Source organism: Hyphomicrobium sp., assembly GCF_047600905.1.
In the GTDB taxonomy this organism is placed as follows: Bacteria; Pseudomonadota; Alphaproteobacteria; order Rhizobiales; family Hyphomicrobiaceae; genus Hyphomicrobium_B.
The window spans coordinates 2,566,629-2,794,710 of sequence record NZ_JASGKD010000001.1; the positions used below are offsets into that span (position 1 = coordinate 2,566,629).

General features: G+C 60.7%; 213 protein-coding genes, 2 tRNA genes and 7 pseudogenes (2 of these 222 only partly in view). 121 read left to right on the forward strand and 101 right to left on the reverse strand.

What is annotated here, in order from left to right:
• From QM780_RS12295 to QM780_RS12315, 5 genes and pseudogenes are all read left to right on the forward strand, one after another.
• A pseudogene (locus QM780_RS12295) lies at positions 1 to 1,246 on the forward strand (amino acid permease); it begins 339 nt to the left of the window's first position.
• Between the two features lie 145 nt (positions 1,247 to 1,391).
• Positions 1,392 to 2,720: an NAD(P)/FAD-dependent oxidoreductase gene (locus QM780_RS12300; RefSeq protein ID WP_415072032.1), complete on the forward strand. Its 1,329-nt coding sequence runs from the start codon at positions 1,392 to 1,394 to the stop codon at positions 2,718 to 2,720.
• Positions 2,720 to 3,994 (forward strand): NAD(P)/FAD-dependent oxidoreductase, encoded by a 1,275-nt coding sequence (locus QM780_RS12305; RefSeq protein ID WP_415070751.1) that lies wholly within the window; start codon positions 2,720 to 2,722, stop codon positions 3,992 to 3,994. The genes QM780_RS12300 and QM780_RS12305 overlap by 1 nt, the downstream gene beginning before the upstream one ends.
• The gene (locus QM780_RS12310) at positions 3,985 to 5,409 is read left to right on the forward strand and encodes an FGGY family carbohydrate kinase (RefSeq protein ID WP_415070752.1); all 1,425 of its coding nucleotides are present in this window, start codon (positions 3,985 to 3,987) and stop codon (positions 5,407 to 5,409) included. The genes QM780_RS12305 and QM780_RS12310 overlap by 10 nt, the downstream gene beginning before the upstream one ends.
• A 213-nt stretch (positions 5,410 to 5,622) precedes the next feature.
• Positions 5,623 to 7,590: a hypothetical protein gene (locus QM780_RS12315; protein WP_415070753.1), complete on the forward strand. Its 1,968-nt coding sequence runs from the start codon at positions 5,623 to 5,625 to the stop codon at positions 7,588 to 7,590.
• 88 nt (positions 7,591 to 7,678) lie between these two features.
• On the opposite strand, the gene QM780_RS12320 is transcribed toward QM780_RS12315, so the two are convergent.
• The 5 genes from QM780_RS12320 to QM780_RS12340 all read right to left on the reverse strand — a co-directional run bounded on the left by QM780_RS12320 (position 7,679) and on the right by QM780_RS12340 (position 11,196).
• A complete protein-coding gene (locus QM780_RS12320) occupies positions 7,679 to 7,801 on the reverse strand; it encodes a hypothetical protein (protein WP_415070754.1) in 123 nt (40 codons plus the stop codon).
• A gap of 729 nt (positions 7,802 to 8,530) precedes the next feature.
• A complete protein-coding gene (locus QM780_RS12325) occupies positions 8,531 to 9,439 on the reverse strand; it encodes a PfkB family carbohydrate kinase (RefSeq protein ID WP_415070755.1) in 909 nt (302 codons plus the stop codon).
• Between the two features lie 33 nt (positions 9,440 to 9,472).
• A complete protein-coding gene (locus tag QM780_RS12330; RefSeq protein ID WP_415070756.1) occupies positions 9,473 to 9,835 on the reverse strand; it encodes a chaperone modulator CbpM in 363 nt (120 codons plus the stop codon).
• A gap of 3 nt (positions 9,836 to 9,838) precedes the next feature.
• Positions 9,839 to 10,801: a DnaJ C-terminal domain-containing protein gene (locus tag QM780_RS12335; protein WP_415070757.1), complete on the reverse strand. Its 963-nt coding sequence runs from the start codon at positions 10,799 to 10,801 to the stop codon at positions 9,839 to 9,841.
• Between the two features lie 11 nt (positions 10,802 to 10,812).
• Positions 10,813 to 11,196: an NUDIX domain-containing protein gene (locus QM780_RS12340; RefSeq protein WP_415070758.1), complete on the reverse strand. Its 384-nt coding sequence runs from the start codon at positions 11,194 to 11,196 to the stop codon at positions 10,813 to 10,815.
• 54 nt (positions 11,197 to 11,250) lie between these two features.
• On the opposite strand from QM780_RS12340, the gene QM780_RS12345 reads away from it, so the two are divergent.
• Both QM780_RS12345 and QM780_RS12350 read left to right on the forward strand, forming a co-directional pair.
• The gene (locus QM780_RS12345; protein WP_415070759.1) at positions 11,251 to 11,718 is read left to right on the forward strand and encodes an NUDIX domain-containing protein; all 468 of its coding nucleotides are present in this window, start codon (positions 11,251 to 11,253) and stop codon (positions 11,716 to 11,718) included.
• Positions 11,719 to 11,937: 219 nt separating this feature from the next.
• Entirely contained in the window at positions 11,938 to 12,150 is a 213-nt protein-coding gene (locus QM780_RS12350) for a hypothetical protein (RefSeq protein ID WP_415070760.1), read from the forward strand.
• 81 nt (positions 12,151 to 12,231) lie between these two features.
• On the opposite strand, the gene QM780_RS12355 is transcribed toward QM780_RS12350, so the two are convergent.
• Positions 12,232 to 12,999 carry an outer membrane protein gene (locus QM780_RS12355; RefSeq protein ID WP_415070761.1) on the reverse strand — a complete coding sequence of 256 codons (768 nt, stop codon included), beginning with the start codon at positions 12,997 to 12,999 and terminating at the stop codon, positions 12,232 to 12,234.
• A gap of 296 nt (positions 13,000 to 13,295) precedes the next feature.
• On the opposite strand from QM780_RS12355, the gene mgtA reads away from it, so the two are divergent.
• Both mgtA and QM780_RS12365 read left to right on the forward strand, forming a co-directional pair.
• Positions 13,296 to 15,929 (forward strand): magnesium-translocating P-type ATPase, encoded by a 2,634-nt coding sequence (gene mgtA / locus QM780_RS12360; protein WP_415070762.1) that lies wholly within the window; start codon positions 13,296 to 13,298, stop codon positions 15,927 to 15,929.
• A gap of 207 nt (positions 15,930 to 16,136) precedes the next feature.
• The gene (locus QM780_RS12365; protein WP_415072033.1) at positions 16,137 to 16,856 is read left to right on the forward strand and encodes a response regulator; all 720 of its coding nucleotides are present in this window, start codon (positions 16,137 to 16,139) and stop codon (positions 16,854 to 16,856) included.
• Between the two features lie 23 nt (positions 16,857 to 16,879).
• Here QM780_RS12365 and QM780_RS12370 read toward each other — a convergent pair whose 3' ends face one another.
• Entirely contained in the window at positions 16,880 to 18,760 is a 1,881-nt protein-coding gene (locus QM780_RS12370; protein ID WP_415070763.1) for a PAS domain S-box protein, read from the reverse strand.
• Between the two features lie 186 nt (positions 18,761 to 18,946).
• Here QM780_RS12370 and QM780_RS12375 point away from each other — a divergent pair, with 186 nt between their 5' ends.
• The gene (locus QM780_RS12375) at positions 18,947 to 19,504 is read left to right on the forward strand and encodes a hypothetical protein (RefSeq protein WP_415070764.1); all 558 of its coding nucleotides are present in this window, start codon (positions 18,947 to 18,949) and stop codon (positions 19,502 to 19,504) included.
• A gap of 63 nt (positions 19,505 to 19,567) precedes the next feature.
• The gene (locus tag QM780_RS12380; protein ID WP_415070765.1) at positions 19,568 to 19,981 is read left to right on the forward strand and encodes a host attachment protein; all 414 of its coding nucleotides are present in this window, start codon (positions 19,568 to 19,570) and stop codon (positions 19,979 to 19,981) included.
• Here QM780_RS12380 and QM780_RS12385 read toward each other — a convergent pair.
• Complete coding sequence (locus QM780_RS12385; RefSeq protein ID WP_415070766.1) at positions 19,978 to 22,707, reverse strand: bifunctional acetate--CoA ligase family protein/GNAT family N-acetyltransferase; 2,730 nt, start codon at positions 22,705 to 22,707, stop codon at positions 19,978 to 19,980. The genes QM780_RS12380 and QM780_RS12385 overlap by 4 nt on opposite strands.
• A gap of 178 nt (positions 22,708 to 22,885) precedes the next feature.
• Here QM780_RS12385 and QM780_RS12390 point away from each other — a divergent pair, with 178 nt between their 5' ends.
• The 4 genes and pseudogenes from QM780_RS12390 (at position 22,886) to QM780_RS12405 (ending at position 26,981) form a co-directional block, all read left to right on the forward strand.
• Positions 22,886 to 24,739, forward strand: coding sequence for a PHA/PHB synthase family protein (locus tag QM780_RS12390; RefSeq protein ID WP_415072034.1), 1,854 nt, complete (start codon positions 22,886 to 22,888; stop codon positions 24,737 to 24,739).
• A 92-nt stretch (positions 24,740 to 24,831) separates the two neighbouring features.
• Positions 24,832 to 25,233, forward strand: coding sequence for a hypothetical protein (locus QM780_RS12395; RefSeq protein WP_415070767.1), 402 nt, complete (start codon positions 24,832 to 24,834; stop codon positions 25,231 to 25,233).
• Between the two features lie 23 nt (positions 25,234 to 25,256).
• A complete protein-coding gene (locus QM780_RS12400) occupies positions 25,257 to 25,985 on the forward strand; it encodes a CBS domain-containing protein (protein WP_415070768.1) in 729 nt (242 codons plus the stop codon).
• 83 nt (positions 25,986 to 26,068) lie between these two features.
• Positions 26,069 to 26,981: pseudogene (locus QM780_RS12405) on the forward strand (zinc-dependent alcohol dehydrogenase family protein).
• Positions 26,982 to 27,027: 46 nt separating this feature from the next.
• Here the strand turns inward: QM780_RS12405 and QM780_RS12410 are convergent.
• From QM780_RS12410 to QM780_RS12420, 3 genes are all read right to left on the reverse strand, one after another.
• Positions 27,028 to 27,267 (reverse strand): lipoyl domain-containing protein, encoded by a 240-nt coding sequence (locus tag QM780_RS12410; RefSeq protein ID WP_415070769.1) that lies wholly within the window; start codon positions 27,265 to 27,267, stop codon positions 27,028 to 27,030.
• A 155-nt stretch (positions 27,268 to 27,422) separates the two neighbouring features.
• Positions 27,423 to 28,010 (reverse strand): HdeD family acid-resistance protein, encoded by a 588-nt coding sequence (locus QM780_RS12415; RefSeq protein ID WP_415070770.1) that lies wholly within the window; start codon positions 28,008 to 28,010, stop codon positions 27,423 to 27,425.
• 650 nt (positions 28,011 to 28,660) lie between these two features.
• Positions 28,661 to 28,978 (reverse strand): hypothetical protein, encoded by a 318-nt coding sequence (locus tag QM780_RS12420; protein ID WP_415070771.1) that lies wholly within the window; start codon positions 28,976 to 28,978, stop codon positions 28,661 to 28,663.
• Between QM780_RS12420 and QM780_RS12425 the strand changes: the two genes are divergently transcribed.
• Positions 28,946 to 30,373, forward strand: a complete 1,428-nt coding sequence (locus tag QM780_RS12425; protein WP_415070772.1) for an OmpA family protein — start codon at positions 28,946 to 28,948, stop codon at positions 30,371 to 30,373. The genes QM780_RS12420 and QM780_RS12425 overlap by 33 nt on opposite strands.
• Before the next feature lie 35 nt (positions 30,374 to 30,408).
• Positions 30,409 to 32,076 (forward strand): DUF4166 domain-containing protein, encoded by a 1,668-nt coding sequence (locus QM780_RS12430; protein WP_415070773.1) that lies wholly within the window; start codon positions 30,409 to 30,411, stop codon positions 32,074 to 32,076.
• Here the strand turns inward: QM780_RS12430 and QM780_RS12435 are convergent.
• On the reverse strand, positions 32,073 to 32,798 hold the full coding sequence (locus QM780_RS12435) for a thermonuclease family protein (protein ID WP_415070774.1): 726 nt from the start codon (positions 32,796 to 32,798) through the stop codon (positions 32,073 to 32,075). The genes QM780_RS12430 and QM780_RS12435 overlap by 4 nt on opposite strands.
• A gap of 286 nt (positions 32,799 to 33,084) precedes the next feature.
• Between QM780_RS12435 and QM780_RS12440 the strand changes: the two genes are divergently transcribed.
• Both QM780_RS12440 and QM780_RS12445 read left to right on the forward strand, forming a co-directional pair.
• Entirely contained in the window at positions 33,085 to 35,415 is a 2,331-nt protein-coding gene (locus tag QM780_RS12440; RefSeq protein ID WP_415070775.1) for an AsmA family protein, read from the forward strand.
• 260 nt (positions 35,416 to 35,675) lie between these two features.
• Positions 35,676 to 36,230: an S-adenosylmethionine decarboxylase family protein gene (locus QM780_RS12445; protein ID WP_415070776.1), complete on the forward strand. Its 555-nt coding sequence runs from the start codon at positions 35,676 to 35,678 to the stop codon at positions 36,228 to 36,230.
• An 85-nt stretch (positions 36,231 to 36,315) separates the two neighbouring features.
• On the opposite strand, the gene QM780_RS12450 is transcribed toward QM780_RS12445, so the two are convergent.
• Positions 36,316 to 37,767, reverse strand: coding sequence for a DHA2 family efflux MFS transporter permease subunit (locus tag QM780_RS12450; protein WP_415070777.1), 1,452 nt, complete (start codon positions 37,765 to 37,767; stop codon positions 36,316 to 36,318).
• Between the two features lie 286 nt (positions 37,768 to 38,053).
• Between QM780_RS12450 and QM780_RS12455 the strand changes: the two genes are divergently transcribed.
• From QM780_RS12455 to QM780_RS12465, 3 genes are all read left to right on the forward strand, one after another.
• On the forward strand, positions 38,054 to 39,997 hold the full coding sequence (locus QM780_RS12455) for an acyl CoA:acetate/3-ketoacid CoA transferase (RefSeq protein WP_415070778.1): 1,944 nt from the start codon (positions 38,054 to 38,056) through the stop codon (positions 39,995 to 39,997).
• Between the two features lie 95 nt (positions 39,998 to 40,092).
• On the forward strand, positions 40,093 to 41,109 hold the full coding sequence (locus QM780_RS12460) for a S1C family serine protease (RefSeq protein WP_415070779.1): 1,017 nt from the start codon (positions 40,093 to 40,095) through the stop codon (positions 41,107 to 41,109).
• Positions 41,110 to 41,285: 176 nt separating this feature from the next.
• On the forward strand, positions 41,286 to 42,302 hold the full coding sequence (locus QM780_RS12465) for a c-type cytochrome (protein WP_415070780.1): 1,017 nt from the start codon (positions 41,286 to 41,288) through the stop codon (positions 42,300 to 42,302).
• A 58-nt stretch (positions 42,303 to 42,360) separates the two neighbouring features.
• On the opposite strand, the gene QM780_RS12470 is transcribed toward QM780_RS12465, so the two are convergent.
• From QM780_RS12470 to QM780_RS12485, 4 genes and pseudogenes are all read right to left on the reverse strand, one after another.
• Positions 42,361 to 44,559: a TonB-dependent receptor gene (locus QM780_RS12470; protein ID WP_415070781.1), complete on the reverse strand. Its 2,199-nt coding sequence runs from the start codon at positions 44,557 to 44,559 to the stop codon at positions 42,361 to 42,363.
• Between the two features lie 233 nt (positions 44,560 to 44,792).
• Positions 44,793 to 45,128: a DUF2946 domain-containing protein gene (locus tag QM780_RS12475; RefSeq protein ID WP_415070782.1), complete on the reverse strand. Its 336-nt coding sequence runs from the start codon at positions 45,126 to 45,128 to the stop codon at positions 44,793 to 44,795.
• A 173-nt stretch (positions 45,129 to 45,301) separates the two neighbouring features.
• Complete coding sequence (locus QM780_RS12480) at positions 45,302 to 45,628, reverse strand: gamma-butyrobetaine hydroxylase-like domain-containing protein (protein ID WP_415072035.1); 327 nt, start codon at positions 45,626 to 45,628, stop codon at positions 45,302 to 45,304.
• Between the two features lie 30 nt (positions 45,629 to 45,658).
• Positions 45,659 to 46,841: pseudogene (locus QM780_RS12485) on the reverse strand (P-loop NTPase); the annotation flags it as partial.
• A 153-nt stretch (positions 46,842 to 46,994) separates the two neighbouring features.
• On the opposite strand from QM780_RS12485, the gene mobA reads away from it, so the two are divergent.
• From mobA to QM780_RS12510, 5 genes are all read left to right on the forward strand, one after another.
• Positions 46,995 to 47,627 carry a molybdenum cofactor guanylyltransferase MobA gene (gene mobA / locus QM780_RS12490; protein ID WP_415070783.1) on the forward strand — a complete coding sequence of 211 codons (633 nt, stop codon included), beginning with the start codon at positions 46,995 to 46,997 and terminating at the stop codon, positions 47,625 to 47,627.
• The gene (gene mobB, locus QM780_RS12495; RefSeq protein WP_415072036.1) at positions 47,624 to 48,184 is read left to right on the forward strand and encodes a molybdopterin-guanine dinucleotide biosynthesis protein B; all 561 of its coding nucleotides are present in this window, start codon (positions 47,624 to 47,626) and stop codon (positions 48,182 to 48,184) included. The genes mobA and mobB overlap by 4 nt, the downstream gene beginning before the upstream one ends.
• Before the next feature lie 242 nt (positions 48,185 to 48,426).
• Positions 48,427 to 49,449, forward strand: a complete 1,023-nt coding sequence (gene moaA / locus QM780_RS12500; RefSeq protein WP_415070784.1) for a GTP 3',8-cyclase MoaA — start codon at positions 48,427 to 48,429, stop codon at positions 49,447 to 49,449.
• 105 nt (positions 49,450 to 49,554) lie between these two features.
• Complete coding sequence (locus tag QM780_RS12505) at positions 49,555 to 50,304, forward strand: ABC transporter ATP-binding protein (protein WP_415070785.1); 750 nt, start codon at positions 49,555 to 49,557, stop codon at positions 50,302 to 50,304.
• Positions 50,301 to 51,863: a permease gene (locus tag QM780_RS12510; protein WP_415070786.1), complete on the forward strand. Its 1,563-nt coding sequence runs from the start codon at positions 50,301 to 50,303 to the stop codon at positions 51,861 to 51,863. The genes QM780_RS12505 and QM780_RS12510 overlap by 4 nt, the downstream gene beginning before the upstream one ends.
• Here QM780_RS12510 and QM780_RS12515 read toward each other — a convergent pair.
• Positions 51,832 to 52,194 carry a response regulator gene (locus tag QM780_RS12515; protein ID WP_415070787.1) on the reverse strand — a complete coding sequence of 121 codons (363 nt, stop codon included), beginning with the start codon at positions 52,192 to 52,194 and terminating at the stop codon, positions 51,832 to 51,834. The two genes, QM780_RS12510 and QM780_RS12515, sit on opposite strands and share 32 nt — an antisense overlap.
• 31 nt (positions 52,195 to 52,225) lie before the next feature.
• A complete protein-coding gene (hpt, locus tag QM780_RS12520; protein WP_415072037.1) occupies positions 52,226 to 52,768 on the reverse strand; it encodes a hypoxanthine phosphoribosyltransferase in 543 nt (180 codons plus the stop codon).
• 159 nt (positions 52,769 to 52,927) lie between these two features.
• Here hpt and ftsE point away from each other — a divergent pair, with 159 nt between their 5' ends.
• The 8 genes from ftsE to QM780_RS12560 all read left to right on the forward strand — a co-directional run bounded on the left by ftsE (position 52,928) and on the right by QM780_RS12560 (position 60,339).
• Positions 52,928 to 53,584: a cell division ATP-binding protein FtsE gene (ftsE, locus tag QM780_RS12525; RefSeq protein ID WP_415070788.1), complete on the forward strand. Its 657-nt coding sequence runs from the start codon at positions 52,928 to 52,930 to the stop codon at positions 53,582 to 53,584.
• The gene (locus tag QM780_RS12530) at positions 53,568 to 54,680 is read left to right on the forward strand and encodes a cell division protein FtsX (protein ID WP_415070789.1); all 1,113 of its coding nucleotides are present in this window, start codon (positions 53,568 to 53,570) and stop codon (positions 54,678 to 54,680) included. The genes ftsE and QM780_RS12530 overlap by 17 nt, the downstream gene beginning before the upstream one ends.
• Positions 54,681 to 54,848: 168 nt before the next feature.
• Positions 54,849 to 55,487, forward strand: a complete 639-nt coding sequence (locus QM780_RS12535; protein WP_415070790.1) for a YdcF family protein — start codon at positions 54,849 to 54,851, stop codon at positions 55,485 to 55,487.
• Positions 55,480 to 56,280: a lysophospholipid acyltransferase family protein gene (locus QM780_RS12540; RefSeq protein WP_415070791.1), complete on the forward strand. Its 801-nt coding sequence runs from the start codon at positions 55,480 to 55,482 to the stop codon at positions 56,278 to 56,280. Before QM780_RS12535 ends, QM780_RS12540 begins: the two co-directional genes overlap by 8 nt.
• A 148-nt stretch (positions 56,281 to 56,428) precedes the next feature.
• A complete protein-coding gene (locus QM780_RS12545) occupies positions 56,429 to 56,731 on the forward strand; it encodes a hypothetical protein (protein WP_415070792.1) in 303 nt (100 codons plus the stop codon).
• A gap of 145 nt (positions 56,732 to 56,876) precedes the next feature.
• Positions 56,877 to 57,092 (forward strand): hypothetical protein, encoded by a 216-nt coding sequence (locus tag QM780_RS12550; RefSeq protein WP_415070793.1) that lies wholly within the window; start codon positions 56,877 to 56,879, stop codon positions 57,090 to 57,092.
• Positions 57,093 to 57,247: 155 nt separating this feature from the next.
• Positions 57,248 to 59,638, forward strand: coding sequence for an adenosylcobalamin-dependent ribonucleoside-diphosphate reductase (locus tag QM780_RS12555; RefSeq protein WP_415070794.1), 2,391 nt, complete (start codon positions 57,248 to 57,250; stop codon positions 59,636 to 59,638).
• A gap of 281 nt (positions 59,639 to 59,919) precedes the next feature.
• Positions 59,920 to 60,339, forward strand: a complete 420-nt coding sequence (locus tag QM780_RS12560; protein ID WP_415070795.1) for a hypothetical protein — start codon at positions 59,920 to 59,922, stop codon at positions 60,337 to 60,339.
• A gap of 19 nt (positions 60,340 to 60,358) precedes the next feature.
• Here QM780_RS12560 and QM780_RS12565 read toward each other — a convergent pair whose 3' ends face one another.
• Positions 60,359 to 61,315, reverse strand: a complete 957-nt coding sequence (locus QM780_RS12565; protein ID WP_415070796.1) for a prephenate/arogenate dehydrogenase family protein — start codon at positions 61,313 to 61,315, stop codon at positions 60,359 to 60,361.
• Positions 61,315 to 62,418 (reverse strand): histidinol-phosphate transaminase, encoded by a 1,104-nt coding sequence (hisC, locus tag QM780_RS12570; protein ID WP_415072038.1) that lies wholly within the window; start codon positions 62,416 to 62,418, stop codon positions 61,315 to 61,317. Before hisC ends, QM780_RS12565 begins: the two co-directional genes overlap by 1 nt.
• 149 nt (positions 62,419 to 62,567) lie before the next feature.
• Between hisC and metX the strand changes: the two genes are divergently transcribed.
• Entirely contained in the window at positions 62,568 to 63,773 is a 1,206-nt protein-coding gene (gene metX / locus QM780_RS12575; protein ID WP_415070797.1) for a homoserine O-acetyltransferase MetX, read from the forward strand.
• Entirely contained in the window at positions 63,770 to 64,435 is a 666-nt protein-coding gene (gene metW, locus QM780_RS12580; RefSeq protein WP_415070798.1) for a methionine biosynthesis protein MetW, read from the forward strand. Before metX ends, metW begins: the two co-directional genes overlap by 4 nt.
• Here metW and QM780_RS12585 read toward each other — a convergent pair.
• On the reverse strand, positions 64,428 to 65,063 hold the full coding sequence (locus QM780_RS12585) for a methyltransferase domain-containing protein (protein WP_415070799.1): 636 nt from the start codon (positions 65,061 to 65,063) through the stop codon (positions 64,428 to 64,430). The two genes, metW and QM780_RS12585, sit on opposite strands and share 8 nt — an antisense overlap.
• 265 nt (positions 65,064 to 65,328) lie before the next feature.
• Here QM780_RS12585 and gloB point away from each other — a divergent pair, with 265 nt between their 5' ends.
• From gloB to QM780_RS12600, 3 genes are all read left to right on the forward strand, one after another.
• Positions 65,329 to 66,099 carry a hydroxyacylglutathione hydrolase gene (gene gloB, locus QM780_RS12590; RefSeq protein WP_415070800.1) on the forward strand — a complete coding sequence of 257 codons (771 nt, stop codon included), beginning with the start codon at positions 65,329 to 65,331 and terminating at the stop codon, positions 66,097 to 66,099.
• A 26-nt stretch (positions 66,100 to 66,125) separates the two neighbouring features.
• Entirely contained in the window at positions 66,126 to 66,575 is a 450-nt protein-coding gene (locus QM780_RS12595) for a cupin domain-containing protein (protein ID WP_415070801.1), read from the forward strand.
• Positions 66,576 to 66,792: 217 nt separating this feature from the next.
• Positions 66,793 to 68,805, forward strand: a complete 2,013-nt coding sequence (locus QM780_RS12600; RefSeq protein WP_415070802.1) for an NYN domain-containing protein — start codon at positions 66,793 to 66,795, stop codon at positions 68,803 to 68,805.
• A gap of 76 nt (positions 68,806 to 68,881) precedes the next feature.
• Here QM780_RS12600 and phbB read toward each other — a convergent pair whose 3' ends face one another.
• Complete coding sequence (gene phbB / locus QM780_RS12605) at positions 68,882 to 69,610, reverse strand: acetoacetyl-CoA reductase (RefSeq protein ID WP_415070804.1); 729 nt, start codon at positions 69,608 to 69,610, stop codon at positions 68,882 to 68,884.
• A 94-nt stretch (positions 69,611 to 69,704) separates the two neighbouring features.
• On the reverse strand, positions 69,705 to 70,895 hold the full coding sequence (locus tag QM780_RS12610) for an acetyl-CoA C-acetyltransferase (RefSeq protein WP_415070805.1): 1,191 nt from the start codon (positions 70,893 to 70,895) through the stop codon (positions 69,705 to 69,707).
• Between the two features lie 281 nt (positions 70,896 to 71,176).
• On the opposite strand from QM780_RS12610, the gene phaR reads away from it, so the two are divergent.
• Complete coding sequence (gene phaR, locus QM780_RS12615) at positions 71,177 to 71,809, forward strand: polyhydroxyalkanoate synthesis repressor PhaR (RefSeq protein ID WP_415070806.1); 633 nt, start codon at positions 71,177 to 71,179, stop codon at positions 71,807 to 71,809.
• A 32-nt stretch (positions 71,810 to 71,841) separates the two neighbouring features.
• Here the strand turns inward: phaR and QM780_RS12620 are convergent, their stop codons facing one another.
• From QM780_RS12620 to mtgA, 4 genes are all read right to left on the reverse strand, one after another.
• On the reverse strand, positions 71,842 to 73,611 hold the full coding sequence (locus tag QM780_RS12620; RefSeq protein ID WP_415070807.1) for an EAL domain-containing protein: 1,770 nt from the start codon (positions 73,609 to 73,611) through the stop codon (positions 71,842 to 71,844).
• A gap of 188 nt (positions 73,612 to 73,799) precedes the next feature.
• Positions 73,800 to 74,216: a hypothetical protein gene (locus QM780_RS12625; protein WP_415070808.1), complete on the reverse strand. Its 417-nt coding sequence runs from the start codon at positions 74,214 to 74,216 to the stop codon at positions 73,800 to 73,802.
• A 189-nt stretch (positions 74,217 to 74,405) separates the two neighbouring features.
• Positions 74,406 to 74,591 (reverse strand): 50S ribosomal protein L32, encoded by a 186-nt coding sequence (gene rpmF / locus QM780_RS12630; RefSeq protein WP_415070809.1) that lies wholly within the window; start codon positions 74,589 to 74,591, stop codon positions 74,406 to 74,408.
• A gap of 180 nt (positions 74,592 to 74,771) precedes the next feature.
• Positions 74,772 to 75,992, reverse strand: coding sequence for a monofunctional biosynthetic peptidoglycan transglycosylase (gene mtgA / locus QM780_RS12635; RefSeq protein WP_415070810.1), 1,221 nt, complete (start codon positions 75,990 to 75,992; stop codon positions 74,772 to 74,774).
• Between the two features lie 103 nt (positions 75,993 to 76,095).
• Between mtgA and QM780_RS12640 the strand changes: the two genes are divergently transcribed.
• Positions 76,096 to 77,001, forward strand: coding sequence for a polyprenyl synthetase family protein (locus QM780_RS12640; protein WP_415070811.1), 906 nt, complete (start codon positions 76,096 to 76,098; stop codon positions 76,999 to 77,001).
• A 25-nt stretch (positions 77,002 to 77,026) separates the two neighbouring features.
• Here QM780_RS12640 and QM780_RS12645 read toward each other — a convergent pair whose 3' ends face one another.
• From QM780_RS12645 to QM780_RS12670, 6 genes are all read right to left on the reverse strand, one after another.
• Positions 77,027 to 77,698, reverse strand: coding sequence for an outer membrane protein (locus QM780_RS12645; RefSeq protein ID WP_415070812.1), 672 nt, complete (start codon positions 77,696 to 77,698; stop codon positions 77,027 to 77,029).
• A 232-nt stretch (positions 77,699 to 77,930) separates the two neighbouring features.
• Positions 77,931 to 79,268, reverse strand: coding sequence for a flavin-containing monooxygenase (locus QM780_RS12650; protein WP_415070813.1), 1,338 nt, complete (start codon positions 79,266 to 79,268; stop codon positions 77,931 to 77,933).
• 215 nt (positions 79,269 to 79,483) lie between these two features.
• A complete protein-coding gene (ispG, locus tag QM780_RS12655) occupies positions 79,484 to 80,749 on the reverse strand; it encodes a flavodoxin-dependent (E)-4-hydroxy-3-methylbut-2-enyl-diphosphate synthase (protein ID WP_415070814.1) in 1,266 nt (421 codons plus the stop codon).
• A 35-nt stretch (positions 80,750 to 80,784) separates the two neighbouring features.
• Entirely contained in the window at positions 80,785 to 81,588 is an 804-nt protein-coding gene (locus QM780_RS12660) for a metal ABC transporter permease (RefSeq protein WP_415070815.1), read from the reverse strand.
• Positions 81,589 to 82,464 carry an ATP-binding cassette domain-containing protein gene (locus QM780_RS12665; RefSeq protein ID WP_415070816.1) on the reverse strand — a complete coding sequence of 292 codons (876 nt, stop codon included), beginning with the start codon at positions 82,462 to 82,464 and terminating at the stop codon, positions 81,589 to 81,591.
• Between the two features lie 16 nt (positions 82,465 to 82,480).
• On the reverse strand, positions 82,481 to 82,975 hold the full coding sequence (locus QM780_RS12670) for a Fur family transcriptional regulator (protein ID WP_415070817.1): 495 nt from the start codon (positions 82,973 to 82,975) through the stop codon (positions 82,481 to 82,483).
• 311 nt (positions 82,976 to 83,286) lie between these two features.
• On the opposite strand from QM780_RS12670, the gene QM780_RS12675 reads away from it, so the two are divergent.
• Positions 83,287 to 86,655 carry a hypothetical protein gene (locus QM780_RS12675; protein ID WP_415070818.1) on the forward strand — a complete coding sequence of 1,123 codons (3,369 nt, stop codon included), beginning with the start codon at positions 83,287 to 83,289 and terminating at the stop codon, positions 86,653 to 86,655.
• 63 nt (positions 86,656 to 86,718) lie between these two features.
• On the opposite strand, the gene QM780_RS12680 is transcribed toward QM780_RS12675, so the two are convergent.
• Positions 86,719 to 87,567, reverse strand: a complete 849-nt coding sequence (locus QM780_RS12680) for a fumarylacetoacetate hydrolase family protein (protein ID WP_415070819.1) — start codon at positions 87,565 to 87,567, stop codon at positions 86,719 to 86,721.
• Between the two features lie 339 nt (positions 87,568 to 87,906).
• On the opposite strand from QM780_RS12680, the gene QM780_RS12685 reads away from it, so the two are divergent.
• On the forward strand, positions 87,907 to 88,785 hold the full coding sequence (locus tag QM780_RS12685; RefSeq protein WP_415070820.1) for a MipA/OmpV family protein: 879 nt from the start codon (positions 87,907 to 87,909) through the stop codon (positions 88,783 to 88,785).
• A gap of 59 nt (positions 88,786 to 88,844) precedes the next feature.
• Here the strand turns inward: QM780_RS12685 and QM780_RS12690 are convergent, their stop codons facing one another.
• From QM780_RS12690 to panE, 7 genes are all read right to left on the reverse strand, one after another.
• The gene (locus tag QM780_RS12690) at positions 88,845 to 89,294 is read right to left on the reverse strand and encodes a GFA family protein (protein WP_415070821.1); all 450 of its coding nucleotides are present in this window, start codon (positions 89,292 to 89,294) and stop codon (positions 88,845 to 88,847) included.
• A 34-nt stretch (positions 89,295 to 89,328) separates the two neighbouring features.
• Entirely contained in the window at positions 89,329 to 89,748 is a 420-nt protein-coding gene (locus QM780_RS12695) for a YybH family protein (RefSeq protein ID WP_415070822.1), read from the reverse strand.
• A 100-nt stretch (positions 89,749 to 89,848) separates the two neighbouring features.
• The gene (locus QM780_RS12700; RefSeq protein WP_415070823.1) at positions 89,849 to 90,310 is read right to left on the reverse strand and encodes a Crp/Fnr family transcriptional regulator; all 462 of its coding nucleotides are present in this window, start codon (positions 90,308 to 90,310) and stop codon (positions 89,849 to 89,851) included.
• A gap of 215 nt (positions 90,311 to 90,525) precedes the next feature.
• Positions 90,526 to 91,119: an HXXEE domain-containing protein gene (locus QM780_RS12705; protein WP_415070824.1), complete on the reverse strand. Its 594-nt coding sequence runs from the start codon at positions 91,117 to 91,119 to the stop codon at positions 90,526 to 90,528.
• 196 nt (positions 91,120 to 91,315) lie between these two features.
• Positions 91,316 to 91,402, reverse strand: a tRNA-Leu gene (locus QM780_RS12710).
• Positions 91,403 to 91,468: 66 nt separating this feature from the next.
• Positions 91,469 to 91,990: a thioredoxin family protein gene (locus QM780_RS12715; RefSeq protein WP_415070825.1), complete on the reverse strand. Its 522-nt coding sequence runs from the start codon at positions 91,988 to 91,990 to the stop codon at positions 91,469 to 91,471.
• Between the two features lie 99 nt (positions 91,991 to 92,089).
• On the reverse strand, positions 92,090 to 93,019 hold the full coding sequence (panE, locus tag QM780_RS12720) for a 2-dehydropantoate 2-reductase (protein ID WP_415070826.1): 930 nt from the start codon (positions 93,017 to 93,019) through the stop codon (positions 92,090 to 92,092).
• Positions 93,020 to 93,195: 176 nt separating this feature from the next.
• Between panE and QM780_RS12725 the strand changes: the two genes are divergently transcribed.
• Both QM780_RS12725 and QM780_RS12730 read left to right on the forward strand, forming a co-directional pair.
• On the forward strand, positions 93,196 to 93,477 hold the full coding sequence (locus tag QM780_RS12725; RefSeq protein WP_415070827.1) for a hypothetical protein: 282 nt from the start codon (positions 93,196 to 93,198) through the stop codon (positions 93,475 to 93,477).
• 159 nt (positions 93,478 to 93,636) lie between these two features.
• Positions 93,637 to 93,801: a hypothetical protein gene (locus QM780_RS12730; RefSeq protein ID WP_415070828.1), complete on the forward strand. Its 165-nt coding sequence runs from the start codon at positions 93,637 to 93,639 to the stop codon at positions 93,799 to 93,801.
• A gap of 32 nt (positions 93,802 to 93,833) precedes the next feature.
• On the opposite strand, the gene aspS is transcribed toward QM780_RS12730, so the two are convergent.
• Positions 93,834 to 95,636, reverse strand: coding sequence for an aspartate--tRNA ligase (aspS, locus tag QM780_RS12735; RefSeq protein ID WP_415072039.1), 1,803 nt, complete (start codon positions 95,634 to 95,636; stop codon positions 93,834 to 93,836).
• 264 nt (positions 95,637 to 95,900) lie between these two features.
• Here aspS and rnd point away from each other — a divergent pair, with 264 nt between their 5' ends.
• Positions 95,901 to 97,055 carry a ribonuclease D gene (rnd, locus tag QM780_RS12740; RefSeq protein WP_415070829.1) on the forward strand — a complete coding sequence of 385 codons (1,155 nt, stop codon included), beginning with the start codon at positions 95,901 to 95,903 and terminating at the stop codon, positions 97,053 to 97,055.
• 422 nt (positions 97,056 to 97,477) lie between these two features.
• Here the strand turns inward: rnd and QM780_RS12745 are convergent, their stop codons facing one another.
• The 7 genes and pseudogenes from QM780_RS12745 to QM780_RS12775 form a co-directional block, all read right to left on the reverse strand.
• Positions 97,478 to 98,410 (reverse strand): DnaJ C-terminal domain-containing protein, encoded by a 933-nt coding sequence (locus QM780_RS12745; RefSeq protein ID WP_415070830.1) that lies wholly within the window; start codon positions 98,408 to 98,410, stop codon positions 97,478 to 97,480.
• A gap of 40 nt (positions 98,411 to 98,450) precedes the next feature.
• Positions 98,451 to 99,872 (reverse strand): exopolyphosphatase, encoded by a 1,422-nt coding sequence (locus tag QM780_RS12750; protein WP_415070831.1) that lies wholly within the window; start codon positions 99,870 to 99,872, stop codon positions 98,451 to 98,453.
• A gap of 168 nt (positions 99,873 to 100,040) precedes the next feature.
• A complete protein-coding gene (locus QM780_RS12755) occupies positions 100,041 to 102,209 on the reverse strand; it encodes an RNA degradosome polyphosphate kinase (protein ID WP_415070832.1) in 2,169 nt (722 codons plus the stop codon).
• 767 nt (positions 102,210 to 102,976) lie between these two features.
• Positions 102,977 to 103,282 carry an AI-2E family transporter gene (locus QM780_RS12760; RefSeq protein ID WP_415072040.1) on the reverse strand — a complete coding sequence of 102 codons (306 nt, stop codon included), beginning with the start codon at positions 103,280 to 103,282 and terminating at the stop codon, positions 102,977 to 102,979.
• Positions 103,283 to 103,310: 28 nt separating this feature from the next.
• A pseudogene (locus tag QM780_RS12765) lies at positions 103,311 to 104,120 on the reverse strand (AI-2E family transporter); the annotation flags it as partial.
• Between the two features lie 12 nt (positions 104,121 to 104,132).
• Positions 104,133 to 104,687: a CDP-alcohol phosphatidyltransferase family protein gene (locus QM780_RS12770; protein ID WP_415070833.1), complete on the reverse strand. Its 555-nt coding sequence runs from the start codon at positions 104,685 to 104,687 to the stop codon at positions 104,133 to 104,135.
• 204 nt (positions 104,688 to 104,891) lie between these two features.
• Positions 104,892 to 106,034, reverse strand: a complete 1,143-nt coding sequence (locus tag QM780_RS12775) for a DUF2066 domain-containing protein (protein ID WP_415070834.1) — start codon at positions 106,032 to 106,034, stop codon at positions 104,892 to 104,894.
• A gap of 231 nt (positions 106,035 to 106,265) precedes the next feature.
• On the opposite strand from QM780_RS12775, the gene purM reads away from it, so the two are divergent.
• Positions 106,266 to 107,402, forward strand: a complete 1,137-nt coding sequence (gene purM / locus QM780_RS12780; protein WP_415070835.1) for a phosphoribosylformylglycinamidine cyclo-ligase — start codon at positions 106,266 to 106,268, stop codon at positions 107,400 to 107,402.
• 3 nt (positions 107,403 to 107,405) lie between these two features.
• Here purM and QM780_RS12785 read toward each other — a convergent pair whose 3' ends face one another.
• Entirely contained in the window at positions 107,406 to 108,008 is a 603-nt protein-coding gene (locus QM780_RS12785) for a TetR/AcrR family transcriptional regulator (RefSeq protein WP_415070836.1), read from the reverse strand.
• Between the two features lie 98 nt (positions 108,009 to 108,106).
• On the opposite strand from QM780_RS12785, the gene QM780_RS12790 reads away from it, so the two are divergent.
• Positions 108,107 to 108,958, forward strand: a complete 852-nt coding sequence (locus QM780_RS12790; RefSeq protein WP_415070837.1) for an N-acyl homoserine lactonase family protein — start codon at positions 108,107 to 108,109, stop codon at positions 108,956 to 108,958.
• Here the strand turns inward: QM780_RS12790 and QM780_RS12795 are convergent, their stop codons facing one another.
• Entirely contained in the window at positions 108,959 to 110,779 is a 1,821-nt protein-coding gene (locus QM780_RS12795) for a methanol/ethanol family PQQ-dependent dehydrogenase (protein WP_415070838.1), read from the reverse strand. It abuts the gene before it with no gap.
• A 244-nt stretch (positions 110,780 to 111,023) separates the two neighbouring features.
• Between QM780_RS12795 and QM780_RS12800 the strand changes: the two genes are divergently transcribed.
• The 3 genes and pseudogenes from QM780_RS12800 (at position 111,024) to QM780_RS12810 (ending at position 112,562) form a co-directional block, all read left to right on the forward strand.
• Positions 111,024 to 111,269, forward strand: a complete 246-nt coding sequence (locus tag QM780_RS12800) for a hypothetical protein (RefSeq protein ID WP_415070839.1) — start codon at positions 111,024 to 111,026, stop codon at positions 111,267 to 111,269.
• 188 nt (positions 111,270 to 111,457) lie between these two features.
• Positions 111,458 to 111,733: pseudogene (locus tag QM780_RS12805) on the forward strand (glycosyltransferase); the annotation flags it as partial.
• 130 nt (positions 111,734 to 111,863) lie between these two features.
• Entirely contained in the window at positions 111,864 to 112,562 is a 699-nt protein-coding gene (locus QM780_RS12810; protein ID WP_415070840.1) for a glycosyltransferase, read from the forward strand.
• Positions 112,563 to 112,618: 56 nt separating this feature from the next.
• Here QM780_RS12810 and QM780_RS12815 read toward each other — a convergent pair whose 3' ends face one another.
• Together QM780_RS12815 and QM780_RS12820 are read right to left on the reverse strand one after the other, a co-directional pair.
• On the reverse strand, positions 112,619 to 112,987 hold the full coding sequence (locus tag QM780_RS12815; RefSeq protein WP_415070841.1) for a hypothetical protein: 369 nt from the start codon (positions 112,985 to 112,987) through the stop codon (positions 112,619 to 112,621).
• 121 nt (positions 112,988 to 113,108) lie between these two features.
• A complete protein-coding gene (locus QM780_RS12820) occupies positions 113,109 to 114,416 on the reverse strand; it encodes a glycosyltransferase (protein WP_415070842.1) in 1,308 nt (435 codons plus the stop codon).
• A 228-nt stretch (positions 114,417 to 114,644) separates the two neighbouring features.
• Here QM780_RS12820 and purN point away from each other — a divergent pair, with 228 nt between their 5' ends.
• The 4 genes from purN to QM780_RS12840 all read left to right on the forward strand — a co-directional run bounded on the left by purN (position 114,645) and on the right by QM780_RS12840 (position 119,019).
• The gene (purN, locus tag QM780_RS12825) at positions 114,645 to 115,298 is read left to right on the forward strand and encodes a phosphoribosylglycinamide formyltransferase (protein ID WP_415070843.1); all 654 of its coding nucleotides are present in this window, start codon (positions 114,645 to 114,647) and stop codon (positions 115,296 to 115,298) included.
• Between the two features lie 195 nt (positions 115,299 to 115,493).
• Entirely contained in the window at positions 115,494 to 116,855 is a 1,362-nt protein-coding gene (locus QM780_RS12830) for a cytochrome P450 (protein ID WP_415070844.1), read from the forward strand.
• Positions 116,856 to 117,257: 402 nt separating this feature from the next.
• Complete coding sequence (locus tag QM780_RS12835; RefSeq protein ID WP_415070845.1) at positions 117,258 to 117,452, forward strand: hypothetical protein; 195 nt, start codon at positions 117,258 to 117,260, stop codon at positions 117,450 to 117,452.
• A gap of 217 nt (positions 117,453 to 117,669) precedes the next feature.
• Positions 117,670 to 119,019: a dicarboxylate/amino acid:cation symporter gene (locus tag QM780_RS12840; RefSeq protein WP_415070846.1), complete on the forward strand. Its 1,350-nt coding sequence runs from the start codon at positions 117,670 to 117,672 to the stop codon at positions 119,017 to 119,019.
• On the opposite strand, the gene QM780_RS12845 is transcribed toward QM780_RS12840, so the two are convergent.
• On the reverse strand, positions 118,967 to 119,494 hold the full coding sequence (locus QM780_RS12845) for a DinB family protein (protein ID WP_415070847.1): 528 nt from the start codon (positions 119,492 to 119,494) through the stop codon (positions 118,967 to 118,969). The genes QM780_RS12840 and QM780_RS12845 overlap by 53 nt on opposite strands.
• Before the next feature lie 62 nt (positions 119,495 to 119,556).
• Positions 119,557 to 119,979, reverse strand: coding sequence for a nucleoside-diphosphate kinase (gene ndk / locus QM780_RS12850; RefSeq protein ID WP_415070848.1), 423 nt, complete (start codon positions 119,977 to 119,979; stop codon positions 119,557 to 119,559).
• Between the two features lie 238 nt (positions 119,980 to 120,217).
• On the opposite strand from ndk, the gene QM780_RS12855 reads away from it, so the two are divergent.
• From QM780_RS12855 to QM780_RS12870, 4 genes are all read left to right on the forward strand, one after another.
• Positions 120,218 to 121,633 (forward strand): GYF domain-containing protein, encoded by a 1,416-nt coding sequence (locus QM780_RS12855; protein ID WP_415070849.1) that lies wholly within the window; start codon positions 120,218 to 120,220, stop codon positions 121,631 to 121,633.
• A 1-nt stretch (position 121,634) separates the two neighbouring features.
• Positions 121,635 to 121,985: a DUF3147 family protein gene (locus QM780_RS12860; RefSeq protein ID WP_415070850.1), complete on the forward strand. Its 351-nt coding sequence runs from the start codon at positions 121,635 to 121,637 to the stop codon at positions 121,983 to 121,985.
• A 41-nt stretch (positions 121,986 to 122,026) separates the two neighbouring features.
• The gene (locus QM780_RS12865; RefSeq protein WP_415070851.1) at positions 122,027 to 123,928 is read left to right on the forward strand and encodes an ABC-F family ATP-binding cassette domain-containing protein; all 1,902 of its coding nucleotides are present in this window, start codon (positions 122,027 to 122,029) and stop codon (positions 123,926 to 123,928) included.
• A gap of 189 nt (positions 123,929 to 124,117) precedes the next feature.
• Positions 124,118 to 124,402, forward strand: coding sequence for a hypothetical protein (locus tag QM780_RS12870; protein ID WP_415070852.1), 285 nt, complete (start codon positions 124,118 to 124,120; stop codon positions 124,400 to 124,402).
• Between the two features lie 106 nt (positions 124,403 to 124,508).
• Here QM780_RS12870 and glyS read toward each other — a convergent pair whose 3' ends face one another.
• The 7 genes from glyS to QM780_RS12905 form a co-directional block, all read right to left on the reverse strand.
• Positions 124,509 to 126,704, reverse strand: a complete 2,196-nt coding sequence (gene glyS, locus QM780_RS12875) for a glycine--tRNA ligase subunit beta (RefSeq protein ID WP_415070853.1) — start codon at positions 126,702 to 126,704, stop codon at positions 124,509 to 124,511.
• Between the two features lie 146 nt (positions 126,705 to 126,850).
• The gene (locus QM780_RS12880; RefSeq protein ID WP_415070854.1) at positions 126,851 to 127,351 is read right to left on the reverse strand and encodes a hypothetical protein; all 501 of its coding nucleotides are present in this window, start codon (positions 127,349 to 127,351) and stop codon (positions 126,851 to 126,853) included.
• Positions 127,348 to 128,295: a glycine--tRNA ligase subunit alpha gene (locus QM780_RS12885; RefSeq protein WP_415070855.1), complete on the reverse strand. Its 948-nt coding sequence runs from the start codon at positions 128,293 to 128,295 to the stop codon at positions 127,348 to 127,350. Before QM780_RS12885 ends, QM780_RS12880 begins: the two co-directional genes overlap by 4 nt.
• A gap of 183 nt (positions 128,296 to 128,478) precedes the next feature.
• The gene (locus QM780_RS12890) at positions 128,479 to 128,685 is read right to left on the reverse strand and encodes a hypothetical protein (RefSeq protein WP_415070856.1); all 207 of its coding nucleotides are present in this window, start codon (positions 128,683 to 128,685) and stop codon (positions 128,479 to 128,481) included.
• Between the two features lie 17 nt (positions 128,686 to 128,702).
• Entirely contained in the window at positions 128,703 to 129,536 is an 834-nt protein-coding gene (locus QM780_RS12895) for a S49 family peptidase (RefSeq protein WP_415070857.1), read from the reverse strand.
• Between the two features lie 97 nt (positions 129,537 to 129,633).
• The gene (locus QM780_RS12900; protein ID WP_415070858.1) at positions 129,634 to 130,434 is read right to left on the reverse strand and encodes a tRNA1(Val) (adenine(37)-N6)-methyltransferase; all 801 of its coding nucleotides are present in this window, start codon (positions 130,432 to 130,434) and stop codon (positions 129,634 to 129,636) included.
• Entirely contained in the window at positions 130,421 to 130,654 is a 234-nt protein-coding gene (locus QM780_RS12905; protein WP_415070859.1) for a DUF2007 domain-containing protein, read from the reverse strand. The genes QM780_RS12900 and QM780_RS12905 overlap by 14 nt, the downstream gene beginning before the upstream one ends.
• 105 nt (positions 130,655 to 130,759) lie before the next feature.
• Between QM780_RS12905 and QM780_RS12910 the strand changes: the two genes are divergently transcribed.
• Positions 130,760 to 131,776 carry a polyprenyl synthetase family protein gene (locus tag QM780_RS12910; RefSeq protein WP_415070860.1) on the forward strand — a complete coding sequence of 339 codons (1,017 nt, stop codon included), beginning with the start codon at positions 130,760 to 130,762 and terminating at the stop codon, positions 131,774 to 131,776.
• A 24-nt stretch (positions 131,777 to 131,800) separates the two neighbouring features.
• Here QM780_RS12910 and QM780_RS12915 read toward each other — a convergent pair whose 3' ends face one another.
• The 3 genes from QM780_RS12915 to QM780_RS12925 form a co-directional block, all read right to left on the reverse strand.
• Complete coding sequence (locus tag QM780_RS12915) at positions 131,801 to 132,658, reverse strand: 4-(cytidine 5'-diphospho)-2-C-methyl-D-erythritol kinase (protein WP_415070861.1); 858 nt, start codon at positions 132,656 to 132,658, stop codon at positions 131,801 to 131,803.
• Positions 132,659 to 132,736: 78 nt separating this feature from the next.
• Positions 132,737 to 134,560 carry a tetratricopeptide repeat protein gene (locus tag QM780_RS12920; protein WP_415070862.1) on the reverse strand — a complete coding sequence of 608 codons (1,824 nt, stop codon included), beginning with the start codon at positions 134,558 to 134,560 and terminating at the stop codon, positions 132,737 to 132,739.
• Positions 134,561 to 134,803: 243 nt separating this feature from the next.
• A complete protein-coding gene (locus QM780_RS12925) occupies positions 134,804 to 136,486 on the reverse strand; it encodes an electron transfer flavoprotein-ubiquinone oxidoreductase (protein WP_415072041.1) in 1,683 nt (560 codons plus the stop codon).
• A 137-nt stretch (positions 136,487 to 136,623) separates the two neighbouring features.
• On the opposite strand from QM780_RS12925, the gene QM780_RS12930 reads away from it, so the two are divergent.
• Positions 136,624 to 137,514 carry a uracil-DNA glycosylase gene (locus tag QM780_RS12930; RefSeq protein ID WP_415070863.1) on the forward strand — a complete coding sequence of 297 codons (891 nt, stop codon included), beginning with the start codon at positions 136,624 to 136,626 and terminating at the stop codon, positions 137,512 to 137,514.
• 11 nt (positions 137,515 to 137,525) lie between these two features.
• A complete protein-coding gene (gene moaB, locus QM780_RS12935; RefSeq protein ID WP_415070864.1) occupies positions 137,526 to 138,068 on the forward strand; it encodes a molybdenum cofactor biosynthesis protein B in 543 nt (180 codons plus the stop codon).
• 4 nt (positions 138,069 to 138,072) lie between these two features.
• Here the strand turns inward: moaB and QM780_RS12940 are convergent, their stop codons facing one another.
• On the reverse strand, positions 138,073 to 138,774 hold the full coding sequence (locus tag QM780_RS12940) for a glycosyltransferase (RefSeq protein ID WP_415070865.1): 702 nt from the start codon (positions 138,772 to 138,774) through the stop codon (positions 138,073 to 138,075).
• Between the two features lie 151 nt (positions 138,775 to 138,925).
• On the opposite strand from QM780_RS12940, the gene QM780_RS12945 reads away from it, so the two are divergent.
• The 4 genes from QM780_RS12945 (at position 138,926) to QM780_RS12960 (ending at position 144,523) form a co-directional block, all read left to right on the forward strand.
• The gene (locus QM780_RS12945; protein ID WP_415070866.1) at positions 138,926 to 140,038 is read left to right on the forward strand and encodes a PA0069 family radical SAM protein; all 1,113 of its coding nucleotides are present in this window, start codon (positions 138,926 to 138,928) and stop codon (positions 140,036 to 140,038) included.
• Between the two features lie 33 nt (positions 140,039 to 140,071).
• Positions 140,072 to 140,713 (forward strand): ribonuclease HII, encoded by a 642-nt coding sequence (locus QM780_RS12950; protein WP_415070867.1) that lies wholly within the window; start codon positions 140,072 to 140,074, stop codon positions 140,711 to 140,713.
• Positions 140,714 to 140,910: 197 nt separating this feature from the next.
• Positions 140,911 to 142,026: a site-specific DNA-methyltransferase gene (locus QM780_RS12955; RefSeq protein ID WP_415070868.1), complete on the forward strand. Its 1,116-nt coding sequence runs from the start codon at positions 140,911 to 140,913 to the stop codon at positions 142,024 to 142,026.
• Positions 142,027 to 142,333: 307 nt separating this feature from the next.
• Positions 142,334 to 144,523, forward strand: coding sequence for a putative bifunctional diguanylate cyclase/phosphodiesterase (locus QM780_RS12960; RefSeq protein ID WP_415070869.1), 2,190 nt, complete (start codon positions 142,334 to 142,336; stop codon positions 144,521 to 144,523).
• 49 nt (positions 144,524 to 144,572) lie between these two features.
• On the opposite strand, the gene mutY is transcribed toward QM780_RS12960, so the two are convergent.
• On the reverse strand, positions 144,573 to 145,703 hold the full coding sequence (mutY, locus tag QM780_RS12965) for an A/G-specific adenine glycosylase (RefSeq protein WP_415070870.1): 1,131 nt from the start codon (positions 145,701 to 145,703) through the stop codon (positions 144,573 to 144,575).
• A gap of 145 nt (positions 145,704 to 145,848) precedes the next feature.
• Between mutY and QM780_RS12970 the strand changes: the two genes are divergently transcribed.
• The 9 genes from QM780_RS12970 to QM780_RS13010 all read left to right on the forward strand — a co-directional run bounded on the left by QM780_RS12970 (position 145,849) and on the right by QM780_RS13010 (position 154,758).
• On the forward strand, positions 145,849 to 146,346 hold the full coding sequence (locus QM780_RS12970; protein WP_415070871.1) for a DUF721 domain-containing protein: 498 nt from the start codon (positions 145,849 to 145,851) through the stop codon (positions 146,344 to 146,346).
• Between the two features lie 141 nt (positions 146,347 to 146,487).
• Complete coding sequence (locus QM780_RS12975; protein WP_415070872.1) at positions 146,488 to 147,159, forward strand: DsbA family protein; 672 nt, start codon at positions 146,488 to 146,490, stop codon at positions 147,157 to 147,159.
• Between the two features lie 12 nt (positions 147,160 to 147,171).
• Positions 147,172 to 147,981 (forward strand): DsbA family protein, encoded by an 810-nt coding sequence (locus QM780_RS12980; protein WP_415070873.1) that lies wholly within the window; start codon positions 147,172 to 147,174, stop codon positions 147,979 to 147,981.
• A gap of 61 nt (positions 147,982 to 148,042) precedes the next feature.
• Positions 148,043 to 151,504 carry a chromosome segregation protein SMC gene (smc, locus tag QM780_RS12985; protein WP_415070874.1) on the forward strand — a complete coding sequence of 1,154 codons (3,462 nt, stop codon included), beginning with the start codon at positions 148,043 to 148,045 and terminating at the stop codon, positions 151,502 to 151,504.
• A 661-nt stretch (positions 151,505 to 152,165) separates the two neighbouring features.
• The gene (locus QM780_RS12990; RefSeq protein WP_415070875.1) at positions 152,166 to 152,573 is read left to right on the forward strand and encodes an AtpZ/AtpI family protein; all 408 of its coding nucleotides are present in this window, start codon (positions 152,166 to 152,168) and stop codon (positions 152,571 to 152,573) included.
• Positions 152,574 to 152,591: 18 nt separating this feature from the next.
• Positions 152,592 to 153,341 (forward strand): F0F1 ATP synthase subunit A, encoded by a 750-nt coding sequence (locus QM780_RS12995; RefSeq protein WP_415070876.1) that lies wholly within the window; start codon positions 152,592 to 152,594, stop codon positions 153,339 to 153,341.
• Positions 153,342 to 153,419: 78 nt separating this feature from the next.
• The gene (locus QM780_RS13000) at positions 153,420 to 153,644 is read left to right on the forward strand and encodes a F0F1 ATP synthase subunit C (RefSeq protein WP_045835060.1); all 225 of its coding nucleotides are present in this window, start codon (positions 153,420 to 153,422) and stop codon (positions 153,642 to 153,644) included.
• Positions 153,645 to 153,691: 47 nt separating this feature from the next.
• Positions 153,692 to 154,249 (forward strand): F0F1 ATP synthase subunit B', encoded by a 558-nt coding sequence (locus tag QM780_RS13005; protein WP_415070877.1) that lies wholly within the window; start codon positions 153,692 to 153,694, stop codon positions 154,247 to 154,249.
• 11 nt (positions 154,250 to 154,260) lie between these two features.
• Positions 154,261 to 154,758: a F0F1 ATP synthase subunit B gene (locus QM780_RS13010; protein ID WP_415070878.1), complete on the forward strand. Its 498-nt coding sequence runs from the start codon at positions 154,261 to 154,263 to the stop codon at positions 154,756 to 154,758.
• 102 nt (positions 154,759 to 154,860) lie between these two features.
• Here QM780_RS13010 and QM780_RS13015 read toward each other — a convergent pair whose 3' ends face one another.
• On the reverse strand, positions 154,861 to 155,472 hold the full coding sequence (locus QM780_RS13015) for a hypothetical protein (protein WP_415070879.1): 612 nt from the start codon (positions 155,470 to 155,472) through the stop codon (positions 154,861 to 154,863).
• Between the two features lie 223 nt (positions 155,473 to 155,695).
• Here QM780_RS13015 and ispH point away from each other — a divergent pair, with 223 nt between their 5' ends.
• Genes ispH through rnhA form a run of 3 tightly spaced genes read left to right on the forward strand, consistent with a single transcriptional unit; the run spans position 155,696 to position 158,172 of the window.
• Positions 155,696 to 156,694, forward strand: coding sequence for a 4-hydroxy-3-methylbut-2-enyl diphosphate reductase (ispH, locus tag QM780_RS13020; protein ID WP_415070880.1), 999 nt, complete (start codon positions 155,696 to 155,698; stop codon positions 156,692 to 156,694).
• 24 nt (positions 156,695 to 156,718) lie between these two features.
• Complete coding sequence (locus QM780_RS13025) at positions 156,719 to 157,690, forward strand: homoserine kinase (protein ID WP_415070881.1); 972 nt, start codon at positions 156,719 to 156,721, stop codon at positions 157,688 to 157,690.
• Entirely contained in the window at positions 157,687 to 158,172 is a 486-nt protein-coding gene (gene rnhA, locus QM780_RS13030) for a ribonuclease HI (protein WP_415070882.1), read from the forward strand. Before QM780_RS13025 ends, rnhA begins: the two co-directional genes overlap by 4 nt.
• Here rnhA and QM780_RS13035 read toward each other — a convergent pair.
• Together QM780_RS13035 and QM780_RS13040 are read right to left on the reverse strand one after the other, a co-directional pair.
• Complete coding sequence (locus QM780_RS13035; RefSeq protein ID WP_415070883.1) at positions 158,164 to 158,661, reverse strand: peroxiredoxin; 498 nt, start codon at positions 158,659 to 158,661, stop codon at positions 158,164 to 158,166. The two genes, rnhA and QM780_RS13035, sit on opposite strands and share 9 nt — an antisense overlap.
• Positions 158,662 to 158,724: 63 nt before the next feature.
• A complete protein-coding gene (locus QM780_RS13040) occupies positions 158,725 to 159,564 on the reverse strand; it encodes a protein-disulfide reductase DsbD domain-containing protein (RefSeq protein ID WP_415070884.1) in 840 nt (279 codons plus the stop codon).
• Between the two features lie 203 nt (positions 159,565 to 159,767).
• On the opposite strand from QM780_RS13040, the pseudogene QM780_RS13045 reads away from it, so the two are divergent.
• A pseudogene (locus QM780_RS13045) lies at positions 159,768 to 160,337 on the forward strand (YqgE/AlgH family protein); the annotation flags it as partial.
• A gap of 35 nt (positions 160,338 to 160,372) precedes the next feature.
• Here QM780_RS13045 and QM780_RS13050 read toward each other — a convergent pair.
• The 12 genes and pseudogenes from QM780_RS13050 to coxB all read right to left on the reverse strand — a co-directional run bounded on the left by QM780_RS13050 (position 160,373) and on the right by coxB (position 174,519).
• Positions 160,373 to 164,212, reverse strand: coding sequence for an EAL domain-containing protein (locus QM780_RS13050; protein WP_415070885.1), 3,840 nt, complete (start codon positions 164,210 to 164,212; stop codon positions 160,373 to 160,375).
• A complete protein-coding gene (locus tag QM780_RS13055) occupies positions 164,212 to 164,820 on the reverse strand; it encodes a GNAT family N-acetyltransferase (RefSeq protein ID WP_415070886.1) in 609 nt (202 codons plus the stop codon). Before QM780_RS13055 ends, QM780_RS13050 begins: the two co-directional genes overlap by 1 nt.
• Before the next feature lie 6 nt (positions 164,821 to 164,826).
• Positions 164,827 to 166,128 (reverse strand): M16 family metallopeptidase, encoded by a 1,302-nt coding sequence (locus tag QM780_RS13060; protein ID WP_415070887.1) that lies wholly within the window; start codon positions 166,126 to 166,128, stop codon positions 164,827 to 164,829.
• Positions 166,125 to 167,528, reverse strand: coding sequence for a threonine synthase (gene thrC, locus QM780_RS13065; protein ID WP_415070888.1), 1,404 nt, complete (start codon positions 167,526 to 167,528; stop codon positions 166,125 to 166,127). Before thrC ends, QM780_RS13060 begins: the two co-directional genes overlap by 4 nt.
• Before the next feature lie 99 nt (positions 167,529 to 167,627).
• On the reverse strand, positions 167,628 to 168,422 hold the full coding sequence (locus tag QM780_RS13070; protein WP_415070889.1) for an SURF1 family protein: 795 nt from the start codon (positions 168,420 to 168,422) through the stop codon (positions 167,628 to 167,630).
• Between the two features lie 2 nt (positions 168,423 to 168,424).
• On the reverse strand, positions 168,425 to 168,805 hold the full coding sequence (locus QM780_RS13075) for a DUF983 domain-containing protein (protein ID WP_415070890.1): 381 nt from the start codon (positions 168,803 to 168,805) through the stop codon (positions 168,425 to 168,427).
• A gap of 145 nt (positions 168,806 to 168,950) precedes the next feature.
• Positions 168,951 to 169,890, reverse strand: a pseudogene (locus QM780_RS13080) (cytochrome c oxidase subunit 3).
• A 125-nt stretch (positions 169,891 to 170,015) separates the two neighbouring features.
• Positions 170,016 to 170,615: a cytochrome c oxidase assembly protein gene (locus QM780_RS13085; protein WP_415070891.1), complete on the reverse strand. Its 600-nt coding sequence runs from the start codon at positions 170,613 to 170,615 to the stop codon at positions 170,016 to 170,018.
• Between the two features lie 15 nt (positions 170,616 to 170,630).
• Positions 170,631 to 170,795, reverse strand: coding sequence for a protein CoxF (locus tag QM780_RS13090; protein WP_415070892.1), 165 nt, complete (start codon positions 170,793 to 170,795; stop codon positions 170,631 to 170,633).
• Between the two features lie 6 nt (positions 170,796 to 170,801).
• A complete protein-coding gene (locus tag QM780_RS13095) occupies positions 170,802 to 171,725 on the reverse strand; it encodes a heme o synthase (RefSeq protein WP_415070893.1) in 924 nt (307 codons plus the stop codon).
• A 94-nt stretch (positions 171,726 to 171,819) separates the two neighbouring features.
• The gene (ctaD, locus tag QM780_RS13100) at positions 171,820 to 173,445 is read right to left on the reverse strand and encodes a cytochrome c oxidase subunit I (RefSeq protein WP_415070894.1); all 1,626 of its coding nucleotides are present in this window, start codon (positions 173,443 to 173,445) and stop codon (positions 171,820 to 171,822) included.
• Positions 173,446 to 173,535: 90 nt separating this feature from the next.
• Positions 173,536 to 174,519, reverse strand: a complete 984-nt coding sequence (gene coxB / locus QM780_RS13105) for a cytochrome c oxidase subunit II (protein ID WP_415070895.1) — start codon at positions 174,517 to 174,519, stop codon at positions 173,536 to 173,538.
• 388 nt (positions 174,520 to 174,907) lie between these two features.
• On the opposite strand from coxB, the gene QM780_RS13110 reads away from it, so the two are divergent.
• From QM780_RS13110 to QM780_RS13145, 8 genes are all read left to right on the forward strand, one after another.
• The gene (locus QM780_RS13110) at positions 174,908 to 175,519 is read left to right on the forward strand and encodes an invasion associated locus B family protein (protein ID WP_415070896.1); all 612 of its coding nucleotides are present in this window, start codon (positions 174,908 to 174,910) and stop codon (positions 175,517 to 175,519) included.
• Positions 175,520 to 176,375: 856 nt separating this feature from the next.
• Positions 176,376 to 177,224, forward strand: a complete 849-nt coding sequence (gene bcsS, locus QM780_RS13115) for a cellulose biosynthesis protein BcsS (protein WP_415070897.1) — start codon at positions 176,376 to 176,378, stop codon at positions 177,222 to 177,224.
• Between the two features lie 90 nt (positions 177,225 to 177,314).
• On the forward strand, positions 177,315 to 177,620 hold the full coding sequence (locus tag QM780_RS13120) for a hypothetical protein (protein ID WP_415070898.1): 306 nt from the start codon (positions 177,315 to 177,317) through the stop codon (positions 177,618 to 177,620).
• Between the two features lie 106 nt (positions 177,621 to 177,726).
• A complete protein-coding gene (locus QM780_RS13125) occupies positions 177,727 to 178,263 on the forward strand; it encodes an RNA polymerase sigma factor (RefSeq protein WP_415070899.1) in 537 nt (178 codons plus the stop codon).
• Between the two features lie 4 nt (positions 178,264 to 178,267).
• Positions 178,268 to 180,394, forward strand: coding sequence for a vWA domain-containing protein (locus QM780_RS13130; RefSeq protein ID WP_415070900.1), 2,127 nt, complete (start codon positions 178,268 to 178,270; stop codon positions 180,392 to 180,394).
• 230 nt (positions 180,395 to 180,624) lie between these two features.
• The gene (locus QM780_RS13135) at positions 180,625 to 182,484 is read left to right on the forward strand and encodes an efflux RND transporter periplasmic adaptor subunit (RefSeq protein WP_415070901.1); all 1,860 of its coding nucleotides are present in this window, start codon (positions 180,625 to 180,627) and stop codon (positions 182,482 to 182,484) included.
• Positions 182,484 to 185,612, forward strand: coding sequence for an efflux RND transporter permease subunit (locus QM780_RS13140; protein ID WP_415070902.1), 3,129 nt, complete (start codon positions 182,484 to 182,486; stop codon positions 185,610 to 185,612). Before QM780_RS13135 ends, QM780_RS13140 begins: the two co-directional genes overlap by 1 nt.
• Before the next feature lie 89 nt (positions 185,613 to 185,701).
• On the forward strand, positions 185,702 to 186,787 hold the full coding sequence (locus QM780_RS13145) for a tellurite resistance TerB family protein (RefSeq protein ID WP_415070903.1): 1,086 nt from the start codon (positions 185,702 to 185,704) through the stop codon (positions 186,785 to 186,787).
• An 88-nt stretch (positions 186,788 to 186,875) separates the two neighbouring features.
• Here QM780_RS13145 and QM780_RS13150 read toward each other — a convergent pair whose 3' ends face one another.
• The 3 genes from QM780_RS13150 to QM780_RS13160 are packed head-to-tail and all read right to left on the reverse strand — an operon-like array spanning position 186,876 to position 189,854.
• Positions 186,876 to 187,982, reverse strand: coding sequence for an HlyD family secretion protein (locus QM780_RS13150; RefSeq protein ID WP_415070904.1), 1,107 nt, complete (start codon positions 187,980 to 187,982; stop codon positions 186,876 to 186,878).
• Complete coding sequence (locus QM780_RS13155; protein ID WP_415070905.1) at positions 187,975 to 188,727, reverse strand: ABC transporter ATP-binding protein; 753 nt, start codon at positions 188,725 to 188,727, stop codon at positions 187,975 to 187,977. Before QM780_RS13155 ends, QM780_RS13150 begins: the two co-directional genes overlap by 8 nt.
• The gene (locus QM780_RS13160) at positions 188,724 to 189,854 is read right to left on the reverse strand and encodes an ABC transporter permease (RefSeq protein WP_415070906.1); all 1,131 of its coding nucleotides are present in this window, start codon (positions 189,852 to 189,854) and stop codon (positions 188,724 to 188,726) included. The genes QM780_RS13155 and QM780_RS13160 overlap by 4 nt, the downstream gene beginning before the upstream one ends.
• A 287-nt stretch (positions 189,855 to 190,141) precedes the next feature.
• On the opposite strand from QM780_RS13160, the gene QM780_RS13165 reads away from it, so the two are divergent.
• Complete coding sequence (locus QM780_RS13165) at positions 190,142 to 190,852, forward strand: DUF2147 domain-containing protein (protein ID WP_415070907.1); 711 nt, start codon at positions 190,142 to 190,144, stop codon at positions 190,850 to 190,852.
• Here QM780_RS13165 and QM780_RS13170 read toward each other — a convergent pair.
• On the reverse strand, positions 190,821 to 191,711 hold the full coding sequence (locus QM780_RS13170; protein ID WP_415070908.1) for an alpha/beta hydrolase: 891 nt from the start codon (positions 191,709 to 191,711) through the stop codon (positions 190,821 to 190,823). The genes QM780_RS13165 and QM780_RS13170 overlap by 32 nt on opposite strands.
• A 491-nt stretch (positions 191,712 to 192,202) precedes the next feature.
• On the opposite strand from QM780_RS13170, the gene QM780_RS13175 reads away from it, so the two are divergent.
• The 3 genes from QM780_RS13175 (at position 192,203) to QM780_RS13185 (ending at position 194,691) form a co-directional block, all read left to right on the forward strand.
• The gene (locus QM780_RS13175) at positions 192,203 to 194,020 is read left to right on the forward strand and encodes a hypothetical protein (protein ID WP_415070909.1); all 1,818 of its coding nucleotides are present in this window, start codon (positions 192,203 to 192,205) and stop codon (positions 194,018 to 194,020) included.
• Positions 194,021 to 194,125: 105 nt separating this feature from the next.
• A complete protein-coding gene (locus tag QM780_RS13180; protein WP_415070910.1) occupies positions 194,126 to 194,341 on the forward strand; it encodes a hypothetical protein in 216 nt (71 codons plus the stop codon).
• A 122-nt stretch (positions 194,342 to 194,463) separates the two neighbouring features.
• Positions 194,464 to 194,691, forward strand: a complete 228-nt coding sequence (locus tag QM780_RS13185) for a hypothetical protein (protein ID WP_415070911.1) — start codon at positions 194,464 to 194,466, stop codon at positions 194,689 to 194,691.
• Here the strand turns inward: QM780_RS13185 and pabB are convergent.
• Positions 194,662 to 196,569 carry an aminodeoxychorismate synthase component I gene (gene pabB / locus QM780_RS13190; protein WP_415070912.1) on the reverse strand — a complete coding sequence of 636 codons (1,908 nt, stop codon included), beginning with the start codon at positions 196,567 to 196,569 and terminating at the stop codon, positions 194,662 to 194,664. The genes QM780_RS13185 and pabB overlap by 30 nt on opposite strands.
• A gap of 112 nt (positions 196,570 to 196,681) precedes the next feature.
• Positions 196,682 to 196,912: a 2TM domain-containing protein gene (locus QM780_RS13195; protein ID WP_415070913.1), complete on the reverse strand. Its 231-nt coding sequence runs from the start codon at positions 196,910 to 196,912 to the stop codon at positions 196,682 to 196,684.
• A 205-nt stretch (positions 196,913 to 197,117) separates the two neighbouring features.
• Here QM780_RS13195 and QM780_RS13200 point away from each other — a divergent pair, with 205 nt between their 5' ends.
• Positions 197,118 to 197,318, forward strand: coding sequence for a hypothetical protein (locus tag QM780_RS13200; RefSeq protein WP_415070914.1), 201 nt, complete (start codon positions 197,118 to 197,120; stop codon positions 197,316 to 197,318).
• A 27-nt stretch (positions 197,319 to 197,345) separates the two neighbouring features.
• Here the strand turns inward: QM780_RS13200 and QM780_RS13205 are convergent, their stop codons facing one another.
• On the reverse strand, positions 197,346 to 197,567 hold the full coding sequence (locus QM780_RS13205; RefSeq protein ID WP_415070915.1) for a hypothetical protein: 222 nt from the start codon (positions 197,565 to 197,567) through the stop codon (positions 197,346 to 197,348).
• 149 nt (positions 197,568 to 197,716) lie between these two features.
• Between QM780_RS13205 and QM780_RS13210 the strand changes: the two genes are divergently transcribed.
• Positions 197,717 to 198,124, forward strand: a complete 408-nt coding sequence (locus QM780_RS13210) for an NUDIX hydrolase (RefSeq protein WP_415070916.1) — start codon at positions 197,717 to 197,719, stop codon at positions 198,122 to 198,124.
• Here the strand turns inward: QM780_RS13210 and QM780_RS13215 are convergent.
• The gene (locus QM780_RS13215; protein WP_415070917.1) at positions 198,102 to 199,385 is read right to left on the reverse strand and encodes a DUF763 domain-containing protein; all 1,284 of its coding nucleotides are present in this window, start codon (positions 199,383 to 199,385) and stop codon (positions 198,102 to 198,104) included. The genes QM780_RS13210 and QM780_RS13215 overlap by 23 nt on opposite strands.
• Positions 199,386 to 199,906: 521 nt before the next feature.
• On the opposite strand from QM780_RS13215, the gene QM780_RS13220 reads away from it, so the two are divergent.
• The 5 genes from QM780_RS13220 (at position 199,907) to QM780_RS13240 (ending at position 202,657) form a co-directional block, all read left to right on the forward strand.
• A complete protein-coding gene (locus tag QM780_RS13220; protein ID WP_415070918.1) occupies positions 199,907 to 200,053 on the forward strand; it encodes a hypothetical protein in 147 nt (48 codons plus the stop codon).
• An 84-nt stretch (positions 200,054 to 200,137) separates the two neighbouring features.
• The gene (locus tag QM780_RS13225; protein ID WP_415070919.1) at positions 200,138 to 200,278 is read left to right on the forward strand and encodes a hypothetical protein; all 141 of its coding nucleotides are present in this window, start codon (positions 200,138 to 200,140) and stop codon (positions 200,276 to 200,278) included.
• A 585-nt stretch (positions 200,279 to 200,863) separates the two neighbouring features.
• A complete protein-coding gene (locus QM780_RS13230) occupies positions 200,864 to 201,475 on the forward strand; it encodes an SH3 domain-containing protein (RefSeq protein ID WP_415070920.1) in 612 nt (203 codons plus the stop codon).
• Positions 201,476 to 201,634: 159 nt separating this feature from the next.
• Positions 201,635 to 202,243, forward strand: coding sequence for a hypothetical protein (locus QM780_RS13235; protein WP_415070921.1), 609 nt, complete (start codon positions 201,635 to 201,637; stop codon positions 202,241 to 202,243).
• A gap of 156 nt (positions 202,244 to 202,399) precedes the next feature.
• Entirely contained in the window at positions 202,400 to 202,657 is a 258-nt protein-coding gene (locus QM780_RS13240) for a hypothetical protein (RefSeq protein WP_415070922.1), read from the forward strand.
• Positions 202,658 to 202,798: 141 nt separating this feature from the next.
• Here the strand turns inward: QM780_RS13240 and QM780_RS13245 are convergent, their stop codons facing one another.
• Positions 202,799 to 203,053: a hypothetical protein gene (locus QM780_RS13245; protein ID WP_415070923.1), complete on the reverse strand. Its 255-nt coding sequence runs from the start codon at positions 203,051 to 203,053 to the stop codon at positions 202,799 to 202,801.
• 362 nt (positions 203,054 to 203,415) lie between these two features.
• Here QM780_RS13245 and QM780_RS13250 point away from each other — a divergent pair, with 362 nt between their 5' ends.
• The 4 genes from QM780_RS13250 to QM780_RS13265 all read left to right on the forward strand — a co-directional run bounded on the left by QM780_RS13250 (position 203,416) and on the right by QM780_RS13265 (position 204,476).
• A complete protein-coding gene (locus tag QM780_RS13250) occupies positions 203,416 to 203,562 on the forward strand; it encodes a hypothetical protein (protein ID WP_415070924.1) in 147 nt (48 codons plus the stop codon).
• Positions 203,552 to 203,776, forward strand: coding sequence for a hypothetical protein (locus QM780_RS13255; RefSeq protein ID WP_415070925.1), 225 nt, complete (start codon positions 203,552 to 203,554; stop codon positions 203,774 to 203,776). The genes QM780_RS13250 and QM780_RS13255 overlap by 11 nt, the downstream gene beginning before the upstream one ends.
• Before the next feature lie 18 nt (positions 203,777 to 203,794).
• Complete coding sequence (locus tag QM780_RS13260) at positions 203,795 to 203,983, forward strand: hypothetical protein (protein WP_415070926.1); 189 nt, start codon at positions 203,795 to 203,797, stop codon at positions 203,981 to 203,983.
• Between the two features lie 175 nt (positions 203,984 to 204,158).
• Positions 204,159 to 204,476 (forward strand): hypothetical protein, encoded by a 318-nt coding sequence (locus QM780_RS13265; RefSeq protein ID WP_415070927.1) that lies wholly within the window; start codon positions 204,159 to 204,161, stop codon positions 204,474 to 204,476.
• A gap of 876 nt (positions 204,477 to 205,352) precedes the next feature.
• On the opposite strand, the gene QM780_RS13270 is transcribed toward QM780_RS13265, so the two are convergent.
• Together QM780_RS13270 and QM780_RS13275 are read right to left on the reverse strand one after the other, a co-directional pair.
• Positions 205,353 to 206,981 carry an inorganic phosphate transporter gene (locus QM780_RS13270; RefSeq protein ID WP_415070928.1) on the reverse strand — a complete coding sequence of 543 codons (1,629 nt, stop codon included), beginning with the start codon at positions 206,979 to 206,981 and terminating at the stop codon, positions 205,353 to 205,355.
• An 84-nt stretch (positions 206,982 to 207,065) separates the two neighbouring features.
• Positions 207,066 to 207,311: a hypothetical protein gene (locus QM780_RS13275; RefSeq protein WP_415070929.1), complete on the reverse strand. Its 246-nt coding sequence runs from the start codon at positions 207,309 to 207,311 to the stop codon at positions 207,066 to 207,068.
• 519 nt (positions 207,312 to 207,830) lie between these two features.
• On the opposite strand from QM780_RS13275, the gene QM780_RS13280 reads away from it, so the two are divergent.
• The 7 genes from QM780_RS13280 (at position 207,831) to QM780_RS13310 (ending at position 212,604) form a co-directional block, all read left to right on the forward strand.
• Entirely contained in the window at positions 207,831 to 208,115 is a 285-nt protein-coding gene (locus QM780_RS13280) for a hypothetical protein (RefSeq protein WP_415070930.1), read from the forward strand.
• A gap of 22 nt (positions 208,116 to 208,137) precedes the next feature.
• Positions 208,138 to 208,524: a hypothetical protein gene (locus tag QM780_RS13285; RefSeq protein ID WP_415070931.1), complete on the forward strand. Its 387-nt coding sequence runs from the start codon at positions 208,138 to 208,140 to the stop codon at positions 208,522 to 208,524.
• A gap of 10 nt (positions 208,525 to 208,534) precedes the next feature.
• Entirely contained in the window at positions 208,535 to 208,720 is a 186-nt protein-coding gene (locus QM780_RS13290; protein WP_415070932.1) for a hypothetical protein, read from the forward strand.
• A complete protein-coding gene (locus QM780_RS13295; RefSeq protein ID WP_415070933.1) occupies positions 208,717 to 210,102 on the forward strand; it encodes an APC family permease in 1,386 nt (461 codons plus the stop codon). Before QM780_RS13290 ends, QM780_RS13295 begins: the two co-directional genes overlap by 4 nt.
• Positions 210,103 to 210,167: 65 nt before the next feature.
• The gene (locus QM780_RS13300) at positions 210,168 to 210,635 is read left to right on the forward strand and encodes a hypothetical protein (RefSeq protein WP_415070934.1); all 468 of its coding nucleotides are present in this window, start codon (positions 210,168 to 210,170) and stop codon (positions 210,633 to 210,635) included.
• Between the two features lie 201 nt (positions 210,636 to 210,836).
• Positions 210,837 to 211,130 (forward strand): hypothetical protein, encoded by a 294-nt coding sequence (locus QM780_RS13305; RefSeq protein ID WP_415070935.1) that lies wholly within the window; start codon positions 210,837 to 210,839, stop codon positions 211,128 to 211,130.
• Between the two features lie 301 nt (positions 211,131 to 211,431).
• On the forward strand, positions 211,432 to 212,604 hold the full coding sequence (locus QM780_RS13310) for an energy transducer TonB family protein (RefSeq protein ID WP_415070936.1): 1,173 nt from the start codon (positions 211,432 to 211,434) through the stop codon (positions 212,602 to 212,604).
• A gap of 177 nt (positions 212,605 to 212,781) precedes the next feature.
• On the opposite strand, the gene QM780_RS13315 is transcribed toward QM780_RS13310, so the two are convergent.
• Positions 212,782 to 213,321, reverse strand: coding sequence for a hypothetical protein (locus tag QM780_RS13315; protein WP_415070937.1), 540 nt, complete (start codon positions 213,319 to 213,321; stop codon positions 212,782 to 212,784).
• 240 nt (positions 213,322 to 213,561) lie between these two features.
• Here QM780_RS13315 and QM780_RS13320 point away from each other — a divergent pair, with 240 nt between their 5' ends.
• From QM780_RS13320 to QM780_RS13330, 3 genes are all read left to right on the forward strand, one after another.
• A complete protein-coding gene (locus QM780_RS13320; RefSeq protein WP_415070938.1) occupies positions 213,562 to 213,966 on the forward strand; it encodes a hypothetical protein in 405 nt (134 codons plus the stop codon).
• A 30-nt stretch (positions 213,967 to 213,996) separates the two neighbouring features.
• The gene (locus QM780_RS13325; RefSeq protein ID WP_415070939.1) at positions 213,997 to 214,524 is read left to right on the forward strand and encodes a hypothetical protein; all 528 of its coding nucleotides are present in this window, start codon (positions 213,997 to 213,999) and stop codon (positions 214,522 to 214,524) included.
• Between the two features lie 501 nt (positions 214,525 to 215,025).
• Positions 215,026 to 215,307, forward strand: a complete 282-nt coding sequence (locus QM780_RS13330) for a helix-turn-helix domain-containing protein (protein ID WP_415070940.1) — start codon at positions 215,026 to 215,028, stop codon at positions 215,305 to 215,307.
• Positions 215,308 to 215,957: 650 nt separating this feature from the next.
• On the opposite strand, the gene QM780_RS13335 is transcribed toward QM780_RS13330, so the two are convergent.
• The 3 genes from QM780_RS13335 to QM780_RS13345 all read right to left on the reverse strand — a co-directional run bounded on the left by QM780_RS13335 (position 215,958) and on the right by QM780_RS13345 (position 217,698).
• Positions 215,958 to 216,611, reverse strand: coding sequence for a hypothetical protein (locus QM780_RS13335; RefSeq protein WP_415070941.1), 654 nt, complete (start codon positions 216,609 to 216,611; stop codon positions 215,958 to 215,960).
• A 384-nt stretch (positions 216,612 to 216,995) separates the two neighbouring features.
• Positions 216,996 to 217,072 (reverse strand) — tRNA-Met (locus QM780_RS13340).
• A gap of 227 nt (positions 217,073 to 217,299) precedes the next feature.
• Positions 217,300 to 217,698 (reverse strand): hypothetical protein, encoded by a 399-nt coding sequence (locus QM780_RS13345; RefSeq protein ID WP_415070942.1) that lies wholly within the window; start codon positions 217,696 to 217,698, stop codon positions 217,300 to 217,302.
• 462 nt (positions 217,699 to 218,160) lie between these two features.
• Here QM780_RS13345 and QM780_RS13350 point away from each other — a divergent pair, with 462 nt between their 5' ends.
• Both QM780_RS13350 and QM780_RS13355 read left to right on the forward strand, forming a co-directional pair.
• Positions 218,161 to 218,991: an oxidoreductase gene (locus QM780_RS13350; RefSeq protein ID WP_415070943.1), complete on the forward strand. Its 831-nt coding sequence runs from the start codon at positions 218,161 to 218,163 to the stop codon at positions 218,989 to 218,991.
• Between the two features lie 49 nt (positions 218,992 to 219,040).
• Entirely contained in the window at positions 219,041 to 220,096 is a 1,056-nt protein-coding gene (locus tag QM780_RS13355; protein WP_415070944.1) for an NAD(P)-dependent alcohol dehydrogenase, read from the forward strand.
• 22 nt (positions 220,097 to 220,118) lie between these two features.
• On the opposite strand, the gene QM780_RS13360 is transcribed toward QM780_RS13355, so the two are convergent.
• The gene (locus QM780_RS13360; RefSeq protein ID WP_415070945.1) at positions 220,119 to 221,051 is read right to left on the reverse strand and encodes a LysR substrate-binding domain-containing protein; all 933 of its coding nucleotides are present in this window, start codon (positions 221,049 to 221,051) and stop codon (positions 220,119 to 220,121) included.
• Between the two features lie 140 nt (positions 221,052 to 221,191).
• Here QM780_RS13360 and QM780_RS13365 point away from each other — a divergent pair, with 140 nt between their 5' ends.
• Positions 221,192 to 222,181 carry an aldo/keto reductase gene (locus QM780_RS13365; protein ID WP_415070946.1) on the forward strand — a complete coding sequence of 330 codons (990 nt, stop codon included), beginning with the start codon at positions 221,192 to 221,194 and terminating at the stop codon, positions 222,179 to 222,181.
• 12 nt (positions 222,182 to 222,193) lie between these two features.
• On the opposite strand, the gene QM780_RS13370 is transcribed toward QM780_RS13365, so the two are convergent.
• Positions 222,194 to 223,603 carry a DUF6513 domain-containing protein gene (locus QM780_RS13370; protein ID WP_415070947.1) on the reverse strand — a complete coding sequence of 470 codons (1,410 nt, stop codon included), beginning with the start codon at positions 223,601 to 223,603 and terminating at the stop codon, positions 222,194 to 222,196.
• 140 nt (positions 223,604 to 223,743) lie between these two features.
• On the opposite strand from QM780_RS13370, the gene cobF reads away from it, so the two are divergent.
• Entirely contained in the window at positions 223,744 to 224,502 is a 759-nt protein-coding gene (cobF, locus tag QM780_RS13375) for a precorrin-6A synthase (deacetylating) (RefSeq protein WP_415070948.1), read from the forward strand.
• Positions 224,503 to 224,608: 106 nt separating this feature from the next.
• On the opposite strand, the gene QM780_RS13380 is transcribed toward cobF, so the two are convergent.
• Positions 224,609 to 225,526 carry a LysR family transcriptional regulator gene (locus QM780_RS13380; RefSeq protein WP_415070949.1) on the reverse strand — a complete coding sequence of 306 codons (918 nt, stop codon included), beginning with the start codon at positions 225,524 to 225,526 and terminating at the stop codon, positions 224,609 to 224,611.
• 135 nt (positions 225,527 to 225,661) lie between these two features.
• Between QM780_RS13380 and wrbA the strand changes: the two genes are divergently transcribed.
• From wrbA to QM780_RS13400, 4 genes are all read left to right on the forward strand, one after another.
• A complete protein-coding gene (gene wrbA / locus QM780_RS13385; protein ID WP_415070950.1) occupies positions 225,662 to 226,261 on the forward strand; it encodes an NAD(P)H:quinone oxidoreductase in 600 nt (199 codons plus the stop codon).
• Between the two features lie 132 nt (positions 226,262 to 226,393).
• Positions 226,394 to 227,329, forward strand: coding sequence for a ring-cleaving dioxygenase (locus QM780_RS13390; RefSeq protein WP_415070951.1), 936 nt, complete (start codon positions 226,394 to 226,396; stop codon positions 227,327 to 227,329).
• Entirely contained in the window at positions 227,326 to 227,952 is a 627-nt protein-coding gene (locus QM780_RS13395; RefSeq protein ID WP_415070952.1) for an alpha/beta hydrolase, read from the forward strand. Before QM780_RS13390 ends, QM780_RS13395 begins: the two co-directional genes overlap by 4 nt.
• A gap of 21 nt (positions 227,953 to 227,973) precedes the next feature.
• A protein-coding gene (locus QM780_RS13400) for a flavin reductase family protein (protein WP_415070953.1) crosses the window boundary here: on the forward strand, positions 227,974 to 228,082 show its 5' portion. Its footprint extends 536 nt past the window's final position; only the first 109 of its 645 coding nucleotides appear in the window; the start codon lies at positions 227,974 to 227,976; the stop codon falls past the right edge of the window.

A 228,082-nucleotide genomic window follows, 5' to 3' on the forward strand; every position in this document is an offset into this window, starting at 1 on the left:
ATCTTCGTGGTGGCGTCGGTTGACGTCGGCGTGTGGCAGCTGTTTCGCGATCTCGTCGTCTCCGGTGTCTTTCACATCGACGTGACGCCGTGGACTGCACTGTCGACTGATCCGCTACCCGCAGGCATGACGATCGATCAGGTCAACGCCAACAACGATCACGCCTACTACGTGCAGGTCGCGGCTGTGAGTGCCATCGTAATCGCGCAGGCGCTCGTCAATCATTTCGGCATCAAGCTAACGACGCTGCTGACCGACTTCTCGGGCTACCTGATCCTTGTCGTCGCCGTTATCCTGACGCTGATGTTCTTCGTCTGGGGTGCCGGCAACTGGTCGCACGCATTCACATTCGCGAACAATACGGGCGATGCTGGCGGCGGATATGTGCCCGCGGCGCGCACGGCGATTGTGGCATTCCTGGTCGGCCTGCTCTACCCGCTCTATACGATCACAGGCTTTGATGCTTCCGCGCACACTTCCGAGGAAACCAATGATGCCCGCCGTAGCGTGCCACGCGGCATGATCCACTCGGTGTTCTGGTCGCTGGTGTTCGGCTTCGTTATGGCGCTGTCGTTCATCGTCGCTAGTCCGGATCTGGCCGCGACCGCAAAGGACGGTGCGGCGGCTTGGTTCAATCTGTTCAACAACCTGCCGGCTCCGACGCCGCTGAAGGACCTGATCGCGATCTGCATTGTGCTTGCGAACTTCATCTGCGCCCTTGCGGGCCTGACGTCGACCTCGCGCATGGTCTACGCCTTCGCGCGTGACGGCGGCCTTCCCGGCTCCAGCCTGTGGAAGCAGGTCAGCCCGCAGTGGCGAACGCCGGTGCCTGCGATCTGGCTGGCAGCGGTCCTGTCGGTGCTGGCGACGCTTTACTCGCCTGCCTTCGCCGCTCTCGCGGCCGGGTGCGCGCTCTTCCTTTATGTTTCTTACGCGATGCCGATTGCGGCGGGTCTCTTCGCCGAGGGCAAGACGTGGACGGACTTCGGACCGTTCCGGCTTGGCGCATTTTCGAAGCCGATGGCGGTTCTTGTCATCATCGGCACCTTCATCCTGGCATATGCCGGCATCCAGCCTCCGTTCGATATCCTGATCAACTATGCACTGGGTCTGTTGGTGCTGCTGATCGTGCTGTGGTTCGGAATTGAGTTCGCGCCGCTTCAAGGGCCCACCAATCGGCGCCGAGATTGCGAAGCGCCAAGCCGAGATCGCTGCCGCCGAGCGGGCGGTGGGCGAGACTGCGTAACTGACACGCGTTTGATGCCGTGGGCACTCGTGTCCACGGCATTTCTATTTCCGTTTCGGCGTTGGCTCCGCCGAATGGCAAAGGACGAAAGCAAATGTCGATCGCGGACGTCGCCATTATTGGTGCGGGAGCCGTTGGCTGCGCCATGGCGAGACGCTTTGCACTCGAAGGTGCAAGCGTAGTGCTTCTGGAAAAGGGTTCGGACCTTCTTTCGGGGGCGAGCAAAGGAAATAGCGCTATCCTGCACACGGGGTTCGACGCACCACCTGGCAGCGTCGAACTCAGTTGCATGCAGGCAGGATACGACGAGTATCTGGAAATCCGCGAAAGCTTCAACCTGCCTCTGCTCGAAACCGGCGCGATGGTCGTCGCCTGGTCGGAAGCGGAACGCGCCGCGCTCGACGGCATCGAGGCGCAGGCCAGGACGAATGGCGTCCATGATGTCGTGAGGCTGACCGCCACGGAAATCCGCGAGCGGGAGCCCAATCTGTCGCCGCGTGCGCGCGAAGCGCTGCTTGTGCCGGGCGAGCACGTGATCGACCCTTGGTCGCCGTTCCTCGCCTATCTTCTACAGGCGAAGGCGCACGACGCCGAGATCTCGTTCTCGACCGAGGTTCTGTCCGGTGCGTTCGACGGTTCGTGCTGGACGCTGCAGACGACAAAAGGCGTCCGCAAAGCGCGCACCGTCATCAACTGTGCAGGGCTTTACGGTGACCGGCTCGAAATCCGGCTTCTCGGCTCGGCATCGTTTCAGATCAAGCCGCGCAAAGGACAGTTCGTCGTCTTCGACAAGGAAGCGGCGAAACTGCTGAAGACGATCGTTCTTCCCGTGCCGTCGGAGCGCACGAAGGGCGTCGTCCTGACACGCACAGCATTCGGCAATGTCCTGGTCGGACCGACGGCGGAAGAGCAGGACGATCGCGACCGCGCGACTGTGCAGGAGGATGTGTTGCGAGACCTCCTGGCAAAAGCGGAAGACATGGTGCCGGCGCTGGCAACCGTCGACGTCACCGCCGTTTATGCCGGACTGAGGCCAGCGACCGAACAGAAATCCTATCGGATCTCGACCTATGGAGATCGCAACTGGATCACGGTCGGCGGGATACGGTCGACCGGCCTGACGGCATCGCTCGGCATCGCGCGCCATGTGTTCAAGCTCTACGAGGGCATGGGCAACCGACACACACCGATCGCATTTCCTCACACACCGCGCGTTCCAAATCTCGCTGAGCACCGTCCGAGGGATTGGCAGAGCAGCGGCTATGGAGAAATCGTCTGCCACTGCGAGATGGTGACGCTGCGCGAGATCGAACGGGCGTTGGCGGATCCGTTGCCGGCTGGCGATTTCGGCGGTCTGCGGCGGCGGACACGATGCGGCATGGGCCGGTGCCAGGGATTCTACTGCAATGCGCAGCTCGCTCTTTTGACGGAAGGCTATTTTACGGCGCCTCTCGCAGTGGGAGACGCAGGGTGATGTCCGCTCCCTTCGAAGTGCGAAGCGTCGATGTTCTGATCATCGGCGCGGGGCCTGCGGGACTGTCGGCGGCGACACGGCTGCGCCGGCTGGGCGTTGCCGATGTGATGGTCGTAGAACGAGAAACGATCGGCGGCGGCATACCCCGCCATTGCGGACATCCGCCGTTCGGAATGCGCGAATTCGGTTTAATCTTGAGCGGTCCTGCGTATGCGCGGCGTCTGGTCGAGCGCGCGGTCGAGGCCGGCGTCGAGTTGCAGCTCGGCTGCACGGTCGTCTCGATCGACTATACGGGCGACCTGATCGTCAGGTGCGTTACTCCGCGCGGGCCGCTATCGGTGATGGCGAAACGGGTCATCGTTGCGACGGGTGTGCGCGAGAAACCGCGCGCGGCGCGGCTGATTACAGGAGAGCGGCCGCTCGGCATTCTCAATACCGGCGCGCTGCAGGAATACGTCTATCTTCAGCATCTCGTGCCGTTTCGCCGACCGCTGATCGTCGGAACAGAGCTTGTATCGCTCTCCAGTCTACTGACGTGCCGAAAGATCGGCGCGACGCCCGTGGCCATGATCGAGGCCCGCAATCGCCCGACCGTGCGGAGGCCGTCGATGATTCTGCCGCGCCTGCTCGGCGTGCCCGTTCACTACGAAACGACGATCGCCGATATCAAGGGCCGGCCGCGCGTCGAAGCTGTGACGCTCCGGCATTCTGATGGTGTGTTGGAAGAAGTGACGTGCGATGGCGTGCTCTTCACCGGCTCGTTCAAGCCGGAAGCCTCGCTGGCCCGCTCGATAGGGCTCGCGATCGACGCGGGCACCGGGGGACCCGTCATCGACCAGTTCGCGCGGACAAGTGAACCGCGCATCTTTGCTGCCGGCAATATTCTGCATCCGGTGGACACGGCGGGCTGGTCGTGGCGTGAAGGGCGCCAGGTCGGCGGCTTCGTCGCGGAAGATCTGGACGGCAAGCTGCCCAAAGCCGATCGTTCGATCCGGCTCGTGCCGGGTCCCGGTATCCGATACGTGGTGCCGCAGCGGCTCGTTGCGGGCGGACCTGGCCTCAAACAATTGCAAATGCGCGCCATCGACGAGGTTTCGGGCACGCTGGTATCATCTTCGCGCGGCATCACCATTCGCAAGCAGCCGTTGACCTCGAGTCCGGAACGGCGAATCCTGGCACCCCTCAACGGTTTGTGCGAGGCCGACGCGGACGTCACCATCGGTCTGGAGGATGTTGTGTCCAGCGACGCCGGGAATGACCAAGCATGCGTGTAGCGGCGATCGATCAAGGCACGACATCGACGCGGGTTCTGGTCGCCGATACCGACGGAATGCTCCAGATCGCTTGCGCCATCACGCATCAGCAATTCCATCCGCACCCGGGCTGGGTGGAGCATGATCCGGAAGAGCTGCTCGCAAATATCCGCAAGTGCTTGGACGCTGCCGGCGTGGTCGATGCCATCGGCATCGACAATCAGGGAGAAAGCTGCCTCGCGTGGGACGCGGAAACGGGCGAAGCGCTGTCGCCCGTCATCGTCTGGCAGGACAATCGAACGGAGGAAGCGGTCGCGCGCCTCAAAGATCGGGGGGCGGCGTCGCTGACGCTGAGCCGCGCCGGGCTGCCGCTCGATCCCTATTTCTCGGCGTCCAAGCTCGCCTGGATCATCAACAACGTGCCGGCAGCCAAACAGGCCTTGGCTGCGGGGCGTCTGCGTTTGGGGACGACGGACGCGTTTTTTCTGGACCGCCTCACTGGGCAGTTCGCCACCGACATAACGACGGCATCGCGGACATCGCTGATGACCCTCGAAAGCGGCAAATGGGACGCGGATCTGTGTGATCTTTTCGGCGTGCCGATCACCTGCTTACCCGAGATCCGACCGACGGTCGCCGACTATGGTCGTATCGGCGGGATTCCGGTGACGGCATCGGTCGTTGATCAACAGGCGGCGCTGTTTGGGCATGGTTGCCGGAAACCTGGGGACGCAAAAATCACGTTCGGCACCGGCGCCTTCGCGCTTGCTGTCACCGGACAAGAGATCGCCCGCGCGCCGGAGAAAGGTCTGCTGCCGACCGTCGCTTGGAAGATCGAGGGCAAGACGACCTATGCCGTCGATGGCGGTGTGTATGACGCCGGCGCGGCGGTCGAGTGGGCCCGGCGGATCGGTATTGTTTCCGACCTCGAAAAAGATCTCGATTGGTTCGAGGGCGAAGCCGCAATTGAACGGGGTGTCGTTTTCGTGCCCGCGCTCTCGGGCTTGGCCTGCCCGCACTGGGATCGAACGGCGGCATCGCTGTTTCTCGGGATGTCCGCCGGCACGACACAGGCAGATCTGCGGCAGGCTCTGCTGGAAGGCATCGCGCTCTGTGCCGCGGATGTCGTCACCGCGATGCACGCGCATGTGCCGATCGGGTCGGCGGTGGCAATCGACGGCGGGCTGGCGCGTAGCCGATATTTTGCGCAGTTCCTGGCCGACATGATCGGGCGCGATGTGATCGTCGCGGACTTCGACGAGCGAACGGCCTTTGGGACCGCAAAGCTCGCGGCGCTCGGTGCGAGTGTCACGCTGCCCGAACCAAAGACCGAACTTCATATTTTCCATCCGCGCGTCGCGAACAGCTCTGCCGTCCGCAAGCGTTTCCACGATGCGGTGGCGCGCTGCAAGGGTTGGCGCGAATTGAGCGAATAGACGACAGCAGCGTTCGGAAAAAAGTGAACGGCCGTCAAACCGTTCTGCGAAGCAGAAAAAATGCAGGGTAACGCGGGCTCTTATATTGGTTAAGCCCTAGAATATTGGATATTTGCATCCCTCTCCGATGACAAAATCGGCGTCTGCCATCGTTTGGGCAAAGCTGGCGCAGTATGGTCGGGCTCTCAGGGAGCACTCAATAAGGGGGGTCGCTTGTTTCCCCATCGACATTCTCGCCGCGTCGCGTCGCCTATCCTGCTGGCGGCAGCGGCCATCATCATCGCCGCCATCGCTGCGCCGATCGGCGCACAAGCCAAGGACAGCTTCTCCGCGTGCGAAGCCGAAGCGGGACTTGCGGTGCTTGCATCACCGCTGACGCCATGGAAAGGCGCGCCTCTGCGCGTCGTGTTCACCGCCGAGACCGCGCAGAAGGGCGTGCTGACGCTGACCGGTCCCGATGGGAAAGTCGCCGTCACGTCAGAGGAGCGTCATGGCGGGCCGCCGTATTTCTGGTTCGCGGAAGTTGCATCGCCTTCGACAGGAACGTGGATCGCGACGCTGGCGCGCGATGGCGTAGATTCCTCCTGCGCGACGGTGAAGCGAGAATTCACAGTGGCGAAGACAGCGGGTGCCGCTCCTCGCGCAACGTCCAAAAGCGTTTGGCCAATCCGCGGCGCGTGGGACCGCGACACGGAAAATCTCTATTCCGCGTGGATCGAAAAACTGTTCGACGACCCGATCGAGGCCGCACCGTCGTGGCCCGCATTGCATGAAGTGCTGCGAGATAAATCGCGCAACATGCTGTTCAATCATCTCGGCCTCGCGGAAGACGAGAAGAAGCTGATCATGCAGCCCGACTGCGCCGATCTTCCGTATTTCCTCAGAGCGTATTTCGCGTTCAAGGTCGGCTTGCCGTTCGGATATTCCAAATGCACGCGCGGCGGTGGCGGCAAGGCTCCGCGGTGCCCGCAATGGTTCAACATCCAAAAGGAAGATGCATCCAACGGCGGCAACGACCAGAAGCCGGCGCAAACCGCGAGCAATTCGCTGTTCGGGGTATTCGAGACGGCCGCTGCCTCGACGTCGACACCGCGCCAGACCCGTCCGGCCGGGCTTGTTCCGGGCTTTGGCTATTATATCCGGACCGTGGTGGCCAATGCGGTGCATTCCGGCTCGGGGCGCACGGCCGCCGACGACAGCAACACCGATTACTATCCGGTTCCATTGACTGCCGGGACGCTTCGGCCCGGCACGATCTATGCCGATCCCTACGGCCACGTTCTTGTGCTGGTGAAGCGCGTCGCGCAGACGAGCGAAGCGGCGGGCGTGTTTCTTGCCGTCGATGGCCAGCCCGACGGAACAGTCGCGCGCAAACGCTTCTGGCGCGGCAACTTCCTGTTCGCTCAAGATGCCTCGCTCGGTAGCCCGGGCTTCAAGCGATTCCGTCCGATTGTCGCCGATAACAGCGGCACGTTGCGGCGGCTGACGAATTCCGAGATTTTGAAAGACGCAGATTACGCCGACTTCTCACTCGAACAATCAAAACTCGGCGTCGAAGACTTCTACGATCGCATGGACGATGTGATGTCTCCGGAGCCTCTCGATCCCAATCATGCGATCAAGGAAGCGATCACCGCGCTGGAAGAGCAGGTCAATACGCGCGTCACTTCGGTCGAGAACGGCCGTAAGTATCAGGTCGGCGGCGGCACCGAAGTCGCCATTCCTTCAGGTCCGGCGATCTTCGAGACGACCGGAGCATGGGAAGATTTTGCCACGCCATCGCGCGATTTGCGCTTGCTTATCGCAATCGATGTGGTGCGTGGGTTCCCGGATAGGGTGGCGCGGCGCGCGAACCGTTACGCGATGCCGAAAGACAAGAGCGTCGATGACGTCAAATCGGAACTGCAAAGCACTCTGGCCTCCGAGATCGCGGACAGGAAGGTCTCCTACACCCGAACGGACGGCTCGAAATGGACGCTGACGCTCAAGGACGTTATCGACCGATCGAAAGACCTTGAGATGGCCTACAACGTCAACGATTGCGTCGAAGTCCGATGGGGCGCGGCGGAGGGGAGCGAAGAGGCATCGACTTGCAAGCGGCATGCTTCATCGGCACAGCGGGCGAAAATGGAAGACTACCGGCCTTGGTTCCATGAGCGCCGGCGTCCTCTGCGGCAATAGCCGGCTTCGGCTATCCTAGTTCCGAATAGCAAAAGAAAGGGCGCCCTCAGGCGCCCGTCCTTCGAGTGATCATCGCTCGACTTTCATTTTACTTTGAGACGTCGCAGGCAGCGCCAGCGGTCTTGTAATTGCCCGTGCACTGGTAGGGAGCGGCGAAGGCACCCGAAACACCCGAAACGAGCAGCATGGCAGCGAGAACAGCAACTTTCATTTTACTCTCCATCAGATTGGTCAGGCCGGCAGCACCCGCTCTCCGCGGCGGCTTCGACTTGGCTGCATTGGGGAAATAGGGCCGCGGCGGGCCTCAAACATTCATCTCAAGGTATGATGTGCCGTACGGACGAGGCGTGCGGCGACGGGCGATCGCGTGCCAAAAGGCGTCTTTGTGGGATTGCCAGAAAATAGATGACCCTAAACCAAGGTTTAGCGGACGCGCGGACGCGCCTACCCCGGCCCTCGAAGAGCCAGGTCATAGTTCAGGTTCGCGCCGCATGGTGCTACGGCGCGGGCTGGATTGATGGCTGAAGCTTGAAGCCGGCGACTACTCGCTGCGGCTCGTCAAATCGCGATGCTGGTGGCGTTGATTGCGGCTTGTATAGAAGAGAAGCAAACCGGTTCCCACGGCTCCGAAAACAAGGAGCCCTTCGATTGCGAAGATCATGGTGTAGGCAGAATCGGGCATTGCATTTCCTCTTATTTGTTATGGTGCAATGAGAACCCCGATATTCGCGTGAAAGCCAATCACGACTTCGGTGAATCCGCTCATCTTGGATAACTAAACTCGCGTTGCACAAAATGCGGGAATGATCGCGCGCATTGCACAATCTTGATTTTATTAAATCCGTATACGGCCTTAAGTGATCTCAGGTGGCGTTGTGATGGACCGCAGTAATTGGTGTTTTATTCCGCGCTGCACATACGGCAGCGCAACGCAATCGAGCTAACGGCGTTCGGCAAGAAAGGCGTTCAGTTCATCTTCGGTTGGAAGGCGTGCCCGTGCGCCAAGGCCCGTGCAGCTCAATGCTGCAACGGCCGACGCAATTCGCACGCAGTCCCGATCCGGAAGTCCGTTCGCCACGCCCCACGCGAAGGCGCCATGGAAGGCGTCGCCCGCGCCCGTTGTATCGACGACGTGGACGCGAAAGGCCGGTTGGTGCCCGTGCTCGCCATCACGAGACATCCAGCGATATCCGTGGCCGCCGAGAGTTACGCCGGCGTGGCGGATGCCCGATTGGACGAGACGCGCGAGACGATCTTCGTCGCTGCTGCCGTGGACAAGCTTGCGGAAGGCCGGAGCGGAAAATATCGCGTAGTCGGCAAGACCGATGACCTTGTCGAACAGCGGCCCGGCATTCAGATCGACATCGACGATCGTCGGGATGCCTCGATCGCGCGCAGCCTGGAACGCGGCGACAGTTCCTTCGAGCCACGTCAAGTCGCTCAGAACGGCGTGGGCGGTCTCGACGCTTGAAACCGGCAGCCAGTCGGCGCTGAGTGGAAACTCGCGGTCATCCTCGCTGATGACGAGGCGTTCGCCGCGCTTATCGACGATCACCGCAGCTGTCGCCGACGATGCGTGCTCAAACGCTCGGACGTGGCTTGTGCCGACGCCCGCCTGCCGCAGTTGCTGACGAATGATTCCACCCGCCGCATCGTCACCGATGCGCGCCCAGAGAGACACGTCGCCTCCGAGCCTGGCAATCGCGGCGGCTGCATTGGCCGCCATGCCCCCGCCGCTGGTGGCATGAGCGGTGGCGCGCAGCTTCGTCCCCGAGGTCGGAAGCGCCTCGACCTGATAGACGTAGTCGAGCGCTGCATGACCGACCACAATGATATGTTTGCGCGACATGGCGGGCATCGGCAGATCAGGCGTTTGGGTCGATCACGTCGAATCCCGGTCGTCGTTGCCGTGATCGGCGAGCGAAGAATGCGATCCGGCAAGGACATGCAAACGCGCCTTGAGGCGGTCGATCTCTCCCAGAAGATCGAAGACCAGCGCGATGCCGGCAGGATTGAGCCCGAGGTCGCGATCGAAGCGCTTTGCCTTGGCGACGCGAACGACAGTGGCGGTCGAAAAACGCCACTCCGAAACCAACGCGCCGCGCGCTTCGATGATGCCGTGCTCCACAAGCTCGACAATCCATGCGGTCTCGACGTTGCAAGCCCTGGTCAGTTCATCGAGGGAATAGATAGGGTCGGTGCTGGTTTGCTCGGCCGGAGTCGAGCCGGGTGCTTTGTCGCTCATCGCCTAAACTCCCAGTCCGGCGCGGGGATCGAAATCCAACTCTTTCGCCATCTCTTCATAGATCTTGCGCGCCTTTTCGTTCGTCGCCGGCGGCCAGACGATCTTCAGCACCGCGTAGAGATCGCCCGGCTCTTTCGCAGGAATGCCGCGCCCGCGGATGCGAAGTTCGCGGCCATTGGCGGAGCCTGCGGGAACTTTCAGCATGATCGCGCCCGACGGCGTCGGCATTTTCACGCTTGCGCCGAGGGCGGCCTCCCATGGTGCAACCGGAAGCTCCAAATAAAGATCCTTCTCGACGACGCGATACCGGGCGTCGGGCTTGAAGCGGATTTCCAGGTAGAGATCGCCCGACGGCGCTTCGCCGATACCGGGAGAGCCCTGGCCTTTGAGGCGAATGCTTTGGCCTTCGGTCACGCCCTTCGGAATTTGCACGGTCAGATTCTTGTCGCGCAGAAGAACGTGGCCGCCGTCGTCCATCTCCGGCATGCGGAGCGAGATGGTTCTGGTGGCGCCGTCCAAGGCATCCTGGAGATCGATGACGATCGCGGCATGATGATCTTCGCCGCGCATGTTGAAAGTCGTGCGCGTGTGTGTGCGCTGACCGCGCCCAGCGCGTTCGCCGCGCGCGGATTCCGCACCGAAGATGCTCGAAAAGAAATCGCTGAAGTCGCCGCCTCCTGATCCCGGCGCGCCGGAATATTCGAAACCCGCATCCCAGTTCGGCGGCGGCTTGAACTCCTGTCCGGCTTTCCAGTCCTTGCCGAGCTGGTCGTAGGCGGCGCGCTTTTCGGTGTCGCTCAAGACTTCGTAGGCTTCACCGACTTCCTTGAACTTCGCTTCGGCATCGGGCTCTTTGTTGATATCGGGATGATATTTGCGCGCGAGCTGCCGATAGGCCTTTTTGATGTCGTCCTGCGTCGCGTCACGCGCCACGCCCAATGTCTTGTAGTAGTCCTTGAATTCCATGGGCTCTCACATCATCGGATAAGGTTCAGCGCGTCGGTGATAATGTCTCGATGATCGAAGGCGATTTCAATGCCGTCGAGATCCTTGATCCAGGCGACGGCTTCCGCGTCGTCGCCGGCAATGGCATTCGTGTTTCGCGTCCGCGCAAGATATGCCACCGAGCAGGAATGCCCGCGCGGATCACGATCGGGCTTCGAATAGACACCGACAAGCGTGAGGTCAGTGGCCTCCAATGCGGTCTCTTCCTTCAGCTCGCGCTTTGCTGCCTGCTCGACGGTTTCACCGATATCGACAAATCCGCCGGGCAAAGCCAGTTGGCCCTTGAACGGCGGATTTTTCCGGCGGACCATAAGCACGCCGAGGTCGGGATCGACAACGACGCAATCGACAGACAAAAGGGGGGTCTTCGGAGGCGGCATGGCAATCCCATCTAGTCCGAAAATACGAACGTGAAAAGCAAGACAAGCGCAGGGCTGCTTTTACACCGTCGTCGGGGCGACCTCGAAGTACTTCTGGCGCATCCGGGCGGACCCTACTGGCGGAACAAGGATGAGGGCGCCTGGACCATTCCAAAAGGCGAAGTCCAGGACGGCGAAGAGCCGGATCTGGCCGCGCTGCGCGAGTTTGCCGAGGAGACGGGATTTCAGCCGCAAGGCGAGCGTCTTTCGCTCGGCTCAGTGCGTCAGGCCGGCGGCAAGCTCGTTCATGTGTGGTCGATCGAGGCCGACTGGGATCCGCAAAACCTCGTCAGCAACATGTTCAGCATCGAATGGCCGCCGCGCTCCGGGCGGATGCAGCCGTTCCCAGAGATCGACAAGGCCGCGTGGTTCGATCTCGCCGCCGCACACCGCAAAATTCTGAGGAGCCAATCAGAGTTTCTTAACCGTCTTGAACACGCACTCGCAGGCGGCCGCTGATCCGATCCACTCCGGGACGTTCCCTCCGCGACAGCCGAAACGAGGCGATACTGCTTCAATATGGGCGTGCGGTAACTCGAATTTAAGCAGGACTGGAACCTGCACTTTGAAACTCCGCAATTTTTAGGAATTGACGTTCATAAGTCTGGAACACGCCAGCCCGCAAAAAGCGAAAACGCAGCGGCCGGCGGACAGATCAGATACAGAGTTGAGTGCGTCATGAGTGTGGAAGTTTCCGATATCAAGCCGGCCGAAATCTATTCGGATCTGACGGCGGACGACATCGCAGAAATGATGGCCGAGGCGGCGCGCGTCGATGCGCTTTTCAAATCGGGGCGCATTTCGACGATGACGGTTATGGGCCTGGCCGCGAAGGCGGCTGCAGATGCAGAGGCAAAATCGAGCGCGGACGTTGCGGCGACCGCAGCGTGATCCGGCAGTCTGTATTCGGGTGAATTGAATGAGCGGGCGCTTAGAGCCGACCCGCTCTTGTCGTCTTCCGAAGTTCGGTCGTTACTTCATCGGCGCATATTCGGGAGCGGGATCCCGCTGGGCGCCGCCGAAGAGATACGTCAAACCAACGCGCGCGACCCAGAAGTTATCGTCCCAGCTCAAGCGTGACGTGCACGAGCCGCTTTCGCACAGATCCGTCGTGTACGTGTGATCCTCGGATCCGAAGTCGACATACAGCGCGTCGGCGCGGAATGCCCAATGATCGCTGAGCAGGTATTCGACGCCACCTCCAACCGTCCAGCCGATTTCGGTATCGCTATCCGATTGTGAAAATGATCCGATTTCCCCGCCCTGGAATTTGAAGGAATGATCGATGCCGCCGTAAGCGAGGCCGGCTGTAGCGAAGACCAGGAAATTCTCATCGCCGACGAGGCCGACCCTGCCGCGCAAAGTGCCAAACCAGTTTATCTGGGAGTCCAGTGTCTCGCTGAACCCGCCGCAGCAAGACTCGCTCCATTTGTTGTCGGCGTTGAAATAGCTGATGTCGGATTCGATGCCGAGCAGGCGGCCGTTGCACTGCCAGTTGTAGCCGGCGGTGCCGCCAATCGTGAAACCTCTGTCATTGCCGTCGATGGAGCCGCCTTCGCCGGATATTTTCGATTTTGCGCTGCCAAAACCGAGAATGCCGCCGCCATACAGCCCAGAGAACGGGCCGCCGCAGGCGCTGACCGGCTTTAAAGGCGCTGCATAGTCCGTCAGGTCGCCGCCGGCGTAGGCTGCCGAAGCGCCAAAGAGACATAAGAATGCCGCCGCTATTATCCGGAACATTTGCATAATTCGCGCTTCCCCTCTAACGCGCCAACGACCAGCGGCCCTGAAAGGGCCCAGTCTCGCATAACTACAGAAATGTGATTCGGGCGGCCGCGTCGAGCACCTAACGGCCTAAAGCTTGTCGCCGCTCAAGTTTGGGGAATGTTTCAAAGAATTTCCATTCAGCCAGGGCCTGCCAAACTTTGATCTTGCGCATAGTTGCAGGCCCGGAATTTAGTGATAAGCGCGCCGATATCGGCCGGGCGGTGGCCGTTTCGGCAATGGCGTATCCTGACAAACTCCCGATCCGACCGATGACATATCACGACCGTTCCGCGAGCAAGACCGAGCGCCGCTTCTCGACGCCCTTCTGGACGCACTCGATCGAGACCGCGTTTTCGGAGCTCCGGAGCGGAGCATCGGGACTTCGTTCGGATGATGCCGCTCACCGCTTGAGCGTCGACGGCCCCAACCTCGTCAGCGTCAAGTTACAGAGAAGCCTCGCGATGAAGGCGCTGCGGCGGGTCGCCGAACCGCTGACGGCCATTCTCCTGCTGTCTGCTGCCGTGTCGGGTTGGGCTGGAGATTGGCAGAGCTTCTTCATCATCGTTCTCATCGTTACGCTATCGATCGTGCTCGATCTCTATCAGGAGCGCGAAGCCGAAACGGCAATCGAGGCCCTCAAAAAGTCGGTCGCCGTCACCGCGTCGGTTCTCCGTGACGGGCATGTTGTCGAACTGCCGGTCAAGGACATCGTGCGCGGCGACATCGTGCAGCTGCGCGCCGGCGATCTCGTACCGGCCGACGGCATCGTCGTCACGTGCCGGAACCTCATGGCCAATGAGGCCAGCCTGACCGGCGAGCCATATCCGTGCGAGAAGAAGGCCGGTCCCTGCGCCAGTTTGCTGCTGGCGGAAGCTCATAACGCTCTTTTCGCGGGAACAAGCATCGTTTCGGGCGAAGCGACGATGCTTGTTGCCGAGACCGGGGCGGCAACGACGTTCGGCGCGATCGCGGCTTCGGTTCAGGCGCGCGAGCCGATGACGGCATTCGAGCGCGGGCTGCACCGTCTCGGGATGCTGATCCTGAGATTGACGGCGTTTCTCGTCCTCTTCGTTCTGCTGACGCAGCTCGCGAGACACGGTCTTTCGCTCGAGAGCTTCATGTTCGCAGTGGCGCTCGCGGTCGGGCTGACACCCGAGCTGCTGCCGATGATCATGACGGTGACGCTCGCGCGCGGAGCACTGCGGATGGCGAAGCGAAAGGTCGTCGTCAAGCGGCTTTCGGCGATCCACGATCTTGGCGCGATGAACGTGCTGTGCACCGACAAGACGGGTACGCTGACGGAAGCCAAAATCGCGCTCGTGGAAAGCATCGGCACCGACGGCGCTCGCAATGACAAGGTGGCAACCCTCATCCGGCTCAACAGTCAATTTGCGAGCGGCACGCGCAGCAATCTGGATGATGCCGTCATCGCGGCAACTCAGGCGGCGGACGCGAAGTGGGTCTATATCGATGATGCACCGTTCGATTTCGAGCGGCGGCGCGCGTCCGTTCTGGTTGAACGTGATGGCCGCCGGCAAGTCGTCACGAAGGGTGCGGCCGAGTTGCTGCTGGCACAGTGCACCAGCATCGAAGCGGCCGATGGAACAGTCGAGCCGCTGACGGACGAGCGACGCGGCGCGCTTCAGACACTCCTCGATTCCAAAGGCGAAGAGGGCCTGCGCCTGCTCGGCGTCGCGCGGCGGGATGTGCCGCCCGCATGCTCGAAGGTCGGGCCCGACGATGAGACCGACATGACCTTCGTGGGTTGCGCGTCGTTCCTCGATCCGCCCAAGAGTTCGGCGACGGAAGCGGTGGCGAAGCTCATGAACGTCGGCGTCGCCGTGAAGATCATTTCCGGAGACGCCGCACCTGTCGTTCTCAATCTGGTGAAAATCCTGCGCCTTCCTGCTCAAGGTCTGCTGACCGGAGACGAGATCAGCGCGCTTTCGGATGCGGCGCTCTTGGACGCCGTTTCAAAGGTCGATCTTTTCGTGCGCGTCTCGCCCGATCAGAAGGGGCGGATTGTTCGCGCGCTGCGCAATCGCGGGTTTACGGTCGGCTTCCTGGGCGACGGCATCAACGACGCAACCGCCATCCATGCCGCAGACGTCGGACTTTCGGTCGAGGGGGGAACGGACGTCGCCCGCGACGCCGCCGATATCATTCTGCTGCAACCGGACTTGAACGTGCTTGCCGACGGCGTGGCCGAGGGGCGGAGGACCTACGCCAACATCATGAAGTACGTCCGGATGGGCACAAGCTCGAATTTCGGCAACATGCTTTCGATGGCGCTTGCGTCGCTGATTTTGCCGTTCCTGCCGCTGACGCCGCTGCAAATCCTGATCAACAATCTGCTCTACGATTTTTCCGAGATCGGCATTCCGTTCGACGAAGCGGACGAGCAGGCGCTGTCACGGCCGCAAGCGTGGGATATCAACTCAGTCCTGGGCTTCACGCTGATCATGGGGCCGCTGTCTTCGATTTTCGATCTCGGAACGTTTTTCGTTCTCTCGAACGTGTTCAAGGTCGATCCCGAAACCTTTCGGACGGCATGGTTCGTCGAATCGATTGCGACGCAGATCCTGGTTATTTTCATCATCCGGACGGCGAAGCCGTTCTGGGCGAGCCGGCCCAACGCCGTCCTGGCCGCCAGCTCGCTTGGGGCGCTCGCCATCGCGCTCATCATCGCGTTGACTCCAGTCGGCCATTTTGCCGGATTCGTCTCCCTGCCCGCATCAATCCTTGCGGCGATCGTCGGCATTACGATCTGCTACCTCGCGGCCGCCGAGATGCTGAAGCCCTTCGCGTTACATTGGGCACCGAAGGGCTTGCAATATTCGGCGTTCGGCGGTGCCTTGCGCGCGGCGCGGGGTCGTCTCGGCGCCGGATGGGGCGCCAAATAGAGCGGAAACCATCTGAAATCGACTTCGTTGGCGGTTACGCGACGGGCTGCTAAACACCGGCCATTCATGGCTGCCATGAGCGGCGAAGCGACGCTTCTGGTTCAAAAAATTTTATTGTAACCCATGTTCTGCTCTGCGAGGCCATAGCTCGCCGGTTCGCGCCCCGTTCGGTGCATGGAGGGACGGGTGGAAACCCGGGAATCGCTCGTGACGACGGAAATTCTGGTGATCGACGACGACCCGGACATTCGGCAGCTGTTAAGGACCTGTTTCGAACGTGAAGGTTATTCCGTTTCGGAAGCGAGCGATGCCGCGAGCGCGCGGACTGCCCTAGCAAAAGGCGGCGTTAATCTCGTCACGCTCGATCTGACGCTCGGCCGCGACGACGGGCTTTCTCTCGCACGCGAAATCCGCGCCAACGGCGACATTCCAATCGTCATGGTTTCCGGGAAGGGCGATGCCGTCGATCGCATTGTTGGGCTCGAACTCGGGGCTGACGATTATATCTCCAAGCCTTTCAATTTGCGCGAAGTGCTGGCGCGCGTGCGCGCGGTTCTCAGGCGGCGAGATGCCGGCGGAATTTCTGTTTTAACTGCAGAAGCCAAGCACGAAAGCTATCAATTCGGCGGGTGGACACTCGACGCCACAAGCCGGGCGCTGAAAGATAGCTCCGGCACAATTCGCGAACTGACAACGGGTGAATTCAATCTGCTCGAGATTTTCGTGCGACGTCCGCACCGGGTCTTGTCCCGCGACGAGATCATGGATCTGCTCAAGGGTCATGATTATTCGCCGCTCGACCGTTCGATCGATGCGCTCGTGAGCCGCCTGCGCAAGAAGATCGACGACGATGGATCGAACGCCGCCTATATCAAATCGGTGCGCGGCATCGGCTATATGCTGGCGACGGATGTGCGGCGGATTTGACTGTCTAACGGACGCGGCGGTGCCTAGGCAGGGTGTTTTTCGCGGGCCTTGCGGACGATATTCGCCAAATCCTTCTGAGCGTAGGGCTTGCGCAAAATCATCCACGTTTCGTCCGCGGGCGCGGCGGCTCCCGCGATTTCTTCGGCAAATCCGGTCGTCAAAATGACAGGCAACCCTGGACGATTTTCCGCGATCCATTTGCCGAGGTCGATCCCGGTCATGCCGCCCGGCATCATGATGTCGGTAAAGACCAGTTCGACGTCCAAGCCGTTCTTGAGGGCCTCCTTCGCTTCCGCGCCCGTGACGCACTCGACGACACGATATCCGAGCCGCTCGAAGCGCTTGACCGTCAGCGCCCGCACATCGCGGTTATCCTCGACGACGAGGACGTTCTCGCCAGCCGCGATCTGAGCGGTCGCCGTCGATGGGCCCTGCTGCGCATCCTTTGGATCTACACTGCGGGGCAGATAGAGGTTGATAGTCGTGCCAACGCCCGGCTCGCTGTAAATCGTGATATTGCCCTGCGACTGTTTCACGAAGCCATAGATTGTGCTGAGGCCGAGACCGGTGCCGCGGCCGGGTGGCTTCGTCGTGAAGAAGGGTTCGAAGACGCGGCTCAAGGTTTCCTTGGACATTCCTGTTCCGTCATCGGACACGGAAATCCTGACGTACTCGCCCGCCGTCAACGGACCTTCAAATCCGATCTCACCCTCGTCGAGCGTGGCGTTTTCGGTGCGAATGGTCAGCTTGCCGCCGTCGGGCATGGCATCACGCGCGTTGATCGCAAGATTAATAACCGCGGCTTCGACTTCGGCGGCATCGACGCGCGCCAGCCAGAGATCCGGCGCAAGATGCGTTCGCAATTCAATCATATCGCCGAGCGTGCGGCGCAAAAGCTCGGTCATGCCGCGGACCTGCTCGTTGAGATTGATGACCTCGGCGGCAAGCTGGCGGCGGCGGGCGAACGTCAAAAGGCGGTTGGTGAGCCGGGCGCCGGAATCTGCGGCTCTCGCGGCGCGCGTCAGAAGGTCGTGATCCTGCGGGTTTGCAATCGACTCTTCCAAGAGCTCGAGATTTCCCGAAATGATCGTCAGAAGATTGTTGAAGTCATGGGCAATGCCGCCGCTCAGCTGGCCGATGGCCTCGAGCCTCTGCGACTTCAGCGCCGCCTCTTTCTGTTTCATCTCCTCGGTCATGTCGCGAAAGAGGCCGACGTTTGCGATCTGGGAGCCGTCTGCGCCGACGATGTCAGCGACGTGCAGCTGGCCGGGAAACTTTGCGCCGTCGCGCCGGCGGAGAGTGACGGAAATCGTGCGGCCGTCGTTCGGCTCCCCCTGTTGCGGTTCGAGCTTTTTCAGGTCGCCCGGTTCAGCAAAGAAGGCCAACAGATCGACGGTGGCGAATTCATCGGCCGAGTAGCCGAACATCCGGCTTGCAGCCGGGTTGACCAGGATGATCTCGCCGTCGGGAGAGAAAATAACGAGCGCTTCGGGAACGTGGTCGAAAACGGCCTGGAAGAGCAGCGACTGCCGGTCGATTTCGGCCTGCAGCCGGGCATGGGCGCTCATATCGTTGATGATGCCCGAAAAGAAGCGCTGGCCACCGACCTCGAACGATCCAACCGACAGATGGATCGGGAACACCGTTCCATCCTTGCGAAGGCCTCGGACTTCCCGCCCGATACCGATGATCTTCTTCTCACCGGTCGCGAGATGACGCTGCAGATAATGGTCGTGCTGCGACTGATAGGGCTCGGGCATCAGCACATTAATCGGCTTGCCCAGAAGCTCATCTGTCGAGTACCCGAACATCCTTTCGGCGGCCGGATTGACGATTTGGATGCGGCCGGAACTGTCGATCGCCAAGATTGCGGCGACCGCAGACTCCAGGATCGCCTTCAGCATGGCTGACCTTGATATGACGGGTCGTTTGCCGTTCACCCTAGCGCCTCGAAGCTCTTCGATCCAGATGCTCAATTGTCCGCTTCGGACCCCGCGATGATCCCTTCCGCGGTCGCGATATCAACTGATCTCGGTCAAAGCCGTTTCGTGACGGTTGCAAGACTATCGGCGCCCGGAAGAGGAGACTTTATGGCTACCGACGATCGCCCGCCCGCGGAATGGGACGCCGATGCCGAACACCCGGCCGCTCGTTTTGCCGCCGATTGCGCCTTGCAACTCGATATTTGTAAGTCCCTGCTGGCCGTTGCCGACAGTCTCCCGGGGTCGCTCAATCCGACCACAATCGACGTGCTGTCGAAGCTCGTTCAATCGACGTGGTCGTCTCATCTCACACTTCAGAGCCAGGCGATCCTGCCGCTTATCTCGCAGCGCCACGAGCACCTGCACGAGCGCTTCGTTCCCCTGACGCGGCAGCACATCGAAATTTCCGGCATTAACGACGAACTGGTCGAGTGTTTCGATATGGTTTCTTCCGGCGAACACGTCGATCGCGGCATGCTCGGCTATCTCATCCGCAACGCGGCGGAGCGGCGGCGCGAGCACGTCGACTGGGAGAAAGTGCTTCTCGGGCCGTTGCTGCCGCAGACATTGTCGCCTGCCGAACGGCAGAGGTTCTCGGACTGGGTGGCAGCCAACCCGTGGCCTGTGGAAGGGCTCAGGACCCTTTCGTCGATCAAGCTCAATTGATCGAAGTCAATTCGTGTCCGCGCTCGAACGCCCGATGATGGCATTCGGCGAGGGATTGCAACAATGAAACCTACGAGCACCTGGATCTTGATTGCCGACGGCAGCGGCGCGCGCATTCTCGAAGCGCTTGGCCAGGGTCGCGGTTTTCGTGAGCATGCCATCGGATCAGGCGTACGGCATGAACCCTCAGGCCCGGAGACGGCGCCGCCGCACCAGCCAGTGGAAGGTCGGCCGGGAGCGAAGAGAGCTTTGCAGGCGCTCTTTGCCAGGCAGCTCAGCACAATGTTGGCAGGATATCTCCGAAACAACGCGTTCGACAGGCTCATCCTGATCGCGCCGGCGCCGTTGCTCGATGAATTGCGCAAGATGATCAGCCCCGCCGTGCGCGAGAAGGTTGTCGTCGAGATCGAGAAAGACATGACGGACATCCCGACGAGCGACTTGTCACTCTATCTCGACGAAGTGGCCGCGTCCTAGCCATCCATATTTTCGGTGAGTTTCTTGGCCGTCCTGGGTGCCGGCTCCGGCGAGGATGACGGATGCCAAACGACCTCGCGTATCGATGGATCGTCGGGAAAGGGCCGGGACTGAAAACCAAGTTCTCTCGCCATGTCGAGCATGTTCGTATTGGCGATATTCACGATGCCGCTGATCTGCTCGACGCCTTCGTGCTGGGCATAACTCAACAGCGTCGACATCAGCTCCCAGCCGAGACCAAGACCATGCAAATCGGAGCGGACGAGAACGCCGAATTCGCCGCGCGTCAAATCCGGCTCGAGCACGAGACGCGAACCGCCGATCAATTCATTGGTAGACGTCTCGATCGCGACGAAGGCCATTTCACGCGCATAATCGATCTGGGTGAGCGTTGCGAGGAACTCGTGCGGAAATGATCGGCGGTCGCTGAAGAACCGGAGGCGGGCATCCTCTTCGGAGATTTCCGACAAAAATTGCGCATAGCTGGGCTCGTCTTCGGGCTTAATCGGACGGATCAGGACATTGCCGATCTTGTTGAGCGTCACTTGGTGTTGCAAATGCGCGGGGTAGGGCCGGATCGCGAGAGGCAGCCGAGGATTGACTTCTTCGTCAGCGAGTTTCATGCGCGCGTCGATCGCAATGACACCGTTCTTGTCTGCGAGCAACGGATTGATGTCGAGTTCGCGAATTTCCGGGTGGGCGATGATCAAATCGCTGATGCGAACGAGGGTGTCGGCGATCGCGTCGATGTCGGCAGCGGGATGGTCGCGGTAGCCCTGGAGCAGGCGAGATATCCGTGTCTTGTCGATCATGCAGCGGGCGAGGTGCATGTCGAGCGGCGGAAGCGCCAGAGCGCTGTCGCGCAGGACTTCGACTGCGATGCCGCCCGCGCCAAACAAGAGCATCGGTCCGAATGCCTGATCGACGCTCATGCCGATGATCGTTTCGAGAGCGTGCGGCCGTCTGACCATAGGCTCGACCGTTACGCCATCGATACGCGCCTGCGGTAGCTTCGCTTTGATGCTGGCGAGCATGTCGGTGGCGGCCTGTTCCGCCGCGACGGCGCTTTCGAGATCAAGCTTTACGCCGCCAACATCGGATTTATGGGATATGTCGGGCGAAGCGATTTTGATCACGCAGGCGTCGTTGGTGTGGAGAATCCCGTCCGCAAGGGAACGAACTTCTGCCGGATCGCGGGCCAGAACCGCTTTGTCGGTCGGAATGCCGTAGGCGGCGAGGATCGTCTTGGCTTCGAGAGCTGAAGCGACGGTCCGGCCGCTTTCAAGGATCTTGCGGATCTCGCGGCGTGCGGCCTTTGCATCGTAGCTGTGGTCGCCTTCCGCCGCCGATGGCGTCCGCATCAATTCATCCTGACAGCGTGCGTGACGCACAAGTTGCATGAACCCGGCCACAGCGGCGGAGGTCGATTCGAACGTCGGGATCTTATTTTCCTCGAAAAGCGCTCTGGCATCGCGTACCGCTGCGTCTCCTAGCCAGCAGGTGATGACGGGCTTGTCGGCTACGATGTTGCGGTTTGCCGAAACGGTCTCGATCACCGCTTTGGCGGCATCGTCAGCGGAAAGTGTAGCGGTCGGACAGTAAAGAACGAGGACGGCATCGTCGTCACGATCGTGCAAGAGTTGGTGCAGGGCATCTGAATAGCGTTTCGGTCCGGCGTCGCCGATGATGTCGACAGGGTTTGCGCGAGACCACGTCGGCGGCAGGACGCGATCGAGAGCTGCAATCGTTCCAGTGCCGAGCGACGCAAGCGTTCCCTTCCAGTCCTGGAGTTCGTCGGTCGCCAGCACACCCGCCCCGCCGCCGTTGGTGAGAATGGCGAGCCTCTCGCCATGAAGGCGCGGCGCGCGCGACAGGATTTCGGCAGCGGCGAACAGTTCATCGAGCGTTCGCACTCTCAACAGGCCCGAGCGCCGGAACGCGGCTTCATAGGCGGCGTCCGATCCGGCCAAGGCGCCGGTATGGGACAACGCTGCATGGACACCACCTGCGTGCCGACCGGTCTTGACGACCACAACGGGTTTCAGGCGGGCGGCGCGACGAGCGGCAGAAATAAATTTCGGCGCCTGGGTGACGGCCTCGACATAGAGAAGGATGGCACGCGTCTGGTGATCGGTCGCGAGAAAATCCAGCATGTCGCCGAGATCGACGTCCGCCATTTCTCCAAGCGAAACGACGTGCGAGAAGCCGATACCGCGTCCCGCCGCCCAGTCGATCACGGCCGTCACCAGCGCGCCTGATTGCGAGACGAACGCCAGATCGCCGGAGAGTGGCGCGCGATGGGCAAAGCTCGCGTTGAGGCCGATCGTCGGCACCATCAGGCCGATGCAGTTCGGCCCGAGAACCCGCAAGCCGTAGGATCCGGCGACTTCGATCAGCGCCTGTTTCCGGTCACCCAAGCCGGCTGCGAGCGCCACTGCGGCGCGCGTGCCCTTGGCTCCGAGTTCTTCGATCAGGCCGACGATCGTTGCCGGCGGTGTCGCCAGGACGGCAAGGTCGGGCGGCGCGGGCAGGTCGGCGACCGAGGCGTAGCACTTTCGCCCGTCAATCTCGCTGTATTTCGGGTTTACGAGGCTTACCTCGCCGGTAAAGCCGCCTTGAAATAGGTTTTTGCGAACCGTTGCGCCAACGGAACCCGGCCGGTCGCTGGCGCCAATCAGAGCGACGGATCGCGGGGCCAAAAGATGATTCAAATTGCGAACAGTCATCAGCCCGAATCCTTAAGCGGGTACGGTCGAAAGTCCTATAAGCGATCGGGGCTGGCGTGTTCTGATCTGGGTCAATATCATTTCGCACCTGCTCACTTGAGCTGCGTCAATGGGATAGACGGCGATGAGTGCGAGAAAGCCGGTGGGTCGTTCGAGCGAAGAGGGCCATTTCTTGCATATGCCAGCAAACGTGCAGAATGCGCTTCCGGCGCCTCGATCCGATGCGATTGCCCTGCTCTCCGACCAGTCATCAACCCATTCCGAAATCGCTAAGGTTCCGGCGATCGCGCCCGCCGATCAACGGCCGCAGTCCGCGGGGCAACCGGAGCTCGACCGATATACGCATTATCTTCTCGCGCGACTGACGGCCGGTCTTTCGCCAGCGGCTTGCGCCAATGCGTTCTTCGATTGGGGAATGCACATGGCGACGTCGCCGGGGCTGCAACTGGAATTGATGGGCGAAGGCATACGACAGTGGATGCGGCTGGCGGCTTTCGGGCAGGAGGCGTCGGTCGCGAACGAGCCGCTGGCGCCGAGCGTAGTGACCTCACCGCACGATCATCGCTTCGTCTCCGCCGGCTGGAAACAGTTTCCGTTCAACGTCTATGCCGAGGCTTTTCTTCTCGGCGAAGAATGGTGGCATTCAGCGACCACCAGGGTTCGCGGCGTCGAAAAGCAAAATCTCAACCGCGTCGATTTCATCACCCGGCAGATGCTCGACGTTTTCGCGCCGGCAAATTTCGTTGCGACGAACCCGGACGTGCTCCAGCGCACGCAGTCGGAGGCCGGGCTTAATCTGCTTCGCGGCTATAAAAATTATCTCGACGACCTGAAGCGCCTGCGAACGCGCGAAGCGCCTCCAGGCGCCGAAAAGTTCAAAGTCGGCGAGACGGTTGCGATCACGCCGGGAAAGGTCGTTTTCCGCAATCATCTGATCGAGCTCATTCAGTATGAGCCAACGACCGAGAAGGTGCACGCCGAGCCGGTTCTGATCGTGCCGGCGTGGATCATGAAGTACTACATTCTCGATCTCAGGCCGGAGAATTCGCTGGTCAAATTCCTGACGGCGCAAGGTTTCACGGTTTTCATCGTCTCGTGGCGCAACCCTGACGCCGACGACCGGAACATCGGGTTCGACGATTACCGCCGCCTCGGCGTGATGGCAGCGCTCGATGCCATCACCACGATCACTGGTGACCACAAAGTCCACGCGACGGGCTATTGCCTTGGCGGAACGCTGCTTGCGACCGCAGCGGCGGCGATGGCAAGCGAGAACGACGACCGCATCGCGACGCTCACGTTCCTCGCGGCGCAGGCGGATTTCCGTGAAGCGGGAGAATTGACGCTCTTCGTCGACGAAAGCCAGGTATCATTCCTTGAAGACATGATGGGCGAGCAGGGCTTTCTCGACAGTGCGCAGATGGCTGGGGCCTTCCAACTATTGCGCTCGAACGATCTGATCTGGTCGCATGTCGTCAACGACTACCTGCTTGGCGAGCGGCAACCGGTTTTCGATCTGTTGGCGTGGAATGCGGACGCGACGCGGATGCCCTATCGCATGCACTCGGAATATCTGCGTTCGCTATTCCTCAATAACGATCTGGCCGAGGGTCGCTTCAAGGTTGACGGCCATGCGATCGCGCTGACGGACCTGCGTGCACCGATCTTCGCCATCGGGACGGAGACCGATCACGTTGCTCCCTGGCGCTCGGTCTATAAGTTCAACATCCTGAGCGATACGAGCGTAACCTATTTGCTGACGAGCGGCGGACACAATGCCGGGATCGTGTCGCCGCCCGGCACTTCGCACCGCAGTTACAGAATGGCAACCAAGCAGCCCAACGACAATTTCGTCGATCCCGATACATGGTACAAGACGACGCCAAAACACGAGGGATCATGGTGGCCGGCATGGGCCGAGTGGCTGGCACGAATGTCGTCCGGTTGGGTCGAGCCGCCGTCGATGGGTGCGCCAGAGAAGGGCTTCAAGCCTCTTTGCGCCGCACCGGGAACCTACGTGCTTCAAAAGTGAAGCCTGCCGGTTCGTGAAACTTGACCTTCGTCAACGCGGAGGATCAGAACAAAGCGATGATATTTTTGGTGCCTAGCATAGGAGTGACGAGCATGCTTGATCGACCTGCTTGGCGCGACACCAATTTAAGAGTGCCTGCGCCCGGAATTGCGCCTTTTCTCAATGCCTTCAATCCAGCCACGGGCTGCATGCATTTCTGGAGTTCGTCTGCCTACAAGCTTGGCGGAGACGTCGCCGAAAGCTGGCTGCACTTCTTGGGCGAGCGCTGGCTCAAGGATCTCAGATTTCCGCAACAGATCGCAGCGTGCAAAACCGCGGATGATGTGAATGTTGCCGTGTCGGAGTTTTGGCAGCAAGCTTCGAAAGATTATTCTGCCGAGTTCAACCAACTTGCCGATATAACCTGGGCTGCCATGCGCGAAACGATGGACGGCGCCTCGGAAAACGCGGCGAGTGACGCAGAGAAATGTTGCGGCAAATGCTCGTCGAAGTAAGCGTCGGCGCGTAGGAGAATGCGATGAAAGCCAGTGACGTGATGACGGCCAAGGTCATCTCCGTAGCCCCCGACGCCACGCTCGGCGACATGATCAAGCTGATGCTGCAGCATCGGATCAGCGGCCTTCCAGTCGTGACGAAAGAGGGCAAGCTGGTCGGGGTGATAACCGAGGGCGATTGCCTGCGGCGCGCGGAGACCGGCACCGAGGTGAAGCGGTCGTTCTGGCGCGACTTGCTGACGGGGTCTGAAACGCTCGCCAGTGAATATATTCAGTCGCACGGCCGCAAGGTGTCGGAGGTGATGTCGCGGGATCCGATCACGGTCGATCCCGATACAGACCTCAGCGAAGTCATTCACCTCATGGAGAAGAACCGGATCAAACGCGTACCGGTCGTCAAGAATGGCGCTGTCGTCGGCATCGTCAGCCGGGCGAATCTGCTGCAAACCCTTTCAGGTCTGGTCGGGGGCGCGAAGGTCGAGCAGAGCGATGCCGAGATCCGGCAAGGCGTCAACGCAGCCCTTGCCAACTTGCCGTGGGCGGCGAACGAATTTCTCAACGTCACCGTCAAGAACGGCGTCGTCGATCTTTGGGGATGTTACACGGCCTATCGCCAAGACGAGGCGGCTATCGTCGCGGCCGAGAATGTTCCCGGCGTGAAGAAGGTTCAGAGCCATCTGTCCTGGGTCGATCCGATGTCGGGCATGGTCGTCTATTCGCCCGACGAGAACGCGCCGGTCGCCGGGGCCTAGCACGATCGCTCAGTCCGACATGACGAGTGGGAGCGCGTTTAAGACGGCAGCTTCCGCGTTTGCGATTTTCGAGTGTGCCGCGCATGAAAGCCATGGTCTTCCGAGCCGTCGGACAGCCTTTAACGCTGGAAGAACGACCCGATCCGATTCCAGGCAAAGGCGAAATTCGCGTCCGCGTCGAAGCGTGCGCGGTCTGCCGGACGGACTTGCATGTGATCGATGGAGACCTGCCCGACCCGAAGCGTCCCGTCATTCCGGGACATGAAATCGTCGGCATCGTCGACGCCATCGGCCCCGAAACTCATGGCCACCAAATTGGCGAGCGCGTCGGCGTGCCCTGGCTCGGGCACACCTGCGGGCAATGCCCGTATTGCGTCGCCGACAGGGAAAACCTGTGCGACTTTCCGCTGTTCACGGGCTACACGCGCGACGGCGGATTTGCCACGCACGTCATCGCGGACGCGGCGTTTGCATTTCCTATGACCGGCTTCGACGATCCGGTGGCGGCGGCGCCGCTGATGTGCGCGGGCCTCATCGGCTGGCGATCGTTGCGCATGGCCGGCGACGGCAAGCGGATCGGCCTCTATGGCTTCGGCGCAGCGGCGCACATCATTGCGCAGGTGTGCATCTGGCAGGGCCGGGAAGTCTACGGCTTCACGCGGCCGGGCGATATGGATGCGCAGAAGTTCGCGCTGTCGCTTGGCGCCCGCTGGTGTGGCGGCTCGGATGAAGCGCCACCCGAAGAACTCGACGCCGCCATCATCTTCGCTCCGGTCGGCGCGCTCGTACCCATGGCTCTGAAGGTGGTACGGAAAGGCGGCCGCGTTATCTGCGGTTGCCAACCTGACGCGCGAAGATGCGAGGGAATTTCTAGCGATCGCGCCGCAAGCGGGCGTTCATACTACAACGACTGTCTATCCACTCGCGCGCGCCAATGAGGCCCTCGCCGATTTGAGGGCGGGCCGCTTTTCGGGCGCTGCTGTCCTGGTGCCGTAGAGACGCGATCTGCGCGCCTCCACCAGACAACGCGATGCGGCGTGTTTCATTCGGCGATCGTTGCGATCAGCGAGCCCGGATCGATAACGCTATTTTCGCGGGCGACGATCGTTACAACTCCGTTGATTGGCGCGGTGATCTCGTGCAACGCGTCCTCGATGCGAACTTCAGCGATCGAATGACCGGCTGCGACGCGCGCGCCGTCCGAAACGAGCCATCGCACGACTGTCCCTTCAGGGAAAATGCTCGACGCCCACAGGGCCTCGTCAACTTTGATGTCCGGCATGTCTGCTCCAAGTGTTCATCGCTATTTACGGGTATAAGGCGGCCGCACTCTCACGATGTGACACGGCGACAGATATGACCTTGGTCAAACTTGGCTGCGCCGCATGGCAGCGCAGCTAAAGCCGCAACGGTGTTTGCGGGTCTTTTCGGAGACACCTAAGGCCGGACGTCGATGTTACGAGCCTGGAGCGCCATCGCAATCAAGGCGAAGCCGCCGAAGATCATATTGATGCCGACCAGCAGTCCGATCGCCCATGCCGCAGACGACGGCAGCCCGAGAAAAATCAATGCGCCGAGCACCAGATCGACGATGCCGCTCAACAGCATCATCAGCCAGCTTCCCGGCAGCTCGTCGCGATGCTCGAGCGCAAACATGATCGAGGCGATGCCCTCGATGATGAAAAAAGCGACCAGCACGACGGTGAGCGAGATGGCGCCCTCGGCAGGCGAAAAAAGCAGATAGAGCCCGGCGCCGATACCGAGAACGGCCGACAGGAGCGACCACCAGAAGCCCGGCATCGGACGCGTCGAAAAGGTCGTGAAAAGACCGGCGATGCCGCTGAAAAGCAAAATCCAGCCGATGAAGAACGCGACCGTCAGCGTCGCGATCGGCGGCACAACGATCGCCGCGACGCCGAGAAGAACGAGAATTATCCCTTCGACGAGGAACAGCTTCCAGTTGGAACGCAGGGACGTAACGAGCGCGAGCCGCAAGCTTTGGACGTCAGGCCGATCGAATGACATTTATTCTAGCTCCCCAGGTTCAGACGAAATCATCGCTGCAAGCAGGTAATGCTCGATACTATGATACTTCGTCGGTCCGCGCGGTAGTTGCATTGAAGGTCGTGAACGGGATGCAAACAAGGCCGTTTCAAATCCACCCATGTCATTGATCCGACGCAACGAACGCATGGTCATGCTTCGTCTGACATTCGATCAGTGGCATCGAATGTGGACTGCGCGAGTTGTAGGGGCGGCGCAATAACGGACGCGTCGCGGGATCTTTTACCGGAGCTTGTCCGTTTCAATCGTCAGCGTCACTCGTTTTGCGAGACGATGGCATTGCTTATTGGGAGATAGTGCAACTTTGGTCGGAGCCGCCAATGCGCGCGTCGTCGATGAAATCGATCTGCAGGCGGCTTATATCGGGCGGCATCTGCCATTCAGCGACGAAGAATTTTTTGCGCCATGATTTGGCCGCAAGCTATTCACGCTCGCTTCATATGGCTGCCCTTATCCACGTCGTTTAGCGGGGAAAGTTTGCCTCGACCGCAAATGGCGGTGAAGGCATGAGACCGAAGTTAAATTGGCGATCAAGCCAGAGCAATCGAAGCGCCAAAGCGGGCGCAACAAAAATCCGAGGAAACTTCATGAAACTCAGCCGACACGCCGTTCTAGCTGCCGCTTCGCTTCTGGCGGCAGTCTCGGCGACGCCCGCTCTCGTCAGAGCCGATGATCAGCAAAACGAACGACAGCGACCGGGCAAAGATAGCGGCGGCGAACAAAAGCATCGCGACCATGAAGACAAGGGTGGAGGTTCCCGGCGAGATAAAGGGGAAAACCGCCAGGGTCAGGGAAATCAGCAGTTCCAGGGCCAAAAGCGCGAAAAGCAGCGTCCGCCTGCGCTCGGACAACAGCAGGCGCCGCAGCAAGCGCCCCAGAACACGCAGAAGCCGCAGTTGCAAAAACCGCAGTTCGGCAATGGCGGACAAGGCCAGAACCCCAACGCATTCGTGAGGCCGAAGCCGAAACCGCCGGTCGTCGACAACGGGGCGCCGCAGCAGCAACGCCCGCAGAATTTCGACAAGCCGGTCAACAATCAGTTCGGCAACCAGAACAAGGACCGGCACAAAGACAAGCGCCCGGATCAATTCGGCGGCGGTAATCCTGGCGGCCCGAACCAGCCGAATTTCAAACCGGGCAATCCAGGCAATCCTGCCGCCCGTCCGGCCGGCAACTTCGCGCCGCCGGCAGGGCAGCCGCAGTCGCCTGCCGAAGCGAAACGGCGTTTCGAAGCGCTTCGCGGCCAGCGTAAGGAAGTGAAGTTCGACGGCGGCAAGGGCGTCGTCATCGAAGAGCCCGGCAAGCGCCGCATCTTCAAGGACAACAATCGTGTTTTCATCCAACACGACGACAACGAGCGGCTAAGACGCGTGGCGCCGAATGCGCGCTTTGAGAAGGGCAAGGGCGGAACGAACATCGCCGTCATTGACCGGCCGGGTGGATACAAGATCTACTCAGAGACGGACGCCAACGGCCAGTTGATCCGCCGCTACCGGCGTGGCCCCGACGGGCGTGATTTCATCATCATCGATAACCGCAGACGTCATCGCGACAACTTCGGCCGGGATCTTGCGGCTGGAATCGGCATCGGTGTCGGCGTCGTTGCCGGCGCGGCGATCTTGAATTCGGTTCTCGATGTGCCGCCGCCGCGCGTCACCATTCCGCGTGACGAGTATATCGTCGATTACGAGCGCGCGAGCGACGAGGATGTCTACGACGCTTTGAGTGCGCCACCGGTCGATAATTTCCGCGACCGCTACACACTCGATGAAATTCGGGCCACAGCCGCGCTTCGCGACCGGATGCGCCGCGTCGACCTCGACGACATCACATTCGACTTCGGGTCGTGGGAGGTCACGCCGAGCCAGTACGGTAAGCTCGATCGCATCGCGCGGGCCATGAAGCGTATCATCGACCGCCATCCGGACGAGGTCTTCATGATCGAGGGCTATACGGATGCGGTCGGCACGCCGGAGGACAATCTCTCGCTTTCCGACCGGCGGGCGGAATCCGTCGCCGAGGTGCTGACGGATCAATTCCAGATCCCGTTCGAGAACCTGACGACGCAGGGCTACGGCGAAGAGTTCCTCAAGGTTCCGACCTCGGCGCCGGAACGTCTCAACCGGCGCGTGGCGGTGCGGCGTATTACGCCGCTTCTCGCCCGTGGCCAAGGTGCGCCGCCTCCGCCGCCGTCTTCAGGTGCGCGTCAGCAAAATTATGACGACGGCCCGGGCGGTCCCGACGATGCTGGTCCGGATAATGGTGGTCCGGATAACGGCGGCCCCGATGACGACCGCGGCTACGATGGTCCTCCGCCACGCTGAGCCGACGCTCCAAGACTTAAGTAAGAGGAACGCATGTGCCCCGTCGCATTGTATTGATAGGTGCGACGGGGTTTTTCGGTCAGCGGCTGGCAAGGCGTCTTGCGCAGATCGACGGCACCGAACTGGTGTTGACGTCACGCGACAAGGCGCGGGCTCAATCTCTCGCCGATGAAATCGGCGGCGGCGGCAGAATTGCTTCGATCGCTTTCGAGCGAAGTGATGCCACGGACATCGCAGCACTTGCTCCGTGGCTCGTCATCGACGCCTCCGGCCCATTTCAAATGGCGGGCTATGACCTGGCGGGCCGAGCGATCGCGGCGGGGGCGCATTGGATCGATCTCGCCGATGCGCGCGATTATCTTCTCGGCTTTTCCGACGGTCTCGACTCGCGTGCGCGCGCTGCGGGTGTCGTGGCGCGGGCGGGAGCAAGCTCGACGCCGGCGCTTTCGTCGGCGGTTGTCGAAGATCTGACGCGCGGCTGGCGACGCATCGACAGCATCGACATCGCGATCCTCCCCGGAGGCAAAGGCGAGGTCGGTTTGTCGGTCATTCGCGCCATCCTGTCCTACGTCGGCAGGCCGATTGCGACGTTGGCGGAAGGGCGACCGCAGACCGTAATCGGATGGGGAGAAGCGCGGCGCATCGCTGTTGACGGCCTCGCCACGCGATATGTTTCGCCCGTCGAAACCGCCGACGCGGCCCTGATGCCCGAGCGATTTGGAGTTACATCGCGCGTGTCGTTCGGCGCCGGACTTGAATCTCGCTTCGAACAGTTCGGCATCCTGCTGCTCGCACATCTCCGTCGATGCGGACTGATTTCCAATTTGGAGCCGTTGGCGCCGATGCTGGCGCGGGCGCGCGGTCTGACACGGCCGTTTGCTTCTGACCGCGGCGGAATGATCGTCACGTGCACAGGACTCGACGGCGACTGTCATTGGACTTCGGCGCGATGGATACTTCAAGCGTCTCCGGGCCAGGGACCAGACGTTCCCATTCTGCCGGCGGTGGCGCTGACGCGCGCTTTGCTGCGCGGTGATGAAAAGTCAGGAGCGGCAGTCGCGTCGCTTGCACTCGCCGCGATCGAAGCGGAAATGAGTGCTCCGTCGTTGACAACGTCGCGTCTGGTTCGCGTGACGACGAAGCCGAGCTTGATCGAAGCCGCGTGTGGCGGCGGTTATGGCGACCTTCCCAGCGCGCTTCGGGCATTCCATGCGCAGAACGCACCGCCGGTCTGGCACGGCAAGGCCGATATCGATGCTTCGCGATCGCTGACTGGCCGGCTGTTGCGATGGGTGTTCGGCTTTCCGCCGACGGGACTCGATGTCGATGTGACAGTCTCGGTCGATCGCGAAGAGGGCGCGGAAACCTGGACCCGCAATTTCGGCGGGCGACGGTTTTCATCACGACTGACGCACGAGGGTGGCAACATCGTATCGGAGCGGTTCGGCGCGATCAACGTACTGCTCGGACTTGAAGCGCGTGGCGGTGAAATCGCAATGCCGGTCGTCGGCTGGCGTATCGGCGCGATAAGGCTTCCGCTGGTCCTCGCGCCGAAATCCGAGACACGCGAGTCCGCCGGGGACGACGGGCGCTTTCATTTCGACGTAGCTATTACCCTGCCGATGATCGGGCGTCTCGCGCACTATCGCGGCTGGCTCGAGCCGAAGACGATCGCCGCAACCGAGTTGGCCGCGAGCGGCTAGTTCGGAGACGCCGCACGCCAGCCGGCCGCTATGGCTTCTTGTTCCGAGCAGAACCAGCGCTTGCCTCTGCCCGCAGCCATGCTGACGCTGTCGTACCAAGGGTCCCACGGCATGTGATAGATGCGGCCACGCGACGAGACGTTGCCTTTGATCGCGCAGCCGCTGGGTGCGCTCGTTTCGGCGACTTGCCATTCGTTATGGCGAAAGTCCCAAGGTGCCTCGGCTTGCCCCTGCCAGACGCCGATCCTGGCTTTGCGGGCGTCGGCTTCGATGCCGACATAGGTGACGGAATATTTTACGAAGGCCCAGGCAAGACCGGCTCGCACCATCGCTTCGTCGATATCGGCGCCGTCGACGAAGCATGTGGCGAGCGCCCGGCCGTAGCGGTCGTTGCCCTTACGATCGCAAGTCACCTCCTGATTGTCCGCGAGCCGTCGCAGCAGCGCAGCGGCGGCGCGACCGCAATTCCAAGATTCGGCCGTCGCGGTTTTGCAGGTCTGGGCGATTTCGGGGGCATCGATACCTTCAAGGCGAACGCGCGTTAGACCGACATCGAGCGTATCGCCATCGACCACATGGCCGATGCCGGAGATGATTGCCGGCTGACCATCGTCGCGGCCGGACCAGCCTTTTGCCGCGGGCGGGGCGAGAGCGCATAAAAAAAACGCACCAGCGATAAGGCCGGTGCGTGAAAGTCGTGGGGGGAAGGACTCAGTGAACATGGCGAATCCTCGCCCGTCGCGGTGTCGCAACCTGGGCGAAGTGGTGGTCGATTTATGTAATTAATACAGGCGGATACAACCGCTTTGCGGGTGCATGGCGCGTACCGTCCGTTCGGTACCGGCGGTTCGATCGAGAGGAAACGCAATTTGCAGAACTTCGGTGAAACGATCCACAACCAGGGGATTGTTCGCCGCAGACTTCAGCGGCCCGCAAGTGACATAATTGAACTCGATATTTTGCGCGATTTGCGCGCGACAAGGTTCGCCGCCCTGAACGAGGAACTTGATGGCTCCGCAATACCCCGTGCCGCCCCCTCCGCCGCTGCCGCCACGGCCCTCGCCGCGCCCGGCATTCGAGCGGGCGCCGCTCGGTTCCGGCCCTCGTCGCGGGCCGCCGCCGCCCGGAGGGCCGAAGAGACCGCCGCCCGCGCGCCGCGGCGGCGTGCTGACGGGCATCATCTATTTCCTGGTTTTCGTTCTGGTCGCGGGCGGCGCGGGGATCGGCTACCTGCTGCTCAATCCTCCGAGCGATTTCATCCGGCAGAAGATTACCGAACAGGTGAAAGCGCAAACCGGCCGTGATCTCGCGATCGCCGGGGCCGCATCGTTCGACTTCTTCCCCTCGCTCGGCGTTTCTCTCCACGATGTCTCGCTGTCGGGACCGCCAGAGATGGGCGGTTCGCTGGTTCATGCCGAGGCGCTGCAAGTCAGCATCGAGCCGATGTCGCTTCTCAAGCGGAAGCCAAAGATCAATTCGGTAACGCTCAAGCGTCCGGAATTCGATTTGAGGGTCGACAAGGACGGGCGGAGGAATTGGAAGTTCGCATCGTTCGCCGCGCCAGTTCGATTTGCGGAGCTGCAAACGCGCGGCACCTCCAGTGATACGCCGGTGTTCAAAGTCGCTGCGGCAGAAACCGACAACGACGGAGCGCAGACTGCGGTCGTCAGGGATGTGCAGCTCGACGACGTCAATATTCAAGATGGGACGTTCCGCTTCACGGATGAGCGGACGGGACGCAAGTCGGAGGTTTCCGGGCTCAATCTGAAGTTTGCGCTGCCGTCGATCAAAAGCCCGCTCGTCGCCAACGGCAACTTCGTCTGGCACGATCAGAGGCTCGATTTCGACGGCAAAATCGAGAACGTGCGTGGGCTTCTGATGAATGCACCGGCGCATCTGTCGTTCTCGACGAAGAACCCGCTGATCGCGGCGTCCTATGACGGCGATCTGACGATCGCGGAGGGCGCTGTTCTCGACGGCCAAGTGTCGGCTAATGCGGACTCCGCGCGACAACTGGCGAACTGGTTCGGCACGCGGCTGCCACCGGTCTCGGGCTTTGGCCCGCTCACCATTCAGGGCAAACTGCAGACTGCGGATAACGTGACCATCTTCTCGGACGCAAAGTTCGCGCTCGATGGCGAAACGGCGACCGGTACCATCAAGGTCACGACCGGCGGCGAGCGCCCCTTCGTCGAAGCCAATCTTGCGATCGCAGAACTCGATCTCAACAAGTATCTGACAAGCGCGGTGACAGGCGCGCTCGCCACGGAGGGCACGTCGCCAGAAACGTCTGCGCCTCAACAGGGCGGTACGCCGGCGGAGCCGGATCAGATCCAGAAGCTGCTCGATAAACAAGGCACCAAGGTTTATGGCGTCGAGCAGCGCGAGGGCTGGTCGAGCGAAACGCTGAACTTGACGCTTCTCGGTGTCGCCGACGGCAACGCGCACGTCACTGTCGGCAAGCTTCATTTCAAGAATGTCTCAATCGGGCAGTCGTCGGTCGACGTCGCGGTCAAGGACCGGGCGATGCAGGCGACGTTCAACGACGTGGCGCTTTACCAAGGCCACGGACGTGGCGTCCTGACCATCAACGGTTCGGCCGGGACGGCGAACATCGGCGCGAACTTCGATCTGAGCAGCGTCTCGGCGCTGCCGTTTCTGAAGGATGCAGCCAATTTCGGCTGGGTTGCCGGTAACGCCAACGTCAAGCTGCAGCTGGCGGCCAATGGCGCGAGCCAACTGCAGCTGATCGAAAGCCTCAACGGCACGGCGGGTTTCCAATTTTCCGACGGCGCGATCGTGGGCTTCAGTCTGCCCGGAGCGCTGCGCGGGCTCTCGCAAGGCAATTTCGGCGCGCTCAGGACTTCGCCGTCCGAGAAGACCGATTTCAGCGCGCTGGCGGCGACCTTCACAGTCGCCAACGGCGTGGCGCAGAACCAGGATCTGCAGCTTGTGAGCCCGCTTCTCAGGGTTAGCGGCGGCGGCGTCATCCATATGCCGGAGCGGACCGTCGATTATACGGTCAAGCCGCGGCTCATCGCGTCTCTCGAAGGCCAAGGCGGCGACGCGCAAGCCTCAGGCATCGAAGTTCCGGTGCGGATTGTCGGCTCCTGGGACCATCCGAGCTACCATCCGGACCTCAAAGGCGTGCTTTCCGATCCGAACAAGACGATGGATGCGATCAAGCAGATCGGAAAGAAGCTCAAAGGCAAGAACAGCGACCAGATCGTCGACGAGCTTTTCGGCAAGAACAGCGACGATGCGTCGACCGAGAAGACGAAAAAGAGCGCGAAGAACCTGCTGAACAAATTATTCGGCAAGGCGGACGAGCAAAATTAGCGGATTTTTTACGGCTCAATTGCGCTTCGACGACGAAAAATCCGCGCCAGGATCTTGTCGCAAAACCCTTCGTTAAGTCGCTGAGGCATCAAGCCGAAAAAAAATTGGCGCAGGGGCAAAAAAGGTCTTGCGTAGGGGGGGCGTTGGCCTCATATGCACGCTCTCTCGTCTGTCCACCTGCCAACATGGTCGAGGTTTTCCAGAGCCAATGAGGTAAGGAGCGGGCGAGTCAAACCTATCTGCTGGTTGGGGAGGGTCATATGGCCTTTAATGACACCCTCTTCCAATTGGGGATGGACTTAACTCGTTCAAGCACCGCCCAAAAGGAAGATCACGCGCGCGCTGCGTTCTACACGGAAGTCGAGGACTCGCTGTCGAGTCCGGTTACCGAGCGAAGCGTTAGTAGTGCAGGGACTACGATCTTTATCGATCTTCACGGCGCCAAGCGCCTCGACGACGTCAAGTCGGCCGAGCGCGCGACGAAGCGTGCCGTCGAAAATCTGGGCCTCAAGCTCAAGAGCCTCCACCTCGATCGCGTCGCCGGCGGCGGCGTGTCGGGTGTCGCGGTCTTGAGCTCCGGGCACCTGTCTCTGCAGGCTTGCTCGCGGACCGGCTTTGCGGCCGTCGACGCTCGCGGATGCAATGGGCTGACGCCTTCGAAGGCGCTGCTCGCTCTCGCCAACGCCTTCGGGGCGCGCGAGGCCGTCATCCAGCGCAAGCGGACGGCGTCCGAGGTTGCCGTGCCTGCCGTGCGCCTGGTGCCTGCGGCACCGCGCAAGGCCCAGCGCCAGAAGGCTCAAGCGAAGGCGGCTTAAGCCGCTTCGTCTCTTCACGACAGCAATAGGTTGCCGCGATCGGGATGCGCTCCGATCGCGGCTATTGCTGTTTGCGCAATTATCGTCAGCCGATATGGCCCTGGCTGACGCGGGCGACTTCCTTGGCGGGTTCGGCGACCTTGAGCGCCTCGGTCGGTAAGAGCGACGCGCCCGCCGAGCCGGACAGCCTTGCGAAGAAGAAGATCGACGACGCCGATACCAAGCCGATCAAGACGAAGACCGGCGGGAAATGCGCAGCATCAATGACGCTGCCGCCGCGCAGGTATTGCATGTACTGCAGGCCCATCGCCGCAATGGTGACGCCGACAGATCCTGACAGCTCCTGGCAAACGGCGGCGAAGCTCGTCGCGCGGCTCAGGCGCTCAGGCGGCACGTCGGCGTAGGCAAGGGTGTTGACGCTCGTGAACTGCAGCGATCGCGCCAAACCTCCGGCCAGGAACAGCGCAACGATCAGTAGCGGCGGCGTACTGGCGACGAACAGCGACGGCAGGGCCGAGAACAGGCTGGAAATCACGGCAACGGTGATCAGCACGCGGCGGAATCCATAGCGGCGGAGGATGGCGGCCGCCTGCGTCTTCATGAACATGGCGCCGATGCCGGTGGCGAATGTCATCAGGCCCGATTGAAACGCCGTCATGCCGAAGCCGGTCTGGAACAACAGCGGCAGCAGAAACGGACCGGCGCCGAGGCCCGTGCGGAACAAGAAGCCTCCGACGACAGCGGCACGATAGGTCGGGATCGCCAGCAGGCGCAGATCGATGATCGGCGCCGGGGCGTTGAGCGCGTGCCAAACGTAAAGCCCCAGAAGCGCGGCGCCTGAAAACGTGATGAGCAGAACAGTATCGCGGTCGAGAAGGCCGAGCCCCATCATCGTCACGCCCGTCAGAAACAGCGAAAGGCCGGGGCCGACCAGAAAGAAACCGCGCGTGTCGAACGTGCTCGGACCGCTTTCGCGTGTATCGGGGATGAGACGCGTCACCAGCACGATGCCAAGGAGCGCCACAGGAATATTGATCCAGAAGATCCAGCGCCAGTTGAAGTAGGTGGTGATGAAGCCGCCCAACGGCGGTCCAAGCACGGGTCCGACAAGCGCGGGAACGGTGAGCCACGCGATGGCATTGATCATGTCGGCCTTTGGAATGGTGCGCAGCACAATCAACCGCCCGACAGGCGCCATCATGGCTCCGCCCATTCCCTGCAGAACGCGGGCGGCAACGAGCGAGCCGAGGTCGGTCGAAAGGCCGCAAGCAATAGAGCCAAGCGAAAAAACGGCCATAGCGGCGCGGAAGACATTTTTCGCGCCAAACCGGTCGGCCATCCAGCCCGACGCCGGAATGAAAACCGCCAACGCCAGCAAATAGGTCGTTACCGCAAGCTTAAGGTGAATGGGGTTGCTGTGGAGGTCTTTGGCGATTGCGGGCAGCGATGTCGCAAGCACGGTCGCATCGAGGTTCTCCATAAAGAGGCCCGTGGCGACGATCAGAGGTATGAAATTGCGTCTAAATTGTTCGGTCATGGCGGGTTGTCTAGCACGCGTTAAACGATTGGCGGTTGCTCTTTCCGCCGTGCGTCTGGCGCGCACCTCAATTGCAATCGGGTGCGGCATATCCCGCCCTACCGACCTCCGGATAGGTGCGAATTACCCCCTTGAGTGGTGCGGACCCGTCAGAGCTAAGCTATGCGCGTTGATAGGCTGGGCGCATAATTCGGTGCTCGGTACAAAACAAACAACAGCACGGGTTTTGCAGGGGCCGGTCGAAGCCCTACCTCTCCCAAGGCTGTGACTGGGGAAACGCATCGCAATGGTTACCAACAAGGTCATCTCGGCAGACGAAGCCATCGCGCGGATCGGTAACGGAGCCGTGGTCACGACGACCGGTTTCGTCCAAAGCTGTATCCCAGAGGCGCTGCATGCCGCACTGGAGAAACGCTTCGTTGAAACCGGTGCGCCTCGCGACTTAACCCTGATCATGTGCGCGGGCGCCGGCGACAGCAAGGGCTTGGGCACCGGCCGCCTTTATCATGATGGCCTTTTGAAGCGCGTCATCGCCGCCAACTTCGGGCGCATGCCGAAGGTTGCAGAGGCGGCGCAGAACGACAAGATCCAGGGTTACAACCTGCCGCAAGGCGTGATCTCGAAGCTTTATCGCAGCTGCGCATCCGGAAGCCCCGGCCTTTTCACCCGCGTCGGCCTGCACACCTACGTCGATCCGCGGCTTGGCGGCGGCAAGGTCAATACGAAGACGAAGGAAGATCTCGTCAAGCTCGTCGAAGTCGACGGCAAAGAGTGGCTGTTCTACAAGGCGACGCCGATCAATGTCGCTCTTATCCGGGCGACGAGCGCGGACTCTCTCGGCAATCTCAGCATGGAGAGGGAAGCGCTGACGCTCGACGTTCTGGCGCAGGCGATGGCCGCCCACAACAACGGCGGCGTCGTCATTGCGCAGGTCGAGCGTGTCGTGGCGGAAGGTTCGATCAAACCGAAAGACGTGAAGGTTCCGGGCATCCTCGTCGATTGCGTGGTGATCGCCGACCCGCCCGAAATGCACCGCATGAACTATGGCGTTATGTATGATCCGGGCCTTGCCGGCGAGGTGCGCGTCACCGTCGACAGCCTGCCTAAGATGGACCTCGACGAACGCAAGATCATCGCACGGCGGGCTTCGTTCGAGCTGCCGCCCAATGGTGTCATCAATCTCGGAGTCGGCGCTCCCGACGGCGTCGCAAACGTCGCGAACGAAGAAAAAGTCACGCCCTACCTCGTCATGACGACGGAAGCGGGCGCGGTTGGCGGCGTGCTCGCCGGCGGATCGAGCTTCGGCTCATCGGCAAATGCCCATTCGATCCTCGACCAGAACCAGATGTTCGATTTCTACCATGGCGGCGGCCTCGATCTGACCTGCCTCGGCATGGCGGAATGCGACAGCGTCGGCAACGTCAATACCAGCAAGTTCGGCGGCAAGCTCAACGGCTGCGGCGGCTTCATCGACATTTCGCAGAATGCGCGCGCGGTAGTATTCGCGGGCACGTTCACGGCGGGCGGCCTCAAGATCGCGATCGAAGACGGCAAGCTGCGCATCCTGCAGGAAGGGCGCGCCAAGAAGTTCGTCAAACAGGTCGAGCAGGTGACGTTTTCGGGCAAATATGCCGCCCAGAAAGGCCAGCCCGTCATCTACGTCACCGAGCGGTGCGTGTTCCAGTTGACCGACCACGGCCTCGAACTGATCGAAGTGGCGCCCGGCATCGAAATCGAGCGCGACATCCTTCCGCACATGGCGTTCAAGCCGCACATCCACAATCCGGTGCCGATGAACCCGCGGCTCTTTGTCGATAAGCCGATGGATCTGCTTGCCGATCTTCTCAATCAGAATTTGAAGGATCGCATCAGCTACGATGCGGCTCGCAACATTCTCAACATCGACCTGAAGGCGTGGAGCGTGCGCAAGAAGGCAGATGTCAGCGATCTGAAAACGGCGATCGTCGATGCCTGCAAGGCAACAGGCAAGCGCGTCGATGCCATGATCAACCAGGACGGTTGCCGGATCGCCGAAGACCTCTACGACGATTATGCCGACATGGTGGCTTACGTCACGAAAAACCACTACGGCCGGTCGGCGCGCTACGCCACGAGCGCGATCACGCGCAACAAGCTGCAAGAGGCGCTTCGCAGGCGAGGCCTCGATACGCATGTGTTCGAGAGCGCCGACGCGGCTTATGAGTCGCTCGAACGCCAAGCCGCGGAGTAGGAATACTCACGAAGAGCCGGCCCCCCAGGGGCGGGCCTTGATGAGATTGATGACCGTCGCCATCTATCCGCGACGTCATTCTCATCAGGTGCATCATGGATTACAGCATTTTCCGCGTTTTCGATGACTCCGGCGCAGAACGCGAGAGCGTTCTGCCGAACGCCGTTGCGCGCGATGATACCGCCCTCATGGACGCTTACAGCAATGCCGTCGTCGACGTCGTCGATGCGGTGTCGCCTGCCGTCGTGCACGTGCAGGTGAAAAGCACGCGCGGCGGCCGAACAGGGCAAGGTTCAGGCAGCGGGGTGGTCGTATCGCCGGACGGCCTCGTGCTCACCAACAACCACGTCATCGAGGGGGCGCAGTCGATCGCGCTCGTTCAAAGCGACGGACAACGCTTCGGAGCACGCCTCGTCGGCCGCGATCCGGATACCGATATCGCGGTGCTGCGCGCAGAGACGACGGAGCGACTGAAATTCGCGCGCCTTGCGAATTCCAAGAAGCTGCGGCCCGGACAGATCGCAATCGCGATCGGCAATCCGCTGGGCTTTCAGTCGAGCGTGACGGCCGGCATCATCAGCGCCGTCGGACGATCTCTCAGGGCCGAGAATGGACGCCTGATCGACGACGTCGTCCAGACGGACGCTGCGCTCAACCCGGGTAACTCGGGCGGACCGCTCGTCAATTCGTCGGGGCATGTCATCGGCATCAACACCGCGACGATCATGGGCGCGCAGGGGCTATGCTTCGCGGTGGCGTCGAACACGGCGGAATACGTGCTGACGCAGATCCTCAGCCATGGCCGGGTTCGGCGCGGTGTGCTCGGCATCGTGGCGGAGCATGTCGCACTGCCGCAACGGATTCGCCACGCGCTCGGTTTGACGCAGGCTGGCGCGATCGGAATTCGCAGCGTGCAGAGCCCGGGACCGGCGGAGACGGCGGGCCTCAAGGCCGGCGACATCATGATCGCGCTCGACGGCGCGGCGATCGCGGGCGTCGATGACGTCGCTCGCGTGCTTGATGCGAAGCATATCAATCAGAAGGTGCTCGCGACCGTCCTGCGCGCCGGCGAAAAGCTTGAATTTTCGATCGTGCCGGAAGAACGGAATTGACGACTGTGATCCTCGGGGCAAGCCCTCGGGGATGACAGTCGTCGTCGATGTTTCGCTGCGACAGCGAAGAAATGCGCAGGGCGACGCTCATATAGCGGTAGGCATGTCGCCAAGAACATGCTGACAAAGTCGGGCGATTCTTCATAATTCCGGCTCGCTTCAAAACGGTGTGAGCCATGGTCACAACCAGATTTTCACTTTTGCTTTGCGCGGGCTCGCTGGCGTTGCTCGCTGGCGCAGCATCACGGACTAGCCTGGCCGAGGACACGCCGAAATCCGCGGCTCCGACGGCGAAGGAAGAGGCCTGGACGGTTCCAGACATCGATAAATTGCCGGACGACGTCTGGGGTCGTACCGTGCGATACGGCCGCGATCTGATCAGCAAGACGTCGACCCTCATTGGTCCGGAGGTGGCAGACGCCTCGAAGCGATTTGCTGGCAATAATCTCGACTGCCAGAGCTGCCACATCAACGCCGGCACGGTTGAATTCGCGCTTCCGCTGATCGGCGTCTATGGCGACTTCCCGGCATATATCTCACGCACGGGAAGCGTCGGGACGATCGAGGATCGCATTCAAGGTTGCATGGAGCGGAGCATGAACGGCCAACCTCTGCCGGCCGAAGGCGCCGAAATGCTGGCTCTCGTCTCGTATTTGAAATTTCTTTCGACGGGGCGTCCGGTCGGCGGCGCGACGTATGGTGACGGCAGCGGCAGGATGCCGGAACTCAACCGCGCAGCCGATCCTGTCAAAGGCCGCACGATCTTCGCAAACACATGCGCGGCCTGCCATGGAAATCAAGGGGAAGGCCAGCGCGTCGGCAAAATCGGCGATGCAAAAGGCTATGTGTTTCCGCCGCTTTGGGGGCCGGATAGTTTCAACAACGGCGCCGGTATGGACAGGCTGATCTACACCGCGAACTTCTTGCACAGCGATATGCCCGCCGGCACGACGTGGAATAATCCCACTCTATCGACCGAGGATGCCTGGGACGTTGCGGCCTACATCGTTTCGCAGCCCCGCCCGGTCAAGCCGAATTTGGATGAGGACTATCCGAACAAGCTCGAAAAGCCTGTCGATACGCCATACGGGCCGTATGCCGACGATTTCCCCGCCGAGCAACACAAGTATGGGCCGTTTGCACCGATCGAGGCCGCCATCAAGAAGCTGAAGGCCGCCGAGGTGGCACGGTAATTGGGATCGCGTGGCCGGAAGAAACACACCTCCGGCCACGCTGTATCATCGCTATTTCCTAGAACGCCACGGTTACTCCGGCGTTGAACGAGCGGCCTTGTCCAGGCACGGGTGAGATCAGGCCGACCTCGCCTGCCGCGGCGTAGTCCGCCCAATCAACTCCGCCGAGCGGCGGGTAATAGAGCTTGTCGAACAAGTTTTCGATGGCGAAGTCGAAACGCACGTTCTGCCACTGATAGCTCGATCGCAGATCGACAAGCGCATAGCCGGGCGTCGTCGGCTCGTGACGCAGCTCGTTGACGTCGTCCTTGGCGTTGACCATCGTCAGCTGGACGGCATTCGACCAGTTGCCGAGCTGATGGCTGAGCGTCAGCTGGGCGTTGAGCGGCATCATGTGATAGAGTGCGTCGCCGGTATCGAGGTTTTCACCGTTGACGTAGCCGACGATGCCGGAGAGGCCGAATTGGCCATAGACGGAGCTTTCCCAGAAATTGACGCTGCCCGAGACATTGACGCCATAGAGCTGCGCGTCATGGTTGGCAAACTGCAGCGTCACGAACTCGCTCGACTGCATCGCCATCGCGCTCATGCCGCCCATGTCCATACCGCTCATGCTCGATTGCGACTTCAGGAAGTTGGCATCGATGTAGTCTTGCACATACGTGTAGTATGGAGTGACCTTGATGTCCCACACGCGGCGCTCACGATCGTGCCAGCCGGCTGTGACGCTTACGGTGTTGCCGATCTCGGGCTTTAAGTCGAGATTGCCGACATAGCCGTTGGCGTCGCCGTACCAGCCGATCATATCGGCGGCCATAGCACCAGTGCTCCACGCGTATCGCTCGTAGAGATTTGGCGAGCGCGTCTTGCGAGCGTAACCAACTTCATAAGTCTCGTTCGCCGACGGTTCGTAGCGGGTCAGTGCGGTGACGTCGAAGTTTGCGTCGGTGCGCTCATGACTGCGCGCATTGAAGGCGGCCGCATCGGCTGCGTACATTGAGCTGTAGCCGGTGACGTCGCCGGTATCCATCCACACCATGTCGTTGCGGACACCGATAAGCGTGCTCCAGGCAGGATCCCAGCGGTGCTCCCACTCCGCGAAGGTGCCAAGCCGCTCGCGAGTTCCGTGATTGATGTCGACGAACGTATCCGGCCCCATCATCGGAGCCATGCCCGCGACCGGCGGCCACCAATCGTTCAGCGTCTGGCGATGGAATTCATTGCCGACGCGAAGAATATCGACAGTCGTAAGCGGGATTTCGGCTTTAACGGAATAGCCGGCGTCGGTGCCGTCGACGCTCATCGGCATGACGCCGGATTTATCCGCCAGCATGTCCATCCGATGCTTGGTTTCGTGATAGAACGCGCGAAAATCGAGCGTGCCCCAATCATGATGCGTCAGCGAGCGCAGGTTGAAGAGCCAGGCGTCATTGTCGACCATATCCATCCGCTGGTTGACGAAGCCCTGATAGGGAACCGACGCATAGATGCCCTGGAAGGTGAAGATATCTTCGCCGTTCTTGATGCCCAGCGTCAGCGAATGGTTGTATGCTTCATAAAGCGTCGAGCGAACGATCGGGCCATCGTCGCCTCGGGAATAATCGTCGGATTTTGCCCAAGCGCCCGAGTAACCAATGCTGAAGTTCTGCGTCGCGGCCTCTGCGTGAGCCGACGTGGTCACGCCGTCGCCGTTGCTGCGATAGAATGCGGATATGCTGCCAGAGGTCCGCACTCCTTCATCTACGTCGGCGAACTCCGGCGGACGCGATTCGACGATGATCGTGCCGCCAAGACTGTCGCCGCCCTTGCTGACCGGCGTCACGCCTGCAATCACCTCGGCCATCGCCACCTGCGATGGATCGATATAGGAAAGCGGCGGGTTCATCTGATTGGTGCAGGCCGGCGAGATGACCATACCGTTGATCAGAACCTTGGCGCGGTCGCCGTTCAGGCCGTTAATAGCGGGCAAGCTCGAAATGCCGCCTGACGTGTAGACGCTCACCCCCGGCACTTTGGTCAGAATCTGCGCGGTGTCGTTCGTATTTGGCAGCTGCGACTGGATGGCTTTTTTTGTCAAACGCGTGGTCGTCAGAGGAACGGCGAGGCCTTTCGAGCCGACGCCGTCAGCGAAAGTCGTATCGGTCGGCTGAGCCTTCGGGGGCGCGGTCACTGCATTCTGCGGTGAAGGCGTCGGAGCTTTTTTCTTGGCCGTCTTTTGCGTTGCTTCGCCTTTCTGCTGAACAACGACGGGTGGCATCTCTTTGGTTTGGTCTGCAGATTCTTGTGCCGTTGCGGCTCTGCTTTGAAGACAGAAGGCAATAACGGTCGTTGCAGCTGCGCTGAGCAGCTGAGTTCGCCGGCTATGGTACATGAGCATTCCCCACGTGACCGGTGCCAGCGCCCGTATCGCCGGACGCGGCTCGGTCATTCTCGAGTGATCTGATTGAGTTATGGCGAACCATCCGCACCAGCGGACGATTCAGAACGAGATCAGACGAACGCGGGGGGACCGCGGCTTCGTGCTCTTACAAGAAAGACAATGGCGAGGAGTGCTGCTTCGCTCGCATCAATTTTCTGGCCGGTCGCGACGAGAGGGCCGACCGTCGGCGGCGCGGACGTGACAGCAAGTTGGAACGCTGCGAGACCTTTGCAGAACGGGCAATTTGAAGTTTTTCCGTCGGGCTGCTCGGAGCGCGATTTGCCGCTTTCGCAAATGAAATCGGCGAAGCTGCCGAAATCAGCGACAAAGAGAAAATGCCTCAATTCGGAAATGAGGTGATTTGGAAGAAGAGACGCGAAATTGATTACGCCGAGCAGCGCGAACACTGCCCAGACGCTATGCCGTCTTTTTCTTCCCCATCCCCATGTCATGAGAAAACGGTAAGTTCGAAGTCAGGGTGGCGTCAACACATTTGCTTCGAAATTAAAAGCCGGAGAAACAGGACACATCCACGTTGTTGCAATTGTGAACCAGCTCTTATTTCTTTTAAAAATAGGACCTATTCACGCGTCAGGCCCTTTGCGGAAAGTTCTTCGAGATATTGGCCCCAGCGCTGCTCTTTTTCGCGGCCGATGAGGTGGAGATAACCCCAGGTGTAGAGGCCGGTGTTGTGACCGTCGTCAAAGGCGATGCGGGTCGCGTAATTGCCGACAGGCTTCATACTGGTGATTTTGACGTGCTTCTTCCTCGGCACGGTGATGCGCTGTGAGGGCGAGTGACCCTGGACCTCGGCGGACGGGCTGACGACGCGCAGAAACTCGGCTGGAAGCTCGAAGGTGCGGCCGTCGGGAAATGCCGCCTTCAGCGTCTGGCCGCCGTCGATGATTTCGAGTGCGGGCGGCGGCGTGAGCGTGCCTTTGGCGCGCTCGACTTCGGCCCACGTGCGGGCGGCGATATCACGGAAAATTCCGGCGTACTGGCTTTCGGGCGCTGCGGCCGTTACGGGCTTGCCGCTATCCGACATCTCGCGAATATCCATGTGCAACGGTACTTCGCCGAGGAACGGCACACCGAGCTTTTTCGCTTCATCGTGAGCGCCGCCGTGGCCGAAGACATCGGTTCGCTCACCGCATTTCGGGCAGAGGAAGTAACTCATGTTCTCGACGATGCCGAGAATGGGGACTTCGACGCGCTTGAACATCGCGATGCCTTTGCGGGCGTCGATCAGCGCCAGGTCCTGCGGCGTCGAGACGACGACGGCACCGGACAAAGGAACGCTTTGCGAGATCGTCAACTGCACGTCGCCGGTGCCGGGCGGCATGTCGATGATGAGCGCGTCGAGATCACCGGTCGATCCGGCCCAGTCGGTTTCGCGCAGCATCTGGCTCAGAGCCGAGACGACCATGGGGCCACGCCAGACGACCGGCGTACCTTCGTCGACGAGGAAGCCCATCGACATGACTTTCAGTCCCCACCCTTCGAGCGGCGTGATGGTCTTACCGTTGGCGACTTTGGGTTTACCGGTTACGCCGAGGAGGCGCGGCTGCGAGGGGCCGTAGATATCGGCGTCGACGATGCCGACCTTCAGGCCGAGCGCCTGCAGGCCGAGCGCGAGATTGACGGCGACTGTCGATTTGCCAACGCCGCCCTTGCCGGACGCAACAGCGATCACGTGATTTACGCCGGGAATGCCTTGGGCCTTTGCAGCCGTCTGGCCGCCTGCCGCCGCTTGCCGGGGGCCGGCGCCGTCACCGGTCGCTCCCTTGGCGCGGGCGGCTTGCACGCGGGGATGCTCGGGCCGAGGGCCCGAGACCGCCTTGACGGGTCCGGCCGCGACGCGAGACGCACCGGTCGTTTCGGCGGTCAGAACGGCGGTGACACCTGCAACGCCTTCGACTTGCGATACGACTTTCTCGGCGGCGAGGCGGAGCTGTTCCAGCTCTTCGGCGCGAACTCGCGGGAATGGTGATCGAAAAATACGGATGATCGTCCTTGATGAAGATCTCGGACACGAGGCCGAGATCGACGATATTACCTTCAAGGTCCGGGCCTTTGACCCGACGCAGGGCAGCGAGCACCTGTGTCTTATCGACGGACATGACTGTCTCCCGATGCGCCGAAGCGCTTTCTGTTCTATCCGCGCGATATAGGTCGAGCGGAGGCCGGTGGGAAGCGCTTACCAACGCGGCAAGCGGCACACAGCTCGAAACAGGCGGCTTGCGGCTGCTTTCGGGCCAGCCTAATCGTGGCGCATGGCGACGCCCGAACACATCCTTGGCGTGATACTGGCGGGCGGGCGTTCGCAGCGCTTCGGCGGCGGCGACAAGGGTCTCGCCGATATCGACGGCGAACCTATTCTCACGCGGGTGATCGCGCGCTTCAAGCCGCAGGTCGGGCGGCTGATTTTGAACGCCAATGGCGATGCGGACCGCTTCTCGGCATTCGGGATCGAGACGGTTGCAGATGGTGAAAGCCCTGGGCTCGGACCGCTGAGCGGGCTGCTGACCGCGATGGACTGGGCGGCGAAGCATGCCCCCGAGGTCCGTCTGATCGCGACTGTCTCATCGGATGTTCCATTTCTCCCGGATGATCTGGTTGCCAAGCTTGATGCAGCGCGCAACGGAGGGGTCGCCATCGCCCGGTCGGCAGGGCGACGCCATCCGACAATCGGGCTGTGGCCGACGCTACTGCGCCAGACGGTTGCGGATGCCTTGGACCGGCAAGCGCTGAGCGCGAACCGGCTAGCAGCCGACCTTAATGCAGTTGCGGTCGACTTTCCGATGGGCGACAGTGAGGGACAGGAGATCGACCCGTTCTTCAACGTCAATACGCACGACGATCTCACCGCTGCCCGTGCCCTCGCTCAAAAACAAACGGAAGGATAATCGTCTTGGGCAAAGCGTTTCCATCGCACGCATCGCTGCCGCTGTTCGGCATCGCCGGTTGGTCGAATTCCGGAAAGACGACGCTGATCGAAAAGCTTGCCATGCATTTTTCCGGCGAAGGACTGCGGGTGGCAACAATCAAGCACACGCATCACAAGTTCGATATCGATACGCCGGGAAGCGATACGGCACGTCACCGGGCGGCAGGCGCGGCCGAAACGGCAATCGTGTCGGGTTCGCGCGTCGCGTTCATCGAAGAGATCAATTCGGCCGGGGAACCGTCGCTCGAGGCTGTGGCGGCGCGACTGAAGCCGTCGGATGTCATCCTGGTCGAAGGTTTCAAGTCGGCCAACATTCCGAAGATCGAAGTTCGGCGGGCGGCGGTCGCCGCGGAAAAGCTGCTTTCGACGACCGATCCGCTGGTGCTTGCGATCGCGGCCGATTACGACGTCGACGCGCATGGCAAGCCGGTATTCGATCTTAACGATATCGATAATATCGCAGCTCTGATTGCCCGGACTGTCGGCCCGTTCAACCGGGTGCGGCAGCGGGCCTAATGGCCGCTAAAGCTCGAAAAGACCTGAAACAGTTGATCGTGCAGGACTGTAAGCGCTATCAGCCAAAGCACAGATGCGCTGACGAACCCCAGAACGAAGTAGCCCACCGGTTTCATGGCGTTTCCCTCCCCTCGGCCGCTATTTTCTACAATGCCGGAAAATGTGACGCGAGGACTTTGCTTGTCCTTGACGGGCCAAGGCACGATATAGCAAGGGAAGGCCCCTCCGGGAGAAGGTTCTGAATGCAGGGCGCAGCCCCAATTACCGAAACGCCGCTGGTCGACCCTTATGGCCGGTCGATTGAGTATTTGCGCGTTTCGGTGACGGATCGCTGCGATTTTCGCTGCGTCTATTGCATGACCGAGCATATGACCTTCCTGCCAAAGAAGGATCTTCTGTCGCTTGAGGAACTCGACCGGCTTTGCGCCGCGTTCGTTCGCCGCGGCGTGCGCAAGCTTCGCATCACCGGCGGCGAACCTCTGGTGCGACGCAACATCCTTTGGCTGTTCCGTGCGCTTGGCCGCCACCTCGAATCCGGTGCCCTCGACGAGCTGACGCTGACGACCAACGCCAGCCAGCTCGAAAAACATGCGCGCGATCTGCATTCTGCAGGTGTCCGCCGGATCAACGTCTCGCTCGACACGCTCGATCCGGATAAGTTCCGGCGCGTGACGCGTTGGGGCGATCTCGCAACCGTGATGCGCGGTGTCGATGCGGCGGAGGCCGCGGGCATCAAGGTGAAGTTCAACGCGGTGGCGCTCAAGGGCATCAACGAAGACGAGATCGAGAGCCTCATCCGCTTCGCGCACGGCCGCGGTGCCGACCTGACGCTGATCGAGACGATGCCGCTCGGCGATATCGGCGATGACCGCACCGATCAATATTTGCCGCTGTCGATCGTGCGTGCGCGGCTGATGGACCGGTTGACGCTCGAAGATAATCCGTACCGGACCGGCGGACCGGCGCGCTACGTGACCGTGAAAGAGACCGGCGGCCGTCTCGGCTTCATCACGCCGTTGACGCACAATTTCTGCGAAAGCTGCAACCGGGTGCGCGTGACGTGCACGGGGCGGCTTTATATGTGCCTCGGCCAAGAGGACGACGCCGACCTCAGAGCGCCGCTGAGAGCCTCGCTGGACGATACCCTGCTTGGTGCTGCCATCGTCGAGGCCATTTCGCGAAAGCCGAAAGGCCACGATTTCATCATCGATCGCCGCACGAAGAAGCCCGCCGTCAGCCGCCACATGAGCGTCACGGGCGGTTGAGTCGCAGGCGGCCCGCGCCGCCTTCACTCTTACTCAATCACAATGCTCTAGCGTCGAAACATCCCTACCGTTTTTACCAATCGGTTAGAGTTGTGCGTACCGGCGATGAGCGAAGCAGCGGCACTTGAAATCCGTGGTCTGACCAAGTCCTTCAAGCAGAGGGCGGTCGACAATCTTTCGCTTTCGATCGGGCGCGGTGAATTCTACGCGCTCCTCGGGCCGAACGGAGCGGGCAAGACGACGACGCTCAGGATGGTCGCAGGACTGCTGCGCCCTGACGAAGGTGCTATCAGCATTCTCGGCGTCGATGCGTTGAACGATCCGGTGGCGGCGAAAGCCGTGACGGCCTGGGTCCCGGACGAGCCGCTGGTCTACGACAAGCTCGATCCGATCGAATATCTCGAATTCATCGCCGGCCTTTGGGGCATGGACGAAGCCAAGGCGACGGAACGGGCGCATCATCTCATCGGCCTGCTCGATCTCGAAGCCCAGGCGCGGACGCGCTGCCAGGGGCTGTCGAAGGGCATGCGCCAGAAGGTGGCTCTTGCCGGCGCGCTCATTCACGAGCCGCAGCTGATCATTCTCGACGAGCCTTTGACCGGCCTCGATGCGGGTTCGGCGCGGCGCGTCAAAACCGTGCTGAAAGAGCATGTCGCGAACGGCGCGACGGTGGTGATGACCACGCACATTCTCGAAGTCGCGGAACGGATGGCCGAACGGATCGGCGTGATCGCTCGCGGCCGCCTTATCGCCGAGGGTACGCTCGACGAGTTGCGGGCGCGCGCCGGCCGCCAGGACAGCAATCTTGAAGATATCTTCCTGACGCTCGTCGCTGAAGAGAGCGCCGCCGCATGACGAGCGCAAGTCTTCCCTGGTTCGCGCGCCACGAATTGCGGCTCGCGTGGCGCGACATTGTCCAAATGCTGTCCGGCGGGCAGACCCGACGCGAGCGTTCGCTGCTCATCGGCGCTGTGGTTTTCGCAGCCCTGCTGCACTGGCTCGCTTATATCGTCCTGTCGCGTTTTCTTATCGGCGCAGACCTTACCAGCAAGGCGACGCTCATCACGCTGACCGCTTCGATCCTGCTGACTTTCTCGATGATGCTGTCGCAGGCCGTGGAACAGGTGACGCGGGCATTCTACGCGCGATCGGATCTCGACCTCATTCTTTCGTCGCCGGCCTCGTCGCGCAATCTCTTCGCCGTGCGCATTGTTTCGATCGCGATAACCGGAGCGATCATGACGGCTGCGATGATTGCACCCGCGATCAACGCCGCGGCATGGATCGCAGGACCCAGATGGTTATCGGCCTACGCGGTGATCGCCGGCCTCAGCGCGGTGTCGACTGGGCTCGCCATTCTCGTCACGCTCGGTCTTTTCCGAATTGCAGGAGCGCAGAAGACGCGCTTCATCGCGCAAATCATAGCGGCGGTCGTCGGCGCAGCGCTTCTGATCGGGTTGCAAGTGGCGGCCGTTTTCGCTTACGGGCGGTTATCGCGGTTCTCAGTGCTGAACTCGGACGCCGTGAGCCGGGCGGCTCCGGCGCTCGACAGTTTCTTCTGGATGCCCGCGAGAGCCGTGCTCGGCGATGTCAATGCTGCGATCGTCCTCGTTCTTGGAGGGGTTGTGTTTCTTGCGGCCGTCATCGCGTTCTTCGGACCGCAGTTCGGCAGCAATGCCATCGCGGCCTCGGGCGCCAACGCGGAGCAGAGAGACAATAAAGCGTTCCACAACGCGTTTCGGGCGGTGACACGGGTCGGCGCGCTGCGGCGAAAGGAGCTTATCCTGCTTGCCCGCGACCCGTGGCTGTTGTCGCAGACGCTGATGCAAATTCTCTATTTGCTGCCACCGGCGCTACTGCTTTGGCGCGACATGGGCACGGATACGAACGGTCCGGTCATTCTGGCTCCGGTTCTGGTGATGGCCTTCGGCCAGCTCGCGGGCGGCCTTTCATGGCTGACGATCTCGGGCGAGGATGCGCCTGATCTCATCGCGACCGCGCCAATCGATAAAGCTGCCGCCATTCGTGCCAAGATCGAAGCCGTGCTGATGATCATCGCGTGCGTCGCCGCGCCATTCGTCGTCGGAATGGCGTTTCTGTCCTATTCGGGCGCGCTGGCGACGGCCTCGGCGGTGGCGGCGGCAAGCATCTCGGCGGTCGTCATCCAATTGTGGTTCAAGAGCACGGCGCGTCGCACGCAATTCCGGCGGCGGCAGACGGCGACCAAGATCGCGACATTCTCGGAAGCGTTTTCGTCGGTGTTCTGGGCAGCCGCGGCGGGTCTTGCCGCCGCTACGTCGTGGTTTGCGCTGGCGTTCGTTCTAGCGGCGCTCACGACGCTGTGGCTGACCTGGCTGATCAAGCCGCAGGGCGAAGGCGAGACTAAGCCAGCACGCTCTTTACGACCTGTTTGATCTGATCGAGAGTGAACGGCTTCGAGATCGACAGCAACCGGCGCGCGCGCAGTCTTGCCGCGCGTTCGAGCTGATCTGAGAAGCCCGACATCAGCACGACGGCAAGCCCGGGCTTTAGCGCTAAGGCCTTTTCCGCCAGCGATATGCCGTCGAGCTGAGGCATATCGACGTCCGAGATCAAAATATCGACCTTGGCGTTTCCGGATTCGAGCGCCTCGAGCGCTTCGAGGCCATCCTGGGTCACGTGCACGGTATGGCCGTCGGAGGTCAGGGCGCGGCGGACGAGGTCCCGCACGGCGGCGTCATCGTCGGCCAGCAGGATCGTCGCCATTCAGCCCCTCCCTCGAACCCCTGTTCAAGACCTAATCGACGATGCGGCCGACGAACGGCAGCTCGCGGTAGCGATGCGCCACGTCCATGCCGTAGCCGACTACGAACACGTCCGGGCACTCGAAAGCGCAGTAATCCGGTTCGATCGATACGGCGCGCGATGCTTTCTTGTCGAGCAAAACGCACGTTTCGATGAGACCGGCGCCGCGGGCGGCAATCAGATCCTTGGCGAAGGCCAACGTGCGGCCGGAATCGAGCACATCATCGATCAAAATGACGTGGCGGTTCTGCACGTCGAGGTCGAGGTCGCGCAAAATCGACACCTGGCCGGAGGAAACCCGGCTTTTACGATAACTGGACAGCGTCAAAAAATCGACCTCAGGCGTAAGGCCGGCAGTGTGCAGCGCCCTGATCAGATCGGCGGCAAAGACGAAGCTGCCCTTCAAAACCGGAACGACCAGCAGATTTTGAGGCTTTTTAGCAGCGATTTCGGAAGCAAGCACCTGGAGACGGGCACGGATTTCCTCTGCTGAGTAGATCGTTTCGATAGTGGGGTCGGCGTTTGAATCGCGCATATCCATGTCCTGCTCGTGCCGGCGCTCGGCATTCTTGAATGTTCCTGTGTACACGACCGCGCCACAATCGTAATCGATTGATCATTGTGTCTTCGCCGTGTCTATAAACACGGGGATCCTCAAAGAGCCCAGAATTTCCACTGCCAAGGCTAATTCCTCTTGATTCGCTTGACGAATGTCGGACTGAAATACGAAGGCGGGCCTGAGGTGCTGTCAGATGTGACATTCCATCTGCGGCCCGGATCCTTCCACTTTCTGCATGGGGAATCGGGCGCCGGAAAAACCTCGCTGCTGCGCCTCATGTTCATGTCGCTGCATCCGACGCGCGGCGAGTTGCGCATGTTCAGCGAGGATGTCACCCGCGTGAGGCCGCAGATGCGCGCCGAGATGCGACGGCGCATCGGCATCGTGTTTCAGGATTTCCGGCTGCTCGATCATCTGACGATCTGGGAAAACGTCGCCTTGCCGCTGCAGGTGATCGGGAAGAAGCCTTCGGACTACCGGGAAGACGTTACCGATCTGCTGCAATGGGTCGGCCTCGGCGACCGGATGTATGCCAACCCATCGGTTCTGTCGGGCGGCGAGAAGCAAAGAGCGGCGATCGCGCGCGCGGTCATCGGCAAGCCCGAAGTTCTGCTGGCCGACGAGCCCACCGGCAACGTAGACCCGCAGATGGCGCGGAGGCTTCTGCGCCTGTTCGTCGAACTCAACCGGCTCGGGACGTCCGTCGTGATCGCGACGCACGACCATCAACTCATGCGGCAGTTCAAGGCGCCGCGCATCGAGGTGCACAAGGGCCATGTCCGGATCATCTAGCCGCTTCACCGGACGGGCCGAGCCGGCGATGCCGATGCCCGGTTACGATCCTTATGACGATCCGGTGACGGGCGTGTCGTCGCGCACCGGCGGCTATCCGGCATTCGGGCCTGAGCCTGCGCTCAGCGCCGACGATCCTCAGCGCGACCTCAAGGCGCCCTCTCGCGAGAAAGATCGCGATCGCGGCCGCAAGATGAAGGTGACGGCGCCCGTCGTGCCGCCGGGCTCGGTGACCGGCCGGTCGCTGACGCTCGTGATCGCGATCATGTGCTTTCTTGCCTGCCTGACGGCCGGCGCGGTCTGGATGATCAAGGAATCGTCGGATGCGTGGCTCAGCGATATCGCCAGCGAAGTGACGGTGCAGGTCATTCCGCAGGACAACGGCGACGTCGAAAAGACGATTACCGACGTCGTGACGTTTCTGCAGAAGCAGCGCGGCATTGCCAACGTCAATGCGATCAGCCTCGATCAATCGGCGGCGCTGCTGCAGCCGTGGCTCGGATCGGCGGACGCGCTGAAGTCATTGCCGGTGCCGCGGCTGATCGCGGTCGAAGTGGATCGCAGCGATCCGCCGGATCTCGCCGGCGTCGGAACATCACTCACCAACGACTTCAAAGGCGTTTCGCTCGACGATCATCGCCGCTGGCAACAGCAGATCCGGGCGGTGACACGATCGTTCGCCCTGGGCGGCCTCGCGATCCTGGCGCTGGTCGGCGCCGCGACGACGGCGATCATCGTGTCGGCGACGAGGAGCGCCATGGCGTCCAACCGCGAGATCGTCGAGGTGCTGCACTTCGTCGGCGCGACCGACAAATTCATTTCGCGCGAGTTCGAGAAGCATTTCCTGCGGCTGGGGATCAAAGCCGGGATCGTCGGCGCAGCGTTTGCGATGCTCGTCTTCATGAGCATGCCTGCCATCACCGAGCTGCTCGGAGGCGGAGCCGTCAGCGCGGTGGAAATGCAGCGCCTGATCGGAACGGGGTCGCTGGACGCCCTCGGCTACGTGATCCTCGGGTTCGTGGTTGTCACGATCGCGGGACTGTGCATGGTGACGTCGCGGATGGGCGTTTACCGGATCTTGAACGGCAAGCATTAGCCCTTCAGCCGCCTGAAAAATCATCAGAGTAAATCTGTGATTTGCGTCGCACATCCACCGGCGGGGGCCATGGGCAGACTGCCTGTCGGCGCGAAAATCAGTTAGAGTCGCGCGCCGCGGCCTGCCCGACAGAGGGTGACACAGAACCTACATACGTCGACCATGCGAATGATCTCGAAAACATTGGTCCTGATGCTGGCGCTCGGCGCGGCCGTGCTGGTGTTCGGATTCGTGCTTTTCGCGGTTTCGGTGACCCGCGACGACGCCACCGGCTGGGACAAAGCCGATGGCATCGTCGTGCTGACAGGAGGCGACAATCGGATCGAAGCCGGCGCCAAGCTGATGAGCGAGGGTCGGGCCAAGCGGATGCTCATTTCGGGCGTCAACCGCAAGGTCAGCCGCGAGGAGATGCAGCACCTGCTGGGCATCAACAAGAAGCTCTTCAACTGCTGCGTCGATCTCGGCTATGAAGCGCTCGACACTGTCGGCAATGCCGACGAGACGCGAACCTGGGCCAATTCAAATGGATATACGAAGCTCATCATCGTGACATCGCGCTACCACATGCCCCGCAGTCTGGCGGAACTGGCGCTCGTCATGCCGGGCGTGACGCTGCTGCCTTATGCGGTCACGCCGCGACGCTTCCCGGAATCGGCGTGGTGGCTGCATTCGGCGACGACGCGCGTGCTGCTGTCGGAATATCTGAAATTCCTGCCGGCGGTTGCCCGTCTCACCGCCCAGCGCATCATCGACTGGCACGACGGCCAGTCCGTCGCGATTGCGCCGGAGAAGCGGGCTGATGGCTGAGCCTGCAGTGGCCGGGCCGGGTCCGGTGGTGATCGTCAGATCGTTGGTCTACTTCGTCGTCTTCTATGTCGTGACGGCCCTTTATCTCGTGCTCGGATCGTGGCTGCTGGTCGGTCCGAGACCGTGGGCGATGAAGGGCCTCGAAGTTCACGGCCGCACCTGCGTCTGGCTGCTGCGGCTGATCTGCGGAACGAAGCTCGAGGTTCGCGGCCATGAAAACCTGCCGAAGACGGGCTGTCTCGTCATCTCCAAGCATCAATCTGCGTGGGATACGTTCGGTCTGATCTCGCTCTTTCGCGATCCGGCGATCGTGCTGAAGGACGAGTTGAAGTGGATCCCGTTCTACGGCTGGTTCTGCGTGAAGTTCGAGCACATCCTGGTCAAACGGGAGAAGGCCTCGGCGGCGCTCAAATCATTGATCCGCGACGCGCGGCAGCGGATCAGCATCAACCGTGAAGTGGTCATCTTTCCCGAGGGGACCAGGACCATTCCGGGTGCGCCGCCCGATTATAAGCCCGGCTACGTCGCGCTTTATGAGGCGTTGGGCGTCGTTACCGTGCCGCTGGCACTCAATTCGGGACTGTTCTGGCCGCGGCGCAGCCTGTGGCGCTATCCGGGAACGATCGTCGTCGAATTCCTGCCGCCGCTTCCTCCGGGCCTGCCGAGGGCGGAATTTCGCAAGCGCATCGAAAGCTCGATCGAAGCTGCCAGCACGCGGTTGATCGAAGAGGCCGCGCGCAGCCCCTCGCCGCCGCCGCTGGCGCGCGCCTATGCCGACATGCACCCCGCCTGACGTTTTCCACACCTCGTTTGCAGGCTGATGTTTCGATGCCGCAATGCGAGGAAAATCGTCGGCACCCGCGCGCTTTGTAGTGCGCGGCACTTCGGCGGTTGTGGCAGCATGGCGGACGCAATCACTCAGCAAGCTATGGAGCCTTCCTATGCGTACTTCCGCCCGTTTGATGTGGGCCGTTATCGCCATCGGAGGCGCTGCGATGGCAGCCGCTCCGGCCGAAGCCAAGCAGTGTTTCAAGAAGGCCGCCCAGGGCGTCGCGCTGACCGAAGGGCTCGCGCACTTCCAGGTCGATGCCGCTCTGCTGCAATCAACCGACTGGAACATTTATTTCACCTGGGTGTCGGGCAACGGCACGCCGGGCTACACGTTCGGGCCGCGCCGCTACAAGTGCAGCTCGGGCGGCATCGGATGGTCTTGCTACGGCGAGGCGACGCTGTGCAGGCTGTAAGCACGCACTGAATTTTTCGGGAATTGAAAAGCCGTTCGCCACCGCCGGAGCCATTCCGGCGACTGGCGAGCGGTTTTTATTTGCGAATGCGGGATCGTTTCGTCGCCTTCATGCTATGCTGACGTAAAAATCATGGAGGCATTTCATGTTCGTCATTGAGTATGTCGCTTCCCCTATCGGCGTGGAGCACCCCGTTCTGTTCGATGAGCTGGCGCTCGGTTCGACCGTCGAAGAGGCCAAGGATCAGGCCGACACCCACCTTCCAGCAATGCAGGCCAAATACGGCGCACGCGGCTACCGCATCTTCGACCGCGACAAGCGCCGGGTGGCGACCGGGCCGGCGGGGTTTAGTGACGGGTGAAGCGAACGACGCTTTCATATGGATGGTAGCGCATTTCGGGGGCCGGTCGTTTCATGGGCAGGAGTGGCGGATTGGATTTGACACCGGCCCCCAAAGGAACATATAGTGAACATGATTGAAAGCAGGGTCCTTCATCCCTAGATATCAGTGTTCCGATGAGCGCGATTTTGTCAGGTTTGCCAGCGATTTCCGACGCCATTTGGCGGCGCAAGTATCGCTTTGCCGGATTGCCGGCGGCCGCGGCTGACGCGACGATGGAAGACACGTTTCGGCGGGTCGCAGCGGCTGCGGCCTCGGCGGAAGACGGCGGCGAAGCGCAGCAAAAATGGGCGACCGCCTTTTACGAGGCGATGGCGGATTTCGGCTTTCAGCCCGCTGGGCGGATCCTTGCCGGCGCGGGGACGGACCGCAACGTCACGCTTTTCAACTGCTTCGTGCTCGGCGCCATTCCGGACGACCTTTCAGGCATTTTCGAAAGCGTGAAGGAAGCGGCGCTGACCATGCAGGCGGGCGGCGGCATCGGCCACGACTTCTCGACGCTCCGGCCGCAAGGCGCGCCCGTCAAGAGCATCGGTGCGGACGCTTCCGGCCCAGTCAGCTTCATGGACGTGTGGAACGCCATGTGCCGCACGATCATGTCGGCGGGGCAGCGGCGCGGGGCGATGATGGCGACGCTCAGATGCGATCATCCCGATATCGAAACCTTCATCGCGGCCAAATCGGATGCGACGCGGCTCAGGAATTTCAATCTCTCGGTTCTCGTCACCGATGCCTTCATGGATGCGGTGAAGCGCGGTGCGCCGTGGGAGCTCGTGTTCGAGGGCAAAGTCTACAAGACGGTCGACGCTCGCGGGCTGTGGGACAAGATCATGCGCGCGACGTATGATTATGCCGAGCCCGGCGTCATTTTCATCGACCGGGTGAATAGTGCGAACAATCTTTCCTATTGCGAGACGATCTCGGCGACGAACCCATGCGGGGAGCAGCCGCTGCCGCCTTATGGCGCGTGTCTGCTCGGGTCGATCAATTTGGCGAGGTTCGTCGAAAAGCCCTTCACCGCGGCGGCTCGGATCGATCGCGCCAAACTTGAAGCGCGCGTCGCGACGGCGGTCCGCTTTCTCGACAACGTCATCGATATTTCGCGTTACCCGCTTGAAGAACAGGCGCACGAGGCGCGGGCCAAGCGGCGGATCGGGCTCGGCATCACGGGCCTTGCGGATGCGCTGATTTTCCTTGGCCTTCCCTACGGCGGCGCGGCGGCGCGCGAGAAAGCGGCCGAATGGATGGCGATCATCCAGAACGCTGCCTATCGGACGAGCGCGGCGCTGGCGGCCGAGAAGGGCGCATTCCCGCTTTACGATGCGGAGGCTTTCGCGACGCGGCCGAATGTCGAGCGGTTGGACGCCGACGTTCGCGCGGCGATTGCCGCCAACGGCATCCGCAACGGCTGCCTGACGTCGATCGCGCCGACGGGGACGATTTCGCTTCTCGCCGGCAACGTCTCGAGCGGCATCGAGCCGGTGTTCGATTTCGTTTACCGCCGCCGCATGCTCGGCGATGGCGCGACCGAGACCGAAGAGACGATCGAGGATTATGCCTATCGCGAATTCCGGCGCGCGTTCGGCGCAGACGCGCCGCTGACCGACGCGTTCGTCAAGGCCGATACGCTTGCGCCCGCCGAGCACATCGCGATGCAGGCAGCGCTGCAGCCGTATGTCGACAGCGCCATTTCAAAGACGATCAATTGTCCGGAAGATCTCGCCTTCGAAGACTTCCGCGAAATCTACAGGCAGGCTTTCGATCTGGGCCTTAAAGGGTGCACGACCTACCGGCCGAACCCGGTGACGGGGGCTATTCTCTCGAAGGCGACACCGGAAGCTGAGGGAGCCTCATCGGCCCGGACAATTCCGGCGACGCGCAGGAAGGAAGATCCGGCGGCGTCCGGCGACGTCGTCTACATGACAAAGCCGCTCGAACGCGATGCGGCACTCGAAGGCGTGACGTACAAGATCAAGTGGCCGGCGAGCGCGCATGCGCTTTACGTCACGATCAACGACATCATGCGCGACGGGCGGCGGCGGCCGTTCGAGATCTTCATCAATACGAAAAATCTCGAGCATTACGCCTGGACGGTGGCGCTGACGCGGATGATCAGCGCCGTGTTCCGGCGTGGCGGCGACGTGTCGTTCGTGGCTGAAGAGCTGAAGGCGGTGTTCGATCCTGAAGGCGGCCGCTGGATGAGCGGGCGGTACGTGCCGAGCCTGTTGGCGGCGATCGGCGACGTCATCGAACAGCATATGCTCCATATCGGTTTTCTGACGCAGGAAGACGGCGAGAGCGGCGAAACCAAACCCGTGCGGCAGCCAATAGCGGCGATCGAGCGAATCGGCGGTGCAATCCATGCCGGCGGCGCTCACGCCGGTGCTCCGGGCCAGGACCTGCAGGCGGCGACGGCGCGGGTGTGCCCCAAATGCGGAGAGCGCGCGCTTCGTCATATCGAGGGTTGCTGGACGTGCACGAATTGCGATTATTCGCGCTGCGGCTGAAGCAAACCAAATTAACGATATCGGAACCGCTTATTCTGCGATTGCCGATCTCAACCCCTTAAATCGCTAATGGGCATTTAGATTCGCGCCGAAATTCCGCCGTCTCTGCGGCGGGATGTCTGCAATTCTTGCTGTTCTCAACATCTCATTGACCATCGAGGCGCGATCGGGGCAAGCGCGTCAAATTTTCGAACCAAAGTTCACCATTTTTCACGGTCATGCGGGTATCACGGTCTCACAAGTCGTATTCGGCGAAAGTTGCCGAGCAGAGGTTAAGCGTAATGAGTGCCGATATTATCCAGCTTGCCGAATTCAGGGCTCGCCGCGCGAATGGCGAGGCGCCGCCGGTGAGCATCAATGCGATCTATCCCGAACAGCCGCCGCGGTTCCATTTCTGGACCGGCGCGTCGGGCAAGCGGTACGTGCACACCGTCTACAGCCTGTTCGACTGCCCGACACTCGAAGACGCCAACTATATCCTCGTTCGCCGCAGCGATCGCTCGACGCGTGTCGTTCTCGCGGTCGGCCGACTGTCGAACAATTGCCCGTCGGAGAATCTGGCGGAGATCCGTCAGCATGCGGCCGCGCTCGGCGCCGATGAAGTGCACGTGCATTTGCTTGCGTCTTCGCATCAGGAAGCCGAAGCCGTCGAAGCCGATCTCATCACCGCGCAATTCCTGAATACGCCGCATCTCGCCTAAGCGAGCGGCAGACGTTCGCTCAGGTCGAGCTTTCGCGAGCGCGCGCGGCGTTGCGGCCGAAATCGGGTTGCGCCGTATCCTGGCCGGCCTGAATGATGCCACGGCGGATGGCGCGCGCTTTGGTGAAAGTCTGCTCCAGCATCTCGCCGTCGCCGAAACGAATGGCGCGTTGAAGTGCGACGAGGTCTTCTGAAAATCGGCCGAGCATTTCGAGCACCGCGTCCTTGTTGTTCAAGAACACGTCGCGCCACATCACCGGATCGGATGCGGCGATGCGGGTGAAATCACGAAAGCCTGCCGCCGAGAACTTGATGACCTCGCTGTCGGTCACCCGTTCCAGATGCGCGGCGGTATTGACGATGTTGTAGGCGATCAGGTGCGGCACGTGGCTGGTGATCGCGAGCACCATGTCGTGATGCTCGGGCGTCATCAATTCGACGTTGGAGCCGAGCTTCCGCCAGAATTCCTCAAGCTTTGCGAGTGCGGCCGGGTTGGTATCGGGTGCAGGTGTCAGGATGCACCAGCGATTGTCGAACAGCGTCGCGAAACCGGCGTCGGGCCCCGACTGCTCGGTGCCTGCAATCGGATGGCCGGGGATGAAGTGCACGCCTTCCGGCATGCTGGGGGCGACGTCGCGGACGGCTGCGGCCTTCACCGATCCGACATCCGAGACGATCGCACCTTTGTCGAGATGCGGGCCGATGGCCTCGGCGATCTCCTTGAAAGCACCGACGGGCGCGCACAGGATGACGAGATCGGCGCCTTTCACGGCGTCGGCCGGATTGGCGTAGGCTTTCGACGCAAGGCCAAGGGCGAGCGCACGCTCGCGTTCTTCGGACGTCTGAGAGCTGCAGACAATCTCTCCGACAAGGCCGGCGCGGCGCGCGGCGTGGCTGATCGATGAGCCGATGAGGCCAATGCCGATGAGCGCCGTGCGCTTGAACATCGGATTGCTGTTGCTGTCGGGTGAGGCCATCAGGCGGCGCCCTTCAAGTAGCGTCTCAGCGCGTCGATGGCGCGCTTGTTGTCGTTTTCGGAACCGATGGTCATGCGCAGCGCGTTCGGGAAGCCGTAAGCGCCGACCTTGCGCACGATGACGCCTTGCGATTTCAAAAATTCATCGGCGCCCGCTGCGGTCTTGTCGCCGCCGTCGGGGAAATGCATCAGCACGAAATTCGCGACGCTCGGCGTTACCGCGAGACCGAGCTTCTTCAACTCGCTTTCGACCCACGGCAGCCACTGATCGTTGTGGTGCTTGGCGCGCTCCATGTGCGCGACATCCTCGATCGCGGCGGCACCGGCTGCGATCGCGGGCGACGACAGGTTGAACGGTCCGCGGATGCGATTGAGCACGTCGGCGACCTCGGGCGGGCAATAGGCCCAACCGATGCGCAACGCGGCGAGGCCGTAGATTTTCGAGAAGGTGCGCGTCATCACCGTGTTCGGAGTCGTCGCGACAAGCTCGATACCGGCTTCATAGTCGTTGCGGCTGACGTATTCGCAGTAGGCTGCGTCGAGCACGAGCAGGATGTCGGCGCGCAATCCGGCGCGCAGGCGGCGCACCTCTTCGATCGGAATGTAGGTGCCGGTCGGGTTGTTCGGATTGGCGATGAAGACCATGCGCGTCTTCGGCGTGACGGCCGAGAGAATGGCGTCGACGTCGGTTTTCAGGTCGCGCTCGGGCACGACGACCGGCGTCGCGCCATTGGTCAGAATGGCGATGCGATAAACGAGAAAACCGTGAGCGGTGTAAATTGCTTCATCGCCCGGGCCCAGGTAGCCGCGAGCGAGAAGGCCCAAAAGCTCGTCCGAGCCAGAGCCGCAAACGATGCGTGCGGCGTCGAGCCCGTAGCGGCGGGCGATGGCTTCGCGCAAACGCGTCGCCTGGCCGTCGGGATAGCGCTCAAGCTCGCCCGCAGCCGATTTGAACGCCTCGATGGCGGCAAGGCTCGGTCCCAGCGGCGTCTCGTTAGACGACAGCTTGGCGGGAATCATCCCGCCGGGTACCTTGCTCTCGCCCGGCACGTAAGCTGCGATATCCAGGATGCCCGGACGTGCAATCGGTGCAGTCGCCACCATATATGATCTCGAATTGTTGACCGAAATTACGGATTTCGGGCGCATTGATAGGGGCTTCACCTCTTGAAATCAAAGTTTAAAGTAGACTTTATCGGGCCCAGATCCAGCCAGCCGCCGAAGCGTTCAACCCCCGGGTATCGATCGATCCGATGACCGCCGCACCGCCAAATGTCATTGCCCCCGTTTCGCGGCGGTATTCCGAGGTGCACGCGCCGTCGAGCCCGGTCGCGCATTTCGATGCGAGCACACCGCTGCGGCTGGCGTGCCAGCAGGATTTGGCGCCATTTTCAATTGCATATGAGACCTACGGCACGCTCAACCGCGACAAATCGAATGCCATTCTGATCTGCCACGCGCTGACGGCCGACCAATACGTGGCGAGCAAGCATCCGGTCACCGGTAAGCCCGGATGGTGGGAATCCGTCGTCGGGCCCGGCAAGCCGATCGATACGAACCGGTTCTTCATCATCTGCTCGAACATTCTCGGCGGCTGCATGGGATCGACGGGCCCGGCATCGATCAATCCGAAGACCGGCGAGCCGTACGGCCTCGGCTTTCCCGTGATCACCATTGGCGACATGGTCGAGGCGCAGGCGCGTCTCATCGACCATTTGGGAATCGATCAGCTGTTCGCCGTCATCGGCGGCTCAATGGGCGGCATGCAGGTGCTCGAATGGGCGGCACGCTACAAGGACCGTGTGTTCGCGGCGGTGCCGATCGCGACCGCGGCTTGGCATTCGTCACAGAACATCGCGTTCCATGAGGTCGGGCGCCAAGCCGTGATGGCGGACCCGGAATGGAAAGGCGGCAACTATTACGCGGCCGGAACGGTGCCGAAGAACGGACTCGCGGTGGCGCGCATGGCAGCGCACATCACGTATCTGTCGGAAGAGGCGCTGCATCGTAAGTTCGGCCGAGCCTTACAGGACCGGTCCGAGAAGACGTTCTCGTTCAATGCGGACTTCCAGGTGGAAAGCTATCTGCGGCATCAGGGTTCGACGTTCGTCGATCGCTTCGATGCCAACAGCTATCTCTACATCACGCGGGCGATGGATTATTTCGACATGCGCGACAGCGCGGGCGGCGTGCTGGCAAACGCGTTTCGCGGCACGCGTACGCGGTTCTGCGTCGTGTCGTTCACGTCCGACTGGCTTTATCCCACGAAAGAGAGTCGCGAGATCGTGCAGGCGCTGAACGCGGTCGCGGCCAACGTGTCGTTCGTCGAGATCGAGAGCGACAAGGGGCATGATGCCTTCCTGCTCGAAGAGCCGACGTTTTTCGCCACCATCCGCGGCTTCCTCAACGCGGCGGCCGTGAAGCGCGGCCTCGGGGATGCGAAGGAGACTTCGCAATGAATGCGCCGGACGTCGGAAAGATCGTCGGCGCGCCGAAAGCGCCGCGAGTCGATCATGAACTCATCGCGGAGATGGTCGAAGCGGGATCGCGCGTGCTCGACGTCGGCTGTGGAGACGGCGAACTGCTGCAGCTCCTGGCAGAGCGAAAGGGCGTCGATGGGCGCGGCGTCGAACTTCAGCGCGACAAGGTCAACGCCTGCGTGGCGCGCGGTTTGTCCGTCATTCAGGGCGATGCCGATCGCGATCTCGACAATTATCCCGATCAAGCTTTCGACTACGCTATCCTGTCGCTTACCATCCAGGCGACGCGACAACCGAAGACCGTGCTGGAAAACCTGCTGCGCATCGGGCGGCGCGCGATCGTATCGTTCCCGAATTTCGGGCATTGGCAGGTGCGCACCAAGCTTCTGCTGACGGGGCGCATGCCGGTGAACGACAACCTGCCGGACCTTTGGTATCTGACGCCCAACGCGCATCTGTGCACAATCCGCGACTTCGCCGATCTGTGCGAGCGGGTGCATGCCGACGTCGAACAGGCGGTGGCGTTCAACGCCTACGGCGGCAGGTTGCCGATCAAGTGGTCGCTATCGCTGCAGAACCTATTCGGGGAAAAAGCGGTGTTTCTGCTGCACGGCAAGGGCCGCTCTTCGGCTACTACCTGAAGCGCCGAATTCCAGCAGACGTGGTCTGGGTATCGACGGGTTTCAAAATTCCAGGCTGGGTCACGCGCTTGGCGGTGCCGACCGGGGCCATCACCTCTTTGGTCGCTTCGACGATGATGACGCCGGCGACGCCGATCGACATGCTCGGGCCGAAGCGTTCGAGAGCCGGTGCCATTCGCAGCATCAGCCGTTGGCTGACCGGCGGGAAGTAGAGCGACTCTCCCCAGTCCACCGGCGTGAAAAGAGCGTCGGTCAACTGCGTCTCGAGCTGTCCGCGGCTAAACGGCAGACCATGGCCGAACGGCGTGCGATCCATGCGGGACCAGAGCCCGCGTCGATTGGGAACGACGAAGAGAACGCGGCCGCTCGGCTTTAACACGCGCCAGATCTCGCGGAGAAGCGCGCCGGGCCGTTCGGACTGCTCAAGACAATGGACGGCGAGCAGCCGGTCGATCGAATTGTCCGGCAGCGGCCACTGCGTCTCGCCGACGAGGACCGAGTGGCAATGGCCCGAGCGCGGCCAGACGATGGCGCCCTGGCGGGACGGCATCAGGCAGGCGAGGCTCTCGGCTTCGATGCGGAACGTCCCCAGAAACGGCGAGGCGAAGCCAGCACCCGCAACCGCCATGCCGTTAACCCGTTTCCATCTTTCCCGGATCGCCAGCGTCAGCTGTCGGCGCGCTACCCTGCCCAGGGGAGTCCGGTAGAAATCTCTCAGGGTTTTGGCGTCGAGAGGCATCTTGGCCTTAGCGGGCTTGATTAAATCGGAACTCGGGACCCTCTCTAGAGTATCCAAGCTCCAAGAGACAGTCCGGACACGCAACAAACGGTTTTGTGCTGCGTCGTTTCGCAGCGTTTGACAGGGCGTTCAGGGACAACCAAAGTCCCCCGCCATGGGAGCCCTTCAAATCGTCCTTCTGCCGTGTCTCGCGGACAATTATTGCGTCATTCTGCATGAGCCGGATTCCGGCGAAACCGCAGTGATCGATGCACCGAGCGCGGCCGCCGTCAAGGCCGCGCTGAGCGAACGCGGCTGGCGGCTGAACCAGATTTTCGTCACGCATCACCACACCGATCACACAGGCGGTATCGACGAACTCAAAGCCTTCTATGGTGCAAGCGTTACGGGACCTGAAGCGGAGGCCGAGCGCATTCCGTCGCTGACAAAGCTCGTCACCGCCAAGAGCGAATTGTCGTTCGCGGGTCATCCGATTGAGGTCCTGGAAACGCCGGGGCATACGCTTGGGCACGTTACCTACTACTTTCCGAACGACGGCATCGCTTTCACCGGCGATACCTTGTTCTCGCTCGGTTGCGGGAAGATCTTCGAAGGCGACCCCGAAATGATGTGGGGTTCGCTGTCCAAAATTGCAGCCCTTCCCGACGACACCCAAATCTACTGCGGACACGAGTACACGCTGAACAATGCTCGCTTCGCGTTGACGATTGAGCCGGAGAACGACGCCCTTAAAAAGCGGGTGGCGGAGGTCGAAACGCTGCGCGCCGCCGGCCGGCCGACGCTGCCGACCACGGTCGGCCTCGAAAAGGCGACAAACCCGTTCCTCAGGCCGCAATCGAGATCAATCCAGGCGCGGATCGGTATGCTGGGAGCACCGGAGTGGGAAGTCTTCGCGCGCATCAGGCAGCTGAAGAACAAGGCCTAATTCAACGCTTTCGGGAGGCACCGCCGATGTCCCGCGACCTCACCGGCGACGACGTTATCGCCATTCTCGGACTTTCTCCGCATCCCGAAGGCGGCCATTATCGCGAGACGTTCCGCGATAAAGCCGAGCCTGGGCAACGCGCGGCGTCGACAGCGATCTATTTTCTACTCAAAGCCGGAGAGCGCTCACATTGGCACGCGGTCGATGCTGGCGAAGGCTGGCATTTTTACGCCGGGGACCCGCTGCTGCTCGAAATGTCGCCGAGCGGTGGCCCGATCGAGCAAATCCGGCTAGGCAGCAATCTCGCAGATGGCGAGCGGCCACAAGCGATCGTGCCCGCCGGATATTGGCAGCAGGCGCGAAGCCTTGGAAAATGGACACTTGTCGGATGTACCGTCGCGCCGGCATTCACGTTCGACGGCTTCACCTTGACCGCACCGGATTTCTCGCCAGTGGCGCGTCCGTCGGTCGATTGACGGACAATTGCGGGACCGGGCGGCAACAGATCAAAGCCTTTCAAAAGTCGTCCACATGCCGTCCCCAGAGCAATTGGCCTAACGCGTGGCGCGGCGGCCCTCCATCCACGGGTTAATTGTCTCTTTGGTGCCTAAGCGGGCTGGCGCTCCTTGCTGGCCGCCCTCGACTCGTAAAAACTGATTGCGAATCAAGTTCGATTCACGGGGGTTGCAGTCCATGAAACGCGAGTCCTTAGGACCCGTCCTTACAACGGTGTTCGTCGATTACGACAACATCTACATGTCGCTGAAGCGCAAGAATGAAGACGCGGCGAAGCGCTTCGCCAAAGACAGCGGCGTATGGCTGCAAGCAATCGCGTCGGGTGAACTCATCACCGCGACGAACGGATTTGCGCTGACGGGCGAGCGGCGGATCGTCATGAACCGCTGCTACGGGAACCCGGTGCCGCGCCGGAATACGCACGACAATTCGACGGACATGAACTCGTTTCCCTTCGTCCGTCATCACTTCCTGCGCGCGGGCTTCGAGGTGATCGACTGCCCGCCGCTGACGGCGCAGCTGAAGAATTCCGCCGACATCCGCATCGTGATGGATATCCGCGACATCCTCAATCACGACACGCACTTCGACGAGTTCATCATTCTGTCGGGCGATGCCGATTTCACGCCGCTGCTGCACAGACTGCGGGCGCATGCACGTCGGACCGTCGTGTTCGCGAACGATCATACGGCGCAGCCCTATACGGCGATCAGCGACGGCGAGATCCGCGAATCAAATCTCATCGCGCTGCTGACGAGCAACCGCGCGATCTCGGGCGAGACGACGCGCGAGATTTCGGCTCCGGCGCCTGCGATCGACGTTGAAGCCGCGCGCAAAGCGATCCTCGGCGAAGTCGTCGAATTCGTTCGCCATGCGCCGCAGGCGGTGCCGCTCGAAACGCTTGCCGATCGTGCGGTGCGCCTGATCGGCCGCGATAAGACGGTCGGCACGAACTGGGGCGGCTATGGATCGTTCCGCGATCTGCTGCTCGCCGATCTGCCCGACGATATCCATTTGAGCGATACGGCGCCCTACACGGTGTTCGACGCCAACCGGCACATTTCGGCGGCAGGGCTGATTGCTCCGCAACTGGCGCCTCCGGCTGCAGAGGCGGAAGTGGCACGGCGCGAATACGCTCCGGAGCCGGTCCGTGCCGAGCCGCAGCCCGTGCGACGCGAGTATGCACCAGAGCCCGCTCGGATCGAAGCGCAAGCGCCAGCCATGCGAGCGCCCGCGCCGCAGCAGCCGCAGGCTCCCGCCGCTCTGCCGCAAAGCCCCTATCAAGCGCCTGTTCCGCAGTCACGCTACATCGACCGGACGTCGGCGCCACCAGCGCCGCCGATGATGGCCCCGCCCGCAGCGGCTGCGCCCGCTCCCGGGCCGTTAATGCCGCCGCGCCGGCAGCCGTTGCCGCCACAAGCTCCGGCGGCTGGCTACGCCTCCGACATGCGACCGGAGATGCCTCGCGCTCCGGCTCCCCGGCAGTCGGCGCCTCCGCCGCCGGCCGTGACCGCCGCGCCGCGTAACGCCGATCAGGCGACGCAGATCCAGCAGTCGATCGCGCGCATCCATGACGCCTGCCAGGCTCCGGCGCTGGCGCCGGCGGAATATCGCGTGCTCTTCGATGTGATGTCGCAAGAGATCTCGATGAACGGGCTGCAGGGCGCGCAGACTCTGGTGAACATCACGCAGCGGGCGCGTGAGTTCGGTCTCGATATCAAGCGCGACGATCTGCGTTTCATCTACGATGTCGTGAGCGAGAGCGATCCGTGGTTTGAGCAGGGAACGTCGGCCGGTCTGTTCGCGAGCCGGTTCCGGAATTTCGTGGTCGCGCGCTGCCGAAGCCAGGGGCTCAGCCTGTCGGCGGATGAACTCGATCTGATCGAAGCTTGGTTCTCCGCGCCGCAGCCGCAACAACAGCAGCAGCCGCGTCAGCAACAGCCCGTGCGCCAGCAGCAGCAGGGCTACGGCGGCCGTCCGGCAGAAGGCGCAGCGCAGCAAGGCGCACCCGGGCAGAACCCGGGCGTTCCCGGCGTCGGTGGAGAGCGGTGGTGGACGCTCGACGAGAGCCGCCAGAACGTTGCCGATCAGCGCGGCGCGGATCCCCGGACCGCGAATGCCTATGCGCAGCCGCGCGGCGAAACCGAAGACGAGTTCCCGCGGATCGTACGGTCGCGGTTCAGAGGCTGAGCGTTCGACCGCATCGGATAAACAAAAAGGCTCTGTCAGACATTCTGACAGAGCCTTTTTTCTTAGTGATGCGGGATTAGCTCGCGAGGTATTGGCCGCCGTTGGCGGTCAGCGTCGAGCCGGTGATGAAGCCGGCATCATCCGATGCAAGGAAGACGACGCAGCGGGCGATCTCGCTCGGTTCGCCGAGGCGGCCGACGGGGATCTGCGGGATGATGCTCTTGTCGAGAACCTCTTTCGGAACGGCCATCACCATCTCGGTTGCGATGTAGCCGGGGCAGATCGCGTTGACGGTGATGCCGGCGCGTGCGCCTTCCTGCGCAAGGGCTTTAGTAAAGCCCAAGTCGCCAGCCTTCGAAGCGGAATAATTCACCTGCCCCATCTGGCCTTTCTGGCCATTGATGGATGAGATGTTGATGACGCGGCCGAACTTGCGCGCACGCATGCCTTCCCAGACATGGCGCGTGACGTTGAACAGGCCGTTCAAATTGGTGCCGATGACATCATCCCACTGCTGCTTCGTCATCTTGTGGAACATGACGTCGCGCGTGATGCCGGCGTTGTTGACGAGCACATCGATCGGGCCGACGTCCTTAGTGATTTGCGCGACGGCTTTTTCGGTCTGCTCATAATTGCCGACGTCGAATTTGTAGACGGGAATGCCGGTTTCAATCTGGAACGCCTGGGCGGCCGTATCGTTACCTGCATAGCTGGCGGCAACGCGATAGCCGCTGTTTTTCAGAGCGATCGAAATCGCGTGGCCAATACCGCGCGTGCCTCCCGTGACGAGGGCAACCCGTGCCATAGCATTCTCTCCCTATATTTTTTGCTTGTCTGAAGTTGGGGGAAGACGATGCAGCCGCTCTAACATGAGCGGCTGCGTCGAGATTTAATCAGGCTCAGTCGCGAGCGACGCACATGGCGACGCCCATGCCGCCGCCGATGCAGAGCGTGGCGAGACCTTTCTTGGCGTCACGGCGCTGCATTTCATAGACGAGCGTGTTCAGGATGCGGGCGCCCGATGCACCGATCGGGTGGCCAATGGCGATGGCGCCGCCGTTGACGTTGACCTTGTCGGTATCCCAACCGAGACCCTTGTTGACGGCGATGGCCTGTGCCGCGAACGCTTCGTTGGCTTCGATCAGATCGAGATCGTTGACCGTCCAGCCCGCCCTTTCGAGTGCCTTCTTCGAAGCCGAGATCGGGCCCGTGCCCATGATCGAGGGATCGACGCCGGTCGTCGCCCAGGACACGATACGCGCGAGAGGCTTGATGCCGCGCTTCTTGGCTTCCTCGGCCGACATCAGCACGACGACCGCGGCGCCGTCGTTGATGCCCGAAGCGTTGGCGGCGGTGACCGTACCTTCCTTCGGATCGAATGCCGGACGCAGCTTGGCGACGCTGTCGTAGGTCACGCCGTCCTTGATGTATTCGTCCTGCTCGACGACGGTGTCGCCCTTCCTGCCCTTGATCGTGACGGGGATGATCTCATCCTTGAACTTGCCGGCCTTGCGCGCGGCCTCGGCCTTGTTCTGAGAGGCGACCGCGAACTTGTCCTGCTCCTCGCGCGTGATCTGCCACTGACGGGCAACGTTCTCGGCGGTCGTGCCCATGTGATAGTTGTTGAACGCGTCCCACAGGCCGTCCTTCACCATCGTGTCGATGAGCTTGATGTCGCCCATCTTGGTGCCGTCGCGCATATGGGCGGCGTGGGCCGACTGGCTCATGCTTTCCTGGCCGCCGGCGACGACGATCGATGCCGAGCCGGTCTGGATCTGCTGCATGCCGAGGGCGACGGCGCGCAGGCCCGAGCCGCAAATCTGGTTGATGCTCCAGGCCGGTGAATCCACAGGAACGCCGGCGCCGACGGATGCCTGACGCGCAGGGCCCTGGCCCTGGGCGGCGGTCAGAACCTGACCAAGAATGACCTCGGAGACGTCACCAGCCGGGACGTTGGCGCGCTGAAGCGCGGCTTTGATCGCGATTTCCCCAAGCTTTGATGCCGGCAACGATGCCAGCGCTCCGTTGAAGGAACCGACTGGCGTGCGTGCAGCACTGGCAATAACGATCGTCGAAGCGTCTTGGCTCATTAGCGACCCCTCCCTGGGCACGGAAATCTTTTTCCTGACGATTTAGCGAAAGCCTTGCTGTCGCGCCAGTTATTACGGCGTTCGACTGAAGACGATAACACTTACCAGTGCGCCTTGATTTTCAGCAATTGCGACCTGTTGGCTAGACTGCCCAATCGAGCCGGTCTGAGCCCGCCCAAAGGAGTGACAGAAACGTCTGGCGGTCCGCCCCCCGGGTGTGGTACGCTGCCGCAGCGCAACAAGTCGCCCTTGAAGCTCCGTCGATAGAGAACGCGAACGCGATGTTGACCAATCCAGATCCACAAACGCAGGCGCCTAAAAAAGAAGCGGTCGTTATCAAGAAGTACGCCAACAGGCGGCTCTATAACACCGAGACGAGCACCTACGTCACCCTCGAAGATCTCGCGAAGATGGTTCGCGGTGATCGCGATTTCGTGGTTTACGATGCCAAGAACGGCGATGATTTAACTCACGCGGTGTTAACCCAGATCATCGTCGAGCAGGAAAGCCGCGAAGGCGGGCAGGCTCTGCTGCCAATTCCGTTCCTTCGCCAGCTCATCCGCTTTTACGATGACAGCATCGCGCGGATGGTGCCGAGCTACCTGCAGTTCAGCCTCGAGAACCTGGCGAAAGAGCAGACGCGGTTTCGCGAGCAGCTGGCGTCGGCATTTTCAAACCCGGCGGCGGCGTTCGAGTTTTATCAGCAGCAGGCCCGCCAGAACATGGCGATGTTCGAGCAGGCGATGTCGATGTGGACGTCGTTTGGATCGCCGGCCGGCGGCAAACCGGGCGAAGGTTCTTCTCCTGCCGCTACGACCGAGACGACGGGCGAGCGCAGTGAGCTCAACGAACTCAAGTCGCAGCTTTCAGCGATGCAGCAGAAAATCGAGAAGCTGTCGCAGTCGCGGACCTGATCCCTTAGCGGTGATCGCGCACACGGGCGTCTTCAGGCGGCTTTGACGTAGTCGGAGCTGTCGAAGGGCATGCCGTAATAATAACCCTGCATGTAGTTTATTCCGACGCTTTGCAGGAAGCGCGCGGCACGCTCGTCGCCGACCCATTCGGCGACGGTTTCCATTTCGAACGTATTGGCGAGTTCGACCATGGTCTTGACGAAGATCTGATCGCTGGTGTCGTCGGCGAGATTTTTGACGAACGCGCCATCGATCTTGACCATGTCGACGTTGAGCCGTTTCAAGTTCTTGAATGACGTGTAGCCGGCGCCGAAGTCGTCGATGGCGACCCGGCAACCGAGCTCTTTCAAGGCATCGACGAAATTCGCCGATTGGTCGAGCTCTTCGAGCGCGACGGTTTCTGTGATCTCGACGATCATCCGCGACAGCACGTCGGGCCGGTCTTTGGTCATGCGGCGGAGCGCCGTCAGCCATTCGAGATCGGAGCAGGTCAGCCCGGAGACGTTGAGCGAGAGCGTCAGGTCGCGGTGCCGCTTCAGAAGTTCGACCGCAAGCTCCAGTGTTCTGCGGTCGATCAGACGCGACAGGCCGAGCTGCTCGGCGACCGGCACGAATTCGCCGGCCGAAACGAGACTGCCATCGCGCCGCTCCATGCGCAGCAGCGCCTCGTAGATCTCGGGCGCGCCTGATTTGGTCGAGACCATCGGCTGGAGCACCAACCTCATGCGGTTTTCATCGAGCGCTGCGATGACGCCCTCGGCGATCGACTTGTTGCGAAGTCGATTGCCTTCAGACGATGGCGATGGCTCGTGAGGGACGAAGCAGTCGAAGCGCTTTGACTTGGCGACATCGAGCGCGCGCAGTGCGAAGTTTACGGCGTCCTGAACGGATTTGGCGTGATCGGGAATAACAACGCCGCCGAGAGAGATCGTCGCCGTCAACTGTCCCATCGCCGTCTTGATGGTTTCTTCGCGCACCGCTTTGATAAAGCGATCGACGGCCACGCGCAGGGCGCCCTGGCCGCAGCCGAGCATGATCAAGCCGAACTTGTTGGAGGAGTATCGGCCAATGACGTCTCCTCCGCGCAGCTTAGCGCGGATCCGTCGTCCGACCTCTGCGATCACCTGGTCGCCGATCTCGATACCGAACGTCTCGTTGATGACGGCTAGGTTGTTGACCGAAATCATGATGAAGGAGCAGGCCTGATATTGCCGCTCGGCGCGCGCGAGAACGGCTCCCAGAGCCTCGGTCAGCCGCATACGATTGAGCTGGCCGGTCAATTCGTCGAAGTCGTTACGGACGAGCTGGCGCTGCTGTTCGAGGTATTCGTCGGGGATGATCCTGACGACGCCACGAGCGCGGACGGCATGGCCATCGGCGCCGGGCCACCAGCGGCCCTGATCCTCGACGCGGATTTCCCTCTCGCTGCGCTGGCCGTTGGGGCGCAAGCGGTACTGCAGGCGATATGGGACGCCACGAACGCGGTCGGCGCCGACGCTGCGCGAAAAGGCTTCGAGCCGGCTATTGAGATGTTCGGGCGCGATCAGAGCATGATAGGCTGAACCGGTTGCGATCTTGCTCATGTCGCCGATGCCCAGGACTTCGGCGGCGTTGCTTTCCCAGTTGAACCGTCCGGTGCTCAGATCCCAGACGTACGCGGTCTCATCGACCGACGAGAGGATGCCGACCAGATCGAAGCCTTCGGTCTCGGTCAAGGGATCGGGCAAATTGAGTTGAGCTGATGGCTTCCGGGCGTCCACGAGCGGCGCCGGAGCTTCGCTTTCAGCTTTCGACGCGGACACCACAGTCGATCCTCGATGGCTCTAAGCAATCTTCCAACTGCCGCGAGCGCGGAAGGTGCCGAATTCGAGGAAAAGTATTTGGGTAAGCTTAACAAGCTCTAAATGTTCGGCCGCGGCGAGGCGAACGACCGCAGCCGGACGAGTGTGACACACTCGTCCGGCTGCGGTCGAATTCTTTAGCGCGAGGCTTAGTGATCGGCACCGATGTTGAGGTCACGACGGGCAACGCGAATGCCGATCGTGTAGCCGCCGATGACGTCGATCAAGCATGCGACCAGGATCAAGAAGAACACCGACGTCGCGGCCTGCGGGACGAGCAGGAATTCTGCGCCGACGGCGATGAAAACGATCATCGACAGGGCATGGTCAATCAAGGTCGAGGTCGTCGTGAATGTCGATTTGACGATTTCGATGAAGAGCAGAATGAAGGTGACCAACAAAATGAAGTCGCCCCATCCGAAGCCCCACACGCCACCGCTCATCATCCGGATCTGGAAGATGTAGTGTTCCTCGGGCTTGTTGATTACGTCGAGGCCCATCGAAAAGACGACGGCGTTGTAAAGAATGAAGGCGAGGACCAAGAGCGGAAGGGCTCTAACGGACATGAATCTCTCCTGACATTTCGACCACCCCTGTTCGGCGGACCGACGAGGCAGCTCACCCCGATCCGGTGCGGTCCGGGTTTATTGGCACGCTCCAACCCGTTTGCCAAGCGACGGTGGCCGACGCAAGGCAACGTTCGCCGGAGACCATAGTTCCGGCGCTACAGGGATGGCTGGGCCGTTCGGGTCGACTTACTCGTCTGCGGCCGGCGGCAGGATCTGGCGGCCGCGGTATTTGCCCGACTTGAGGTCGATGTGGTGCGGGCGGCGACGCTCGCCGCTGTCCTTATCTTCCACGTAGGCCGGGGCCTTGAGGGCATCGTGGGAACGCCGTTGGCCCCGCTTCATCGGGGACATTTTTTTGCGCGGAACTGCCATCAGTGTTGCTCCAAATGTGACACGCCTGCCCGGAAATGTGGGCGGGCCGCCGAACATGCGGCGGGAGTGCCGGACGTCGATATTGCTGGATGAACCGGCGGCCTGATCTCGGCGCTCGGTACCTCGGGCGGGGCTTATACGCAAGTTAGACGAGAAAAGCCAGTCCCCAGCAAATCCCGGTCAGAATAGCCGTTTCGGCAGCACGCAGGCGAATTGGCTGGACGGCGCAAGACGCATGCGGACCTGAATTGCATTGGCAAGGCGCTGCAATCCGGGACCGGGGCGGCCGGCGTTTCGCGCCAATGGGTTGGGGAGCGATACCGCTAGCCGCGCCGCGTCGCGGACCGACAGGCCGCGGGCCGTTTTTTGGAAATGGTACTGCGCGGCCGCACCGATGCCGAAGATCCCGGGACCCCATTCTGCGATGTTGAGGTAGACCTCCATGATCCGGCGCTTGGACCAGACGAGTTCCATCAGGTAGGTCAGCGGCAGCTCGATCGCCTTGCGGATGTAGCTCTTGGACGGCCAGAGGAAGAGGTTTTTCACCACCTGCATCGAGATGGTGCTGCCACCGCGCGACCGGCCGTCGGTATTCTCGATCGCCTCCTCGATGGCTTCAAGATCGACGCCAAAATGCTCGCAGAAGCGGCCGTCCTCGCTCAGCACCACGGCGCGGACGACATTCGGTGAAATCTCACCGAATGGCACCCAGGTATGGGCGACCTTCTGACCGGACAGCCAATTCTGCAGCATCAGCATCGACGCGGGCGGATTGACGAAGCGGTAGAGCACGATCAGCGACAGGACGAGCGCAAGCCAGCCAATCGCGACCCAGGCCAAGACCTTCAGGCAGCGCTTGAGGATCGCCCTATAGTCGCGCACGGGTTTCGGCGGAGCGGCGAGCGGCGGCGCATCGGGGCGCATCTCTGGATCAATTTGAAGGCTATCGAAGGCCGGTTGCGCGGCCGGCGTTTCAAAGCGCGGCTCGAACATTCGCCCGGGAATGGTGTGGCCGAGATCGGGCTTTTCAAACGGTCGCGGCAAAGGCAGCGCCAGTTCGGAAATCTCGATGGGCTTGTGCGGCTGTATCTCGCGAAGCGCTGTGGCTGCCGCGCTTTCGACCGCCGACAGCGAGCGCGCGGAGGCTTCGGCTTCGAGCGCAGAAAACGCTGCATCGGGAGAGAGCGGTTCGCCCTCGCCCTGTACTTCAGGTGCGGGGTCTGAAAGGGGCGTTGAATCGGGGAGGAACCCGTGAGGCTGATGAAAGGCGCGCGCCGGCAGCGGGCGGGGCGGCAAACCGCCCAGTCCCTCCGCGCCTGCAATTTTAAAGGCTTGCATCTCATCCGGCAGGGTCGCGGACGGCGCGGCAGATAAGCCAGATGTGTCGTCCCGCCGATCCATGCTTTGCTTCAATCGATCCCGTTGTGATAACGGCGTCGCCGATACCGCCCAACCATGGCCATGTTTGAGCGGATGTTCGTTCTTCGGGGGAGAGCATAAGGCAGTGTCACAGTTTCTTGTCCAGCTTGGCAACGCGGCAACAGTCGTCGAAGCCTATTTAGCCGCTGCCCTCGGCAAACAGGAGGGCGCCGGCACACCGCCTCGCCTCGCAGATGCCATCCGTCACGCCGTCCTTGGTGGCGGCAAGCGCTTCCGGCCGTTTCTCGTCTTCCACAGCGCGGCCCTGTTCGGCGTCTCTGAACAAGCGGCATTGCCGGCGGCCGGCGCGATCGAATGCATTCATTGCTACTCACTAGTGCATGACGACCTGCCGGCGATGGATAACGACGAGCTTCGGCGCGGTCGCCCGACCGTATGGAAGGCCTATGACGATTGGACCGCGATCCTGGTCGGCGACGCGCTGCAAGCGTTCGCATTCGAGCTGGTCGCGGCGCCAGACAGCAACAGCGATGCCGGCATCCGGGCCGATCTCGTGCACGTTCTCGCGGTCGCTTCCGGTGCACTCGGCATGGTCGGCGGGCAGCAGCTAGATCTCGAAGCGGGCAAGCTTGCCGATCAACCCGAGCCGAGCGTCCAAAGCATCATGCGGCTGCAGGCGATGAAGACGGGCGCGCTGATCACGGCGGCATGCGAGATGGGAGCGATCGTCGGCCGGGCGAGGCCGGAAGAACGCGCGGCGCTCAAAACCTACGGCGAGCACTTGGGCGCCGCATTCCAGATCAGCGATGATCTGCTCGATGCAGAGGGATCGAGTGCGGATACCGGCAAGGCGACGGGCAAGGACGCAGCGGCCGGTAAAGCTACGCTGATCGGCATGCTCGGAATCAAAGAGGCGCGTAGCCACCTCGATCGTTCGATCGAAGCAGCTATCGCAGCCCTCAACGTGTTCGGAAATAAAGCGGAGCCGCTCATCGGTGCTGCGCGGCTGATGGGCCGCCGCGACAGCTGATACACAACGGCTGCGCTGCTTAGATTCAGTGGAACTTGTAGTTCAGACCGACGCGAACGGTCTGGAAGTCGTCGTTGATGCGATAGCCGCTGGACAACCGCTCATCGCCGAAGCCGAGATAGAGATATTCGGCCTTCATGCTCCAGTTCGGTGCGAACGCCCACTCGACACCGCCACCAGCTGCGTAACCGGCTTTGGTATCGTTGTCGCGGAAGTTGGCGAGGCCGGAGAAATTGACGTCGGTGTCGAAGTCCGCCACCGCGAGACCTGCCGTTCCGTAGACCAGAAGCGGCCCGCTGGCGAAGCCGAGACGGCCGCGAACGGTCGAGAACCAATTCACATTCGAATGCGCGGTTGCGTCATCGAACGGGTTGTAGGCGCGGCCGCTGATGTCGGCCGCCTGAATGTCGCCTTCAAAGCCGAAGACGAAATTGCCGCGCTGCCAGTTGTAGCCGAGCTGACCGCCGCCGAAGCCGCCTTCGGGCTCGGTGAAGGTCGAGTTGGACCAGCCATAGCCGCCGTTGATGCCGATGTAGGCGCCTTCCCAAATTGACGGCGCGACATACTCGGCTTCCGGAGCTGGCGGTGGAGTATAGGGCTGATACGGCCCGAGATCGGCCGCGAATGCGCTCGCGCCTGCAGTCGACACGAGCATCGTTACGCCCAACGCAAGGGCTTTTGAGAATTGCGATTTCATAATCTGAACCCCGTCTGTCTAGGCCAACGACCTAATCGTGCCACTAACGCCAACAACCCAGATGGGGTTCCAATGGGGCAGTTTCGATGCACTATTCGATACGCTGGTATGCACTCACAAGCAGTCGCACACTGCCTAGTCTTCCAATTCGAATGGGTATCAGCGCTTAGCTGAACATTCCCGAAATGCCCTCATAGCGGGCTCTTGCTAACGACGGGTTGATTAAGCGCAATCAGATGCGGGTTGCCACCCCTCTTTCGTCCGAATTGCTTTTTGTCTGTTGGAAAACCTGTTTGCGCGCCATGCGGCGATCACGAAATTTAAGAAGCGGTAATATCCAGTGAGCGAGCCTAATCTCGCGGCGAGATTTCTCCGGATCGACCAAATGGGTCGTCGGCAGTTTCTGCGTGAATGAACTCTCCATGAGTGTTCCAAGCGGAAGCTCGAGCTCGTCCTGAAGAGCGATCATGCGAGCATAGAGATCGGAGAGCGGCGTGATCAGACGACCGAAGCCATTCCGCGCCTGCGCCCAACCGACGAGATAAAGACCGCGAACGCCTGGCGGAAATGCGCCGCCGTACACTTGCACGACGTTGTCTTTCACCTCGACCAGACCGTCGGGAAGGAAAGGAAAGCTCGTCTTAAATCCCGTTGCGGCGACGATCATGTCGTAGGTTTCATTCGTGCCATCGACGAACGTAACGGTGTTGCCGTCGACGTGATCGATGCCCGGGCGCGGTTTCACTCGACCTAGACGGATGGCATTCAAAAGATCGGTTCCGAACGCGGGATGGCGCTCGAAAATTTTGTGCTTCGGGCGCTGCAGTCCGTAACGACGATAGTCGCCGATGCTGATCGCGACGATGGATTTCAAGATCGCGCGCTGCAGAAAGATCGGCAGTCCCCAGATCGGAAGGTCGGTCAGCGGACGGCCAAGGAATGTTTTCGGCAGATACCAATAACCCGATTGCAGGCTGATATCGCAGAGCTTGCCGAAGCGCCCGGCATCGACGGCCATGTCGACGCCGGAGTTGCCGCCGCCGATGACAAGCACGCGCTTGCCCTCGACCTGCTGCGGCCCGACGTAGTCTTTCGAATGCAGCATCTCGCCTGTGAAGGTGCCACGAAAGGTCGGATAGTTCTTATCCCAGTGATGGCCGTTGCAGACGATGACGCCTTTGTAGGTGCGTTCCTCGCCGTCTTCGAATTTCACTTTCCAATGACCGGCGCCATCGGGTTCCGCCCGCACGACCTTTTTGTTGAATTCGGCGTTGGCGACAAGTCCGCGATCGTTGGCGAAATTCGTCAGGTACGCGAGCATCTGATCGGCGGACGGAAAATCCGGATAATCTTCCGGCATCGGATAGTCAGTGTATTCGGTCGCCTTCTTCGAAGACACGATATGCGCGGTGCGATAGACGCCGTGCAGCCAGTTGCCGCCGACGCCGGACGCGGCATCAACAAGGTCGAAGGGAATGCCGCGGTGCTTCAACGCCGCCGCCATCGCCAAACCCACCGGACCTGCGCCGATGACGATGTGGCGTTCAAGCGTGCTTATGCCTTCGCTCATGCTCAGAAAAATCCCTGTGGCGGTCATCCATGCACCGCATCGGCAACGCTTGCCGCGCGGGTCGGGGTCCGTCAGAAGCGGTCGTAGTCAGCCGCCTCGATACATCATTGATCGACCGCAATGCGAGCGTTCGAACGTCGCAAACGCTGCGTCCCGAGGACGATCTTTCCTGAAAACCTTAAAAAATATCGAACTTTTGCTTAACCGGGCGACGACTATTCTGCCGCTTCGCCGCCCGCAACCGCACCTGCGCCGAAGCGACGGGCGATATAATCCTCAACGATCGTCTTGAATTCACCGGCGATGTTGGGGCCACGCAGCGTCATCGCCTTCTTGCCGTCGATGAAGACGGGAGCGGCCGGAGATTCTCCGGTGCCCGGCAGCGAGATGCCGACGTCGGCGTGCTTGCTCTCGCCGGGACCGTTCACGATGCAGCCCATGACGGCGAAATTCAGGGTTTCGACGCCGGGATACTGCGTCTTCCAATCGGGCATGCGATCGCGGATCATATCCTGGATGTCGCGCGCCAATTCCTGGAACACGGTCGAGGTCGTGCGGCCGCAACCGGGGCAGGCGGCGACGACGGGCACGAACGAGCGCAAACCCATCGTCTGCAACAATTCCTGCGCGGCGCGGACTTCCTGCGTACGGTCGCCGCCCGGCTCGGGGGTGAGCGAATAACGAATGGTGTCGCCGATTCCCTGCTGCAAAAGAATGCCCAGCGCAGCGGACGAAGCAACGATACCCTTCGAGCCCATGCCGGCTTCGGTAAGGCCCAAGTGCAGTGCGTAGCGGCTGCGGTCGGCGAGCATGGCGTAAACGGCGAGAAGATCCTGGATGGATGACACCTTGCCGGAAACGATGATCTTGTTGGCGCCGAGACCCATTTCTTCCGCGCGCTGCGCCGACATCAGCGCCGACTGCACCATCGCTTCGTGCATGACGCTGCGGGCCGACATCGGCTCGGCGGCTTTGGCGTTCTCATCCATCAGATGGGTGAGCAGTTCGCCGTCGAGCGAGCCCCAGTTGACGCCGATGCGGACTGGCTTGCCGTGTTTCATTGCCATGTCGATGATGGCGCCGAACTGCTTGTCCTTCTTGTCCTTGAAGCCGACGTTGCCGGGATTGATGCGATACTTGTCGAGCGCTTCGGCGCAATCGGGATTTTCGCCGAGCAGCTTGTGGCCGATGTAGTGAAAGTCGCCGACCAACGGAACGGTGACGCCGCGCTTGCGCAACTGATCGCGAATGTGCGGCACGGCCTTGGCGGCTTCATCGCGATCGACGGTGATGCGGACAAGTTCGGAACCGGCGCGGGCGAGATCGGCGACCTGCTTCACTGTGGACGCGACGTCGGCGGTGTCGGTGTTGGTCATCGACTGGACGACGACCGGGGCGCCGCCACCGACCTGCACGCCACCGACGCTGACCGCGATAGTGGTATGCCGGGGTTTCATCGTGACGCTGTCGCCATGCAACATCGTAATGGCCTTTCCGATCCCTATGGCCCCGAGTTCTAGCGTCCTCTGGCGCCTGCCGCCAGAAGCGATATGGCCGCGATTGTGCACAGGGCGATGACGATCGAGGGGCCGCCCGGCACGTCGCTCGACAGGGACAGCCAAAGGCCCAGAATTACGCCCAGAATTGCTATTCCTGCGGCCAGCACGGCCATCCGGCCGGGGGTTGTGGATAGTGGCCGGGCGGCAACGGCCGGGACGACAAGAAAAGCCATGACGAGCAGGACGCCGACGATTTTCATGGCAACCGCGATCACGACCGCCAGCAGAAGGTCGAAGGCGGCGCGGGGAAGGCGCGGATTGACGCCTTCGGCGGTTGCGAGATCTTCATGCAGCGACAGGCGGACGAGCGGCTTCCAGAGGTAGAGCGTCAGCGCCATGACGACGGCGCCGCCCACATAAATCCAGACGAGATCACTCGATGTGACGGCAAACACGTCGCCGAAGAGATAGCTCATCAGATCGATGCCGGGGCCCTTCACCAACGAGATCGCCGCGATGCCGAGCGCAAGGGTGGCGTGGTGCATCAGTCCGAGCGCGGAATCGAGCGGCACCATTTTCTGGCGCCCCAACAAAGTCAGAAGGCCGGCGGCCGCGATCGCGGCAAGAATAACGGCGAGCGTCAGGCTGACGTTGGCTGCAAGGCCCAGAGCAACGCCGAGCAATCCGGCCTGCGACAGCGTTTCGCCGACATACGACATGCGGCGCCAGACGACGATGCAGCCGAGCGGGGCGGCGATGACCGCAAGGCCGACCGCCGCGAAGAATGCTCGCCAGATAAAAGGATCAGGCCAGGAGAACACTCAGCGTCCTCGCGCCGGAGCGGGCGGCTCTGCGAGCGGCTTCGTTTCACCCGTTAGATCGTGCTCATGGTCGTGGTGATGACGATAGACGCCGAGCGCGGTCGCGGCGTGCGGGCCGAAGATACGGGCATAGGATGCGTGCTGCGAAACATCCTCGGGTTTGCCCGAACAGCAGACGTGGCCGTTGAGGCAGATGACGCGGTTGCTCCGTGCCATGACGACATGGAGATCGTGCGAAATCAGCAGGACGCCGAGATTGTGGTTGTCGCGCAAGCGGCCGATCAGATCGTAGAGGTCGGCTTCGCCGGAGAAATCGACGCCGCTTGCGGGTTCATCGAGGATGAGAAGATTTGGACGGCGGAGCAGCGCACGAGCGATCAGGACGCGCTGTGTTTCGCCGCCCGACAGCTTCGCAAGCTGCTGGTTGAAAGTTTTCGCGGCGCCGGCTTCCTGCAAAGCTTCCTTGATCGCCTTCGGCATCGCGTCGGCTCCCAGCGCGAGGAAGGATGCGACCGTCATCGGAATGGCGGAGTCGACGTCGAAGCGCTGCGGCACGTATCCGACGCGGGTGGTAGCGGGCTTAGTCACCCGCCCATGCGTCGGCTTCTCGATGCCGAGCAGCAGGCGGACGAGCGTGGTCTTGCCGGCGCCGTTTGGGCCGATGAGGGTGACGATCTCGCCGGGCCGGACATCGAGATCGACGTTCGAAAGCACCTCGCGATCGCCACGCATCATCGAAAGGCCGCGTGCCGAGATCAGCGCGCCGGATGCCTCGCGATCATCAAAGCCGGCGACGCCGTGCTCATGATGATGACCGCAGCTGCAGGGCGCGGCGTGTTCCGGCGGTTGCGCCCCTCGTGCGTCCAAGGCTGACAAAAAAGCTTTCTCCGTCTCAGGCGTTGCGGCGTGCGGCGGCGCAGTCGTGGCATGTGCCCGACACTTCGACGAACCGAACGCGCGTTTCGAATTCGGCGCCGGTCGCGGCCGTATCGATGGCGCGGAAAATCTCGTCGCCGTCCACTTCCTGCACGGCGCCGCACTTTTCGCAGCTCAAGAAAATCGGGGGCCGGCCGGTGCGCGGCTTGTCCATGCGCCGGCAGGCGAAATAGGCGTTCTTGCTTTCGAGGCGATGGACGACGCCGGCTTCGAGCAGGGCATCGAGGGCGCGATAGACCGAGATCGGAGCGAGGCGCGTTCCCTTCTTGGCCAGACGATCCAAAACCTCGTAGGCACCGACGCTGGCGTGCGTCGAGGCGATCTCCTCGAAAACCTTGCGGCGGAGATCGGTGAAGCGGATGTTCTTTTCCGCGAAAATCGCCGTTGCCTGTTCGAGCGAGGTCTTCAGGCGGTCCCTGGCTCTCTGCTCGTCGGCTGCGTTCGCTACCATGACAATCCCCTAAACGGTCCGGCCTCGGTGTTTTTCGCGACGCTCCTTGGAACTTCGGCCGACCCGGACGATATAACATGTCGGGATTGCGGGCCAATCGGTTCAAGGGCCGCCGGTTATTTTATCCCCGCACGGTGGAGGCACGGTAAGATGTGTCGGTGTCTGGCGGAATGGGCGAAATTCTCAAAAGAAGTTCATCCGGTGAGCACATTTGGCCGCAATCTTGCCGCCAATCGGCCGATTGGTCCGCGCAATTTGTTAACTAACGCGCGCGCGAGTTGACGGGCGCCTTGGCTGGGAACGAGTTCAGAATGGACGTCAAGTTTCTGATCGACAGGCTGGTGGAGAATGCCCGGCCTATCGGCATTGCCGTTTTCGTGGTGTGCGCCCTCACCCTGCTCCTGCGCTCCCGAGTGGCACGGCGCCTCAGAGCCGCCATCGAAGAAACGATTTTTTCCAATTGGCGCCTGGCCTTGCTCGGCACGACCGGCATCGTTTTGTCGGCGGCCGCCGGATGGCGAACCTGGGAAGGCATGTATAATTTCACCGGCGAGCCGCTGCTCTCCGGCATGGTGACGTTCGGCATCCAAGGCATCATGCTGATCGTTGCGTGGCTGATCGGCGAGAGCTTCGCGACGGGGATGAACCGGCAATCGCGGCCCGGGCAGTCGACGCTGGTATCGGCGGGCGCGCAGCCGTGGATCGGCACCTTCATCGGGCTCTTGCTGTTTTTCACAGGTTTCATGTGGTTTCTGCAATGGTCCGGCGACAGCGCGAAACCGCTGAGCGGGATTTCGGATATCGACTGGTCGTCGGCGGGCAACAAGTTCCTGATGTTCGGCGGCGGCCTGCTGCTCGTCGCGCTGTTCGCCCTTTATGCGGCAAGCGACATCGTGCGGCCCTATATCCAAGTGGTCCGGATCATCATCCGCAATTCGATGCTGTGGCTGATGTTTCTGGCCTGCATGGCAACGAGCGTTTTCTTCTCGTTCGACAGCTTCTTTACCGCGATCTTCCCGCAGTCGGAGCGCGTTCGCGCCGCGGAGCTACGGGCGCAGAACCAGGTGTCCGGCATCATCACCGATATCGAACAGTCAATTTCCGCGCGACGCGCAAGCCTCGCAGAGGCGCTGTTCACGACGGATGCGTTCAAAGCCTATGACGGCCAGCTCGAGAAGCTCGCGGAGTCGGCGGCGCAATCGCAGAGCGTAATCGAAAAGTACGTCAACGATCAAATTGAAGAGCGCCGGCAAGCGGTGCAGGAGCAGCAGGAACGCATGGCTTCGGCGCAGGCCGGACAGGCGGGCTTGGCGGGCCGCAAATCTTCGCTGACGGACGAAAAGGCGAGGCTCGCGGCGCAAAGGCCGGAGCTTGCCGCCGATTATGCGACGAAGAAAGCCGACTACGACCAGAAGCTCAAAGATGTCGACGCCAAGCGCGTCGAAGCGATGGCCGAGGACAAGGGCGTCGAAGGCAGCGGCAAGGCAGGCCGGGGTCCGCTCTACCGGCAGCGCATGGGTGAACTCGCAACGCTGCAGGCGGCTGCCCAGATCGCGCAAGTTCGCATGAACGACGCGCAGAAGCGGCTGACGGCGGTCGAGTCGCGACTCGCGGCCATCGATACGGAGCTCGCTACCCTCGACGGCGACCTCGCAAAGTACAAGGGCGAAGCCGACACGGCGCAGCAGCGCATCAAGCTCGCCGAGGACACCGTGCAGACGGACGCCGGGCCGAAGATCGACCCGTCGCGCATCCTGCCGCTGTTCGAACGCACGCGCTCCGAATTCCGAGCCGATCCGACGATCGAGCATTTGAATAACGTGCAGCGCATGTGCAGTGACATTGTCACCGCCATGCAGGCGACGCCGGAAACCAAATCGCTCGTCTCCGGGGTCGATTGCGATCCGAAGACGACAGCGGATGCCGCCTCGACGCTGTTCGCACTGCAGGCCGGAACCAAGGTGTTCGAAAGCACGTGCGTCGGCGGCGACAAGCTCAACGCCAACAAATCGACCGATGATCTGTTTGCATTTGCCCGCCGCTGCCTGTCCGACAGCGCGCTGCCGAGCAACGACACTGATGCACTCAGGACCGAGATCAACCGGATCGAGCTTTCGCGCGACGACAAGGCCCATCGCTTCGTCGTGACGCTCAATGCGTTCCAGGACGGCAACAGACTTGCTTACCTTGCGCTGGCGATTGCCATCGGCCTCGACGGCCTGATCTTCATGTCGGGTCTGTTCGGCGCCAATGCCGTACGCTCGCCGTTGTCGGATATTCCAAGCTATCGGTCGCGCTCGGGCTCGCAGCTCGAAGCGACGATCAACGCCGCGCTTGGCGCCCATCCCTACGAAACCGCGTGGCTGACGCTGACGTCGCTGCGACCTATCACCAACCAGGACGGGTTTTCGGCGCTCGCCGATTTGAGCGCGATGGAACGGTCGCAGGCCGATCGCGTGCGCATGGTGCTGACGGCCGGAGCCGACATCGGCGCGGTCGAGACGGTGAGCCACAATCCGGAGCGCTACCGGGTGCGCAGCGAGTTGCGCGAGTATTTATCGTCGATTTGCGACAAGCAGTTCAAAACGGACGCGACGGCGAAAGACAGGGCGCGGCTCGAACAGCTCGTATCGGCGGCGCTGGCACCGCACCCGCGCGAGCATTCGGAAATCGTGCTCAATACGCTCGAGCCGATCCGCGAGACCGAGGGCTTCACATCGATGGTGACGCTTTCGGAAATCGACGCGAATAACAGCAAAGTGCAGCTCTATCCGGAATATGAGGCGCGTGTCGTCCGCCGCGTCATGAACGCCGGGGCGGCCGTGAAGGCGGTTGCGCCCGACGTCAAGATCGACGACCGCTATTACATCCGGCCGGCGCTGTACGAAACTCTGCTTACGATCCGCGCGACGGCGCCGGAAAGCCATGCCTACATGCGCGATCGCGCGCGTTTCGAGGGCGTGCAGCAGCTTCCTGCGATTGAAGCCGGAGCGTTGCGCGAAGTGCAGCCGGAGCTGCCGTTGAACAAAGGCAGCGTGCCGGAAATCGAGCGCCGGCGCGACCCGCCAGCGCTTCCCGGCGTGCAGCCGTTATCGCTTGATGAGCGGCTGCGGCTGTCGGCCCATTATCGCGATGAATTGCTGAAAGCGATCCACTTGCGCTCCGACGTTGTCGACAAACGGTTGAGCTTGCCGCAGTCGCGTGAGGCCATTCTCGAAGCGTGGAAGGCGCTCAACTCGCACAGCAAGAAGAACGAGAGTCTCGGGCTGCTGCTTAGAGAGTTTCAGAACGAGCAAGATCGCATTTTGAGTGAAGTCTATTCGCGGCTCAGGAGCGAGAATGGCGGCGATGAGCGCAAGCAGTCGCTGCTCGATGGTATAGACGGGCGGTTGCGCGACGATCTTCTGCTTTACATGCTGTTCCCGGAAATGGGATTGGTGGCACATCTGATCGATGAACTCGAGGCGGCTGCGCAGCCTGACGATGGGCTCGCGCATGGCGAACAGGATCTCAAAGACCAGCTGAAATCCGTGCAGGAAGCGCTCGGACGGCTCGACCTCGACAATCCACGGTCGTGGGATGAGATCCGGCAGCGGCTGGCGATCCGGACGGGATCGCGCAATTTCTTCAACAAGCCATTCGACCATCGCGACGGTTCACCCGACGACGACGAGGTTTGATCAGGTTTGTCGTGGATGGCCGCCGCCGCGGCCATGACGATGAGTTAAAATATTCGCCGTTACTCAAAGTTTGAACTCGACGACCTTCTGGCGCTGCGTGCCGAGGCCTTCGATTTTCAGTTCCATGATGTCGCCGGCCTTCAGGAATTCCTTCGGGTTGCGTGCCGTGCCGACGCCCGGCGGCGTTCCGGTCGTGATGATGTCGCCGGGCTCGAGCACCATGAATTCGGTGACGTAGGCGAGAAGCTCGGGGATTTTGAAGATCATCGTCGAGGTCGAGCCGGTCTGCTTGCGCTCGCCATTGACGTCGAGCGACATCGACAGATTTTCGACGTCGGCAATTTCATCGGGTGTGACGAGCCACGGCCCGATCGGCCCAAAGGTCTCGGCTGATTTTCCCTTCACCCATTGGCCGCCGCGCTTCGACTGGAAGCGGCGCTCGGATACGTCGTTGCAAATGCAGAAGCCGGCGACGTACTTCGCCCAGTCCTTGGCTTCGACATAGCGCGCGCGACTGCCGATGACGAACGCGATTTCGACTTCCCAATCGAGGTGGCGGGAATTGCGCGGGATCATCACGTCGTCGTCGGGACCGCAGATCGAGGTCGTCGCCTTGTTGAACAGGATCGGCTCGGCCGGGATCTCCTGGCCCGTTTCCTTAGCGTGATCGACGAAGTTCAGGCCGATGGCGATGAAATTGTGGGTGTCGGCGACCGGCGGGCCGAGACGCACGCCGTGCGGCGCCTTTGGCAGGTTGTCGAGATCGAGTTTGGCAATTCCGGCGAGCGACTCGGGGGAAAGGTACGAGCCCGAAAAGTCGGGGATGATCTCGGAAAGATTGCGGATTTCGCCTTTGCTATCGAGGATGCCGGGTCTTTCGGCACCGGGGGCGCCAAAGCGAACAAGTTTCATTTACAAATCTCTCCGGATGCGTGGGCGGCGGGAGAGCTTCTAAGCAGAAAACGCCGGGCCTGCCAATCGCGGCCCTCGAGCGGGCTATCGAGGTGCTCGGTGGCATTCCTTTGTGCGGAACAGGGACAGGGCCTTTGGCGTTAGGTCGCCGCAAGGTGATGTTATCCATTCCCTCTCCCAACGGACGGAAATGTCGGCCCGATGCGCATCCATATTGAGCTGTGTCATCGCCTGATATTCCGGAACCGCCACAACATATTTTTTACGAGTTTATGGCGCTTTCCTTTCGCCAATAGGGCGCGTAGATCATATCCCGATGGGCGCTGTTGGAGTATTTTGATGGCCCATAGTTGGGGCATGTCTGGCCTGTTTCGGCAGTTGCGCGGTTGGGCGTGCGCCGCGCTTTTGGTGCTTGCGGCGCTGTGCGCCGGCCCGCGAGCGTCTTTCGCCCAGGACCCTTACGCCAATTCGATCACCAATCCCGCCATCGCGACGGCTTCGTCCGACTGGATCGTGACGCTCGGCGGGTGGGGTGTCGTTTCGCCCGAATTCTCGGGTTCGAGCCATTACGATTTCGGCGGTACTCCGATCATAGATATCCGCCATGCGGGTTCGCGGGAATGGCTCAGCCTACCCAAGGACGGCATCGATTACGAGCTGTTCGAGACCGAGAACTTCCGGGCAGGACCCGTTGGCACGATCCGGTGGGACTTCGGCAATTCCGAAGATCGCGGTCTGAAAGAGATCGGCAACACCGGGATCGACCTTTCGCTCGAACTCGGGGCGTTCGTCGAGTACTGGCCGACAGACTGGTGGCGGACGCGGCTCGAAGCGCGAAATGCCGTCTACGGCGCGGAAGGCTGGGTGTTCGATCTCAGCTCCGATTTCGTCTGGCACGCGACGCCGCAATGGACGTTGGCGGCGGGCCCTCGGCTTTCAATCGCCGACAGCGACTACATGAACGCCTACTACGGACTGAACGCGCACGAGGCGGAGAGCCTGCACCTTTCGAAATATGAAGCGTCTGCCGGCGTTCGCTCGACGGGCGCAGGGATTTACGCCGAGTACAAGTGGAACGACCAGCTGACGACGATGGCGTCGTTCGAATATGAGCGGCTGGTTGCGAGCGCAGCCGACTCGCCGCTGGTGCGCGACGATGGATCGCCCGATCAGTTCACGTTCGGAGTCGGCGCCAAATATCAATTCGTGTGGAAATAAGTAGCGCTGCAGCGTTGCGGCTTCGATTACTGCAGCGCTCCGGCGCGCAACGGCGGCGATCATTGATCCACTCGGATGAATTCCATCATCGCGTCGAAGTCCTGCTCGCAGAATTTCGGCAGATCCTCGCACAGCTTGTACCAAGGGAGTTGCGTGTCGGCGTACATGTGACAAGCGATTTTTGCTTCGGACGGCCTGTCGAGGCTGCCGACGCACAGGTTCGTCATCCAGTCATCGCGAGGATCGGAGGCTTGCCACACGATCCTCGATCCGCATTCGCTGCAAAATCCGCGTTTGCCGACCGAAGACGAGACATAATATTTCGGCACGTCATTTAAATATCTAAGTGTACCCGCCTTGATGAGAACGGTGATCTCGGCAGGCTGGCCGGTGCTTTTCTGACAAATCGAGCAGTGGCACGCGTAGCCGCGATCTAGGAAGGCCTCGGCTTCGTAGCGGATCCGACCGCACAGGCATCCGCCGCTGACCGGCGTGGCTTTGGCTTTCATTTTCGGCCTCCTCGTAGGGCACCGGTTTTTGAGATCAGGCGAGGTGCGGGCTATCGCTATTCAAGCTCGATATCCTGATCTTCCATTCGCCGTCCGTCTGCCGTTCGAGCACGTTCAGCGACTTGCCGCTCTCGGTCGTGCGTGAGCCGTCGGCCTTCGGGTAATCGCCGGAATACGCCAGAAGACAGTAGCCGACTTCGCCGTCGGCACCGGCGTCGAGCAAACGCAGACGCTTGTTGGTCTCGCCTTCCTCGAACCACGCCTGATGGGTGGCGCAGACCGCCTCGCGTCCGACAGCCGCCGGACCGTAGGGCGAGAGCAGAGGACAATCCTCGGTGAAGAGCGCGGCGCAGGCGGGGGCGTCGTGTGTCCGAAGTGCATAGAGCAGACGAGCGGCGAGGCGCTCGATGGATCGGTCGGGCATCCAATGCGTGCGCTCGGCAGGGTCGCTCATATGAAACTGCCCTCGACAAGACGATCTTTGGGCTGATTAACCCGGAATGCGTTCGGGTCCAATAGGTACAAAATCGGGATGAGCGCCGCAGGCGGCCATCTCAGTTGGCCAAAAACACGTGTTCAAAGGCGGCGTCCGGTATCAAGCGCTTCGCGCCGAACAGCCGGCTGTCGGCGTCGCGGAGCCGGCGGCAGACTTCGCGCCCCATGTTCATTTGGATGAGCGCGAACTGCTTCAGATCCTTCGCATAGACCCGATACAGGTTAGCGGCTGAAATCTCGATTGCGACGCAATTTTCAGTGGCGCGAACGGAGGCGCTGCGCGGGCAGTGGTCCATGACCGACATCTCGCCGAAACAGTCGCCCTCGGCAAGCGTGCCGATCAGATAGTCCCCACCCTGCCAGACCTTGGTGACCGCGACCTTGCCCGTTTCAAGCACGAACATCGACTCGCCCTTGTCGCCCTCGCGAAAAAAGAAATCGTCGGCGGCGACATGGATGAGCGGACAAGCGTCGAGGAGGAATTGAAGGATGTCGGCGTGGATGCCGCCGAAGACGGCCATACGCTGCAGCAGTTCGATCCGCCGTTCATTCATGGCGCACCCTATCACTTTGACTGGCCGGGCGAGGTTTAGCACGCTGCGGTCAGCGGTCTAGAGGATACGCCCGAATGTCAATCGATCGAAGCGGTGTGCGTGCGGTCGCGGGACGTTAACGAATGGAGACCCGCCGCCTGCCCTATTCGGGGCGGACCAGCGGCGGCTCGCTTACACTCGTATCAGGTTGCCTGAGCCGATATGGGGAGGCCCTTGGCTTCGCGCGCCGCCAACGCATTGTGGTTGGCTCGCAGGGCGATGGCCGCGTGAACCGCCAGAGCAATAGCAAAACCGACCGCATTCTGCAGATAGGTCGCGGGCACGAGCAGGATCAGCGCAAGCCCGAACGGCACAAATAGCAGCACGCCGGTCACCAGGCCTGGATTGTATTCGCGAAACCGTATGGCCATGCCGATATGCGCGATGCCATTGAGAAGTATGAGGTAGCCCGCCGCCACACCCCAACCGACATCGATAAAATGCGCAGCGTAAAGGGCTGCGAAGTTCAGGCCCCACACCCCGGGGAGGTTGATCCAAAGCACGTCGGCCACGCTCAAGGCTTGCACGCCGCCGAAGACGGTACCGTTGATGTAAGCGCGAAAGCGGTCGCCAGTATGCTCTTCCACCTGATGCAGCATGTAGACGGGGGATGCCAGGAAGATCAGCAGGAGGGCTTCACTCCCACCACCGATGCCCACCGGGACGAGCAAGAGCAGAGCAAAGCTCATAAACACAGCGCCCGCGACCCAATGAGCTTGCAGCCAGGATTTGAACATCGCCTCCTCCAGGAGTTGCGCGAACGGTCATCCGACCTACTTCGGCGTAAAGCAGGATCGCATAGAAGTTCCTAAAGCGAGATAAACTGCCAAACAGCCGAGAGAGCTTGCGAGGTGAATCTGCGGAATGCGGCGTTGCTGTTGGTGTCTGTGGCGGAGCGGTCAACGGCGCACTTCACCAAACGTGATTCTAAGGTGGTGCGGACGGAGGGACTCGAACCCTCACGACGTTACCGTCTCAGGATTTTAAGTCCTGTGTGTCTACCGGTTCCACCACGTCCGCGCGCCCGGACCTTATGGCTGGTCAGGGGGTTAAGCGCAACATCGAGATCCGGGAAGCGCCGGCTTTTCAGATGGGGCTGTCGCCTTCGGGCGGCGCGGTCGCGGGCTCGGCCGGAGCGACGTCGAAGACGCGGTGGGCTTTCTTCATCAAAGCGAGCAACTCACCAGGGCCGTCGACATCCACCGAGTGCGGATACTGCGGGTCGGAGCCGATGAGCTTGTCGGAGACATTCCCGTTCGAGTCGATGAAAAGCGTGCGCGGCACGTAGGAACCGTCGGGCTGGAAGGCGCCGTTGACCTCTTTTTCCTTGTCGGCATCGACCAGGATCATCACGAAATCGCGTGAGGCGGCGACGACGGCGGGATCCTTGAAGACCTGGCGAAAACGTTTGCACACCGAGCACCACGTGGCATGAAAGACCATCAGCACCGGGCGGCCGGTGCGAGACGATTCATAAATGCCGGAGCGCGCGTCGCGCCAATTGATCTCGGCGCCGTTCCATTCGTCGGCGTGGTCGGGCGTACGTGCGGCTGCCGACGCTGTGAGAGCGAACAGGGCCATCGCGGCGGCGGCGAGCGTGCGGATCATTGCCGGAACTCCAAGCTTCCTTACAGCAGGTATTAGTCTCGCTTTTGATCTCTGAAAACAAGACGATCCGATATTTCGGATTACCAAACGGTAATTCTCTCAGCCGTTCTTGCTCGCGGCCCGATTGTTCTCATATGCGAGAAGATGAAGGTAGGCGATATCGAGTAGCGGCGTCGCCATGCCCCGCGCACGGCCGCGGCGAATGATATCACCGACGATCTGATCGGCTTCGATCGGACTGCCGCGCTTGATGTCACGCAGCATAGAGGCCGAAAGATCGGAGTCGCGATCCGTCAGAAACGTCCGCGCGAAGTCCAAGGTTTGCGGCAACGGCGGATAGCCATTGGTCGAGGCAATGGCGGAACATTCATTGAGAAGGGCTGTCATGAATGCCGCGCCGCGATCGGCGCGAACGATATCGCCGACGGGGGCGCGCATCAGGCACGTCGATGAGGCGAGGGCCGCAATGAAAAACCATTTTTCCCACATCGCGGCGATGATGTCGGCCGGCAGAATTGCATCGATGCCTCGCGCGAGCGTTTGATGCAATTTGCTCGCCGCAGGCTTCTGCGTGTCGAGACGCGCGCCAAGCGTGAGGGTCGCCAACTGGCCGAGCTGACGGATGGTTCCGTCATCGGCCAGCGTCACGCTAATGTGGCAGAGACCGCCCAGGACGCGGGACTGGCCGAATGCCTGGTCGAGCGTATCGAGATGCTTCATACCGTTGAGCAGCGGCAGAACCAGACTCGTCTCGCCGATGGCGGGAGTAATGGCGTCGATCGCGCCGTCGAGATCGTAGGCTTTGCAGCTGACGATGACCGCATCGTAAGGGCTGGCGATTTCATCGCGCGTGATGGCATTGACACGCAGGACTGACTTCCCCGCCGGGCTTTCAATCCTGAGACCTTCGCGTGCAAGCTGCTCGCGGCGTTTGGCGCGGACGAGAAACGTCACATCGACTCCGGCCTTCGCCAGATGCCCGCCGAAATAGCCGCCGGTGGCACCGGCGCCGAGGATGAGCAGTTTCATCGGTCTCTGCCTCTCGATTTTTTCATTCAAGCTCGATCGCCGCGGATGCCGATCACATTCTCTTCACGATATTCGCGATCCGACGCACGGGGAGTTGTGTGGCGGTGAGCGGGTTCGTTGTCTATCTCAGATTCATCAAAGGCGGCATGTGCGCCGCGCATCCTAATGGAGCTTACATGACTCGCATAATGTTAATTGGCTTGGCCGTCGCTGGCATGGCGCTTCCCGCCTACGCAGATGAGGCGAATTCCGATTCGACAGCGGCAGCCGCCAGCGCTGCGCTCACCAACGCGGCGAACGCCGAGCAGGCTCGCATACAGCTTGCGCATCAGGGTTACACCGGCATTTCGCCGCTCTATCGTGGCGAAGAGGGCCGGTTGGTCGGCACCGCGATCAAGGACGGCAAGACTGTGATCGTCGCCGTGCTGCTGCCGCAGACGCGAGATCTGACGAACTAAATAAGTGCATCGCGTGCCGGGTCGAGCCCAGCGCACCGGCAAAACTCGGGCGCCCTTTGCGGGCGCCTTTTTTTGTCCGGTCACGTCGCGACACGTGCCCCAGGTAACTGCAACCGCCGCAACCATTCCCTATCGGTCCGACAACCGGTGGAGGATCAGATGCGAAAAGTTGGCATGGCCGTTGTGGGATTTCTGATCGTCGTGGGCAAGGTCGCCGTCGCAGCGCACGCGGTCCATTCGTTGGAGCGCGTGTCCGTCGCTACGTACGATTATCTCACGGGGCATCACCGTCACAACGAGGGGCGCCAAAGCGCCCATCTTTAGAGATCACTGAAGCACGTGATTGGAAGTGTGAACTAGCCCTTCTTCTCCGGCGCGACGACGCGGATGGAGAGTTCGCGGAGCTGCTTCGGCGTTGCTTCGCTCGGTGCGCCCATCAGGAGATCGGCGGCCTGCTGGTTCATCGGGAAGAGCGCGACTTCGCGGACGGTCTTGCCGCCGGTCAGCAGCATGACGATGCGTTCGATGCCCGCCGCCATGCCGCCGTGGGGCGGCGCGCCATACTGGAAGGCGCGGTAAAGACCGCCGAAACGCGCTTCGACGTCGGCCTTGGACAGACCCGTGATCTCGAAAGCTTTCACCATCGTCTCGGGCACGTGGTTACGCACTGAGCCCGAGGCGATCTCGTAGCCGTTGCAGACGATGTCGTACTGGTTCGCTTTCAGCGCGAGGAGTGCGTCGCGGCCGGACTTCTCTGCGGCTTCCAGCGCCTCGCGGCCGCCCTTCGGCATCGAGAACGGGTTGTGCGAGAAATCGATCTTCTTGTCTTCCTCGTTCCATTCGTAGAATGGGAAGTCGACGATCCAGGCGAGCGCGAAGCGGCCTTCATCGATCAGCTTTAGGTCCTGGCCGACGCGATCGCGGGCTGCGCCAGCGAACTTGTAGAAATTCGCAGGGTTGCCGCCGACGAAGAAGACGGCGTCGCCATCCTTGAGGCCGAGCTGGTTCTTGATCGCAATCGTGCGCTCGGGGCCGATGTTTTTCGCGATGGGTCCGGCGCCCGCTTCGTCGTTATCGCGCCAGAAGATGTAGCCGAGGCCCGGCTGGCCTTCGCCTTGCGCCCACGAGTTCATGCGATCGCAGAAGGCGCGGCTGCCGCCGGTCGGCGCAGGAATCGCCCAGATGCGCGCCTTCGGGTCTTTGTCGATCATGCCGGCGAAGACCTTGAAGCCCGAGCCGTGGAAGTGCTCGGTGACATCGGCCATTTCGATCGGATTACGCAGGTCGGGCTTGTCGGAGCCGTATTTTGCGATCGCGGTGTCATAGGGAATGCGCGGCCAGCCCTGCGTGACGGGTTTGCCGCCACTGAATTCTTCAAACAGGCCGGTGATGACCGGCTCCATCGTGCCAAAAATGTCTTCCTGCTCGACGAAGCTCATTTCGACGTCGAGCTGATAGAATTCGCCCGGAAGACGATCCGCACGCGGATCTTCGTCTCGGAAGCAGGGCGCGATCTGGAAATAGCGGTCGAAGCCCGAGACCATCAAGAGTTGCTTGTACTGCTGTGGGGCCTGCGGCAGCGCATAAAACTTGCCGGCATGAATGCGGCTCGGAACCAGGAAGTCGCGCGCGCCTTCGGGGCTCGAGGCCGTGAGAATGGGCGTCGGGAATTCGTTGAAGCCGGCGTCGTGCATGCGACGGCGGATCGAACGCGTGATTTCGAGCCGCTTCATGATGATGGCGTGCAGAGTCTCGCGGCGAAGATCGAGGAAGCGATATTGCAGGCGAAGGTCTTCCGGGTAGTCGGGCTCGCCGAAGACCGGGACGGGAAGTTCCTTGGCGGCCGAAAGCACTTCGATTTCAGTGGCGTAAAGCTCGATCTCGCCGGTCGGCAGCTCCGGGTTCGTCGTGCCTTCGGGCCGATTGCGAACCTTGCCGTCGATGCGCACGACCCATTCCGAACGCAGCGTTTCGGCGACCTTGAAGGCTTGGCTGTCGGGATCGGCCACGACCTGCGTCAGACCGTAGTGATCGCGCAGATCGATAAACAGCACGCCGCCGTGGTCGCGCACACGGTGCACCCAGCCCGAAAGGCGGACGTTCGATCCGACGTCGCTCTTGCGGAGCGCGCCGCAGGTGTGGGAGCGATAACGATGCAGCTTAGCCTCGGCCATTGCCGGAAACCCTTTGATCGATGTGGGTGAAAATCGCCGCGGAAAAGCGCATGGGGGCGGCCGAAAGTCAAGGTTACCGCCTGACAGATGTACCTCGGGCCGCGAAGCACGGATATTCGGGATCAGAAGCTCCGTTTTTTGGAGCCTAATCAGCCTCCCCCGGGGCAAACCGCCGCCGAATTGCCCATTCGCTCCGCGACCAAGCTGATGGCGACAAGGCAAAGTCCATGCGCTATAGGCGTTGCCCTGATGCGAATGATCACGACCACGTCCGAGCTGTCGGCACTTTGCGATGTGCTGGCGAAAAGTGAATATGTTGCCGTCGACACCGAATTTCTGCGCGAGCAGACGTTCTGGCCGTTGCTGTGCCTCATCCAGCTTGCAGGCCCCGAGGCCGAAGCGGTCGTCGATCCGTTGAGCCCCGGCATCGATCTTGCGCCATTCTACAAGCTGATGGCGGACACCTCGACTGTGAAGGTATTTCACGCGGCGCGGCAAGACATCGAAATCGTCTATCTCAAATCGGAGATCGTGCCGACGCCTGTGTTCGACACGCAGGTCGCGGCGATGGTCTGCGGCTATGGCGACAGCATCAGCTACGTGAACCTCGTCAAGAAGACGACCGGCGCCGATCTCGATAAAAGCTCGCGCTTCACGGACTGGAGCCGCAGGCCGCTTTCGGACAAGCAGCTCGATTACGCGCTCGCCGACGTGACGCATCTGCGCGACGTCTATGGACGCCTCAAGCAGACGCTCGAAAAGACCGGGCGGACACCGTGGCTGCAGGAAGAAATGGAGGTGCTGATCAGCCCCTCCACATACGACGCCAAGCCGGAGAATGCCTGGCAGCGGCTGAAACTGCGCGTTAAAGGCCGCAAGTCTCTGTCGGTGTTGATCGAGCTTGCGGCGTGGCGGGAGCGGCTGGCGCAACAGCTCGATGTTCCGCGCGGACGCGTGCTGCGCGACGACGCGCTTTACGATATCGCCAATCAGATGCCCGCCAGCGCCGAAGCGCTCGGCCAGCTGCGGACGCTTTCCGACGGCTTTGCGCGCTCGCAGCGGGCGAAAGAGATCATAGACGTCGTGAAGGCCGGTCTCGCGCGCGATCCCAAATCGCTGCCGAAGATCGAGCGCAGCGAGGCGCTGTCGGCAGAAGCGAGCGCTACGCTGGAGCTTCTCAAGGTGCTTTTGAAAGCGGCCGCCGCGGAGCATGGCGTGGCGCCTCGCATCATCGCGGACAGCGACGATCTCGAACAGCTCGCGACGTCGGACGAGGCCGACATTCTGGCGCTGCAAGGCTGGCGGCGGACGCTGTTCGGGGAGGCGGCGCTGAAGCTCAAGCGCGGGGAGCTGGCCCTGACGCTCGTCAACGGCGAAGTTCGCGCGGTGCCTGCGGCGCGGTGATGATTGGCCTCTCTCCAAGGGGAGAGGAAAAGAGGTGGCCGCCAAATCAGGCGACACACTCCGTCATGCCGACGAAGGTCGGCACCCAGGCAAGTTTACGCATAACCGATTTTGCAGTTTGGCTGGATCCGGGCCTTCGCCGGGATGACGTTCAGGATTAGGCAGCGGCTCCTATTGGACAAAGCTCTCAGCTTGTCGTCCTCGTGCGAAGCGCGGGCGGTGCCTGCGGCGCGGTAATAACTTTTTCCGTCATGGCCGCGCAGGCGGCCATCTCCGGCAAGTCCGAAGCGGGGTATGGGGTCAATCTCGCCCACTTTGCCTCGTAATCCGTCGAAAGCCGTTATTCTTGGCTAAGCGTTGATGGCCGCCTGCGCGGCCATGACGTGCGGAGGGCTCGAGCCGATGAGCGTCGAGCGTTCGACTTACTTCCTGCCCGGATCGTAGGCGTGCTTCTGGCGCCATTCGGAGAAGAAGTACGACAGGCTGTCGTCGATCTCGGACGGCATGACGATCCTGATGGTGACGAGCTGATCGCCGACGTGGCCGCCCTTGCCGCGGGCGCCCTTGCCCTTCAGCCGAAAGGTCTTGCCGGAACTCGTGCCCTTGGGCAGCGTCAGCTGCACGCGGCCCGACGGCGTTGGAACCTCGACACGGCCGCCGAGAACGGCTTCGTCGAGCGTCACAGGCAGATCGAGCAAAATGTCGTCGCCGTCGCGTTTGAAATCGGGATGCGGTCGGACCCGGATTTCGACCAACGCGTCGCCCGCTTCGGAGCCGACGCTCCCGGGTGCGCCTTTGCCCTTGAGACGCAGAACCTGTCCGTCGGTCACGCCCTCGGGGACATTGAGATCCAACACGCCGCCGTCCGGTAATGTCACGCGCTTCTTCGTGCCTTGGACGGATTCGAGGAAATCGACCTCCAGCGAATAGCGAACGTCCTGGCCGCGCGATGCGAAGCCGTGGGCGTCGCGGCGGGACCTCGCGCCCGCGGCGCCGAAAACGTCTGAGAAGATGTCGGAAAAACTGAAGTCGTCGAAGCCAGCTCCAGCGCCGGCCCTGCCCTCGAAACCTCGAGCGCCGAACGGGCCTTGCCGTCCGGCCCCGGCCCGGCTCCATTGCGGACGGCGCGGGTCACCCTTGGCGTCGATTTCGCCGGCGTCGTATTGGCGGCGTTTCTCCGGGTCGCTCAGAATATCGTTAGCAGCGGTGATCTTCTTGAAGCGCTCGGCGGCGCCCGCATTGCCGGGATTGACGTCGGGATGGTTGGCTTTGGCAAGCTTGCGGAATGCGCTCCGTATGTCATCCTCCGTCGCCCCGCGCGGTACGCCGAGAATGTCGTAGAGATCTTCCGCCATGGAGGCTGTCTTCACCTTGAGGACCTTGTTGCCGAGATTATCAGAATTCGTTGCGACGCAAGCGAGGCGTACTGCCTCTCAACCGCAAAATCGGACTTCCGCCCTCTTGCCAACCAATTCGGCCAGAACTCCGAAATCGGCGCCGGAGCCGTTCCCCGTCGAGGGCCGCATAGGCGGGCGGCAGGGTCAGGACGAGGACGCCGTTTTCGTAGCTCAGGGGCGTCTGGTCGATGACGCCCGCCATGCCTATCGAGAGCATATGGGCAGCCCGGATGGCGGCGCCAACGATCCTCGCCCGGCGCTGAACGCGCTTGCTGACAAGGCTGCGCAGGCGGTCGGAAAGACCGGCGCCGTCATTTTCGGACGTCTCGTGGCGGTAGAAAACCGAAAGCGCCAGGAAGATGCGGCCCGGATGGTCGACGCCAGCAAGTCCGGCGTGCGAAATGGTATTGATGGCCTGCTCGCCCCGGTAGTCTGGGTGACCGCGCCAACCGACGTCGGACAAAAGGCAGGCGGCATGGCGGAGGCGTCGTTCCTCGGCCGTCTCTTCGAGCGCCGGGTCGGAAAAGAGCTTGTCCGTCCAGGCGCACAGCTCGTAGGCATGCTCGACTGAGCGGGAGCGCAGCGCGGCGTAATCCTCGCAAAAGCAGATGAGCGGATCGCGCGCCCGCTCATAAGGCGGCAAGAGGCTGTAGATCAGTCCTTCGCGGATGCCGAACACGGAAAACACGACCTGACGTGGCTCCATCTGGCGCAGCAGACGTTCGAGCACCAAGGCGCCGAACGGCAGAACCTCGCGGCGGGCTCGCGCCACGCCGCTGATGCCGGGAAGGTCGAGCGGCTTCTTGACCTTGCGAAACTGTTCGCAGAGGTCGAGAGCTTCGCGCGTGGTCAGGCGGTAGCCCTGCATCACACGCAGGGGATAGTCGACGCGATCCATTTGCATTTTGGCGAGCGCGCGCCATGTGCCGCCGACGGCATAAAAAGTTCGTCCCGCGCCATTTCTGATCCACGGCAGACTTGCCAATGCGTTGTCGACGATTTCGACGGCACGCTCGATCTTGTTGCCGGTGGTGTCGATCAGGCGCAGCCCGCCGAGCGGGAGGGTCGCGGCGTCGTTCAGACGATCCTGGGCAAGATCGATCACTTCGAGGCTGCCGCCGCCGAGATCGCCGGCGACACCGTCGGCATCGATGAAACCCATCATGATGCCTTGCGCCGCCAAGCGGGCTTCCGTCTCGCCAGACAGAATGTCGATCCTGGTGCCGATCGCGCGTTCGCCGCGCTCGATGAAGTCGCGGCCGTTCTGGGCGTCGCGCACCGCAGCGGTGGCGATGACGCGAATGTTCTTCACACTCAGAATGCGGGCGATGACCTTGAAGCGCGCCAGCGCCGCAAGCGCGCGTTCGACGGCTTCGAGGCCGAGAACTCCCGGTCGTCGCGACCGAACGGCCGAGACCACAAAGTATCTTCTCGTTGAAGACCGGCGTCGGCGCGCGGACAGCGCCTTCATAGACGACGAGGCGCACGGAGTTGGAGCCGATATCGACAACGCCGATAGGCTCCATTTCGGCGGTACGCTCGTTTGCGCCCGAGAGTTCCTTCCATCGTGTCATTCAAGCTCCCGGGCCTAGCCGGGCTGGCGGAAACGCTGCGGGAAGCTCTCTTTCAGAGATTGCCCGCGACCCGAAAGCGAAGGATTGGTCATGAAATATTTATGGGCATTGAAGGCTTCCTCCCCCGGACCCGGTTGCACCCGGGTCGCGCTGCCGTCGGAATTGATCCGCCAGCTCTGTTGATTGTCTTTCAGGTTCGCAACCATGATCTGATTGAGCACTTGCTCATGCACTGTCGGGTTGTTCACCGGCGCCATGGCTTCGACGCGACGGTCAAGATTTCTCGGCATCATATCGGCGGAGCTGATGTAGACGGCGGCTTTGGGGGAAGGCAAGGCCTCTCCGTTCGCGAAGCAGTAAATGCGCGAGTGTTCAAGAAAGCGGCCGACGATGCTTTTGACGCGAATGTTGCTTGAAAGACCCGGAATCCCGGGGCGCAGGCAGCAGATGCCGCGGACGACGAGGTCGATCGGGACACCGGCATTGCTGGCGTCATAAAGCGCGGAGATGATCTGCGCATCGACGAGGGCGTTCATTTTCCACCAGATGCCGGAGGGCTTCCCGGCCTTGGCGTTCCTGATCTCCTGGGCGATGTGCGTCATGATGCGGTTGCGAATGCCGTGCGGACTGGCGGCCATGCATTCGAGTTCGACGGGTTCGCCGTAGCCCGTCACGAAGTTCAGGATGCGGGTGACGTCGCGAGCCACCATCGGATCGGTCGTGAAAAGCGAGAGGTCGGTATAAACGCGCGCGGTCTGCGGGTGGTAGTTGCCGGTGCCGATGTGACAGTAGGTCGTCAGGTCGGTGCCTTCTCGGCGGACGACCAGCCCGAGCTTGGCGTGGGTCTTCAATTCGGTGAAGCCGTAGACGACATGCACGCCCGCGCTTTCAAGATCGCGCGCCCAGCGGATGTTGGCTGCTTCGTCGAACCGGGCTTTCAGTTCGACGACTGCGGTCACCGATTTACCGGCCTCGACCGCCTCCTTCAGCGCCTGAATGATCGGGCTGTCGCGCGAGGTGCGGTAGAGCGTCCATTTGATCGCCATCACATTCGGATCGGCGACAGCCTGGCGCAGATACTGCACGACGACGTCGAAGCTCTCGTACGGGTGATGAACGATGATGTCCTTGTTGCGGATGGCGGCGAAGCAATCGCCCGAAAATTCCCGGATGCGTTCAGGGAAGCGGATCGCGAAAGGCTTGAAAATAAGATCGGGACGATCCGGGACGATAAGCTGCGAGGTGTCGGCCATCGCCAGGATGCCTTCCTTGACGAAAATGCTTTCGTCGCGCACCTCGAGTTCTTCGATGACGAACTTGCGCAGCTTTTCGTGCATGCGCGAATCGATCTCGAGCCGGATGACGTTGCCGCGGCGGCGTCGCTTCAGCTGGCTTTCATACGACCGGACGAGATCTTCGGCTTCTTCCTGAAACTCGATGTCGCTGTCGCGCAGGACGCGGAACGTACCCTGGCTCTTGATTTCGAAACCGGAGAACAGCTCGGTCAGGAACATGCCGATGACGTTCTCGAGCTGAATGAAGCGGACGGTTTTCGGTTTATCAGGGTTGGTTTCGAGGCGGATGAAGCGTTCGAGCTGGCCCGGAATCGGGATCAGGCCGTTCATGGTTTTGCCGTCCATCGGCCGCACCATTTCGACGGCAATGGTCATCGCCTTGTTGAGGATGAACGGAAACGGATGCGCCGGGTCGGCGGCGATCGGCGTCAAAATCGGGAAGATATGGGTGAGGAACAGCTTTTCGAGCCAGGCGCGTTCGCTGTCGGTGACGTCCTCGGGCTGCAGCACAAGCAGCCCGGCCGCCGTCATCTCGTCCTTGATGCGCAGCCAATTGGCCTGCTCGTCGGCGACGAGCGTGGTCGCGAACTTGTTGATGGCCGCGAGCTGCTGCATCGGCGTCATGCCGTCTTGTGACAGCGTCGAGACGCCGGCGCGGATCTGGCCGTAAACGCCGGCGGCGCGCACCATGTAGAATTCGTCGAGGTTGGCGGCGGCGATCGAGAGGAAACGAAGCCGTTCGAGCAGAGGGTGCTGCTGGTTCGCCGCCTCTTCCAGGACGCGGCGGTTGAACTGGAGCCATGACAACTCGCGATTGTAGAAGCGGTCCGGCCCTTGCGGGACGGGCTCGACATCTACCTTGCTGCTTCTGCTTTTCGCGGTTGCCATGGTGGGGAAATGCTCCGAAGGCCGGACTTGAAATCCATATAGTAGGTTTACACCCAAATGACGAATGGGTGCCTTAAAGCGATTTTATAGGCTGATTCAATAGCCGAGAGCGTCGAGCGTGGCAGCGGCGACGGCACGCGTCACGCGGCGCTGGAGGGCGAGCGCGCGCCGGTCGGCCGCAGCCACGAAGCGCTCGGCCGCCAGCATCGATCGCTCCATGCGGACGAGAACGTAGTCAACCAGTTGCGGCTCGACGCTCAACTGACGGTCGGCGAACAGCTTGACAAGAACCGCGCGCAGAAGGGCATCGTCGGGCGGCTCGATGGTGGCAAAAGGCAGGGCCTTGAGCCGGGAGCGGAAGTCGGGAAGTGCGATCGGAAGATCGCCCGGCGCGCGATCGGTCGTCAGCAGGATCTGCAGGCGCTGCTCGCGCACGAGATTGAGAAGGTGGAAGAGGGCGGCTTCATCGCCCGTGTCCTGAATATCCTCGATCAGGACGGCGCCGCGTGCGGCGATCTCGGGCACCGTCTCACGCGAGATAGCGGACGCTTCGAACGACTTCGCTCCCGCTTTCGTCATCCAGACATTCGCCAGATGGGTTTTGCCGCTGCCCCTGGGCCCGACGATCACGGCAGCGCCGATCGGCCAGTCGGGCCAGCGATCGACGAGATTCACTGCGGCGGCGTTGGACTCGGAGACAAGAAAATCCTCAAGCCCCATTGCGGCGCGATGGGGTAGTTCGAAGACGAGCTGCTCTGGCCTTGTGATCATGGAAGCGATTGTTGCGGGTCCTTCGGTGCGGCTTCGACCTCGCCCTTGTAAACGGAGGAGGCGAGATAAGTGCGCAATGCGAAGCGTACGATCACGCCGATTGCGGCGGAAACCGGCACGGCGACGAGAAGGCCCAGAAATCCGAACAGATAGCTGAAGGTCAACAACGCAAATATAACCCAGACAGGGTGCAGGCCGACTTCGGCGCCGATGATATAGGGGCTGAGGATGGCAGAACTCGAGCGCTTGGCCGCCGAGAAGAATGCCGGCGATGACCAGGATCGGCGTGAACTCGGGCCAATACTGGACGAAGGCGATGAACATGGCGACGATGGCGCCGATCGACCATCCGAAGACCGGGATGAAGGCTCCTAATCCTGTCGCGACACCGACCAGCAAGCCGTAATCCAGGCCGATCAGGCTGTATGCGGTGGCATAGTAGATCGCGAGCAGAATGCAGACGACGCCCTGGCCGCGAATGAAGGCGGAGATGCGTGAGTCAATTTCGCGGGCGAGGGCGCGAATCTGATCGGCTTCGTCACGCGGCAGCCAGGAATCGATTTTTGCAACGATCTTCGGCCAGTCGAGAAGCGCGTACAAAAAGACGAGCGGCGTGATGAGGACGACGGTGAAGAAATTGTACGCCGCCGATCCTTGATTCCAGACGCCCTGGGCGATGCTCGCAAGCAAGGTCGGTACGAGCGAGCTGAAGGAATCGAGGGCGCTCCGCACGGTGGCTTCGGCCTCAGGGTATCGCTGCCCGAGACGATCGCGCGCAGTCGTCTCGATCAATGCCTTAAGGCGATCGATTTCGCGCGGGGCAGCTTCGAGCAGGCCGGCCGACTGCTGCAGCAGGATCGGGACGACGAAGACGAGCGCCAAGATGATGGCGAAGGTCAAGACAGCGAAGAGCAGGACAGTTGCGACCGGACGCGGCACACCGATCCGAACCATCGCATCGACAACGGGATTGAGGAAGTAGGCGAGCGTCAAGCCGATCACGAACGGCAGAAGCACCGGCGCTATCATCTGGACGATGTAGGCGAAGAGTAACGCCGTCGCCGTCCAAAACAGCGCGTGCCGCTCGAAATGCATGGACAGCGATCCTCTCCCAATGGCCAAACCCCAGAAGGGCAACATGGCCGCAAATGCTCAGCTTTTCGAGCCGGGAGTTTCGTACACCGTCATGTGACGCAGCCATACGCGCAAATAAGCAACGAGAGAGCCGATCGTCGTGGCAGCGGCAATCAAGGTCAGCAGTTGCACCGGCCCCTTCAGCTTCAGCGCAAACGCCTCGTCGGCCAACACGGTTCCTGCCAGCACGATCTGCGCAACAGTGTTCATCTTGCTGATCGCGAGCGGCTTCATCGGGGTCGGGTGGTCGAGCAGCCAGGAAAGCACGACCGCGATGACGATCAACACGTCGCGCGAGACGACCAGGATGACCAGCCAAGACGGCAGCCTTCCGGTTACGCCGAGGGCGACGAAGATGCAGACGATCAGCAGTTTATCGGCGATCGGATCGAGATAGGCGCCGAGTTCGGTTTCCCAGTTGAAGCGCTTGGCCAGAAAGCCGTCGACCGCGTCCGATATGCCGGCGACAACGAAAGCGAGAAAAGCCGCCTGAAGCTCGCCCGTCAGCAAAAGCCAGAAAACCACGGGTACGAGGATGACTCGACCGAGCGTAATTAGATTTGGAATGCTCACGCCGACTGTGTCCCCGTATCTCCCTATCGTGCGCCAGGCGTCGATCGAGAATTGCCCGAGCGCGGCGACCCTAGCCTCTGGATGTTTACTTCGTCGAGAACATCCTCCTTTGCGCTGCGGCAAAAGCCCGATGTGGAACGGGAGCATTTCACAGCGCCACGACAATGGAATGGCCGTCGCGACTTGCTATTTGTCTATTGTTAATCAGCGGTTTATGTGAAGGGTCCACCCCGTGGAGGCGTTCACCATCGTCAGACCGTGGGCGCTGAGCGCACTTGCGAGGCTTCTGGGCCCGCCGGGGTATTTGAGCGAGATATCGGCGCTGTTGCCGGAGACCGAGCCGATATTCAACGCATCGACGCCCGGCAGATCGAGAAGTTGTGCCCGCATCTGATCCCACTCGTCGTTGTTATCGAATTCAGCGACGAACTTCACGTCCTCTCCGCTGCCGCCGGTCGAAGCTTCCCAGACGGGGCTGCCGGACGAAGGCGCCGTGGCGGCCTCCTCAACGGTTCCGGATTTGATCGCCTTCCAGCGCCCTTCGAGAATTCCGAGCGAGATGACGGCCGCAAGCTGCGAAGTGTAATCGAGGTCGTTATCGGAAATGCGATAGGTCCTCTTGAGAAGCAAACCGCCAACGGAGTCGCTGCCGACGAGCGTTACATTGAGCTTCTTTGCGGCCATGTCGGGCTCGGCAATCGCAAGGATGATCAAGCCCGCGCCATATTCGGTTTTCAGCTTCTGCAAGGCGGTGTCTTGCCCGGCGACGAGCGCGTTGACCGTATCGGTATCGATCGAAGGCTTCAGATCCTTGATGTCGATTGGCGTGATCGTGTGCGCGAGATCCAAGCCCGACCAGGCCCGGCGCCAAAGACCTCTATCGTTGCTCGCGGCCGGCGGATTTCCCTGCAGCAGCACGGTGACGACCGTCAGCGGCGGGGCCTGCTGATCGACGAACGGTATGCCTTGCGATGAAAGCAAAGAGCGAATGGCATCCGGATCGAAGGAGTAATCGAGGCTGGCGTAATAGGCGGTAGAGGAATTGCGCTCGGAGCGCACCGAGATACCTGAGACGAGGTCCGCGATCTTCATGCCTTGGACGCGCGCCAGTTGCTTGTACGCCGTCACCGGCACAAGTCGCTTCAACAGCGAGCGGAATGCGGCCTGCTGGCCGTCCGCCATGGCCTGCTCCTTGGCTGCGACGGCGTTGGCGGCGGTGGCTTCGACCGGGTAATTCCCAACCGTGAAAGGCGCATCTGAATCGGCGGCGGCGGGCGCGACATGAACGGCGACCAGAAGTCCCATCGATAGCAGAACGACAATGGCGAGGCCGCGGCTTGCGAGCACCGTTAATCCCCTGTTTTTTCCCGTTTCGCGCCGTTATTCAGGCGGGTGCCGGGGTGCCCCCTCGGAACCGGCCGGTGAGCGTTTCGTTGCTCTCTGGTCCGGTCGCTGCTACGACCCCCATGACGGGTTGGCAATGGGGCAAAAGTGAGTTTAACGAAGCTTCCCCGGTGCGCGGTCTCAAGGCTGCTCACCCCGATCTATTCCAAACATTGCAGACGATGACGAGGATTGATGTCCGCGGCTGACGAAAAATCGCAGAAATCCATCACCTATGCCGACGCGGGTGTCGATATCGACGCAGGAAATGCCCTCGTCGCGGCGATCAAACCGTTGGCCAAGGCGACGAGCCGTCCGGGCGCAGATGTGGACCTCGGCGGGTTCGGCGGCCTTTTCGATCTGAAGCGGACCGGGTTTCGCGATCCGATCCTGGTGGCGGCCAACGACGGCGTCGGGACAAAGCTCAAGATCGCGATCGATACCAGGCGGCATTCGACCATCGGCATCGACCTCGTCGCGATGTGCGTCAACGATCTTGTCGTGCAGGGCGCCGAGCCGCTTTTCTTTCTCGATTATTTCGCGGTCGGAAAGCTTGACGTCGATGTCGCGCGCGAAGTGATCGCGGGAATCGCGGAGGGCTGCCGCGATGCGGGTTGCGCGCTGATCGGCGGCGAGACGGCGGAGATGCCGGGTGTCTATAAGGGTGGAGACTACGATCTTGCCGGATTTTCGGTTGGCGCAGTGGAGCGCGACGAAATCCTGCCGCGTGCCGATGTTTCTGTCGGCGATATTCTGATCGGTCTCAAGTCATCGGGCGTGCATTCGAACGGCTATAGCCTGGTGCGCAAGCTCGTCGAGCACGCGAAGCTCGGATGGGACGCGCCGGCGCCATTCGCGCATTCGGGCGAGCAGAGCGTCGCTGAAGCGCTGCTGACGCCGACACGGATTTACGTCAAGCCGCTGCTCGCTGCGATCCGCGCGACCGGCGGCTCGGGATCGAAAGGCGCCATAAAAGCCTTGTCGCACATCACCGGCGGCGGGCTGTCGGAAAATCTGCCACGCGTGATGCCTAAAGATGTGGCGGCGCGTATCGATCTGTCGTCTTTTTCGGCGCCGTCGGTGTTTGAATGGCTGGCGAAGGCGGGGAACATCGCGGATGCGGAACTGCTGCGGACGTTCAACTGCGGCGTCGGCATGATTGCGGTCGTATCGAAGGCGCGTGCGGCGGACGTCATCTCGGCACTGCAAACTGCGGGCGAAGAGCCGATCGTCATCGGCGACGTCATTCCGCCGACCGGTGAGAAATCGGAAGCCAAAGGCAAGGGCGAAGCCTGGGCTGTGAAGTACCACGGCAAGCTTCGTTTCGGCTGATCGTTATTTCCCGGCCTTGGCCAAGGCGCTAACGCCGCGGCCGATCGCGTCCGGCTCGACGTCTCCCAAGACCGCGCTTTGCGCCACGAACCCCATTGTGGTCGCGAGCAACGCTTTGGAAACATCATCGGGATCGGCCGTGGCATCGATGACGCCATCGCGCTGCCAGGCCATCGCGACCGCCTTGAGCTGATCACGGAACGCGACGTAGAACGGACGCATCGTCGTGAGCAGAGGCGCGTTATGCTGCGCCTCGCTCCAGCCAAGCAGAGCGATGCGTTTCAGGTCGAAGCCGTCGCGCGCGGTGAAGCTCGAAATTGCTGATGTCAGCTCACGAAGCAGCACGTTCGGCGGTGATGGCGGACGCCGCGCCAGAAGCGGCCCGATCTCCTCGGCGACCCCCGTCATCGACGTCATCAGCGCCGAGATGATCAGGTCGTCCTTGTTCTTGAAATACCCGTAGACCGCGCCTGCAGAGAGGCCCGACGCCTCGATGATGTTGTCCATCGTGGTCGGATGCAGCCCTTTCCGCTCGAAACATTTCCAAGCCGCGTCAAGGATTTGGGCGCGGCGGGCGGCGCGCTTCTCGGGAGAGATTTTGGCCATGCTTGAAATTAAAACGAACGCTCGTTCTTGACAAGGGCCGATCACCTGGATAAAAGAACGAACGATCGTTCTTTTTTAATTTGTGGGGAGTTGAAGTCATGATCCGGGTGACGGCAATCGAGACTGGCAAGGCGCGCATGAAGTCGGCGCAGAAGACGGGCCGAGACGGCCGCGGCGCGCTCGGGCGGAAGATCGATATTTTTCGCGACAGGAGCTGGGTCGAGCCGCTGCCGATCCTGTCGTTCCTGATCGAGCACCCGGAAGGGCGATTTCTGGTCGATACCGGCGACACGTGGCGCAACTCGGTTCCGGGCTACCTGCCGCGCTGGAATCCGTTTTTCACGAAAGAGGTTTCAATCCGCGTTGCGCCGCTGGAAGAAATCGGACCGCGATTGCAGGCCATGAACATCGACCCGGCGCGGGATATTGCGGCTGTGATCCTCACGCACTGCCACCACGATCATACCGGAGGTCTGGATCATTTCCCGCATACGCGGATCATCGCGCCGCGCGAAAATTATGAGGACTCACGCGGCCTCAAAGGCATGATGATGGGATGCCTGCCGCAACGCTGGCCGATCTGGTTCAAGCCGGAGCTCGTCGATTTGGACGGGCCGCCGATCGGGCCATTTGCGGAATCGCATGCGATCACGAAGGATCGCCGCATCTTGCTGGTGCCAACGCCTGGCCATGCAAAGGGGCACGTCTCGGTGATCGTGCGCGGCGAAGACGTTACGTATTTTCTGGCAGGTGACGCCACATATACCGAAGAAAACCTGCGCGCTGAAAAAGCCGACGGCGTCACCAACGATCCGGCACTTTCGGTGGCGACACTCAAAGCGATCAAACGTTTCGCGTCGAGCGAGCCGACGATCGTCCTGCCTGCGCATGATCCTGAAGGACCCGCGCGCCTCGCGACGCGCCGGGTGTTCGCGGCGGAAGCGGCGTGATCACGGCAAAGCGAAGACGGTCAGCGTACCGCCGAGGCTGGTGTAATTCGATAATGACGAAAAGCCGCCGACTGCGCCGGAGCCGTCTTCGGGATCTGTCAGGCCGGCGGCTAGACCAATGCCCGCCCATCCTCCGACACCTGAGAGCACGGCGACGTATTGCTTGCCGTCGTGCATATAGGTCATCGGATTGCCGACGATGCCGGACGGGGTCTTGAATTTGAAAAGCTCCTTGCCGGTCTTTTGATCAACCGCTTTCAGGTCGCCTTCGAGCGTACCGTAGAAAACGATGCCACCTGCGGTCGTCAGCGGGCCGGACCAAACGGCAAAACGCTCCGGCTTCGACCAGACAATTTTGCCGGTGGCGCCGTCCCAGGCGATGAAGGCGCCGGTATCGCCGTTGGCGGAAGGCGCGGGAAACATCGTCAAGGTTGCGCCGACATAGGGCTGGCCGACCTGATAGGAGACCTTGAACACTTCCATATCCATGCAGAGGCGCGTGACCGGCACATAGAACAGGCCGGTGAGCGGCGAATACGACGCCGGCTGCTGATTTTTCGCACCCATCGACGACGGACAAATGCCTTTGGTCACATCATCGGTGCCGGTTTGGAGCGGCGAGAATTTCTTGTTCAGGACGGGGCGGCCATATTGCGGATCGTTGCGGTCGGTGACGATCTTTGATGCCCAATTGACGTCAGTGTCGAACTTATCGGCAACGAGCAAATCGCCGGTAACGCGATCCAACGTGTAGCCGAAACCGTTGCGATCGAAATGCGTCAGGGCTTTGTGCTTGAAGCCGTCGATCTCGATGTCTGTCAGGATCGGCTCGTTGATGCCGTCATAGTCCCACTCGTCGAACGGCGTCATCTGATAGACCCACTTCGCCATGCCGGTATCGACATTGCGGGCGAAGATCGTCTGAGACCATTTCTGATCGATGCGCTTGCCGCCGGGGCCCGCGCGCTGCACCGGATTCCAGGTCGAGGGATTGCCGGAGCCGTAGTAGATCAGATTGAGGTCGGGGTCGTAGGCCATGTAGCCCCAGATGGGTCCGCCGCCGATCTTCCATTGGTCGCCGTTCCAGGTCTTGAGCGAAGAGTCCTTGCCGACCGGCTTGCCGAGCGACGTGGTCTTTTCCGGATTGATCAGAATATCTTCGTCGGGCCCCATCGAATACGCGCGCCAGACCTTGCGGCCGGAATTCAGGTCATACGCCGTGATGTAGCCGCGAACTCCGAACTCGCCGCCTGAAACGCCGACGATGACCTTATCCTTGACGATGAGAGGAGCGCCGGTGCCCGACGCGCCGGTCTTGGGATCATCGTCCTTCGTCTTCCAGACCTCAGTGCCGGTTTTGGCGTCGAGGGCGATGAGAGACGTGTCGGCGGTGTGGACCAGGATCTTGCCTTCGGCGTACTGCACGCCGCGATCGACCGTGTCGCAGCACATGACGGCGATGGCGAAGGGGTCCTGCTTCGGCTGATACTTCCAGAGAATCTTCTCCTCGTGTGCGAGATCGAGCGCCATGACGGTGTTGGGGAACGGCGTCACGAGATACATGACGTTTCCGATGACAAGAGGGCCGCCCTCGTGACCGCGCAGCACTCCGGTCGAGAACGTCCAGGCGACCTTCAACTCGCCAACATTGGAGGTGTTGATCTGATCAAGCTCCGAATACCGGTGTCCGCTGTAATCGCCGGATTGGATCACCCAGTTCGCAGGATCATTGGCGAGCGATTGGACGTCCTGATTGGCTTCCGCCGGCGTTGCGAGGCCGAGGATCGCGAGAACGACCGCCAAGCCCAGTTCGATCTTCATTCCATCCTCCGTACGGGCGCATCGCTGTTGCCGACGCGCCAGACGAGCTTGCGGCGGTACCAGACCTTCCCGAGATCGTGATTGAAACGCGGCAAGCTGAAGCGCCGGCGGCATCAGGCCGGAAAATCCGCTGATGCTCGGGGCGTACATTAACACATTGAAATCCTTGGGCCCGTTGACTGCCATGGAACTGAAAAATTCGGAGCTTAGTGAGCGCCCTCAAAAACGATTTGGGAGGAACCACATGGCGGCCAGCGCGGACGGCTTCGTGGTCGGGGACATCATCGAGATCAAATACCGGGTGCCGCAGTTCGCAGTCGATGACCGGCCACCGGTTACAGCCAGCGAACGCTGGGTCATGGCCGAGATCATCCACCAGGACGAGGATTCGCTGCCGATGGCCCGCTTGGCGGACGGCCAAGTGACCGATATCCGCGCCTACATGACGTGGCGGCTCGTGGCCAGGGCGGCGGAGAGGCGCTTCGGCTGACCGCCGTTAAGTCTGACCGACATTAAAATTGCGGTTGCGGCTGCATTTCAGAACGACTGTCACACAATCGATAAGCGGCGGCGTCAGAAGCGATCTCATGCGCCGTTCAAGAGATTCGAAAGCGCGTTCCATCAGGCGATTTGGCCTCTCGGATCTCCGAGATCGCGCGCCATTTGCGAGGTAGCGTGATGCGGATCTTCATCGCCACCGACGCCTGGAGGCCGCAGGTCAACGGCGTCGTCCGCACCTACGAGAACCTGAAGCGCGAACTCGAAGCCGCCGGTCATGCCGTGACGATCCTGTCGCCGCTCGACTTCGCGACGCTTCCCTGTCCCGGCTATCGCGAAATCCGGCTGGCGTTGGCGCGGCGGTCGCAGGTCGCAGCGCTGCTCAAAAAGGGCAATTACGATCACGTTCATATCGCGACGGAAGGGCCGATCGGCCTCGCGAACTCGAGGCGTTTGCCTGAGACAGGGCATTCATTTCACCACATCATTCCACACGCGCTTTCCCGAGTACATCGAGGCTTACACCGGCCTGCCAGCCTGGATCAGCTATGCGTTTCAGCGCTGGTTCCATCGTCCGGCTATCGGCATGTTCGTGGCAACGCCATCGCTCAAGGCGGAGCTTTCGCGGCGTGGTTTCAGGCGGCTGATGCTCTGGTCGCGCGGGGTCGATACGGCGCAGTTCAGACCGCATCAGAAGCCGACACATGGCGAGGACACAACGGCGCGTTGCGAGCCGATTTTTTTGTATGTCGGCCGGGTGTCGCGCGAGAAGAACGTAGAGGCGTTCCTAAATCTCGATCTGCCTGGGCGGAAAGTCGTTGTCGGAGACGGGCCGATCCTTGGCTATTTGAGGCGGCAATATCCCGACGCGATCTTCAAAGGCGCGAAGACCGGGGAAGATCTGGCGCGGGAATATGCAAATGCCGACGTGTTCGTGTTTCCGAGCCGCACCGACACGTTCGGGCTCGTGCTGCTGGAGGCCATGGCGTCGGGTCTCGGCGTCGCCGCCTATCCGGTGACGGGTCCGATCGACGTTGTCACGCCCGGTGTCACCGGTTGCCTCGATGAAGATCTGCGCGCGGCTGCGCTGGCGGCCCTAAAGCTCGATCGCGACCAGGTTCGGGTGCAGGCGATGCGGCACGACTGGTCGCGCGTTGCCAGTCTTTTTATTGCGAACATCTATCAGGCGCGGCGGGCGACCGGGTTCGGGAAGCGTCTCATCAAGGTGAGAGCGCTGAAGTCGATGGCGATCAAGCCAAGAGCGACGGCGCGGCCGATCAGCTAGCGGGAAATAAAAAAGCCGGAGCGATGCCCCGGCTTCTTTTGGCGTTTGTCCGTTCATCAACGGCGATCGTCGAAGTCGCCGAGACGATTGAAGCAATCTTGAAGGCCCTGCGTCCGGAAGAGCTGGTCGCGCGCCAAGTCGGCGCGGCGCGCCCATCGGCACCAGCGAAAATGGTTAGCGGCATCCGTGTCCCACTGCGGACCGCGAAGACCGCAACGATAGCGGACATTCGCATCGGCCTGAACTTGCGCGATACGGGCGTAAACTTCGCAACTCGCGCGCTTGCCTTCCACATCGCCGCGACGGTCATCCTTGCCGAAGCGGAATGAGAACCCGCGGTCGTCGAGCCGAAGCGTTTGCGAGGCCGCAACTCCGGCGGTTCCGGCAATCATGATGGCTGCGAGTATCACCCTTGAACTGAGCATGTATCCTCCTCGGTATGTTTTCTTCGAGAGGGGATACTCAGCGAATATGGCCTGACTGTTACGTCAACAAGGTTTCATTCGAGAACAAAGTTCACTCGACGGTGCCGGTCGGGCGACGGGTTCAGGCGGCGACCACGCTCGTTGGGGCGACGGGCTTGGCGGCGCCTTGAGGACCGCCGATGATGCGCTCGATGATCTTGACGGCGCGCGAAGTACCGTCCTCCTGCTGCATAATCCGGCCGATTTCTGCAGCCTTCAGTGCATAGGACGGGTTGGTCGCGAGATCGCGGATACGCTCCGTGAGCAGGTCCAAAGTCCAGTCCTGAATCGGAAGCTGGTCGGGTCCGGCGCCGAGTTCGAAGACACGGCGGCCCCAATACTTTTGATCCATCATGAACGGACCCACGAAATTCGGACGCCCGGCGCGGAGGGCTGACGATGTCGTGCCCAGTCCGCCATGATGGACGACCGCGCTTACCTCGCGGAACAGTTTGTCGTGCGGCACGAACTGATCGATGAGGTGGAAATTGTCCGAGAGCGTCAGGCGATCGAACTCGCCGCGGCCTTTGCTCAGAACCGCGCGCTGCCCAGCCGCCTCGCACGCCCGCAGGATCATTTCCGACCGCTCAAGGCCGAGGGCGGGCATACTGCCGAAGCCGATGTAGATGGGGCGCGGTCCGGCTGCGAGAAATTCGGCGAGCTTTCCGGTCGGCCGCCATGAGGACGGCTCGTCGCGGAACCAGTAACCGGTGAAATAGATCTCGTCGCCTTCCTCGTTCGGGCGCGGCTGCAGCACGGGACTGACCGGATAAAGCACCGGCGCGCGCTTGCCGTCGATGTAATGGGGGTGTTTCAGCCAGAACGAGCGACGCATTCCGAATTGCTTGCGGATATCGTTGATCACATCGGAATAGGCGAGACGTTGCAACGAGAGGGTTTTGTAACCGTACTTGTTCCAAACCGGAATGCCGGTGCCGGGGATGACGGAGAGAAGATTTTGGGCGGACGGCGAGACTGATCCGAGGCCGACCATGATTGAGGGAATGCGCCGGGCTTCACCGATTTCGCGCGCGACTGAAATGACGGGGTGGAAGATCATCGCGTCGGCGTCGGCAGTCGCGGCAACGGAATCGCGCAGGATGCTCTCGAACAGGGCGCGCATCTCGGGTCCTGGGCTCAGCCACTTCTTGACCGTCACCAGCGTGTGGGCGCCGGCAATCTCTGCCATCTCGCCCTCTTTCATGAACTTGGAGAAATCGGTGCCGCAGCGGCGCGCCTCGAGGCCCTTGCTGCGGACATAGTCCATGAAGTCTTCGGGCGCGGCGAGGCTGACTTCGTAGCCCGCTTCCTTGAGGGCCAGTCCAAGCGCAGTCATAGGGCCGACGTCGCCCAAAGTGCCAACGGTGAGAAGGGAAATCCGACGTGCCATTTCGATCCAAGACTGCAGATGACAGCCCGCTCGCGACGGAAGCGCCGCTGACGGATCAGTCGCGAATTCCTGCGATCGTGGCCCCCGATCCCCGTGACCATGCGATAGGTGAGACACTGCCGCAACAAAGGTTCTCAACCATGGCTAACGAAAGGGTGCGGCTCGTGGCCCCCGTGTCTCACCCCAGATGCACTCGCGCATCGCAGGCCACTCTGCTAGATGCCAGACATGGGCAAAAAGAAACGAACCGCCATTCTGATTTCGGGCCGAGGCTCGAACATGCGCTCGCTCGTCGAAGCGGCGCGCGCAGACGATTATCCGGCTGAGATCGTGCTCGTCGGCTCGAACAGGCCGAACGCGGCGGGCGTCGCGTGGGCGGTTGAACATGGTCTCTCCACGGTCGTTATCGACCACAAAAGCTACGGCTCGCGCGCCGACTTCGAGCGGGCGCTGCAATCGGCACTCGATTCCCACGGCGTCGAGCTTATTGCCCTTGCAGGCTTCATGCGGCTGATGACGCCCGAGTTCGTCGAGCACTGGCGCGACCGGATGATCAACATCCACCCGTCGCTGCTGCCGAGCTTCAAGGGGCTCAATACCCACGAACAGGCGATCGCGGCCGGAGTGAAGATCGCGGGCTGCACCGTCCACTATGTCCGTCCGGAAATGGATGCCGGTCCGATCATCGCGCAGGCGGCCGTGCCGGTGCTGTCGCGTGATACTGCGGACACACTTGCGGCCCGCATCCTCAAAGTGGAACACCGGGTTTACCCAGCCGCCTTAAGACTTGTCGCCGCAGGCAAGGCGGCCTGCGTTGATGAAAAAGTTATTATATCTTCGGAAGTTATGGAGACAGGCGGGCTGTTCTCCCCTACGATCTGACCCACAGCGTCATTTACCGGTTACCTTGCGCTGGCCGTCGCATGGACAGGCACCCCCCGAACCATGGTATTTCTGTGGCTTCCGGAGAGGGAGATCCGGGCGATTTGAAGTGCAGCGCGCAGCCCATGGTGGCGCCCTAAGTGCCGACACGGCTGACACGCGCACCGCTCGTCCGGTCCCGAATGGAGAATGCCTATGGAAACGACCCCCAGCCACACCCTGGGACTCGGAGAAGAATCCAGCATCTGGTTCAACCTGACGCCGCTGTTGCGCGGCGATCCGGACAACCCGATGCGCATTCTGATGCAGATGATGGACCGCTATGGTCCGGTGCTGCCGGTCAACATGGCGAACCAGCGCGTCGTGCTCATTTCGGAGCCCGAATATTTCAAGCACGTCCTGGTGACGAAGGCAGACAACTACATCAAGTATTTCGACGGACTGAAGCCGATCTTCGGCAAGTCGATGATCACGAACGACGGCGCGCTGTGGCAGAAGATCCGGATGCCGCAGCAGCCGGCATTCCATCCCGACATGTTCGCCGAATACATTCCCTACTTCCTGCGCGCGATCGACGCCAAGACGAAGCTTTGGGCGGAACTGGCGAAGACCGGCGAAACGTTCGAAATGGTCGAGCAGACCTGGACGCTCGCGGCCGACATGATCTGCAAGGCGCTGTTCGATCGCGACATGCCGTTCAATCCGCACGTCGTGTTCAAGTGCGTAAAGACCTACACCGATGTCATGAACCATCGCGATATCCGTTTGCGCAGGCAGGCGGGCGAAGTGTTCGAGATGACGGAAGAAGATCCGGCCAAGGCGATGGAAGTCTGGGCGAGCGTGCCGCCGGCCGTGATGGGCGCGGACCCGCGTGAAATGCGCGAGCGCACGCTGCTGAAAATGATCGAGGCGACGGTCGCCGATCCATCTGTTCCCGAATTCGACCGGCAGCAGGCGATCGACGAATTGAAGCAATACTTATGGGCCGGCACCGAGACGACGGCTTTGACGCTTGCCTGGGCGCTTTACGAGACGTCACGGCGGCCGGAAGCGGCAGAACGCATTCGGCGCGAAGGCGAAGAAGTCTACGGCGATCGCGAGCCGACGGCGGCGGATTATTCCGGCCTCGCCTACACGCGCGCGGTCATCCAGGAGACGATGCGCATTTATCCGCCGGTTTGGAGCCTCATTCGTATCGCCGCGGCCGAGGATGAAATCGGCGGCGTCAAGATCAACCCGGGCGACCGGGTGTCGATCTTCAGCTATGGCGCGCACCACAATCCGAAATTCTGGCCGGAGCCGGAATCGTTCCAGCCCGAGCGATGGATGGCGGGCAACGCCAAGAAGCAGGTGAAGTACAGCTACATTCCGTTCGGTGCGGGCAAGCGCTCCTGCATCGGCGGAGCGATGAGCCAGGTCGAGAATACGCTGGCGCTGTCGCTGCTGCTTCGCCGCTTCCGTCCGGAATATGTCGGCAAGGATCCGGCCGGGCTCAACGCGACGGTGACGCTGACGCCGAAGGGCGGCCTCAAATTCAAGATCCACGAACTGAGCTGACGCTCGCCGCGAGCGAATTGACGTCGAAATGCAAAATGGCCGGGAGATCGTCTCGGCCATTTCTTTTTTCCGAATTTTTCCGCCGGATTTGCACTCAAGACGCGCGCGTAACATCGCGTTACTCAATTTGATTCTTTGATCGCAAATGCCATCCGCAATGTTTTCCACAGGCAATATCGCGCCGCGATAGGGGCCTTTGCGTTCGGCAAATACTCACAAAAGCGCAAAACGAGGTTGTAGAGGGCTCGCATATGCGAGAGGGGCGGGTATCCAAAGCCGGTTAAGGCTGTCATAGTCTCGGCATGTTAAGGATTTAATAGGGAATTCTGGATGTCACTTCCCCCCGTGACGTTCAGACACAGCGCAAAGTCCCCCGTTCCAAACTCCAGGAGGCCCTCAACCATGGAGTCCGTGAGAACAGTCGTACTTGGGAAGCCCGTCTTTTTGCTGACGGGAGCGAAACGGCGCAAGTCCAAAGAGAATGCGCAAGCCGCCTTCGATGTCGAGGCGCCAGAAAAACTGCTGGAAACAGCACGCCGCAATCCGGATGCCGTCGCGTTCGGATTCGTGGCGGGAAGCTGGGTCGCGGCCGCCTAACAGGCCGTCTGCCGTCCGGATCAGCGGATGCGTCCGACAGCGCATCTTAGGCTCCCGGACGAAGCGCCGAGAGGGCACGCCCGGCAAAATCCGGCGCGGCCCTCGCGGCGGATTTTCTCGAAATTTCGAAACGAAGCGAATTATCCGGGGCGCAGTGCTTTCCCGAATTGACCGGCCCGACTAGGGTGCCGCCTCACGATCCCGGGGGCAGGCACCAATGCACGCAGGCCAAGATAATCTCGCATCTCATTCGCGTGCGCGACCGATCTACGCCCATCTCTATTTTCAGGTTCTTGTCGCGATCGCAGCCGGGATTTTGCTCGGGCACGTCTACCCAAGCGCGGGCGAGGCGATGAAGCCTTTCGGCGACGGCTTCATCAAGCTCATCAAGATGCTGATCGCGCCCATCATCTTCGTGACCGTCACGCACGGTATCGCGTCGATGGGAGACTTGAGAAGGGTCGGGCGTATCGGCGCGAAGGCGCTCATCTATTTCGAAATCATCACCACGTTGGCGCTGGTGATTGGCCTCGTTGTCGGCCATCTGCTGCAGCCGGGCGCCGGCATGAACGTCGACGTCAGCACGCTCGATACCAAGGGTGTCGCCAGCTACATCGCGAAATCGAAGGATGAAACGACGACCGGTTTCCTCCTCGACATCATTCCGACGACGCTCGTCGGCGCCTTCTCGGAGGGCAATATTCTGCAGGTTCTGCTTGTCGCGCTTCTTTTCGCGTTTGCGCTTCAGTCGCTGGGCGAGCGTGGCAAACCTCTGTTGTCGATCATCGATCAGATCGGAGCGGTGCTCTTCAAGATGGTGGCCTTCATCATGCGGCTGGCGCCCATCGGCGCGTTCGGCGCGATGGCCTTCACGGTCGGCAAATACGGCATCGGACAGTTGTCCAACCTCGCCTATCTGATGGTCGCGGTCTATCTGACGTGCCTGATCTTCATCTTCGGCGTCCTCGGACTGATCGCACGCTTCTACGGTTTCTCGATTGTGCGGTTCCTCGCCTACATCAAGGACGAGTTGCTGATCGTGCTTGGCACGTCGTCGTCGGAAAGCGTGCTGCCGCGCATGATCTTGAAAATGCGCAGGCTCGGTTGCCATGAGAACGTGGTCAATCTCGTCATACCGACCGGATATTCCTTCAACCTCGACGGCACGTGCATTTATCTGACGATGGCCGTGATTTTCCTGGCGCAAGCGACGAATATCGAGCTTTCGCTCGAGCAGCAGCTCGGAGTTCTCGGCGTTCTGCTTCTGACCTCCAAGGGTGCGGCGGGGGTCACTGGATCCGGATTCATTACGCTGGCGGCGACGCTGTCTTCGGTATCGCATGTGCCGGTGGAATCACTCGCCCTGATCCTCGGCATCGATCGTTTCATGTCGGAAGCGCGGGCGCTGACCAATCTTGTCGGCAACGGCGTCGCGACGGTCGTCATCGCAAAATCGGAAAATGCGATCGACATGGAAACGTTTGCGCGCGAACTGGGGACAGGCGGCAGGGCGCTTACGGCTGAATCTCGCCCAGATATTCCGGCGGAGCGAACGGCAGATCGGTGATGCCGGGCTTGATGCCGAAGCCTGTCAGCATCGCATTCACCTGACCCCGGTGATGGGTCTGATGATTGAAGAGATGCACGAAGAGCATGGCCCGAGATTGCGTCATCTCGCGGCCGGTGGCGCCTGAGACCCAGTGCAGATCACCCTCGCATGCGGACGGTTGCAAAGCACCCGCCCACTTTTCGATGATCCGATCGAAGGCGCCACGTTCACCCCTCAGAGACGGCCAATCTTCGAAGAGCGACAATCCCTCAGCGATCGTTCGCTTTTCCGGGGCGGGGACAGCTCCAAACCGATATAGCCACATCTGATCGGCCCACAGGATGTGGTTCAACGTGGCGTGGATCGAGCGGAAGAAAGCGCCGCGGTCTTCCTTCCGCTGGGCGTCATCCAAACGTTCGCACGCGTCGTAAACACTGGCATTCTGCCAAGTGTTGTAGCGAGCCATCGTGCGAACGTAAGTCGGCGAGATCATCGCATCATCTTTCCGAGAATCGATCAATCGAACCGCGGCGCCCAGCGAAGGTTCGCTTCGCCTCAGCCGACGATCTCATCGAGGCGGAAATTGAGCGCGATCTCGCGGTCGGCGGCGGCGGGGCTGTCGGAGCCATGGGTCGAATTGGAGCCCTTGGATTCGGCGAACAGCTTGCGGATCGTGCCCTCGCCGGCTTCCTTGGGGTCGGTCGCACCCATGACCTCACGGTACTTCGCGATGGCGTTTTCGCCCTCAAGGGCCTGGAGAACGATCGGCCCGGACGTCATGAAATCGACGAGTTCGCCGTAAAATGGACGTGCCTTGTGCTCTTCATAGAACTTCTCGGCCTGGGCCCGGGTCCAGCGAACGCGCTTCTGAGCCACGATGCGCAGGCCCGCATCTTCGATCACGGCGTTGATCTTGCCGGTCAGATTGCGGCGCGTGGCGTCGGGCTTAATGATGGAAAACGTGCGTTCGATGGCCATAAGTCTGTCTCGCTTTGCGGTTTTTATGCGGGTTCCGCGGGCTTATAGCGACGCGCAAAGCCGCCAGCAAGCGCCGGACACGGGCCTTCGGAGTATTCGGTTGCACGTCACACGCGAAAATGGATTTTTACCGCATAATCGCCCGATTGACGGGCGCAAGTACGTGTGAACAGTGTGGGCCGGCGAAGAGCGCACGGTCGTGGGATAGGGCAGTAATGCCTACGTGTGCGAAGAAGCGATGATGACGGCACAGGCCAACGATATTCAGTGGTATATTGCTCGCGACGGCAAACAGCACGGGCCGCTGACGGACGTCGAAATGCGCACATTCGTCGCGCATGATTATCTTCGTCTGAGCGATCTGATCTGGCGGCCCGGGATGCCTGAATGGCAATCGGCGCCCAGCGTCTTTCCGACGGCATTCGAAGCTCTCGGGCAGGAAACCAAGTCAGCGACGACTTCCGGCTACGGCAGCGCCTTGCCCAACCAGGCCGTGCATTCGCAGGTTCCCACTCTGAGCGATGCGCGCGGCAACGACTATGACTCGGCGCCGAGACCTGAGCGCAACCTCATTAAGCGTCTGGCGATTGCCGGTCTTGCGATCACCGTGATCGGCGGCGGCGCGTTTGCCTTTACCAACTATCGCGGCGCGATCATGGACATGGTCGGCGGCTCGTCGGGCGGAACCAGCGCCGAAGACGCCCCTGTCGTCGCAGCGCCGGCCGATACGTCCTCGGCGGCAACGACGACGGCCTCGACGGACAAGCCCGCCGACAGCGCTTCCGCCAATGCCACAGAGCCGCCTTCGGCGCTCGGTGGGCCCAAGCCGACGACGGCATCAAACGATGTCCTGATGTCTTCGCAGCCGGCCGCGGATACGACGACATCGTCCGTGTCAGCTCCCGCATCCGATGCGACGCCGGCCCCGCCGACGACGCAAACTCAGGTTGCGGCAGTCGAACCGCCGTCGGCTACGCCACCGGCACCACCGTCCGTCGACGGGTCGCCGCTCGACCTGCGCCTGCAGACCATTCCGGTGTGGGCGCTGATCAAGCGGGAATATCCGGACTGGTATTCGAACGAGATGACGGCGGCCAACAAGCTCGTTGCGGACAACAAACCGGATAACGAAGTCGCGACTTTGCTGGCGCAGGGACTCGTCACGCTGCGGCGTCAAAATGCGGACAAAGCGCTGGCTGCGAGTTCCCAAAAGCTTCAGGCCATCGCGGAAGCATTCCTCAATCATCTCAAAGCGCTCAGGGCGCAGAGCGTGAGCGCTTGCTTCGGCTTCATCTCGAAGGGCGAAACGAGCCCCGCGGTGATCCAGATGATGGAGCATCCCGAGACAGCGACGGCGCTCAATGCCCAAGCGGATGCCATTTTCGAAGCCATATCGGAAGGCTCGAAGAGCCCGACGAAGCACGATTCCGCGGTGAAGAGCGATTACGACATTCTCATCAAGGAGCTGGGTAAGCTCGGATGGAAGGAAGAAGATTTGCAGGTCTTCTCCAATCCAAAACTGCTGGCGAAGCGCGAGCCCGAGCAGGTCTGCCGGATGGTGCAGGAATGGTTCATCGCGCATCTGGCCGTCCAGGATCAAGCCGTGCGCGATCGGCTGCTCTATGAAACCCTGAAGCCGGTGGTGTCAGGCTGACATGCTCCAGGCCGCGATCAAGGTTTTACTGACCGCGGTGCTGGTTGTTGCGATTTCCGAAGCCTCGAAGCGTTCGACCGTCCTCGGCGGCATCATTGCGTCCTTGCCGCTGACCTCGTTGCTGGCGTTCGTCTGGCTTTACGGAGAGACCGGAGACACGGCGAAAATCGCGCAGCTTTCGAGCAGCATCTTCTGGTACGTGCTGCCCTCCCTCGTGCTGTTTCTGGCGTTGCCCGTGCTGCTCACGCGGGGTTTCGATTTCTGGTTGAGCCTTGCCATTGCCTCGGCGCTAACGTTTGCGGCCTATCTGTTGATGCCGGCGGTTCTGGCGCGCTTGGGCGTTACGCTCTGACCCGGTGACAGCGCGCGGCGGACCGGCTATCGCCTCTCCCCATGCTGCATATCAACGATCTCACCTATCGCATCGAGGGCCGGCCGATCCTGGATCAGGCGACGGCCGCTATTCCGTCGGGCCATAAGGTCGGACTGGTCGGGCGCAACGGCGCGGGCAAGACGACGCTGCTCAAGCTGTTGAAGGGCGAGATCTCACCTGACGACGGTTCGATTTCCATTCCGCGCAATGCCCGCCTCGGCCACGTCGCGCAAGAAGCGCCGGGCGGCGATGACAGCCTGATCGACTGGGTGCTCTCGGCCGATAGCGAGCGCGCCAGCCTGCTCGCCGAAGCCGAGACGGCGACCGATCCGGCACGCATCGCGGAAATCCAGATGCGCCTGACCGACATCGATGCGCATTCGGCGCCCGCGCGGGCGGCACGCATTCTATCGGGCCTCGGGTTCGACGAAGCGGCGCAGCGGCGGGCCTGCCGGGAATTTTCCGGCGGTTGGCGGATGCGGGTCGCGCTTGGCGCCATCCTGTTTCTGAAGCCCGACATCCTGCTGCTGGACGAGCCGACGAACTATCTCGATCTCGAAGGCACGCTGTGGCTCGAGAACCATCTCAGAAGCTATCCGCATACGGTGCTGATCGTCAGCCACGACCGCGATCTGCTGAACAGCGCGGTGACGGAGATCCTGCATCTCGATAAGGGCAAGCTGACGCTTTACGCGGGCGGCTATGATGATTTCGAAGAGGCGCGGCGCGAGAAACAGCGCCTCGAAATGAAGCTCAAGAAGAAGCAGGACGAGCAGCGGCGGCATTTGCAGGCATTCATTGACCGCTTCAAGGCGAAGGCGAGCAAGGCCGCGCAGGCGCAGAGCCGCGTGAAAGCGCTCGCCAAGATGCAACCGATCGCGGCGCAGGTCGATGATCGCGTCGTGCCGTTTCATTTCCCCGATCCGCAGAAGATCATTGCCAGTCCGCTGTTGCGGATAGAAAAAGCGAGCGCGGGTTATGAGGTGGATCATCCGATCCTGTCCGGCATCGACTTGCGTATCGACAACGATGATCGCATCGCGCTGCTGGGACAGAACGGCAACGGCAAATCGACTCTCGCGAAACTCATCGCCGGGCGGTTGAAGCCGCTTTCGGGCGACGTGTTCGGCGCGCAGAAAGTCGACGTCGGATATTTCGCGCAGCATCAGCTCGACGATCTTCTGCCCAACTCGACGCCCTACGATTACATGCTGAAGCTGATGCCGGACGCGACGGAAGCGCAACGGCGGACGAAGCTCGGGACGTTCGGCTTCAGCGCGGACAAGGCCGATACGGCGTGCGGGAAACTGTCGGGCGGCGAGAAGGCGCGGCTGCTGCTGGCGCTGACGGCGTTTCATGGGCCACACATCCTGATCCTCGACGAGCCGACGAACCATCTGGATATCGACAGCCGCGAGGCGCTGATCCACGCGCTGATGGAATACAACGGCGCGGTCATTCTCATCAGCCACGACCGGCATCTGATCGAAGCGACTGCGGATCGGCTCTGGCTTGTACGAAACGGCACGGTGAAGCCCTACGACGGCGACATGGACAGCTATCGCGCGCTGTTGCTGGAAGAGCGCGGGGCGCGGACGTCTGAGCGGCGGGAAGAGAGCGGCGGCGACGCACGCTCCTCACGTACGGACCAGCGTCGCGCTGCCGCCGAAAAGCGGGCCGAGTTGGCGCCGCTCAAGAAAGCGATGCTCGCAGCCGAGAAACAGGTCGAGAAGCTGGCGAAAGAGATCGCCGCGCTCGATGCGTTGTTAGGCGACGCCGGCATCTACACCAGCAACCCGCAGAAGGCCCAGGCGGCGGCGCAGCAGCGAGGACAATTCGCCCGCGATCTGCAGTCGGCCGAGGACGTCTGGCTTCGGGCAACGGAAGCCTATGAAGAGGCCTCGGCGGCGGCCGAGGCTTAGGCCGATCGGCGGGTTCTCCCGGTTTTTTCGCGCGATTTGAAAAAGATGGAAGGTTCGGCGCTTTCGTCGCGACTATCCACATCTAGACGAAACGTCATCCGGAACCCATTTCAGCCGTCGGAAGTTCACTGGAACGCGCAGGCTGAGTGCTCCCCCCTCCCCACGCGTACTGCGCAAGCGAGAACGATCATGGATCAGAAATTCGTCTACCACTCCCTCAACCGCACGAACGCGCCGCGCGCACGTGTTGCGAGCGCAAAGTTGGTTGTTTCTGAATACCTTGCGTATGTGACCATGCTCTCGGCAGCAGTTGTTATCGCCATCATTACTTTTGCTTATGCCGCCAACGCCACGGTGCATTGGCTGAGCGTCATGAACGGCCCGGGCTTCTTCGCCTCCGAGGCGCAGCCGGTTTCGCATTCCGATGTGAAGCCATTCGCGCCCAGCAAGGTGGCGATGATTTCCGCGCACTAATCGGATTTTTCCTCCACGCCTCTCGTCCCTAAACCTCGGGTTCATCCCGAGGTTTTTTTTTGGGGAGGTTGCGGTGGGGGCCGATGCCCAACAAACGTGGTAGTGGTCAGCCGCTGATTTTGGAGAAGTCGGCGACGGTAAGCGTGGCGGCTCGGATTTCGGACAAGAGGCGCAGCCGGTTCTCGCGGACCTTCTTGTCGTCGGCGTTGACGAGAATTTTCTCGAAGAACGCATCGACTGGCGCACGCAGTTCCGACAGCGCGCGCATGGCGCCGGCGAAATTCTCGACCTGAATGGCGGACGTCGTGTCCTGCTTCACCGCTTCGATGGCGGCGGCAAGCGCGATTTCCTCTTTCTCTTTGAGAAGCGAGAGGTCGTAGGGACCGGCGTAGGAGGTCTTGTCCTTCTTCTCTTCGATGGCGAGGATGTTGGCGGCGCGTTTGACGCCTGCGAGCAGGTTCGTGCCGTCGTCGGTCTTGAGGAAGGCGTCGAGGGCTTCGACGCGCTTGACGATGAGCGCGAGATCATCCTGGCCGCCGAGCGAGAAGACGGCGTCGATCAGGTCGTGGCGCTTGCCCTGGTCTTTGAGGAAGACTTTCAGGCGGTCGGCGAAAAAATACTTTAGATCTTCGAAGACGTTTTCAAACGAAGGCTTAGACGACTTATCAGTTCGCGACGAACCTGATCGATCTATGCGCTTGTACAGACCGAGTGCGATTTCCAATGAACGTACCAACGGCACGCGCAGATCGTTCTCAAGCACGATCCGAATGACACCGAGGGCGGCGCGGCGGAGCTGGTAGGGGTCGCCGGAGCCGGTCGGCTTTTCGCCGATGGCCCAGAAGCCGACGAGGGTATCGAGCTTATCGGCGAGCGCGACGGCGACAGCGACGGCATCTCCCTGATCCTCGCGCGGAACGGTATCGGTCGGGCCTTTCGGCTTGTAGTGCAGCTCGATGGCGCGCGCGATCTCGGGCTTGGTGCCGACGGCTTCCGCATAATAGCGGCCCATCAGTCCCTGAAGCTCGGGGAACTCGCCGACCATTTCGGAGACGAGATCGGCCTTGCACAGACCGGCGGCGCGGCGTGCGTCCTGCGGGTCGGCATCGCAAGCTCCTGCCAATTCGAACGCCAACTGCTCGATGCGCTCGACGCGATCCTTCTGGCTGCCAAGCTTTTCGTGGAAGGTGATGTTCGCGAGCTTGCCCGCCATCTCGCCGAGCGGATGCTTCAGGTCCTGCTCCCAGAAGAATTTCGCATCCGACAGCCTCGCGCGGATGACCTTGTCGTTGCCAGCGATGATCTGCGCGCCGCCATCCTTGGCGAGAAGGTTCGAGACAAGCAGGAATTTATTCGCGAGCTTCTTCGTCTTCGGATCGCGCAGCGAGAAGCACTTCTGGTGCGTCTTCATCGATGTCGTCAGGACTTCGCCCGGGACTTCAAGGAAGGCCTTCTCGAACGAGCCCATCAAAACCACGGGCCATTCGGTCAGACCGGCGTTCTCGGCCAGCAGCGCATCATCCTCGACGAGTTCGAGCTTCGCATCCTTGGCGAGCTTGTGTGCCTGTTCGGAAATTGCGGCGACGCGTTTGGCCGGATCGAGGACGACGTGATGCTCGGCGAGCTTTTCCTCGTAGTCGTGGAAATTCTTGACCTTGAACGGTCCCGGTCCGAGGAAGCGATGGCCGCGAGTTTCTTGCCCGGCGCGCAGGCCGGCGATTTCGAACGGCACGACCTTGCCGCCGAGCAGGCAGACGATCGACTGCAAAGGCCGGACCCAGCGCAGCCATTCCTCGACCTCGATGATCGCTCCAGCGTCGTCGCGGACGGCTTCGCCTTTATCGTCGAGAAGCTCGGTGAAGAGCGGCGCACCCCAGCGCATGGATTTCGGCCACGGGAATTTCGCGACGATCTCTCGTACCGTCTCGGCGATGATGTCGGGCGCGTCGCGGCCCGGCTTTTCGATCTTGGCGAGGTAGTAATCGCCCTTCTTCTCGTCCTTGACGACCGTCGCATCCTTCACCGAGGCAAGGCCGGCCGACTTCAGAAAGCCCTGCACCGCCTGATCGGGAGCGCCGACGCGTGGACCCTTCTTTTCTTCGGAAATGGCGGGCGATGCCGGCGGAACGCCGTCGATCACGAGGGTCAAGCGCCGCGGGGTCGAGTAGGCGCGCGCTTCTCCGGCTTCGAGGCCGCGCGATTTCAGACCATCGACGATAAGGCGCTTCAGATCGTCCGCAGCTCGCAGCTGCATGCGCGCCGGAATTTCCTCCGACAGAAGCTCAAGTAGAAGTTCGGACATTCAGGGTCGTTCTCGCGAGTCTGGCTCTTCTCCGGTCATAGCGGAAAAGAGTGAGGGTGAGGGGTAGAGAGATGCAGGGTGCTGCGTTCGGCCCCTCACCCTTGGCCTCCCCCCGCCACGACGCTGCGACGGGGAGAGCGGTTGCGTTATGGGTTCGCCGGCGCGGGCGTTGCAGGCGCAGGCGTCGTCGTGCTGTCCGGAGCGGCCGGGGCCGGTTCGGCAGGCGGAGGCGTCGCCGGGGCCGCTTCAGGTGCCGGAGCGGCGGGAGCCGGAGCCGTTTCCGCGGCCGGTGGCGGCGTTGCCGGTGCTTCGGGCGCAGGCGTTGCAGGCGGCGTCGGCGCCGATTCCGCGGCGGGCGGCGTCGCCGGAGCCGGGGTTTCAGCTGGCGGCAGCGCCTTCATCGCACCACCATCAGCCGGAGCGCTTTCCTCAGCCTTCTTATGCTCCGGAAGGATGCCGGCAGGAAGCGCGACACGCACTTTGTGCCCGAACTCTCTCATCGTTCCCGTCGTCTCGAGGTAGCCGATGCCAACCGCTACGAGGGCGAGGAAAAACGCGAAGATCCACGGCAAGCGTCGAAGTGCGAAGAAACCGATGATCACCAGCGGTACGGCCGCTGCGATAATTCCAAGGGTGGTGTCGTTCATGCGCGTCCTCCTTCTGTCTTTAGCCATGCGCCGCAACATTTTTTTGCCAAGTCGCGAACGCGTAGGATGTAGCTCTGACGTTCCGTGACCGAAATCACGCCCCGAGCGTCGAGCAGGTTGAAGATGTGGCTCGCTTTTATGCATTGATCGTAGGCGGGGAGCGCGAGCAAGTGCTCCTCACCGTTCTTTTCGCCGGCATCGAGAAGCGCGTTGCATTCGGCTTCGGCGTCCTTGAAATGACGGAGCAGCACCTCGGTGTTGGCGTGCTCGAAGTTATAGCGGGAATACTCGCGCTCGGCCTGCAGGAAGACATCGCCGTAGGTCAGGCGCTTGTCGTCGTCACGGCCATTGAAATTCAGATCGAAGACGCGGTCGACGCCCTGAACGTACATGGCGAGGCGTTCAAGACCATAGGTGATCTCGCCCGAAACGGGATTGCAGTCGAAGCCGCCGACCTGCTGGAAGTATGTGAACTGCGAGACTTCCATGCCGTTGCACCAGACTTCCCAGCCAAGTCCCCAAGCGCCGAGCGTCGGGCTTTCCCAATCGTCCTCGACGAAGCGGATATCGTTCAGTGACGTGTCGATGCCGATGGCGTCGAGACTGGCGAGATACAGCTCCTGCATATTCGCCGGAGACGGCTTCATGATGACTTGGAACTGATAATAGTGCTGAAGCCGGTTGGGGTTCTCGCCGTAACGGCCATCCTTCGGGCGGCGCGAGGGCTGGACATAGGCGGCCGACCAGGGTTTCGGGCCCAAAGATCGCAGCGTCGTGGCCGGATGGAAGGTACCGGCGCCGACTTCCATGTCGTAGGGCTGAAGGATGACGCAGCCTTCGGCGCTCCAGAAATTCTCAAGGGTCAGGATGAGGTCCTGAAAGGCTGCTTTGGGGCGCAGCGCGGGCAGGCGTCCGGCCTTCGTTGCAACCGACGTCTGGGGCATGTCTTTTCGCTCGTCCGGGCTGAATTTTCGGCGGCAATATACGCGTTAACACCTGCTTGTCACGCGTTGAGGCGGCGAATTTGCGGGCGTTCCGGCAGAATCCCAGGCTGTGAACGTCGCTCGCGGAATTTGTGGCGCTGCGGGGCCTTCGTGATGAGGATCAGAGGGGGCGCGCCGGTTCGATCAGCCTTCGCGCTGCTGGCGCGGGCGGTAAACGCCGGCCGCCTCGTCCCATTCGAGATTTCCAAGGTCGCGGACAGGGGCGGTTGCGCGTTTCATGCGAGCGTCTTCCGCCCGGGCGGCTTGGCCCTGTCGCGCCAAGGCACCAAGCAGCCGGTAGCCGGCCAGACCGGCTAGGCCAACAACGGCAAGAAACATCACTGGGGGCATAGTGCGGCCCTCCGGCCTCAAATCCCAAAGCGCGACCAAAGCGAGCGCGCTTCGATAGCCGACACCAGATCGTCGGCAAAAGCAAGACCGGCGTGGCCCAAGCCGGATGCACCGGGCGTGCGGCGAAGGCGCGACAAAAGCCCTCCGCGTTCCGGCTCAACGACTTTCAGGCGGACTTTGTCGCCGAAGAGCTGACGCATTTTGGAGCGGATATCCGTTATGCCATCGATGAGGCCATATTCGGCGGCCTTGGCTGCGGACCAGAAGGCGCCCGAGAAAAGCTCGTCATCGGGGGCCTTCAGCTTGCCGAGCCGACGCTCCTTGACGAGGCCGATGAAAACATCGTGTACGTCCTTTTGGATCGACTTCAGGCGCTCGATGTCTTCGGGGTTTTCAGGGAGAAAGGGATCGAGCTGGTTCTTGTTGGTGCCGGCGGTATAGACGCGGCGCTCGACGCCGATCCGTTCCAGCAGGTCGACGAAGCCGAAGCTTCGCGACACGACGCCGATCGAACCGACGATGGAGGACGGATCGGCATAGATCTCATCGCCCGCGATCGCGAGGAAATACCCGCCAGAGGCCGCGACGTCTTCGCAGAACACGTAGATCTTCTTTTCCTTTTCGGCAGCCATCTGGCGAAGCCGCTTGAAGATCAAATTGGATTGAACCGGAGAGCCGCCCGGCGAATTGATGACGACCGCTACGCCCGGAAGTTTGGACAGAGAAAACGCCTTGTCGATTGCGCCAGCGTAAGAGGCGAGAGACAGTCCGGGCCGCAACGGAGTTGCCATGCCGATCGGGCCGCTGAATTGCAAGACGGGAACGACAGGCTGACGCGAAAACGGCCACATGAATTCAAACTCCTGCGGGCGGCTTTAAAGGGAATTGCTCGGCATGCGACGGAGAGCGGATTGTCTAGTGCAATCGCGGCAGGGCTGCCAGTGGCGATCAGCCGCCGATTTTTATCGGAAGAGCCGCACCGTGGCGGAACACCGCTTCAATTTCGGGAAGGAATGCGTGGTCGGGACCGTGCAGAACGAGGCCCGGCAATATCGAGACCGGCGCGCGGCTGCCTTTGATGCCCGTCACGACAACGCGGATTGCGGGTTCTCCGGCGCGGGGGTGAATCGGCAGCACGTTCATGCCGCCAAAACGGCCGTCGAATGCGGAGAGAATTCGCGGCAAAGCCTCAGCCTTGTGAATGATGGCAGCAAGGCCGCCCGGGGCCGCCATGCGGTTCATGAAGCGTGCCCATGTCCCGAGCGCATCCTGGGGCATCTGGTGGGACGCTGCCCGTAGGCGGTCTCCTGCGGCCGTCCCGCGGCCCTCGTCGTGGTAGGGCGGATTGGCGAGTACGAAATCGAATGTCTCGGAGGCAATGGCGGCGGTCTCCAATGCACCGGTGGCGCGTGCGATATCCGTCTCGACAACCGATACGCGCATGGCAAGACCGTTGCGGTCGATGTTCTCGCGGGCGAGTTCGGCGAGCTTCGGCTCCCGCTCGACCAGGACGACCCTGCTGCTGGGACAACGTGCCGCCACGCACAGGCCGACGACACCGACGCCGGAGCCGACGTCCAAAACGGTCTGTCCGCCGACGAATTCAGGCGCGAGGACGGCGGCCAGAAGCACAGCGTCGGTTCCTGCCCGATAGCCCGCTCGCGGCTGGCGAACCACAAGGGCGTCACCGAGAAAAAGGTCTTCGCTAACATTTTCCGCAAACTTCAGGTCGGGCTCAGGTGCGTTCATGATCAACGACCCATTCACCAAGCCCAGCGTCTTTCAGGATCCGGCTTGCCCGGTTCCAGGACTCTTCGTCAACGACAAGACGTCGCGGGAATGCACCAATTGACCCTTCCATCAGGCTAATATTTCGGTCAAATACGACCGCTTCGATGCCCTGATCGGCGAGCAGTGCTTCGACGTAACTGATAAGGACAAGATCGTTCGTCAAAATTAACTCGCGCATGGCAATTCCAAAAAACAGGTCATTGTCATTGCCACGCCGGATGCCGCGTGACGGCCTCACCACCAGCGCATATATTACCACGGTTTAGAACATTTGGGGGCCACCTTGGGTCGCGTTATTCCGCTCGAAGACGTCCGTGAGACCAGCCAGAAGCTGCAGCCGCTTCTGAACCTGGTGGCCGAGGACCTGGAAGCCATCAATCGGATCATTCTCGACAAGGCGGTGTCCGACGTCGACATGATCCCGGAGCTTGCGCACCACCTGATCGACAGTGGGGGCAAGCGGCTTCGTCCGATGCTGGCGCTCGCGACCGCCAAGCTTTGCGGATACACGGGCAATGGCCATATCCGGACGGCATCAGCGGTCGAGTTCATGCACACCGCGACCCTGCTCCACGACGACGTGGTCGACGAGAGCGCAACACGGCGCGGACGCAAGACGGCGCGAATGATTTGGGGCAACCAGGCGAGCGTGCTGGTCGGCGACTTCCTTCTCGGTCAAGCCTTCAAGATGTTCGTCGACGTCGGATCATTGCCGGTTCTTCGCATCATGTCGAACGCCGCCGCGACGATCGCGGAAGGCGAAGTGATGCAGCTTGCGGCCGCCAAGAACACCTCGACGACCGAGGATGATTATCTGACGATCATCAATTCCAAGACGGCGGCTCTGTTTTCGGCCGCGGCGGAATCGGGCGCGGCGCTGGCACTGCGGCCCAACGAGGAACAGTCGGCGCTGCGCTCCTACGGCAAGAATCTCGGACTTGCATTCCAGCTCGTCGATGATGCCCTCGATTATGCCGGCGACAGTACGCGGCTCGGCAAATCAGTCGGCGATGACTTCCGCGAAGGCAAGATCACCCTGCCGGTAATCCTGTCGTTCCGGCGCGGTTCGAACGATGAAAGACAGTTCTGGAACCGCACGATTGCCGAGGGCGATATCGCCGACGGCGATCTTGAGCAGGCGATATCATTGATGCGGCGCCACAAGGCGATCGAAGCGACGTTCGAACGTGCACGGTCCTATGGTTCGATCGCGCGCGATGCGCTGGCGATCTTCCCGTCGAGCCGCGAGAAGGATGCGCTTGAGCAGGTGATCGAGTTTTGCATCGGCCGCTCGCACTGAAGGCGTGAAACGACGTCCGGCGGCCTAGCTCAATCGCGATGCTGCGACCCACCAGTTCGGATGCTGAAGCTTCAATCGGCGCTCGGCCGTGGTGGCTGCATGCTCCGTTTCGAACAAAGCGAAGCATGTAGGCCCGGCGCCCGATAGCTGCGCGATCCGGGAGCGGGGAAGTCGCGCCAGTTCCGACAGCACGGTCATGATTTCAGGAAAGAGCTGCCGAGCCGGCGCTTCCAGACTGTTGCCGCGCAGGGCGGCATAACGGATGACATCGCCGATCGAGGAGAAGACGGGCGGATTTTCTGCTGCGTTATCTACGGGAAGCGGACCGGCGTTGAGCAGTCGGAAAACTTCGGCGGTCTTGTTGTCCGGCACCTCGATGAGCGGATTGGCGAGTACGGCGAACAATCCGGTGGGAAGCTCGACTTCGCTGATGTGCTCGCCAACACCCGTCATCACTGCGCTTTCGCTTTTCAGGCAGACTGGAACGTCGGCGCCGAGTGAGAGCGCGATCGTTTCCAGGTCGAGTGCGGCGACTTGCGGATAGTGGGCCTTCAAAAGGCGGAGCGCGGCAGCGGCGTCGGCCGAGCCGCCACCGATGCCGCTGGCGACGGGAAGATTTTTTTCGAGCGTCAATCGTCCGGGCTGAAAATTCGGGACGAGCCGGGCCACGGCCGCGACGGCAGCGTCCACCAGGTTGGCGCCGCTCAGTCCGGTCGCGAAAGGACCCTCGGTCAAGGTTTGCGAAGCTTCTTCTTCGTCAAGCTTCAGCCGATCGCCTGCGTCAGTAGCAAAGGCAACGAGACTGCGAAGCTCGTGATAGCCGTCAGGACGGCGGCCCAGCACTTCAAGCGTCAGGTTGATCTTGGCGGGCGCGAATTCCATTGTCGGCATTGCATTCCACGATACAAAAACAGGCGCTTGAGCGCCTGTTTTTCTGCGAACTTTATTGACGCGCAGTTATTATTCGACCGCTCTGCCGGGTGTTCCCGTCTTATTTTCCGTGCGGGGCCGCAGAGCTTCGGTCTGGACCTGACGACTGGAGCCATTGGTGGCCTTGGCCTCACCTTTGGCGTCAAGGCCGCGCTCAAGCTTGGCCTTGATCTTGTCGACGTCCTCGGGCTCCGGACTGAGCGAAAGAGCCTGGGACCACTGGAACCGTGCCTCCCGCTCGCGTCCGACCTTCCAGAAGGCATCGCCCAGATGATCATTCAAGGTCGGGTCTTCGGGCTTGATCTCGACGGCGCGCTCTAGGTAGCGGACGGCTTCCTTGAAGTTGCCTTGCTTATAGTGGGCCCACCCGAGGCTATCGACGATATAGCCATCGTCGGGCTTGAGTTGCACGGCCTTCTCGATCAGGCGCGTGCCTTCCTTCAGGTTCTTGCCCTGGTCGACCCACGAGTAGCCGAGATAGTTCAGGACGAGAGGCTGATCGGGAGCGAGCGTCAGAGCACGCTTCAGATCGGCTTCGGCCGCTGGCCAGTTCTTCAGCCGCTCATAAGACGTGCCGCGCGCGTAGTAGTAACCCCAGTTGCGCGGATCGGACTTATCGATGACCGACAACGCTTTGGTGAAGTAGGTGACGGCGCTCGCATAATCCTTGCGCGCCCGCATGATATTGCCGAGCGCTTCGTAGGGGCGGACGTCTTTCGGGTTTTCTTCGGTCAGCTTGACGAGAACGGCCTTGGCTTCGTCCGTCTTGTCGAGCGAGTTGAGATCGAAGGCGCGGCGGATATCGATCGCGCTCTGCAGCGGCGTGCCCGCCGGAATGCGATCATACGTCTTCAGTGCTTCATCGTAGCGCTTGACGGCTTCCTGCGCATTGGCGAGCGCGGCCAGAGCGAAGATGTGATCGGGCTTCGCATCGAGCGCGAGCTGCAGGTAGATCGTGCCGAGGCTCACTCCGCCTTCGCCGGCGAGAGCCTCACCCAAGCCATAAAAGACTTCGGCCAGTCCTTCGGTCGGGGTCGAGATCAGGAACGGCGTCTTTTCCTTCGCCTTGATGCGGGCCAGCATCTCCTTGGCGAGCGGGTGTGGATCACCCTGGCTCTTGGCGAGCTGCTTGCTGATGATTTGTCGCGCGGTTTTGAAATCACCGTAATGGGCCGCGGACTGTGCATAGGCCAGCGACGTTCTAAGCGTGCGGCTGTCCTGGCGGAAAACCTTATCGTAGGCCGCGCGCGCGTCGGCCTTGCGACCGGCGATGTCGGCGATCAGCGCACGATGGTAGCGCAGATAAAACTGCGCCCAGTCAGGCTGCTTTGGGAGATCGAGCGACTTCAAGGCACCGTCGGCGTCTCCCGCAGCGAGCCGCGTCCAACCGATTGCGATTGCGCTTGTCAACTCACCGATCGGATTTTCGGAGGCGGCCGTGAAGCGTTCCTCGGCTTTCTTATAGTCGCCCGCTTTGAACGCCGTGACGCCGAGCAGGAATTGCGACATGCGATGAGAGTCGCCCGTCGACGCCAACTGCTCAGCGAGCGGAATGGCCTTCGGCCAATCGCCCGACATCGTCTCCATCTGAAACGCTTGCTCGAGCAGAATTTCGTTATTGGGATCGCGCTCCAAAGCGCGCCCGTAGAAATCTGCGGCTTCCTCGGTGTCCTGCGCCGCGCGCGCAAACCGACCTGCGAGATAGTTGCCGAGAATGGACGTCGAAATCTCGTCCTGTCCAGGATCCTGGTCCTGATCTTGAGAGCGGGCCGGAGCCTCGCTGAAAAATCCGGCGACCGTCAGCGCAATCGCGACAAGGCCAACACTCAGCAAACGCCCGGAGGGTCCCCGCATCGACATTTTCCCTTTGCTGCCGGAAGCCAATTCGATTCCTGCGGGGCGGAGCCTAGCAAAGATATCGAACTCTTGGCGACAAGCTTTACGTGAAAAATAAGACATGCGCTGAAATTGCTAACCGTTATCAACCATCAACGCGCAACAGCGCAATGTTTCGTCGGTGCAATTGTCGACCCCGCGCAAAAAAGGATGCGCAGGGAATTTCTCAACAGCGCCCCAACCATCGGTCGGAGTACATCGTCACATTCCGGCGTAATTAGGCCCGCCGCCACCTTCGGGGCACGTCCAGTTGATATTCTGGCTCGGGTCCTTGATGTCGCATGTCTTGCAGTGGACGCAGTTCTGCGCGTTGATCTGGAACCGGGGCTCGCCCGCTTCCTGCTGAACGACCTCGTAGACCGCAGCCGGGCAGTAGCGTTGCGCAGGCTCGGCGTAGTCAGGCAGGTTGACTGTGATCGGAACCGTCGGATCGAGCAGCTTCAGATGGACGGGCTGATCCTCTTCGTGATTGGTCGCCGAAAACGAGACGTTGGTCAGCCGGTCGAAGGTAAGCTTTCCGTCGGGCTTGGGATAGGCGATCGGCTTGAACTTCTTGGCCTTGCCGGTCGCCAATGCGTCCGTTTTGCCGTGCTTCAGCGTAAAGCCCAGACCGATGCCCGGAATGATGGTGTTGAGCCAGAGATCGGCGCCGCCGAGCATGACGCCGAGCACCGTTCCGAACCGTGACCAGAACGGCTTCATGTTGCGCACACGTTTCAAGTCGCGGGCGATGTCACCGGTGCGGACGTCCGTCTCATAAGCGTCGAGCTTGTCGTGGGCCCGCCCCGCTGCAATCGCGTCAGCGACGGCGTTGGCAGCCGCTATGCCAGACAGGATTGCGTTATGGCTGCCCTTAATGCGCGGCACATTGACCATGCCGGCCGCGCAGCCAAGAAGCGCGCCACCCGGGAACACGAGGTCAGGCATCGATTGCCAGCCGCCTTCTGTAATGGCACGGGCGCCATATCCGATCCGCTTGCCGCCCTCGAACACGCCGCGGATCGCAGGATGCGTCTTGAAACGCTGGAATTCCTCGTAAGGGGAAAGATAGGGGTTGGCGTAGTTCAGGTGGACGACGAAGCCGACTGCGACGAGGTTCTCTCCATAGTGATAAAGGAACGAGCCGCCGCCGGTACGATTGTCGAGCGGCCAGCCGAACGAGTGCTGAACGTAGCCCGGCTTGTGCTTCTCGGGCGCGACCTGCCAAAGCTCTTTGATACCGATGCCAAACTTTTGTGGCTCGTGATCGTTGGCGAGGTCGAAATGCCGGATCAGGCCCTTCGAAAGCGAACCGCGCGCGCCTTCGGCGATCAGCGTGTACTTGCCGCGCAGTTCCATGCCGCGAACGAAACTGTCCTTCGGCTCACCGTCACGGCCAATGCCCATATCACCGGTCGCGACGCCGACGACGGCGCCCTTATCGTCGAAAAGAACCTCGCTGGCGGAAAAGCCCGGATAGATCTCGACACCGAGTTCGGCAGCCTGCTCGCCGAGCCATTTGCAGAGCGAACCGAGGCTGACGATGTAGTTGCCGTGGTTCCTCATCAGCGGCGGCATCGGCCAGTTCGGCAGACGAATATCGCCGTTCGGGCCGAGGACGAGGAACACGTCCTCGGTTACCGGCGTCTCGACGGGGGCACCGCGCTCTTTCCAATCGGGAATCAGACGATTGAGGCCGATTGGGTCGATGACCGCGCCGGAGAGGATGTGGGCGCCAACCTCGGAGCCCTTTTCGACAACGACGACGGAGATGTCAGAACCTGTCTCGGCCGCTTTTTGCTTCAAGCGGATCGCGGCGGCGAGGCCGGCTGGACCTGCGCCGACAATCACTACGTCGAAGTCCATTGCCTCGCGGGCCGGCAGGTCGGCGGCATCAGCGGCCATCATCACCTCGTCTCAAGGTTCGAAAATTCTCCGGTCTCGATTAGGTTGCGGGAGAGAAAGCGTCAAGTTGACCTATAACCGCCCGTTCCAAGCCTGAGCGTGCAAAATCCCACCCGCATCCTTATTGTCGTGAGGCGATGACAGGTCCTTACAGCCAAGACGACATACTGGCGCTGCTCAACTGGTTTCAGGCCATGGGCGTCGATGCGTGCGTCGATGAGACCGCGCACGACTGGCTGGCGCGGGGAAATCAAGCGCCGGGAACAGGCTTTTCGCTACCGGAACGAGACGCTGCCGGTGGCGGGGGAACGCTGGAAAAGCCGATTGCGCCCCCAACCGCCGGGGCGACACAAAGACCCCGAGTTGCAGGAAACACTGCGGGCGCCGAGACAGTCAGGCCGCGTGCGGCGACGCCGCTCGGCGCCAACGAGGCCGAAACCGGTGCGCGCAGGATAGCTCGTTCCGTCGACAGCCTTGAAGGGCTCGAAGCGGCACTTCAAACTTTCGACGGCTGCGGTCTCAAATCGACGGCGACGAAGCTTTGCTTCTATCGCGGCTCGCCACAGGCCGACCTCATGATCATCGGCGAAGCGCCAGGGCGCGACGAGGATCTCGCCGGAAAGCCGTTTGTCGGACGGGCCGGGCAATTGCTCGATAAAATGCTGGCCGCGATCGGATTGTCGGAAGCCGACGTGCATATCACTAATGTCGTTTATTGGCGGCCGCCGGGAAACCGCACGCCGACGCCGCAGGAAGCGCTTGCCTGCCGGCCTTTTCTCGAACGTCAGATCGAGCTGGTCGCGCCCAAAATGCTAGTGGCGGTCGGAGGCTCGGCGGCGAAGGAAGTGCTGGGTGCGGCGGAAGGGATCATGCGCCTCCGGGGAAAATGGCGCGAGGTGCACGTCGGCGACCGGAAGATCTCGGCAATTGCGACGTTGCATCCGGCCTATTTGCTGCGGACACCCGCCGCCAAGCAGCTCGCTTGGATGGACCTCCTGCAGATAAAATCGAAGCTCCAGGCAACATAGAGAGGCTTTCCATGGCCGGCATCGACGCCGAGCGCCCCTTCATTCCGGTGCGAATTGCCGTACTGACGATGTCGGATTCGCGCACGCTGGCGGACGACACATCGGGCGCCTATCTCGAACGCGCGATCGGCGAAGCGGGGCATATCCTAGCCGACAGGAAACTCGTGAAGGACGACGTGGCAAAGATCCGGAGCCTCGTCGAGGGCTGGATCAACGATGCGAGCATCGATTGCGTGATCACCACAGGCGGCACGGGATTTACCGGGCGTGACGTCACGCCGGAGGCCGTGAAACCGCTATTCGAAAAAGAGATCGACGGGTTTGCAATCCTCTTCCACACGTTGTCCTATCAGAAGATCGGAACGTCCACGATCCAGTCGCGCGCCTGTGGCGGCGTCGCGCGCGGAACATATGTCTTTTGCCTTCCGGGCTCGACGGGCGCGTGCAAGGACGCCTGGGAGGGTATCTTGAAATTCCAGCTCGATGCGCGGCATCGGCCGTGCAACTTCGTCGAGATCATGCCGAGGCTCGAAGAACACAGGCAAAAGGCCTGACGATTCAGGCGCCGGTTTCAGCGCTACCGTGCAGCCGTGCGATCATGCCGATCGGCAAGCCGATGCGGTAGAGCATGTGACAAATCGGGTTGCGGAACGAGAAATAGCCGTCGCGCCGATAGCGCTCCGGTGACGTGACAGCCTTAGCGTCGAGCAGGGCAAGGCGGCGGCGGCCCAAGCGACGCGCTAAATCCAGATCTTCCATGATCGGCAGATTGCGATAGCCGCCGACGGCATCGAAAAGCTGACGCGGGATCAGCAAGCCTTGATCGCCGTTGGGAACACGCAGAAGCTTGCAGCGCAGCTGTACGAATGCTTCCAGCAGCCTTGGCGCAAGCCCATTGTCGTCGAGCCGGAACTTGAATGCGCCCGCCGCCATCGAACGCTCGCCGACATCGATGTCGCGCATGAACGACATCGCGCTGCGTTCCCAGCCATCTTCGAGAACGGTGTCGGCGTTGAGGAAAAGCAGCCAGGGAAAGCGGGCGATCGATGCGCCCTGGGCGAGCTGCTCTCCGCGCAGACCGACCCCCGTCACAACGTCGGCTCCCGCCTGGTCCGCGACCTCGGCCGTGCCGTCGGTGGAGCCAGCATCAACGACGATCACTTGCTTAACGATACCGTCCACCGCCGCCGGGACGAGCGCCGACAGCGTTGGCGCTAATGTGCGTTCAGCATTCCGGGCGGGAATGATTACTGAGATCATCGACATTTCCTGACACGACAAATCCCGCTCGGCAAGGCGCGCCAAGTCGCGGGCCTTAACCAAGCCCGTCCAGAAACTTTACCAGCAATGTTCTTTATTTGTTCTATGGCCTGTGGTAGCTGTGATCAAACACAACGATTTTTCCAGGCAAATGCCGACCGAACGCGACCAACGAGACCGCCCTTCATCACCGCATGTCGTCGATTCGGAACGGCGGCGCGGACGCGGCGCGCGGACAAATAAAACCGGACGGTTCGAGGCGGAGACGCACGAAGCCTTCGACGACGGCTGGGAAAGTCTGGGCGATCTCGATGCTTTCAAGACGGAAGTGATCGAGGAGGCCGCCAAATCCATCATTGCACACAACGACAGTCCGGACGTTTCGTTCGAAAGCTCGATCAATCCATACCGGGGCTGCGAGCACGGCTGCATCTACTGCTATGCGCGGCCGAGCCACTGCTATCTCGGACATTCGGCCGGACTCGATTTCGAAACCAAGCTTTATGCAAAGCCCAATGCGGCGGCGCTTCTCGAACGGGAATTCAAGAAGCCGAGCTACAGGCCCGAGACGATCGCGCTTGGCGGCAATACCGATCCTTATCAGCCGATCGAGCGGGAGCGTCGGATCACGCGCTCCATTCTCGAAGTGATGGCACAAGCCAACCATCCGGTCGGTATCATCACGAAATCGGCGCTGGTTGCGCGCGACATCGATATTCTGGCGCCGATGGCGGAGAAAAATCTGGCGCGGGTCGCTGTTTCGATCACGACGCTTGATCGGCGCATCGCCCGCGCAATGGAGCCGCGTGCGGCAACACCGCCGAAGCGGCTTGAGACGGTGCGAAGGCTAGCAGACGCCGGCATACCCGTTACCGTCATGGTTGCACCGATCATTCCCGGCCTAACGGACCATGAGATCGAGCCCATTCTCGAAGCCGCGAAGGAAGCCGGAGCGCGCGATGCCGGATATGTGCTTCTTCGCCTGCCGCTCGAGATCAAGGATCTCTTTCGCGAATGGCTGGCCGAAGAATTTCCGAACCGGGCGGATCGAGTCATATCGTTGCTGCGCTCCATGCACGGCGGCCGCGATTACACGCCCGATTTCGGAGTCCGCCAAGTGGGACGCGGCCCTTATGCAGCGCAGATCGCAATGCGCTTTCGGCTCGCGAAAAAGCGCCTAGGTCTCGGCGGGGAAAGAGTTGCGTTGCGAACCGACCTTTTCCTGCGTCCCGGAAGCGGTGGACAACAGCTCTCGCTGCTTTGACACGCCGATCCTTGTGATGGGCACTATCGGCGAATGAAGATCGCCGATTCGCGCATCAAACCGACATTCGAACTCGAAGCGGCCGAGCACCAGCTCGGCTCGCGACCGATTGCGGGAGTTGATGAAGCAGGGCGCGGCCCGTGGGCCGGCCCCGTCGTCGCGGCGGCCGTCATTCTCGATCCCGATAAAATTCCTGCCAACATCGACGACAGCAAGATGCTCGACGAAGATTCGCGAGCTTATCTCTATCGGCGCATCATGAAGGTCGCCATCGTTGCGGTCGCGGTCGCCGACGTCGACCGGATCGACCGGGACAACATTCTGGTTGCCACGCTATGGGCCATGGCGGAGGCGATCGGGCAATTGGGCGAGAAACCGAAACTCGTGCTCGTCGACGGCAACAAGGCACCGCGCGTTCCGATGCCGACGCGCACCATCGTCAAAGGCGACACCAAGTGTCTGTCGATCGCGGCGGCGTCGATCATCGCGAAAGTCACACGCGATCGCATCATGACACAGCTGGCGCGCGACTATCCGGGATACGGTTTCGAACGTCATAAAGGTTACGGCACGCCCGAGCATCAGTCGGCGATCGACAAGCTAGGCGTTTCGCCATTGCATCGGCGATCATTCAAGCCGGTGCAGCTGGCGCTCGGACTCGGCACGCTCGTCTGAACGAGAGTCGCCATCTCATCCTCGACTTAGGCCGAGGATGACAACGATCAGGTTGCAGATCGAATCGAAAAATATAAATCGCTTGCGCGGGCTCGAAGCGTATCCAAGCGGATTCCCGATGGTGTAGAAAGCGATCAAGCCGTCTCGCCAGTCCGCGGGCGGCATCGCGTTAGAAGTAGCGTTACAGGTTCGAGTTCATGGGTTCGCGTCGCGTCAAGGTCCGCTCGCAAAGCGGAAGGATTCTGGTTGGTGATTGCATTGCGGAGCTGAAGAAGCTCGAAAGTTCGAGCGTCGATCTCGTCTTCGCCGATCCGCCTTATAACCTGCAGCTGGCAGGCGATCTGCTCAGGCCGAACAACACGAAGGTCGCCGGCGTCGACGATCAGTGGGACAAGTTCGATGACTTCGCGGCCTATGATTCATTTTGCCGCGCATGGCTTGCCGAATGCCGTCGCGTTCTGAAGCCCGACGGCGCGATCTGGGTGATCGGCTCATATCACAACATTTTCCGCCTCGGCGTCGCGATCCAGGATCTCGGCTTCTGGATCCAGAACGACGTGATCTGGCGGAAGGTCAACCCGATGCCGAATTTCCGCGGCAAGCGTTTCACCAACGCGCACGAGACAATGATCTGGGCGGGACGCGATAAGAAATCGCGCGTGACCTTCAATTATGAAAGTCTCAAAGCTTCGAACGATGACATTCAAATGCGGTCCGACTGGCTGTTTCCGATCTGCTCGGGGCCGGAGCGCTTGAAGGACGACGGCGGACGCAAGGCGCATCCGACGCAAAAGCCCGAATCCCTACTGCACCGGATTCTGATCGCCTCGACGAAACCGGGTGATACCGTGCTCGACCCGTTCTTCGGCACCGGCACAACCGGCGCCGTTGCAAAGCGCCTCGGTCGCAAGTTCATCGGCATCGAGCGCGACATCGATTACGCGAAAGCGGCGGACGAAAGGATCGGCAAGGTGCAGCCGCTGGATCTCGACGCGATCGAAGCGGTGCCGTCGAAGCGCAATGAACCGCGCATCCCGTTCGGCCAGATCCTCGAACTCGGCATCATCGAGCCGGGCCGCAAACTGTTCGATCCACGGCGCGAGGTGCGCGCGGAAGTCAGAGCAGACGGCACGCTGTTCTACGCGGGTCAGCAAGCGTCCATCCACCGGCTCGGCGCCATCGTGCAAGGCAAGTCCGCGTGCAACGGCTGGACATTCTGGCACTACGAGGTCGAAGGAAAGCTCAAGCCGATCGACGCGCTGCGATCGGAGGCGAAGCGGCAGCTCGGCCTCAACAGTCGCGTGACGGTTTAACGGGCGGTGAAGACCATCGAGAGCGCGCTTCCCAAAATCCGCTGCGGAAGCGCGCTCCGTTAAGTTTCCAATTACCATGATCTGAAATACGCCGTGCTTACAAGCACGGCAGAAAACGCGACGAAAAATCGGAAAAGGCGCGGGATTTGTCTATCCGATTATCACGCTGCCGGTTTCAGCATCAGCGATCGATCTATGTTGAACAGATAACAAGCAGTTGGCCCGAGACGGCATCGAAGTGTGGTGAAGCTCCCTTAACGGTCCCTTCTAATACTCCACGCGTGCGTAACCGAGTGGGGGGCCAGCAATGGCATACGAGCGTCTTCGTCAGACAAAGGCATCACTGCAGCCAAACAAGCAATCCGGCCTCAACAGCCTCAGAACACGCCGTGCGCTGCGTGTTGGGACGAGGTCCGTTGAGCGCGTAGACGCTTCGCTAGCGCAACGTCTCGAACATGCCGAAGCCACGAACAAGCAGTTGCGCGAAGCCATCGACATGCTGCCGCAAGGCGTCGTGGTTCTCGATCGCGAAGGCCGGTATGTTTTATGGAATCAGCAGTATGCAGACATCTACAAGAAGAGCGCGGATCTCTTCGAGATTGGAGTGCGGCTCGAGGATACGCTGAAAATCGGTGTGGCTCGCGGCGACTATCCCGAAGCCAAAGGGCGCGAAGAGCAGTGGGTCGCCGAGCGCATCGCGAAGCTCTATCAGCCTAAAGACCGCCACGAGCAATGGATCTCCGACGGACGCTGCATTCTGATCGACGAGCGGCTGACGAGTGATGGCGGCGTCGTCGGTCTGCGCGTCGACATCAGCGAACTCAAGGAGCGCGAAGCGTCGTTCCGCATGCTGTTCGAAGCCAATCCCGTACCGATGTTCGTGGCGCGAAAGGACAACAAGACGATCTTGAGCGCGAACGCGGCGGCGCTTCGCCATTATGGATTCAAGCGGGAGGAGTTGCCGACGAGGACGCTGTTCGATCTGCATCATCCCGACGATCACATTCACCTCGATCGCCTCTATGCGGCACGGCCGGAAGAGTTTGCGGGACAAACTTGGCGGCATCTCAAATCGGACGCGACGTCGATCGACGTCGCGATTTATGCGAGCTCGATCACGCAGGGCAACGTCCCCGCCATCCTGTTCGCGGCCATCGACATAACCGAACGCAAGGCAGCAGAAGCCAAGGTCGCCTACCTCGCGCATCACGATGCGCTGACGGGGCTCGCCAACCGGGTGTTCCTGCGCAAGGGCCTCGATGAACTGCTGCTGACCAGAAAGCGCTCAGGCACCGGCCTTGCGGTGCTCTGCATCGACCTCGATAACTTCAAGGTCGTCAACGATTCGATGGGCCATGCAGCGGGAGACTCGCTGCTTCAGCAGTTGGCGCAGCGCATCCAGGACAGCTTGAGAAAAGACGACATTGCCGCGCGTCTCGGCGGTGACGAATTCGCGGTTGTTCTGGCCAACACAAACGAAGGCGTGGAGGTAAGTTCTGTCGCACAGCGGATCATCGACGTTCTGCGTCAGCCTTTCGAAATTGCCGACCAGATGGTCAATGTCACCGCAAGCATCGGCATCGCGCTTTGTCCGAGCGACGGCGACACCGCGGAAGCGCTTCTGAAAAATGCCGATCTCGCGCTCTATCAAGCCAAGGACGACGGCAAGGGATGCTTCCGGTACTTCGAAGCGGCGATGAACGTGCGCGTGATGGCGCGCCGCAAGATCGAAAGCGATCTGCACCAGGCATTCCTCAACGGGACGCTTGAAATCCATTATCAGCCGCTGGTTTCGCTCAATTCGGGAGACGTTTCAGGGTTCGAGGCCTTGCTGCGCTGGCCGCATGCGGAGCGGGGGTTCATTCCGCCGTCGGAATTCATCCCGATCGCGGAAGAATGCGGGCTCATTGCGCCGATCACCGATTTCGTTCTTCAGCGCGCGTGCCATGACGCAATGAGCTGGCCGAAGAAAGCGCGGCTCGCCGTCAACATGTCGCCGCAACGGTTCCGCATCGGGAATGTGTTCCAGGCCGTGTCGGACGCCTTGCGCAACTCCGGCCTCGAACCTGACCGGCTCGAACTCGAAATCACCGAAGCGCTTCTGCTCGAGAATTCAGAAAGCGTGCTGTCGATCCTGCACGCGATCCGTGGGCTGGGCGTGCGCATCTCGATGGACGACTTCGGCACCGGTTATTCGTCGCTCAGCTACTTGCGGATGTTCCCGTTCGACAAGATCAAGATCGACGGATCGTTCGTTCGCGGCATCGGCTTCGGCAACGAATCGCAGGCGATCATCCGCGCCATCATGGGGCTCGGATCGAGCCTCGGCATGACGATCACGGCCGAGGGGATCGAGACGGAGTCGGAACAAGAATTCCTGCGGGCGGTGGGTTGCGACGAGGGGCAGGGCTTCCTCTACAGCAAGGCGCGGCCGGTCGGAGAGGTGCCGCAAATTCTCGACGCGCTCTGCAATCAGAGCCAGTTCCACCTTCTCTAGGCGACGCACCACAACGGCGGCGACCCGTGCTGAGGCTGAGTTGCGGATCTCAATTGTCGGCGAGGCCGTGGGCAATGATCTTTTTCATTACGCTCGGCAGAGCCTGCGCATGCAAATCGCGGCGATGAACCCAGCGGCAGCGTTCTTGCTCGGCCCATAGCGTCAGGCTCGCGTCGAGGGGAATGATTGCCCGATAGACGATGAGTTCGAGCCGGAAGTGCGTGAACACATGCACGACCGCGCCGGGAACCGGCAGCCATGATGTCGTCACCGGAGCGGACCGCATGGCGGCGGCTTTCGTCGGCGTCGCATCGCCCCATGGCGTCGACGGGACTTCGAGCATGCCGCCGAGCAATCCAGCTTCGGGACGCTGGCGCAGCAGCACGGCGCCATCCTCGCGCTGGACGAGGAAAGCGATGCCGTAACGCGACGGACGGGGGGCTTTGGCGGCCTTCAACGGCAGAAGCTCGGCAAGATTTTGCGCGCTCGCGGCGCAGTCCTGCTGCACGGGGCAGACGAGGCAGGACGGCTTTTTCGGCGTGCAGATTTCAGCGCCCAGATCCATCATCGCCTGGGCGAAGTCTCCGGCCCGGCGTTGCGGCGTGAGCGTCGCGGCCAGCCTTTTGATTTCCGGCTTGGCGCCGGGAAGCGGCTGCTTCACCGCGAACAGCCGCGACACCACGCGCTCGACGTTGCCATCGACAGGCGTGGCCTTTTCACCGAACGCGATGGCGGCAATGGCGGCAGCGGTGTAGGGGCCGATGCCTGGAAGTTTCAAAAGCTCAGCTTCCGCGCGCGGGAACGTTCCGCCGTGGTCACGAACGACGGCATCGGCGCAGGCCTTCAGATTGCGGGCGCGCGAATAGTAGCCGAGCCCCGCCCACTGTTGCAGCACCTCTTCAAGCGGTGCGGCGGCCAGCGCCGCGACCGTCGGCCATCGCTTCACGAATTTCTGGAAATAGGGCACGACCGCTTTCACGGTCGTCTGCTGCAGCATGATCTCCGACAGCCAGACGCGATAGGGATCGGCGGCTTTGCGCGGACCGTAGCGCCACGGCAGATCGCGCCGCTCGGCTTCATACCAGGCGAGCAATGACTTGACCGTCAAAGGCCCGGCGGGCCGCAGCGGAAGCTGCTGCTGCCTTCGTCGAAGAGCGACATTCTCCTGAACCGCGCCCATGCGCCCTGCATCTCCGGTTGCGCGGAAACCTCGAATCGCATCGACAATGGTAGCTGTCCTTTGCGTCACCACAAGCCTTACCGGGGGAAGAACCGAGTTGTCCGATCCGGAACCCACAGTCCGTGTGTCACGGCTGGCGCCAGACATGCGTGCGGGCCGAGGCATCTTCGCCAAGGCGGTGGGGGCCTTCGTGCCCAAAGTGACTGCCGCCGTGGTGCAGAAATTCGGGTTTCACAGCGCCGAAATTCTATCCTCTTGGGACGTGATCGCGGGGGCGGATATTGCACGGCTGGCGCGGCCCGAATCGATCAAGTGGCCGCGTGGCGGCAAAACGGCGATCGAAGATACCGACGAAGGCGGACGGGGGAGCGGTGCGACGCTCGTCATTGCGGTGGAACCGGCCTTCGCGCTCGAAGTTTCCTACCGGCACAAAGAACTCATCGATCGGATCAATCGCTACTTCGGATATCGCGCGATCGCGCAAATCAAAGTCCATCAGGTGCCTCAGTTTGAGGACAGCAAGCCAAGCAATGGCTCAGCGCCGGGTGTTGCGCTGCCTGGACCGGCGGCGATCGGGTCGGGGGATCTGGCGTCGGCGCTCGACGCTCTCGGCAGGAATGTTGCGGCGAGCCATCGTCGCTGAGGTCATTGTTCACTCATATTGCCGATCGTTCGGTTGCCATTCATCACGGATTGGGCTTATTCGGGCGCCGGAACCGTGCTAGGCGGGCGTTCCCATGACAGTCGTTCCGCCGCGAGATGAATTCCCAGAGGAGTTGGGACCTTGATCAAGTTCAGAAATTTCATTCCGGGCCTGCTCGCTTTGGCAGCCGTTGCCGGCATTACCCTGGCAACTGCAGAGCCGAGCTTTGCACAACGCAAAGACGGTCCGGCCGAGGTTCCCGTCGAGGAGTTGATGAAGACACCGGAAGGCCTCGAAGAACTGTCGCTCGGGCCGGCAGATGCCAAGGTCACCGTCGTCGAATATGCGTCGATGACCTGCCCGCACTGCGCGCACTTCACCAACGACGTGTTCGAAGACTTCAAGAAAAAGTACATCGACAGCGGCAAGGTCCGGTACATCTTCCGCGATTTCCCGCTCGATAATCTCGCCGCTGCCGTTTCGATGCTGGCGCGCTGTGCCGGTCCGATGAAGGCGTTGCCGATGATCGAGACGTTCTATGCGAAGCAGCCGGATTGGGCATTCACCAACGGCAGTCCGGTTCCGAAGCTGTTCGAAATCGCCAAGCAGGCCGGGTTCACGCAGGAAAGCTTCGATAAGTGCCTGACGAACCAGAAACTTCTGGATCAGATCACGGCTGAACGAACACGCGCCAGCGAAGTCTTTGGCGTCAATGCCACACCGACCTTCTTTATCAATGGCAAGAAGCTGCAAGAGGCGCCATCGATGGAAGCATTTGATAAGGTGATCGAGCCGCTGCTCGCGGGGAAATAACCGGAAAATCAAATGCCTTTCGCCCGCCCGATCAGCTTCGCAGCAGCTTTGTTCGTCATGGGCTGGCTGGCGGGGTGCGGCTCGACCTTGCCGTCGCTGTCACCGGCGACGGCCAGCATTTCCTCCGACAGCAATGGCCTTGGAGCATATCCCTCGACCACTTCGGATACGAGCGAGGGGATGCCGACGCCGTTTGGAGACGCGAGTGCGTCAGCGTCGGTCGGCGGGCGACAAGTCATTGAAAACCCGACGGTTGCCGACATCATGGCACCGAGCCCGTTGGCGGAAATGAGCTGGGGCCGCCCCGACGCACCGGTGACGATCGTGCAGTACATGTCACTGACGTGCCCGCACTGCCGGAACTTCCATTTGACGGTCTATCCGGAGCTGAAACGGCGTTTCATCGACACCGGAAAGGTGCGCTACATCCTGCGCGAATTCCCGATCGGCAAGAGTTCGGGCAACGCAACCATCGCGCTGCGATGCGCGCCACCCGATAAATACCTGGAACTCTATGGAAAATTCATGGAGCAGCAGGCCTCTTGGGTTTCGCTGGAGGTGCGGCCCGATGCCATCTACGCGGTTGCCAAACAAGTGGGGATGACTCGTCCGCAGTTTGACGCATGTCTGCAGAATCAAGACATGATCGCCAAGTTGAAGTGGGTTAAGGATCGTGGTCGCAAGCTCGGCATCATCGGAACGCCGAACTTTTTCATCGGCACCAAGCTCATCAAGAAAGAGCTGACGATCGCCGAGATTGCCGATTACGTCGAGCAGGCCAACCAGCCGACCGGCGCCCCGACGGCGTCTGCCAGTCCCTAAGGGACGGTTCGCAACGGTCCTGAGCCACAGCGGCACGGCATCTGGGACTGACGCGATCGACATGAAAATCACTCGGCTCAGGCTTCTTGGATTCAAGTCCTTCGTGGATCCGACCGAACTCGTCATCGAGCCGGGCCTGACCGGAGTCGTCGGTCCCAATGGTTGCGGCAAATCCAACCTGCTCGAAGCGCTTCGCTGGGTGATGGGCGAAAGCTCGCACAAGTCGATGCGCGCCGCAGCGATGGACGACGTCATCTTTTCCGGCAGCGGAGGCAGGCCCGAGCGCCAGAGCGCCGAAGTCACGATGTTCCTCGACAACAGCGCACGCAAGGCGCCCGCCGAGTTCAACGGCGGCGACGCGATCGAGATCACGCGGCGGATCGAGCGCGAGGCGGGATCGGCCTATCGCATCAACGGCCGCGAAGTCCGGGCGCGCGACGTCAAGGTTCTGTTCGAGGATGCCGCGACGGGCGCGCGTTCGCCGGCTCTCGTGCGGCAGGGGCAGATCGGCGAGATCGTCAATTCGAAGCCGGAGCAGCGGCGGCGGATTCTTGAGGATGCCGCAGGCATCGCCGGCCTGCATACGCGCCGGCATGAAGCGGAACTGAAACTCAAGGCGGCTGAAGCCAATATCGAACGCGTGAGCGACGTCGTCGGCCAGTTGCAGTCGCAAACGGAATCCTTGAAGCGGCAGGCGCGACAGGCGCGGCGTTACAAAGAGCTTTCGACTGAGATCCGGCAGCAGGAAGCGTTGACGCTGCATTTGACCTGGGAAGAAGCGCAGCAAAGTGTCGAACGCGAAGAAGCGCAGTTGACCGACACGATGATGCGGCTCGGCGCTGCAACCGAAGCCGAGACGAAGGCTTTCAACGACGAGCTTCGCCTCGGCGAAACGCTGCCCCCACTCAGGGAAGCGGAAGCCGCGAAAGGCGCGGCGCTGGCACGCTTCAGGATCGAACAGGAAAACCTCGAACGCGAAGCGACGCGGGCGGCGGAACGTGCACGCGAACTCGATGCACGCGCCAAACAACTCGAAACGGATTTAACGCGCGAAACAGGCTTCATCCACGAAGCCAAGGAAACGCTGGTTCATCTCGAAGCGGATCTCGCGGCCATCCAGGAAGCCGACCGCCAGGCGATCGACGAAGAAGCCGCCGAGAAGAGCCGATACGAGAAAGCCGAGGCGAGGCGCGTCGAAGCCGATGCGCACTTCGCCGATATCACGCATCGTGCCGCCGAAGCGCGCGCCAAACTCCGCAGTCTCGAAGCCGCGCTCGCCGAGCGTAAGGATGTCGTCGCGAAAATCACGCGCCAGATCGCCGGTTTCGACGCGCAAATTGCCGACCTCAACGCCAAGGCGCCAGATAGCGACAGCGTCTCCGAGATGGCCAATCGCGGCCAAGCTCTGGCGCAAGAGATCGGCAAGATCGAAGCAGATACCCTCGCCGCTGAAGAGACCGTCAGGCTGTCCCAATCGGAAGCGAAAACACGGCGCGATAATGCGCAACGCGTGAGGCTCGCGGCCAACGCGTTTTCGACCGAGCGCGAAACGATCGCGAAGCTGCTTGCAAGCGGCAACGAGGATGCCTACCCGCCGGCCGTCGATTATATTCGCGTTTCTCCGGGCTATGAAACGGCACTTGGCGCGGCGTTGGGCGATGATCTCGAAGCGCCGATCGATCCGGAGGCCGCGGTGCATTGGCGGCATCTCGACGTTCCGGCCGAGGACCACGCACTTCCGGCCGATGCCGAACCGCTTGTCATGCATGTCGATGCGCCTTTGGAGTTGACGCGGCGGCTTCGACAGATCGGCGTCGTCAGACGCTCGGAAGGCGCCCGTCTGCAACCACATCTCAAGCCGGGACAGCGTCTCGTTTCGCTCGAAGGCGATCTTTGGCGATGGGATGGATTTGTCGTCGCGGCGCACGGGGTGACGCCTGCGGCCCAGCGCTTGGCGCATAAGAACCGGCTCGCCGAACTCGATCGCAATGCGCAAGCGGTGCTGAACGAGGCCAAGGATACAATCGATGCCGAGCGCGCCGCTGCATCGGCGGCACAGCAGGCGGAATCGGAAGAGCGGCGGCTTCGTCAGCTTTGGCGCGAGAAACAAAATGAGCTGGCCGACGTTCGCCAGAAGCTGACGGGGCTAGAAAAACTTCAGCGCGAAAGCGAGACGCGACTTGCGGCGGCGACCGCTCAACGCGCCCGGGCCGACGAAGATCTGACGACGGCACAGGCGCGCCATGTCGAGATCGAAGCGCATATCGTCACGATGAGCGAGGGCGAAGATCTCGAACCGGTTCTCAAGACGGCGCAATCGGAAGCCGAAGAGGCGCGGCGCGAGGTGTCGGAATCGCGCGTGCGGCTCGGCAGCCTCGAACGCGACAAGCAGATCCGTGTCGAGCGCATCCGGCATTCGCACGCGGAGATCACGCGCTGGAAGGGACGCCAGCAAAGCGCAGAAACTCAAGTCGAGAGCCTAGCGGCGCGGCTCAAGGAGGCGCGCGACGAGATCGCGGCGACGGCTGATCTTCCCGGCAAGATCGCCGCCCAACGCGAAACGTTGCTTTCGGCGCTATCGCGCGCGGACCAGGAACGGCGAGAGGCCGCCGACGCGCTGGCGGCGGCGGAAGCAGAGGTGAAAGCCGCGACCGACACACTCCGGTCCATTCAATCGGAAGTGTCGGCGGCGCGCGAGGCGAACGCCCGAATCGAGACGCGCCTCGAGAACGCACGGCAGAAACGGCAGGAGGCCGCGCGGCATATCCGCGAGACGTTCGAAGTCGCACCGGAGAATTGCCTGTCGCTCGCGGGGCTTCCCGAGGCGTCGGCCATTCCAGCGCTGTTCGATGTCGAGCGGCATCTCGCCAAACTCAAGGCCGATCGCGAACGCCTCGGAGGGGTCAATCTTCAGGCCGACGACGATTTGGCGGAGGTGTCGAAGCAGCTTGAGGGATTGATTGCGGAGCGCGACGACCTGGAACAGGGCATCGCGAAGCTCCGGCAGGCGATCCAGCAGCTCAACCGCGAAGGCAAGTCGCGGCTCGACGAAGCGTTTCAGACGGTCAACGCGCACTTCGAGCGGCTGTTCACGCACCTCTTCGGCGGCGGCGAAGCGCGCCTTGAAATGATCGAGAGCCCGGAGGATCCGCTGGAGGGTGGACTTGAGATCATCGCCAAACCGCCCGGCAAGAAGCCGGCGACGCTGTCGCTGCTTTCGGGTGGCGAGCAGACGCTTACGGCGCTGTCGCTGATCTTTGCGGTGTTTCTCACCAATCCGTCGCCGATCTGCGTGCTCGACGAAGTCGATGCCCCCCTCGATGACGCCAACGTCGACCGCTTCTGCCGACTGATGGAGCAAATGTCGGCCGAGACAGAAACGCGTTTTCTGGTCATTACCCACCATCCGATGACAATGGCGCGGATGAACCGGCTGTTCGGCGTCACGATGGCCGAAAAAGGCGTTTCGCAGCTGGTGTCGGTTGACCTGCAGACCGCACAAAGCTTCCGGGAAGCCAGCTAATATACTGCAGAGTATAGATAATTTTCTTCATCCCGCTGCGTGCTCCGGGTCTGCCGGAACCGCCAGGACGGACAGGCGTTCCAATCCATCAGGAGAAAGGAGCCTCTCCATGCAACCACAACGAGATCCGCGCCTTCGTCGAGAGACGATCGGCCCGACAAAGGCGCGTCAAGCCAGCCCTCGCAAAATGAACTTCAGGGTTTTGATCGCCTCCATGGCTCTGGCGATCGTTATCGGCGCGGTACTACTGATTAATTTCTGGCGTCAAACGCCGCCGCGCATGGATGCATCCTCGGGTGGCAATCCGGCACAGAATACCGAGGAACCGGCACGGTCGGCGGCGCCTGCCACGGAGGGGTCTGCGAGCGGGACGACGGCTCCCGGCAATCCGGCGACGCCGCCCGCACAAAATTCCACGTCGCCCTAGAAATCCTCTAAAAATCGAAGCAAGTTTGCCGGCCCTCAGACCTCGTGGATGAGGGCCTTTTCTTTTGCGCCGCACTGAAAACGGTTCACAAAAAGAACTGCGCGGTTTCGCCGTACCCTGATGGTAGAAAGCGTTATGCCCAATTCCTTGACACCCCTAGACCCCCTAACTATGGTCCGCGCCGTCGATCTCCCCGAGCGGCCGGTTTTCCGCGATATCTGGATGGTTTGAGCCATGTCAGCCGATGACAAGGATCAGAGTCCGGAACGCGGTGAAATTAGCCCGGAAGACCGCGAAGCCATTCGCAAGCGGTCGGCGGAACTCGGCCAGAAGCTTGACGCGCTCAAAGCGCAGAAAGTGCGGGTCGAACGATCGGCGGGCGGAGGATCCCAAGACCAATCCGCCTACGGAGCCGCTTTCAAGTTCGCGGCCGAGTTGATCGTCGGTGTAGCCGTCGGCGGCGGGCTTGGCTGGGTGCTCGACAGGCAGTTCGGCACAGCGCCGTGGCTGATGGTCGTGCTGGTCATCGTCGGCTTCGCGGCTGGTCTGTTGAATGTTGTCCGCGCCGCCCAAGAGGCGCAGGCAAAAAACGAACCGCTTCAAAAAGCGGCGGCGTCCGTCAAAGACGACGACGACGAATGAAAAACTAGGGGGTAGGCCTTGGCCGCTGAAGGCGCCGGACATCATAGTCCGATGGAACAGTTCGAGATCAAGAAGATCGTCGATCTCGATCTCTTAGGTCACGACATTTCGTTCACGAACTCGTCGCTGATGATGGTCGTGGCGTTCGTTATCATCGTCGGATTCCTGCTGTTCGCCATGCGCGGTCGCCTGCTGGTGCCTTCGCGCATCCAATCGGTCGCAGAACTCGTCTACGAGTACGTCGCAGGGATGGTGAAAGAAAACCTGGGCGAAGACGGGATGAAATTCTTCCCGTGGGTGTTTTCGATCTTCATCTTCATCCTGGTTTTGAACTTTGTCGGCCTGATCCCCGGCAACTTCACCGTCACGAGCCATATCATCGTCACGTTTGCGCTCGCCGCCATGGTGTGGCTCGTCGCTACGTTCATCGGATTCTGGAAGCACGGATTTGGCTATTTGAGGCTGTTCGTGCCGTCGGGCGTGCCGCTCTGGCTCATGCCGGTCATCGTTCCGATCGAGCTTATTTCGTATCTCATCCGTCCCATCAGCCATTCGGTGCGTCTGTTCGCCAACATGATGGCGGGCCACACGATGCTCGAAGTTTTCGCTGGTTTTGCCGTGATGCTGCCCTGGTGGGGCAAGATCGCGCCGGCGGGCTTTATGGTCGCGTTTACGGGTCTTGAGCTGCTCGTTGCCTTCCTGCAGGCGCTGATCTTTACCGTTCTGACCTGCATCTACCTCAACGATGCCGTTCACATGCATCACTGATCCGGATTGAATTCGTCGAACCGGATCCCAGGATTTCAACATTCCAACGCAAAAAGCGAAACTAAGGGAGACTTTGAAATGGAACTCGCAGCAGCAAAGATGATCGGTGCGGGCCTTGCCTGCTCGGCTCTGATCGGCGCCGGCGTCGGCATCGGCAACATCTTCGGCAACTATCTGTCGGGTGCAATGCGCAATCCGTCGGCCGCACCGGGACAGTTCACCAACCTTCTCATCGGCTTCGCACTCGCAGAAGCGACGGGTCTTTTCGGCCTTCTGATCGCGCTCATCATCCTCTACGGTTGAGACTGGGCCGGGAAGACTGAACCACGCCCGATCAACCGGAGGCCATGATGTTTGCCGGCACGACCATGCTGTTCGCGGTCGCCGCTGAGGCGGCCGAGGAAGCCGCCCAGTCCGGGGGCTTACCGCAGCTCAATCCGCATACCTTCGAGACGCAGCTTTTCTGGCTCGCCGTCACGTTTCTCGGTTTGTTTTTCGTCATGGCGAAGATCGCGCTGCCGCGCATCGGCGAAGTGATCGAAGAGCGCCAGGACCGGATCAAACGCGATCTCGACGCCGCGGCGCGTCTCAAAGGCGAGACCGACAAAGCGCTTGCCGAATACGAGAAGGCGCTTGCGGATGCGCGCACGAACGCATCCGGGATCGCCAAGGAAACGCGCGAGAAGCTCGCAGCCGAAACTGAAGCCGAACGCCATCGCGTCGACGAGCAGATCGCCGTGAAGCTGCGCGAGGCCGATACGCGGATCGCTGCGACGAAATCGAAGGCGGTTTCCGCTATCGGCGACATCGCGACAGACACCGCACGCGCCGTCGTCGAAAAGCTTATCGGCGAGAACGTACCGGCCGACGACGTGAAGAAGGTGTTGCGTCCGGTTGCGGGCGAATGAGGATTTAGGAAATGTTCCTTTTCAATCCCGAAGATCCGCTTTTCTGGGTGCTCGTCGCCTTCGTGGCGTTCATCGGATTGCTGGTCTACTACCGCGTTCCGGGCGCGGTCGCGAAGGCTCTCGACGAGCGTGCCGACGGCATCCGCAAGGAACTCGACGAAGCCCGGAAGCTGCGGGAAGAAGCGCAGGCCCTTCTCTCGGACTATCAGCGCAAGGCGCGGGAAGCCGAGAAGGAAGCGCAATCGATCATCGAGCAGGCCAAGCGCGAAGCTGAGGCTCTTGCCGCGGACTCTCGCAAGGCCCTGGCTGAAAGCCTGGAGCGGCGTTCCAAGATCGCCGAGGATAAAATCTCACGCGCGGAAGCTCAGGCACTGAGCGAAGTGCGTTCGACCGCGGTCGACACCGCCCTTGCCGCCGCTCAGGAAATTCTGAAGACGCGCGCGACGGGTACGACGGGCCAGTCACTTGTTTCGCAGTCGATCAGCGATCTGCGCGGCAAGCTCAACTGAGCGATCGACCGACGACGTAGAAATAAAAAAGGCCGGGCTCGCTGCCCGGCTTTTTTGTTGCTGCAAGCGAGAGTTTGAACGGGTTCTCGCCCACCCATGGTTTCAGCCCGAGCTTGGAGCTTTGCTGTCAAAGCCGACGATCAACTGATATTCGCCTGGACGTGCGCCTTCGGCGATCGGAAAGGTGACGGTCCGAACCGTCGAGAAATAGCTGATCGGCTTGTCGAGGCCGACATTGACGTCGAGCTTTACGCTGTCGGTCGTGATTTTCGTCCGCTTGCCATCGTTGACCGCAACCGTGATCGGAAGCGTAACGCTGCCGGGCTGACCTTTGGGGCCGAGAAGCACGCGGCCGGAGAAGCCGTATTTGACGGTGACGCGCCCGGGCTCGACCTGACACTCGCGCGCCGTCTTGGTGATCTCACCGCGCTGTGCGACGGCGAGCGCGTCGCCGACGTGGCCGACTTCGTAGAACGTGATGTAATTGTCGTGCGGAGCAATCACGAAGCGCGGACAGCCGGCGTCGACGTCACCGACGAATGTGCTCCCGGTGGCGCTTGGATCTCCGGATTTGGCTGCATCGAGCAATTGGGCTTCCGAGACCGTGGAGGCCTGCAAATCGCCCGAGCTGCCGCCGCCGAACATTCCGCCACCAAGGCCGGATGTAAGGGAGGACATGCCGCAGCCGCCGAGCATTGCGACGGGGGCAGCCATCAACGCGGCCGCCACAATTCGGGCCACCGGCCGCGCGAAGCGGCGCGCACGCGTCACATCTGCGCCAAAAGAATACCGATAACCCCCGTCGAGCAACCCTGTCTCCCGGGGTTCGAACCCCGGGCCCCTTGTATTGTCAGAAAAGGACCGTAGCATCCGGGAGCAGCGGCCCCCAAATGCATTTTCATGCACGCCGAACGAATATAGAGGACGTCTTTCTTCCATGTCCGGCCTTAACCAAAGCGATGCGACTGTGAAGCCGCCCCTCAAGATCCTGCTTGCGGCGCCGCGCGGATTTTGTGCCGGCGTCGATCGCGCAATTCAAATCGTAGAACAGGCTTTGACGAAATTCGGCGCCCCCGTCTACGTCCGTCATGAGATCGTACACAACCGTTATGTTGTTGATTCCCTGCGAGCGAAAGGCGCCGTTTTTGTGAAGGAGCTGGATGAGATTCCAGATACACAGCAGCCCGTGATTTTTTCGGCACACGGCGTGAGCAAGGCCATTCCAGCTACGGCGCGCAGCCGTAATATGTTCGTGGTCGATGCGACATGCCCGCTGGTCTCGAAAGTCCATATGGAAACGGCGCGTCATCACGAGCAAGGCAAGGAGATCATCCTTGTCGGGCACGCCGGTCATCCCGAAGTCGTCGGCACTCTGGGCCAGCTTCCGGAAGGGGCGATTACGCTAGTCGAATCAGTGGAGGACGCTCAGGCGTTCACGCCGCGAGACGAATCGAAGCTTGCCTATGTGACGCAAACGACGCTGTCGCTCGACGACACGGCAGAGATTGTTGCGGTGCTGAAAGAACGATTCCCCGGCATCGGCGGACCGGTGAAAGAAGACATCTGCTACGCGACGACGAATCGTCAGAACGCGGTCAAGGCGCTGGCGCCTCAGATTGACGGATTGCTCGTCGTCGGCGGTCCCAAAAGCTCAAATTCGCTGCGGCTCGTCGAGGTGGCGGCACGGGCGGGATGCCGTTTTTCGTTCCTTGTCGAGCGTGCAGCCGATATTCCCTGGGACAAGCTTGCTGGTGCCGAGGCGATCGGCATTACGGCCGGCGCGTCGGCACCGGAAGTTATCGTCGAGGAAGTGGTCGAAGCCTTCCGCAGCCGCTATGATGTGACGATCGACGTCGTCACGACGCTCGAGGAGCGCGTGGTGTTCAACGTGCCGCGTGAGGTTCGAGTGGCGCGCGCTCCTGCCGAGCAAGTTTAGCTCCCCAATTCGGCGCGCAGGAACATGGCGGTCTATACCGAAGTCAGCGACGATGAGCTTGCGCGTTTTCTCGCGGGCTATGAGCTTGGCCGGCTGCTGTCCTACAAGGGCATCGCGGAGGGCGTCGAGAACACCAACTATCTGGTGCACACGTCGGATGGCACATTCATTCTGACGCTTTACGAAAAGCGGGTCGATGTCGATGATCTGCCGTTCTTCCTGGGCCTCATGGAGCACCTCTCGGCGCGCGGTGTTAATTGCCCGCTGCCGGTGCGTGACCGGAACGGAAACGTTCTGAACGAGCTCGCCGGACGGCGCGCGGCGCTGATCACCTTTCTCGAAGGCGTCTGGCCGAAGCGACCGAAAGTCGAGCAGTGTTTCGAACTCGGCAAAGCGCTCGCGCGGATGCACATAGCAGGCGAGGGCTTTCGGCTGCGGCGCGCAAACGCGTTGGGCATCTCGGGGTGGAGGCCACTGTTCGACAAATTTTCGGCACGCGCGGAAGAGATTTGCGCGGGTCTCGATGGCATGATCAGCGAGGAGCTGCGTTTTCTCGAACTCGCGTGGCCTCTAAACCTGCCGCAGGGGATCATTCATGCCGATCTCTTTCCCGACAACGTTTTCTTCGTCGACGACCGGCTTTCCGGGATCATCGATTTCTATTTCGCGTGCAATGACGCCCTCGCCTACGATGTCGCGGTTTGCATCAACGCGTGGTGTTTCGATGGGGCATCCGCTTTTGAGCCGGCGAAGGGCGCAGCGCTGCTCAAGGGTTATGACAGCGTCCGGCCGTTAAGCGAACGAGAGCGCGACGCGATGCCGATCCTGGCCCGTGGTGCCGCGATGCGATTTCTGCTGACACGAAGCTATGACTGGCTCAACACGCCGAAAGATGCGCTTGTCGCCCGCAAGGATCCGGCCGACTACATTCGTCGGCTCGCGTTCCATCAATCGGTCGGAAGCATCGCAGACTATGCACCGCAATTGATTTCATGACAGACGAACGGCCCAAGGTTCAAATCTACAGCGACGGCGCATGCTCGGGAAACCCAGGCCCCGGAGGCTGGGGCGCAATCCTCATTTCGGGCAAACACCGGAAGGAGATCAACGGCGGCGAGCAGCTGACGACCAATAACCGCATGGAACTCAAGGGCGCGATTTCCGCGCTCGAAGCGCTCAAGAGAAAAAGCGACGTCGATCTCTGGACCGACAGCAGCTATGTGCGAAACGGCATCATGTCGTGGATTCACGGCTGGAAGAAAAACGGCTGGAAGACGGCCGACAAGAAGCCGGTCAAGAACGCGGAGCTTTGGCAGGAACTCGACGCGTTGCGGGCCAAACATCACGTGACGTGGCATTGGCTCAAGGGGCACGCCGGGCACCCCGAAAACGAGCGCGCCGACGAACTGGCGCGTCTCGCGATGGCGCCGTTCAAAGACTCACGATCGGGAAAGCGGGTTGCCGACGATTTAGAGTGAGCGGTCGATCATCGAGCAGAGGGTGGCGGCACTCGATTTCTCAGCCACCGGGGGGCTGTCCTCGACATTCAGAACCTTGACGACGCCATCTTCAACCAGCATCGCATAGCGTTTCGATCTGAGGCCCAGGCCGAAGTTGGACAGATCGATGTCGAGGCCGATGGCCTTGGCGAAATCGCCCGATCCGTCGGCCAGCATCTCGATCTTGCCCGTCGCGCCGGCGTCCTTCGCCCAATTCGTCAGGACGAAGATGTCGTTTACGGCGGTGCAGGCGATGGTATCGATGCCTTTCGCCTTCAGTTCGCCGACGCGATCGACGAAACCCGGCATGTGGCTTTTGCTGCATGTCGGCGTGTAGGCGCCAGGGACAGCAAACATCGCGACTTTCTTGCCGGAGAATACTTCGCTGACGGTCTTCGGCGCGGGGCCGTCCGGACCCATGACGGTAAATTTCCCATCGGGTAAGCGATCTCCGACCTTGATCGTCATGGCATTTCCTCTGAGTTGCTCGGGCCGTCGCGGCCGGTATTCCTATGTAGACTTGGAATGCGCTTACTCAAGCGTAATCGTGGTCTCCGATTGGCCTTTGCCGTCGATGAGCGTGACCGTCAGCGGCTTGCCTTTGATATCCTTGATGTTGACCCCATCGGTTAGATCGACCTCAAACACCGCGTTGCCAGCTTGATCGGCGGCGCGCTTTGGAAGCGGAACGTAGATGCCGCCCGGCGCCTCGACGAAGGCGTCTGCGGTCGTCGGGTCGGCACCCGCAACATCGAGCACGAGTTTTGGCTTGCCGGAAGATTGGTCGAGATGCCAGGCGGCCAATGACGGGGAGGCACTGTCGGATGCTTTGTGTTCGGGAACGCGCGCGAGGGCATCCATCAGCTCGCCCGACGTTCCCACATCCGGCGGAATGACGAGTTGCAGTTCGGCTTCGGCAGGAATGCAAATATCTTTGCAGATGCCATAGGCGACCTTGCCGTGGAGCGTGACAGGTTTTGCGGGATCCTGCGGTGTCAACAGGACGGGGAAAAGCACGGCATTCTTGTAGCCCACAACATCGCCTGCCTTGTCGTGGATGCGATGCGGCGCCGGATAAAGAACGGTCGCCGAGGCAAGGTTCTCGGAGCCATCCCACTCGAACTCGGGCGGCACTCCTCCGGCATCGCCCGGTGTTCTCCAGTAGGTCTTCCAACCGCCCGGCATCGAAAGATCGACGCCCGCATAAAGCGCCGTCTTCCCGTCGCGTGCCGCATGCCCAGCGATGAGCCGCACTTGATTGTTCATGCCTTGGACCCACTCGGAGGCGACGGGGCCCGCGTCGCTCCATGCCGCAGCGCTGCCGGTCATCAGAAATGCCAGGGCCAGTCGGATCACTTTGTCTGTCGCCATTCGTTGCTCAATTCATGGTCGTTAATGTCACGAGGTAAAACTTGGAGCGAAGCTAGCTGCCTTAATATGCGGCGGAGCGCGCTATCGTTACAGATGCTCTCCATTCGGTAATTTTAGGGATCTTCACGCCGCCCTTGTATCGGATTAGTCTGGCTAACATGAAGGTCAGCCATGCAGGCCGTGCGGACGGCTCCGAGATCAAGCTGGAGGGACAGCTCCTCATCGCAATGCCGTCCATGTCGGACCGGCGATTTCAGCGGTCAGTCATCTATATGTGCGCGCATTCCCCGGAAGGCGCCATGGGCCTTATCATCAACCAGCGCGCCAATCACATTTCGGCGCCCGACCTGCTCGAACGCCTCGGGATCTCATCGCGTAATCCTAACGACGAAATTACGGCCGAGGTTCTTTCCTTATCCATCCAGGTCGGAGGTCCCGTGGAAACGGGACGCGGGTTCGTGCTGCACAGCTCCGACTATTTCTCGGAAGATTCGACGCTCGCCATCGAGCAGGGCGTCTGCCTGACGGCGACGATCGACATTCTCAAGGCGATCGCGCAAGGCCGAGGCCCGGCAAAAGCGCTTCTGGCGCTCGGATATGCGGGCTGGTCGCCTGGACAGCTCGAAACAGAGCTTCAAGCCAACGGCTGGCTTCATTGCCCGGCCGATCCGGACATCATTTTCGACGAAGATCTGGAAAGCAAATATTCGCGGGCGCTCGCGAAGATGGGCATCGATCTTTCGCACCTCGTGAGCGACGCCGGGCACGCATAGCGTTTCGCTCCCTTCGTTTTGATTGAAGGATTTTCTCAAACGCCGGCGGAGCCGACCTTCGTCGGCTTCTTGGGCTCGGCTGATGCACCATCGCTCGTCGCGGGACCGCCAGCCGTCTTGACACTTCCGGTCGTAGGCGCGCCCGCGAGACGGGCAAGGCTTGCCGCAATCGACGGCGGCAGCGTCGAGAAGTCCGGTTGATTGGATGGATCCGACGGGAAGGACACGCCATTGCCATTGGCGGGCAAAGGCGGAGGCGGCGACGACGGAATGATTGTCGGCGTATCACTGCGCAAGGACGGAGCAATAGGCGTCCCCACCGGCGGGGGAGAGCTGCTGGCGCGCGCGAGAGCCTCAGCGAGCGGCGACACGATATTCTTGTGCTCGTCTGGCAGCGGCTTCAATTCGGGCGGCGCGGCAGGGTGAGTTCCGTTCGCCTTTCGCGCGGGCGGTTGCCCGGGTATCGGCTGGGTTGGCGGCGACGTCACAGGACCGGTCGGCGCGGAGCCATCCGCGACGTTCGGAATAGGACGACGCGACGGCGGCTGCGTCCGCAGCGATTGAGTCACGGGAGCGGCGGCAAGATTGCCGTTCGGCATCGGCGGCGCGCCTGGCAACGAGGCTGGCGGCAACGTCATCGGATCGGGAGCACGAAGGGCAATTTCGGGTATCGGCTTGGCCGCGCCATTGGCGAGCCCATTGCGAGCGGCAATATTCGCCGACCCCGCACCATTGATCGGCTGTTTCTCGACGGGCGGGGCGATGGGCTTCTGCCGCTGGCGTACGACCGATCCGGATGGCAGCGCCGCGGACTTCGTCGCGGGTGATCCGGCTGTTTGAGGCACAGCGGAAGCGGATTTCTGATCTTTTCCGGCCGCTGCGATAACCTTGGCGGGCTTCTTTGTAACTTCCTTCGCAGGTGCTTTCGACTTTGGCCTGAAGAAGCCACGCGGCTGCAGCTTGCGTTCCGACCGGCGAACCATTTTCAGAAGCTGGGAGACGGCTTTTTCCGGGATCGGCTCGCCGAAATGGTAGCCTTGCGCGAACTCGCATCCGATCGACCTTAAAAATGCGGCCTCGTCGGCACGTTCGACGCCTTCGGCGGCGATGGTCATCGAAAGCTCATGGGCGAGAGCAACCATCGACCGCATGATCGCGGCACCTGCGCCGGTGCCGCTGCCGCGAACCAGCTCGCTGTTGATCTTGATCGTATCGAACGGGAAACGATGAAGGTAGGCGAGCGAGGAGAAGCCGGTTCCGAAATCGTCGAGCGTCAATTCAACGCCCGAGCCACTCAAGAGCTTTAGGACCTCGATCGCCTGCTCGGGATTGTCCATCAGCAGAGCTTCGGAGATCTCGAGCCGCATCGTACCGGTTGGGGCGATATTGCGACCGAGGACGTGGCGCACCTCCTGTACCGACTCGGGACGGAAGAACTGGCGGCCGGAGACGTTCACCGAGACGAAGATCGGGCGTTCGGAACGCGGCAGCTCCAGCACCCAGCGCGCGACGTCTCTTGCCGCCCGCAGCAGCAGGTGCGAGCAAAGCTTGATCAGGATTTCAGTGTCGCCGGTATCCGCCAACTGGGCCAAAGGATTGATGAGGCCAAGGTTTGGATGCTCCCAGCGCAACTGCGCTTCAAAGCCGGCGAGTTCCTTGGTCGGCAGATAGACGATCGGCTGATACAGGACTTTAAGATTGTTCTTCTCGATGGCACGCGCGAGATCGGCCTCGATTTGAGCATCGGAATCGCGATCGCGGCGCATCGAAGGTTCGAACACCTCGATACGGTCAGAACCGCCCTGCTTGGCGCGATACATCGCAAGCTCGGCGTCCTTCAGAAGATCGCCATCGGCGCCTTGCGTCCCGTCCCAAACGGCGACACCCATCGAGCCCGTCAGGATCACCTCCTGGTTCGCGAGCGGGATCGGCGCGCGAAGAGAGCGGCGGACGCGCTCGGCGAGAGCCGGCAGGTTTCGGGCTTCGCGCTCGCCGACGAAAAGCATCGCAAATTGATCGCCGCCGACGCGGGCGACCGTATCCTGCGGACCGAGATGGCGCTGAAGACGGCGCGCGACGGTCAACAGCAGGCTGTCACCGCGAACGAGCCCGAAGGATGCATTGACGGTCTTGAATTTGTCGAGGTCGATGAAAATGACCGCGGGCTTTACCGTCTTGTCGGACTTGGCCCGAACGATCACCGTTTTCAGCCGATCGATAAACAATTCGCGGTTGGGCAAGCCGGTGAGACTGCAATGGACGGCATCGTGCAGCAGGCGCTCGTGGGCGCGCTTGGCGTCCGACACGTCGCGTATCAGACCAACACAGCGCAACGTGCGGCCGTCGGCGTTCGGCACACTGGCGGCCTCAAGCTCGAACCAGCGCCAGCTGTTGTCGGCATGGCGAAGACGGAAGTCGCTCTTGATGCGGATTCCCGATCGCTCCTGCGCCGTCATCAGCGTGACCCTGAAGCGTTCCTTGTCGGTCGGGTGAACGTGCTTGAGGAAGTCATCGACCTTGGACGTCAATTCGCCGGGCATCAGCGACAGAGCGATTTCGACCTCGGGTCCGACCTTGATTTCGTCGCGGCGGATGTTCCATTCCCAGATCGAAGAACCTGATGCAGCGAGCGCCAGGGATCGACTCTGCAATTCGGTTGGCGCGCCGGAGTATACGGCGTCAGCCGAACGGAAGGCGAATTGCGTGACGGTGAAGCCCATCAAAATAACGACGAGCACGAGCCCGGCGACGAGGCTGGAAACGACGACGTCGCCGGACATCCGGCCTGCCAATGTCATGCCGGTCGCGAAGATCCAAACCAAAAGCAGAAGCCAGGTCGGAACGAGCGCGAGGGCGCGATCCTGGCCTTTCAGAGCCAAGAAGATCGTGAACAAGCCGCCGACACCGCCGATCGCCAAAAATGACAGGCGGGCGAACGTCGCGGCAAGGCGTGGGTCGATGACGGCGACGGCTATCAAGGTGAGCTGGGCGATGATCCAGACGCCGATCATCATCCGAACGATGCCGTGCCAGAGCCCGAGCCGCAGGAACGTCGACAGGAAGATGACGAAACTCGACGCCATCGCGGCTTCACCTGCGGCGCGATAGACGGCGTTATCTTCGGGTCGCAGATTGAACAGCTTGTGGAAGAAGCCGAAGTCGACGCACAGGTAATTGAGAACAGTCCAGGCGACCAAGGCGCCCGCGGGGAAGATCAGTTTGTGGTTTGCCGCGAAGATCGAAGTCAGGAAGATCGCTAGCAGGCCGGTCAGGCCGAGCATCGCGCCGTTGAAAAGCTGGCGGTCGCGGGATTTGATCTCGTAGTCGATGGGCTGCCACAGATACATGCGCGCGTAGTGATCGCCCGCAAGTTCGGCGACATACGTGATCGTTTGCCCGGGTTCGAGCGTAATACGGAAGACGTCGGCCTTATCGCTCTTGATGCGTTCAGGGACGAAGCCGACTGAGGGCGTGACGCTTTCGATCCGGCGCGCGTCGAGGTCCGGCCAGACGGTCCCAGAGCCGACGATGGTATAGCGGTCGGCGGTCAATAACCGCTCAAGCGATTTGTCGGACTTATTGGTGAGCGCGAAGACGATCCAGTTGGGGCTGGTGCCGGGCACGGAGGCGCGAACCGTCATGCGGCCCGACACGCCATCGGCGCCGGCCGCGGTCTCGACCTGAAGACTGTCGCCGCGCCCTTCGTAGGCTTCGCCGAGTGTCGTGATCTCGATGCGGTCTTGATCGGGTTCGACGGTGATCGGCGTCAGGGCTTCGGCCCGGCCGGCGAGGCTCACGAGGCATGCGACAACGATCCCCAGCAATCCAAGCCAGGACCGTCTCCACTCCCCTCCGTCAGTCCCCCGGACTGCCATTACACCCCCTGTTGCGATGTGCCTGCTTCGGGCCCCTCTGCATGACGCGCGTAAAGCAGGTGATCCTCCCACCGGCCGTTGATCTTCAGGTATGCGCGCGCCATTCCTTCGCGCTCAAAACCGACGGATTCAAGGACACGCATGGACGGGAAATTATTCAGCATCGTGGCCGCCTCAATACGGTGGAGGCGCAAGGCGTTGAAGGCCATGGGCAAAAGCATTGCGACTGCGTCGCGCATGTGGCCGCGGCCGGCATATGGTGCGCCCATCCAATAGCCAAGCGACGCGGTCTGGGCCGAGCCGCGCCGGACGTTCGAAAGCGTGAGGCCGCCGATCAGAGCGCCGGTTGCGTTTTCGAAAATGAAATAAGGGTAGGAGACGTCGTTGTGGATGTCGCGCGCGTAGGCCCGGAGGCGGCGGCGATACATGGTGCGGGAGAGATCGTCCGGCGACCATGTCGGTTCCCACGGCGTCAGATGCGCGCGGCTCAACGCCCTGAGTTCCGCCCACGCCGTGTAGTCGGCGACAACCGGCTGACGTAGCGTCAACGAGCGGCCGTGAACGACCTCAAAATCCTCTTCGGGACGGATCGAGCGAAGAAAGGCCACGCCCAGTTACCTCGCTGCCTTGCCGGCGACCGCCGAAGCATCGCGCGAAGTAAAGCGCGCCGCAATGCGCGACGCCTGTCCAGATGATTTTCGTCCCGACCCGATGACGGCGACGGACGGCGTTTCTTCCATCAAGGTCTGGGCGAAGGATTTGATCCGAGCCTGATCGACCGCGTCAACGCGTTCGATCAACTCGGTTATCGGAATGAGGCGGCCCTGAGAGAGAAGCTGGCGAGCCATCTGCTCGGCGTTCACGGCGGAGCTTTCCAGCGCCATCAGCAGGCCGGCCTTGAGTTGGGCTTTCGAGCGCTGCAGCTCGGCTTCGGTTGGGCCGGTGTCGGCGATTTCGGCCAGTTGAACCGCCACCAGCTCCGCGAGTTCGCCGACCAGTTCGGGAGATGTCGCTGCATGGACGGAAAGCATTCCAGTGTCCCTAAGTCCCCAGACCGACGAATTGATCGAATAGCACAGCCCCCGGTCTTCCCGGATCTCTTGAAACAGGCGGGATGACATTCCCCCGCCGAACAGCCCCGAAAAGACTTGAGCCGTATAGAACCCAGGGTCCAAATACGACGGCGACGGTAATCCGATTAGAACGTGGCTTTGCTCAAATGGCTTGCCCGACGCAGCAAAACCGCCCCCGTAGAGCGCCGACGATTCAGTTCCCCTTGGCCGGGAAGTGAGCCCCCCGAATAGGGCCTCAACGTGGCGAACTATGGCTTTGTGGTGCACAGCTCCCGCGGCGGAAACGACAATGGCGCCAGGAAGATAGTGCTCCTCGAGGTAGGACTTGAAATCGGCCGCCTGGAAGGCGCCGACGCTCGCTTTGGTGCCGAGGATCGGCCTGCCGATCGATTGGCGCGGATAGGCGACGCCCTGCATCAGATCGAAGGCGATATCGTCGGGGTTATCGTCGGAGGCCGCGATCTCCTGCTGGATCACGACCCGCTCCTTATCGACATCTTCTGCCGAGAATTTCGAATTGAGCAGAATATCGGCGATGACTTCGAGAGCCACCTGTTCGTCACCCTTCAAGACGCGCGCGAAATAGGCGGTGGTATCGAGGCCGGTCGAAGCGTTGAGATCGCCGCCAACGCCCTCGATTTCGTCGGCGATCTGCCGCGCCGTGCGCGAACTCGTGCCCTTAAAGGCCATGTGTTCCAGGAAGTGGGCAAGGCCGTGCTGATCGGCGCGCTCGTGGCGCGCTCCGACGGCAACCCAGACGCCGAAAGACACGGTTTCGAGCCTCGGCATGTGATGGGTTACGACGCGAAGCCCGTTCGACAGTGTCGTCAGTTCGATTGTCATCGCGATACCCCCGAGGCGGCGCGACTATGATTGAGCACGAATTCTTCCACGGCTGAGAGGCTGTTCGGCAGCACTTCGAAATGCTCTTTATCCGACATCAGATGTTCAAAGCCCTCGGGAAGCGGCGGGCGCTTGCCCGTGATGCGTTCGATCGCGTCGGGGAATTTGGCAGGATGCGCGGTCGAGAGGACAACCGTATCGCCGACGTTCAGACGCTCGGCCGTAACGAAGGCGCAGGCCGTATGCGGATCGAGGAGATAGCCATAGCGTTGCTCGGTATCGCGGATGCAGGCTTCGACGTCCTGTTCGGAGGCCGAAGAGGCGGCGAAGTCTTGCTGCAGGATCGGCTTCAGACGGCCAAGTTCAAATGATCCTTTGGCCGTCAATGACGCCATGAGGCTGCGGATCAGGTCGGCATCGCGACCGGAAGCCTCAAACAGGTAGCGCTCGAAATTGGATGAGATCTGGATATCCATCGATGGAGACGACGTCGCGATGACGTCGCGCATCGCATACAGGCCGGTCGCGACGGTGCGTGGGAGGATATCGTTCTCGTTCGATGCTATAATGAGCTTGTCGATCGCAAGGCCCATGCGCTTGGCGACGTAGCCCGCGAAAATATCGCCGAAATTGCCGGTCGGAACGGCGAACGAAAGCGCCTTGTTGTTGCCGTCGCCAAGGCGTGACGAGGCGTAAAAGTAATAGGTCACCTGGGCGACGATGCGCGCCCAATTGATCGAGTTGACGCCCGACAGTTCGACGCGATCGCGGAACGCATGATCGTTGAACATGGCTTTGACGAGGGCCTGGCAGTCGTCGAACGTGCCGCGAATGGCAAGGGCGTGAACGTTCTTTTCCGCTGGCGTCGTCATCATGCGGCGCTGCACGTCGGAGACGCGGCCCTCGGGGAAGAGGATCACGACATCGACGCGCTTCGAGGTTCTGAAGGCTTCGATCGCGGCGCCGCCGGTGTCCCCCGATGTGGCGCCGACAATGGTGGCGCGGCGGCCTCGCTTCGCGAGTACGTGGTCCATCAGCCGGGCGAGTAGCTGCATGGCGACGTCTTTGAAGGCGAGCGTCGGACCATGAAAAAGCTCTAGCACGGTGAGCCCTGGCTTCAACGGTCGGAGCGGGGTCACCTCGGCAGTGTTGAACGTCGCGTAGGCATCCTTCGCCATGAGCAACAAGTCGCCGCGCGAAATTTCATCGCCAGTGAAGGGATGAATGACATCGACCGCAATCTCCGCGAAGGATTTCGTGGCGAACGATTTGATCGTTACCGGGGAAAGGACAGGCCAATGCTCGGGCAGATAGAGACCGCCATCGCGCGCAAGACCAGCGAGGACGACATCCTCGAACCCCAGCTTTTCGACTTCCCCGCGCGTTGAGATGTAGTTCAAATTTTCTCTCGTTCCTTCAAGGCCGCGCCAGTGTCCGGGCGGCAAAGCCTAGTTCCATCGGCTCCGGCGAACAACTCGCATCAGGCGCGGAATGCCCGGCTATTCGTCCTTAGATTGCGCTTTTCCATCTCCCACAGCCGAAAGTCTCTGTCGAGCGAAGATGGTGAAAACGACGATCAGCGTCACGGCGAGGCCATACCACGTAACGACGTATTGGAGATGGTTGTTGGGCAAATTGATTTCAGTGGTCCCGCCCTTCGGCCAGCCGCCGGGATTGGCCGGCAGCGCGTCGGCATCTAGCGAAAACGGCGCAAACGCCTGACGTTTTTCGGCGTTGAACTGAAGCGGCGACGGCGGGCCCTGAGGGCCCCATTGCATGCCGGTCAGATCCGGCCAGTACCAGCGATTGCCGGCATAGTCGTTGTCCGGCGCGAACCAGGGTTTGGGCTGCGCCAATCGCACCAGACCCGTGACCTCGACGGGCCCCGCGATCTGACCCTCCGCTCTGGTGGAAGGCTCTTTCAATGCATCGGGCACCCAGCCGCGATTGACGAAAAGCGGAGGAAGGCCGCCGTCCGGAGTGAGCAAAGTGTAGATGTCCCAGCCTTGGGACTGCACGGTCGGATGATAGAGATGGCGTTCAAGGCCGTAATCGAAGGTGCCTCGGACGCGCATATGAAGATATTCGACGTCGCCGCTCTTCACGAATTCGGAGAGTACGGCGGGATAGGAAATCGGCTCTGCCGTTCGCCTCGTTTCGATGCGCGAGATCAGCGCCTCTTTCCACGCTTTCCGATGCCATTGCCAATTGCCAAGGCCGATGAGGACCGGCAGCATCGCAAGGGTCAAAAGTCCGGGAACGACGAGGCCGGCGGCACGCCAGCGGGCAAACATGCTCACTCCTTGGAGAGACGGGCTTCCTCGGCCTTGTTCTTGAACTGCAAGGCGATCAGTGTCGCCTTGAGGAAACGAAGGATCAGCACGCCGATCAAGGGCGTTAGAATGCCCCAAAGCAGAACGTGCATCCACCAGGGAACACCGAATTGGAACTCGGCGATCAGTGCGCCGCCGACGACGAGAAAGCCGAGGATGAAGATGGCGAAGACGGCGGGACCATCGCCCGTGTCGACGAATTTGTAGTCGAGACCGCACGCATCGCACTTGTCGCGCATGTTCAAGACATTGACGAACAGCTTGCCTTTGCCGCAGCGCGGGCACCGGCAGCTTAGACCGGCGGAGAGCGGCGAAACCGACGGTTTGATATTATCCAAGGCCATCTCAGTTCCAAACGGTAGCGTAAGCGGCGAATAGTGCGCATCCGGCGCGGTTATTCAACTCCGAAGAGTGCCACGCCGCAAACGACAAGAGGCGGCTTTCGGCCGCCTCTTGCAAACAGATTTCGTATCTGACGCGTGCGCGGGCTTATTCGGCGCCCGGAACGATCGGGCCGGCGCCCCAAACGTAAATGCAGGCAAACAGGAACAGCCAGACGACGTCGACGAAGTGCCAGTACCAAGCCGCCGCCTCGAAGCCGAAATGTTGTTGCGGCGTGAAGGCTCCGCGCATCGCCCGGATGAGGCAGACAAACAGGAAGATCGTACCGATGATCACGTGTGCGCCGTGGAAGCCGGTCGCCATGAAGAACGACGACCCATACGAGTGGCCCGCAAAGCTGAAGCCGGCGTGGCTGTACTCGATGGCCTGGCAAACGGTGAAGGTCATGCCAAGAAGAACCGTCAGGATCAGGCCGATGACGAGTCCGCGGCGGTCATTCTTCAGCAGCGCGTGGTGAGCCCACGTCACAGTGCAGCCCGAGGTCAACAGAATGAGCGTGTTGACGAGCGGCAGGCCCCATGGGTTGAAGGTGTGCTTGAAGAAGCCCGGGATCGACGCCTCGGTCGCCTCGACCGGCACCGGGGGCCACTTGCCTCCGAACACCTGATCGCGCGTGGTGGTCCCAACCATCTGAGTCGTATTGTTCATCAGATCGTGGACGCCGGCAGGGAACAGCGCGAAATCGAAATAGGCCCAAAACCAGGCGACGAAGAACATGACCTCCGAGGCGATAAAGAGGATCATGCCGTAGCGAAGATGGAGCTGGACGATCGGAGTTCTGGAAGCCTTGGTTGGCTTCGCGGATGACGTCGATCCACCAAGCCCAGGCGCAAGCGACGACGGCCGTTCCGCCGATTGCAAAGAGCCAGGGACCTTTCAGGCCAAGAACGCCTTCGCCATCGACATGCGTGCGCATCCAGACGATGGCGCCGATGGCCATGACGAGGGCCGACATCGACGTCAACAACGGCCAGGGGCTCGGATTTACAAGGTGATAGTCGTGATGCTTCGCGTGCGTATCCGCCATTTCCGTCTCCGTCCCCTTCAGGCTTTAGCCCGTTTTTGCTTGAACCTTAAAGTCAGCGCACAAGTGTTACTCAGGTGCGCTGAACTTTTCGATCCGATTTCTCGAACTCTTCTTCGCCGCCGCCGCTAGCCTCCGCTCTTACCCTTGGACGACGCATCGGCGGTCGCAGCCGGACGATCGACCGGGTAGAAAACGTAAGATAGCGTAACTTCCGACAGGGTCTCCGTGTCGCGATCGTCGACCATCTTCGGATCGAGGAAGAACGTGACCGGCATTTCCACCGTCTGATGCGGTTTCAGCGTCTGCTCGTTGAAGCAGAAGCATTGAATTTTGTTGAAGTATAACCCTAAGGCCTCCGGGGTGACGTTATAGGAGGCTTGTCCCGTCACTGGCTTGTCGGAGTTGTTCGTGGCGCGGAAGAATGCGAGGCCCGTCTCGCCGATCTTGACGGTCATTTTCTTGACGTCGGGTTCGAACGACCACGGCAGGCCGGAAGCGACGTTTGAATCGAAGCGGACCGTGATCGTGCGGTCGAGAACTTTGTTAGCATTGGCTGCAGAACGCTGGGTCGTACCGTTGTAGCCCGTCGCCTTGCAGAACATGGTGTAAAGGGTCGGCGAGGCAGCCGTGACTGCGCCCATGACCGCGAGAGCGCCGAGGCAAACGGCGACAACCCGCGTATTGTTGCGGGACATCTTTGCGGACTTGTCTTCGTTGCTTTCCACCCAAGTCCCCTCCCGTCAGCCGATGCCGTTCACGACGTTGCCGCCAAGGCGAACGAACGTCGCGATATAGAACGCCAGCACCATGAAGCCGAGCGTCAATGCGATTGCGATCGATCGCCGGCGGCGGATTTTCTCCGCTCTCGGATCCAAACGCTCGGGGGCTTTAGGTTGCTCCGTCACGCTGCCTCACGCCAAGACACGGTTCACGACCGCTTCACCGAGAAGCACCGCGAACAGCACGTAGAGATAAAGGATCGAAAACCAAAAGAGCCGGCGCGCGGCGGTATCGGCCTCACGGCCCTCTACCGTGAAATAGACGCGAACCGCGAGCGCCAGGAAAACCGCGCCAAGAACGGAAGCGCAAACGAGGTACGTGATGCCGCCTAGACCGACGAAATACGGCACGACTGCCAGCGGCACTAGGGCCAACGAATAAAGGAGAATCTGGCGGCGCGTCTCGTTCAGACCTGCAACCACGGGCAGCATCGGGACGCCGACGCGCTCGTAATCGCGACAGCGATAGAGAGAGAGCGCCCAGAAGTGCGGTGGCGTCCACATGAAGATGATGAGAAACAGCAGAAGACTGTCGAAGCTGATGCCACCGGTGACGGCCGCCCAGCCGATCATTGGCGGAAATGCGCCCGCGGCACCCCCGATGACGATGTTGTAGGGCGTCCGGCGCTTCAGCCACATTGTATAGACGAAGAGATAGAAGGCGATCGTGATCGCGAGGAGCGCGCCGGCCGTCCAGTTGACAAGGACGCCGAGCGTCAGCACGGAGCAAACCGCCAGGACGCCGCCAAAGTTCAGCGCCTCTTCGCCGGTCACCCGCCCACGCGGCAGAGGGCGAGCGGCCGTGCGCGCCATGCGGGCATCGATATCGGCGTCGTACCACATGTTGAGGGCGCCGGATGCGCCCGCACCGATAGCGATGGTGATGATCGCAATGACGCCGAGGACAGGATTGATCGGTCCAGGAGCCGCAAGCATGGCGGCGAGTGCAGTGAAGACGACGAGCGTCATCACGCGTGGCTTCATCAGCTGGATGAAATCACTGACACTTGGCTCAAGTATCAGATCGCCATCGCTGATCTCACTCTGAATGCTCATTTCCGAGGTGCCGTTCCTGGAACAAGGGTTTTGGTTTTTCTCTAGCGGTACTGCGGGCCGAGACATCCGGCCCGCAGTTCGCACGAGGCTTCAATCAGTGATGATCCGTCGCCGCGATGCGCGGCAGCGTCTCGTAAGAATGGAAGGCCGGCGGCGACGGCAGGGTCCATTCGAGGGTCGTTGCGCCGATACCCCACGGGTTGCTCGCCGCCTTCTCCTTCTTGATGAAGTAGGCGTAGAACATCCCGAACAGGAAGACGAGCAAGCCTGCCGTCGTAATGTAAGAGCCGATGGACGAGATCCGGTTCCAGTAAGTGAAGGCTTCGGGATAGTCGGCGTAGTGCCGCGGCATGCCGGCCAGGCCCAAGAAGTGCTGCGGGAAGAACAGGACGTTGGCGCCGATGAAGGTCAGCCAGAAGTGCAGCTTGCCGAGGAATTCGCTGTACATGTAGCCCGACATTTTCGGGAACCAGTAGTACCAGCCCGCAAAGATCGAGAACACGGCGCCGAGCGACAGCACGTAATGGAAGTGCGCCACGACGTAGTAGGTGTTGTGCAGAGAACGATCGACACCGGCATTCGAGCACATGACACCGGTGACGCCGCCGATTGTGAAGAGGAAGATGAATCCAAGCGCCCACACCATCGGCGTGCGGAACTGGATCGAGCCACCCCACATCGTCGCGATCCACGAGAAGATCTTGATGCCGGTCGGGACGGCAATGACCATGGTCGCGAACATGAAGTAGGCCTGCGTGTCGACGCTGAGACCCGCCGTATACATGTGGTGAGCCCAGACGACGAAGCCGACGAGACCGATGGCGACCATGGCGTAGGCCATGCCGAGGTAGCCGAAGATCGGTTTACGCGAGAAGGTCGACACGACGTGGCTGATCATGCCGAAGCCGGGCAGGATCAGAATGTAGACTTCAGGATGGCCGAAGAACCAGAACAAGTGGGCATAGAGCAACGGATCGCCGCCGCCTGCTGGGTCGTAGAACGTCGTGCCGAAGTTGCGGTCCGTCAGCAGCATCGTGATTGCACCGGCGAGAACCGGCAGCGACAGAAGCAGAAGGAAGGCGGTGACCAGCACCGACCAGGCAAAGAGCGGCATCTTGTGCAGCGTCATGCCCGGAGCGCGCATGTTGAAGATGGTGGTGATGAAGTTGATGGCGCCGAGAATGGACGAGGCGCCGGCGAGGTGAAGCGAAAGGATCGCGAAATCGACCGCGGGTCCCGGATGGCCGATCTTGCTCGACAACGGCGCTACGACGATCCAGCCGGTGCCGACGCCGTTGGCGTCCGCAGTTCCGGGAACGAAGAGCGAGATCAGAAGAAGCGTGAACGCGACCGGCAGAAGCCAGAACGAGATGTTGTTCATGCGCGGGAACGCCATATCCGGCGCACCGATCATCAAAGGCACGAACCAGTTGCCGAAACCGCCGATCATCGCAGGCATGACCATGAAGAACACCATGATCAGGCCGTGGGCGGTGACGAAGACGTTGTAGACGCCCTCGTTGGAGAAATACTGAAGACCCGGTTCCTGCAGCTCCAGTCGCATCATGACCGAAAGGAAGGCGCCGATGCAGCCCGCGAAGATCGCAAACAACAAGTAAAGGGTGCCGATGTCTTTGTGGTTAGTCGAAAAGAACCAGCGTTTAAAGAAAGGCGGGGCGTGATCGTGGTCATCACCCGCTGCGTATGCCGTGCTTCCCATTTCGTAGAGCCCTTGTCCCGGAAGTTTGACTGATCTTTTTGTTCTATCTTTTTCCGTCGATCGCGAACCGCAACCCGCGGACGCCCGAAGTTATTGTACCTGCGCGACCGACTGCTGAATGACAGCCTGGCTTGCGGTATCGGCGTCGAGGATCTGCTGAGCCTTCTTCTTGTCCTTGGCTTTCAGCGCCGCCATCCACGCATCGTAGACCGGCTGATCGACAACGCGGACTGCGATCGGCATGCCAGAGTGCAGCTTACCGCACAGAACCGAGCACTGACCGAAATACGAGCCGACCTTCGTCGCCTTGAACCAGACGGCGGCGGTGCGCCCTGGAACGGCCTGCTGCTTCACACCGAACGAAGGGATCGTCCAGGAATGGATGACGTCGTTGGAGGTGATGAGGACGTCGACAACTTTGTTCACAGGAACAGCGATTTCCTGATCAACCGAAAGGCGGCGGATTTTCTTGTCCTCGGTCCAAATCGGAAGCGAGTCGACATAGAGCGCGTTGTGCAACGCTGCACCTTCGAGCGCGCCGTACTTCTTGTCGTAGGCATCGTCGCCGAGCTTTGCCCGCAGGATATCTTCGTCGTTGATCATGTTGGACGTAAGGGTCACGCCTTCGTCGACATATTCATGATCCCAGAACCACGCATTGCCCGTGGCCTTGATCGTGACGTCGGCCTTCGGGAACGTGTACTGATTGAAGAGGAGGTGGAACGACGGAATGGCAATGAAGACGAGGATGAGAATCGGAATGACCGTCCAAGCCACTTCCAGAACCGTGTTGTGGGTCGTGCGGGACGGGGTCGGATTGTTCTTCTCGTTGAAGCGGAACATCACGTAGACCATCAGCGCCAGGACGAACAGGACGATGACGGTGATGATGATGTTGACGATATTAAAGAGGCTGGCGATTTCATCCATGATGGGCGAAGCGGAGAGCTGCAGCCCCAGCTGACCATCCGTCGGCTGACCGAGGCCCGCCAAGGCCGGCGTCACGCCACCGAGAGCAACCGCCAAACACGCGGCCGCCAGAACGGCAACCGCGCCAAACATCCCTTTCGACATTCCTTCGCTCCCAGTTCGTCGCGCCACGCATCGCCGGCGCGACAGCCTCCCAATTTCATCGGCGCGCCGGCGAGCGGCCAATGCCCGTTTGCTTATTGCCCGGCTTCGCAACCGGGAACGCTCCGGGCAAGCCCGGACCGTATGCCTCATCGATTTGTTAAGGCGGGTTGATAAAGAGCACAATCCGTTCAACCGTCTCAAGTCAAGTTTTCTGCGTCATTTATTCGCGAAAGCATGAGCCGGATCAGCGAATCAATGGCTGTTATCGATCAACATGCCTCGGGCTGTCACGACAGAATTCGGCCGAATTCCTGGCCGACGAAGCGCGGTCTCTCCCTGATCACTTCCCATTCGAATGGCGTTTGCCGCGAGACCTAAGGACAACCGCTTGTTGCAGCATACCCAGGATTTCCGAGGTTCCAGCCATTTCCTTGCGCGCTTACGCAAGAGCTTTGCCACCTGCAATTGGTCAATCGTGCTGGCCGTGTGCAGCGCCGCTGGGGTGTTCGCGGTCGCACAAGCAATTGCCATAGCGACGATGTCGACGGCCGCTTTTGCGGTCGACGCGCCCGAAGGGACCGTGAAAGCCCAGTACGGAGACTGGCAGGTCGTCTGCAAGGACCCGCCGCCCGGCTCGAAAAATGGGGTTTGCGCACTCGTCCAAAGCGTGACGGCCGAGGACAAGAACAACATCGGCCTGACAGTCTATTTCCAGAAATTCTCGAATGGGACGCGCGTCCTTCGCGTATTCGCGCCGCTTGGGGTGCTGCTGCCGCCGGGATTGGGCCTCAAGATCGACAACAAGGACGTCGGGCACGCGCCGTTCCTCAGGTGCCACAGCTTCGCCTGCTACGCGCAGGTTGTGGTCGAAGACCCGCTCATTGAGCAATTGAAGACCGGCAAAACCGCGATCTTCATCATTTTCCAGACCGAGGAAGCCGGTATCGGCATCCCGATCTCGCTCAAGGGATTTGCCGACGCGCTCAAGGACCTCAATTAGAATGTCCGCCGGCCTCGGCGCCCGCTCGGTGTGCTAGGCTCGCAAAATGGTTAAGCGACCTTGCGCTCTCGGAGCCCACTTTCGTCGCGCTCCAGGAGTACGAGCGTATCGCGGCTCGGTTTCGGCGTCAGTTCGTGCACTTTGGGGGTGACCGCTTCTGTCGCCGTCTCGACCGCAGCAGCGACGCGCGGCGCCGAGTTCGAGATAGGCTTCCATCATCGTCGCCCACAGCTGCGAATTGGCGTTGATGAAATCAGCAGGCGTCGCGGGATGTACCATTTGGTGGGCCCAATGAACGAGTGCCCGCGTTTGGCGAGCCTGAACACTTGCGACCTCAAGCTGGGTACGGCCAATTGCTTTCAATATCGGCTGCCAAGCATATGAGGTTAGATCGGCCAGCTCGAACATGTTCTGAAAATAGGGATAGTAAAGGGAAGTATTCTGTACGGAAACTTCCGAATCCGACTGCATTGATGCGTCCTCCCAGACACACGAATATTTGAGCCATCGCAAGGCCCAACGCGTTCTTTTTGAGCGTCCGCGATAATATCTGGCGCTCTTTTCAGGCTAAGTAACATAGGTACGTGACTGCCGCATTTCACAGATGCGTGCAGGTTGTTTCGAGGAGTTGAACGAAACGAACTTCTACGTGATTGGAGCGACAGCGAATTGACAAATGACAAGCCGACAATGCGCTTATGGCAGCGCCACTCGCACAACTAAAAATGGCACTATATTTCTTATAACTTCTTATGATTGTAGCATAAATTCAGCTTTGTTCTCCTTGACGAACCTGTGGTGTGCCGACCCTTATAGTCGTTAGGGTTAATACGCAGACTTTCCGAGTTGCGTTTGCATGCGTAGGTCGGGTCACAGCGGCGGTCGCGTCGTCGCCGTCGCGATCGTTTCGACGATCGCGGGGTTGGTGGTCGTGTCACCGCCGGTCGTTGCGCAAGACGCTTCCGAAACAGCAATTCAGCCGAAGTACGGCTGGCGCGAGATCTACGGCGGCATCGATGCGGCACGCGATCAGTGGTTCGCCTACTCCGGCATGACGATTGCGCCTTTCAGCCCGGACATTTACAGCAACGGCTGGCGCCTGCGTTTCGGAGGCGGATACGGGCGCTACAGCTACGATACGATCGGTCCGCACACCAATTGCGGCGTCGCGGTGTCGAACGACATCTGCACCGAGCAAAATCGCACGCGCCAGCATTTCGATGTTTCGCATTCCTATGCCGAGGCGCTGCTCGGATATTACCTGCAGCTCGGGCAATTGACCGCGAAGGCCTTCGCGGGAGCGTCGATGTCATCCGAACATCATGTCGACGGGGTCGATCCTTCACACGACAACGACGGCACGGAATTCGGCGTCAAAGGCGCTCTGGAACTCTGGCTTACAATCAACGACACGGCATGGTCGTCGCTCGATCTCAGCTATTCGACGGCACGCAACGAGACGGCATCGCGCTGGCGCACGGGCTGGCACGTGATGCCCTCGCTTTCGATCGGCCCGGAGCTTCGCTACGACAAGAACATCGAAACAGGAGACGGCGCGTGGAATGGACGAGCCGGCCTGTTCGCCCGCTACGAATGGACGGGCGGCGAGGTTTCGGCGGCGGGCGGGGCGGCGTGGTGGATCGATGGCTGGACGCCCAATGATCCTTCGGCCTATGGCACGGTGAATGTCATGTTTCGATATTGAGCGTGTGGCCGGACTGATCTTGCCAAGCGGAGCCGAAACATCCTTCTATCCCGTCTCGTTTGCAAAGCGTCCTCATCCTTGCGAGAGACCATGACCAAAGCTCTCGAGACCCTCGCGACTCTCACGTTCGCGAGTTTTCTGATTCCGATGTTCTCGTTCCCGGTGCGCGCCGATACGTGCTCATCGACACCGGTGACGGCGCGCGGCGAGGAATCGCGTTACGTCTGGCTCGCAAAAACCAAAACGCGCGCAACCTGGCGAGCGAAGGTCAGGGCTCATCCCGATCTCGGGCCCGACTACTCTAACTGGGCGCGGGCCCATGATACCGAAGAGCGCTGCCTGACCGGCCCAAATGGGACGGTGTGCATTTTCACCGGCACGCCCTGCCGCCCTTAACAAACATCCGGCCCAACATCGACACAGTTTTTCTTTGATGACACCCAAGGAAAATCGCAACCCGTCCGTCCAATGATAGAGACAGTGTGGGCGGAAAGCCGTGGGCGTGAACAACGAGAGGGATGAAATGCTCGCGCTGCGGGCGGCCGGCGGCTGCCGGGCATCGTTCGCACGCCTGCTCGAATGCCACTACGACCGGATCTATCGCCTGGCGTTGCGGTGGACGGCATCTCGCGCCAAAGCCGAAGATATTGCCCAGGACGTCGCGCTGAAACTTGCGTCCGCGATCCGGTCGTACAGGTCACAATCGGCTTTTACGACTTGGCTGCATCGGATCGCCTACACCACGACGGTCGATTATCTCCGACGCGACCAAAGGATTATCGCAACCGAACCGTCAGAGATTTCAAGGCTGCTCGATGCGAACGGGCTCGCCGACGATATTGATGCGGACGCCTTCGATTTGTGGAGAGCCGTGAGATCGCTCCCCGACCAGCAACGCGATGCGGTTCTTCTCGTCTATGGCGAGGACATGAGCCATGCGGAAGCGGCCAGCATCATGGGTTGTAGTGAGAAAACCGTATCGTGGCACGTACACGAGGCAAAGAAGCGATTGAAAGTTTTGCTTGAGGCGACGGGCTAGTGCGATGACCCACCGCGACCTCGAAACCCTGAAGACTGTCGCTGCGGATCCGCCACGCGCGGAAGCCAAGCGCGCGGCTATCGACACGGCGCTATCAGCGTTCGATGCGGCGACTTTCCGTCCGCAAGAAAAGATCGGTTTCACGACCAAGGAAAATACGCGTGCCGGCCGTCCTACGCGGACCAGTAACCGGACACGGAGTTTTTTCATGGGGTACGCATCACGGCAGAACATGGCTATCGCCGCGTCGCTCGCCGCACTCGTCATTGTCGCGCCGCTGGCCTTCAAGACTTACGAATGGGATCAGCGAATTTCAGAACCATCGCAGTTGCCGCCCTCAAAGCCAGAGATCGACCTAAAGCGCATGTCTTCGGAGGCCAACGCGCTGCCTCCGCCTCCGCCCCTTCCGGACGCTAAGAAGCAAGACGGGACGCTTGCCGACGCGCAGCCGAGCGCTCCGCGGAATGACAATCGTCCTGCGCCGTCAATCTCTAAAATGGTGCAAACGTTGCCTTCGGACAATTCTCTCGACGCCCTCGCAGCGTTGACTCGAAAGGCCGAGAAAGCTCCAAGGAGCCGGGCTTTCGCCGAGTTTGCGCCTTCGTATCTGACAGGCCAAAGCTTTGATCAGGCCGATGGCCGTGCGGCCCAATCCGTTGCCGGGCTTGTCGAGGACGAACCGGCGGCAACTTCGAAATACAAAGACCGCGACGTCTTCGAGGCAACGAAAATCAATCCGGTCAAGCAGACGGCGACCGATCCGGTTTCGACGTTTTCGGTCGATGTCGATACGGCGTCCTATTCGTTTGTCCGGCGTGCGCTCAACTCCGGCCATCTGCCGCCGAAAGATGCGGTGCGCGTCGAAGAGATGATCAACTATTTCCCGTACGATTATCCCGCGCCCTCGACACCCGACATTCCATTCAAGCCGACGGTTACGGTCGTCCCCGCGCCGTGGAAGCCGACGGATCTGCTCGTTCACATTGCGATCAAGGGTTATGACCTGAAGCGCGCAGAGCGTCCGCGCGCAAATCTGGTTTTCCTGCTCGATGTATCGGGATCGATGGAAAGCGACGACCGCCTGCCGCTGGTCAAGAACGCGCTTCGGATGTTCGTCGATCAGCTTCGACCGGACGACACCGTCGGGATCGTGACTTACGCGTCGGGGTCAGGCATTGCGCTGGAGCCGACGAAGATCGGCGATAAACAGAAGATTCTCGCCGCGATCGACAAGCTCGATGCGGGCGGTTCGACGGACGGCGCGGATGGCATTGAAGATGCCTATCGGCTCGCGGAGGCCAATTTCGACAAAGACGCCGTCAATCGCATCATCCTCGCCACGGATGGAGATTTCAACGTCGGCATCACGGACCGGGATCAACTCAAAGGTCTCATCGAGCGCAAGCGCGCGACGGGAATTTATTTGTCGATCCTCGGGGTCGGACAGGGGAACCACAACGATGCCTTGATGCAGGCACTGGCGCAGAACGGCAACGGCACCGCGGCCTACGTCGATACGCTCAATGAAGCCCGCAAGATTCTCGTCGACGAAGCTTCCTCGACTTTGTTCCCGATCGCCAAAGACGTGAAAGCGCAGGTCGAGTGGAATCCCGCCCGCGTTTCCGAGTACCGGCTGATCGGATACGAGACGCGAGCGCTTTCCCGGGAAGACTTCAATAATGATCAGGTCGATGCCGGCGATATCGGATCCGGTCATACGGTGACGGCGATTTACGAGATCACGCCCGTCGGTTCGCCGCGCCTCGTCGATGATCTGAGATACGGCAAGCTCGCGGGGGCGGGTCACGAAAGCGAGGCGCGCGACGAAGAATCCGAATTCGGTTTCCTGAAACTGCGCTATAAGAAGCCAGGGTCCGATACGTCCGATCTGGTCTCGCTTCCGATCACGCCTGTGCTGGCGAAGCCGACCATTGCCGACGTTCCTCAGGATGTGCGCTTTTCCGTCGCCGTCGCGGCCTTTGGCGATCTCCTGAGGGGAGCCCCATATGAAGCGAAATACTCGTTCGACGATGTCATGACTCTCGCGAAGTCGGCGCGCGGCGATGATCCGTTCGGTTACCGTGCGGAGTTTGTGACACTCGCGAGACTGGCGAAATCCGCCCGGCCGTAAGGCACGGGCAGCTGAGAGAGGGGCGGTTGGCTGCGGGACCTGCCGCTCCTCTTTTTTATATATATTTCATATATTTATGTCCGTCACGGGCGCGATATTGCCAATCGCATAAGCCCTCCCCAAAAATCTGCAAAACGAACAAGCATTCGCCTTGACGGCACCGCAATCTGACTGCAAACAGAATGCTCGTTCGTTTTTAGGTGATTGTCCGAGAGGCTATTCGGCCGGCCATGCCAAGGCTCAAACCAGATACGCAGCGGGCGCGACGCGAGCACATTCTCGATGCGGCGCTTCGATGTTTTACGCGCGGCGGCTTTCACGCGACGACGATGCAGGCGATCTGCAAAGAGGCGCAGGTCTCGCCGGGCGCGCTCTATGTGTATTTCGACAGCAAAGAAGCTTTGATCGCCGGATTGTGCGAGCGAGACCGCGCCGAATTCGCGGAACGCTTTGCATCGCTTGCGACAGCGACCGACTTTCTCGGAGCGCTGCGGGACATCGGCGAGCATTATTTCGTCGAAGAGAACGCGGAGAGGCAGCGGTTCGCGGTCGAGATGGGGATCGAGGCGACGCGCAATCCGCGCATCGCCGAAATCTTCATGAGCGTCGACAAATTCTGTAACGACAATTTCGATGCCTTGTTTCGCCGTCTCATCGACGAGGGGCGGATCGCGCCGCGCATCGATGTTCCGACGCTGGTCAAGGTCTTCAACGTGTTCGGTGACGGAATGTTCTGGCGCCGCGCGATCGATCCCAGCGCGGATATGCGCGCCGTGCTGCCCGTCATCATCGAGATGACCGGCTATCTGCTCAATCCTATCGAAGCCGAACTCGGCGGCACCTCGGGCGAAATCGGCTGTTCGGGAAGCTCATCGATGAACATCAAAAAGCTTTTGATCGGCGTCGTTGTTGCCGGCTGTATCGCCGGTGCCGGGCAGATTTTTCTTGAAAGGCGGCACGCAGCGGAACTCCAGGCCGCACGGCTTGAAGAGGCAAAACCGGTTGCCGCACCTGCGATCACCGTGTCGAAGGTGACGACGGAGAACTTCGTCGAAACCGCAACCGTGTCCGGGTCACTCGTTCCGCGCGAGGAAATTTTGGTCTCGCCGGAAGTCGAAGGCTTGCGGGTTCTCGAACTCCTCGCGGACGAAGGCGACAAGGTGAAAAAGGGCCAGGTTCTCGCCCGTCTCGTCGCCGAGCAGCTTGACGCTCAGCTGGCGCAGAATGATGCCAATCTCGCGCGTGCCACCGCTGCCATTGCACAGGCGCAGAGCCAAATCGTACAGGCGGACGCCCAATCGAAAGAGGCGGCGGCACAGCTCGAGCGGGCGGTGCCGCTCAAGCAGTCCGGCTATCTCTCGGGTTCGACATACGATCAACGGGAGAGTGCGGCGCGGACGACGGCTGCCCAGCTCATCGCGGCGCGCGATGGCTTGGAGGCTGCGAAGGCGGAAAAAGAACAGGTCGAAGCGCAACGGCGCGAACTGCTTTGGCGGCGAAGCAATACGGACGTGACATCACCCGCCGACGGCGTGATCAGCCGGCGAACGGCGCGCATTGGCGCGATGGCCGCCGGGAATGGCGAGCCGATGTTCCGGATCATCGAGAACGGCGAGATCGAGCTTGACGGAGAGATCGTCGAGACCGAGCTGAAGAACGTCAAAGTCGGACAAAAGGCGATCGTCACGGTGCCTCAGATCGGCGATTTCGAGGGCAAGGTGCGGCTCGTCTCGCCGGAAGTCGACAAGGCGACGCGGCTCGGGCGGGTAAAGATTTTTATCGGCACGAACCCCGTGTTGCGCATCGGCTCTTACGCGCGCGGACGGATCGAGACGGCGTCGAGCCGCGGACTGGCGGTTCCGGCAGCAGCCGTCAGCTTCGATCACGAGCTCGCGTCGGTCCAGGTCGTCAAAGACAACAAGGTGCAAAAGCATGTCGTAAAAGTCGGGCTGGTCGCCAACGATCTCATCGAAATCAAGGACGGGGTCGTGGAAGGTGATCTCGTCGTGACGCGCGCGGGTACGTTCCTGCGCGACGGCGATCTCGTTCGGCCCGTCCTGCCGGAAGCGCGATTGAGCGAGGCGAAGTGATGCGGCTCAATATCTCGGCATGGTCGATCAGGCGGCCGGTGCCCGCCATCGTGCTCTTCGCGGTTTTGATGCTGCTCGGCACGCTCAGCTTCAAGGCACTTCCCGTCACGCGCTTTCCGAATATCGACGTCCCGATCGTTTCGATCAAGGTGACGCAATCGGGTGCGGCTCCGGCCGAACTCGAGACGCAGGTTACAAAGATCATCGAGGATTCGGTCGCCAACCTCGTCGGCATCAAGCACATCACATCGACGCTGACAGACGGCTTGTCGTCGACGGTCCTCGAATTCCGGCTTGGGACCGACACGGATCGCTCATTGAACGACGTCAGAGACGCCGTTTCGAAAGTGCGAGCCGACCTACCCCTGACGATCGACGAACCCATTGTCGAACGCATCGACGTCGAAGGCCAAGCGATCCTGTCGTTTGCCGCGACGTCACCCGGAATGACGCTCGAGCAATTGTCGTGGTTCGTCGATGATGTGATCAAGCGGCAGCTGCAGGCGACCAAAGGCGTCGGCCGCGTCGAGCGATACGGCGGCGTCGATCGCGAAATTCGCGTCAATCTCGATCCGGACAAGCTGCTTGCCTACGGTATCACGGCCGCACAGGTGAACGCGCAGGTCCGCGCGACGAATGTCGATCTCGGCTCTGGTCGTGGCGAGGTCGGGAGCCAGGAGCAAGCAATCCGTACGCTTGCCGGAGCTCGGCAGGTGGAATCGCTGGGCGACGCGAAGATCATCCTGGCCGGCGGGCGGGAAGTGCGCCTCAAAGACCTCGGGAATGTCTTAGATGACGCGAGCGAACAGCGGTCGTTTGCCCGGCTTGACGGACAGCCGGTGGTTTCGTTCTCCGTTTTCCGAACGAAAGGTTCGAGCGAGCTGTCGGTATCGGATGCCGTCAACGAAACGCTTAAGAAACTCCAAGCCGAATATCCAGAAGTTCATCTGACGAAAATCGACGACGCGGTCGCCTATACGCGGGGCAACTATGTAGCGGCGATGGAAACGCTGATGGAGGGCGCCGCGCTCGCCGTTCTGGTCGTGCTCGTCTTCCTCAGAAACTGGCGGGCGACGATGATCGCGGCGATTGCGCTGCCGCTTGCCGCCGTGCCGACGTTCTGGGCCATGAGCGCGCTCGGATTCTCGCTCAATCTCGTCAGCCTTCTCGGCATCACGCTGGCGACGGGCATTCTGGTCGACGACGCGATCGTCGAGATCGAAAACATCGTGCGCCATATGCACATGGGTAAATCGCCCTATCGCGCGGCGCTCGAAGCAGCCGATGAAATCGGCCTTGCCGTCATCGCCATCACGCTGACGATCGTTGCGATTTTTGCGCCCGTCTCGTTCATGGGCGGCATCGCGGGGCAATACTTCCGTCAATTCGGATTGACGGTCGCCGTCGCCGTTCTCGTTTCGCTGCTTGTCGCGCGCCTCATCACGCCGATGATGGCGGCCTATCTGCTGCGGCCGGTGCCGGAGAAAGAACACGTCGATGGTCCGCTGATGCGCTTTTATACGCGCTTCCTGTCGATGACCCTGCGGCATCCCTATCTGACGCTCATCACCGGCGTGGCGCTTTTCTCGGCATCGATCTACGCGACGACGCTTCTGCCGACCGGCTTTTTGCCCGACGAAGACACGTCGCGTGTCGTCGTTTCCGTCGAACTGCCGCCTGGGACACAGCTCGCGGAGACGCAGACGAAGACCGATCAGGTGGTCAAATCGCTCGAAAGCATCCCGGAAGTGTCGCAAGTGTTCGTGCTTGGCGGCACGAGCCCGACGGGACAGTTGGAGGTCCGGCGCGCGGCGCTGTTCGTCCATCTGGTTCCAAAGGAAAAGCGCAAGCTGACGCAAAAGCAGCTGAAATCTATCATCGCAGCGAAGATCTCGGACATTCCGGATACGCGAGCTTGGTACGTCAACGAACGCGGCGAGCGCGAGCTTTCGTTTTCTATGCTTTCGCGCAACGGCGACGACCTGAACGCGGCCATCGGCAAAGTCGAAGGCGGCTTGCGCGGCGTACCGGGGTTCCGAAACGTCGCGGCTTCGGGATCGACGGATCGCCCGGAAATCAGAGTCGTTCCGCGCCTCGATGTCGCCGCACGCCTCGGTGTTGCACCCGATCAGATCGCAGAGGCCATCCGCGTCGCGACGATCGGCGATGCCGGTTTCAACTTAGCGAAATTCACGGTCGGAGACCGTCAAATCCCAATCCGGGTGCAACTTGTGGAGGCCGCACGCGCCGATCTCAAGCAGATCGAGCAGTTGCGCCTGACGAATGCACAGGGCAAAGCCATCCCGTTGACCGCGGTTGCTTCCGTATCGTTCGGGCGCGGACCGGCATCGATCGAGCGCTTCGACCGATTGCGGCGTGCCGTCGTCGGCGTCGATCTCGACCGCGGCATGGCGCTGAGCGAGGCGCGCGAGAAATTTCTCAAAGTCATCGAGGATCAAAATCTGCCGAAGTCGGTGACGTTGCAGCCTTCGGGTGACGCGGAAGTGCAGGACGAAGTGGCCGATGGCTTCATCACGGCCATGGGCACGGGCATCCTCATTGTTTTCGGACTTCTCGTGCTGCTTTTCGGCAGCGTCTTTCAGCCGGTCACGATCTTGCTGTCATTGCCGCTTTCGTTCGGCGGCGTCGCACTCGCGCTGCTCATTACCAATAATCCGATCAGCATGCCGGTCTATATCGGTCTTCTGATGCTGATGGGTATCGTGACGAAGAACGCGATCATGCTCGTCGATTTTGCGATCGAGGAGATCGGCGCGGGTGTCGCCCGGGATCAGGCGGTGCTCGACGCCGGGCGCAAGCGGGCGCGGCCGATCATCATGACGACGCTGGCAATGGCTGCGGGCATGCTTCCGAGCGCGTTTGCTCTTGGAGACGGCGGCGAATTCCGCGCGCCCATGGCGATCGCGGTGATCGGCGGGCTATTGGTCTCGACCTTGCTTTCGCTTGTGTTCGTGCCTTCGTTCTTTACCGTGATGGATAACATCGGGCACTTGATGCAGCGCATCTTCGGCCGCTTCATCGGGCCGACGGATGAGCCGGCGGACGAGCAGGGTGATGGCGTGGAACGAGGGGGTCCGCCAAGCCGTCTGCCACTCGCAGCAGAGTAAATTCGAGATATTGTTCACACGTCCGATTGTACCAGCGGCGCCGCATACTTACGTTGCAGGCCATTGGCTGTAACGGAAGGACCCCCACCATGTTCGACGCCAAATCCATCCTCGAAAATATCGTAAGAGGCGCTGCGCCTTCCGGAACCGGCGCATCGCCGGCGCAAGGCGGAGGCCTCGGCGACATATTGAATGACATTCTAAAGAATGCCGGAAGCAGTGCAGGTGGATCGCCCTCGGCAGGCGGCGGTGGGTTCGGCGACATTCTGAGCCAGATCGGCAAAAGCCTGTCGCAAGGCCAGCCAGCGCCTGCGGGAGCCGGCACCGGTTCATCGCCGGCGGGTTCCGGCCCAGAACTTGGTGACGTTCTCACCCAACTCAAAGAGAAGCTCGGACAAGCCGGAGGTGCCGTTACCGACGGCGGCAGCATTACCGATATCCTGGGCAAAGTTCTCAGCCAGGCGACGCAAGGCGTGAAAGAGGGTTCCAGCCGCATCGGCGAGGCAACGGGTGCGAGCGACGCGCTCGGCCGTCTCGCCTCCGATCCGCAAGCCGCGCAGATCCTCGGCAAGCTCAAGGAGTTCGTGCAGAACAATCCTTATGTCGCCGGAGCGGCGGCAGGCGGCCTCGGCGGCCTCTTGCTTGGAACGCATGCCGGCCGTTCTCTTGCGGCTAGCGCGGCCCGGGTCGGCGCTTTGGCGATGATCGGCGGCTTGGCTTACAAAGCCGTGCAGAACTATCAAGCCGGGCGCCCTCTCGTTACCGGCGCGACGTCGACGGAGGCGCCTCCGGTCGGATCAGGTTTCGAGCCATCCGCGATCAGTAACGACGCCGCGGTTCATTATATTCAAGCGATGATCGCCGCTGCCCATGCCGACGGCCGGATTGATCCCAACGAACACGACGCGATCATTGGAAGCCTGAAGCAAGCGGGCGCGGGCGATGATGCGGAAGCATTCTTCGCGAAAGAACTCAACAGCCCGACGTCGGTGCAGGAACTCGCCCGATCAGTGAAGAGCCCCCAGGAGGCGGTTCAGCTTTATACCGCTGCGCGCATCGCGGTCGCTGATAATTCTCCCGCGGAAAAAGCGTTCCTGTCGTCGCTGGCGGCGGCGCTCAAGCTCGACCCGAAGCTTGCGGAGCATATCGACGCGACTGCTGCGGCGGCGGCCTAAGTTCAAGCAAGCCGCGTGCGAGAATAGCGAATGAAAAGGGCCCCGGGATCAATTCCGGGGCCCTTTATAGTAATTGCGATGCCTGCAATCAGTTTGTCTTCGACGTTGCGGAGACGTTGTTTGCGGCCTGATTGTCGAGCTTGAAGAACGCGTCGACGCGCATGCCGGTGAACAGCGGCGGATGACCATCGAGCGCAATCATTACTTCCACGACTTCGACGTCGTTCGGGCGCCGAGGCCCGCGCGTAGCAATACGGGGAGCGCCGAGCGATTGCGAGATCGACGTGACGGTGCCTTCGAACGTCTTGTCGGGGAAAGCATCGGCTTTCACGACGACGCGTTGGCCGACATGAACCTTGGCGGCGTCGCGTTCTTCGACTTCGGCGCGCAGGCGCAGGCTCGACATATCGCCGAAGACCACCACCGCGCTGTCAGGCGATGGCACGGCAGTTTCGCCGACGCGGGCGAGGACATTGAGGACAGTGCCGTCTGCCGGGGCGCGGATGCGCGTGCGCTCAAGCGCGAGTTCGGCGGATGCGAGATCCGAGCGGGCCAGAGAAAGCGATGATTCCAGCCGCTGTTCCAACGGCATGCCAGCCATTTTCTGGACGTCCGCGTATTTCTTCTTGGCGCTTTCCAGAGCGCTTTCCTTGGCGGCGAGATCCTTGCGGGCGTTATCGACTGCGTCCTCGGGACCATTGGCGGTTTTCCAAGCGCGGTACGCGTTGTCGAAGGTTTCGTGCGCTTCGAACACGGCCTGCTGCGCTTTGAAGAGGGCATCGGCTGCGTTGCGCCGATCAAGAGCGGGACCCGTCGCCGCCTCATCCGCACGCTCGCGCTCGCGGACGCTGGCTTCCGACTGGGCGGCGTAAATCTTGTTGTAGTAATCTTCGTCGTCGAGACGGATCAGCAGATCCCCGGCTTTCACCTGATCGTTATTGTTGGCAAGAATTTCGACGATCTTGCCGCCGACTTCGCCGGCGATGCGGACTTCACCGTCCCTCGGTTCGACGCGCGCGGTGGCGGATGCGGCCCATTGCGGGGTCGGCGACGCGGTGTCGGCCTTGGCCGAGCTTGCGACGCTCGAAAACAATGTTTCTGTTTCGGTCAGAGCGTTAACGCCGAAACCGCCCACGAGCGCAACCGCCGCGGCGACCAAAATTGTCGTGATCGCGGGATCAATCTTCTTACGCATGCAGCTTTCGCCTCTTCGTCAAATCGGTGATTTCCGGGGAATCGATGCCCTCGGGCCGGCGTTCCTCGCCGACGATTTTGCCGTCTTCGATGCGCACCACTCGGTCGGCATATCCCAAGGTTCGGGGATCGTGCGTCACGGCGAGCACGCTTCGATTCTGTTCTTTCGCGATGCGCGAAAGGAGCGCCATCACGGCGTGACCGTTTTCGCTGTCGAGCGCTGCGGTCGGCTCGTCCGCAAGGACGATGGAGGGCGAACTGGCAATGGCGCGCGCCACGGCGACGCGCTGCTGTTCACCGCCCGAGAGGTTGCGCGGATAATTGGTCAGCCGGTGTCCAAGACCGACCTCACGCAGGACTTCTTCCGATCGGCTGGTCGCGGCGAAGCCTTTGATGCCGCGAACGTCGAGCGCGATACGGACGTTCTCGAGCGCGTTGAGCGTCGGGAACAGGTTATAGGACTGGAAGATGAAGCCGATATGATCGCGGCGCACCTTCGCAAGCTCTTCGGCCGACAACCCGTCGACCAAGGTATCGGCGATGCGCAGGCTGCCCGATGTCGGCTTCAGAATGCAGCCGAGGATCGACAAGAGCGTCGTCTTGCCGGAGCCGGAAGGGCCCATAAGAAGCGTCAATTCGCCGGGAACAAGATCGAGCGAAACGCCTTTGACGGCGACCACCAGACCGGCGCCGGAGCCAAGCTCCTTGACGATATTTTCCGCGCGCATGACGGGTGTAGCGGTCATCTCGAAAACACCGTGGCTGGATCAATCTTCGTGACCTTGACGATGGCCGAAAGGGCCGAGATCGCGCACATGAATAACGTGAGTGCGAAAAGCCAAAATGCCAAACCGGGGGTCATGACCAACGGCAAGGAGGAATTCCTACTGAGATAGAGTATCACTAATGCGATCACCATACCGAGCACGTAGCCCATAATCGCGCTTAACGCTGCCTGGGCCAGAATCACCTTGTAAATGTAGCCTCTCGATGACCCGAGGGCACGCAAAGTCGCAAATTCGTGAATATGGTCCTTGGTGCTCGAGTACAGGGTCTGAGCGACGATCACGGTGCCGACAAGGCTGCCCAAAATGGCGCCCCCAATCAGCGCCAAGCCCGCTCCGGTCCGGAACAGCCACTGCTTGAGGCTTCGCGACTCGAACTCATCTTTGGTCAACACGTCGGCCGATTCGAGACGGCGGCCGAGATCTTTCTGGACCTCGGCGATGTCAGCGCCGGGAGCAAGCTTAACGAGCAGGAAGGTCGACTTGTCGTCATCGGCGCCGAGCAGCTGGCGGGCGCGATTGAGAGTCGTATAGGCGTAGGGCGATTGCGTGAACGAGCGGATGCCTTCGGTCAGCGCCCGGATTTTGACGCGGCCGTTGGCCACCTGGGCGGTATCGCCGATGCCGTTGATGCCAAGTTCGCCGAGATAGGTCTGATCGACCGCAATCGCGTCGGGGGCTTTGATGTCCTCCACCGTGCCCTTCGTCAGCGACCAGGGAACAAGGCCCTGGTCGTCGGCGTCGGCACCGATCAAAACGACGCGCGAAGAGCCGCCCTCAGGTTTTCGCCATTCAGCGAACGCGACGACGATCGGAACGACGCTTTCAACGCCGGGCGTTGCCAGAGCCTGATGGCGTTCGCGATCACCCAGAAGCAAGCCGCCGTCTTCGAAGCTTTTGGCGCCGAATGTCGTGACGATGAGGTCAGCGTTCGAGCGCGCGATATTGGCGGTGATCATCCGGCTCGAGCCGAGATAGAGCCCGAGTTGCACGGCCACGAGAACGATCGAAAAAAGAATGCCGATCAGCGTCACGGCCAGACGGACGCGATCATGCAGTAAATTACGAAGCGCGAGCGTAAAGACCATGTGCCTGTTGGATCTCTCAATCGTTTCTAAAGAAGGGCCGGCCAGGCCACCACTTGGCGCTTGCACTCAAATGAAACAATGGGCGCGCCGATACACGTCAGGGTCCGTATAACCTTATTGTTTCATCGCTACCACAGCGAAACGCAAAACGGTCCGCGTCATGTTTTGCCGCGTCAGACGCCAAGCATATTGTCCGCAATGCGGCGGCCGGACCAGTGAAGCCTTAGCGAGGGTTTAACAAATAGGTTCCAATGTTTTGCCTCTTTCGCGGCATAGGAGTATGAAAGTTGAACTTTCATCTGCGGTTTATTGTCATGCGTTGCTTCAACATTGCGAATTGTTCAGGCGTTGCATTGGTTGCCGCGGGCTTCGTTCTCGGCATTGCGATTCACGTTACTCCGGCGGCCGCCGACCCCAAAGAGGTCGGCGTCTGGTACGACGATACCGGAAAGGGCGCCGTCAAGATCGAGATCTGCACGCCGACCACCCTTTGCGGAAAGATCTACTGGCTCAAAGAGCCGATGGCTGACGACGGTCAGCCGAAGATGGACAGATACAATCCTGAACCATCGAAACGTAACCGGATGATCTGCGGGCTGCCGATCATGGGAGATCTCGAGAAGATTTCCGACGGCGGTTTCGATAACGGTTGGGTCTACGATCCCAAGGAAGGCAAATCGTACAGCGTCGCTCTCGACCTCGTCGGTCCTGACACGCTCAAGGTGACGGGCTACAAGGGGATGCGCTTCCTCGGGAAGTCGTTCATCTGGACGCGCGCACCAGCCGACCTGCCTGCGTGCGACGCGCAAGCAGCGCTGCCTCCGGCTCCTGCGCCCGTGCCGGCTGTCCGGAAAAAACAGACGGCCGACTCGAAAAAGAGCAAGACGGCCGCGTCGGGCGCCTCCAAGCTTGGAGCCACCGACGTCGCCAAATCATCTCATAAGAAAAAAGCCGCGAAGGCGGCGGCTACTCAGCCGCCCCCAGTTGCTTCGAATTAGTCGAAGCTGCCTTCTGCATAGCAACTTTGTCGGCCCGGCGCGCAAGCAAACGGTCGACAAATTCTGACGTTCTTTCAACAACATAGCCGCGCTGGCGATCAAGCGTCACCAAGTGATAGCTGTCGTCGAGCACGGAAACTTCGACCATGCCGCCGAGCTTCCGCTGAAGCGCCATCGTGTTCTTGATGTCGCTCTGATCGTCGTGGCGAGGATGGAAGATCAACGTGTGCAGTTTCACCAGCGACAGCATCGGCCGGACGTTCCTGACGAGTGACAGGAACTCGTAGACCGTACCGCCACCGCGCTCGGTGATATCGGCGGGAAGGTTGTCGGAGCCACGAAGAGACTCGAGAGCGAAGTTGCGAACGCGCTCGTCCTTGATGCCGTAGGGCGCGGGCGTGCGGAACTTGAAGAGGCGTGCCGTCCACTTGTCGGTGACGAGATGGAACAGCTTGATGGTCTTGGGGATCGCCCAACCGTTAACGGCGAGCGTCGGCGCGTAAAGCATCAGGCCGCAGGCTTGATCTTGCCGGTAGGCCGCTAGCCTCAACGCGAGGATGGAGCCCGCCGAAGCGCCGCCGATGATGATATCATCGCAAACGGTGCGCATGTGATCGAAGGCCTCGGCAACGGACTTGTACCAGTCCTGCCAAGTCGAGAGGCCAGAGACGTCAGTTCCAAATGTCAGACCCGGAACGACGGGGCAATAAACCGTCATTCCCTTACGCGACATCGCGTGGGCAACTGCCTTCATCTCCAGCGGTGATCCGCCGAGAGAGTGAATGAGCAGCACACCCGACCGGCCCCCGGGGATGTACAGACTTCCGCGCGGGGCTTGAAATTTTTCTTTGTTTTTCATTACCTACGTCGAACTCGTTATTTCTCTTCCGGCCGCTCTTACGACGCGACCGCGTTGGATGCCAACGCAACTTTGTCGCGTCGCCGAAGATTTGAGCTTCTTTGCAAATTCCCGTAGTTGAGACTTAGTTTGTGAAGCTATTACGAAGTGGCTGAAAACTCCATAGCTTTTGACGTCCGCATACTGCCGTTTGGTTAAGCTGGACGTCATGCCGCGCCTACTTTTCACAAAGTGTTGCTGCGTTGCAGCACAAAAAGTGGGGATCGGGTCCGCCGCTACCACCCCTCCGCGTTAATTCGTCCCGTTCGGTCAAACCGTGTCGAAGCCTTCGCGGCCGAGGGCGAAATTTGTCGTTCTGACGCGAGGCTGACACGATTTCCGATCGTCCGGTCACTGTTCACCCGTAATGGTGCAATTATACTTAAGCGCCTATGCCGCCCTTGTTCCCGCGGGAACAACACCGTGCCGATTTATGCTGGAATTGAGCTGAAGTGACCTTTTCGTTACGCCCGTCCGTTTCGCTCATCACCGTCACGGCCCTGGTGCTCGTCCAGCTTCCCATTTCGACGGCTTTCGGCGAGCCGATGAGCCGGGCGGACTATGAAGCCTGCCAAGCCAAAGATGAAAACGCGCTGAAAGCCGCCGTCGTCGCCATCACGACCGAGGCCATCACGAACGGCACCAAATCGATCGACTACAATGCGCTGGTTGCCGACCAATGGCGGCAGAGGAACCTCGACCAAATCATCGATAACCGGGTCGACATCGCGGTCAGTGAGGTGACGAACGAGACGAGCTGGTCCGAGCGGCTACAGTCCCTCGCCAACAGCGAGCAGTCGCAGAAGCTTGCCACCTTGGTCGCGGAGCGGGTCTATCGCTCCGACGCTGTCAAGGCCGGCATCGAGGACCTGGCGACGGGAGTTGCCAAGGAAGTCGGCAAGACAATCGAACTCGCGAGTTCGGACGCGACCGGATCACTGCTTGAATGTCTGAAGGCTTATGTCGGCCCGCGATACGGCGGCGCCGTCGCCAGCGCGCTCGCGGGGGATGCGAGCAAGGGCGTCATCGTCGACCCCAACAAAGGCTCGAGCGACGTATCGGCGGAATCCATGCTCAAGGGGACGAGCGGCGGCCTCGCCGGCGCGACGATCCTGATCGTTCGCCGTCAGCTCGCGAACCTTGCCGAGCGGGTCGGCCAACGCATTGTCGGGAGTGTCCTGTCGCGGCTTGTCTCGGTCGTTGCGGGTGGCGTCGGATTGGTTCTGATCGCGAAGGACCTTTGGGATTTTCGCAACGGCGTGCTGCCGATCATCGCGCAGGAGATGAAGGCGCCCGCGACAAAAGAGAAAGTCCGCCAAGAGCTTGCGAATACGCTCAAAGAGCAGATGAACGACCATGTGAAGGATATCGCCCAGGCCGCCGCCGATCAGGTTATCGAAGTCTGGCAGTCGTTTCGGCGGGCGCATGATCTGGTGTTGCGGATTGCCGACCAGAACAGCGCGTTCAAATCATTCCTCGATGGCGTGAAGCCACAGTCCCTGCCGCGGCTCGACGAAGTGGTGTCCATTCTCGTGACGTCGGAAGGTGAGCCGTCGATCCTGCGGCGCCTACAGGATGGATCGCTCAATACCGCCGTTCACCTCATGCCCGACAAAGGCATGGAGATCGCTCGCGATCTCAAGTCGATCCAGGCAGGGCTCGACTGGTCGGCACTCGCGGGTGATCAGCTCGGGAGCGTCGTTGAATACGAGTTGCATAAGCGGATCAATCCTCGCGACCTTACGCGAGCGTCCCTCGACCGTATCCTCGCGCTGAACGATCGCGCGGCGATCCTGAAGATTGCGAGCGTTCCGGCGTCCGCGCGCGACATGCTGTTCACTCTCGATACCAACGATCTGAACGGGCTGCTTCGCTCGCTGTCGGAGGACGAACTCAATTCACTGGCTGGGTATCTCTCGGGGCTGAAGCCAACGCCGAGGGAAAAAGTCTTGAAGGCCATCGCGGAGCAGCCGGCGCGTATGCAAATCCTCGCGTCGAGCCGGGTTCGCGACCGTATCATCGCGAGCAGCGACCAATCCGCGGCGGTCGACATGATGCTCGCTCCGGTCACCGGCCTGTCGCCGAGAGACTTCGTTCACGACGCAAGACTGGTCTGGGACGGGCGCGTCGCACCCCTTCTGCTCTGGGACAAACATCCGCAGGCGGTGGCGGGCGCGGGCGCTTTATCCCTCATCCTATTGTTTTGGTTTGGCCGGCTGTTCCGTCCGAGGCGGATTTCCGGGCCACAGGCCGGCCGCCCTTCGACTTGAAGTCCCCAAGCTTTCCACATTAATCCCCAGCGCTACCGTCTCCGGTATCGTTGCCGCCTGCTATAACGATTCGTGATTTGCGGCCACGAACGGTGGGGGGTGGATATGCGGGTTCGACTGAGAAGCGAGGATGGGGCTCACGACATGGGATTGAAGGCGCCGAGTATCGTTACTTTTATGCTCTCAGTGATTTTGACAGTCATCGTACTGATGTCGAAATTCTTCGGCGCCGATATCCCCATGCTGACCGGAAACGAGTCCTGGGCGATGCTCGTGGCCTATTCAATTCTTATGCTCGGCTGCATGGTCCGAGGCATGTAAGAACGGCTGATTTCGATCAGCGTTGAGACGTGTTCAATTTGCTTCAACTTGTGCTGCCGGTGGAGCTTCGCTTGCGCCGCTGGCAAGGTGTCGCGCGGCATCCCGAGGGCTGGAGGTGTGCGATGCCGGCAGGTATCGATTGCGACATGCCGAAAGAAGCATCCCAGGTCTTTGCCCGCAGGGCACGACTTTCATCGAAAGCAATCGTGACGGCCGTCGCGTTGACGCTCGCGGCGCTCATCGCGACGTTCGTTGCTGCGCACCATGGGACCAAGACCTCAATTCTCGATCCGGATACGCGTGTTTCCAGCGCGCCGGAGTCAGGCTTTCCGTCGGTCGTTAACCGCTAATCTCGGCACGAGCGGTTCCGCGCGGACCAAGCCGCGGACGGAATTGCCGAGATAAATCGCTTTTGATGAATTGACGTCTTCGATCGTAAGCCGGGCTTCGATTGCGCGGCCATCGTCGATGAGCGCCGCACGCAGCGTTCCAGGCAGCAGCCCGGCGGCGAGGCGTGGCGTCAACAGGTGGCCGTCACGCTCGATGAAAATCGTAGTCCGGCTTCCTTCGGCGAGTTCGCCGTTCTCGTTGAGATATACGACCTCATCGGCGCCAAGCGTGTCGTGGTAGTGCTTCCATTCCCTGTCGTAGAGCTCGCGCCGTGTGGTCTTGTGATAGAGAAAAAGATCGCTGCTGTTTACGCGCGTATCGGAAATTACATATCGCATGACGGCGTCAGCGGGAGTTTCGGGTTGTGGCGTGGCGGTTGCGGAAACGCCCCCATCCTCGTCAAGCAGCAGTCTTACGCGTAGCCTCTGGTCCGGCGGCGCCGTCGCGACCGCCTGATCGATGGCGTCGCGAACCTTCTCGGCGTCGTAGGCAAATCCGAAATAGGAAGCCGATGCGGCCAAACGCGCGAGATGATATCCCCGCAACCACACGCCCTCTCCCGGCACGTAGACCATCGTCTCGATAAGTTCGAAACGGCGCACGGGATCGGTCAGGAATTTCATCTTGAGAAGGCACTCGGCGTATTCCTTGGGACCGTCGGAATCCGCCACAACTCCCGAGCCTATGCCCATCTCGCCTGCGCCCTTGCGGTCAATGATCGCGGTTCGGATCGCGACGTTGAACTGTGCCGTGCCGTCGGGCGAGAACCGGCCGATGGCGCCGCAATAGACGCCGCGCGGCTCCGTTTCGAGTTGGCGAATAAGCTCCATGGCACGAATTTTCGGCGCGCCGGTGATGGAGCCAGGCGGGAAAATCGCTTTCAGAATATCGACGATGCCGACGCCGTCTTTCAAATGCGCCTCGACGCCCGATGTCATCTGATGAAGCGTCTTGAACGTCTCGACGGTGAAGAGATCGGTGACACCGACTGAGCCGAGATCGGCGATGCGTCCGAGGTCATTGCGCATCAAATCGACGATCATCAAATTCTCGGCGCGATTCTTCACATCCTTCGAAAGGGCGCGGCGGACCTCGGCTTCGCCCTCAGGCGTTCCGGCGCGCGGAGCTGTCCCCTTCATCGGCCGCGTCTCGATAATGCGATCGTGCTGCCGGATGAAAAGCTCGGGCGAGGCCGACAGGATGGTCACGTCTCCGGTGTCGACAATGCCGGCGTAGGCGACGCGCTGCTTCAGGCGAAGGTCGCGGTAAAGGGCGAGTGGGGAACCTTCGAGATTGAACTTGGCCTTGAATGTCAGATTGAGCTGATAGATGTCACCACTTCTAATGTTCTTCTGCACTTCATCGAAGCGCTTCAGATAAGAGTCGCGGTCCCAGCTATGGGCGAGTTCGCCGAGCGTCGGATTGCCGATGGCTTCCTCGGTGAGCCAGCTCTGGACTTCTGCACCCATGAGCTGCCGAGGTGCCGCATAGAGGCCGAACCAAAGCAGCGGCACCTTGCGATCGGGCGGCATAAGGTGGGTCAGCTTAGGCTCTAGCAAATAACCGAGTTCGTAAGAAAAGAAGCCAGCGGCGTGCAATCCGCGTTCGATCCCCCTTTGCAACGCCGATAGCGCGGGTGCGACTTCGTCAGGGGAATCGGCGCGGAGGATTTCAACAGGCCGCTCGAAAAGCTCGGAGATGGCGTCGAGGCTCGTACTGTTGTCGAGCAGCACAAAGCCTTCAGCGAGCGCGGGAGACTTTGGCCTCGCCGCATCGCCGGGCCTCTCTTCGGGAGCAGAACCGGCAGCGGTAGAGGATCTGGAAAATTCTGATTGCATGGGCCCGCTTCTAACGCGGCGGAAGGGCGATTGCCACAGTGCCTTCGCCCGAGTGAGCCACCAGAGTGCCGCAACGGAGCGGCCGCGGATTTTAAGCGTATAAACCGGTCGGTCAGTGCCGTTCCGGACGCCTCACCTGGTCCGGCGGCGGCCGTCGCAGCGGGCGAGGGCCCTTCGAAACGGCATAGGCATGGGCCGCAATGCCGATGCCCCAGCCGATCAACGGCCAGAAAAACCAGAGATGGTCGGGGTGCATGAGATTGACGACAATAAGAATGGCGTTGACCAAGAGATAGGCGATCAGGTGGTATTTGAAGCCTTGGTCCTGAAGCAGCTTATTCATCTTATTCTCCATTCCATCTGCCGATAGTCGGCACGATGGCATTTGGGCCTTCCCAGGAATATATACATGCCAAGTGACAGCGGCGCATGGTTTACCGCCCTCGCGCCGAGGTTTGTTTTGCAAATTGATCCAATCGATCGACTCCGGCGTTGATATCGGTCAGCCCGGATCGGACATTTCGATCGGCCGAATTAGGATGGATCCCATGAATCGCGAAAAGCCGAAGGCGGAAATCGACAAAGAGCTCGACGAGGCGCTTAACGAAACATTTCCGGGAAGCGACCCGATCGCCGTCGATCGCAAGGACGATAATAAGCCGGTGCGGCCGGTCGATCGGAAGCCTGCCGAGATCGACAAAGACCTTGTCGACCGTCTCGCCGAAAAAGCCAAATCGCAAAAGTCCTAGGGTTGGCTGCGCGAAAGCTTCAATGGGTTATGGCGTCGGCTTCGGCGGCAACGCCTCGTGCGTATCTGACGGGCTGCCAGACGCGAACGCCAAGATCCGCGAGGTGCCGACCCGGCCAAGGACGTACCAGCCGGCGAGGGAGACGCCGATCAATAGTACGACAACGCCAACCCAGGCCGAATTGGCCGTCGGACGTACCTCCCAGTCCTTGAATTCGCGATCCTGAAAGGGATCCAAATCCGGGGGCATTGCCGTTATCTCCCAGACCACAGGTTTGAACAAAACCGGCGCGGGTGTCGGAAAGTTCCGATGGCAGGCTACACGGCGTTCAACGCATAGATCGAACCTGGCGTGAGCAGCGTTTTTCCCAACCCTCGTTTGAAGCAGGAAATTTCGTCATGACCCTTCGGCAGGTCGGCGCTTTGCCTCTGCGAAAGCTGCGGGGAGGTGGTGTTGAAGTTCTGCTCGTATCTTCGAGAGAGACAGGCCGGTGGGTCATTCCGAAAGGATGGCCGGCAAAGCGATTGAGCGATGCGAAGGCCGCTGCGCGCGAGGCAAAGCAAGAAGCCGGCGTAAGCGGCAAGATGAAAGGTCCGCCGATAGGCAGCTATCGATACAGGAAGAGGATGCCCGGCGGGATCGTTCGCGTCATTGACGTCGATGTCTATGTTTTATGGGTCAAGAAAGAGCGCAAGAGCTGGCCCGAAAAGGACGAGCGCGTCCGGGAATGGTTCGCTCAAAGCGATGCGGCGCGGCTGGTCCGAGAGCCGAAACTGAAGGTCCTTATCGGGCAGTTTGCCGTTTGATGGGGTCGGTCGCGGCACTTTTGGGTGCGTCGGCAGCCGAACCTTCCCAGCCGAATACCGACAATCCTCCGTATTCGGCGGAGCGCGTCCGCTCGCGCGCGATGTGCGCTTCTAAGGATGGGCCGCCTGCGACCTTCTCGAGCCGGCGTGCCTGATCGTCCAGACGTCTCAACGCGGCGAGCAACTCGCTGTTGCCGAGCTTGGCCTTCTGGACCGCCGACTTCAGAACGGCGATCGTTTCGTCGTAGACCTTGATCGGCACCGGATACGGATGGCGATCCTTCCCGCCCAAGGCGAGGGAAAATCGGCCGGGATCTTGAAAGCGATATGGCGCGCCGTGCACGACTTCGGCAACCATCGCAAGCGATTGCACCGTGCGTGCGCCAACGCCTGGCGTCAGGAGCAACTCCGGAAAGTCAACCGGTCCGCGCTCGGCGGCCGCCGCCAACGTGCCGTGCAGGCGGCGCGTGAAGACGTCGCTTGAACGGACGTCATGGTGGGCGGGCATGATAAGATGGGGAAGGTCGAGCTGATCGGATGGCGCCGCGGCGCTAGGCGTCTGGGCCAACAGCTCCTTGACGATGCGATCCGGGCCAAAGTCAGCGAGCAAATCGAGTTGCGCAGACCTGGATTTCTCGGCGCGGCGGTCAGTGAGATTGATGATTTCGCCTTGCTCAGGTCCCTCAATTGCGGCGTGCGGCTCATCAACGAAGCTCGACAACGAGCCGGAATGCCAATGGTAGCGCCGGGCTTGGCGTGATCCTCCGTTCATGCCCTGCTGGACGACGGTCCACCGGCCTTCGCGCGTGACGAAGAAGCCGTGAAGATAAAGCTCGAAACCGTCCTGAACCGCCGCGCTATCGACTTTGGCGACAAGCCGGCTGGCGCGGGTCAGGCTTGGCGCATCGACGCCTATGCGATCGCCGAGCAAATTCAATTCGTCAGGCGTCCGACGCGAATGCCGGCCGCGGCCGCCGCAGACATAGACGCCGATTTCGTCCTTGATCGGATCGAGACCGCGCTTCAGAGCGCCGATGACGCTTGTGGTGATGCCCGAGGAATGCCAATCCATTCCCATGACAGAGCCGAAGGCTTGAAACCAGAACGGATGAGCGAGGCGAGCGAGCAGTTCATCTCGACCGTAGTGCTCGACGATCGCCTGGCAGATCACGGAGCCGAGCGTCGCCATGCGCCCCGCGAGCCAAAGCGGGACGCGGCCGGTATGAAGTGGAAGATCAGCGCTTCCCGTTCGGCGAACCATAAAGATTCATCACATATTCGCCGGCCAGCGGTCAAATCATCAAGGCGACGCCAGCGCCAGTCGGCACCTCCCTATTTTCCCGCTCGCAGTTCGCTTCGAATAAATGACAGGAATGTTCCAGACGATGCCGACGGGGTCGCGACGTCGTACAGCTCCAAATCGCGAACCGCTCGCTCGAAAGCGGCGTCATATTTCGCTTTCCTGCTCAACCGGGACGCGCGTGCGCGCCGCGTAAACTCGCTCAGTTTCATCTTTGATCTCAATTTCTGTGATGCCGCCAATCGGAGCACGGGCGAGATAGATTTCTCAACCTGCGCTCCTTGATCAATGGAGCCCGAGCTCCATCGAGAGCTATAACGGGTGCACGTGCTTTGCTGTTCCGCGCCAAACGTGCGGCGCGTTGTCAGCGGCGTCCGCTGCTCATCAGCCGATGGGACGACGTCGAGCCGATGCGCAGCGATGATTGCATCGTGAGTGGGCGAATTGAACTCGACTGGAATGACGTCGAAGAGGGAGATCGCATGAACGTCGAATCTCGGGCGGAAACCGGCACCGACGACATTGTCTCGACCGGACTGGAACTTTTTACCGCCGCGGATCCGATCAGCGGGCCGATAGACGACGGACTTGAAGAACCCAGACGCGATGATCTCGCGCCGAGGCTTTGAAGGGTGGAAAGGAATGCCTGCGTTGCCGCGGGTTGTTGGACTGCCGCCGGATATACGCTCGAAGATGTTGGAGACCCGATCGCAGTGCCAAGGCTCGTTGGTGCTGCCGTCGATGTCGTGCCCTGCACGGCGTTGAGCGAGACGCCTGCGGCGGTCGGCGCTAATTGCGGCGCGTCCGGATTCAAAAGCGTTGCAGCGGTGCTCGACGGATCGATTTCGAGCTGAAGATTGCTCGGCGCAGATGGGTCGACACGGTTGGTTTCGACGGGCGTCTGCACAAAGGTCGACGGCACCTCTGAACTCGACTGTACCGCAGCTGAGCTGCCAGATTGCTGCTGATTTTGGCCGTTAACTGGATTAGTCGGCGCGGGCGTCAAAGGGCTGCCGTTCGAGTCGGGTGGCGTAAGAGGACTTGCGGTGTCGGGCTGAGACGGTGACGTCGGCGAGGGAGGATTTGTGGTCGCGTCTTGGGCGGACGACGCCGTCGTCATTGCGATCACTGCCGCATATGCGAGCAAGACTGAGAACTTTTTCATTGGCTCAGACGCCCTACCCAACTTCCTAACTTAGCTAGAAACGCCGGTGCGATGTTCCAAGTTTCCCGAGACGCTCACTTCGCCGCAGCAGGCAATCAGAAGAAGGTAGCGACGGCCTGGGCACCAGGACGGACTAGGCGGGCCGGGGTAGACCGTTATCGATCATGCCTACGACGAAATGACTTGAGCTTTGCGATCGCCAAGATCGGTTTGGCCTTGAGGTCGCCATGGTTTCGTATTCGAGAGAGCGAACATATCGAAATCAGGAGTTCCCATGAGAATAAGGAGATCAGCGGCCATCTTCGCCGCGTTCCTCGCGCTCGGCAGCGCGGCACAAGCGTCGCCCGGATTCACGAGCGCAAACGTCAATATGAGAACGGGCCCAGACACCGAATTTCCAAGTGTCGGCGTGATTCCTGAGGGCGATCCCGTCGACGTGCGGGGATGTCTTCGCGATGAATCCTGGTGCGACGTCCTCTGGGGCGGCAACCGTGGCTGGGTCTACAGCGAGTATCTTGGGTTTGATTATCGCGGTCAGACCACCCTGCTGCCCGACGTCGGCATCGCAGCTTTCGGCATTCCAGTCGTCGCGTTCGTGGCAAGCGACTATTGGAACCGATATTACGTCGGCCGTCCGTGGTACGCCGATCGGCAGAGATGGTTTGGTTTCAAAGTCTATGCGCGCCCTGGCTGGCGGCCGCCGCCGCCGGGACCACGCGCTCCTGGCTGGTGGCGCTCCGGCTATCGCGCCCCTTCAGGCATGAAACCGCCGCCGGGTCCGGGCTGGCATCGGCCAGATCGGCCGCGAAATGCCGGGCCAGGGCGTGATGATCGCCGTCATGACGATCGACGCCCGAATGACCGGCGCCCGGACGATCGGCGCTGATCTTCATTAAACCATTAGAAAAGACGTGCCCGGAAGCAGATCGCTTCCGGGCACTTTTTTACTGCTCCGCATGCGTCGCATAGCATCATGCTGAGAATCCCGGCCTTTCTCTCGCCGCGCTTGCGATGGTTCATAGCGTTGGGGAGCGAAGGTGAAACGATGGGGCCTACCGCAATCAGGCTAGTGATGGCGTGTGCGTTTTTGGGCTGGCAAGCGGCCGCCGCGTCGGCCGATGATGCTACGGCCAGTGTTCGCAAATCCGAGTCCGCACTGCCTGCGTTCGTCGCGCCGTCACGACGCGGAAGCTTTGCGACCGCAGTGAACGACAACAGCGCGTCGGCGGCTGCGGCACGAAATGCCGCTGAAGCCTTGAGCGCGAAATTTTCGGATATTGCAACAAGCTCGATTTCGAAAGAGGAGTCGCAGACGCCGACACCTGCAGCGGCTCCGGCTCCCGCTCCGGCGCAGCCCGCAGAAGTCGATCCGCCTCACGTCGTTACGCAAGACACTGAAATGCGCTCTATCGTGCTGTCGTCGCGGCGAAGCAATGAAGAAAAAGCCGTGAAAGACAAGACGGCGACACGGCGTCATTCGACTACAAGGAGCGCACGACCGCGCATTCCGCGCAAGACGGCGAGCGAAGCGTCGGGAGCGGCGCCACAGGCCGAGTTGGGGCTCAGCTCAAGCCTCGTCAAAATCGGACAGAAAGTCGGCTTCCTCGATCTTCTGACCAACCCGGCACTCTGGCAGGGGTCGGCATCGAAATAGGTCTGCCGAGTCCGCCGCGTAACACTTGCCTCAACAACCCGCGCCTCAAAGTGTTAATGAGGGATGAAAGCGTGCGAACCCTAAAGACGCGCCTCCCCGACGCATGCCAGCATGGCGTCGGTCTGAACCTCTGTTGCTGATGCGGAAGGTGAGCAGATGGGAAATCTGGTTCTTCTAAGTGGTGAACGCGCGAAGAAAGAGTTGGAAGAAAAGCAGCGGCTCATTGTCGGGCTTAAAGAGCTTCTAGCTCGTGCCGAATGCGGAGAGCTGAAGGCGATCTGCTATGCGAGTGTCGATACGGACGGTCAGAACGTAACGCTCGGCATCCTGCAGGACGACAAGACCGGTCTTCATGAACTGATTGGATTATCGCAGATGCTGAGCGACGCCATTCTGCAAAGCGCGCGCGATTGAAGAAACCGCGTGATCTAACCGGCGCGAAAACGGCGCACGATACTTTCGCACCCGAATGCAGGCGCGAGGGTCAAAGCCGGGTTATTTTTCAGGAATGAAATAGCAGGTGCGAGGGCGACGGCCACGCACCTGCTATGCGTATCAGCCGACCGGCTTCTTGGTGACTTTCTTCGAGGCAACGTGCTTCTTCGTATGTTTCGAAGCAACGTGCTTTTTCGTGGTTTTGGAAGCGAGATGCTTCTTCGTGACGTGCTTGGAAGCCAAATGCTTGTGGGCGACGTGCTTTGTAGCGTGATGATGATGGTGGTGAACGGGCTTGGCTTCCGTTGCATTGGCCATGCCTGCGCCGAGCATCATGGCGACAGCAGCGACTGCCGCGGTCAGTGTCTTGTTCATTATTGGGCTCCATAAGTGACAAGTCAGGCAACGCTTCGGCGTTGCTGTTGTGCTGCTCTGGTACGCCTTCGTTCCTGTCATCAAGATGAACAAAACGATGGAATCGCAATACGTTTTCGTAAGGAGCAGATTCGTCTGGGCCGCTGTTCCTATTCGCATCCGATTCGGTTGTAGCTGGCGCTCGGAGAAAAATCTGATCGCCACGGGCTTGACCGCACCGACCCAAATCAGATTGCTTCACTTATGCCGACAGCAGCGTGTGTGCTGAGTAGTTGTTGCCCCTGGATCTACAGGGTCAACCTCTACCCCGGAGGTGTCATCGGCGGCCGACAGAACCGCGCCGTCCCCAAATGGTTCTGTCCATGAGCGATAAGCTCACCGAAGAGAGCGGTAAGAAATTGCCGCTCTCTTCTGCTTTTAGCGGCCAGATGATGCCGCCGGAACCTATTCGCGATGCGCGCCGTTATTTCCTTCAAAGCTCGCTTGGAGGACAGGCGCATGACGGTTGATCACGATCGCGATTTTATCGACAGCGCCGTCGTAGCCGACGCCCATCGTGCTGCGCGCCGCGTTTCACTCCTCGGCACGCTGATCGTTCTAGTGCTCGGCATCGGCTTGATCGGATTGTTGATGTATGGGCGAATTCTGAATGACAACGGCGTGATCGAACTCACGGCACCGCCAACAGTCATTATCCCCCAGGCGGCGCCCAAGTCACCTTGATTAAGAGGAGCCATTGTCATGGCGTTGTGGCACGACAGCAAAAGCATCGACGATATCGTGAGAGCGAGCGACCGGACGCTCAACTTTCTTGTCGTCGTTCTGCTCGCGGCGTTCGCGCTTGGATCTGCCGCCTATTACTACGGCCAGATGAATCCGCGGGCTGCTGCGACCTCAACATCGCAAGAAATGACACCAGCACGACCGTAACGGGATTTCCGCGCTGCCAGATTTGCCGGCAAACTTGTGCCGTTTTGAATCTCTTATTCGGTCATTCGAAACCGTGCGCCGAAATTGAAATGATGGGCGGCTCGACCATAGTCCGTTTGCAAGGTTTCTCGCCGACACTCCCGACAGAGACACACGCTTCAAACGGAGAGACGGCGTGAAGAAACTTGTAATTGCCGCCGGCGCGGCGTGCGTACTGGTCGCCAACACTGCTGCTGCGGGGCCGTTTGCGACGGGCGAACTCAATCACCATCCGTTGGCCGCAAAGACTCATTGGATACGCAAAGGCTGGGTGGGATATCCTGGGCCGCCCTACGGCATTCAATACTCGCGCGCCTATAGCTACGCTTTCAGTTCCGGATATTACCAATCGGGATATGCGGGATGTGTCGGGGTTCAACACATGTGCGCCAGCCGATGGGGCTGGAGCGGGAGCGGGTTTCGTCGTTGTCTTTCGAACCATCGCTGGTGCTGATACGGCGGATTGAAAAAAGCGCCCTCCCAAACGAGCAGCGCCCAACAAATTCTCAAAGGCCTTGCACCTCGTCGGCGCAGGGCCTTTCTCAATTGCACCGCACAGTCAAGACTGAAAATTTGAAATAAATCGTGTGTTGCGATCGCGGCACCCTTATGGTCGGATTGGGGCAGAGGAAGTGAGTGGACCGCGGGGGTTCTCTCGACATTTATCGAACGCGAATGAGTTCGCCTTGTGCATGTTCGGCTGAATAAGCCCGTGTTCAGGACGCATCTTCGCTCGACAGAAGTGGAATTGAGCTATGAGTATTTCCCGCCATTCCGACGATCAAGCGCATGTCCGGGAAGAAGGACTCCTTACCCTAAGTATCCTGGGGTTGGTCCTCGCCACCGTCTTGATGGGATGGTTCGTGTTCGATCACGAACGACCAAATATGCCACGGGCTATCGTGATGCAGGACGCGGGTACACCGCGCTGAGCGAACAGGGCGACGTCAAGGATGGTCGCCATCATATTGGGCGACATTGGTAATCATCACATATCGCCCGACGACGAAGCCGATCGCGACGAGAATGCAAGCGGCGGCGAAGATTTTGACGTGGCGATGCATGATGCTCTCTTGGATGAATGATTGCCGCCGGTTGCGGCTGGAAGACTACTGACGCTCAGGCGACACGTGCGCGCGGACACTGCGACTCGCGCCTGCCAGCATGCAAGAAACTGCCGATCGGCTTTCCGCACAAGTCTTTCTTGTCAATTTGGTTGCGAAGACGCGGAGCGTCGCGCATTGACGCAATGCGCTTGCAACAAAAAATGGGCGCCGGCATCCCGGGCGCCCATCGGCTTATTGTTGCGAGAGTGGCGCGCAAGGCCGCTCTAGAAAAGCTTGATGAAGGTCCAGTACAGCATGCCGGCAAGCAGGATCGACGCCGGCAGCGTCAATACCCACGCCAGGGCTAGGTTTCGGACGGTCGACCATTGCAACCCGGATCCGTTGGCCGCCATCGTTCCCGCTACGCCAGATGATAGGACGTGGGTCGTTGAAACCGGCAAGCCGTACATATCGGCAGCTCCGATCGTTGCCATGGCGACGACTTCTGCTGAAGCGCCCTGGGCGTAGGTCAGATGCGACTTGCCGATCTTTTCGCCGACAGTCACGACAATTCGTTTCCATCCGATCATCGTGCCGAGGCCGAGCGCGATGGCGACCGCAATTTTCACCCACAACGGAATGAAGCGCGTTGCCTTATCAAGCGAGCCCTTGAAGGCTGTGATTTTGGCAACCTCGTCCGGCTTCAGATTATTGGCTTTGTCCTTCAAAAGAAATCGAAGGGCCTCCGAGGCTAAATACATATCGTTGCGGACGTTGGAGACAACGGCAGCAGGAACTTTGTCGAGCGTGCCGTAGCTGTCGACTTGGTTTGATATATCGCGAACGAGGACAGCGAGGCTCGGATAGGTGCCTTCATTGATCGCTCGCGCGGAAATGTAAGCAGTGACCGCAGGGCGCGGGTTACCGAGGACGTTATAGCCGGCAGCCTGCTTTTCGATGATTTCGGCGGCAGCGGCGGCGTTCGCCTTGAACTCGACAATCTGCGAGGGAGCCGGGACGCGGTTCAGGGCATATGCGGTCGGCACGATACCGATCAGGATCAGCATGATGAGGCCCATGCCTTTCTGACCGTCATTGGAACCGTGCGCGAACGACACGCCGGTGCAGGTGAGAATGAGAAGTCCCCGAATCCACCACGGCGGTGGCTGGTTGCCAGCAGGTTCCTTATAGAGAGCGGGATTGCGCAAGACGAATTTCAGGATGAGCAGCAGCGCCGCCGCGGCGACAAACCCGATCACGGGCGAAAGAAGCAGTGAATAGCCGATTTCCGTCGCTTTCCCCCAATCGACGCCGGAGGTGCCGTCACGGCCGCGTAGCAAGGCGTTGGCGACGCCGACACCGATGATCGAGCCGATGAGCGTGTGCGACGAGGAAGACGGCAGGCCCAGCCACCACGTTCCAAGATTCCAGATAATAGCGGCGATCAACAGGGCGAAGACCATCGCAAAGCCAGCGCTCGATCCGACCTGGAGAATAAGCTCGACCGGCAGAAGCGAAATAATTCCAAAGGCGACCGCGCCGGTCGAAAGCAAAACGCCGAGAAAGTTGAAGAAGCCCGACCACAGGACCGCGACATTGGCCGGCATCGAATGCGTATAGATGACAGTCGCAACAGCGTTGGCGGTATCGTGGAAGCCGTTTACGAACTCAAAGCCGAGTGCGATGAGCAGCGCGACGCCGAGCAAGAGGAAGGGCAGCCACGTCGTTATCTGCACGCCCGCGTTGCTGACGTCTTGATAAAGGCTCCATGCCGTGAAGAAAATGCCGCCTGCAAGAAGACCCAGAAATACCAGCACGGTGATGATGCCGCTATCATGATCGAGCTTTGGCTTGCCCCCGTGCGGATGCGGGATTCCGCCCGGCAAAGAAGCAACCGACGTCGTGTCCGACATTTTTCTCTCCGTACGATCAGTCCAATTTTAATTTGAAAGCGCGTTGGCGGGCGGCACGTGCAGCAAGCGGTCTAACGAACGAGATCAGAAGCCGTAAAACTTCTGACGAATGGCGTCCTCGTAGCGCTTCTTCGCGTTTTTGACCTTGATGCGCATTTCGTCCTCGGCGAAATGGGCCTGCTCCCATTTATCGACCTCAGCGATGTCGTGAGGTACCGCGGCGAGCGCCTCTTCGCTTTTGATGGCAGCAATCCAGTCTTCGACGGCGCGGCGATATTCGCCCTGAAACTGGTCGAGCTGCTCAATCTGGTCTGACGTGACGTCATCCATGGGGTCATCCTCGGGGCGCGCGGTTTGACGGGTGTGGTATTGCACGCGCACGACAGCCCGATGACGGATGAGGCTTCAGAAGTTTTGCGAGGCGGAGCCCGAGCGCGTTGCTTCCAGAACCGCGTCTGAAACCAAATTGCGCTCGTTACCCCTTGGGTCGCCGAGGTGTACACGCTTGGCTCTGACGCGATTTCCGCTTGGGCTCCAGTCCGAGCTTAATTGTTCATCACGCCCAAATTCTGCACATTGAGTTGCGCCGCACACGCGGAAATCGCCCATTTTTCGCGGAGATAATCTGCTGCTCTGCCGAAGGGATTTGGCAATGCAGCGACGAATCTATGTTTCTTATCACGAAAAATAATTGACTGCTGCCGGAGTCCCTGCGTCAATCTTGCCGCAGGGAGCAACGTGCCAATCGCCGGATCCCGGGATCGTGGTTTTGCATCGCGCGCACTCTTGGATGCGCGTCGTCGCGAGCCCGTTCCAACGCTTCCTCATCCGGCGATGAAGGGAGGAAAAATGCAAAAACTAGTCTCGGATCCACGTATCGGCAGCAAGTTTGCCGGTGATCGCATGTGGTCGCTGACGGCGATCATCGTTCTTTGGCTTCTCTACGCATTCGTCTTTTTTGAAGTGAAGGATTACGCCGGCTCGTCGGAGGTCCTTTGGGCTCTGATCGCATCCGGCGGTCTCGTCATTCTGTTCAACACGGCAGCCATTTTGGCGATGCTGTTCCATCTGAGCGAGGAGCGAGACGAAATCTACGGTCTCGACCTGCACTATCTCGATCTCAAGAAACAATAAGCACGAAACGATAGGTGGACTCGTGGCCAACTCTCATTACGAACCGCCGAAGCAATCGGCTTTCGGCCAATTCTTCGACAGTCTCTTTCTTCTTTTCCTCGTCGTCGCGGCACTCTTCACACCGCTTTATCTGAAGCTCGCGGGAGGCGGCAAAATCGATCTCCCCGTGGCGGACAAATCAACGTGGGCGGGGCTCGGTCAGAGTGCCGTTCAGCAAGCACAGTGGGAAAAGCTCGGCTTCACGCCGGATACCGCGTCGTCGATCATCGTCTCGCGGTTCGACTATAGTTTCAGCGTGGCCGAGCTTGCCGTAACAGCGATCGCGATCGTTGGATACTTCGTCTTGCTGTTCATCTTTTCACGAAGCGAATACCGCGAAGTGATCGACGAACGCTTCGGTAAAAAGTGAGGGCAATCAGATGAACAGCTTCCAGCTTTTGGAATATGCAGCCTGGGCGCTCTCGGCGATCCTTGGCCTTTATATGCTTTTCGACATGATCAAGACCGACAGATCATACGACGAAGAACTTCTTACTTCATCGCGAGAGGGTGAAATCGACGACACGCTCGTCATTGATCCGCCGCACCAGGGGGGACATCGATGACACAAACGACAGCGGTTCATGGCGAGAAGATTTCGCTGCTTCGCGTTCTCGGCCCGGCGCATGTTTGGGCGCTCGGCGTCGGCATCGTGCTCGTCGGCGAATACATGGGATGGAACTTCGCGGTCGGCAAAGGCGGAATGATTGCCGCGCTCATCGCATGCTGGGTGGCCGGCCTGCTTTACACATGCGTGGCGATGATCGATTCCGAAGTAACCTCGACGGTTGCCGCCGCGGGTGGACAATACGCGCAAGCAAAGCACATCGTCGGCCCGTTGATGGCCTTCAATGTCGGGCTCTACCTTGTGTTTGCCTATACGATGCTTGAGGCGGCCAACGCCATTACGCTTGGCTATCTCGTGCAGACGGTCGGCACGATGGCCGGGTTCGCGGATGTCCACGACAAGCCGTTTATCGTGCTGACGATCATGTTCCTCGCGTGGCTCAACTACCGCGGCGTGTACGCGACGCTGACCGTCAACCTCATCCTGACAGCGATCGCATTCGTCGCCATCATCATTCTGTTTGCGGCGGTAAAACCGTGGTCGAACGAGCTGCTCGATCACAAGGACATGCTGAACGGCCTGCCCTACGGTTGGCTTGGCGTCATTGCGTCCCTGCACTTCGGTCTGTGGTACTATCTCGGCATCGAAGGGACATGCCAGGCGGCCGAAGAAGTACGGTCTCCCCCACGCTCCTTGCCGCTCGGCACGATGACCGGCATCATTACGCTGCTCATCGCTGCAACGATGACATGGTACGTGTGCGCCGGCTTGATGCCTTGGGAATATCTCGGCCAGGCCGTCACACCGCTGTTCGATGCAGCTCGACTGACCAACTCGATGCCGCTGATGGTGCTTTTGTTCGTCGGTACGGTGTTTTCAACACTCGCGTCGGCCAACGGCTGCATCAACGATGCGTCGCGCGCCTGGTTCTCGATGGGGCGTGACCGCTATCTGCCGACGTGGTTCGGTGCCGTTCATCCTCGCAACAGGACACCTTATCGTTCGATCGTGTTCCTGGTGCCGGTTGCGCTTATCTTTGCCTACTTCGCACCGCTCGATCAGGTCATCACATTCTCGATCTTATCGGGGCTCCTCGGCTACACGTACATGTCGTTCAACGTCATTCTGTTCCGCAGGAAGTGGCCGCTTGGAACAATCAAGCGGGGCTATATCCACCCCTTCCATCCGTTGCCCGCCATCGTGTTGCTGATCCTGTGCTCGGCGACATACTTCGCGGTCTTCCTCGGATACGGAACGCAGCTCGTTGCAATGCTCGTGTTCTTCGTAATCGCGTCACTGTGGTTCCATTTCCACCGCTATCAGTATGTCCGGCGCGGCGATCAATTCACGATGCAGTGGCCGCGGCCGCAAGGCTATTAAGAAACGAAATGAGAATGGCGGATCGAAATGTCCGCCATTCCCTTCGCTATTGATGGAAAGCATTCATGACGCTGTCACTCGCCTTCGCGTTGATTGGGCTGGCCGTCACCGCCGTCGTCGCGTTCAGGGAACATGCGGCCGTGGTATCGAGGCGCCGCACACTTCTTGATAACTGCGCGCCGCTCCTCGAGAACGATAAAATAACGCACGGAGACGATGGCTTTCCGAAACTCGAAGGTCGCCACAGGAGGCGATTTATCCGGATTGAACTCATTCCGGACACGATGACCGTTCGCCGGCTTCCACAGCTTTGGCTGAAGCTAACGTGTATCGAAGCGCGACCGCATCAACCGGAATTCTCAGTACTCGCACGACCGAGCGGAGCCGAATTCTACTCCTTGACGAGCGCGCATCCGATCATGCTCGCGCCGCCACCTGGCCTCGCGGCAGAGATCATCGCCAAGGGCAACTGCGCCGCGTCGCAGCTCGCGCTCGAACTCGTCGGCGCCTCTGCTGCGAAAATTATTCAGTGATCCGCAAATGAAAGAAGTCGCCGTTACCCGCCGCGGCCTCCGCCTGGTTTGGCGTGCGGCCGAAGGGAGCCGGGGGGAACATCTGCTTCGGCAATGTCATTTCGAAGGTGCGCATATAGAGGCGTCAAGCTTTGCCGCTCTGCTCGCGACCCTCGACGAGTTGAGTGCTTCGCTCAATTGCTCGGACGAGGCACAAGCTGCATGACGACGGCCATCAAAGCACAATCGCTTAATCCCTATGTTGTCCTGGCGCTTGCGATTCTTGCTCCCGGCGCCGGTCATGTGGCGATCGGAGAACCTCAACGGGGTTTACGCTTCGCTTTTCTCACGCTCTTGCTCGCGGTCGTGACGTGGCATTTTTCGACACCTGAGCAGTCGTTCGTCGGAAGGGCGGCCGCAGGACTTTTCGTTTGGGCTTTGTCTATCCCAGACGCTTACCGGCTTGCACGCATGAAATATGAGATCAGCAAAACGAAAACGACCGAGCAACGATAACGTCGTGCGTTGGGGCGGCCCTCGTGCGCCCAAAAGCGAACCCGTCTTGTGAGGCCAGTGACCATGGGCGATGGGTAAACGCCGCTGCCGCGATGCCCGAACATGCGCATGGATGGTTGATCTTTCCGCAGAGAGCGAGTGGAATAAGGAGAGTTTAAGCGAATTTTCGGCTGCAATCTGCGGTCGTACAGAAACACACAATCGCGTATTGTCTAGGGGACTTCGGTTCGATATCGAAGGCATCCGCGCGAAGCCTTGCGAGTGGCTCTGCGATTTCTAAGATGCCGAGACGAGCGTCGCTATGCTGCTGCGTGTTCTGGCAATAATGTTCGCACTTTTGGCGCACGTTGCGTTCGCGTTTGCGCTCTGGCCGAGACCTAGAAGCGACGAATTGGAAGTTCTCGACATTGCTCGACAACAGGAGTTCACGCTGACGCCGATGGGGTCTGCTGTACGACCCGAGAATGTCGAGGATCGTGTCGAAACCGCAGCATTGGAACAGGCGGCAAATATAAAGCAGGAGCAATCGATACCGTCTCAGTCCACTGCTCTGAACCCGTCCGCAGCGCTTAGCGACGATGCCCGCAATCGGATGGCTGCGGCGCCTCAGGTTGCCACTACTGAAATCAAAGACGCGTCGGCGAAAACCATTGTGGCAACACCGCCAGTCGGCACCGCCAAAGTCATAAGTTCAGAAGCAAGTGACGCCGAGACAACGAAATCGGCCGAGCTATTTTCGGACGCGGCTCCAGAACACGAAGTGGAAGGTTATGTACCGCCGAAACTCGATACTTCTGCCGATTTACCTATTCAACTGAGAGCTGCCGACAACTTCAGTCGGCAGATCGAAAATCGCGCGCGTGCGGTACCTATTCAATCCGAACCGCCATTGCTGAGCGATCAAATAGCTTCGACGGATGCCCACGCTCCTTCAGTCCTCGACCGACGCAGTGGAACAATCGGCGCAGAAACACCAGAACATAAGGTCGAGGCGGATCAACCTGACATCGTCGCAGCAAAAGAGCGGCCGCAGACAACGACGTTAGAGCAGCCGGCGCAATCCCAAAGTGATGGCACATTGACGCTCGAACAGCTCAACGCTCTGAAGCCTCGCTTATTGCAAGTTCTCGCGCAACCGCAACAGATCGAGCTTGCCACCGACGGCGATAGACTCGTGATGCAGGCCAGTGATCTCGCTCTCATTGGAAAGTATATGGACGGAATCAACGAGCGCGTTCAACGTTCCAAGATCAATCCTCGAACTCAAAGTCAGGGGACAACTGTTTTGAAATATACGGTTGGAACCGACGGCTCTCTGCAATCGATAATCGTCCAATCGACGTCCGGATCGAACGTGCTCGACGGCGCGGCGATCAAAGCGATCCACTCTGCGGCTCCCTTTGCTCCCATACCTCCAGATGTGAGCGCGAAACCCATGACGTTCGTCCAACCATTCCGATTCGTACTTCCTTAGCGGCCGCTAGAGCGAATATATCGCTCGACCTAAGCTTTGCGGCTCAATGGCAATCGATAAAATTACCGCGCATAAATCGCTTGTTAGGATCTTACCCTCCACAGGGCCTCCTCGCATCGAACACACCCTGGCGGGCCGAACCGCTCGGGTGTGTTTTTTATTCTCGGCATGCGTTTGCTAGATAATTTCCACATCGTCCGACGATGTAAGCTCTGTTTGCTTCTGCACAGATGAAGCAACTGGCAAAGGAATTCGTTCACGCATGTAACTCGATAGGGCGCGAGAATAGGCGAAGCGTTTGCGTTCCAGAATTGCTAACGGGAAGACCCAGCCTGCGCACAGAACCAACATCGCGAGGCCGTTCTTGAGTGAAAAGAGGTCGCCTGTACTATCTCGAAAATAAAACAGCATGAAACAGCAGAGCGATGCACTCAAAGCGGCCAAGCTGTAAAACTTCTCAGGACGCACCAGCTCTCGGAAATGGCTGCGCCGCATCGCGACGCTGCCGCTATTTACATTCTGCAAAGCGGCGAATGTTTTTTGCGCGGAGGTATTTCGCGCCCCGAAGAGAGCGTGAACCAATTCGTCAATGAGCACATCCGGTTCAAAATCCGTGAGGTGGAAAGACCAATTCTTTCCGTCGTTGTCGCGGATCGTCATCCAGCCGTCTTCGATGCGAACAACTTTTCCTGATAGATGGTCGAAATGAAACCCCATGTATCGAGCCCCGTATTTCAGTCGACGCAGCCATCTCCCGGGTGCGCGCCATTGAGCTAATTTTATAAGATTGCTGACAAAAACGCCAAGCTTCTTCCGTCTGTCAACTTATCAGCTCAGCCAAGCCGGTTCCTTCACCAACCCACCAAAGAACCACGACTTACGGCTTGATGCTTTCTTGACTGGCCTTTGAAACCCACCAGACTGGCCCCCACAATAAAACGACAAGGGAGTCAGCCCATGCCTGTTCGGAAATCGGGAACAATTTCTGCAAGTCTGCTCGTATTGATCCTAGTCGCCATGGCGATCGGCGCGCTGGTAGGGCTGGTCCTTAGCGGAACGGACCTCAGTTCCAGGGCAATCGCGATCATTGCCGGTTTAGCGGCGACTGTGATTGCGAGCCTAGCGCGCTACAAAATCATTTTCCTTGGGGCCGGTGTGGGCGCCGATGATACGCGAGTCCCCGGTCTTGTCGTTACCTATTCGGCTATAGCATCGATTGCCGGAAGTTTGGCCGCTCACGACCTTTACGCCGACGTCATCGGACAAATGCCGGTGCTGCTAGGGGCGCTGGCTGGTCTTTTTTCTGCGATCATCATGGCAATGCTGATGATCACCTATCACACAAATACTCACTACAGCTGATGCCGCCAATCGCTTTCGCGAGGTATGCAGATGTCATTTTCAAACAAGGACGAAAGAAGCCTGCTCAGCTTCGACGAATATGAAATCGTCAAGACGTCTCACCATCCGGCCATCTACGATCTGGATAAAGACGCACTGCGAAATTTGGCGCAACGGCTGGAGGGGCTTCACGACAAAGAGAAGACCTTCAAGCGTCATAAAGCTCGCGAAGCGAAGGGAACCGCGGATACCCGCGGAAAGAGCTTTCCCGGTACCGCCGACCATCCTGCTCGACGAAAGCAAATTTTCGCGCATGCTCTCAAACGGGTGAAGAAGGAGCGCGCCCGCCATTATAATCTGGAGGCGAATGCTAGCCACGTCGAAGCCGCGCACCGCGCATTAGCATTGCACCGCCGGAATAAATTCACGCATCACCCGACGGCGGAGCCCGCAGCGGGTGCTGGACAGCACGATAAAGGGGGTGCGCCGAGACGTAAGCGCACGCCTGGATCAAAGGTCGGAAGTATCCTGAAAGCCAACGCCAGGGCGCAGGCCAAACGTGATCAGCGGTCAAATTAAACCGTTCGGTAGTAGCAGGAACAAATTCAAGACCACTATCGTTTGGTCCTCGCGGAAGGAAGCGTAAAGCTTTTTCCGATATAGGGGCGCGGACCAGGCCACTCTGGTCCGTGCCTCATTGGCTCCCTCTCGTAATTCGTAGGACCGCGATGAAAGTTGGCGAGTTTGCCAGGCGCGCCCGTGCGTCTCGGCTATCCAAGAAGGCGAAGTTCGAAGCTGCATTCGAGAGAGCACGTCGGGATTTGCGTTTGCTCGACGAGTCGCCGCTCTTGATGCGATCTCCCGCCCCCGGTTTAGCCAAGCCGCGGGATGCCCGTAAGCCCACCATTTCGCTGCCAAAGTCCGGCTGAATGCCTGTGTGTTTGCCCTTTGCGCGGCTCGCGCATGCCACTTTCGCGTTGCTCTGTCGATGCGGCGGCATCTCGGCCGCCTCAGCAACGCGTCGCAGTTAATTTCCCCTTTGCTCTGCAGACTTGCCTTTGCTAGATACGATGTTTCCTAATGGCTATTTCGTTGATTACAGAGCGCATGGGCACGGCCGAACTGAAGCCCTCAGAGATTTTCCGGATAAATCTTCGCCACTTGCGGAGAGATAAAAAACTCAGTCTCGAAATGTTGGCCGAGTCGTCCGGGGTGAGCCGGGCCATGCTCAATCAGATCGAGACCGGCCGGAGCAACCCGACGATCGACCTCGCGGCTCGCATCGCCGCTGGACTAGACAAAAGTCTCTCGGAGCTGCTCACTCCTCTCGAAGCGCCTGGTCAAAAATCCAGCGGAGCTTGACGGATCGTTATGTGATCCCGAAGGAAATTTTCCTAGAAAATTTTATATCAGCCGCGCCCGCGAGCGGTTTACAGTGAGGTAACTTCGGATCAACCGCTCAATGTAGGCTCGACACTGGAATGCGCATACTAATCGTTTTTTGCGTCATCGCTTGTGGAATCGCAACAGCTTCGCCATCGAGGGCGAATGTCGCGTGTGAGAAAGCCTTCAAAATTCTGAAGGAGACGGAGGCGCGCCAACGCCACCTTCAAAAATTGGACATCGATCGTCTCATAGCGAGCGGATCGCCCGAACGTCCTTGCAGCAAAGAACGCATCGAGTTTGAGAAGCGATATGCTTCGCGGGCTGCCGTGATGGCGCCGATCGCCGAAGCTTTCGTTATCGCATGCGGCCGTACCGCCGATCATATGGCAGATTTGGAACTTTATTCGAATGATGCCGTGCTCCATCCTCTTCCATCGCCCGGCCAAGAGGGCTGCAGTGTCGCGGAATATAAGAAGCCGGCTACCAGCGGTCCGTCGTCAGTAGCTCGTTGAAGACTTCGGCCAACAGACGACGCGCTATCGGAACGCTTAGAACATTGAGCGTCGGTTTTGTAGGTGCGGGCGACCGAGAAGCCAAATCGCGATTCGGTTGCGTATCCGAACGGGCTAGAGCATCGTCCCCCGAGCGCTTCGATATCCGTTTGGCGCGATCGCCTGAGCATATTTCTCCAAGTCGTCGAATGTCTTCACAGCCAGCTTCTTGCGCAGTTGCGCCCAAAGGAACCAAGCGTTCTTGGGCTGAATGCTGAAGTGCTCCGCTAGTTCTTTCAGAGAGTGTCCTGTTCCGAGAAGACGTAAGGCTTCCTGCTCCCGCGTTGATAGTGCGGAAAGAAGAGCCTGAACATCCATATTGTGGCTGATCAGTCTGAGCGCGCACGCGTGCTCCACATGCGCTTCACCCGCGGCGGCCTTCACGAGCGCCGAAAGCAATTCCTCATCCGACACTCCATACGTGAGATATGCCGATGCTCCACCACGCAGGCAGGCATTGGCCTCGAAAGGTTCGAAATCGCGCGCAAACACGGCTACTTTGGCATCCGCGTCGATCGCACGAATATCGTTGATCACTTCGGACGCACAGCGCGTACATTTCGCAGCGTCCAAAGCTACGAGATCCGGGCGAGATCGCGCATAGCCGCCTGCCAGACCATCCAGGCTCGAAGTTGCCAAGGCTATTGTCGATCCACCCAAATCCGTTAGTCGTTGCCAAGCGACGCCAGCGTCCGGGACGACCAGGACCGTCATCTGTTTGAACAGCATTCCCCCACCCCCGTTGGCAAGAACGGGAGGTCGACTTGCGATCCGTCGTCGGCTTCGGTGGGAGCTAGTGCGAATGTGATATTGCGGCAACGCGAAATTCTGGTGGCGTTCCTCAACTGGCAGACGATTAAGACGGAGATAAAGGCGGCTGCTGCCAGATCTCATGCGAGCGGTTGCGATCTAACTTGAAGATGCGGCGTAGCTTGGTGCCCTCGAACACTTGGGAGTGAAGAAAGGCGTCGGTCTCGGGGGTTGGGGACGACGCTGCCCGCTCGACAATTTCAAACTAAAATTTCTTCGCCCTGATAGCCAACTGGTACCCAGCGGCCCAGATCAGCCTCAAAAGGCCGTCTCCGAATTTCAATAAATATCTTATTTGTTGGTTGGTTGCGGGGGCTGGATTTGAACCAACGACCTTCAGGTTATGAGCCTGACGAGCTACCGGGCTGCTCCACCCCGCGTTACCAAAAGCGCAGCGATCTCTGACAGATGTGCGCTCTACCGATAAACAAGGCCGCTCGTTTCGGAGCGGCCGGAAGGCGCCGTATAGCACAAAAAAAACGCTTGGGAACCCCCGGTGGAGGATTTCTGTCGTCGACGGTGGAGAACGCCCCGCTTTTGCTGCTGCGCGCGCGATTTGCCGCTGAAAAGGGGGGCAAAATTGAGCCCTCGCAACCCTCGTGGGCCCTTAAGGTCCGCCCAGCGTCGGAAGGGTGTAGAGCGTCAGTCCTGAGTGATCGAGCGATTGAGCCACAAGATACACGGGGGTGTCTTTTATCGGATTTCTACCGGTAGCCACCTTCGCTTGTACCCGCTTGCGGGCTGGGCGCCGCTGCGCATGCGCAGAGGCCGCCTGCCTTGCAGGTTTGACTTCGCGGCGGCGATGAATTGCCTCGCCCAGATTGCTGCCAAGACCCATGTAGCCGCCCGACCAGTCAGAGCTCATCGCCAACGAGGCATCGCTTAAACTCTGGGCGAAAACAATGCCGGGCGCCGCCAGCAAGATCGCGGCGGAAAGTGCAATGGCGGCAAAAAACCGAAAAATAGCCACGGGATTCGATCCGATAATTGAGTTCTGCTTTGACAATGAGTCCGCAATGCTTCGGTTAACAAAAGCTTAATTACAATTCAAGCCGATAAAACAAAAGGGATTAAACTGCCGCGAATTGCAATATTCTCTCTTTTTCTCCGTATTTTCTTTTGAGCACAATCCTCGATTCCCGAATTTTATTTCATGCTCGCAGTGGTTTTGGCGAATAACGGCATGCTTGCGACCAGCAAACGCAATAAATAGCAGCGATATAAAATCATCGACCGGCGTCCAGGATGATCCCGTCGAGACCGTCAATGCAGGGACGGGCCAGACGCGGCACCGGGTCCACATTCCAACTCGAACTGCCTCGGCGCGGCGGAGCCACATTATGTCCCGAAATCGAATGAGCTATTCGGTTTCCGGACTATTATTCCAGTCGGCGAGGCTACCTAAAATAACGTTCGAGCTCAGCTCCGACGCAATCTCACAACATCTCCATTACATAAGGCCGCTTCGATGACGGACAGCAGCAAAATCTGGTTTATCACTGGCATTTCGCGAGGATTCGGCAAGTCGCTTGCTGAGGCGCTCTTGGCGGATGGCGAAAGCGTAATTGGAACGACGCGGGACGGCGTCCCGCCGATTGAAGACCCAACGGGAAAGCTGCATACACTGTCTCTCGATGTGACCGACAGTGCAGCGGTCAAAACCATCATCGCCGAGGCCCACGGGTTTCATGGCCGGTTAGACGTCATCGTCAATAATGCAGGATATGGTCTTCTCGGATCGATCGAGGAGGCGACGGAAGATCAGATCGCCCGCATGTTCGATGTCAACTTTCACGGCACACGGCGTGTCGTACAGGCTGTTCTTCCGTATCTAAGGAAGCAGCGCTTCGGGCATATCGTCAACATCACATCGATCGCGGGACTTGCACCGGGTGCGGGCTCCGGCTTTTACGCCGCTTCCAAATTCGCGGTCGAAGGCATGTCGCAAAGTCTGGCGCAAGAGGTTGCGCCGCTCGGAATCAAAGTTACGCTTGTCGAACCGGGTGCTTTTCGTACGGATTTTCTGTCGGAGCATTCCATTCGAACCCGGCCCGTCGGCATTGCCGATTACGTGTCAACGGCGGGCGCCGCATTGAAGGCACTCGAAAATATGGCCGGCAAACAGATTGGCGATCCCGACCGTGCCGCAGCAGCGATTATAAAGGCGGTACAAGCGCAGGAGCCGCCGCTTCATCTTGTTCTTGGCTCCGACGCATTCCGGCGCACGCTCGACAAGCAGCGACGTTTTGCGACCGAGCTTGACGCGTGGAAGGAAACCTCGCTCGCGACCGATTACTGATTCACCCACCATATCAGCATTTCAAAACGCTCACAGAATGAGGGAAGTCATGCAGACGAAAGCTTATGCCGCCGCGACAGCGAAAGCGCCGCTCGCGCCGATCACCATCGAGCGACGGGATCCTGGTCCCAAAGACATCGTCATGGATATTCTCTACTGCGGCGTCTGCCATTCGGATCTCCATACCGCGCGCGGAGAGTGGCCGGGAATTCTTTATCCCTGCGTTCCCGGCCATGAGATCGTCGGGCGCATAACGGCTGTGGGAAAAGATGTCACGAAGTTCAAGGACGGTGACGTTGCCGCCGTCGGCTGCATGGTCGATAGCTGCCGGACATGCAATCCCTGCGAGCACGATCTCGAGCAGTACTGCACCGGTCCGCATGGCTTCACCGGCACCTATAACGGCGCTGCGAAGGGCGGATTGCCGAACACGTTCGGGGGCTACTCGAAGCGGATCGTCGTCGACGAACATTTTGTGCTCCGCGTCAACCATAAGGCCGAGCAGCTAGCCGCTACTGCGCCGCTGCTTTGCGCCGGCATAACCACCTGGTCGCCGCTGAAGCACTGGAATGTGGGACCGGGAAAAAAGGTCGGCATCGTCGGAATCGGCGGATTGGGTCACATGGGCGTCAAGCTCGCCCATGCACTCGGCGCGCATGTGGTGGCCTTCACGACGTCGGCTTCGAAGAAACAAGCAGCACTCGACCTTGGCGCCGATGAAGTTGTGATTTCGAAGGACGCCGACGAGATGGCCAAACATGCCGGCAGTTTCGATTTCATCCTGGACACTGTGGCGGCATCACATAACCTCGATGCCTTCACCACTCTCCTGAAGCTCGACGGTGCGTTGACGCTTGTCGGCGTGCCGGAGCATCCGCACCCATCGCCATCTGTCTTTCCGCTTATTTTTGGACGTAAGTCGATTGCGGGTTCATTGATCGGCGGCATCGCAGAAACGCAGGAGATGCTCGATTTCTGTGCCGAGCGCGGAATCACCTCGGACATTGAGATGATTGCGATGAAGGATATCGATCACGCCTACGACCGCCTGCTCAAAAGCGACGTCAAGTATCGGTTCGTCATCGATATGGCGACGCTGGATTAAGAGGCCGCGTGGCGCCGGTCGGTCAAACCGGCGCCAGCTCGGCATTTTCGGCGCGCGTCGGCACGTTATGACGGCGCAGAAACTCGATAACGGCGCGCACTGCGCTCGACATGTACCTCTGGCGCGGATAGGTGAGATACCAGCCGGGAAAAGGTGGCGAGAATTCTTCCAGCATGGGGACAAGCTGGCCGTTTGCAATGAGCGGAAGAACCGCTTGTTCCGCCCAGAAGGCGATTCCGACGCCCTGAACCGCGGCGCTGATGGCCAAATCGCTGCAGGAGACGGTGAGCGGACCGTTGACCGCTACAGACGTCCAATGGCCGTCCTTGAAGAATTCCCAGTTGTAGATTCCGTGGCGGCCGGCCCAACGCCAATTGATGCAGCGGTGCTTCTGAAGCTCTCCTGGATTTTTCGGCTTGCCGTATTTCGCGACATATTCGGGCGAGGCTACCGCGCACATCCTGAGGTCGTCGCCGAGCTTGATCGCGACCATGTCGTCGTCGAGCAATTCCCCGAGGCGAATGCCGATATCAAAGCCCTCTTCTACGAGATTGATAGTGGCATCGTCGACGATGATGTCGAGCATAATATCGGGATGGAATTTCGCGAATGCTCCCAAATGCGGGGCGATCAGCGATGATGCGGCTTTCCGCGGCGTGTGAAGGCGCACGGTTCCGACGGGCTCGTCACGCAAGTTTTGAATCTCGCGAACGGCTTCCTGCATTTCGTCAAGCGCAGGCTTGAAACGAACAAGGAGCCGCTGTCCCGCCTCCGTCAACGAGACGCTTCGTGTCGTGCGATTGAGCAGACGGAGACCGAGCCTTTTTTCCAGCTCCCGTATCGTCTGGCTCAACGTCGACGGTGAAATTCTGAGGTGAGCGGCTGCCCGCGCAAAATTGCCTTGCTCGGCAATGGTTACGAAGGCGCGTAGCTCGGCAAACTCGCTTCCGCGCATTATACACTCAAAGCCAAAGGGGGTATTCGTATACCCTATCATTATCTCAGGCCGGCACGATGATTAAATGTGGCCGATGTTCGCGGGCGCTACGGCGACGGCCCGATGAAAATTCCCATTTGCTTTCGAAAGGCGATGCCATGTTGGAGAAACGCAAGCTCGGCAGCCAGGGCCTTGAAGTTTCGGCGATCGGCCTCGGCTGCATGGGCATGAGCTACGCTTACGGCCATGCCGACGATGCGGAATCGATCGCGACCCTGCATCGGGCGATCGAACTCGGCTGCAATTTTCTGGATACTGCAGAAGCTTATGGGCCGTTCAAAAACGAGGAGCTGCTAGGGCGTGCGCTAAAAGGTAAGCGCGACGGGGTCGTGATCGCCACGAAGTTCGGGTTCACCTTCGGCGATAAGGGTATTTCAGGTTTGGATAGCCGGCCTGAGCACATTCGAGAAGTGGTCGACGCCTCATTGAAGCGGCTGCAGACTGACCATATAGATCTTCTGTACCAGCACCGCGTCGATCCTCAGGTGCCGATCGAAGACGTCGCCGATACCGTCAAAGGCTTAATTGCGGAAGGCAAGGTGCTTTACTTCGGGCTGTCGGAAGCAGGAGAAAAGACAATTCGCCGTGCGCATGCCGTTCAACCCGTCTCGGCGTTGCAGAGCGAATACTCGCTTTGGGAGCGGGGCATCGAAGAGCAAATCATGCCGGCGTTGTTCGAGCTTGGCATCGGCCTCGTCCCGTTCAGCCCGCTTGGGCGAGGTTTTCTCACCGGCAAAGCGAAACGCGCCGAGGATTACCCGCCCGACGATTATCGATCGCGAAACGATCCGCGCATCCAGGGTGCGAACTTTGACGCCAACATGAAGATCGCCGAGATCGCGAGAGAGATTGGCGGTGCGCATGGCGCTACACCCGGTCAAGTTGCGCTGGCGTGGCTGCTCCGTGTCAGCCCGCAAATCGTGCCGATTCCGGGTACGAAGAGGCGCGTCTTTCTCGAAGAGAACCTCGCCGCAGCAAATCTGGAACTCACAGCTGCGGAGGTCGAGAGGCTGCGTAACGCCGCGAGCGCGCACAGTGTTTCGGGCGCGCGCTACACCGAACGGATGATGTCGTATCTCGATGTCTAATGATTGGCCCGCTCAATCGGACTTCGAAGGTTTTTGCAGGGTTGAGCCTGCCTCCTTGAATTTCATCAGATGCGCGTCGTCGGCGGAACCTTTGGTCTCGGCGACGACGCCAAATTCCAACGGCTCATCTTGGGCATAACGCTTGCCCAGGCGATAAGCGATCTCGGCACGGGCGGTTTCTACGCCAAGATAGAACGCATGGCCCGGATCGGTGCCGACATGCAGATGTGGGAAGAGTTGAAAGGGATCATCGGACACGTGGTGACCGTCGCGATTATAGATGTGAATGCCGTCTTCGGCGACTTCGATGCGATAGTTGTGATCGCGGATCTCTGACGCGAGCGCCCTGATTTCCTCAGGAGTAGACGCAAATCCCTTTCGGTCACGGAGCGCCATCAGGCCGGAGCCAAATCCCTGCGGCAGCGCATTGGCCTTGCGCGCAGCGAAGTATTCGCGCCGGGCACGGTCGAATTCCTTGATCGCGGTGCGACAGTGCGGACTGACCTGAACAGCGAGCACTGCAGTGATGTGAAGCTCCGAACACATGCCCATCAGGATGGCGTTGATGCCTGTGGTGTCGGCGTCGGTCAGTTCGGTGACATTGCCGATACCCATCAGGATCGGGATATCGGGGCGGCGCTTGCGAAGATCGTAATAGCGCGCGACCGAGGCGGTGAAGCCGTAGTGGATCGGATCGAGAATCGGATCGGCATAGAACGGGCGACCCTTGGCGATCATGATGTCGATGACGCGATCGAGCGAATCCATGTCCGCTGCACCCGCGGAAATGAGAATTGGGGCTGCGGGACCTTCATCTACGATCGAGATCGTCTTCTCGGAAAGCGAAAAGAGATAATCGGCGCCGGCGCGCGTTGCACGCGATAGCTCTTCGGAATTGAAGGAATCAACGCTGACTTTAGCTCCATCGGCGTGGAGCGCGGCGATCGCCGCTTCGAGATGCGGGAAGGGACTATCGGGCAGACAACCGAGATCGATCACGTCGGCTCCATCGGCGCGATACTTGCGCGCGCGCTCGACGATCTGCTCCGGCGTCATCAGAGTTGCGTCGACGATCTCGCCGAAAATCTTAACGTCTTGCTCGGAAAGATCGATTTTTCGTGCCGCCTGGCCGAGGTATTGGGGAAGATCGGCGATTTCCTCAGGACCGCGCTCGAAGCGGGTGCCAAAATGATCGGAGAGGCGTTCGAGGTCGCCGCGGAAGCGGCCGGGCATGATCACGCGATCGATATGGTCTGGCAGTTTCAGACGCCGCTCGACGATCTCAGTCGTCATCAAGGCGGCAACCTTGACGCCGATATTGGCGACGACGGGGTCGAGATCGGCGTTGTTGAGCTCTTCGGCTACCCTCTTGACGCGGGGTTCAGCCAGAGAACCCGTCACCAACACAATGCGCTCGGCCATCGGCGGGCATTTCCTTTTTACGAATACGGCATCCGTGAATTGGCACCGAACGGCGCGCGGTGCAATGTCTCGCGCGCGCCCCATCGACAAATCGCGTTATTTACGGTTTCCGTCGCCCGTCAAATTGGAGAAGCCTTGGCATGAAGAAAGTTCTGCTCATCGGGATCGGCGCGGGAAACCCCGATTACGTGACGATGCAGGCCGTCAAGGCGCTCAACGCCACGGACGTCTTCTTCTTTCTGGACAAAGGCGAGGAGAAGCAAGATCTCGCCGACCTTCGGCGAACGATTTGCGAACGATACATCGAAGGCAAGTCTTATCGCATTGTCGAAGTTCCGGGACCTGTGCGGGACCAAAACGGTGACTACAAATCAGGGGTGCAGGCTTGGCATCGCAACAAGGCGAAAATCTTCGGTTCGCTGATAGCGGACGAGTTGCGCGATGGGGAAACCGGCGCATTTCTGGTTTGGGGCGATCCCTCGCTTTACGACAGCTCGATCCGCGTGATCGAGCAGGTTTTGGCCGAGGGCACTATATCGTTCGAGTACGAGGTTATTCCTGGCATCACGGCCGTCCAGGCGCTGGCGGCGGAGCACAAAATTGCATTGAACCCGATCGGCGAGCCCGTCCACATCACTACCGGCCGCAAGCTGCTTGAAGGGCTACCGAAGGGAGTCGATACCGCAGTTGTCATGCTCGACAACGGCTCCGGCCTTCGCGCACTGCTCGATGAGGATGTCGAGATTTTCTGGGGCGCGTATCTCGGCACACCCGATCAGATATTGGTTTCGGGAAAACTCAAAGAATGCGTCGACGCGATCGAAGAAGCACGGGCTGAGGAACGAGAGCGTAAGGGCTGGATCATGGACACCTACCTGCTTCGGCGCGCTCCGCGGTAGACGCCTTGCACTTGCTCCCTCTTGCGTCACCGCCGGGGAGGCGGCCACGACGGCAGGCGGAGACTCGCGTGGATGACCGCCTTCGCGGTCATGACGATACAAAGGGCTAATATTTGCCCTCAAAATCGTCCCATAGCGGCGACTTGCCGAAGCGATCTACGAGAAAATTAATAAACACGCGAGATTTTGCGGCCAAATAGCGATTGGGCGCGTAAAGCGCGTGGATGACAAGGTCAGCGGGGCGATTGTCCGGGAGGACGAGTTTCAGACGTCCCGCCGCGATGTCCCTGCCGACGATGAAGGTCGGCAGATTGGCGATGCCGATACCTTTGACTGCAGCGTCGCGAAGGGTGTCCCCGTTGTTCGACGACAGGCACGAGCCGATCGAAACGGACACAGGCTTGCCTTCGCTCGTCAGCGTCCAGCGTTGCATCGAGGTGGTATGGCCGTAGCTCAGGCAGCGATGATTGATGAGATCTGCGGGGGTTTCAGGCGAACCGTGTTTGTCGATATATGAGGGAGAGGCAACGAGTGCCAAGCGCGCTGCGGCGATACGGCGGGCGATGAGGCTCGAGTTGGTCGGCTGTCCAATGCGGACGGTGATATCGGCGCCTTCCTCGAGCGGATCGATGAACCTGTCGGTCAGCGTCAGTTCTACCTTCAGCTCATCATACCGGATCATAAAATCGGCGACGGCATTGCCAAGATAGAGCATGCCGAACGACATCGGCGCGTTGACCTTCAGGATGCCCTTCGGCTCGTCGTGGAGGCGGGAGACCTGGGCTTCCGTCTCCTCGATCTGAGACAGAATCGAGACGCAGCGCTCGTAATAGGCAAGGCCGGCTTCGGTGGGGGTAACGCGCCGCGTGGTGCGGTCAAGGAGACGCGCGCCAAGCCCTTGCTCAAGCTCCATGACGCCCTTGCTGACGGCCGAGCGGGTCAACCCGAGGCGCCGTGCCGCCTCGGCGTAGCTGCCCGTGGAGACGACCTTCACCAGGGCGCGCATGGCGTCTAGCTTGTCCATTTGTATCCAAATCGGAAACAGACTGATGAATCTATGATATATTGAGCGAATTTCGTCAACGATACATATTTATTCGCATCGGACGGCGGATGGGCCTCCGAGCAAAGCGAATTCAAGATGTCCTGGAGGCAGGCGATGACGAAAGTACTGGTTCTTTACTATTCGAGCTACGGCCACATCGAGAAAATGGCGGAGTCGGTCGCCGCGGGGGCGCGTGAAGCCGGCGCGGAGGTGACAATCAAGCGTGTCCCGGAACTGGTGCCGGAGGAGGTCGCGCGGAAATCGCATTTCAAGCTCGACCAGGCTGCGCCAATCGCAACGGTCGACGAGCTTCCTGATTATGATGCCATCATCATCGGCGTGCCGACCCGTTTCGGTAACATGCCGGCTCAGATGAAGAACTTCCTCGATCAAACCGGCGGGCTGTGGTTCGGCGGCAAGTTGATCGGCAAGGTTGGAAGCGTGTTCTCATCGACGGCCACGCAGCATGGCGGGCAGGAGAGCACAATCCTCTCGACCCAGATTGTTCTGCTCCACCATGGCATGGTGATCGCTGGTCTGCCCTATTCGTTCCAGGGGCAGATGGGCGTCAGCGAAGTGACAGGCGGTTCGCCCTACGGCGCGACAACGATCGCCAATGGCGACGGCTCGCGGCAGCCTTCCGCTAACGAACTTGCGGGCGCGCATTTCCAAGGCCGGCACGTTGCCCAGATTGCCGCCAAGCTCGCGGCTTAGACTTGCTTATACGGATCGTCGCTGAATTGGCGACGGTCCGCTTCCGGCGCTAAAGATTGAAGTGCCGTTCAGACGATCCACATAGCAGTTCAACACTCGGAAATCTCGTGCGAACGAGAGAAAGGACAAGCCATGTCTGGCATTCACCACATCACCGCGATTGCTGGCGATGCGTCCCGCAATCTCGATTTCTATACGCGCGTTCTTGGACTCCGGTTGGTGAAGAAGACCGTCAACTTCGACGATCCTGGCACCTATCACCTCTATTTCGGTGACGAGGTCGGAACGCCCGGTACGATCCTGACATTCTTCCCGTGGGCCCATACGCCGAAGGGACGGAACGGCGTCGGGCTCGCGCAGCAGACGATGTTCTGCGTACCGGAAAGCGCGATCGGCTACTGGGCGCATCGCTTCGTCGAGAAAGGCGTGCCGCATGAAGACATCGAAAAGCGTTTCGGACATTCGGTCCTAACGTTCACCGATCCGGACGGCATGAGCCTCGCTCTCGTTGGCGTGGCAGGCGCGGAAGCCGAAGCGGCTTGGACGGGCAGCGATGTGTCGGCGGAAAACGCCATTCGCGGCTTTTACGGCATTCGCCTGCTGCTCGAAGACGCCAAACGAACGGGTGCGATCCTGACCGACGTTCTCGGATTCACCGAGGGCGAAAGCGAAGGCTCAGTCACGCAGTTCGTCGCGAAAGGAACGAATAGCGGTGGCGTCGTCGAAATACGCGAGGCCAAAGGCTTCCTGGCGGGTCACATGGGCCGCGGCTCCGTCCATCACGTCGCATTCCGCGCGGCGACGGACGAAGAACAGGCGGAGATGCGCAAGAAGCTTGTCGAGAACCATCGCATCCATGCGACGGAACAGATGGATCGCAATTACTTCCGATCGATCTACTTCCGCGAGCCTGGCGGCGTGATCTTCGAGATCGCAACCGACCAGCCGGGGTTTGCGATCGATGAGCCGGTGGCCTCTTTGGGGCAGGCGCTCAAGCTGCCTGCATTCCTCGAAGGTCAGCGGAAAGAGATCGAGGCAATTCTGCAACCGTTGGAGCAGGCGGCATGACGACGATGAGTTCCAATATCGTTCGGGCGGGCGCACCTTTGGGTGCTGCCCGCGCGGCGGTCGTACTGGTCCACGGGCGCGGCGCCAGCGCCGAAGGCATGCTCGGACTGGCGGATGCGTTCGACGCGAGCGACATTGCTTACGTCGCACCGCAGGCACGATCGGGCAGCTGGTATCCGCAGTCCTTCATGGCCCCCATTGCGCAGAACGAGCCGTATCTGAGCAACGCCCTAACGACGCTTTCCGATACGGTTGCGAAGTTGGAGCGCCAGGGTATGCCGGCGGAGAAAATCGTCGTGCTGGGATTCTCTCAAGGCGCGTGTCTCGCCCTCGAGTTCGCGGCCAGGAATGCCCGCCGCTATGGCGGCATCGTGGGCTTGAGCGGCGGCTTGATCGGTCCCGACGGTACGCCTCGCGCTTATGCGGGCTCGCTGGAAGGGACGCCCGTGTTCCTCGGCTGCAGCGACGTCGACTTCCATATACCGCTGGTGCGGGTGAACGAGTCGGCGGCCGTTCTAAAGACGCTTGGCGCGAACGTGACGGAGATCATCTATCCCGGCATGGGTCACACCGTCGTGCAGGACGAAATTGATCACGTTAAAAGCATCCTCAAGACGCTTTGAGGACCTTGCTCAGGTGATGGAATGGAATTCGACTTCGAAACGCTTGCCGCGGACGATCGTTATAAGCTGTTGACCAGCACGATCGTGCCACGGCCCATCGCCTGGGTTTCCACGCTTTCGAAGAACGGCG

Coding starts and splice junctions, on each gene's coding strand:
- QM780_RS12300 (WP_415072032.1), top strand. CDS start 1,392: ATGGCGAGACGCTTTGCACTCGAAGGTGCAAGCGTAGTGCTTCTGGAA.
- QM780_RS12305 (WP_415070751.1), top strand. CDS start 2,720: ATGTCCGCTCCCTTCGAAGTGCGAAGCGTCGATGTTCTGATCATCGGC.
- QM780_RS12310 (WP_415070752.1), top strand. CDS start 3,985: ATGCGTGTAGCGGCGATCGATCAAGGCACGACATCGACGCGGGTTCTG.
- QM780_RS12320 (WP_415070754.1), bottom strand. CDS start 7,801: ATGAAAGTTGCTGTTCTCGCTGCCATGCTGCTCGTTTCGGGTGTTTCG.
- QM780_RS12325 (WP_415070755.1), bottom strand. CDS start 9,439: ATGTCGCGCAAACATATCATTGTGGTCGGTCATGCAGCGCTCGACTAC.
- QM780_RS12330 (WP_415070756.1), bottom strand. CDS start 9,835: ATGAGCGACAAAGCACCCGGCTCGACTCCGGCCGAGCAAACCAGCACC.
- QM780_RS12335 (WP_415070757.1), bottom strand. CDS start 10,801: ATGGAATTCAAGGACTACTACAAGACATTGGGCGTGGCGCGTGACGCG.
- QM780_RS12350 (WP_415070760.1), top strand. CDS start 11,938: ATGAGTGTGGAAGTTTCCGATATCAAGCCGGCCGAAATCTATTCGGAT.
- QM780_RS12355 (WP_415070761.1), bottom strand. CDS start 12,999: ATGTTCCGGATAATAGCGGCGGCATTCTTATGTCTCTTTGGCGCTTCG.
- mgtA (WP_415070762.1), top strand. CDS start 13,296: ATGACATATCACGACCGTTCCGCGAGCAAGACCGAGCGCCGCTTCTCG.
- QM780_RS12370 (WP_415070763.1), bottom strand. CDS start 18,760: ATGCTGAAGGCGATCCTGGAGTCTGCGGTCGCCGCAATCTTGGCGATC.
- QM780_RS12375 (WP_415070764.1), top strand. CDS start 18,947: ATGGCTACCGACGATCGCCCGCCCGCGGAATGGGACGCCGATGCCGAA.
- QM780_RS12380 (WP_415070765.1), top strand. CDS start 19,568: ATGAAACCTACGAGCACCTGGATCTTGATTGCCGACGGCAGCGGCGCG.
- QM780_RS12385 (WP_415070766.1), bottom strand. CDS start 22,707: ATGACTGTTCGCAATTTGAATCATCTTTTGGCCCCGCGATCCGTCGCT.
- QM780_RS12390 (WP_415072034.1), top strand. CDS start 22,886: ATGCCAGCAAACGTGCAGAATGCGCTTCCGGCGCCTCGATCCGATGCG.
- QM780_RS12395 (WP_415070767.1), top strand. CDS start 24,832: ATGCTTGATCGACCTGCTTGGCGCGACACCAATTTAAGAGTGCCTGCG.
- QM780_RS12400 (WP_415070768.1), top strand. CDS start 25,257: ATGAAAGCCAGTGACGTGATGACGGCCAAGGTCATCTCCGTAGCCCCC.
- QM780_RS12410 (WP_415070769.1), bottom strand. CDS start 27,267: ATGCCGGACATCAAAGTTGACGAGGCCCTGTGGGCGTCGAGCATTTTC.
- QM780_RS12415 (WP_415070770.1), bottom strand. CDS start 28,010: ATGTCATTCGATCGGCCTGACGTCCAAAGCTTGCGGCTCGCGCTCGTT.
- QM780_RS12435 (WP_415070774.1), bottom strand. CDS start 32,798: ATGTTCACTGAGTCCTTCCCCCCACGACTTTCACGCACCGGCCTTATC.
- QM780_RS12440 (WP_415070775.1), top strand. CDS start 33,085: ATGGCTCCGCAATACCCCGTGCCGCCCCCTCCGCCGCTGCCGCCACGG.
- QM780_RS12445 (WP_415070776.1), top strand. CDS start 35,676: ATGGCCTTTAATGACACCCTCTTCCAATTGGGGATGGACTTAACTCGT.
- QM780_RS12450 (WP_415070777.1), bottom strand. CDS start 37,767: ATGACCGAACAATTTAGACGCAATTTCATACCTCTGATCGTCGCCACG.
- QM780_RS12455 (WP_415070778.1), top strand. CDS start 38,054: ATGGTTACCAACAAGGTCATCTCGGCAGACGAAGCCATCGCGCGGATC.
- QM780_RS12460 (WP_415070779.1), top strand. CDS start 40,093: ATGGATTACAGCATTTTCCGCGTTTTCGATGACTCCGGCGCAGAACGC.
- QM780_RS12465 (WP_415070780.1), top strand. CDS start 41,286: ATGGTCACAACCAGATTTTCACTTTTGCTTTGCGCGGGCTCGCTGGCG.
- QM780_RS12470 (WP_415070781.1), bottom strand. CDS start 44,559: ATGCCACCCGTCGTTGTTCAGCAGAAAGGCGAAGCAACGCAAAAGACG.
- mobA (WP_415070783.1), top strand. CDS start 46,995: ATGGCGACGCCCGAACACATCCTTGGCGTGATACTGGCGGGCGGGCGT.
- moaA (WP_415070784.1), top strand. CDS start 48,427: ATGCAGGGCGCAGCCCCAATTACCGAAACGCCGCTGGTCGACCCTTAT.
- QM780_RS12505 (WP_415070785.1), top strand. CDS start 49,555: ATGAGCGAAGCAGCGGCACTTGAAATCCGTGGTCTGACCAAGTCCTTC.
- QM780_RS12510 (WP_415070786.1), top strand. CDS start 50,301: ATGACGAGCGCAAGTCTTCCCTGGTTCGCGCGCCACGAATTGCGGCTC.
- QM780_RS12515 (WP_415070787.1), bottom strand. CDS start 52,194: ATGGCGACGATCCTGCTGGCCGACGATGACGCCGCCGTGCGGGACCTC.
- hpt (WP_415072037.1), bottom strand. CDS start 52,768: ATGCGCGATTCAAACGCCGACCCCACTATCGAAACGATCTACTCAGCA.
- QM780_RS12530 (WP_415070789.1), top strand. CDS start 53,568: ATGTCCGGATCATCTAGCCGCTTCACCGGACGGGCCGAGCCGGCGATG.
- QM780_RS12535 (WP_415070790.1), top strand. CDS start 54,849: ATGATCTCGAAAACATTGGTCCTGATGCTGGCGCTCGGCGCGGCCGTG.
- QM780_RS12540 (WP_415070791.1), top strand. CDS start 55,480: ATGGCTGAGCCTGCAGTGGCCGGGCCGGGTCCGGTGGTGATCGTCAGA.
- QM780_RS12545 (WP_415070792.1), top strand. CDS start 56,429: ATGCGTACTTCCGCCCGTTTGATGTGGGCCGTTATCGCCATCGGAGGC.
- QM780_RS12550 (WP_415070793.1), top strand. CDS start 56,877: ATGTTCGTCATTGAGTATGTCGCTTCCCCTATCGGCGTGGAGCACCCC.
- QM780_RS12555 (WP_415070794.1), top strand. CDS start 57,248: ATGAGCGCGATTTTGTCAGGTTTGCCAGCGATTTCCGACGCCATTTGG.
- QM780_RS12560 (WP_415070795.1), top strand. CDS start 59,920: ATGAGTGCCGATATTATCCAGCTTGCCGAATTCAGGGCTCGCCGCGCG.
- QM780_RS12565 (WP_415070796.1), bottom strand. CDS start 61,315: ATGGCCTCACCCGACAGCAACAGCAATCCGATGTTCAAGCGCACGGCG.
- hisC (WP_415072038.1), bottom strand. CDS start 62,418: ATGGTGGCGACTGCACCGATTGCACGTCCGGGCATCCTGGATATCGCA.
- metX (WP_415070797.1), top strand. CDS start 62,568: ATGACCGCCGCACCGCCAAATGTCATTGCCCCCGTTTCGCGGCGGTAT.
- metW (WP_415070798.1), top strand. CDS start 63,770: ATGAATGCGCCGGACGTCGGAAAGATCGTCGGCGCGCCGAAAGCGCCG.
- QM780_RS12585 (WP_415070799.1), bottom strand. CDS start 65,063: ATGGCGGTTGCGGGTGCTGGCTTCGCCTCGCCGTTTCTGGGGACGTTC.
- gloB (WP_415070800.1), top strand. CDS start 65,329: ATGGGAGCCCTTCAAATCGTCCTTCTGCCGTGTCTCGCGGACAATTAT.
- QM780_RS12595 (WP_415070801.1), top strand. CDS start 66,126: ATGTCCCGCGACCTCACCGGCGACGACGTTATCGCCATTCTCGGACTT.
- QM780_RS12600 (WP_415070802.1), top strand. CDS start 66,793: ATGAAACGCGAGTCCTTAGGACCCGTCCTTACAACGGTGTTCGTCGAT.
- phbB (WP_415070804.1), bottom strand. CDS start 69,610: ATGGCACGGGTTGCCCTCGTCACGGGAGGCACGCGCGGTATTGGCCAC.
- QM780_RS12610 (WP_415070805.1), bottom strand. CDS start 70,895: ATGAGCCAAGACGCTTCGACGATCGTTATTGCCAGTGCTGCACGCACG.
- phaR (WP_415070806.1), top strand. CDS start 71,177: ATGTTGACCAATCCAGATCCACAAACGCAGGCGCCTAAAAAAGAAGCG.
- QM780_RS12625 (WP_415070808.1), bottom strand. CDS start 74,216: ATGTCCGTTAGAGCCCTTCCGCTCTTGGTCCTCGCCTTCATTCTTTAC.
- rpmF (WP_415070809.1), bottom strand. CDS start 74,591: ATGGCAGTTCCGCGCAAAAAAATGTCCCCGATGAAGCGGGGCCAACGG.
- mtgA (WP_415070810.1), bottom strand. CDS start 75,992: ATGGATCGGCGGGACGACACATCTGGCTTATCTGCCGCGCCGTCCGCG.
- QM780_RS12645 (WP_415070812.1), bottom strand. CDS start 77,698: ATGAAATCGCAATTCTCAAAAGCCCTTGCGTTGGGCGTAACGATGCTC.
- QM780_RS12650 (WP_415070813.1), bottom strand. CDS start 79,268: ATGAGCGAAGGCATAAGCACGCTTGAACGCCACATCGTCATCGGCGCA.
- ispG (WP_415070814.1), bottom strand. CDS start 80,749: ATGTTGCATGGCGACAGCGTCACGATGAAACCCCGGCATACCACTATC.
- QM780_RS12670 (WP_415070817.1), bottom strand. CDS start 82,975: ATGGTAGCGAACGCAGCCGACGAGCAGAGAGCCAGGGACCGCCTGAAG.
- QM780_RS12675 (WP_415070818.1), top strand. CDS start 83,287: ATGGACGTCAAGTTTCTGATCGACAGGCTGGTGGAGAATGCCCGGCCT.
- QM780_RS12680 (WP_415070819.1), bottom strand. CDS start 87,567: ATGAAACTTGTTCGCTTTGGCGCCCCCGGTGCCGAAAGACCCGGCATC.
- QM780_RS12685 (WP_415070820.1), top strand. CDS start 87,907: ATGGCCCATAGTTGGGGCATGTCTGGCCTGTTTCGGCAGTTGCGCGGT.
- QM780_RS12690 (WP_415070821.1), bottom strand. CDS start 89,294: ATGAAAGCCAAAGCCACGCCGGTCAGCGGCGGATGCCTGTGCGGTCGG.
- QM780_RS12695 (WP_415070822.1), bottom strand. CDS start 89,748: ATGAGCGACCCTGCCGAGCGCACGCATTGGATGCCCGACCGATCCATC.
- QM780_RS12700 (WP_415070823.1), bottom strand. CDS start 90,310: ATGGCCGTCTTCGGCGGCATCCACGCCGACATCCTTCAATTCCTCCTC.
- QM780_RS12705 (WP_415070824.1), bottom strand. CDS start 91,119: ATGTTCAAATCCTGGCTGCAAGCTCATTGGGTCGCGGGCGCTGTGTTT.
- QM780_RS12715 (WP_415070825.1), bottom strand. CDS start 91,990: ATGATCCGCACGCTCGCCGCCGCCGCGATGGCCCTGTTCGCTCTCACA.
- panE (WP_415070826.1), bottom strand. CDS start 93,019: ATGAAACTGCTCATCCTCGGCGCCGGTGCCACCGGCGGCTATTTCGGC.
- QM780_RS12725 (WP_415070827.1), top strand. CDS start 93,196: ATGACTCGCATAATGTTAATTGGCTTGGCCGTCGCTGGCATGGCGCTT.
- QM780_RS12730 (WP_415070828.1), top strand. CDS start 93,637: ATGCGAAAAGTTGGCATGGCCGTTGTGGGATTTCTGATCGTCGTGGGC.
- rnd (WP_415070829.1), top strand. CDS start 95,901: ATGCGAATGATCACGACCACGTCCGAGCTGTCGGCACTTTGCGATGTG.
- QM780_RS12745 (WP_415070830.1), bottom strand. CDS start 98,410: ATGGCGGAAGATCTCTACGACATTCTCGGCGTACCGCGCGGGGCGACG.
- QM780_RS12755 (WP_415070832.1), bottom strand. CDS start 102,209: ATGGCAACCGCGAAAAGCAGAAGCAGCAAGGTAGATGTCGAGCCCGTC.
- purM (WP_415070835.1), top strand. CDS start 106,266: ATGTCCGCGGCTGACGAAAAATCGCAGAAATCCATCACCTATGCCGAC.
- QM780_RS12785 (WP_415070836.1), bottom strand. CDS start 108,008: ATGGCCAAAATCTCTCCCGAGAAGCGCGCCGCCCGCCGCGCCCAAATC.
- QM780_RS12790 (WP_415070837.1), top strand. CDS start 108,107: ATGATCCGGGTGACGGCAATCGAGACTGGCAAGGCGCGCATGAAGTCG.
- QM780_RS12795 (WP_415070838.1), bottom strand. CDS start 110,779: ATGAAGATCGAACTGGGCTTGGCGGTCGTTCTCGCGATCCTCGGCCTC.
- QM780_RS12800 (WP_415070839.1), top strand. CDS start 111,024: ATGGCGGCCAGCGCGGACGGCTTCGTGGTCGGGGACATCATCGAGATC.
- QM780_RS12810 (WP_415070840.1), top strand. CDS start 111,864: ATGTTCGTGGCAACGCCATCGCTCAAGGCGGAGCTTTCGCGGCGTGGT.
- QM780_RS12815 (WP_415070841.1), bottom strand. CDS start 112,987: ATGCTCAGTTCAAGGGTGATACTCGCAGCCATCATGATTGCCGGAACC.
- QM780_RS12820 (WP_415070842.1), bottom strand. CDS start 114,416: ATGGCACGTCGGATTTCCCTTCTCACCGTTGGCACTTTGGGCGACGTC.
- purN (WP_415070843.1), top strand. CDS start 114,645: ATGGGCAAAAAGAAACGAACCGCCATTCTGATTTCGGGCCGAGGCTCG.
- QM780_RS12830 (WP_415070844.1), top strand. CDS start 115,494: ATGGAAACGACCCCCAGCCACACCCTGGGACTCGGAGAAGAATCCAGC.
- QM780_RS12835 (WP_415070845.1), top strand. CDS start 117,258: ATGGAGTCCGTGAGAACAGTCGTACTTGGGAAGCCCGTCTTTTTGCTG.
- QM780_RS12840 (WP_415070846.1), top strand. CDS start 117,670: ATGCACGCAGGCCAAGATAATCTCGCATCTCATTCGCGTGCGCGACCG.
- QM780_RS12845 (WP_415070847.1), bottom strand. CDS start 119,494: ATGATCTCGCCGACTTACGTTCGCACGATGGCTCGCTACAACACTTGG.
- ndk (WP_415070848.1), bottom strand. CDS start 119,979: ATGGCCATCGAACGCACGTTTTCCATCATTAAGCCCGACGCCACGCGC.
- QM780_RS12855 (WP_415070849.1), top strand. CDS start 120,218: ATGATGACGGCACAGGCCAACGATATTCAGTGGTATATTGCTCGCGAC.
- QM780_RS12860 (WP_415070850.1), top strand. CDS start 121,635: ATGCTCCAGGCCGCGATCAAGGTTTTACTGACCGCGGTGCTGGTTGTT.
- QM780_RS12865 (WP_415070851.1), top strand. CDS start 122,027: ATGCTGCATATCAACGATCTCACCTATCGCATCGAGGGCCGGCCGATC.
- QM780_RS12870 (WP_415070852.1), top strand. CDS start 124,118: ATGGATCAGAAATTCGTCTACCACTCCCTCAACCGCACGAACGCGCCG.
- glyS (WP_415070853.1), bottom strand. CDS start 126,704: ATGTCCGAACTTCTACTTGAGCTTCTGTCGGAGGAAATTCCGGCGCGC.
- QM780_RS12880 (WP_415070854.1), bottom strand. CDS start 127,351: ATGAACGACACCACCCTTGGAATTATCGCAGCGGCCGTACCGCTGGTG.
- QM780_RS12885 (WP_415070855.1), bottom strand. CDS start 128,295: ATGCCCCAGACGTCGGTTGCAACGAAGGCCGGACGCCTGCCCGCGCTG.
- QM780_RS12890 (WP_415070856.1), bottom strand. CDS start 128,685: ATGCCCCCAGTGATGTTTCTTGCCGTTGTTGGCCTAGCCGGTCTGGCC.
- QM780_RS12895 (WP_415070857.1), bottom strand. CDS start 129,536: ATGTGGCCGTTTTCGCGTCAGCCTGTCGTTCCCGTCTTGCAATTCAGC.
- QM780_RS12900 (WP_415070858.1), bottom strand. CDS start 130,434: ATGAACGCACCTGAGCCCGACCTGAAGTTTGCGGAAAATGTTAGCGAA.
- QM780_RS12905 (WP_415070859.1), bottom strand. CDS start 130,654: ATGCGCGAGTTAATTTTGACGAACGATCTTGTCCTTATCAGTTACGTC.
- QM780_RS12915 (WP_415070861.1), bottom strand. CDS start 132,658: ATGGAATTCGCGCCCGCCAAGATCAACCTGACGCTTGAAGTGCTGGGC.
- QM780_RS12920 (WP_415070862.1), bottom strand. CDS start 134,560: ATGCGGGGACCCTCCGGGCGTTTGCTGAGTGTTGGCCTTGTCGCGATT.
- QM780_RS12925 (WP_415072041.1), bottom strand. CDS start 136,486: ATGGCCGCTGATGCCGCCGACCTGCCGGCCCGCGAGGCAATGGACTTC.
- QM780_RS12930 (WP_415070863.1), top strand. CDS start 136,624: ATGACAGGTCCTTACAGCCAAGACGACATACTGGCGCTGCTCAACTGG.
- moaB (WP_415070864.1), top strand. CDS start 137,526: ATGGCCGGCATCGACGCCGAGCGCCCCTTCATTCCGGTGCGAATTGCC.
- QM780_RS12940 (WP_415070865.1), bottom strand. CDS start 138,774: ATGATCTCAGTAATCATTCCCGCCCGGAATGCTGAACGCACATTAGCG.
- QM780_RS12945 (WP_415070866.1), top strand. CDS start 138,926: ATGCCGACCGAACGCGACCAACGAGACCGCCCTTCATCACCGCATGTC.
- QM780_RS12950 (WP_415070867.1), top strand. CDS start 140,072: ATGAAGATCGCCGATTCGCGCATCAAACCGACATTCGAACTCGAAGCG.
- QM780_RS12955 (WP_415070868.1), top strand. CDS start 140,911: ATGGGTTCGCGTCGCGTCAAGGTCCGCTCGCAAAGCGGAAGGATTCTG.
- QM780_RS12960 (WP_415070869.1), top strand. CDS start 142,334: ATGGCATACGAGCGTCTTCGTCAGACAAAGGCATCACTGCAGCCAAAC.
- mutY (WP_415070870.1), bottom strand. CDS start 145,703: ATGGGCGCGGTTCAGGAGAATGTCGCTCTTCGACGAAGGCAGCAGCAG.
- QM780_RS12970 (WP_415070871.1), top strand. CDS start 145,849: ATGCGTGCGGGCCGAGGCATCTTCGCCAAGGCGGTGGGGGCCTTCGTG.
- QM780_RS12980 (WP_415070873.1), top strand. CDS start 147,172: ATGCCTTTCGCCCGCCCGATCAGCTTCGCAGCAGCTTTGTTCGTCATG.
- smc (WP_415070874.1), top strand. CDS start 148,043: ATGAAAATCACTCGGCTCAGGCTTCTTGGATTCAAGTCCTTCGTGGAT.
- QM780_RS12990 (WP_415070875.1), top strand. CDS start 152,166: ATGTCAGCCGATGACAAGGATCAGAGTCCGGAACGCGGTGAAATTAGC.
- QM780_RS13000 (WP_045835060.1), top strand. CDS start 153,420: ATGGAACTCGCAGCAGCAAAGATGATCGGTGCGGGCCTTGCCTGCTCG.
- QM780_RS13005 (WP_415070877.1), top strand. CDS start 153,692: ATGTTTGCCGGCACGACCATGCTGTTCGCGGTCGCCGCTGAGGCGGCC.
- QM780_RS13010 (WP_415070878.1), top strand. CDS start 154,261: ATGTTCCTTTTCAATCCCGAAGATCCGCTTTTCTGGGTGCTCGTCGCC.
- QM780_RS13015 (WP_415070879.1), bottom strand. CDS start 155,472: ATGGCTGCCCCCGTCGCAATGCTCGGCGGCTGCGGCATGTCCTCCCTT.
- ispH (WP_415070880.1), top strand. CDS start 155,696: ATGTCCGGCCTTAACCAAAGCGATGCGACTGTGAAGCCGCCCCTCAAG.
- QM780_RS13025 (WP_415070881.1), top strand. CDS start 156,719: ATGGCGGTCTATACCGAAGTCAGCGACGATGAGCTTGCGCGTTTTCTC.
- rnhA (WP_415070882.1), top strand. CDS start 157,687: ATGACAGACGAACGGCCCAAGGTTCAAATCTACAGCGACGGCGCATGC.
- QM780_RS13035 (WP_415070883.1), bottom strand. CDS start 158,661: ATGACGATCAAGGTCGGAGATCGCTTACCCGATGGGAAATTTACCGTC.
- QM780_RS13040 (WP_415070884.1), bottom strand. CDS start 159,564: ATGGCGACAGACAAAGTGATCCGACTGGCCCTGGCATTTCTGATGACC.
- QM780_RS13050 (WP_415070885.1), bottom strand. CDS start 164,212: ATGGCAGTCCGGGGGACTGACGGAGGGGAGTGGAGACGGTCCTGGCTT.
- QM780_RS13060 (WP_415070887.1), bottom strand. CDS start 166,128: ATGACAATCGAACTGACGACACTGTCGAACGGGCTTCGCGTCGTAACC.
- QM780_RS13070 (WP_415070889.1), bottom strand. CDS start 168,422: ATGTTTGCCCGCTGGCGTGCCGCCGGCCTCGTCGTTCCCGGACTTTTG.
- QM780_RS13075 (WP_415070890.1), bottom strand. CDS start 168,805: ATGGCCTTGGATAATATCAAACCGTCGGTTTCGCCGCTCTCCGCCGGT.
- QM780_RS13095 (WP_415070893.1), bottom strand. CDS start 171,725: ATGAGCATTCAGAGTGAGATCAGCGATGGCGATCTGATACTTGAGCCA.
- ctaD (WP_415070894.1), bottom strand. CDS start 173,445: ATGGGAAGCACGGCATACGCAGCGGGTGATGACCACGATCACGCCCCG.
- coxB (WP_415070895.1), bottom strand. CDS start 174,519: ATGTCGAAAGGGATGTTTGGCGCGGTTGCCGTTCTGGCGGCCGCGTGT.
- bcsS (WP_415070897.1), top strand. CDS start 176,376: ATGCGTAGGTCGGGTCACAGCGGCGGTCGCGTCGTCGCCGTCGCGATC.
- QM780_RS13120 (WP_415070898.1), top strand. CDS start 177,315: ATGACCAAAGCTCTCGAGACCCTCGCGACTCTCACGTTCGCGAGTTTT.
- QM780_RS13130 (WP_415070900.1), top strand. CDS start 178,268: ATGACCCACCGCGACCTCGAAACCCTGAAGACTGTCGCTGCGGATCCG.
- QM780_RS13135 (WP_415070901.1), top strand. CDS start 180,625: ATGCCAAGGCTCAAACCAGATACGCAGCGGGCGCGACGCGAGCACATT.
- QM780_RS13140 (WP_415070902.1), top strand. CDS start 182,484: ATGCGGCTCAATATCTCGGCATGGTCGATCAGGCGGCCGGTGCCCGCC.
- QM780_RS13145 (WP_415070903.1), top strand. CDS start 185,702: ATGTTCGACGCCAAATCCATCCTCGAAAATATCGTAAGAGGCGCTGCG.
- QM780_RS13150 (WP_415070904.1), bottom strand. CDS start 187,982: ATGCGTAAGAAGATTGATCCCGCGATCACGACAATTTTGGTCGCCGCG.
- QM780_RS13155 (WP_415070905.1), bottom strand. CDS start 188,727: ATGACCGCTACACCCGTCATGCGCGCGGAAAATATCGTCAAGGAGCTT.
- QM780_RS13160 (WP_415070906.1), bottom strand. CDS start 189,854: ATGGTCTTTACGCTCGCGCTTCGTAATTTACTGCATGATCGCGTCCGT.
- QM780_RS13170 (WP_415070908.1), bottom strand. CDS start 191,711: ATGAAAAACAAAGAAAAATTTCAAGCCCCGCGCGGAAGTCTGTACATC.
- QM780_RS13180 (WP_415070910.1), top strand. CDS start 194,126: ATGCGGGTTCGACTGAGAAGCGAGGATGGGGCTCACGACATGGGATTG.
- QM780_RS13185 (WP_415070911.1), top strand. CDS start 194,464: ATGCCGGCAGGTATCGATTGCGACATGCCGAAAGAAGCATCCCAGGTC.
- pabB (WP_415070912.1), bottom strand. CDS start 196,569: ATGCAATCAGAATTTTCCAGATCCTCTACCGCTGCCGGTTCTGCTCCC.
- QM780_RS13195 (WP_415070913.1), bottom strand. CDS start 196,912: ATGAATAAGCTGCTTCAGGACCAAGGCTTCAAATACCACCTGATCGCC.
- QM780_RS13200 (WP_415070914.1), top strand. CDS start 197,118: ATGAATCGCGAAAAGCCGAAGGCGGAAATCGACAAAGAGCTCGACGAG.
- QM780_RS13205 (WP_415070915.1), bottom strand. CDS start 197,567: ATGCCCCCGGATTTGGATCCCTTTCAGGATCGCGAATTCAAGGACTGG.
- QM780_RS13210 (WP_415070916.1), top strand. CDS start 197,717: ATGACCCTTCGGCAGGTCGGCGCTTTGCCTCTGCGAAAGCTGCGGGGA.
- QM780_RS13215 (WP_415070917.1), bottom strand. CDS start 199,385: ATGGTTCGCCGAACGGGAAGCGCTGATCTTCCACTTCATACCGGCCGC.
- QM780_RS13220 (WP_415070918.1), top strand. CDS start 199,907: ATGAACGTCGAATCTCGGGCGGAAACCGGCACCGACGACATTGTCTCG.
- QM780_RS13230 (WP_415070920.1), top strand. CDS start 200,864: ATGAGAATAAGGAGATCAGCGGCCATCTTCGCCGCGTTCCTCGCGCTC.
- QM780_RS13235 (WP_415070921.1), top strand. CDS start 201,635: ATGGGGCCTACCGCAATCAGGCTAGTGATGGCGTGTGCGTTTTTGGGC.
- QM780_RS13240 (WP_415070922.1), top strand. CDS start 202,400: ATGGGAAATCTGGTTCTTCTAAGTGGTGAACGCGCGAAGAAAGAGTTG.
- QM780_RS13245 (WP_415070923.1), bottom strand. CDS start 203,053: ATGAACAAGACACTGACCGCGGCAGTCGCTGCTGTCGCCATGATGCTC.
- QM780_RS13250 (WP_415070924.1), top strand. CDS start 203,416: ATGAGCGATAAGCTCACCGAAGAGAGCGGTAAGAAATTGCCGCTCTCT.
- QM780_RS13255 (WP_415070925.1), top strand. CDS start 203,552: ATGACGGTTGATCACGATCGCGATTTTATCGACAGCGCCGTCGTAGCC.
- QM780_RS13260 (WP_415070926.1), top strand. CDS start 203,795: ATGGCGTTGTGGCACGACAGCAAAAGCATCGACGATATCGTGAGAGCG.
- QM780_RS13270 (WP_415070928.1), bottom strand. CDS start 206,981: ATGTCGGACACGACGTCGGTTGCTTCTTTGCCGGGCGGAATCCCGCAT.
- QM780_RS13275 (WP_415070929.1), bottom strand. CDS start 207,311: ATGGATGACGTCACGTCAGACCAGATTGAGCAGCTCGACCAGTTTCAG.
- QM780_RS13280 (WP_415070930.1), top strand. CDS start 207,831: ATGCAAAAACTAGTCTCGGATCCACGTATCGGCAGCAAGTTTGCCGGT.
- QM780_RS13290 (WP_415070932.1), top strand. CDS start 208,535: ATGAACAGCTTCCAGCTTTTGGAATATGCAGCCTGGGCGCTCTCGGCG.
- QM780_RS13295 (WP_415070933.1), top strand. CDS start 208,717: ATGACACAAACGACAGCGGTTCATGGCGAGAAGATTTCGCTGCTTCGC.
- QM780_RS13300 (WP_415070934.1), top strand. CDS start 210,168: ATGACGCTGTCACTCGCCTTCGCGTTGATTGGGCTGGCCGTCACCGCC.
- QM780_RS13305 (WP_415070935.1), top strand. CDS start 210,837: ATGACGACGGCCATCAAAGCACAATCGCTTAATCCCTATGTTGTCCTG.
- QM780_RS13310 (WP_415070936.1), top strand. CDS start 211,432: ATGCTGCTGCGTGTTCTGGCAATAATGTTCGCACTTTTGGCGCACGTT.
- QM780_RS13315 (WP_415070937.1), bottom strand. CDS start 213,321: ATGGGGTTTCATTTCGACCATCTATCAGGAAAAGTTGTTCGCATCGAA.
- QM780_RS13320 (WP_415070938.1), top strand. CDS start 213,562: ATGCCTGTTCGGAAATCGGGAACAATTTCTGCAAGTCTGCTCGTATTG.
- QM780_RS13325 (WP_415070939.1), top strand. CDS start 213,997: ATGTCATTTTCAAACAAGGACGAAAGAAGCCTGCTCAGCTTCGACGAA.
- QM780_RS13330 (WP_415070940.1), top strand. CDS start 215,026: ATGGCTATTTCGTTGATTACAGAGCGCATGGGCACGGCCGAACTGAAG.
- QM780_RS13335 (WP_415070941.1), bottom strand. CDS start 216,611: ATGCTGTTCAAACAGATGACGGTCCTGGTCGTCCCGGACGCTGGCGTC.
- QM780_RS13350 (WP_415070943.1), top strand. CDS start 218,161: ATGACGGACAGCAGCAAAATCTGGTTTATCACTGGCATTTCGCGAGGA.
- QM780_RS13355 (WP_415070944.1), top strand. CDS start 219,041: ATGCAGACGAAAGCTTATGCCGCCGCGACAGCGAAAGCGCCGCTCGCG.
- QM780_RS13360 (WP_415070945.1), bottom strand. CDS start 221,051: ATGCGCGGAAGCGAGTTTGCCGAGCTACGCGCCTTCGTAACCATTGCC.
- QM780_RS13365 (WP_415070946.1), top strand. CDS start 221,192: ATGTTGGAGAAACGCAAGCTCGGCAGCCAGGGCCTTGAAGTTTCGGCG.
- QM780_RS13370 (WP_415070947.1), bottom strand. CDS start 223,603: ATGGCCGAGCGCATTGTGTTGGTGACGGGTTCTCTGGCTGAACCCCGC.
- cobF (WP_415070948.1), top strand. CDS start 223,744: ATGAAGAAAGTTCTGCTCATCGGGATCGGCGCGGGAAACCCCGATTAC.
- QM780_RS13380 (WP_415070949.1), bottom strand. CDS start 225,526: ATGGACAAGCTAGACGCCATGCGCGCCCTGGTGAAGGTCGTCTCCACG.
- wrbA (WP_415070950.1), top strand. CDS start 225,662: ATGACGAAAGTACTGGTTCTTTACTATTCGAGCTACGGCCACATCGAG.
- QM780_RS13390 (WP_415070951.1), top strand. CDS start 226,394: ATGTCTGGCATTCACCACATCACCGCGATTGCTGGCGATGCGTCCCGC.
- QM780_RS13395 (WP_415070952.1), top strand. CDS start 227,326: ATGACGACGATGAGTTCCAATATCGTTCGGGCGGGCGCACCTTTGGGT.